General features: G+C 67.6%; 229 protein-coding genes and 1 pseudogene (1 of these 230 cut by a window edge). 133 read left to right on the forward strand and 97 right to left on the reverse strand.

Annotated elements, in window-relative coordinates:
• Positions 1-943: the 3' portion of an META domain-containing protein gene (locus GPX89_RS45795; RefSeq protein ID WP_157386636.1), read on the forward strand. It extends 179 nt beyond the left edge of the window; the window shows 943 of its 1,122 coding nt (coding positions 180-1,122); its start codon lies off the left edge, out of view; its stop codon occupies positions 941-943.
• A 150-nt stretch (positions 944-1,093) separates the two neighbouring features.
• Complete coding sequence (locus GPX89_RS08440; protein WP_157386637.1) at positions 1,094-1,360, forward strand: hypothetical protein; 267 nt, start codon at positions 1,094-1,096, stop codon at positions 1,358-1,360.
• Positions 1,361-1,389: 29 nt separating this feature from the next.
• Here the strand turns inward: GPX89_RS08440 and GPX89_RS08445 are convergent, their stop codons facing one another.
• Both GPX89_RS08445 and GPX89_RS08450 read right to left on the reverse strand, forming a co-directional pair.
• A complete protein-coding gene (locus GPX89_RS08445; protein WP_157386638.1) occupies positions 1,390-1,533 on the reverse strand; it encodes a hypothetical protein in 144 nt (47 codons plus the stop codon).
• A 7-nt stretch (positions 1,534-1,540) separates the two neighbouring features.
• Positions 1,541-1,864 (reverse strand): hypothetical protein, encoded by a 324-nt coding sequence (locus GPX89_RS08450; RefSeq protein ID WP_157386639.1) that lies wholly within the window; start codon positions 1,862-1,864, stop codon positions 1,541-1,543.
• 225 nt (positions 1,865-2,089) lie between these two features.
• On the opposite strand from GPX89_RS08450, the gene GPX89_RS08455 reads away from it, so the two are divergent.
• From GPX89_RS08455 to GPX89_RS08460, 3 genes are all read left to right on the forward strand, one after another.
• Positions 2,090-3,988, forward strand: coding sequence for an aconitate hydratase (locus GPX89_RS08455; RefSeq protein WP_235946969.1), 1,899 nt, complete (start codon positions 2,090-2,092; stop codon positions 3,986-3,988).
• Positions 3,989-4,084: 96 nt separating this feature from the next.
• Positions 4,085-4,240 (forward strand): DUF6131 family protein, encoded by a 156-nt coding sequence (locus GPX89_RS43765; RefSeq protein WP_198347307.1) that lies wholly within the window; start codon positions 4,085-4,087, stop codon positions 4,238-4,240.
• A gap of 53 nt (positions 4,241-4,293) precedes the next feature.
• Positions 4,294-5,148, forward strand: a complete 855-nt coding sequence (locus GPX89_RS08460) for a DoxX family membrane protein (RefSeq protein ID WP_157386640.1) — start codon at positions 4,294-4,296, stop codon at positions 5,146-5,148.
• A 453-nt stretch (positions 5,149-5,601) separates the two neighbouring features.
• On the opposite strand, the gene GPX89_RS08465 is transcribed toward GPX89_RS08460, so the two are convergent.
• Complete coding sequence (locus tag GPX89_RS08465; protein WP_157386641.1) at positions 5,602-6,183, reverse strand: hemerythrin domain-containing protein; 582 nt, start codon at positions 6,181-6,183, stop codon at positions 5,602-5,604.
• Between the two features lie 93 nt (positions 6,184-6,276).
• Positions 6,277-8,055 carry a glycoside hydrolase family 15 protein gene (locus GPX89_RS08470; protein WP_157386642.1) on the reverse strand — a complete coding sequence of 593 codons (1,779 nt, stop codon included), beginning with the start codon at positions 8,053-8,055 and terminating at the stop codon, positions 6,277-6,279.
• A 118-nt stretch (positions 8,056-8,173) separates the two neighbouring features.
• On the opposite strand from GPX89_RS08470, the gene GPX89_RS08475 reads away from it, so the two are divergent.
• From GPX89_RS08475 to GPX89_RS08490, 4 genes are read left to right on the forward strand one after another with little or no spacing between them, the layout of a single operon-like run.
• Complete coding sequence (locus tag GPX89_RS08475) at positions 8,174-8,500, forward strand: plasmid stabilization protein (RefSeq protein ID WP_157386643.1); 327 nt, start codon at positions 8,174-8,176, stop codon at positions 8,498-8,500.
• Positions 8,501-8,514: 14 nt separating this feature from the next.
• On the forward strand, positions 8,515-9,075 hold the full coding sequence (locus GPX89_RS43770) for a nucleotidyltransferase family protein (protein ID WP_407939341.1): 561 nt from the start codon (positions 8,515-8,517) through the stop codon (positions 9,073-9,075).
• Positions 9,072-9,326, forward strand: a complete 255-nt coding sequence (locus GPX89_RS46200; RefSeq protein WP_157386644.1) for a BON domain-containing protein — start codon at positions 9,072-9,074, stop codon at positions 9,324-9,326. The genes GPX89_RS43770 and GPX89_RS46200 overlap by 4 nt, the downstream gene beginning before the upstream one ends.
• Entirely contained in the window at positions 9,323-10,090 is a 768-nt protein-coding gene (locus tag GPX89_RS08490) for a metallophosphoesterase family protein (protein WP_157386645.1), read from the forward strand. Before GPX89_RS46200 ends, GPX89_RS08490 begins: the two co-directional genes overlap by 4 nt.
• On the opposite strand, the gene GPX89_RS08495 is transcribed toward GPX89_RS08490, so the two are convergent.
• Complete coding sequence (locus tag GPX89_RS08495; RefSeq protein WP_157386646.1) at positions 10,068-10,241, reverse strand: CsbD family protein; 174 nt, start codon at positions 10,239-10,241, stop codon at positions 10,068-10,070. The two genes, GPX89_RS08490 and GPX89_RS08495, sit on opposite strands and share 23 nt — an antisense overlap.
• Positions 10,242-10,406: 165 nt before the next feature.
• On the opposite strand from GPX89_RS08495, the gene gvpJ reads away from it, so the two are divergent.
• The 8 genes from gvpJ to GPX89_RS08535 are packed head-to-tail and all read left to right on the forward strand — an operon-like array spanning position 10,407 to position 13,852.
• Positions 10,407-10,898: a gas vesicle protein GvpJ gene (gene gvpJ / locus GPX89_RS08500; protein ID WP_157386647.1), complete on the forward strand. Its 492-nt coding sequence runs from the start codon at positions 10,407-10,409 to the stop codon at positions 10,896-10,898.
• Entirely contained in the window at positions 10,895-11,689 is a 795-nt protein-coding gene (locus GPX89_RS08505; protein ID WP_157386648.1) for a GvpL/GvpF family gas vesicle protein, read from the forward strand. Before gvpJ ends, GPX89_RS08505 begins: the two co-directional genes overlap by 4 nt.
• Positions 11,686-11,910, forward strand: a complete 225-nt coding sequence (locus GPX89_RS08510; protein WP_157386649.1) for a gas vesicle protein GvpG — start codon at positions 11,686-11,688, stop codon at positions 11,908-11,910. Before GPX89_RS08505 ends, GPX89_RS08510 begins: the two co-directional genes overlap by 4 nt.
• A gap of 6 nt (positions 11,911-11,916) precedes the next feature.
• Complete coding sequence (gene gvpO / locus GPX89_RS08515) at positions 11,917-12,252, forward strand: gas vesicle protein GvpO (RefSeq protein WP_157386650.1); 336 nt, start codon at positions 11,917-11,919, stop codon at positions 12,250-12,252.
• Positions 12,249-12,635, forward strand: coding sequence for a gas vesicle protein (locus GPX89_RS08520; RefSeq protein ID WP_157386651.1), 387 nt, complete (start codon positions 12,249-12,251; stop codon positions 12,633-12,635). Before gvpO ends, GPX89_RS08520 begins: the two co-directional genes overlap by 4 nt.
• The gene (locus tag GPX89_RS08525) at positions 12,628-13,380 is read left to right on the forward strand and encodes a GvpL/GvpF family gas vesicle protein (RefSeq protein ID WP_157386652.1); all 753 of its coding nucleotides are present in this window, start codon (positions 12,628-12,630) and stop codon (positions 13,378-13,380) included. Before GPX89_RS08520 ends, GPX89_RS08525 begins: the two co-directional genes overlap by 8 nt.
• Positions 13,380-13,565, forward strand: coding sequence for a gas vesicle protein (locus GPX89_RS08530; RefSeq protein ID WP_157386653.1), 186 nt, complete (start codon positions 13,380-13,382; stop codon positions 13,563-13,565). Before GPX89_RS08525 ends, GPX89_RS08530 begins: the two co-directional genes overlap by 1 nt.
• A complete protein-coding gene (locus GPX89_RS08535; protein ID WP_328601608.1) occupies positions 13,562-13,852 on the forward strand; it encodes a gas vesicle protein K in 291 nt (96 codons plus the stop codon). The genes GPX89_RS08530 and GPX89_RS08535 overlap by 4 nt, the downstream gene beginning before the upstream one ends.
• Positions 13,853-13,863: 11 nt before the next feature.
• Here GPX89_RS08535 and GPX89_RS08540 read toward each other — a convergent pair whose 3' ends face one another.
• Both GPX89_RS08540 and GPX89_RS08545 read right to left on the reverse strand, forming a co-directional pair.
• Entirely contained in the window at positions 13,864-14,214 is a 351-nt protein-coding gene (locus GPX89_RS08540) for a phage holin family protein (RefSeq protein ID WP_198347308.1), read from the reverse strand.
• A gap of 83 nt (positions 14,215-14,297) precedes the next feature.
• Positions 14,298-14,600 (reverse strand): hypothetical protein, encoded by a 303-nt coding sequence (locus tag GPX89_RS08545; protein WP_157386655.1) that lies wholly within the window; start codon positions 14,598-14,600, stop codon positions 14,298-14,300.
• Positions 14,601-14,959: 359 nt separating this feature from the next.
• Between GPX89_RS08545 and GPX89_RS08550 the strand changes: the two genes are divergently transcribed.
• The 5 genes from GPX89_RS08550 to GPX89_RS08570 all read left to right on the forward strand — a co-directional run bounded on the left by GPX89_RS08550 (position 14,960) and on the right by GPX89_RS08570 (position 20,927).
• Entirely contained in the window at positions 14,960-15,322 is a 363-nt protein-coding gene (locus tag GPX89_RS08550) for an STAS domain-containing protein (RefSeq protein ID WP_268893287.1), read from the forward strand.
• Between the two features lie 77 nt (positions 15,323-15,399).
• Complete coding sequence (locus GPX89_RS08555) at positions 15,400-16,080, forward strand: ANTAR domain-containing protein (protein WP_407939342.1); 681 nt, start codon at positions 15,400-15,402, stop codon at positions 16,078-16,080.
• Positions 16,081-16,256: 176 nt separating this feature from the next.
• The gene (locus GPX89_RS08560) at positions 16,257-16,691 is read left to right on the forward strand and encodes an ATP-binding protein (RefSeq protein ID WP_235946704.1); all 435 of its coding nucleotides are present in this window, start codon (positions 16,257-16,259) and stop codon (positions 16,689-16,691) included.
• A gap of 94 nt (positions 16,692-16,785) precedes the next feature.
• A complete protein-coding gene (locus GPX89_RS08565; protein ID WP_407939343.1) occupies positions 16,786-18,756 on the forward strand; it encodes a potassium transporter Kup in 1,971 nt (656 codons plus the stop codon).
• Between the two features lie 68 nt (positions 18,757-18,824).
• Positions 18,825-20,927 (forward strand): catalase, encoded by a 2,103-nt coding sequence (locus GPX89_RS08570; RefSeq protein ID WP_157386657.1) that lies wholly within the window; start codon positions 18,825-18,827, stop codon positions 20,925-20,927.
• Between the two features lie 113 nt (positions 20,928-21,040).
• Here the strand turns inward: GPX89_RS08570 and GPX89_RS08575 are convergent, their stop codons facing one another.
• Genes GPX89_RS08575 through GPX89_RS08585 form a run of 3 tightly spaced genes read right to left on the reverse strand, consistent with a single transcriptional unit; the run spans position 21,041 to position 24,636 of the window.
• Positions 21,041-21,523, reverse strand: coding sequence for a GAF domain-containing protein (locus GPX89_RS08575; protein ID WP_157386658.1), 483 nt, complete (start codon positions 21,521-21,523; stop codon positions 21,041-21,043).
• Positions 21,477-23,114, reverse strand: coding sequence for a bifunctional phosphatase PAP2/diacylglycerol kinase family protein (locus GPX89_RS08580; protein WP_328601609.1), 1,638 nt, complete (start codon positions 23,112-23,114; stop codon positions 21,477-21,479). The genes GPX89_RS08575 and GPX89_RS08580 overlap by 47 nt, the downstream gene beginning before the upstream one ends.
• 1 nt (position 23,115) lies before the next feature.
• Entirely contained in the window at positions 23,116-24,636 is a 1,521-nt protein-coding gene (locus GPX89_RS08585) for an FAD-dependent oxidoreductase (RefSeq protein ID WP_235946705.1), read from the reverse strand.
• Positions 24,637-24,677: 41 nt separating this feature from the next.
• Between GPX89_RS08585 and GPX89_RS08590 the strand changes: the two genes are divergently transcribed.
• Entirely contained in the window at positions 24,678-25,658 is a 981-nt protein-coding gene (locus GPX89_RS08590) for an SDR family oxidoreductase (RefSeq protein ID WP_157386660.1), read from the forward strand.
• Here GPX89_RS08590 and GPX89_RS08595 read toward each other — a convergent pair.
• Positions 25,632-26,741 carry an enolase C-terminal domain-like protein gene (locus GPX89_RS08595; protein ID WP_157386661.1) on the reverse strand — a complete coding sequence of 370 codons (1,110 nt, stop codon included), beginning with the start codon at positions 26,739-26,741 and terminating at the stop codon, positions 25,632-25,634. The genes GPX89_RS08590 and GPX89_RS08595 overlap by 27 nt on opposite strands.
• The gene (locus GPX89_RS08600) at positions 26,738-29,623 is read right to left on the reverse strand and encodes an FAD-binding and (Fe-S)-binding domain-containing protein (RefSeq protein ID WP_157386662.1); all 2,886 of its coding nucleotides are present in this window, start codon (positions 29,621-29,623) and stop codon (positions 26,738-26,740) included. The genes GPX89_RS08595 and GPX89_RS08600 overlap by 4 nt, the downstream gene beginning before the upstream one ends.
• 153 nt (positions 29,624-29,776) lie before the next feature.
• Between GPX89_RS08600 and GPX89_RS08605 the strand changes: the two genes are divergently transcribed.
• The 4 genes from GPX89_RS08605 (at position 29,777) to GPX89_RS08620 (ending at position 32,852) form a co-directional block, all read left to right on the forward strand.
• The gene (locus GPX89_RS08605; protein ID WP_157386663.1) at positions 29,777-31,579 is read left to right on the forward strand and encodes a thiamine pyrophosphate-requiring protein; all 1,803 of its coding nucleotides are present in this window, start codon (positions 29,777-29,779) and stop codon (positions 31,577-31,579) included.
• Between the two features lie 241 nt (positions 31,580-31,820).
• Positions 31,821-32,066, forward strand: coding sequence for a microaggregate-binding protein 1 (mbp1, locus tag GPX89_RS08610; RefSeq protein ID WP_157386664.1), 246 nt, complete (start codon positions 31,821-31,823; stop codon positions 32,064-32,066).
• A gap of 144 nt (positions 32,067-32,210) precedes the next feature.
• Positions 32,211-32,411, forward strand: a complete 201-nt coding sequence (locus GPX89_RS08615; protein WP_157386665.1) for a hypothetical protein — start codon at positions 32,211-32,213, stop codon at positions 32,409-32,411.
• Between the two features lie 24 nt (positions 32,412-32,435).
• Positions 32,436-32,852 carry a CBS domain-containing protein gene (locus GPX89_RS08620; RefSeq protein WP_157386666.1) on the forward strand — a complete coding sequence of 139 codons (417 nt, stop codon included), beginning with the start codon at positions 32,436-32,438 and terminating at the stop codon, positions 32,850-32,852.
• Positions 32,853-32,939: 87 nt separating this feature from the next.
• Here the strand turns inward: GPX89_RS08620 and GPX89_RS43775 are convergent, their stop codons facing one another.
• Entirely contained in the window at positions 32,940-33,095 is a 156-nt protein-coding gene (locus tag GPX89_RS43775; RefSeq protein ID WP_198347309.1) for a hypothetical protein, read from the reverse strand.
• 143 nt (positions 33,096-33,238) lie between these two features.
• Here GPX89_RS43775 and GPX89_RS08625 point away from each other — a divergent pair, with 143 nt between their 5' ends.
• Entirely contained in the window at positions 33,239-33,706 is a 468-nt protein-coding gene (locus GPX89_RS08625; RefSeq protein ID WP_235946707.1) for a DUF6328 family protein, read from the forward strand.
• A 16-nt stretch (positions 33,707-33,722) separates the two neighbouring features.
• Here GPX89_RS08625 and GPX89_RS45800 read toward each other — a convergent pair whose 3' ends face one another.
• From GPX89_RS45800 to GPX89_RS08680, 11 genes are all read right to left on the reverse strand, one after another.
• Positions 33,723-38,198, reverse strand: coding sequence for a cation-translocating P-type ATPase (locus GPX89_RS45800; protein WP_157386668.1), 4,476 nt, complete (start codon positions 38,196-38,198; stop codon positions 33,723-33,725).
• Between the two features lie 45 nt (positions 38,199-38,243).
• The gene (locus GPX89_RS08635) at positions 38,244-38,555 is read right to left on the reverse strand and encodes a hypothetical protein (protein WP_157386669.1); all 312 of its coding nucleotides are present in this window, start codon (positions 38,553-38,555) and stop codon (positions 38,244-38,246) included.
• Positions 38,556-38,676: 121 nt separating this feature from the next.
• Entirely contained in the window at positions 38,677-39,006 is a 330-nt protein-coding gene (locus GPX89_RS08640) for a hypothetical protein (RefSeq protein WP_157386670.1), read from the reverse strand.
• A 168-nt stretch (positions 39,007-39,174) separates the two neighbouring features.
• On the reverse strand, positions 39,175-39,723 hold the full coding sequence (locus tag GPX89_RS08645; RefSeq protein ID WP_157386671.1) for a hypothetical protein: 549 nt from the start codon (positions 39,721-39,723) through the stop codon (positions 39,175-39,177).
• Between the two features lie 255 nt (positions 39,724-39,978).
• Positions 39,979-42,933, reverse strand: a complete 2,955-nt coding sequence (locus GPX89_RS08650) for an oligosaccharide flippase family protein (protein WP_157386672.1) — start codon at positions 42,931-42,933, stop codon at positions 39,979-39,981.
• A complete protein-coding gene (locus GPX89_RS08655) occupies positions 42,930-43,670 on the reverse strand; it encodes a hypothetical protein (protein ID WP_157386673.1) in 741 nt (246 codons plus the stop codon). The genes GPX89_RS08650 and GPX89_RS08655 overlap by 4 nt, the downstream gene beginning before the upstream one ends.
• 69 nt (positions 43,671-43,739) lie before the next feature.
• Positions 43,740-44,873: a Wzz/FepE/Etk N-terminal domain-containing protein gene (locus GPX89_RS08660; protein ID WP_157386674.1), complete on the reverse strand. Its 1,134-nt coding sequence runs from the start codon at positions 44,871-44,873 to the stop codon at positions 43,740-43,742.
• A complete protein-coding gene (locus GPX89_RS08665) occupies positions 44,870-45,547 on the reverse strand; it encodes a YveK family protein (RefSeq protein WP_157386675.1) in 678 nt (225 codons plus the stop codon). The genes GPX89_RS08660 and GPX89_RS08665 overlap by 4 nt, the downstream gene beginning before the upstream one ends.
• Positions 45,544-46,287 (reverse strand): SGNH/GDSL hydrolase family protein, encoded by a 744-nt coding sequence (locus GPX89_RS08670; RefSeq protein ID WP_157386676.1) that lies wholly within the window; start codon positions 46,285-46,287, stop codon positions 45,544-45,546. Before GPX89_RS08670 ends, GPX89_RS08665 begins: the two co-directional genes overlap by 4 nt.
• Positions 46,284-47,387, reverse strand: coding sequence for a glycosyltransferase (locus tag GPX89_RS08675; RefSeq protein ID WP_157386677.1), 1,104 nt, complete (start codon positions 47,385-47,387; stop codon positions 46,284-46,286). Before GPX89_RS08675 ends, GPX89_RS08670 begins: the two co-directional genes overlap by 4 nt.
• Complete coding sequence (locus GPX89_RS08680; RefSeq protein ID WP_157386678.1) at positions 47,387-47,956, reverse strand: LbetaH domain-containing protein; 570 nt, start codon at positions 47,954-47,956, stop codon at positions 47,387-47,389. Before GPX89_RS08680 ends, GPX89_RS08675 begins: the two co-directional genes overlap by 1 nt.
• A gap of 83 nt (positions 47,957-48,039) precedes the next feature.
• Between GPX89_RS08680 and GPX89_RS08685 the strand changes: the two genes are divergently transcribed.
• From GPX89_RS08685 to GPX89_RS08695, 3 genes are read left to right on the forward strand one after another with little or no spacing between them, the layout of a single operon-like run.
• A complete protein-coding gene (locus tag GPX89_RS08685) occupies positions 48,040-49,296 on the forward strand; it encodes a hypothetical protein (protein ID WP_328601610.1) in 1,257 nt (418 codons plus the stop codon).
• Positions 49,297-49,304: 8 nt separating this feature from the next.
• Positions 49,305-50,186: a glycosyltransferase family 2 protein gene (locus GPX89_RS08690; protein WP_328601611.1), complete on the forward strand. Its 882-nt coding sequence runs from the start codon at positions 49,305-49,307 to the stop codon at positions 50,184-50,186.
• A complete protein-coding gene (locus tag GPX89_RS08695; RefSeq protein ID WP_157386680.1) occupies positions 50,183-51,508 on the forward strand; it encodes a lipopolysaccharide biosynthesis protein in 1,326 nt (441 codons plus the stop codon). Before GPX89_RS08690 ends, GPX89_RS08695 begins: the two co-directional genes overlap by 4 nt.
• Here GPX89_RS08695 and GPX89_RS08700 read toward each other — a convergent pair.
• Together GPX89_RS08700 and GPX89_RS08705 are read right to left on the reverse strand one after the other, a co-directional pair.
• Positions 51,453-52,076 (reverse strand): serine acetyltransferase, encoded by a 624-nt coding sequence (locus tag GPX89_RS08700; protein ID WP_157386681.1) that lies wholly within the window; start codon positions 52,074-52,076, stop codon positions 51,453-51,455. The two genes, GPX89_RS08695 and GPX89_RS08700, sit on opposite strands and share 56 nt — an antisense overlap.
• 41 nt (positions 52,077-52,117) lie before the next feature.
• On the reverse strand, positions 52,118-52,735 hold the full coding sequence (locus tag GPX89_RS08705) for a YdcF family protein (RefSeq protein ID WP_157386682.1): 618 nt from the start codon (positions 52,733-52,735) through the stop codon (positions 52,118-52,120).
• Positions 52,736-53,223: 488 nt separating this feature from the next.
• Between GPX89_RS08705 and GPX89_RS08710 the strand changes: the two genes are divergently transcribed.
• The 5 genes from GPX89_RS08710 to gmd all read left to right on the forward strand — a co-directional run bounded on the left by GPX89_RS08710 (position 53,224) and on the right by gmd (position 59,026).
• Entirely contained in the window at positions 53,224-54,720 is a 1,497-nt protein-coding gene (locus tag GPX89_RS08710) for a sugar transferase (RefSeq protein WP_157386683.1), read from the forward strand.
• A 27-nt stretch (positions 54,721-54,747) separates the two neighbouring features.
• Positions 54,748-55,734, forward strand: coding sequence for a hypothetical protein (locus GPX89_RS08715; protein ID WP_157386684.1), 987 nt, complete (start codon positions 54,748-54,750; stop codon positions 55,732-55,734).
• Positions 55,735-55,768: 34 nt separating this feature from the next.
• Entirely contained in the window at positions 55,769-56,662 is an 894-nt protein-coding gene (locus tag GPX89_RS08720) for a glycosyltransferase family 2 protein (RefSeq protein ID WP_157386685.1), read from the forward strand.
• 79 nt (positions 56,663-56,741) lie between these two features.
• Complete coding sequence (locus tag GPX89_RS08725; protein WP_328601612.1) at positions 56,742-58,010, forward strand: glycosyltransferase family 4 protein; 1,269 nt, start codon at positions 56,742-56,744, stop codon at positions 58,008-58,010.
• On the forward strand, positions 57,992-59,026 hold the full coding sequence (gene gmd, locus GPX89_RS08730) for a GDP-mannose 4,6-dehydratase (protein ID WP_157386687.1): 1,035 nt from the start codon (positions 57,992-57,994) through the stop codon (positions 59,024-59,026). The genes GPX89_RS08725 and gmd overlap by 19 nt, the downstream gene beginning before the upstream one ends.
• On the opposite strand, the gene GPX89_RS08735 is transcribed toward gmd, so the two are convergent.
• Positions 59,014-59,979: a GDP-L-fucose synthase family protein gene (locus GPX89_RS08735; protein WP_235946981.1), complete on the reverse strand. Its 966-nt coding sequence runs from the start codon at positions 59,977-59,979 to the stop codon at positions 59,014-59,016. The genes gmd and GPX89_RS08735 overlap by 13 nt on opposite strands.
• A 114-nt stretch (positions 59,980-60,093) precedes the next feature.
• Here GPX89_RS08735 and GPX89_RS45360 point away from each other — a divergent pair, with 114 nt between their 5' ends.
• Genes GPX89_RS45360 through GPX89_RS08755 form a run of 4 tightly spaced genes read left to right on the forward strand, consistent with a single transcriptional unit; the run spans position 60,094 to position 64,924 of the window.
• A complete protein-coding gene (locus tag GPX89_RS45360) occupies positions 60,094-60,903 on the forward strand; it encodes a WecB/TagA/CpsF family glycosyltransferase (RefSeq protein ID WP_157386689.1) in 810 nt (269 codons plus the stop codon).
• Positions 60,900-62,204 (forward strand): hypothetical protein, encoded by a 1,305-nt coding sequence (locus GPX89_RS08745; RefSeq protein WP_157386690.1) that lies wholly within the window; start codon positions 60,900-60,902, stop codon positions 62,202-62,204. The genes GPX89_RS45360 and GPX89_RS08745 overlap by 4 nt, the downstream gene beginning before the upstream one ends.
• The gene (locus tag GPX89_RS45805) at positions 62,205-63,140 is read left to right on the forward strand and encodes a glycoside hydrolase family 16 protein (protein ID WP_157386691.1); all 936 of its coding nucleotides are present in this window, start codon (positions 62,205-62,207) and stop codon (positions 63,138-63,140) included.
• Positions 63,141-63,148: 8 nt separating this feature from the next.
• Complete coding sequence (locus tag GPX89_RS08755) at positions 63,149-64,924, forward strand: glycosyltransferase family 2 protein (protein WP_157386692.1); 1,776 nt, start codon at positions 63,149-63,151, stop codon at positions 64,922-64,924.
• Between the two features lie 278 nt (positions 64,925-65,202).
• Here the strand turns inward: GPX89_RS08755 and GPX89_RS08760 are convergent, their stop codons facing one another.
• Positions 65,203-65,619, reverse strand: a complete 417-nt coding sequence (locus GPX89_RS08760; RefSeq protein WP_157386693.1) for a hypothetical protein — start codon at positions 65,617-65,619, stop codon at positions 65,203-65,205.
• 145 nt (positions 65,620-65,764) lie between these two features.
• On the opposite strand from GPX89_RS08760, the gene GPX89_RS45810 reads away from it, so the two are divergent.
• Positions 65,765-66,343, forward strand: coding sequence for a DapH/DapD/GlmU-related protein (locus GPX89_RS45810; RefSeq protein WP_157386694.1), 579 nt, complete (start codon positions 65,765-65,767; stop codon positions 66,341-66,343).
• Positions 66,344-66,556: 213 nt separating this feature from the next.
• Here GPX89_RS45810 and GPX89_RS08770 read toward each other — a convergent pair whose 3' ends face one another.
• Together GPX89_RS08770 and GPX89_RS08775 are read right to left on the reverse strand one after the other, a co-directional pair.
• Positions 66,557-67,075 (reverse strand): DUF6630 family protein, encoded by a 519-nt coding sequence (locus tag GPX89_RS08770; RefSeq protein WP_157386695.1) that lies wholly within the window; start codon positions 67,073-67,075, stop codon positions 66,557-66,559.
• Between the two features lie 411 nt (positions 67,076-67,486).
• Positions 67,487-68,776: a DUF1254 domain-containing protein gene (locus GPX89_RS08775; RefSeq protein ID WP_198347310.1), complete on the reverse strand. Its 1,290-nt coding sequence runs from the start codon at positions 68,774-68,776 to the stop codon at positions 67,487-67,489.
• A gap of 409 nt (positions 68,777-69,185) precedes the next feature.
• Here GPX89_RS08775 and GPX89_RS08780 point away from each other — a divergent pair, with 409 nt between their 5' ends.
• Both GPX89_RS08780 and GPX89_RS08785 read left to right on the forward strand, forming a co-directional pair.
• Positions 69,186-69,455: a hypothetical protein gene (locus tag GPX89_RS08780; RefSeq protein WP_157386697.1), complete on the forward strand. Its 270-nt coding sequence runs from the start codon at positions 69,186-69,188 to the stop codon at positions 69,453-69,455.
• A 311-nt stretch (positions 69,456-69,766) separates the two neighbouring features.
• Complete coding sequence (locus GPX89_RS08785; protein ID WP_157386698.1) at positions 69,767-70,102, forward strand: hypothetical protein; 336 nt, start codon at positions 69,767-69,769, stop codon at positions 70,100-70,102.
• A gap of 642 nt (positions 70,103-70,744) precedes the next feature.
• On the opposite strand, the gene GPX89_RS08790 is transcribed toward GPX89_RS08785, so the two are convergent.
• Complete coding sequence (locus tag GPX89_RS08790; RefSeq protein WP_198347311.1) at positions 70,745-71,911, reverse strand: decaprenyl-phosphate phosphoribosyltransferase; 1,167 nt, start codon at positions 71,909-71,911, stop codon at positions 70,745-70,747.
• Here GPX89_RS08790 and GPX89_RS08795 point away from each other — a divergent pair.
• The 5 genes from GPX89_RS08795 to GPX89_RS08815 all read left to right on the forward strand — a co-directional run bounded on the left by GPX89_RS08795 (position 71,889) and on the right by GPX89_RS08815 (position 77,818).
• Positions 71,889-72,242, forward strand: coding sequence for a hypothetical protein (locus GPX89_RS08795; protein WP_157386700.1), 354 nt, complete (start codon positions 71,889-71,891; stop codon positions 72,240-72,242). The two genes, GPX89_RS08790 and GPX89_RS08795, sit on opposite strands and share 23 nt — an antisense overlap.
• A 131-nt stretch (positions 72,243-72,373) precedes the next feature.
• Entirely contained in the window at positions 72,374-74,203 is a 1,830-nt protein-coding gene (locus GPX89_RS08800) for a multicopper oxidase family protein (RefSeq protein ID WP_157386701.1), read from the forward strand.
• 310 nt (positions 74,204-74,513) lie between these two features.
• On the forward strand, positions 74,514-75,224 hold the full coding sequence (locus GPX89_RS08805) for a hypothetical protein (RefSeq protein ID WP_157386702.1): 711 nt from the start codon (positions 74,514-74,516) through the stop codon (positions 75,222-75,224).
• A gap of 396 nt (positions 75,225-75,620) precedes the next feature.
• Positions 75,621-77,129, forward strand: a complete 1,509-nt coding sequence (locus GPX89_RS08810; protein ID WP_157386703.1) for an MFS transporter — start codon at positions 75,621-75,623, stop codon at positions 77,127-77,129.
• Positions 77,126-77,818 (forward strand): TetR/AcrR family transcriptional regulator, encoded by a 693-nt coding sequence (locus GPX89_RS08815; RefSeq protein WP_157386704.1) that lies wholly within the window; start codon positions 77,126-77,128, stop codon positions 77,816-77,818. Before GPX89_RS08810 ends, GPX89_RS08815 begins: the two co-directional genes overlap by 4 nt.
• Before the next feature lie 26 nt (positions 77,819-77,844).
• On the opposite strand, the gene GPX89_RS08820 is transcribed toward GPX89_RS08815, so the two are convergent.
• Complete coding sequence (locus GPX89_RS08820) at positions 77,845-78,396, reverse strand: ester cyclase (protein WP_157386705.1); 552 nt, start codon at positions 78,394-78,396, stop codon at positions 77,845-77,847.
• Positions 78,397-78,735: 339 nt separating this feature from the next.
• On the opposite strand from GPX89_RS08820, the gene GPX89_RS08825 reads away from it, so the two are divergent.
• Genes GPX89_RS08825 through GPX89_RS08855 form a run of 7 tightly spaced genes read left to right on the forward strand, consistent with a single transcriptional unit; the run spans position 78,736 to position 92,113 of the window.
• The gene (locus GPX89_RS08825) at positions 78,736-85,230 is read left to right on the forward strand and encodes a type I polyketide synthase (RefSeq protein ID WP_235946710.1); all 6,495 of its coding nucleotides are present in this window, start codon (positions 78,736-78,738) and stop codon (positions 85,228-85,230) included.
• Between the two features lie 13 nt (positions 85,231-85,243).
• The gene (locus GPX89_RS08830; RefSeq protein ID WP_157386706.1) at positions 85,244-86,656 is read left to right on the forward strand and encodes an aminotransferase class I/II-fold pyridoxal phosphate-dependent enzyme; all 1,413 of its coding nucleotides are present in this window, start codon (positions 85,244-85,246) and stop codon (positions 86,654-86,656) included.
• Entirely contained in the window at positions 86,653-88,665 is a 2,013-nt protein-coding gene (locus GPX89_RS45815) for a CRTAC1 family protein (protein ID WP_157386707.1), read from the forward strand. The genes GPX89_RS08830 and GPX89_RS45815 overlap by 4 nt, the downstream gene beginning before the upstream one ends.
• On the forward strand, positions 88,662-89,840 hold the full coding sequence (locus GPX89_RS08840) for an enediyne biosynthesis protein (protein ID WP_157386708.1): 1,179 nt from the start codon (positions 88,662-88,664) through the stop codon (positions 89,838-89,840). The genes GPX89_RS45815 and GPX89_RS08840 overlap by 4 nt, the downstream gene beginning before the upstream one ends.
• A complete protein-coding gene (locus tag GPX89_RS08845) occupies positions 89,837-90,361 on the forward strand; it encodes a flavin reductase family protein (RefSeq protein WP_157386709.1) in 525 nt (174 codons plus the stop codon). Before GPX89_RS08840 ends, GPX89_RS08845 begins: the two co-directional genes overlap by 4 nt.
• The gene (locus tag GPX89_RS08850; RefSeq protein WP_157386710.1) at positions 90,346-91,305 is read left to right on the forward strand and encodes a DUF1702 family protein; all 960 of its coding nucleotides are present in this window, start codon (positions 90,346-90,348) and stop codon (positions 91,303-91,305) included. The genes GPX89_RS08845 and GPX89_RS08850 overlap by 16 nt, the downstream gene beginning before the upstream one ends.
• A 7-nt stretch (positions 91,306-91,312) precedes the next feature.
• Positions 91,313-92,113 carry an SDR family oxidoreductase gene (locus GPX89_RS08855; protein ID WP_157386711.1) on the forward strand — a complete coding sequence of 267 codons (801 nt, stop codon included), beginning with the start codon at positions 91,313-91,315 and terminating at the stop codon, positions 92,111-92,113.
• A 199-nt stretch (positions 92,114-92,312) separates the two neighbouring features.
• On the opposite strand, the gene GPX89_RS08860 is transcribed toward GPX89_RS08855, so the two are convergent.
• Positions 92,313-93,221 (reverse strand): alpha/beta hydrolase family esterase, encoded by a 909-nt coding sequence (locus GPX89_RS08860; protein WP_157386712.1) that lies wholly within the window; start codon positions 93,219-93,221, stop codon positions 92,313-92,315.
• Positions 93,222-93,349: 128 nt separating this feature from the next.
• Between GPX89_RS08860 and GPX89_RS08865 the strand changes: the two genes are divergently transcribed.
• A complete protein-coding gene (locus GPX89_RS08865; RefSeq protein ID WP_157387182.1) occupies positions 93,350-94,012 on the forward strand; it encodes a nitroreductase in 663 nt (220 codons plus the stop codon).
• A 4-nt stretch (positions 94,013-94,016) separates the two neighbouring features.
• Here GPX89_RS08865 and GPX89_RS08870 read toward each other — a convergent pair whose 3' ends face one another.
• Together GPX89_RS08870 and GPX89_RS08875 are read right to left on the reverse strand one after the other, a co-directional pair.
• Positions 94,017-94,778 carry a lysophospholipid acyltransferase family protein gene (locus GPX89_RS08870; RefSeq protein ID WP_157386713.1) on the reverse strand — a complete coding sequence of 254 codons (762 nt, stop codon included), beginning with the start codon at positions 94,776-94,778 and terminating at the stop codon, positions 94,017-94,019.
• Between the two features lie 148 nt (positions 94,779-94,926).
• The gene (locus GPX89_RS08875) at positions 94,927-95,496 is read right to left on the reverse strand and encodes a dihydrofolate reductase family protein (RefSeq protein WP_328601613.1); all 570 of its coding nucleotides are present in this window, start codon (positions 95,494-95,496) and stop codon (positions 94,927-94,929) included.
• 161 nt (positions 95,497-95,657) lie between these two features.
• Between GPX89_RS08875 and GPX89_RS08880 the strand changes: the two genes are divergently transcribed.
• Both GPX89_RS08880 and GPX89_RS08885 read left to right on the forward strand, forming a co-directional pair.
• The gene (locus GPX89_RS08880; RefSeq protein ID WP_198347312.1) at positions 95,658-96,674 is read left to right on the forward strand and encodes a sigma-70 family RNA polymerase sigma factor; all 1,017 of its coding nucleotides are present in this window, start codon (positions 95,658-95,660) and stop codon (positions 96,672-96,674) included.
• 25 nt (positions 96,675-96,699) lie between these two features.
• Positions 96,700-98,082, forward strand: coding sequence for an FAD-dependent oxidoreductase (locus GPX89_RS08885; protein ID WP_157386715.1), 1,383 nt, complete (start codon positions 96,700-96,702; stop codon positions 98,080-98,082).
• 21 nt (positions 98,083-98,103) lie between these two features.
• On the opposite strand, the gene GPX89_RS08890 is transcribed toward GPX89_RS08885, so the two are convergent.
• The 4 genes from GPX89_RS08890 to GPX89_RS08905 all read right to left on the reverse strand — a co-directional run bounded on the left by GPX89_RS08890 (position 98,104) and on the right by GPX89_RS08905 (position 101,908).
• Positions 98,104-98,916, reverse strand: coding sequence for a PIG-L family deacetylase (locus GPX89_RS08890; RefSeq protein ID WP_157386716.1), 813 nt, complete (start codon positions 98,914-98,916; stop codon positions 98,104-98,106).
• Positions 98,917-99,007: 91 nt separating this feature from the next.
• Entirely contained in the window at positions 99,008-99,922 is a 915-nt protein-coding gene (locus tag GPX89_RS08895; RefSeq protein WP_157386717.1) for an SMP-30/gluconolactonase/LRE family protein, read from the reverse strand.
• 57 nt (positions 99,923-99,979) lie between these two features.
• On the reverse strand, positions 99,980-100,777 hold the full coding sequence (locus tag GPX89_RS08900) for a helix-turn-helix transcriptional regulator (protein ID WP_157386718.1): 798 nt from the start codon (positions 100,775-100,777) through the stop codon (positions 99,980-99,982).
• 36 nt (positions 100,778-100,813) lie between these two features.
• Positions 100,814-101,908: a YihY/virulence factor BrkB family protein gene (locus GPX89_RS08905; protein ID WP_157386719.1), complete on the reverse strand. Its 1,095-nt coding sequence runs from the start codon at positions 101,906-101,908 to the stop codon at positions 100,814-100,816.
• Positions 101,909-102,030: 122 nt separating this feature from the next.
• On the opposite strand from GPX89_RS08905, the gene GPX89_RS08910 reads away from it, so the two are divergent.
• On the forward strand, positions 102,031-103,740 hold the full coding sequence (locus GPX89_RS08910; protein WP_328601614.1) for a DEAD/DEAH box helicase: 1,710 nt from the start codon (positions 102,031-102,033) through the stop codon (positions 103,738-103,740).
• Position 103,741: 1 nt separating this feature from the next.
• Here GPX89_RS08910 and GPX89_RS08915 read toward each other — a convergent pair whose 3' ends face one another.
• From GPX89_RS08915 to GPX89_RS08940, 6 genes are all read right to left on the reverse strand, one after another.
• Positions 103,742-104,035 carry a DUF1905 domain-containing protein gene (locus GPX89_RS08915; RefSeq protein ID WP_157386721.1) on the reverse strand — a complete coding sequence of 98 codons (294 nt, stop codon included), beginning with the start codon at positions 104,033-104,035 and terminating at the stop codon, positions 103,742-103,744.
• 78 nt (positions 104,036-104,113) lie between these two features.
• Positions 104,114-104,662, reverse strand: a complete 549-nt coding sequence (locus tag GPX89_RS08920) for a hypothetical protein (RefSeq protein ID WP_157386722.1) — start codon at positions 104,660-104,662, stop codon at positions 104,114-104,116.
• A gap of 1 nt (position 104,663) precedes the next feature.
• Complete coding sequence (locus GPX89_RS08925; protein WP_157387184.1) at positions 104,664-106,397, reverse strand: DEAD/DEAH box helicase; 1,734 nt, start codon at positions 106,395-106,397, stop codon at positions 104,664-104,666.
• A gap of 301 nt (positions 106,398-106,698) precedes the next feature.
• On the reverse strand, positions 106,699-106,893 hold the full coding sequence (locus tag GPX89_RS44425; protein ID WP_040809921.1) for a DUF7455 domain-containing protein: 195 nt from the start codon (positions 106,891-106,893) through the stop codon (positions 106,699-106,701).
• Positions 106,894-107,378: 485 nt separating this feature from the next.
• A complete protein-coding gene (locus GPX89_RS08935; RefSeq protein ID WP_157386723.1) occupies positions 107,379-109,202 on the reverse strand; it encodes an acyl-CoA dehydrogenase in 1,824 nt (607 codons plus the stop codon).
• Positions 109,203-109,283: 81 nt separating this feature from the next.
• Entirely contained in the window at positions 109,284-110,321 is a 1,038-nt protein-coding gene (locus GPX89_RS08940; protein ID WP_157386724.1) for an AraC family transcriptional regulator, read from the reverse strand.
• A 135-nt stretch (positions 110,322-110,456) separates the two neighbouring features.
• Here GPX89_RS08940 and GPX89_RS08945 point away from each other — a divergent pair, with 135 nt between their 5' ends.
• Positions 110,457-111,782, forward strand: coding sequence for an aldehyde dehydrogenase family protein (locus tag GPX89_RS08945; RefSeq protein WP_157386725.1), 1,326 nt, complete (start codon positions 110,457-110,459; stop codon positions 111,780-111,782).
• A 116-nt stretch (positions 111,783-111,898) separates the two neighbouring features.
• Here the strand turns inward: GPX89_RS08945 and GPX89_RS08950 are convergent, their stop codons facing one another.
• Entirely contained in the window at positions 111,899-112,309 is a 411-nt protein-coding gene (locus GPX89_RS08950; RefSeq protein WP_157386726.1) for an Ig-like domain-containing protein, read from the reverse strand.
• 119 nt (positions 112,310-112,428) lie between these two features.
• Between GPX89_RS08950 and GPX89_RS08955 the strand changes: the two genes are divergently transcribed.
• The 3 genes from GPX89_RS08955 to GPX89_RS08965 are packed head-to-tail and all read left to right on the forward strand — an operon-like array spanning position 112,429 to position 114,543.
• Positions 112,429-112,812: a DUF952 domain-containing protein gene (locus GPX89_RS08955; protein ID WP_407939345.1), complete on the forward strand. Its 384-nt coding sequence runs from the start codon at positions 112,429-112,431 to the stop codon at positions 112,810-112,812.
• 56 nt (positions 112,813-112,868) lie between these two features.
• Positions 112,869-113,351 carry a cation:proton antiporter regulatory subunit gene (locus tag GPX89_RS08960; protein ID WP_328601616.1) on the forward strand — a complete coding sequence of 161 codons (483 nt, stop codon included), beginning with the start codon at positions 112,869-112,871 and terminating at the stop codon, positions 113,349-113,351.
• A gap of 4 nt (positions 113,352-113,355) precedes the next feature.
• Positions 113,356-114,543: a cation:proton antiporter gene (locus GPX89_RS08965; protein WP_328601617.1), complete on the forward strand. Its 1,188-nt coding sequence runs from the start codon at positions 113,356-113,358 to the stop codon at positions 114,541-114,543.
• On the opposite strand, the gene GPX89_RS08970 is transcribed toward GPX89_RS08965, so the two are convergent.
• The gene (locus tag GPX89_RS08970; RefSeq protein WP_198347313.1) at positions 114,442-115,371 is read right to left on the reverse strand and encodes a rhomboid-like protein; all 930 of its coding nucleotides are present in this window, start codon (positions 115,369-115,371) and stop codon (positions 114,442-114,444) included. The genes GPX89_RS08965 and GPX89_RS08970 overlap by 102 nt on opposite strands.
• A gap of 136 nt (positions 115,372-115,507) precedes the next feature.
• Between GPX89_RS08970 and GPX89_RS08975 the strand changes: the two genes are divergently transcribed.
• From GPX89_RS08975 to GPX89_RS08990, 4 genes are all read left to right on the forward strand, one after another.
• Entirely contained in the window at positions 115,508-116,926 is a 1,419-nt protein-coding gene (locus GPX89_RS08975) for an ethanolamine ammonia-lyase subunit EutB (RefSeq protein WP_157386727.1), read from the forward strand.
• A 145-nt stretch (positions 116,927-117,071) separates the two neighbouring features.
• Positions 117,072-117,989, forward strand: a complete 918-nt coding sequence (locus tag GPX89_RS08980) for an ethanolamine ammonia-lyase subunit EutC (protein WP_157386728.1) — start codon at positions 117,072-117,074, stop codon at positions 117,987-117,989.
• Positions 117,990-118,070: 81 nt separating this feature from the next.
• The gene (locus GPX89_RS08985) at positions 118,071-118,481 is read left to right on the forward strand and encodes a subtilase-type protease inhibitor (RefSeq protein WP_157386729.1); all 411 of its coding nucleotides are present in this window, start codon (positions 118,071-118,073) and stop codon (positions 118,479-118,481) included.
• A 124-nt stretch (positions 118,482-118,605) separates the two neighbouring features.
• A complete protein-coding gene (locus GPX89_RS08990; protein WP_157386730.1) occupies positions 118,606-119,220 on the forward strand; it encodes a YdcF family protein in 615 nt (204 codons plus the stop codon).
• 3 nt (positions 119,221-119,223) lie between these two features.
• Here GPX89_RS08990 and GPX89_RS08995 read toward each other — a convergent pair whose 3' ends face one another.
• The 5 genes from GPX89_RS08995 to GPX89_RS09015 form a co-directional block, all read right to left on the reverse strand.
• Complete coding sequence (locus tag GPX89_RS08995) at positions 119,224-120,807, reverse strand: Na+/H+ antiporter (RefSeq protein ID WP_157387188.1); 1,584 nt, start codon at positions 120,805-120,807, stop codon at positions 119,224-119,226.
• 132 nt (positions 120,808-120,939) lie between these two features.
• Positions 120,940-121,953, reverse strand: a complete 1,014-nt coding sequence (locus GPX89_RS45820) for an MHYT domain-containing protein (RefSeq protein ID WP_328601618.1) — start codon at positions 121,951-121,953, stop codon at positions 120,940-120,942.
• A gap of 241 nt (positions 121,954-122,194) precedes the next feature.
• Entirely contained in the window at positions 122,195-123,493 is a 1,299-nt protein-coding gene (locus GPX89_RS09005) for an FAD-dependent oxidoreductase (RefSeq protein WP_157386731.1), read from the reverse strand.
• A gap of 40 nt (positions 123,494-123,533) precedes the next feature.
• A complete protein-coding gene (locus GPX89_RS09010; protein WP_157386732.1) occupies positions 123,534-124,019 on the reverse strand; it encodes a MarR family winged helix-turn-helix transcriptional regulator in 486 nt (161 codons plus the stop codon).
• A gap of 56 nt (positions 124,020-124,075) precedes the next feature.
• On the reverse strand, positions 124,076-124,339 hold the full coding sequence (locus GPX89_RS09015) for a hypothetical protein (protein WP_157386733.1): 264 nt from the start codon (positions 124,337-124,339) through the stop codon (positions 124,076-124,078).
• A gap of 88 nt (positions 124,340-124,427) precedes the next feature.
• Between GPX89_RS09015 and GPX89_RS09020 the strand changes: the two genes are divergently transcribed.
• From GPX89_RS09020 to GPX89_RS09030, 3 genes are read left to right on the forward strand one after another with little or no spacing between them, the layout of a single operon-like run.
• Positions 124,428-125,324 carry a LysR family transcriptional regulator gene (locus GPX89_RS09020; protein ID WP_157386734.1) on the forward strand — a complete coding sequence of 299 codons (897 nt, stop codon included), beginning with the start codon at positions 124,428-124,430 and terminating at the stop codon, positions 125,322-125,324.
• Positions 125,325-125,340: 16 nt separating this feature from the next.
• Complete coding sequence (locus tag GPX89_RS09025) at positions 125,341-125,940, forward strand: DUF4126 domain-containing protein (RefSeq protein ID WP_157386735.1); 600 nt, start codon at positions 125,341-125,343, stop codon at positions 125,938-125,940.
• Between the two features lie 41 nt (positions 125,941-125,981).
• Entirely contained in the window at positions 125,982-126,842 is an 861-nt protein-coding gene (locus tag GPX89_RS09030) for an alpha/beta fold hydrolase (RefSeq protein ID WP_157386736.1), read from the forward strand.
• A 2-nt stretch (positions 126,843-126,844) separates the two neighbouring features.
• Here GPX89_RS09030 and GPX89_RS09035 read toward each other — a convergent pair whose 3' ends face one another.
• Entirely contained in the window at positions 126,845-127,222 is a 378-nt protein-coding gene (locus GPX89_RS09035; protein WP_157386737.1) for a DoxX family protein, read from the reverse strand.
• A 64-nt stretch (positions 127,223-127,286) separates the two neighbouring features.
• Between GPX89_RS09035 and GPX89_RS09040 the strand changes: the two genes are divergently transcribed.
• A complete protein-coding gene (locus GPX89_RS09040; RefSeq protein ID WP_157386738.1) occupies positions 127,287-127,769 on the forward strand; it encodes a MarR family winged helix-turn-helix transcriptional regulator in 483 nt (160 codons plus the stop codon).
• An 88-nt stretch (positions 127,770-127,857) separates the two neighbouring features.
• On the opposite strand, the gene GPX89_RS09045 is transcribed toward GPX89_RS09040, so the two are convergent.
• Entirely contained in the window at positions 127,858-129,360 is a 1,503-nt protein-coding gene (locus GPX89_RS09045) for an MFS transporter (RefSeq protein WP_157386739.1), read from the reverse strand.
• Positions 129,361-129,473: 113 nt separating this feature from the next.
• On the opposite strand from GPX89_RS09045, the gene GPX89_RS09050 reads away from it, so the two are divergent.
• Positions 129,474-130,106, forward strand: coding sequence for a TetR/AcrR family transcriptional regulator (locus GPX89_RS09050; protein WP_328601619.1), 633 nt, complete (start codon positions 129,474-129,476; stop codon positions 130,104-130,106).
• A 122-nt stretch (positions 130,107-130,228) separates the two neighbouring features.
• Here GPX89_RS09050 and GPX89_RS09055 read toward each other — a convergent pair whose 3' ends face one another.
• Positions 130,229-131,755: a cytochrome P450 gene (locus GPX89_RS09055; RefSeq protein WP_157386740.1), complete on the reverse strand. Its 1,527-nt coding sequence runs from the start codon at positions 131,753-131,755 to the stop codon at positions 130,229-130,231.
• A 113-nt stretch (positions 131,756-131,868) separates the two neighbouring features.
• Between GPX89_RS09055 and GPX89_RS09060 the strand changes: the two genes are divergently transcribed.
• Together GPX89_RS09060 and GPX89_RS09065 are read left to right on the forward strand one after the other, a co-directional pair.
• Positions 131,869-133,053, forward strand: coding sequence for a sensor histidine kinase (locus GPX89_RS09060; RefSeq protein ID WP_157386741.1), 1,185 nt, complete (start codon positions 131,869-131,871; stop codon positions 133,051-133,053).
• On the forward strand, positions 133,050-133,667 hold the full coding sequence (locus GPX89_RS09065; RefSeq protein ID WP_157386742.1) for a response regulator transcription factor: 618 nt from the start codon (positions 133,050-133,052) through the stop codon (positions 133,665-133,667). The genes GPX89_RS09060 and GPX89_RS09065 overlap by 4 nt, the downstream gene beginning before the upstream one ends.
• A gap of 6 nt (positions 133,668-133,673) precedes the next feature.
• Here the strand turns inward: GPX89_RS09065 and GPX89_RS09070 are convergent, their stop codons facing one another.
• Positions 133,674-134,603, reverse strand: a complete 930-nt coding sequence (locus GPX89_RS09070) for a LysR family transcriptional regulator (RefSeq protein WP_157386743.1) — start codon at positions 134,601-134,603, stop codon at positions 133,674-133,676.
• Positions 134,604-134,715: 112 nt separating this feature from the next.
• Here GPX89_RS09070 and fdxA point away from each other — a divergent pair, with 112 nt between their 5' ends.
• Together fdxA and GPX89_RS09080 are read left to right on the forward strand one after the other, a co-directional pair.
• On the forward strand, positions 134,716-135,051 hold the full coding sequence (gene fdxA, locus GPX89_RS09075; RefSeq protein ID WP_157386744.1) for a ferredoxin: 336 nt from the start codon (positions 134,716-134,718) through the stop codon (positions 135,049-135,051).
• A gap of 30 nt (positions 135,052-135,081) precedes the next feature.
• Positions 135,082-135,576 (forward strand): GNAT family N-acetyltransferase, encoded by a 495-nt coding sequence (locus GPX89_RS09080; RefSeq protein WP_198347314.1) that lies wholly within the window; start codon positions 135,082-135,084, stop codon positions 135,574-135,576.
• Between the two features lie 13 nt (positions 135,577-135,589).
• Here the strand turns inward: GPX89_RS09080 and GPX89_RS09085 are convergent, their stop codons facing one another.
• Positions 135,590-136,846 (reverse strand): alpha/beta hydrolase, encoded by a 1,257-nt coding sequence (locus tag GPX89_RS09085; protein ID WP_157386745.1) that lies wholly within the window; start codon positions 136,844-136,846, stop codon positions 135,590-135,592.
• Positions 136,847-136,944: 98 nt separating this feature from the next.
• Here GPX89_RS09085 and GPX89_RS09090 point away from each other — a divergent pair, with 98 nt between their 5' ends.
• Positions 136,945-137,400 carry a MarR family winged helix-turn-helix transcriptional regulator gene (locus tag GPX89_RS09090; protein ID WP_328601620.1) on the forward strand — a complete coding sequence of 152 codons (456 nt, stop codon included), beginning with the start codon at positions 136,945-136,947 and terminating at the stop codon, positions 137,398-137,400.
• A 79-nt stretch (positions 137,401-137,479) separates the two neighbouring features.
• Positions 137,480-138,622, forward strand: coding sequence for a TfoX/Sxy family DNA transformation protein (locus GPX89_RS09095; protein ID WP_157386746.1), 1,143 nt, complete (start codon positions 137,480-137,482; stop codon positions 138,620-138,622).
• Between the two features lie 171 nt (positions 138,623-138,793).
• Here GPX89_RS09095 and GPX89_RS09100 read toward each other — a convergent pair whose 3' ends face one another.
• Positions 138,794-139,117, reverse strand: coding sequence for a hypothetical protein (locus tag GPX89_RS09100; protein WP_157386747.1), 324 nt, complete (start codon positions 139,115-139,117; stop codon positions 138,794-138,796).
• Positions 139,118-139,207: 90 nt separating this feature from the next.
• Between GPX89_RS09100 and GPX89_RS09105 the strand changes: the two genes are divergently transcribed.
• Together GPX89_RS09105 and GPX89_RS09110 are read left to right on the forward strand one after the other, a co-directional pair.
• Entirely contained in the window at positions 139,208-139,645 is a 438-nt protein-coding gene (locus GPX89_RS09105; protein ID WP_198347315.1) for a hypothetical protein, read from the forward strand.
• Positions 139,627-140,376, forward strand: coding sequence for a hypothetical protein (locus tag GPX89_RS09110; RefSeq protein ID WP_157386749.1), 750 nt, complete (start codon positions 139,627-139,629; stop codon positions 140,374-140,376). The genes GPX89_RS09105 and GPX89_RS09110 overlap by 19 nt, the downstream gene beginning before the upstream one ends.
• 477 nt (positions 140,377-140,853) lie before the next feature.
• On the opposite strand, the gene GPX89_RS09115 is transcribed toward GPX89_RS09110, so the two are convergent.
• Positions 140,854-141,675, reverse strand: a complete 822-nt coding sequence (locus GPX89_RS09115) for an IclR family transcriptional regulator (RefSeq protein ID WP_157386750.1) — start codon at positions 141,673-141,675, stop codon at positions 140,854-140,856.
• Between the two features lie 65 nt (positions 141,676-141,740).
• Between GPX89_RS09115 and GPX89_RS09120 the strand changes: the two genes are divergently transcribed.
• Positions 141,741-143,156, forward strand: coding sequence for a CoA transferase (locus GPX89_RS09120; RefSeq protein WP_157386751.1), 1,416 nt, complete (start codon positions 141,741-141,743; stop codon positions 143,154-143,156).
• Positions 143,157-143,177: 21 nt separating this feature from the next.
• Here GPX89_RS09120 and GPX89_RS09125 read toward each other — a convergent pair whose 3' ends face one another.
• The 3 genes from GPX89_RS09125 to GPX89_RS09135 form a co-directional block, all read right to left on the reverse strand.
• A complete protein-coding gene (locus GPX89_RS09125; RefSeq protein WP_157386752.1) occupies positions 143,178-143,810 on the reverse strand; it encodes a LemA family protein in 633 nt (210 codons plus the stop codon).
• Positions 143,807-144,661 carry a DUF3137 domain-containing protein gene (locus GPX89_RS09130; RefSeq protein ID WP_157386753.1) on the reverse strand — a complete coding sequence of 285 codons (855 nt, stop codon included), beginning with the start codon at positions 144,659-144,661 and terminating at the stop codon, positions 143,807-143,809. The genes GPX89_RS09125 and GPX89_RS09130 overlap by 4 nt, the downstream gene beginning before the upstream one ends.
• Positions 144,662-144,759: 98 nt before the next feature.
• Positions 144,760-145,485: a TetR/AcrR family transcriptional regulator gene (locus GPX89_RS09135; RefSeq protein WP_157386754.1), complete on the reverse strand. Its 726-nt coding sequence runs from the start codon at positions 145,483-145,485 to the stop codon at positions 144,760-144,762.
• A gap of 95 nt (positions 145,486-145,580) precedes the next feature.
• On the opposite strand from GPX89_RS09135, the gene GPX89_RS09140 reads away from it, so the two are divergent.
• The 6 genes from GPX89_RS09140 to GPX89_RS09165 all read left to right on the forward strand — a co-directional run bounded on the left by GPX89_RS09140 (position 145,581) and on the right by GPX89_RS09165 (position 149,780).
• A complete protein-coding gene (locus tag GPX89_RS09140; RefSeq protein WP_157386755.1) occupies positions 145,581-146,705 on the forward strand; it encodes an FAD-dependent oxidoreductase in 1,125 nt (374 codons plus the stop codon).
• A 240-nt stretch (positions 146,706-146,945) separates the two neighbouring features.
• Positions 146,946-147,140: a hypothetical protein gene (locus GPX89_RS09145; RefSeq protein ID WP_157386756.1), complete on the forward strand. Its 195-nt coding sequence runs from the start codon at positions 146,946-146,948 to the stop codon at positions 147,138-147,140.
• Between the two features lie 162 nt (positions 147,141-147,302).
• Complete coding sequence (locus GPX89_RS09150) at positions 147,303-147,755, forward strand: DUF4282 domain-containing protein (protein WP_157386757.1); 453 nt, start codon at positions 147,303-147,305, stop codon at positions 147,753-147,755.
• A 278-nt stretch (positions 147,756-148,033) separates the two neighbouring features.
• On the forward strand, positions 148,034-148,477 hold the full coding sequence (locus GPX89_RS09155; RefSeq protein WP_157386758.1) for a hypothetical protein: 444 nt from the start codon (positions 148,034-148,036) through the stop codon (positions 148,475-148,477).
• Positions 148,464-148,988: a DUF6232 family protein gene (locus tag GPX89_RS09160; protein ID WP_328601621.1), complete on the forward strand. Its 525-nt coding sequence runs from the start codon at positions 148,464-148,466 to the stop codon at positions 148,986-148,988. The genes GPX89_RS09155 and GPX89_RS09160 overlap by 14 nt, the downstream gene beginning before the upstream one ends.
• A gap of 249 nt (positions 148,989-149,237) precedes the next feature.
• Positions 149,238-149,780 carry an HD domain-containing protein gene (locus GPX89_RS09165; protein ID WP_157386760.1) on the forward strand — a complete coding sequence of 181 codons (543 nt, stop codon included), beginning with the start codon at positions 149,238-149,240 and terminating at the stop codon, positions 149,778-149,780.
• Here GPX89_RS09165 and GPX89_RS09170 read toward each other — a convergent pair.
• Positions 149,771-150,241 (reverse strand): NUDIX hydrolase, encoded by a 471-nt coding sequence (locus GPX89_RS09170; protein ID WP_157386761.1) that lies wholly within the window; start codon positions 150,239-150,241, stop codon positions 149,771-149,773. The two genes, GPX89_RS09165 and GPX89_RS09170, sit on opposite strands and share 10 nt — an antisense overlap.
• A complete protein-coding gene (locus GPX89_RS09175) occupies positions 150,238-150,996 on the reverse strand; it encodes a hypothetical protein (protein WP_235946712.1) in 759 nt (252 codons plus the stop codon). Before GPX89_RS09175 ends, GPX89_RS09170 begins: the two co-directional genes overlap by 4 nt.
• Before the next feature lie 170 nt (positions 150,997-151,166).
• Between GPX89_RS09175 and GPX89_RS09180 the strand changes: the two genes are divergently transcribed.
• The 19 genes from GPX89_RS09180 (at position 151,167) to GPX89_RS09270 (ending at position 160,765) form a co-directional block, all read left to right on the forward strand.
• On the forward strand, positions 151,167-151,451 hold the full coding sequence (locus tag GPX89_RS09180) for a hypothetical protein (protein ID WP_328601622.1): 285 nt from the start codon (positions 151,167-151,169) through the stop codon (positions 151,449-151,451).
• Positions 151,452-151,611: 160 nt separating this feature from the next.
• Positions 151,612-151,857, forward strand: coding sequence for a hypothetical protein (locus GPX89_RS09185; RefSeq protein ID WP_157386763.1), 246 nt, complete (start codon positions 151,612-151,614; stop codon positions 151,855-151,857).
• On the forward strand, positions 151,850-152,605 hold the full coding sequence (locus GPX89_RS09190; protein WP_157386764.1) for a hypothetical protein: 756 nt from the start codon (positions 151,850-151,852) through the stop codon (positions 152,603-152,605). Before GPX89_RS09185 ends, GPX89_RS09190 begins: the two co-directional genes overlap by 8 nt.
• 2 nt (positions 152,606-152,607) lie before the next feature.
• Positions 152,608-152,856, forward strand: coding sequence for a hypothetical protein (locus tag GPX89_RS09195; RefSeq protein WP_157386765.1), 249 nt, complete (start codon positions 152,608-152,610; stop codon positions 152,854-152,856).
• The gene (locus GPX89_RS09200; protein WP_157386766.1) at positions 152,853-154,928 is read left to right on the forward strand and encodes a hypothetical protein; all 2,076 of its coding nucleotides are present in this window, start codon (positions 152,853-152,855) and stop codon (positions 154,926-154,928) included. The genes GPX89_RS09195 and GPX89_RS09200 overlap by 4 nt, the downstream gene beginning before the upstream one ends.
• On the forward strand, positions 154,925-155,101 hold the full coding sequence (locus GPX89_RS09205) for a hypothetical protein (protein WP_157386767.1): 177 nt from the start codon (positions 154,925-154,927) through the stop codon (positions 155,099-155,101). The genes GPX89_RS09200 and GPX89_RS09205 overlap by 4 nt, the downstream gene beginning before the upstream one ends.
• Positions 155,098-155,985 carry a DUF2637 domain-containing protein gene (locus GPX89_RS09210; RefSeq protein ID WP_157386768.1) on the forward strand — a complete coding sequence of 296 codons (888 nt, stop codon included), beginning with the start codon at positions 155,098-155,100 and terminating at the stop codon, positions 155,983-155,985. Before GPX89_RS09205 ends, GPX89_RS09210 begins: the two co-directional genes overlap by 4 nt.
• Entirely contained in the window at positions 155,982-156,431 is a 450-nt protein-coding gene (locus tag GPX89_RS09215) for a hypothetical protein (protein ID WP_157386769.1), read from the forward strand. The genes GPX89_RS09210 and GPX89_RS09215 overlap by 4 nt, the downstream gene beginning before the upstream one ends.
• A 25-nt stretch (positions 156,432-156,456) precedes the next feature.
• Positions 156,457-157,452 (forward strand): hypothetical protein, encoded by a 996-nt coding sequence (locus GPX89_RS09220; protein ID WP_157386770.1) that lies wholly within the window; start codon positions 156,457-156,459, stop codon positions 157,450-157,452.
• A gap of 176 nt (positions 157,453-157,628) precedes the next feature.
• The gene (ssb, locus tag GPX89_RS09225) at positions 157,629-158,111 is read left to right on the forward strand and encodes a single-stranded DNA-binding protein (protein WP_157386771.1); all 483 of its coding nucleotides are present in this window, start codon (positions 157,629-157,631) and stop codon (positions 158,109-158,111) included.
• Positions 158,112-158,119: 8 nt separating this feature from the next.
• Positions 158,120-158,395: a hypothetical protein gene (locus GPX89_RS09230; RefSeq protein ID WP_157386772.1), complete on the forward strand. Its 276-nt coding sequence runs from the start codon at positions 158,120-158,122 to the stop codon at positions 158,393-158,395.
• A 58-nt stretch (positions 158,396-158,453) separates the two neighbouring features.
• Positions 158,454-158,876, forward strand: a complete 423-nt coding sequence (locus GPX89_RS09235) for a hypothetical protein (RefSeq protein WP_157386773.1) — start codon at positions 158,454-158,456, stop codon at positions 158,874-158,876.
• Positions 158,873-159,163, forward strand: coding sequence for a hypothetical protein (locus tag GPX89_RS09240; RefSeq protein WP_157386774.1), 291 nt, complete (start codon positions 158,873-158,875; stop codon positions 159,161-159,163). Before GPX89_RS09235 ends, GPX89_RS09240 begins: the two co-directional genes overlap by 4 nt.
• Positions 159,160-159,432, forward strand: a complete 273-nt coding sequence (locus GPX89_RS09245; RefSeq protein ID WP_157386775.1) for a hypothetical protein — start codon at positions 159,160-159,162, stop codon at positions 159,430-159,432. The genes GPX89_RS09240 and GPX89_RS09245 overlap by 4 nt, the downstream gene beginning before the upstream one ends.
• Positions 159,429-159,695 carry a hypothetical protein gene (locus GPX89_RS09250; RefSeq protein WP_157386776.1) on the forward strand — a complete coding sequence of 89 codons (267 nt, stop codon included), beginning with the start codon at positions 159,429-159,431 and terminating at the stop codon, positions 159,693-159,695. Before GPX89_RS09245 ends, GPX89_RS09250 begins: the two co-directional genes overlap by 4 nt.
• Positions 159,692-159,997, forward strand: a complete 306-nt coding sequence (locus GPX89_RS09255; RefSeq protein ID WP_157386777.1) for a hypothetical protein — start codon at positions 159,692-159,694, stop codon at positions 159,995-159,997. The genes GPX89_RS09250 and GPX89_RS09255 overlap by 4 nt, the downstream gene beginning before the upstream one ends.
• Entirely contained in the window at positions 159,994-160,392 is a 399-nt protein-coding gene (locus tag GPX89_RS09260; RefSeq protein ID WP_157386778.1) for a hypothetical protein, read from the forward strand. The genes GPX89_RS09255 and GPX89_RS09260 overlap by 4 nt, the downstream gene beginning before the upstream one ends.
• Positions 160,389-160,547 carry a hypothetical protein gene (locus GPX89_RS09265; protein ID WP_157386779.1) on the forward strand — a complete coding sequence of 53 codons (159 nt, stop codon included), beginning with the start codon at positions 160,389-160,391 and terminating at the stop codon, positions 160,545-160,547. The genes GPX89_RS09260 and GPX89_RS09265 overlap by 4 nt, the downstream gene beginning before the upstream one ends.
• Before the next feature lie 11 nt (positions 160,548-160,558).
• On the forward strand, positions 160,559-160,765 hold the full coding sequence (locus GPX89_RS09270) for a hypothetical protein (protein WP_157386780.1): 207 nt from the start codon (positions 160,559-160,561) through the stop codon (positions 160,763-160,765).
• A 141-nt stretch (positions 160,766-160,906) separates the two neighbouring features.
• Here GPX89_RS09270 and GPX89_RS09275 read toward each other — a convergent pair whose 3' ends face one another.
• Positions 160,907-161,056 (reverse strand): hypothetical protein, encoded by a 150-nt coding sequence (locus GPX89_RS09275; RefSeq protein ID WP_157386781.1) that lies wholly within the window; start codon positions 161,054-161,056, stop codon positions 160,907-160,909.
• A gap of 38 nt (positions 161,057-161,094) precedes the next feature.
• Here GPX89_RS09275 and GPX89_RS09280 point away from each other — a divergent pair, with 38 nt between their 5' ends.
• The 4 genes from GPX89_RS09280 (at position 161,095) to GPX89_RS09295 (ending at position 164,761) form a co-directional block, all read left to right on the forward strand.
• The gene (locus GPX89_RS09280) at positions 161,095-161,379 is read left to right on the forward strand and encodes a hypothetical protein (RefSeq protein ID WP_157386782.1); all 285 of its coding nucleotides are present in this window, start codon (positions 161,095-161,097) and stop codon (positions 161,377-161,379) included.
• Positions 161,380-161,427: 48 nt separating this feature from the next.
• Complete coding sequence (locus GPX89_RS09285; RefSeq protein WP_157386783.1) at positions 161,428-162,303, forward strand: SMI1/KNR4 family protein; 876 nt, start codon at positions 161,428-161,430, stop codon at positions 162,301-162,303.
• A gap of 367 nt (positions 162,304-162,670) precedes the next feature.
• Positions 162,671-163,711, forward strand: a complete 1,041-nt coding sequence (locus tag GPX89_RS09290) for an alcohol dehydrogenase catalytic domain-containing protein (RefSeq protein ID WP_235946714.1) — start codon at positions 162,671-162,673, stop codon at positions 163,709-163,711.
• A 288-nt stretch (positions 163,712-163,999) separates the two neighbouring features.
• A complete protein-coding gene (locus GPX89_RS09295; RefSeq protein ID WP_157386784.1) occupies positions 164,000-164,761 on the forward strand; it encodes a TY-Chap domain-containing protein in 762 nt (253 codons plus the stop codon).
• 243 nt (positions 164,762-165,004) lie between these two features.
• Here GPX89_RS09295 and GPX89_RS09300 read toward each other — a convergent pair whose 3' ends face one another.
• Together GPX89_RS09300 and GPX89_RS09305 are read right to left on the reverse strand one after the other, a co-directional pair.
• Complete coding sequence (locus GPX89_RS09300) at positions 165,005-165,400, reverse strand: hypothetical protein (RefSeq protein WP_157386785.1); 396 nt, start codon at positions 165,398-165,400, stop codon at positions 165,005-165,007.
• A 115-nt stretch (positions 165,401-165,515) separates the two neighbouring features.
• Entirely contained in the window at positions 165,516-165,899 is a 384-nt protein-coding gene (locus tag GPX89_RS09305; protein WP_157386786.1) for a hypothetical protein, read from the reverse strand.
• A 561-nt stretch (positions 165,900-166,460) separates the two neighbouring features.
• On the opposite strand from GPX89_RS09305, the gene GPX89_RS09310 reads away from it, so the two are divergent.
• The 3 genes from GPX89_RS09310 (at position 166,461) to GPX89_RS09320 (ending at position 169,246) form a co-directional block, all read left to right on the forward strand.
• Positions 166,461-167,027, forward strand: a complete 567-nt coding sequence (locus GPX89_RS09310; RefSeq protein ID WP_157386787.1) for an Imm42 family immunity protein — start codon at positions 166,461-166,463, stop codon at positions 167,025-167,027.
• Between the two features lie 163 nt (positions 167,028-167,190).
• Complete coding sequence (locus tag GPX89_RS09315) at positions 167,191-168,477, forward strand: ApeA N-terminal domain 1-containing protein (RefSeq protein WP_157386788.1); 1,287 nt, start codon at positions 167,191-167,193, stop codon at positions 168,475-168,477.
• 235 nt (positions 168,478-168,712) lie between these two features.
• On the forward strand, positions 168,713-169,246 hold the full coding sequence (locus tag GPX89_RS09320) for a hypothetical protein (protein WP_157386789.1): 534 nt from the start codon (positions 168,713-168,715) through the stop codon (positions 169,244-169,246).
• Positions 169,247-169,382: 136 nt separating this feature from the next.
• Here the strand turns inward: GPX89_RS09320 and GPX89_RS09325 are convergent, their stop codons facing one another.
• The 6 genes from GPX89_RS09325 to GPX89_RS09350 all read right to left on the reverse strand — a co-directional run bounded on the left by GPX89_RS09325 (position 169,383) and on the right by GPX89_RS09350 (position 175,007).
• Positions 169,383-169,862, reverse strand: a complete 480-nt coding sequence (locus tag GPX89_RS09325) for a hypothetical protein (RefSeq protein ID WP_157386790.1) — start codon at positions 169,860-169,862, stop codon at positions 169,383-169,385.
• Between the two features lie 163 nt (positions 169,863-170,025).
• Complete coding sequence (locus GPX89_RS09330; protein WP_157386791.1) at positions 170,026-171,489, reverse strand: MFS transporter; 1,464 nt, start codon at positions 171,487-171,489, stop codon at positions 170,026-170,028.
• Positions 171,490-171,539: 50 nt separating this feature from the next.
• The gene (locus tag GPX89_RS09335) at positions 171,540-172,391 is read right to left on the reverse strand and encodes a BKACE family enzyme (RefSeq protein WP_328601664.1); all 852 of its coding nucleotides are present in this window, start codon (positions 172,389-172,391) and stop codon (positions 171,540-171,542) included.
• A 68-nt stretch (positions 172,392-172,459) separates the two neighbouring features.
• Positions 172,460-173,323 carry a class I SAM-dependent methyltransferase gene (locus GPX89_RS09340; RefSeq protein ID WP_157386793.1) on the reverse strand — a complete coding sequence of 288 codons (864 nt, stop codon included), beginning with the start codon at positions 173,321-173,323 and terminating at the stop codon, positions 172,460-172,462.
• 470 nt (positions 173,324-173,793) lie between these two features.
• Positions 173,794-173,958 (reverse strand): hypothetical protein, encoded by a 165-nt coding sequence (locus GPX89_RS09345; protein WP_157386794.1) that lies wholly within the window; start codon positions 173,956-173,958, stop codon positions 173,794-173,796.
• Between the two features lie 71 nt (positions 173,959-174,029).
• Positions 174,030-175,007: a hypothetical protein gene (locus GPX89_RS09350; RefSeq protein WP_157386795.1), complete on the reverse strand. Its 978-nt coding sequence runs from the start codon at positions 175,005-175,007 to the stop codon at positions 174,030-174,032.
• 1,295 nt (positions 175,008-176,302) lie between these two features.
• Between GPX89_RS09350 and GPX89_RS09355 the strand changes: the two genes are divergently transcribed.
• Positions 176,303-176,935, forward strand: a complete 633-nt coding sequence (locus GPX89_RS09355) for a hypothetical protein (protein ID WP_157386796.1) — start codon at positions 176,303-176,305, stop codon at positions 176,933-176,935.
• 611 nt (positions 176,936-177,546) lie between these two features.
• Here GPX89_RS09355 and GPX89_RS09360 read toward each other — a convergent pair.
• From GPX89_RS09360 to ppgK, 4 genes are all read right to left on the reverse strand, one after another.
• A complete protein-coding gene (locus GPX89_RS09360) occupies positions 177,547-180,453 on the reverse strand; it encodes an NACHT domain-containing protein (RefSeq protein WP_157386797.1) in 2,907 nt (968 codons plus the stop codon).
• A 539-nt stretch (positions 180,454-180,992) separates the two neighbouring features.
• Positions 180,993-181,895 (reverse strand): tyrosine-type recombinase/integrase, encoded by a 903-nt coding sequence (locus GPX89_RS09365; RefSeq protein WP_157386798.1) that lies wholly within the window; start codon positions 181,893-181,895, stop codon positions 180,993-180,995.
• A 91-nt stretch (positions 181,896-181,986) separates the two neighbouring features.
• On the reverse strand, positions 181,987-183,441 hold the full coding sequence (locus tag GPX89_RS09370; protein ID WP_328601623.1) for an RNA polymerase sigma factor: 1,455 nt from the start codon (positions 183,439-183,441) through the stop codon (positions 181,987-181,989).
• Positions 183,442-183,594: 153 nt separating this feature from the next.
• Entirely contained in the window at positions 183,595-184,353 is a 759-nt protein-coding gene (ppgK, locus tag GPX89_RS09375; RefSeq protein WP_157386799.1) for a polyphosphate--glucose phosphotransferase, read from the reverse strand.
• A 130-nt stretch (positions 184,354-184,483) separates the two neighbouring features.
• On the opposite strand from ppgK, the gene GPX89_RS09380 reads away from it, so the two are divergent.
• Positions 184,484-185,425 (forward strand): inositol monophosphatase family protein, encoded by a 942-nt coding sequence (locus tag GPX89_RS09380; RefSeq protein ID WP_157386800.1) that lies wholly within the window; start codon positions 184,484-184,486, stop codon positions 185,423-185,425.
• A 175-nt stretch (positions 185,426-185,600) separates the two neighbouring features.
• Here GPX89_RS09380 and cei read toward each other — a convergent pair whose 3' ends face one another.
• Complete coding sequence (gene cei, locus GPX89_RS09385; RefSeq protein WP_328601624.1) at positions 185,601-186,278, reverse strand: envelope integrity protein Cei; 678 nt, start codon at positions 186,276-186,278, stop codon at positions 185,601-185,603.
• A 483-nt stretch (positions 186,279-186,761) separates the two neighbouring features.
• Between cei and GPX89_RS09390 the strand changes: the two genes are divergently transcribed.
• Positions 186,762-187,064 (forward strand): DUF4193 domain-containing protein, encoded by a 303-nt coding sequence (locus GPX89_RS09390; protein WP_033087954.1) that lies wholly within the window; start codon positions 186,762-186,764, stop codon positions 187,062-187,064.
• A 118-nt stretch (positions 187,065-187,182) separates the two neighbouring features.
• Here GPX89_RS09390 and GPX89_RS09395 read toward each other — a convergent pair whose 3' ends face one another.
• On the reverse strand, positions 187,183-187,677 hold the full coding sequence (locus GPX89_RS09395) for a DUF3093 domain-containing protein (protein ID WP_157387196.1): 495 nt from the start codon (positions 187,675-187,677) through the stop codon (positions 187,183-187,185).
• A 79-nt stretch (positions 187,678-187,756) separates the two neighbouring features.
• Here GPX89_RS09395 and dut point away from each other — a divergent pair, with 79 nt between their 5' ends.
• Complete coding sequence (gene dut / locus GPX89_RS09400; RefSeq protein WP_328601625.1) at positions 187,757-188,257, forward strand: dUTP diphosphatase; 501 nt, start codon at positions 187,757-187,759, stop codon at positions 188,255-188,257.
• The gene (locus GPX89_RS09405) at positions 188,254-189,123 is read left to right on the forward strand and encodes a DUF3710 domain-containing protein (RefSeq protein WP_235946717.1); all 870 of its coding nucleotides are present in this window, start codon (positions 188,254-188,256) and stop codon (positions 189,121-189,123) included. Before dut ends, GPX89_RS09405 begins: the two co-directional genes overlap by 4 nt.
• A 107-nt stretch (positions 189,124-189,230) precedes the next feature.
• Here GPX89_RS09405 and GPX89_RS09410 read toward each other — a convergent pair whose 3' ends face one another.
• Entirely contained in the window at positions 189,231-189,911 is a 681-nt protein-coding gene (locus tag GPX89_RS09410) for an alpha/beta fold hydrolase (protein ID WP_157387199.1), read from the reverse strand.
• A 269-nt stretch (positions 189,912-190,180) separates the two neighbouring features.
• Here GPX89_RS09410 and GPX89_RS09415 point away from each other — a divergent pair, with 269 nt between their 5' ends.
• The 3 genes from GPX89_RS09415 to GPX89_RS09425 all read left to right on the forward strand — a co-directional run bounded on the left by GPX89_RS09415 (position 190,181) and on the right by GPX89_RS09425 (position 192,278).
• Positions 190,181-190,573, forward strand: coding sequence for an OB-fold nucleic acid binding domain-containing protein (locus GPX89_RS09415; RefSeq protein WP_157386801.1), 393 nt, complete (start codon positions 190,181-190,183; stop codon positions 190,571-190,573).
• Positions 190,574-190,575: 2 nt separating this feature from the next.
• Positions 190,576-191,376, forward strand: a complete 801-nt coding sequence (locus GPX89_RS09420; protein ID WP_456237921.1) for a DUF3159 domain-containing protein — start codon at positions 190,576-190,578, stop codon at positions 191,374-191,376.
• A gap of 320 nt (positions 191,377-191,696) precedes the next feature.
• Complete coding sequence (locus tag GPX89_RS09425) at positions 191,697-192,278, forward strand: sigma-70 family RNA polymerase sigma factor (RefSeq protein WP_328601665.1); 582 nt, start codon at positions 191,697-191,699, stop codon at positions 192,276-192,278.
• Between the two features lie 101 nt (positions 192,279-192,379).
• Here GPX89_RS09425 and GPX89_RS09430 read toward each other — a convergent pair whose 3' ends face one another.
• Positions 192,380-193,078: a potassium channel family protein gene (locus GPX89_RS09430; protein WP_157386802.1), complete on the reverse strand. Its 699-nt coding sequence runs from the start codon at positions 193,076-193,078 to the stop codon at positions 192,380-192,382.
• A 2-nt stretch (positions 193,079-193,080) separates the two neighbouring features.
• Positions 193,081-193,746 (reverse strand): potassium channel family protein, encoded by a 666-nt coding sequence (locus GPX89_RS09435; RefSeq protein ID WP_328601626.1) that lies wholly within the window; start codon positions 193,744-193,746, stop codon positions 193,081-193,083.
• 564 nt (positions 193,747-194,310) lie between these two features.
• Between GPX89_RS09435 and GPX89_RS09440 the strand changes: the two genes are divergently transcribed.
• The 4 genes and pseudogenes from GPX89_RS09440 to GPX89_RS09455 all read left to right on the forward strand — a co-directional run bounded on the left by GPX89_RS09440 (position 194,311) and on the right by GPX89_RS09455 (position 199,140).
• Positions 194,311-196,296: an APC family permease gene (locus GPX89_RS09440; protein WP_328601627.1), complete on the forward strand. Its 1,986-nt coding sequence runs from the start codon at positions 194,311-194,313 to the stop codon at positions 196,294-196,296.
• Positions 196,293-196,670, forward strand: a pseudogene (locus tag GPX89_RS09445) (TRAM domain-containing protein); the annotation flags it as partial. The gene GPX89_RS09440 and the pseudogene GPX89_RS09445, both read left to right, overlap by 4 nt.
• Before the next feature lie 141 nt (positions 196,671-196,811).
• Entirely contained in the window at positions 196,812-198,158 is a 1,347-nt protein-coding gene (locus tag GPX89_RS46205) for a class I SAM-dependent RNA methyltransferase (protein WP_157387203.1), read from the forward strand.
• 166 nt (positions 198,159-198,324) lie between these two features.
• Entirely contained in the window at positions 198,325-199,140 is an 816-nt protein-coding gene (locus tag GPX89_RS09455; protein WP_157386804.1) for a hypothetical protein, read from the forward strand.
• Between the two features lie 4 nt (positions 199,141-199,144).
• Here the strand turns inward: GPX89_RS09455 and GPX89_RS09460 are convergent, their stop codons facing one another.
• Together GPX89_RS09460 and GPX89_RS09465 are read right to left on the reverse strand one after the other, a co-directional pair.
• Positions 199,145-199,831, reverse strand: coding sequence for an SIMPL domain-containing protein (locus GPX89_RS09460; RefSeq protein ID WP_328601628.1), 687 nt, complete (start codon positions 199,829-199,831; stop codon positions 199,145-199,147).
• Positions 199,832-199,906: 75 nt separating this feature from the next.
• Positions 199,907-200,506, reverse strand: coding sequence for a winged helix-turn-helix transcriptional regulator (locus GPX89_RS09465; protein ID WP_328601629.1), 600 nt, complete (start codon positions 200,504-200,506; stop codon positions 199,907-199,909).
• A 94-nt stretch (positions 200,507-200,600) separates the two neighbouring features.
• Between GPX89_RS09465 and GPX89_RS09470 the strand changes: the two genes are divergently transcribed.
• Complete coding sequence (locus GPX89_RS09470; protein ID WP_157386806.1) at positions 200,601-201,812, forward strand: pyridoxal phosphate-dependent aminotransferase; 1,212 nt, start codon at positions 200,601-200,603, stop codon at positions 201,810-201,812.
• Between the two features lie 19 nt (positions 201,813-201,831).
• Here the strand turns inward: GPX89_RS09470 and GPX89_RS09475 are convergent, their stop codons facing one another.
• From GPX89_RS09475 to GPX89_RS09485, 3 genes are read right to left on the reverse strand one after another with little or no spacing between them, the layout of a single operon-like run.
• Positions 201,832-202,575, reverse strand: coding sequence for a glucose 1-dehydrogenase (locus GPX89_RS09475; RefSeq protein WP_157386807.1), 744 nt, complete (start codon positions 202,573-202,575; stop codon positions 201,832-201,834).
• Entirely contained in the window at positions 202,572-203,771 is a 1,200-nt protein-coding gene (locus GPX89_RS09480; protein WP_157386808.1) for an NADH:flavin oxidoreductase, read from the reverse strand. Before GPX89_RS09480 ends, GPX89_RS09475 begins: the two co-directional genes overlap by 4 nt.
• Positions 203,768-204,340: a TetR/AcrR family transcriptional regulator gene (locus tag GPX89_RS09485; RefSeq protein WP_157386809.1), complete on the reverse strand. Its 573-nt coding sequence runs from the start codon at positions 204,338-204,340 to the stop codon at positions 203,768-203,770. Before GPX89_RS09485 ends, GPX89_RS09480 begins: the two co-directional genes overlap by 4 nt.
• Positions 204,341-204,461: 121 nt before the next feature.
• Between GPX89_RS09485 and GPX89_RS09490 the strand changes: the two genes are divergently transcribed.
• Entirely contained in the window at positions 204,462-205,073 is a 612-nt protein-coding gene (locus tag GPX89_RS09490; RefSeq protein WP_157386810.1) for a DedA family protein, read from the forward strand.
• A gap of 1 nt (position 205,074) precedes the next feature.
• On the opposite strand, the gene GPX89_RS09495 is transcribed toward GPX89_RS09490, so the two are convergent.
• The 5 genes from GPX89_RS09495 to GPX89_RS09515 form a co-directional block, all read right to left on the reverse strand.
• Complete coding sequence (locus GPX89_RS09495) at positions 205,075-205,422, reverse strand: hypothetical protein (protein ID WP_157386811.1); 348 nt, start codon at positions 205,420-205,422, stop codon at positions 205,075-205,077.
• Positions 205,423-205,488: 66 nt separating this feature from the next.
• Entirely contained in the window at positions 205,489-206,436 is a 948-nt protein-coding gene (locus GPX89_RS09500; RefSeq protein ID WP_157386812.1) for a hypothetical protein, read from the reverse strand.
• A gap of 69 nt (positions 206,437-206,505) precedes the next feature.
• On the reverse strand, positions 206,506-206,688 hold the full coding sequence (locus GPX89_RS09505; RefSeq protein WP_157386813.1) for a hypothetical protein: 183 nt from the start codon (positions 206,686-206,688) through the stop codon (positions 206,506-206,508).
• 16 nt (positions 206,689-206,704) lie between these two features.
• Positions 206,705-207,124 (reverse strand): DUF1707 SHOCT-like domain-containing protein, encoded by a 420-nt coding sequence (locus tag GPX89_RS09510; RefSeq protein ID WP_157386814.1) that lies wholly within the window; start codon positions 207,122-207,124, stop codon positions 206,705-206,707.
• Positions 207,125-207,216: 92 nt separating this feature from the next.
• Positions 207,217-208,155, reverse strand: a complete 939-nt coding sequence (locus GPX89_RS09515; RefSeq protein WP_157386815.1) for a LysR family transcriptional regulator — start codon at positions 208,153-208,155, stop codon at positions 207,217-207,219.
• 64 nt (positions 208,156-208,219) lie between these two features.
• Here GPX89_RS09515 and GPX89_RS09520 point away from each other — a divergent pair, with 64 nt between their 5' ends.
• Both GPX89_RS09520 and GPX89_RS09525 read left to right on the forward strand, forming a co-directional pair.
• Entirely contained in the window at positions 208,220-208,804 is a 585-nt protein-coding gene (locus GPX89_RS09520; RefSeq protein ID WP_328601630.1) for a UbiX family flavin prenyltransferase, read from the forward strand.
• Positions 208,801-210,300 carry a UbiD family decarboxylase gene (locus tag GPX89_RS09525; protein ID WP_198347316.1) on the forward strand — a complete coding sequence of 500 codons (1,500 nt, stop codon included), beginning with the start codon at positions 208,801-208,803 and terminating at the stop codon, positions 210,298-210,300. The genes GPX89_RS09520 and GPX89_RS09525 overlap by 4 nt, the downstream gene beginning before the upstream one ends.
• 206 nt (positions 210,301-210,506) lie before the next feature.
• On the opposite strand, the gene glsA is transcribed toward GPX89_RS09525, so the two are convergent.
• Positions 210,507-212,342 (reverse strand): glutaminase A, encoded by a 1,836-nt coding sequence (gene glsA, locus GPX89_RS09530; protein WP_328601631.1) that lies wholly within the window; start codon positions 212,340-212,342, stop codon positions 210,507-210,509.
• 144 nt (positions 212,343-212,486) lie between these two features.
• Here glsA and dxs point away from each other — a divergent pair, with 144 nt between their 5' ends.
• Complete coding sequence (dxs, locus tag GPX89_RS09535; RefSeq protein WP_328601632.1) at positions 212,487-214,427, forward strand: 1-deoxy-D-xylulose-5-phosphate synthase; 1,941 nt, start codon at positions 212,487-212,489, stop codon at positions 214,425-214,427.
• A 118-nt stretch (positions 214,428-214,545) separates the two neighbouring features.
• Entirely contained in the window at positions 214,546-215,349 is an 804-nt protein-coding gene (locus GPX89_RS09540) for an enoyl-CoA hydratase (RefSeq protein ID WP_157386818.1), read from the forward strand.
• A 54-nt stretch (positions 215,350-215,403) separates the two neighbouring features.
• On the opposite strand, the gene GPX89_RS43780 is transcribed toward GPX89_RS09540, so the two are convergent.
• From GPX89_RS43780 to GPX89_RS09565, 4 genes are all read right to left on the reverse strand, one after another.
• Positions 215,404-215,964, reverse strand: coding sequence for a hypothetical protein (locus GPX89_RS43780; protein WP_198347317.1), 561 nt, complete (start codon positions 215,962-215,964; stop codon positions 215,404-215,406).
• 191 nt (positions 215,965-216,155) lie between these two features.
• Positions 216,156-216,680, reverse strand: a complete 525-nt coding sequence (locus GPX89_RS09555) for a hypothetical protein (RefSeq protein ID WP_157386819.1) — start codon at positions 216,678-216,680, stop codon at positions 216,156-216,158.
• 121 nt (positions 216,681-216,801) lie between these two features.
• Complete coding sequence (locus GPX89_RS09560) at positions 216,802-218,046, reverse strand: ribonuclease D (RefSeq protein ID WP_157386820.1); 1,245 nt, start codon at positions 218,044-218,046, stop codon at positions 216,802-216,804.
• Between the two features lie 203 nt (positions 218,047-218,249).
• Positions 218,250-218,876 (reverse strand): DUF3000 domain-containing protein, encoded by a 627-nt coding sequence (locus tag GPX89_RS09565; protein ID WP_328601633.1) that lies wholly within the window; start codon positions 218,874-218,876, stop codon positions 218,250-218,252.
• A 73-nt stretch (positions 218,877-218,949) separates the two neighbouring features.
• Between GPX89_RS09565 and hemE the strand changes: the two genes are divergently transcribed.
• Complete coding sequence (gene hemE, locus GPX89_RS09570) at positions 218,950-220,017, forward strand: uroporphyrinogen decarboxylase (RefSeq protein ID WP_157386821.1); 1,068 nt, start codon at positions 218,950-218,952, stop codon at positions 220,015-220,017.
• Between the two features lie 301 nt (positions 220,018-220,318).
• Positions 220,319-221,665, forward strand: a complete 1,347-nt coding sequence (locus GPX89_RS09575) for a protoporphyrinogen oxidase (protein WP_157386822.1) — start codon at positions 220,319-220,321, stop codon at positions 221,663-221,665.
• Positions 221,666-221,698: the final 33 nt, after the last annotated feature.

The raw sequence follows: 221,698 nt of genomic DNA on the forward strand, positions 1-221,698 counted from the left end.
AGTCGGAACCGTTTCCGTCGATGCCCCCGCCAATGGTCCACTGGTCGAACGTTTCTGCATCACCACCCTGCCCACGCTGTTGATATTCCAGGCCGGAGCCCTGGTACTGACCTGGGCCGCTCCGCGAAACCTCGATGCGCTTCCGGCAGTCATCGACCGGCTCGAAGCCGAACCGGACACGCCGATTCCGCTGCCCGAGCAGCCTGTAGCGGCTGCGCACACCATCGCCGTTCCCGACCCGGTTTCACTGAACATCGACCACGGCAGCGCCGCATCGCTCGCTCATATGGCCCCTGACGCACTCGACCACCTGCTGCTGTTCGACACCCCGGTCACCGCCGCCGACATCGAACACCTCACCGGCCTGACCCTGCTGGTCCTGATGAACACCGGTATCGACGACAACAGCATCCAACGACTGGCCGCTCTCACCCGGCTCCGCCAACTCGAGATCGCCGACCGCACCGGCCCCGAAGACCCGCCCGAACCGGAATCCACCGCGCTCGCCGCCCTGCGCGCCGCCCTGCCGCACACCGTCATCAACGGACTCCGAGGGCGATCCGACCTCATCGCCGTGATCCGCCCGCGCGACACCCGGCCCCCCATGGGCCACAGCTACATCTCGACCGAAGTGACCGGCATCCCCATCCCCGGCGGCGGGCCACTCATCCTCACCTTCCAGGACGGCCGTCTCAGCGCCAACTCGGGCTGCAACACCGCCACCGGACCCGTTGACCTGCAAGGCAACAGGCTGCGCGTCGGCACCATGGTCCACACCGCGAAGGGCTGCCTGGGCGACCGCGGCCGCGCCGACGCCTGGCAGGGCGGCCTGCTGCACTCCCGGCCCACCTGGACCCTGGTCGGCGACACCCTCACCGTGAGAGGCAACGGCTCCACCATCACCCTGCTCGACCGCAAGGCGGCCCGACCCGACGAACCGTGACCGGTGCCCGGCATTCCGGGTTCGGTGGGTGGTGGTGGGGGTTCAGTGGTGATCGTTTGATTCTTCGGGTGGGGGTATCCGGAGAGCGGGCTCGGCCACCGTCGGGCCGGATGCGAGGTAGGGACGATGACAATCGGAGGAGCTTCGGAGGTGCCGCCGCTCGATGACGCCGCGGATATTTCTCGGATGGCGCGGGTGCGGCGGGCGGAGGTGCCCGTCGACAACTGGTATCGGGCAGGGTTCGCGCTCGTGGTCTTCGGTGTTCTGGCGGCCGTTTTCGCGTTCCTGGCGATTTGGGTTGATGAGCAGGGGCTGGGGTTGATTGCGACGATGGCGGCCGGTATCGGTCTCGTCGGCGGCACGGTCGTCGTTGCCGCGGAGCGTCGCAGGCGTGCCGCCGGGGCGGCACGTTACTGAGTGGTCTTGCATGACAGGCGGTTTCGGGGTCAGCGGCGGGCGGCGGTGACCGGGTTGTCTTCGCCGGTATCGAGGATCAGGGGCCAGTCGAGCCGTCGACAGAAGTCGCGCTCGCCGCCGATATCGGTGACACCGAGGGTGACGATATTGGCGAGGGGCAGGTCTCTGTTCATGGGCGCGCTACTTCTTGGGGACCAGGATGCCGGTGAGGTCGGCGTCGCGGATCGGGGTATCGGGGTTGGCCTGGGCCTGGCACATCAGGGTGATGGCGGCGATCGAGGCGTCGACGGTGTTGGCGTCGGGGCTGGGTGTGACCTTGGTGTCGCGTTCCAGGTACTTGCGGACGGTCACTCGTTGTTTGTCCTGATCCTGTTTGGTGAAGTCGCTGCAGGGGGTGTCGCCGCCCTTGTTGAAGACCTCTTGGACCTGCGTCCGGTCACAGGATCCGAGAGCCAGCACGGCCAGCAGGGCCGCCCCGCCGATCAGAGCCTTCGGATGTTTCATGATCGCTCCTTCGGACTGCCCGGAACGTGGTGTGTCGAGCGGTGATCCGGGTCCGTTCGAGCTGGCGGTACCCCGCCCGCGCGCGGCCAAACGGAGCGTCGATCCGACCGTTTACGAGCGGGTTTTCGGGTTACTCGAACGACTGCCCTGGAACGCGTCGGCGAAGGAGACACGGTGGCGAATCTGGCCCGCACCCTGATCGAATCGCATCTGGTGTCCGGCGTGATGACGCCGGGCGCCGAGATAGCGCTCCGGATCGACCAGACGCTGACCCAGGATGCCACGGGCACCCTGGTGATGCAGGAGCTCGAGGCGCTCGGCCTCGATCGCGCGCGGACCGAGGTCAGCGTCCAGTACGTCGACCACAATCTCCTGCAGGCCGATGAGAAGAACGCCGAGGACCACGAGTACCTGCGCACCGCGGCCCAGCGGTTCGGACTGTGGTTCTCCAAGGCGGGCAACGGCGTGTCCCATCCGACGCACATGCAGCGCTTCGGCGTGCCCGGCAAGACCTTGGCGGGCTCGGATTCCCACACCTGCGCGGCGGGCGCGCTGAGCATGCTGGCGATCGGCGTGGGCGGACTCGAAGTGGCCCTGGCCATTTCCAGTCAGCCCCTCTACGTCCGGATGCCCGAGATCTGGGGGATCGAGCTGGAAGGTGAACTGCCGCAGTGGTGTTCGGCCAAGGACGTGATCCTGGAGATGCTGCGCCGGCACGGCGTCAGCGGCGCGGTGGGCCGTATCCTCGAGTACCACGGCCCGGGCCTGGCCACCCTGACGGCGATGGATCGGCACGTGATCGCGAACATGGGCGCCGAACTCGGCGCCACCACAACGGTTTTCCCCAGCGATGAACAGGTGCGCGCCTTCCTGGCCGCGGAGGGACGCGAGCACGACTGGGTCGAACTGACAGCCGGCGCGGACGCCGAATACGACCTCGAGGACGCCATCGATCTGTCCGCGATCGAACCGCTCATCGCCGAACCGTCCTCACCCGGCAAGGTGGTGCCGGTCCGCGAGGTGGCCGGCACCGAGATCGCGCAGGTGGTCATCGGTTCCAGCGCCAACCCCGGCCTGCGCGACTTCGCCGTCGCCGCGGCCATGGTCGCCGGACGCCAGACCGTGCCGCAGGTCAGCTTCGACGTGAACCCGACCTCCCGGGAGATCCTCACCGATCTGATCGAGATGGGGGCCGTCACCGACCTGGTGGCCGCCGGGGCGCGGATCCACCAGACCGGATGCCTGGGCTGCATCGGGATGGGGCAGGCGCCGGCCGTGGGCCGCAATTCGCTGCGCACGATGCCGCGCAACTTCCCGGGACGCTCGGGCACCGAGGAAGACTCGGTATGGCTGTGCTCACCGGAGACCGCGGCCGCGTCGGCCCTCACCGGTGTGATCACCGATCCGCGCGAGTGGGCGCGAACGGTCCGCATGGAGTATCCGAAACTTGCTCTGCCGACCCGTGTTTCGGTCAACACCACGATGCTGGCCGCACCGCTGGAGCCCGAACGGGCCCGCCGGGTGCGGCCGGTGAAGGGCCCCAACATCTCCAGCCTGCCGCCGCTGACGCCGCTCCCGGACCGGATTCAGGCACCCGTGCTGCTGAAGGTGGGCGACGACGTCTCCACCGACGAGATCTCGCCCGCCGGGGCGCGCGCACTGCCGTTCCGATCGAACATCCCGAAGCTCGCGATGTTCACCTTCACCAGGATCGACGATTCGTATCCGGAACGCGCGCAACAGATCGGCGCCGAATCCGGACATATCGTCGTCGGCGGCGAGAACTACGGCCAGGGCTCATCCCGTGAACACGCGGCGATCACCCCGCGCTACCTCGGGCTGCGGGTGGTCATCGCCAAATCCTTCGCGCGCATCCATTGGCAGAACCTGGCCAACTTCGGTGTGCTGGCGCTCGAATTCGCGGAGCCCGCCGACTACGACGGCATCGACCGGGGCGACGTCCTGCGTCTCGAGCACCTTCACGACCTCGCCCGCACCACGTCTTTCCAGGTGCGCAACCTCACCAAGGACGCGGTTTTCACGGCCCGGCACCGTCTTTCGCCGCGTCAGGTCGAGGATGTCCTGGCCGGTGGCCTCATACCCCGGCTGGCGAGAACGCCGTGACCCCGCGGGATGGAATCTCGTGGTGTCGCCGGGTTTCAGTGCGGGGATGCCGGGAACTGCCGGACTGTCAGCACCCGCCCGGACAAGGGGGTCTTCATGATCATCCTCGGCATCATCCTGCTCATCTGCGGAGTCGTCTTCGGCATTCCGCTGCTCACGACCATCGGCATCATCGTGCTGCTGGTCGGCGCGGCGCTCATGTTGCTGGGTGCGGTCGGACGGCCGATCGGCGGCCGTTCCCACTACTACTGATCGCCCATTGAGCGATTCCATTCTGTCGGAAAGGAATTCACATGTTTCGACGTGTGGCGTACCCACTCCTGGCCACCGCCTTCATCGCGGACGGCATCGAAACCCTGAGCAATCCCGAGACTCGTGTGAAGTCCGCGACCACCCTGGTGCAGCGGGGCGAACGGGTGCTGCCGGAGAGCCTGGCCGGCAAGCTGCCCAGGGACCCGGAGCGCGTGGTCCGGATCACCGGCGCGATCCGCGTCGGCGGCGGTGTCCTGCTGATGCTGGGCAAGGCGCCCCGGCTGGCCTCGATCGTGTTGGCGGGCACCACGATTCCGGTCGCCCTGACCGAGCACGACTTCTGGAACGAGCCCGACCGCGAGCGCCGGACGGCGGTGCGGACCGCATTCCTGCGGGACGCGAGCCTGCTGGGCGGTCTGCTCATCGCGGCCTCGGACACCCGGGGAAAACCCTCGCTGGGATGGCGCGCGCGCCGCGCCGCCGATCGGGCGTCACGCAAGGTCCACGACAACGGGAAGGGTTCGGTCGCGCAGCTGACCGACAGCATCGCTGATCGGGCTCCCGAGGTCTGGGAAGCCGTCCGTGACAATGCCGAACAACTCGCCGACACCGCACGCGAACAGGGCCGCCATCTGGCCGATGTCGCGCGGGACAAGGGCGGGCAGGTGGCCGAGGTCGCGCGGGACAAGGGCGGACAGGTCGCCGAGGTCACCCGCGAGACGGGCGGGCATCTGGCCGAGTCGGCTCGGCACCAGGGTGAGCGCGCTGTCGAGGCCGTGCGCGAGCACGGTGCGCAGTGGGCCGACCGCGCCCCGGACGGTGAACAGCTGGCCGCCGCGACGCGCAAGCGTGGCAAGCGGATCGCGGACAAGACCAGGGATCTGGCCGCGCGGGTGCAGCCGGACTGAGCTCCGGTGTCACCGACAGGGCATTCAGTCCTCCGGCGACCGATTCGAATCCGACGGTTTCCAATCCGGTATGGGCCCGGGGCCGAACATGACGGCATCCCACCAGTCCTGCATAGGGCTCGGCTCCGGCCATACCGCCACCACCCGGCCCTCGACCGGCCGGTGCCGACCGTGCCGATGCTGCGTGCGAGGTCTGACGAGTTTTCTCATCTGATGTCGATTTCCTTCCTGCGCAGACCAATTCACCCGCCCGCGAACTATCCGGTGAGGAGGTGAGGATCGTGATGTGCAACCAACTGATGGACATGCTGCGCAGCATGTGGAACATGCTGTACCCGAACATGCCGATGTGACAGTTCAGGAGATCCGCTAGCGGAGGGGCCGGTGACCACGATGTCGACCGGCCCCTTCGGGGGTGTCGACTCGGGGGATGTCGACCGGCCCGTTCCCGCCTCAGGCGTCGCCGCTCTGGCGTCGCCGGTCGCGAATGGCATCGCGAATGCGGTCGAACACCGCCAGCGGCGGCCCGGCCAGCAGATTGGCCGCCGCGGACTCACCGACACCGGGATGCGGTCGGGTCGGTGCGACGGCCTCGGCGAATCGAACCACGTTCGCGAGGCGGACCCGTTCCTCCCGGGAAGCCTGGGTGATCAGTTGGCCGAATTCTTCCTTCTCTTCCTTCTCCGCGTGCGCGACCACCTTGTCGGCGAACGCGCGGAACGCGCCATCGAAGTCGGCATGGTCGACGCCGATTTCGGCGAGGCGCGCCAGTGCGTGTTTGGCTTCGTCCTCCTCGTGCAGGCGGTCGTCGACGATCTCCTTCGCGACCGAGTGCCGCCGGGCCGCGGGATGCACGACCTCTTCCTCGGCGCTCTCGTGAACGGCGAGCAGTCGCACCAGATCGTCGAACCGGCGCTGTCGCTCGGCGCCGGTGGAATCGCGCACCGATTCCAGGGCGTTCTTGATCTGGCCGTGTTGTGCGAGCAGCAGGTCGACCACGTCGGTGTCGTCTCCGCTCTTGCCATGCTCGGGCATGGGATACCTCCCGTATCGGTCCACAGGGACATTCCGGACCTACCCGCCGGCCGTTGTCCGAAACAGTCGCCGCCGCAGCCCGTTTCCGATCCGTCATCCGTGTTCCGGGGCGGCCCATTCTCCCGGCCGTGCCGCCCGGATCGACGACTCGAACAGCAGCGCGTGGACGAACGCCTGCGGCAGGTTGCCGCGCAGTTGGCGTTCGATGACGTCGAATTCCTCGGCGAACAGGCCGGGGGTCCCGCAGGCGGCCCGATTGCGTTCGAAGTAGCGGGCCGCGGTCACCGGCTGCCCGAGGTCGGCGGCGGCCATGGACATGGCGAAGCCGCACAGCAGGAACGCGCCCTCGGATTGTTCGAGCGGTCGCTGGTCGTGGCGGTAGCGGTACACGTAATAGTCGGTGGACAATTCGCGGTGCACCGCCGCGAAGGTGGCGCGGTTGCGCGGATCCCCGATCGGCAGCGCGCCGCGCACGATCGGCAGCAGCAGCGCGGCGTCGACCTCGGGATGCTCGGGCGAACGCTGCCAGCGTCCGGTCGGATGCACGGCCGCCTCGGCCACCAGTGTGTCGGCCAGCGCCGTGCAGCGGGTGCTGTCCGCGCCGCAGGCCCGGACCTGCGCGACCGCACGCAGTCCGGCCGCGCACACCAGCCGCGAATGCGTCCAGCGCTCGTCGTCGAGCTCCCAGATCCCGGCATCCGGCCGATCCCGCAGCGCCGCAATCGATTCCACCGCGATCGTGACCGCCCGGCGGTGCTCGGCGGTGAGGTGGTCGAAGCGGCCCGCCGCGGCGAAGAGCAGCAGCGCCTCGCCGAAGACGTCGAGCTGGAACTGGTCGCGCACCCGGTTGCCCACGAGCGCGCCACCGCCGGGGTAGCCGGGCAGTGCCAGATCGGTCCGCGCCGGCACCTGCGCGCCGGCCGTGGTGTACGCGGGCGCGAGCCGGGGACCGTCGGTGAGCAGTCGTTCGGCGGTGAACCGCACGGCGTCGTCGAGCAGCGGGCACGGTCCGGCCGCCGCGACCGCCTGCCCGGCCAGGCACTGATCCCGGATCCAGACATAGCGGTAGTCGTAATTGCCGCCCTGGTCGGCTCTTTCGGGCAGACCGGTGGTCGCGGCCGCGACCATGCCGCCGCCACCGCTGGTCATGCCGCGCAGCACGGCGTAGGAGTGGGCGGTGTCGCGCTCGGCCGCGCCTCGGGCGGCCGTGGGTTGCTCGTCCCGCCAGCTCGATTCGGTGGCTTTCCACGCGGTCTCGGCGTCCACCGGTGTCTCCGGCAGTACTCGGTCCGACATCTCCAGCACCAGGTCGGTCTGTTCTCCCTCGGGAACCTCGAGTCGCAGATGCCATGTCGGTCCGTGCGTGTCCGCACGCAGCAGGGCGTGTGGAGCGCCGCTCCACCGGATCCGGATCCCACCGGATCGGGCCTCCCAGATCTCGCCGCGCCGCCGTACATCGGTCAGCGGCTCGGCCCCGAATTCCGCGCTCGGCGCGAGTTCCACCTCGACGACGGCCCGGCCGTGCACCGCCCGCAGCCGCCGCAGCAGCACGGCGCAATGCGGATCGCCCGGGAAGGCCAGTGCCTCACGGCATTCGATGGTCGCCGAATCGGTGATCCAGCGGGAGTTCCAGATCAGGCTGCCCCGGTCGTAGTTCCCGCCCCAGACGAAGCGTTCCACGGGCGTCACCGCGTACACGCCCGCGCCGCCCAGCAGCGATTGGAACAGCGCGGCGCTGTCCCACCCGGGGACACACAGCCACGAGATGTCTCCGCGCGGGCCCACGAGGGCCCCGCGTTCGCCGTCGGCCAGGAACGCGTATTCCCGCAATACGTGCGGCTGCCGCAGGACCGAATCCGGAACCACGATCATCGGATACCACCGGAAAGCGCGGGTAACCGCGGGGCTTGTTTGCCCCGTTCGGCACCGGGTATCGCCGTGTCGAAGCGACCCGACATCGTGGAAACAGTTCCGGACCAGGAGGTTCGTCATGCCGAAGGAATGGACCGACAAGCAGGAACGGCAGTACGAGCACATCAAGGAATCCGCGCGCGAGCGCGGTGAGAAGGCTGGGCGCGCCAAGGAGATCGCGGCGCGCACGGTGAACAAGAACCGGGCTCGGGCCGGGCAGACCAAGACCGCGAGCCGGACCTCGATCGAGGACAAGTCCCCGCAGCAGCGCGGCGGTCAGCGCTCCCACAGCGGCAGCCAGGGCCCCACCCGCGACCAGCTCTACAACGAGGCGCGGCAGCGGAACATCAAGGGCCGTTCCGCCATGAGCAAGGCGCAGCTCGCCCACGCTCTCGGCAAGGACTGACCCGGGGGCGTCGGGTGGGTGCCACCCTCGACGATCTGCTGCACGCGCTGACCCGCGCGGTGAACACCCTCGCCGACACCGATATCCGGTTCGCGGTGGCGGGCGGTTGCGCGGTCTACGCGCGGGGCGGGCCCGTCTCCGACCACGACGTGGACCTGTTCATCAAGCCCGAGGATATCGGCCGGGCCCGAACGGCCCTGGTGCGCGGTGGATTACGGCTCTCGGAACCGCCCGAGGACTGGCTCACGAAGGCCTACGCGGGGGAGACGCTCGTCGATCTGATCTTCCGGCCCAACTATCGCGAGGTCACCGACGAACTGCTCGACCGGGCCGAGATCATGCGCATCGGGCCCACGATCGCACCGGTGATCAGCGGCGCGGACCTCATGATCGACAAACTGCTCGTTCTCGACGCCCACCGCCTGGATCTCGGCCCCCTGCTGCGGATCGCCCGCGATCTGCGCGAGCAGGTCGACTGGCCGCTGGTCCGCGAACAGACCGACCAATCACCGTATGCCCGAGCATGTCTCGGCCTGCTGGCCGAACTGCACGTGATCGAGGAGCCGACCCGATGAACAATTCCGCCGAGTACGTCATCGCCCGCCTGCGGCGCATCCTGCACGAGGATGCCCGCACCGCCGAACTGGGGATCGAGGTGCGGGTCGAGGGCCTGGTGGTGTCCCTGTCCGGCCGGGTCAGCAGTGACGAAGCCCGCGATCACATCGAAGAGGTCGTGCGCGAATCGCTTCCGGGGTTCGCGGTCCACAATGAGGTCCAGGTGCTGCCGCCGACGCCGCCCCGGGTCGTGGAGGCACTGGGCGAATGAGGATCGCGGCCGTCGGAGATGTCCACCTCGGGACCGATTCCCGGGGATTGTTCCGTCCCGCGCTCGGGGATCTCGGCCGACGCGCCGATGTCCTGCTGCTCGCGGGAGACCTCACCCGCTGCGGCACCGTCGAGGAAGCGCGCGTGGTCGGCGAGGAGTTCGGCGACCTCGGGGTGCCGGTGGTCGCGGTGCTCGGCAACCACGATCATCACAATGACGAACCCGACCGGGTCGCCGAGGTGTTGCGCGACCACGGCCTCGTCGTCCTCGAGGGCGATGCCGTCGTGATCGAGACCGGTGGAGCATCGCTCGGCGTCGCCGGGACCATCGGATTCGGGGGCGGCTTCGCCGGCCGCTCGGGCAGCGCCTTCGGGGAGCGCGCGATGCGCGAATTCATCGGCCGTACAACAGATCTTGCCGATTCTCTGCGAATCTCCCTGAGCCGCTTGGACACCGACGTCAAGGTCGCGCTGACCCACTACTCGCCGACACCCGACACCCTGCGCGGCGAACCGCGCGAGATCTACCCGTTCCTGGGTTCCTACCTGCTCGCCGAGGCCATCGACGACGCCGGAGCGGATCTGGCCGTGCACGGTCACGCCCACGCCGGCGCCGAACACGGTGCGACCCCGGGCGGTATCCGGGTCCGCAATGTCGCGCAGCCGGTCATCCGCTCCGCCTACGCGCTCTATCGCATCGATGCCCGGGCGCACACGGCGCCCGGGCACTCGATCACGGGGCTCAGTGGCGGAAAGTGTCCTTGACCTTCTCGCCCGCGTCCTTGGCGTCGGCCTTGGCCTGCCGGGCGCGGCCCTCCGCCTCGCGATCCTCGTTGCCGGTCGCCTGACCGAACTTCTCCTGCGCCTTGCCGGCGACCTTGTCGGCCTTGTTCTTGGCCTTGTCGGTTGCGCTCATGTCGCTACCTCCGATCGAGCGTTCTCGAGGGGCCGTAACTCGACCCGGTATTCGCCTACCCGGGCCTCGGGAGCCGAAACAAGCTGACAAATCGCATCTTTCGCGCATGTTCGGGATTCGAGCGGGTAGGCGACCGATAGGAACAACACCGAGGAGAGAGTTCATATGACAACCGCACTACAACCCCGCGGCGGCGGTGGCGGGGTCGGCCGGCCCAATGCCAGCAGCCTCGCCGAGGTGCTCGACACGATTCTCGACAAGGGCCTCGTGATCGACGCGTACGTGCGCGTGTCGCTGGTCGGCATCGAGATCCTGACCATCGACGCACGCGTGGTCGTGGCCAGCGTCGACACCTACCTGCGTTTCGCCGAAGCGGTCAACCGCCTCGACATCTCGGCGCAGGACAAGAAGCCCGGACTGCCCGACGTGGTCAAGGACGTCGCCTCCGGCGGGAAGTCCTCCGCCGCACAGGAAGCCATCGAGTCGGTCACCAAGCAGCTGTCCAAGGGCGGGGGCGATACCCAGAAGATCCTCGAGCAGGCCGGTCAGCAGATCCTCGGCGCGCTCGGGCAGGGCAAGGACGAGGACAAGGAGCCCGCCGACGCGGACGACAAGCCCAAGCGCAGCACCACCTCTCGCCGCAGGAGCCAGTCATGAGCACCGGGTCGCCGTCGGACACCGGACGGACGCAATCGAATTCGAACACCGCACTGCTGATCTACGGGATCGTGCCCGCGGACGCGAAGCCGAAGGGGCAGGGCGTCGGCCGCTCCCCGACGCCGATCCGCACCGTCCCGCACGGTCGCATCGCGGCGCTGGTGAGTGAGGTCTCACTCGACGAGTCACTGGATCGGGCCGAGGATCTGCAAGGCTATTCGCGGGTCGTCGACGAACTGGTCAACGAGATGCCGGTCATTCCCATCCGTTTCGGCGCCGCGCTCGAGGACGAAGCGGCCGTGTCGAGCGGGCTGCTCGAGCCCAACGAGCGGAAGTTCGAATCCGCGCTCGACGAATTGGCCGGACTCGCAGAGTATCTGGTGATCGGCCAGTACATCGAGGAGGCGGTGCTGCGGGAGATCCTGCAGGAGGACCAGCAGGCAGCCGCGCTGAGCGAGGCTCTGCGCACCGCGCCGGCGGACGCGAGCCGCGACCTGAGCCTGGCCCTGGGCGAGACCGTGAACGCCGATCTCGAATACAAGCGCCAGGCCGACGCCACCATCATGGTCAACGCGTTGCAGGAGCTGACCGATGAGCTCGTGCTGCGGCCGCCGACCCATGAGCAGGAGGTCGCCGCCATCGCGGCCCTGATCCCGACCGGCAAACAGGACGATCTGATGCGCATCGGCGACCAGCTGAGCAAGCAGTGGAGCAACCGGGTGGATCTGCGGATCGTCGGGCCGCTCGCCGCCTGGGACTTCATGACGATCGAAGCGACGGACTCGCCGTGATCGGCACCCTGCTGTCGCTGCCGTTGCTGCCGGTGCGCGGGGTGGTCGCACTGGCCCGGGTGATCGCCGAGGAGGCCGACCGGCAGCTCTACAGCATGCCGTCCCTGCGCCGCGAACTCGACGATCTGCACCGGCTGCGCGCCGAGGGCCGGATCGATCCCGACGAGTACGAGCGGGCGCAGCAGCAGGTGCTCGACCGTGCCCTGCACCGTGGAGGGTGACCCCGCATGGCAGATCAACAACGTTCTCGCGCAGGCACTTCCAGATCCTCGCGCGGTGCGGCGGCCTCCGACGGCGAACGCCTGTCGGCCGCCGCGGCCGCCGCGGCGGGCATCGCGCACATCACCCAGCTGACCGGTCAGTCGGTGCTGGGGGCGACCGCGGCCGCGCCCGGCGAGCACGGCTGGACGGTCGAGGTCGAGGTGCTCGAGGAGACCCACATCCCGTCCTCGGCCGATGTGCTCGCGCTGTACTGCGTGGAGCTGGATCCGGCGGGAGAGTTGTTGTCCTACCGCAGGATCCGACGCGGACAGCGGTGCACGATCGGAGATGACCGGCGATGACGCTGCCGTCGGAACGATTCTCCGCCCGCCCCGCGCGCTCCGGATCCGAGCCCGCCAATCTGGGCGACATCCTCGAGCGCGTGCTCGACAAGGGTCTGGTCATCGCGGGCGACATCCGGGTGAACCTGCTCGACATCGAACTGCTCACCATCAAGCTCCGGCTCGTGATCGCTTCGCTCGAGACCGCCCGCGAGGTCGGAATCGATTGGTGGGAGCGGGATCCGTGGCTGCGCGGCGACCACGCGCTGGAAGCGGGGGACGGCCCGCGCGCCGTCGAACCCCGCGCTGATCACGAATTGCGTTCGGAGAACGAGAAATTGCGGCAGCGTGTCGCCGAACTCGAGGCCGCGGGAAACTCGGGAAAGGAGACCGAGAATGGATAGCGACAAAGCCGTCTGGGTGTACGTGGTGCGCGGTGGCTCCGCCCCCGCGCCCGACGCCACCGGAGTGAGCGGCGAACCGGTCCGCTGCGTCTTCGCCGGCGATCTGGCGGCCGTGGTCGGCTCGGTTCCGCTGGCGGAGTTCAGCGCGGATGCCTTGCAGCGCAACCTCAACGACTTCGACTGGCTCGCCGCCGCGTCCCGGGCCCATCACGGGGTCGTCGAGGCCTCGGCCGCGGACGAGCCGGTCATCCCCGTCCGGCTCGCGGTGCTGTGCCGCGACGACGACGGCGTCCGGCGGCTGCTGACCGAGCGCCACGACGACTTCCGCGACGCGCTGGCCCTGGTGAACGGCCGTGCGGAATGGGGAGTGCGCGCCTACGTGCGTCCGCCCGCGGACGACGCCGCCGCCGACCGGCCCATCTCCGGCGCCGATTATCTGCGACAACGGCGAGACAGCCTGCGGCGCGGCCGGAGCAATCTCGCGGCCGCGGAGCTCGCCGCCTCGAACATGTACCGCGCGCTGCTGCGGCACGCCGTCGCGGGGCACAGCCGTCCCTCCAGCGAGTCGTCGCTCACCGGGCGGCGCGCCCACCTGGTCCTGAACGCCACCTACCTGGTCGACGAGGCCGAGACCGCCGGTTTCCTGTCCGCGGCACAGCAATTCGACCAGAGCGAGCTGCTCACGATCGACCGCTCGGGGCCTTGGCCGCCGTACAGCTTCGTGGGCGCGGCGGGGGAACTGTGATGACGACCGCTGAACCCGACCTGTACCGCAATCGCGATGTCGCGCTGATCGATCTGCTCGATCGGGTGCTCGCGGGCGGCGTCGTGATCTCGGGCGACATCACCCTGTCCATCGCCGAGGTCGAGCTGGTCCGCATCTCTTTGCGCGCGCTGATCGCCTCGGCCGCCGCGCTCGTCGAATCGTGACCGCGGATCCGGGTCGTCGCATCGAGCTCGATCCCGAAGGCGTGGAACGCGGATTGGCGACCCTGGTGCTCACCATCGTCGAGCTGTTGCGCCAGCTCATGGAGCGGCAGGCCGTGCGCCGCATGGAAGCCGGTGATCTGACCGACGGGCAGATCGACGAGCTGGGCACCACCCTGCTGCGCCTCTCCGAGGCCATGGACGACCTGCGCGAGCACTTCGACCTGGCGCCGGAGGACCTCAATATCGATCTGGGCCCTCTCGGCACCCTGCTGCCGCGCGACCCGTAGGTCCGCCGTGGTTATTCGCGGCTCGTCGGAACCGACGGCGTCGCCGCGGATTCGGCCGGGGTCGATGCGGTCTTGGCCATCGTCCGCACCACCGCCGCGACAACCAGCAGCGCCACGCCCACGATGAGACCGGCCACCCAGGCGGGCATCGCCAGCGCCAGCAGCAGTATCAGCGTCGCGACCAGCGCGCCACCGCCATAGAGTCCGATGACGGCCGCGGCCGCCTTCAACTTGGCGGACCGGCCGAATTCCGGCAGCCGCCCGATCGCCTCGCGCAGCGCCGCGCCGACCTGCTCACGCAGCAGCCGGGCCAGCTGCTCGGTGCCGAGGCCGGGAATCGGGGACCGGTCCGATCCATGCATACCGGGTACCTCAACCATGCTCACACTTCCCTCTCGATAGCTGATGCCATCGCCATACCCGTTCGTCCCGCGCCGAAGCGCGCCTAATGGCCTTGCCGGGCAGGAGGATCCGAGCGTTCGCGAGTGTGGCGGGCTCGCCGTTCGAGCCCGAGGACCGTGAGGCTCGCCGCGAACAACAGCGCGCACGCGACCCCCGCGACGATGGCCCAGCCCGCGAATCCGTATCCATCGGCGACCAGGGCCAGCGCGAGGGCCACGATCGCGAGCAGGGACAGGATGACGCCGAGGAAGTTGACCAGGTCCTCGATGCCTTCCTCCACGTGCGTGCGCGGCGGCGGGAAGTTCCGTGCCTGCCCGGATCGGGCGGGTAGCTGTCGAAAATGCACGGGTATCCTTCGGATATCGGCCATCGGATGACTCTCCGATCATGGTGCCGGGCAGAAGATTTCGTCCGGATCGAGGGAGTGGTGTCGGCGTCGTCGCCGCATCGCTCCGGTGGTATGGCGATACCCGCCCGGGCCGCGGTGAAACGGCACGGGGTGGCCAGCGGTGCCGTCGAGTGGCAGACTGTGAACAGGTTGAAAATCCAGCCGATCCCGGTCCTGCAAGCGTTATCGCAGTTCGGGGGCGATCGCTGGTGCGGCCGAACCCGGATGACCCGATCTCCCCGCGGAGCCGGACACCCTCCTCAGGAGGCAATGTCATGTCACGGGTATCTCTGATGCACAGTCGCCTCGCGAATGAAATGCCGGCGGGCAGGTCGCGATATACCGACTCGGCTGATCGCCGGCCGGCGTCCGGGGCCTCGTCCTCGGATTGTCTGGTCATCCAAATCACGGGTGAATTGGACGTCTCCGGGCTCACGACCTTCCGGAACGCGCTGTCGGTGGCCGTGGACGCGGCGCCGCGCGCGGTCGTCGTGGACATTCGCGACGCCGGATTCATCAGCTTGCGCAACGCCCTCGTCCTGGCCGAAGCCGTCCGGCGCGCGACCAGCCACGGCATCGGAATTCACGTGCCCACCGGCTGCCGGCAGGTCGAGCGTGCGCTCGACGTGACCGGTGTGCGGATGCTGGTGCCGCGCGATTCGGTGGTCTCGGACAACTGACGGCACGGGCGCGGATCGGGTGCGATCGGAATCGTGGAGATCGTGCCCGGTCGGTGTCGCAGGGCGATAATCGTGATGTGACACAAGGCGGAGAGGTGCCTCCGGGCGATGCGAACCTCCTCGAAAGGGTGATGGGCACGGGCAGTCCCCAGCACGTGGGCAAGTTCCGCTTCTGGTTCGGTGACCAGCGGTGGGAGTGGTCCGACGAATTGGCGGTCATGCACGGATACCGGCCCGGAGCGGTGCTGCCGACCACCGAATTGCTGCTGGCCCACAAGCACCCCGAGGATCGCGCCCACGTCGCCAGCCGGATCGCGGATTCGGTGGAGAGCTCGCTGCCGTTCTCGGGCCGGCACCGCATCGTCGACACCGGCGGAAATGTGCACGAGGTGGTCGTCGTCGGTGATCGGATGGTCGATGCCGAGGATCGGGTGATCGGATCGACCGGCTACTACATCGACGTGACCGAGACGCTGGCCGAGAATCGGCAGGAGGCCCTCGACGACAGCCTGCCCGAGCTGTACGCGGCGCGCGCGGTGATCGAGCAGGCCAAGGGGGTGATCATGCTGGTGTACGGCATCAATGCCGACGCGGCGTTCCGGGTGCTCACCTGGCGGTCGCAGGAGACCAACGTCAAGCTGCGCGCGTTGGCGGCGCAATTGATGGCGGACGTGGGTTCGCTCACGGGCTCGATGACGTCGATCCGTTCGGAGTTCGACCATCTGCTGCTGACCGCTCACGAGCGGGTATCCGGATAATTTGCGTGCGCGGGGTTTTCCGGCCATACGATCGGGTACGCGCACAAAGGAAACCGGCGAATTTGCGCAATCGGGACTTTGGGTGGTGACTAATGAGCGACTCGCCACAGACCGACGGCCCAAGCCGACGGCCGGCCGCGGTGTTTCCCGCTTCGTGGCACAACGGAGAGGCACGAATGCACGCCAATTCCACGGCGGCGGAAGAGCGATCGCTGCGAGGCCGCCTCACATTGCGCTTGCCCGCCGAGAGCGGATACCTGGCGATGCTGCGTGCGCTCACCGAAACCGTCCTGCTGACAGCCGATTTCACAATCGATGTGGTGATCGACACGCGGGTGGCATTGGACGAGGTGGCCACCACGCTGATCACGGCCGCGGTCCCCGCCGCGGAGATCGAGTGCGAATTCCATTTCGACGAGGAGCTGGTCCGGGTCCGGGCGACGGCGGTGACGGCGAGTGACGCGGGTCTGGTCGAACACGGATTCGGCTGGAATCTCGTGCGCACGCTGACCGATTCGCTCAGCGTGACCGGCGAGGATTTCGACGCCGTGCGGTGCGGCTACCCGGTGGTGGTGGAGTTCACGAAACATCGCGGCGGCGACGGGGAGTAGATCCCGGCGCACGAACTTTCCTTCCTCTGATCCGTGTCCGCGTGCGCACCGCGGGTAAGCCGGTGACATCAGTGATCGACGAGGAGGGTTACCGGTGTCCCAGCGACACGAGTCGACCGTCTCGGAGGACACCGGGGCAGCCGACCGGCCGAGTGCGGCGACCGCGAACGACACGGCCGGGCGTGACCGCCTCCGTCCGGGTCTGCTGGTCGGGGCGCTCGGGGTGGTGTTCGGGGATATCGGGACGAGCCCGATCTACACCCTGCGCACGGTGTTCGATCCGGCCGATCCACATCCGGTTCCGGTACGCGCCGAGAACGTCTACGGCGTTGTGTCGCTGGTGTTCTGGTCGATCCTGATCATCGTCACCGTCACCTACGTGCTGCTGGCGATGCGGACCGACAACGACGGCGAGGGCGGGATCATGGCGCTGATCACCCTGGTCCGGCGTTGGTCGGCGGGCGGACGCACCGCGGCGGTGCTGGCCGCGCTCGGAATCTTCGGCGCGGCGCTGTTCTTCGGCGACAGCATGATCACGCCCGCCATCTCGGTGCTGTCCGCGGTGGAGGGTCTCGGGGTGGCGCAACCGGCGCTCGCGAAGGCGGTGGTTCCGGTCACCGCGCTGATCATCGTGCTGCTGTTCGCGTTTCAGCACCGCGGCACGGCATCGGTGGGCCGGTTGTTCGGGCCGGTGATGGTGGTGTGGTTCCTGACCATCGGGGCGTGCGGCATCGGTGGCATCGGACGGCATCCGGCGATTCTGCGGGCGCTGTGGCCCGGTTATGCGCTGGAATTCCTGGCCGGGCATTTCGGGATCGCCTTCTTCGCGCTGGCCGCGATCGTGCTGGCGATCACCGGCGCGGAGGCGCTGTACGCGGATCTGGGGCACTTCGGTCGCCGATCCATCACCGGCGCATGGCTGCTGCTCGTGCTGCCCGCCTGCGTCCTGAGCTATCTCGGTCAGGCGGCGCTCGAACTCGAGGCGGGCGGCCATGTCGCGAGCCCGTTCTTTCTCCTGGTCCCGAGCTGGGGACGGCTGCCGATGGTGGCGCTGGCCACCATGGCGACGGTGATCGCCTCGCAGGCGGTGATCACCGGCGCGTATTCGGTGGCCGCCCAGGCCGCGCGCATCGGCTATCTGCCGCGGCTGCGCATCGCCTACACCTCCGCGTCCACACCCGGGCAGATCTATGTGCCCTGGATCAATTGGCTGCTGCTGGTGTCGGTGCTGACGCTGGTCTTCGCGTTCCGCAGTTCCAGCGCCCTGGCCTTCGCCTTCGGTATGGCGGTGACCTGCACGATCACCATCACGACCCTGCTGCTCGGCTATCTCGCGCACGCGCGCTGGGGACTGCCGCGCTGGCTGGTGGTGCTGGGCTGGACGCCGTTGCTCGCGGTGGATCTGCTGTTCGTGGCGGCCAACCTCACCAAGCTGGTGCGCGGGGCGTGGCTGCCGCTGCTGATCGGCCTGGTCGTGTTCACCGTCATGACCACCTGGCAACGCGGACGCCAGGTGGTCGCGACCGAGCGGAACCGGCTCGAAGGGCCGTTGCGCGAATTCCTCGACGAACTACGGGACGGGTCGAACCTGACGACCGTGGACGGGACGGCCGTATTCCTCGACCGCAGCAAGCAGACCGTGCCACTCGCCCTGCGCGCCAATGTGGAGCGCAACCGGATCCGGCATCGGCAGATCGTGATCGTCTCGGTGGAAACCGAGCCGGTGCCGAGGGTTTCCGCCGGCGATCGGATCGGGATCGACCATCTGGACTTCCGCGACGACGGCGTCGTCCACATCACCGCCCGCGTCGGCTACCTGGAGTCGCCCGATGTGCCCGCGGCGCTGGCCGGGCTCGACCCGCACGACACCGAGGGCGTGCTGGACCTGGATCGGGCGTCGTACTTCCTGTCCCATCTGGAGCTGCGGGCGGCCGAGCGACCCGCCATGTCCCGGTGGCGTACCCGGCTTTTCATCGCCATCAGCTATCTGTCCGCGGACGTGGCCGACGATTTCCGATTGCCGCGCGAGCGCACGGTGATCCTGGGCGAATTGCTCGAGGTGTGAGTCTCCCTTTCGAGGGTAAGCGGGGGATGCGGAGTCATCGGGGGCATCGAGCGGAGGAGGGTCGCCCTATGGAGGGTGCGTCGAACGACAAACAGCGGCAGTTGGATTCGTACCGGATCGCTCGTGATCAGGGCCATCTGACCACGCAGCAAGGCGTGCGAGTGGACGGCACCGACGACGCGGTGAAGGTGGGGGACCGGGGCCCGACGCTGCTCTCGGACTTCCATGCGCGCGAGAAGCTCACGCATTTCGATCACGAACGCATCCCCGAGCGGGTGGTGCACGCGCGCGGCGCGGGAGCCTACGGGCGATTCCGGCCCTATGCCGGCTGGCTGGGCAAGTTCACCACGGCCCGGTTCCTGGCCGATCCGACCGTGGAAACGCCGGTCTTCGTGCGGTTCTCGACGGTGGCGGGTTCGCGCGGCTCCGCCGACACGGTGCGCGACATCCGCGGATTCGCCACCAAGTTCTATACCGCCGAAGGCAATTACGATCTGGTCGGCAACAACGTGCCGGTGTTCTTCATCCAGGACGGCATCAAGTTCCCCGACTTCGTGCACGCGGTGAAACCCGAGCCGCACAACGAGATTCCGCAAGCCGCCTCGGCGCACGACACGCTGTGGGACTTCGTATCGCTGCAGCCGGAGACGCTGCACGCGATCATGTGGCTGATGTCGGACCGGGCGCTGCCGCGCAGCTATCGGATGATGCAGGGTTTCGGCGTGCACACCTTCCGGCTCATCGACGCCGACGGGCAGGCGACCTTCGTCAAGTTCCACTGGCGGCCGAAACTCGGTGCGCACTCGCTGTTGTGGGAGGAATGCCAGCAGATCGCCGGGCACGATCCGGATTTCCACCGCCGCGACCTGTGGGACAGCATCGCCGCCGGGCAGTACCCGGAATGGGAGCTGGGCGTGCAGCTGGTCCCCGAGCACCGCGAGTTCGAATTCGAGTTCGACCTGCTGGACGCGACGAAACTGATTCCCGAGGAACAGATCCCGGTGCGGCCGGTCGGGTCGATGGTGCTCGACCGCAATCCGGACAACTTCTTCGCCGAGACCGAGCAGGTGGCGTTCCATACCGCGAACCTGGTCCCCGGCATCGATTTCACCGACGATCCGCTGCTGCAACTGCGCAACTTCTCCTACCTGGACACACAGCTGATCCGCCTCGGCGGGCCCAATTTCGCCCAATTGCCGATCAACCGGCCGGTGGCCGAGGTCCGGCACCATCAGCGGGACGGCTACGGGCAGCACACGATTCCCCAGGGGCAGGCCGCCTACACCGAGAATTCACTCGGCGGCGGATGCCCCGCGCTCGCCGACGAGGGCACGTTCCGGCACTATCCCGAACCGCTGTACGGCGCGCCCGTCCGCGCTCGCGGCGCGAAATTCCATGAGTACTACCGGCAACCGCGCATGTTCTGGCGCAGTATGTCCGGGCCGGAGGCCGATCACATCGTCGCCGCGTTCGCCTTCGAACTGGGCAAGCTGACCCGCCCGGTCATCCGGGAGCGCGTGGTCGAGCACCTGGCGCGCATCGATGCGGACCTGGCGGTCCGGGTCGCCGCCGAGCTCGGTCTGGCCGTGCCCGACGCGCTCGCGCCGGCGGCCGACGGCATCGTGTCGCCCGCGCTGTCGCAGCTGAGCCTGCACGGCACCGGCATCGCCACGCGCAAGATCGCCGTGCTGGTCGCCGACGGGGTCGACGCGGACGGGCTGCGCCGGGTCCGCACCCAACTGACCGCGCGCGGTGCCGTCGTGGAAACCCTTGCCCCGCACGGGGGCTCGGTGCGAGCCCAGGGAGCGAACGGGCAGACGCTCGCCGTGGACCGGGCGTTGGCGACGGTGTCGTCGGTGCTCTACGACGGTGTGCTGGTCGCGGGCGGTCCCGAGGCCGCGGACGCGCTCGGCGGGGACGGCGCCGCGGTGCATTTCGTGCTCGAGGCCTTCAAACACGCCAAACCGATCGGCGCGTTCGGCGACGGCACGGCCCTGCTGCGGCTCATCGGCCTGCCCGGGCCCGCCCAGACCGAGCTCGGCGCGGTGAACGGGGTCGTCGTCACCTCGTGCGCGGGTCGTGAGGTGCCCGGCCGGTTCGCCGACATGTTCGCGGAACTGCTTGCCGGGCATCGGGTGTGGCAGCGCGTCACACACGCCGTTCCGGCCTGAGCGGATCGACCACCACGGCCCGATCCCCCGATCCTGCCAGCTGATCGGACCGTGGCCCCGAGGGTCGCGCGGGTTGGCCACCCGCGCGACCCTCTCCCATCCGAGGGAACCGATCAGCGGTCGGCGCGGGTCCGGTGCGCGACCAGCAGGTCCGCCGTCTGTGCCACCGCGCTTTCGAAGGCGTCGTGATCGGCCGGTCCGAAGCCGTTGCAGCCTTCGCCGTACACGGTCAGCACACCGATCACGGTGCCGGCGCGCCGGACCGGTTCGCACAGCATCGACCGCACGCCGAGAGGTTTGACCTCGAATGCGTAATCGACCCAACGACTTTCGAGGGTGATGTCGGCGACCAGGATGGTGCGATCGAATCGGATGGCCGCTCGGCACGGGCTGAGCGGGCACAGCATCGGCGCTTCCTCCAGGAGCTTGGCCCGGGGGCTGGACCAGTCCAGGGCGGTGAGCTCACCGTCGGCGTACGCGCTGATCCCGACCATGGGCCGCCCCGACAGTCCTCGAGAGACCAGGGCCGCGACGCTCTCGAGCGTTCGGTCAGCGGTGGCTTTCGGGGTACTCGGGTGCCGTGGTGGGGTTCGCATTCATTTGGGGTTCCCGGGTTCGCGACCGGGGAAACACCGGTGCGCCACCGGCGATTCGGTAGACGGCGAGGCGGCCCGCCACCGTGACGTGCACGCGGGTCGCGGTGCCGATCACCTCGCCGTCGGCGGTCAGCGGCTGCCGCGCGGCCAGCTGGATGATCGACTCCGGCCGACGGGATTCGCCGTAGAGGTTCGAGCGTCCGATCGTGGTGAGCAGCACGGCCAGCGCGGCGCGCAGGCGTGACCAGCGCCGGTCGGCCCGCAGCCAGCGGATGTCGAGCACTCCGGCGTCCAGGCGGTCGCGGAAGGCGGGGACCGCGTGGCGCGGCCGGTAGGGGCCGTTGCCGATGAACAGCACCCACACCCGCAGACGACGACCGTCGAGGCGGATATCGATGGGCCGGGCCCGGCGTGCCACGGCGAGCAGCGCGGCGACGAAGGCGGGCCATCGCCCCCATCGCGCCCGCCACCTGCGGCGCAGCCGCACCATCTGCGGGTAGCTGCCGAGTCCGGCGGTGTTGAGTATGTGCCTGGTCCGCGGACCGGTTTCGTCGTCGTAGTCGATCCGCGCGATGTCGACCTCCACGGCGTGCCCCGCGCGCAGGGCCGCGGCGGTTTCGGAGAGATCGAGGACACCCAGATCGCGGGCGAAGTGATTGAGCGTGCCGGTGGGAAACACCGCCAGCGGCAGGCCGTGGCGCAGCGCGACGACCGCGGCCGCGGCGAGGGTTCCGTCGCCGCCCGCGACCCCCAGGGCTCGCGGTGGTGGCGAGGCTTGCCGGACCGCTTGTTCGAGCCGCTCGATCGGATCGCCTCCCGGCTCGGTCCGGACGAGATCGGCGGCGGGCAGCAGCGCGGTGAGGTCGGGGCCCGGGTCGTAATCGGGGTCGCCCGCGGCGGGATTCACCAGGACGAGCAATCCTTCGCCGTCGAGGAGTTCGGGCGCGTGCGCCACCGGTCGCGCGCGTGCCGTGGCCGGGATGTGGGCGGGCCACCACCGCCGGGTCGCCACCGCGACACCGGCGCCCACCGCCGTACCGACGAGGACGTCGCTGCCCCAGTGCACGCCCGTATGTATCCGCGAGTAGGCGACGGTGGCGGCCAACGGCGCGAGAACCAGTGCGGTGGTCGGGCTTTCGAGCGCGACCGCGGTGGCGAAGGCGGCCGCGGCCGCGCTGTGCCCCGAGGGGAACGAGGACGAGGTGGGCGCGGGGGACAGCCGCCGGCGTCCGGGCAGCAGGTCCGCGGCCGGTCGCCGGCGCCCGATGAGCGGTTTGAGGCCCGCGTCGACGATGAGGGCCGCGCTGCCCAGTGCGGCGACACCGCGCACGGCGGCGCGTCGCCGGGGGCCCTTGCGCAGGGCGAGGCCGCCCGCGATCAGCAGCCACAGCACGCCGAAATCGGCGCTGCGGGTGAGCTTCAGCAGACCGGCGTCGAGCGGCATGGGCGGCAGCTGTGCGACGGCGGCGGTGAGGGCGCGATCGGCGTGCCCGACCCGCCGGAAGTGCCGTCGCGCCCGGTCGCGATACCGGTGCAGGGGGCCGAATCCGTTGGCGCGCCGGGCATGCGGGTATCTCGGCTGATGGGGCACGTCAGCGAGCATACGGTCCGGGAATCGGCGGTGACAGCGGTGCGAGATGACCGGTGGCGGGGCCTTCCAGCCGGGTGCCGTCGGCGGCGAAGCGGGAGCCGTGCAGCGGGCAGTCCCAGGATTTCTCGGCCGGATTCCAGCGCAGCACGCCACCCAGGTGCGGGCAGATCGCGGAGACGGCGGTGGTCGTGCCGTCCACCGTGGCGGTCGCGGACGGGCGGAATCCGCGGCGTTGCACGCGCCCATCGCCCTCCGCGACGGGACGGGCGGCGCCGTCGGTGCGGGCCAGATGCCACCAGCCCGCGCAGAATTCCAGTGCGACAGCGCCATTGGTGCGCACTGCGGCGGGCAGCGAGCGCAGTTCGCCCGGCCGCCAGGTGGCGAACGCCTCCGCCCAGTCCGGTGGCTTGCCGACGATCCGGCCGGCCAGCACCTGGGCGGCGGCCACGGCATTGGTGAAGCCCCACTTGGCGTATCCGGTGGCGAGCAGGATGTCGTCGCGGCCGGGCAGCAGCGGACCGGCATAGGGGAGTTCGCCGATCGGCAGATAGTCCTGGGCGGACCACCCGGTCATCGGCGTCGCCTCCGGGAACCAGCGCGCGGTCCACTCGCGCAGGTCGGCCAGGTGCTCTTCGGTGCGGTCCGAGCGCCCGACGACGTGACCGTTGCCGCCGACCAGCAAGACCTCGCCCGCGGGATCGGGGACGGTTCGCACCGACCGCGTGGGTTCCCCGGCGGTGATGTACATCGCGTGCGAAAGCTCGTGCGGCAGACGGTAAGCGGTGAGATACGACCTGACCGGCACCAGCCGGGTGAAGAATCCGCCCCGATCCAGGATCGGCGTCCCGGTGGCGAGGACGACGGTGCCCGCGCGCACCGGACCGTATTCGGTGGCGAGCACGTGATCACCGCTGGCGGCGGCGCTGACGCCCTGTACCGGACTGGATTCGAAGATGGGCACCGCATGCGATTCCACCTCGGCGGCCAGCATCGCCAGCAGCGACATCGGATTCAGCTGAGTCTGATCCCGGAGCCTGACCGCGCCCAGCGCCGGAAACGGCGCGTCGATCCGCTCGGTGAATTCGACGGGCAGCCCCGCCTCCCGCAGCGCACCGTATTCCCTGCGCGCGAAGGCGACTTCGCGTTCGGACTGCGCATAGGTGTACGCGTCGCCGGGTCTGCAGCCGACATCGTGCCCGGCGCAGTACTCCAGCAGCCATTGCTGCCCGGCCCGATTGCCGTCGAGGTAGGCCCGCAGCAGCGCGGCATCGTGGCGATGCCGGATGCGCTGCGCCCTGATGCCCTGCAGCAGGCTGACTTTGGCGGTGCTCGCCCCGGTCGTGCCGTCACCGATGCGCCGCCCCTCCAGCACCGCGACCTCGAGGCCGTGCCGGGCCAGCAGCAGCGCGGTGACCAGCCCGGTGAGACCGCCACCGACGACCACCACCTCGTAGCGCACCCCCGGGCTGACCCGTAGCCGCGCCGCGGCCGAGGTCCCGATATTCCACATTGGCGTCGTCATGCCGGCCGGTTACCCGCGCGGCGCGGTGGTATTCGGACGACATGACACAGGATTCGCAAGATCGGCGCAAGGTTGTGGTGGTGACCGGGGCGAGCGCCGGGATCGGGCGGGCGGTCGCGCGCCGGTTCGGTGCCCAGGGGGCATCGGTCGGACTGCTGGCGCGTGGGCGCGCGGGTTTGGAGGCGGCGGCCGGGGAGGTCGTCGCGGCGGGCGGGCGCGCGCTGGCGCTGCCGGTCGATGTCGCCGAATACGCGGCCGTGGACGCGGCGGCCGGTCGGGTCGAGGAGGAACTGGGACCGATCGACGTGTGGGTGAATTCGGCTTTCACGTCGGTGTTCGCACCGTTCTGCGAGATCGATCCGCTGGAGTATCGCCGGGTCACCGAGGTCACGTATCTGGGTTCGGTGCACGGCACCCGGGCCGCGCTGGCGCGCATGCGCCCGCGGGATCAGGGCGCGATCGTGCAGGTCGGTTCGGCGTTGGGGGAGCGCTCGATTCCGCTGCAATCGGCGTATTGCGGAGCCAAACACGCGGTCAACGGGTTCGTGGAGGCCGTCCGGGTGGAACTGCTGCACGAGGGCAGCAACGTGCACATCACCATCGTTCAGGCCCCGGCGGTGAACACCCCGCAGTTCTCCTGGGTGCGGTCGCGGCTGCCGCGCAAGCCGCAGCCGGTGCCGCCGATCTACCAGCCCGAAGTGGTCGCCCGCGCCATCGCCTTCGCGGCCGAACATCCACGGCACAAACAGTATTGGGTCGGTGCTAGCACCGTCGGCACCGTGCTCGCCCAGCGGCTGGCTCCGGCGCTACTGGATCGGTATCTGGCCCGGACCGGTTTCGACAGTCAGCAGACCGACGCTCCGACCGGTTCGCGGCCGGACAATCTCTGGACGCCGCTGGACGAGGGGGACGGCCACGATTACGGCGCGCACGGCGACTTCGACGACCGGTCGCACTCGCGTAGTGCGCAGTCGTGGCTCACCCGGCGGATGCTGTCACTGGGTGGGTGGCGCGGGCGCTGAAATCCGGTAGGGGCCCGCGGAAGCCGCCAATCGCATTCCGTGTCCGTACGGTTCGGCGTCCTGCCCGCGCGGCGCGATCCGGCCGTCGGAGACCTCCGGCGCGCCGGTCACCAGCAGTGGCTCCAGTCGCGCGTGATCGACGAACCATTCGATGTGCCGCAATCGGGGTATCGCGGCGGCGATGCCCGCGTGCAGGGCGGGGGCGCAGTGCGCGGAGATGTCGCGGTGGTTGGCCGCGGCCACGGCGGTCGCGCCCAGGAATCCGGTGTAGCCGCCGCAGCGGGTCACATCCAGTTGCAGGCAGTCGACGACATCGATCAGGCGTTCGGCGTCGTATTCGCTGTAGATGTACTCGCCCGCGGCCACGTCGCAGCGCACGCTGTCGCGGACGGTGCGCAGTCCGGCCGGGTCGTCGCTGGTGACGGGTTCCTCGAACCAGACGACGCCGAGCCGGTCGAGTTCTTCGCCGATGCGGCAGGCCTCGCCCGGCGTGTACGCGCCGTTGGCGTCGACCATGATCGCGGTCTGATCACCGATCAGCTTGTCCACCAGAGTAATTCGTTCGAGGTCGCGTTCGTGCTCGACGCCGATCTTGATCTTCACCGCGGTGCACCCGGCTGTCTCCCAGCCGATGACCTGCTCGGTGAGCTGGTCGTCGGTGAGGTTGACGAAGCCGCCCGAACCGTACACGGCGGTCGCGCGGCGCACGGAGCCGAACAGCGCCTCCAGCGGGACCTCCATCAGGCGGGCCTTGAGGTCCCACAGGGCGATGTCGACGGCGCTCAGCGCGTGCGCGACCACCCCGGGCGTGCCGATATTGCGGCACGCGCGCCGCAGCCGGTGCCAGGTGTCGGTGACATCGTCGGGTGAGGTCTTGCGCAGCTCCGGTGCGAGGTGATGCTCGATGACCGCGGCGGCCGCGGGCGAGCTGTAGGTCCAGCCGAGCCCGCGTTCGTGCCCGGCGCGCAGGGAGACGACGACGGCGGTGGTGGAATCCCAGGCGAGGGTGCCGTCGGCCTCGGTCTGCGGGGTGGGGAATCGGTAGCTGTCGACGGTGATGTCGTCGATGAGCGGTGTACTCATGGTTTTTCGCCTCTGATCGCGGCGGCGAGCAGCTCGGCCGCATGCCGCGGGCGAGCCTCGGGCAGTAGATGACGGATCTGGGTGCGGCAGCTGAACCCGTCCGCGAGGATAGTCGTCTCGGGTGAACATGCCCGCAAGGCGGGCAGCAGCGCATCCTCCGCGCAGGCGACCGAGATCTCGTAGTGGCCGCGTTCGAAGCCGAAATTGCCCGCCAGCCCGCAACATCCGGCATCGAGGACGTCGATGTCCGAACCGGTGGCTGCGAGCAGCTCCTCATCGCGGTCGAGGTGCAGAATGGCGTGTTGATGGCAATGTGGTTGCACGACGGCCGATCCGCCGATTACCGGAGGTGACCACCGTGGGGCGCGCTCGGCAAGTATTTCGGCCAGGGTACGGGTCTGTCCGGCGAGTCGGTGGGCATCCTCGTCGCCGTGCAGCAGCTCCGGCAGGTCCGAACGGAACACCGCGGCGCAACTGGGTTCCAGCACGACGACCGGAACACCCTCGCGCAGCGCGGGTTCGAGGATTCGCAGAGTGCGCCGCAGGACGCGGCGGGCGGTGGCGAGCTGACCGGTCGAGATCCAGGTCAGCCCGCAGCACACCGTCCGCTCGGGGATCTCGACCGCGAACCCCGCCGCCGCGAGGACCTCGGCGGCATCGTGCGCGATCCGAGGCTCGAAGTTGTTGGTGAACGTATCGGGCCACAACAGCACGCGCCCCTGCGGCGCGCTCGCGAGATCGACGGCCGGGGTGAAGGTTTGGGTGAATCGGTGGCGCGCGAACCGGGGGAACGGCCGCCGCGGGTCCACCCCGCCCAGGCGCGCGATCGCGCCGCGCAGCCCGCGCGTGTGGGTCAGGGCGTTGACGACCGGCGCGGCGCCGGTGGCGAGCCGGGCCCACAATGGAATCCACCCCATCGAATAATGAGCCATCGGGCGCAGCCGCCGATGGTAGTGATGGGACAGGAATTCCGCCTTGTAGGTCGCCATGTCCACCTCGACGGGGCAGTCGTTGCGGCACCCCTTGCACGCCAGGCACAGGTCGAGGGCGTCGCGGACCTCCGTCGAACGCCATCCCTCGGTGATGACATCGCCCTCGAGCATTTCGAACAGCAGCCGGGCCCGCCCGCGCGTGGAATGCTCCTCCTCCCGGGTGGCCCGGTAGCTGGGACACATGACGCCGCCGTGTTCGCCGCGGCATTTGCCCACGCCGACACAGCGATTGGCGGCCCGGCTGAACCGGAAGCCGTCCTCGGGGAAGGCGAAGTGCGTGGCGGGTTCCCAGGGGCGGTAGGTGGTGCCCTCGCGCAGGTCGGCGTCGAGCGGGCGGGGTGAGACGATCTTGCCCGGGTTCATCCGGTCGCGCGGATCGAACAGGTGCTTGACCTCGCCGAAGGCATTGATCAGCCGGTCTCCGAACATGATTCGCAGCAATTCGGCGCGGGACTGCCCGTCGCCGTGCTCGCCGGACAGCGAACCGCCGTGGTCCACGACGAGATGGGCACTGTCGGTGACGAATTCGCGGTAACGGGCGATGCCCTCGGCGGTGCGCAGGTCGAAGGGAATCCGGGTGTGCACGCAGCCCTGACCGAAATGTCCGTAGAGCGAGCTGGATTCGTAGCCGAAGCGCTTCAGCAGCGCCTCGAACTCGCGCAGGTAGTCGCCGAGCCGCTCGGGCGGCACCGCCGCGTCCTCCCAGCCCTCGTGGGTGGCCGGACCGTCGAGCGGATACGCGGTGGCCCCCAGCCCGGCCTCGCGGGCCGACCACAGCTCGGCCTCGCGGTCGGGATCGTCCACCAGGGTGCCGCTCGCGCCGGTACGGCCCCGGACTTCGCGCATCATCTCCCGGCCGGCGGCGTCGGCCTCGTCCTGGGTATTGCCGTCGAATTGCGCCATCAGCCAGGCATTTCCGTCCGGCAGCTGCTGGATCGCGTGCACGGCCACGTGCCGACCGCGTTCGAGTTGGACCAGCCGGCCGTCGAGCCCCTCGAGCGCGGCCGGATCATGGCGCAGCACCTCGGGCACCGCGTCGGCGGCGGCGAACACATCCGGGAAGCCCAGGACCACCAGCGTTTTCGCGGCGGGGACCTCGACCAGTTCCAGTTCGGCGCGCAGCACGGTGACCAGGGTGCTCTCGCTGCCCACGAGGAACTTGGCCGCGTCGAAGCCGTACTCGGGCAGCAGGGAATCGAGGTTGTAGCCCGAAACCCGCCGCGGAATCCGCGGATAGGAGGCGCGGATGTCCTCGGCGTAGCGATCGGCGATGTCGCGCAGGGCATCCCGCAGTTGGTCGGTGAGCCCGGCGGGTCCCGGACCGACCCACATGCGGGTGCCCTCGTAGGTGAGGACCTCGAGCCTGCGCACCGAGTCGACCGTCTTCCCGTACGCCTGGGCCGTCGAGCCGCAGGAATTGTTGCCGATCATGCCGCCGATGGTGCAGCTGACGTGGGTCGCCGGTTTCGGCCCGACCATCAGGTCATGGGCACTCAGCTCGCGATTGAGCGCGTCCAGGGCGATACCCGGCTCGACCACCACGGTGCGGGCCGACGCGTCGAGCGCGACCATCCGATGGCAGTACTTGGTCCAGTCCAACACGACCGCGGCATTGCAGCATTGGCCCGCCAGACTGGTTCCACCGCCGCGCGACAGCACCGGCATGTCATGCTCCCGGCAGATGGCGATCGCGGCCATGGCGTCCTCGGGTGTGCGGGGGACCACCACGCCCAGCGGCAGGGCGCGGTAGTTGGAGGCGTCGGTCGAATAGGCGGCCCGCGAGCCGGGATCGAAGCGGACCTCACCGGCGACGGCGGCGGTGAGGTCGGCGGCGAGAGCGTCGAGGGGCCAGGCGCGGTTCGGTTGTCGGTGATCGGATCCGGTCGGCATGGGGCGCCTCCATTCCGGTGGTCACGTGCGGCTTTCGCTGGTTCCGTGGTGCGGATACCCGGTGCGGCGGCGGAATCACCTGCGGATTGGGCGCGCGACGCGCGGGTACTCGGGCGCTGTTCACCGCGACACGCCGACAGGACAGGAGACACCATGACCCGGCAGGTGAGTGACCATGTGGTGCAGCGGCTATCGGAATGGGGTGTCGAACAGGTCTTCGGCTATCCCGGCGACGGCATCAACGGGCTCATCGCGGCCTTCGGCCGCGCCGACGGGAAGCCCGCGTTCATCCAGGCCCGGCACGAGGAGATGGCGGCCTTCCAGGCCACCGGATACGCGAAGTTCAGCGGCAGGGTGGGGGTGTGCACCGCGACCTCGGGCCCGGGCGCCATCCACCTGCTGAACGGGCTCTACGACGCCAAACTGGACCACGTGCCGGTGGTGGCGATCGTGGGGCAGACCGCGCGCAGCGCCATGGGCGGCAGCTACCAGCAGGAAGTGGACCTGCAGAGCCTCTACAAGGACGTGGCCTCGGACTATCTGGTCGAGGTGAACGTCTCCAGCCAGCTGCCCAACGCCCTGGACCGCGCGTTCCGCACGGCACAGGCGCGGCGCGCGCCGACGACCGTGATCATTCCCTCCGACCTGCAGGAGGAGAAGTACGAAGCGCCCAAGCACGGGTTCAAGCAGGTGCCGTCCAGCCCGCCCGGGCCGCTCACCGCGCCGATGGTGGTCCCGCCCACCTCCGAGATCGAGCGCGCGGCCGAGATCCTCAATGCCGGGCGCAGAGTCGCGATCCTCGCTGGGCAGGGCGCGCGCGGCTGCGTCGCAGAGCTGACCCGGGTCGCCGAGCTGACCGGGGCCGGGGTGGCAAAGGCGCTGCTGGGCAAGGATGTGCTCTCCGACGAGCTGCCGTTCGTCACGGGATCCATCGGGCTGCTCGGCACCCGGCCCAGCTACGAGCTCATGCGCGACTGCGACACCCTGCTCATCGTGGGCTCGAATTTCCCCTACGCCCAGTTCCTCCCGGACTTCGGGCAGGCGCGCGCCGTGCAGATCGATATCGACGGCACCATGATCGGCATGCGCTATCCGACCGAGGTCAACCTGGTCGGTGACGCCAAAACCACACTGGCCGAGCTGCTTCCGCTGCTCACCCCGAATCCGGACCGGACCTGGACGATCGACATCCAGGACAGCGTCGGCCGCTGGTGGCAGACGATCGAACATCAATCGATGCTCGACGCCAAACCGGTGAACCCCATGCGGGTGGCGTGGGAGCTGTCGAAGCGGTTGCCCGACAACGTCATCGTCACCTCCGACTCGGGCTCTTCGGCGAACTGGTACGCGCGCTGCCTGCGCTTCCACGGCCGCATGCGCGGGTCGCTGTCGGGCACGCTGGCCACCATGGGTCCCGGCGTGCCGTACGCCATCGGCGCGAAGTTCGCCTGCCCCGACCGGCCCGTCATCGCCCTGGTCGGCGACGGGGCGATGCAGATGAACGGGCTCGCCGAACTGCTGACCATCAGCCGCTACCAGGACCGCTGGGAGGATCCGCGATTGATCGTGTGCGTCTTCCACAACAATGACCTCAATCAGGTCACCTGGGAGCTGCGCGCCATGGGCGGCGCACCGAAATTCGAGGAGTCCCAGACCTTGCCGGAGGTCTCCTACGCCGACGTGGCCCGTTGCGCGGGGCTGGCGGCCATCGCGGTCGATCAGCCCGACGAGGTCGGCCCGGCCTGGGACGCCGCGCTGTCGGCCGACCGTCCGGTGCTGCTGGACTTCCGCACCGATCCGGAGGTTCCGCCGATTCCGCCGCACGCGACCTGGGAGCAGATGAAGGATCTCGCCGAGGCGGTCCTGCGCGGTGACCCCGGCGGCTGGCACCTCGTCGTCCAGGGCGCCAAGACCAAGGCCCAGGAGATGCGCCCGGCCCCTGGTAACCGGGGGTGATTGGTGACCGAACCACGGGGTACGTCCTCTGTGAGGTCGAAATGCCCGAAAACTTGGACATCGAGTCAAGGCCCGGTCGGCATCGTCAACGTCGATGAACTTCTCAACGCCGAGAATGCGCCCGCCGGGCCCGCGGGTCCCGGTAGGAGTTTGAAATAGTTTGGCACACAGTGTGTTTCGGGTCCAGGGCGTCGGGTAGTGCCCGAGTGTCCCTGCAATCCGATATTCGGAGGTACATCCCATGTCCGAGCACGACAAGAGTGGAGCCCGCGAAGGCGTCGAAGGCGCGGTCGAGGGCGTGAAAGGCGCGGCCAAGGAAGCCGCGGGCAAGGTTTTCGGCAATGAGGGGCTGCGCGAAGAGGGGAAGGCACAGCAGGACAAGGCCGACGCCCAGCGCGACGCCGCCGAGCGGGAAGCACAAGCCGAGAAGGACCGGGTGCGGGCCCAGGCCGAGGAAATGCGCCAGCGGACGCAACAGCAGAGGTGATGATTCCTAACCGGTCTCCAAGGCATGCATAGCGAAATCCCCCGGCCTGACATCGAATAGGCCGGGGGATTTCGGGTAGTGCCGGGACGTGAGTGAAAACAATGCTCACGGTCCGAATTGCATGAGACTGAAGGAGGTTTCGCCATGCCAGACCCGAAGAATCCTGGTCAATTCGGCAACCGGCCGGACACCAAGGAGCAGGCCAGCAAGGGCGGTAAGGCCAGCAGCGGCAGCTTCGGCGCGTCGAAATCCGCCGATCCGCACGAAGCCGGGCGCAAGGGCGCGAAGGCCCAGCCGACCGCGGCCAAGGCCCGCGGCGGCCAGCACAGCCACGGCGGCCGATGACCGGAATATCCAGGAGCGCAACAGATGACAACAGCACGCGAAATCATGACGCCCGATTGTCAGTGCGTCCGATCCAGTGACTCGGTGGTCGAGGCCGCACGGCGGCTGGCCGACCTGGACGTCGGCGCGCTGCCCATCTGCGGTGAGGACGAGCGCCTGAAGGGCATGCTGACCGACCGCGACATCGTGGTGAAGGTCGTGGCCCAGCGCAAGGATCCACTCGGCATGAAGGCCGGTGATCTGGCCGAGGGGCTGCCCGTGACCGTCGATGCCGACGCCGACGTGTCCACCGTGCTGCGCTTGATGTCCGAGCATCAGGTGCGCCGGGTGCCGGTGCTCGAGAACCGCCGGCTGGTGGGCATCATCGCCCAGGCCGATATCGCGCGGGCGCTGCGGAATCGTGAGTCCGGCGAGGTGGTCGAGGCGATCTCCGAGGAGTGACCGACCGGAGGGAGAACGAGTGCGGCCGGCTAATCGCCGGCCGCACTCGTCGTCCCGGGCGACGGAATTCGGTTCCGGAACAATCGATTACCAGTAATGGGAGCGTCCGCCGATCGGGCGGCCCGCTTGGCCGAGCAGCCATGCGGCCGCACCGATGAGCATCAGAATGATTCCGATGGTGTTCAGGATCGGGATGCCGAACACAATTCCCAGGATCAGCATTATGAGGCCCAGGATGATCATGATTATTCCTTTGTAGGGCGTTTGTGACATTTACGCTGTTCCCGGCGTGCCGGTGCTCAAACGCGGGTCCGAAGCATTTGCCGAGTGACGATATCGGCTGGGGCGCAATGATTGATATCGCTCGTCGCGGGTATGCGGAGCGAATGGAAAGTGGCCGGAACGAAACAGCGGCCGAACGTCTGGACCGGAACTGGAACAGCCTCATGCAGGAGTTGCGGGTGGTGCAGACGGGTGTTCAGCTGCTCACCGGATTCCTGCTCACCCTGCCGTTCCAGGGCCGGTTCACGATCCTGTCCGAGCAGATGCGGATGGTGTACCTCGCGGTCGTCGCCGCGTCGATCGGCGCGACCATCTGCCTGACCGCGCCGGTCGCCGCGCACCGAATACTGTTCCGCCGCCATCGAATCGAGAATGTGGTGACCGCGGCGCACCGCTACGCCATCGTGGGGCTGGGGCTGCTCGGCGTCGCCACGAGCGGGGTGGCGCTGCTCATCTTCGACACCGTCGGCGGAACCGTGGCCGGGATCGTGGCGGGGATCGTGTCCGGCTCACTGTTCGCCGTGGTGTGGTTGCTGCATCCCTGGCGTCAACGGCGCGGGAAGAGCGCCTGAACTGAAGGCCGCGACCTCATTCCGGCTCGACGGTTCGGGCGGGGCCGGAGTGGCCGCTGTCGAGCGCGCTGAGAGCGGTGGCGACGACGGCCGAGCCGCCGGCGATGGTCCAGCCCACGGGGCCGAGGGGGCGGCAGCCGAAATAGGTGCAGACGCCCGGTGTCATGACGACCGTGACCAGGACCGCACCGCTGGCGGCGGTGGTGAGCCACACCAGCGGGCTGTGGCGGGCGGCCAGCAGCGTCTGGCCCAGCTGGGTGCCGATCAGGGCGACGAGGCCGATCGTGCTGGCTCGTCGCTCGGTGCCGGTGTAGCGGCCGATCAACCAGGCCCCGCTGGCCCCGGCGGCCGTGGTGGCGCCGCGGGACAGGATGGAGTGCGTCAGGTCCGCGCCGAGGTCGGCGGGCGGGCGCGCGGCCAGGCGCGCGCCGAGTTCCTCGGCGCGGTCGGAACTTTCGACGCTCTCCGAAGCCGGGTCGGGGGACAGGGCCACGGCCATGGCCGGGAACATGTCGGTGAGCAGATTGACCAGCAGGAACTGTCGCGTGCCCAGCGGGGCGCGCCCGGCCACCGCGGTCCCCAGCACGGTGAAGGCGACCTCCCCGGCGTTGCCGCCGACCAGCACGCCGACCGCGTCGCTGACCCGCCGCCACATGCTGCGTCCCTCGGCCAGCGCCTCGAGCAGGACCAGCGGATCGGGCTCGGTCAGCACCAGGTCCGCGGCATTGCGCGCGGCGGTGGATCCACGTGCGGCCAAACCGATTCCGATATCGGCCGTGCGAATGGCGGCGGCGTCGTTACCGCCGTCACCGGCCATCGCGACCACGTGGCCGGACTTCTGCAGCGCGGAGACGATGCGGACCTTGTGGCGCGGGCTGACGCGCGCGAAAACCGTGCTGTTCTCGATCAGTTCGGCCTGACCGGTTTCGTCGAGCTCGTCGAGGTCCGCGCCGGTGGTCACGGTGGCGGCCTCGATCCCGAGCTCGCGGGCCACCGCCGCGGCGGTCACCGGATGGTCTCCGGTAATGATCCGCGCGCCGATGTCGTTGTGCCGCAGGGCGGTGATCAACGGGCGCGCCTGCGGGCGCGGGGTGTCGGCGAGGCCCAGGAAGCCGACGAGGGTCAGCTTCTCGACCGCGTCCTCGATCTCCTCCGGTGTGGAGCGCAGGTCGCGGCGGGCCACGACCAGCACGCGCAGACCGTGCTCGGCCAGCTCGTGCACGAGCCGGTCGGCGCGATCGCGGATATCGCCGGAGAATTCTGTGCCGGAATCGTGTTCGGCGGTGGGACCGACCCGCGTGCAGCGGTCGAGGACGACCTCCGGCGCGCCCTTGACGATCAGTCGCAGGCGGCGCGGATTCTGGCCCAGGGTGGCGGCGAACCCTCGATTCGATTCGAAGGGCAACTCCTCCACGGTTTCCCAGTCGCCGTCGGCGGGCAGTTCGGCGGCCGCGTCGAGGACCGCGCGATCGGTGGCGTGCACGATCGGTCCCTCCGGATCGGGGCAGGCGTGCGCGGCATCGCGGAGCAGCTGCCGGGCGCGGGCGTCGGAATCGTCGGGCCCCCAGCGGGAATCGAGGTCGGCCAGTGCGGTGAGCCGCAGGCGGCCCTCGGTGAGGGTGCCGGTCTTGTCGAAGCACACGGTGTCGACCCGGCCGAGCGCTTCCACGGTTCGGCTGGCGCGCACCAGGATTCCGCTGCGCGAGAGGCGGCGGGCGGCCGCCGATTGCGCCACCGTGGCGACGAGCGGCAGGCCCTCGGGCACCGCGGCGGTCGCGACGGCCACGCCCTCGGCCAGCGCGGCCCGCAAGGGGCGGCCGCGCAGCCAGCCGAGCGCGGTGACGGCCGAACCCCCGGCCACGGTGGTGGGCAGCGCGCGGTCGGTGAGCTGCCGTAATTGCGCCTGCACGCCGCCGCGCCGGGGCGGCATGGCGGCCGCGGCCGCGCGCTCGGACTCGGTGTCGGCTCCGACGGCGACGACCACCGCCGCGGCCAGCCCGTTGACCACCGTGCTGCCTTGGAACAGCATGCAGTAGCGCTCGCTCAGGGCGGCTCCGGGCGTCGCGGTGGTCCGCTTCTCGACCGTGATCGATTCGCCGGTGAGCGCGGATTCGTCGATCTCGAGGTCGTCACAGCACAGCAGCCGGGCATCGGCGGGAACGACGTCGCCGGTGCGCACGATGATCACGTCTCCGGCGCGCAACCGGTCGGCGGGAATACGGTGCCCGTCAACGCCTTCGAGATCGTCGGGCATGCGCTCCAAGGCGCGCTGACGTTCGATGCGGCACGCGTGCAGTTCCTCACCGTGCAGCAGATCGCGTAAGGCGGATTCGGCGCGCAGCCGCTGCAGGGTCGATACCACCGCGTTGACGGTCAGCACGGAGGTCACCAGCAACGCGTCGGTGGGTGCGCCGAGAATGGCCGATGCCGCGGCGCCGACACCCAGGATCGGCGTCAGCGGGTCGGCCACCTCGGCGCGCAGATGCCCGGCGAAACGGGCGAGCGGTGCGAGTGATGCGGCGGCGCGGTCGTGGAGTGCGGTGGTCGGTTTCGTCTGTGGCTCGGCGATCGGCTCCGGCTCCGGTAGCCGGGTGAGTACTTCCCGCGCCCGCAGCGCATGCCAGGGCAGCAGGGGGGATTCGGTGGCGTCGAGTTCGGAAGTCGTTGCCCGCCAGCCGCTCACGCCGCCGGTGAGCAGTCCGGTCGCCTGCGCCGCCGTGACCGGAAGCTGTTCGTTGTGGCGTTGCGGGGCGGCCGCGACGAGCAGACCGCCCAGCGAGGCGGCCGAGAGAGCCAGGGCGCGGCCGCGGGCGCTGGCCCGGCGTGCGGGCCCGATCGCGGTGAGCACGGTGAGCACCTGGGCCAGGTCGGTGCACAGGGCATCCGCGGACCACGGCGACCGCCGGGCGCCCTCCCGGTCGAAGCGCACCATGCCGATCGCGGCGTCGGCCGCCGCCAGCGCCCGATCGGCGGCCGCGGACACGACCGCGACGCCGTGGCCCTGCTCCTGCAACCGGCGCACCAATTCGTGCGCCGACTCGGTCCGGTCGACGAATTCGTCGGCGGAGGACCGTAATTCGATGGTGTCGCGCGAGCCCGCCAGGATCACGCGCAATCCGGCGTCACGGGCGGCCAGCAGGGTCGACTGGGCGCGCGGGTGCAACTCGTGCCCGACCAGTACCCGGCCGATCGACCGGGAGTCGTCGTGGACGTCGTACCAGACCGGGCCTTCCGGTTCCCCCTGTTCCGTGACGCTGAGACGCAGTGGCCGGTCTTCGGTCGCCGTAGAGGAATCATTCTGTGCGACAGCAGAATCCGAATCATCCTCGGTCCACAACTGGTCTTGTACGGCGCTCCAGAGCCGTCGCCGCTCGCGGTCGTCGGCCGCCTCGGCGTCGAGCACCAGCCGATGCGTGCCGAGCAGGACATCGCCGTCGATGACAATGGCGCTGAGCCGATCCAGTCGCCGCCACAAGCCGGGATCGATGGTCACCACTCCGGCCAGGGTGAGGCGGATGGCGAGGGTCGCCGCGAACGATTCGCGGCTGGTACGAGCGGCTTTCGGCGCGGAGAGGCCGAGTGCGGGCGCGGCATCGGCGGCGCCGCGCCCGAACAGGGCGACGGCGGTGGCCAGCGCCGAACCGGTGGCGATCTCGTCGGCGCAGTGTTCGACCGGTCCGGGTGGCAGTTCGACCGGGCGCGGCCCGATCCGCAGCGGCTCGTGCACGACCGAGTGCTGCCGCGAATGGTCCACCGCCAGTTCCCATTCCCGCCAGCGGGCGTGGCGGGCACTCGCCTCCGCGAGGACCAGCGCGCGCTGGCCCGCGTCCACGAGCAGACTGCCCACCCCCTCGCCCGCCGCCTGGCCTACGGCGTTCGCGCTGGTCACCAGCAGATCGGTGCGTGCCTGCCCGAGGCGCTGCTCGAGCAGGGCGCGCAGCCGCGGCTGGGTGTCGAGCATGGCGGCGGTCGCCTGGAAGAACTGCACCGGCGCCCGTCGCGGGGTCACGGCCCCGACGGCGGCCAGACCGAGCGCCAGCGCATCACCGATCAGCGAAATGGCCGCGGACAGTGCGGGTTCCAGGTCGCCGGGATGCGGTGTGGTCGGATCCCACGGGTGGTCGGCGAGCCCGAAATCGTCCTCGATGTCCGCGACCACGTCCACGAGATCGGGGATTTCGACCTCGGGCTCGGTCGTGACGGTCACGTGGCCGGTGAGCGAGTTGGCGCGCACGTGCACGACCCCGGACACCGCACCGAGCTGATCACGCAGTGCCGCAGCCAGTTTCGGCCCCCGCTCGGAATCGAGGCCGTGCACTTCGACGAACACCTTCTCGCCCACCCGCGTGATTCGCCGGTCGCGGTGCAGCCCCGGATCCAGCAGCGTCCCCAAGTCGTGGCGAAGTTGCGCGCCGACCTCCGTCGCGGTGCCCAGGCGGCGGGTGAGATCCCGCACGGTGCCGGTGGTCAGGCCGATCAGGCGGGATAGCACGACCGCCTCCCTTCTGGTTCGAGTTCGCTGCTGTCCGGGACTTCGCTACGCTCCGTTGGTCTGCGGCGCACCTCCGGTGTCCTGCGGGCCGACCACGAAGGTGGCGTTGCCCGTCGCGTCGAGCCCGGCGTCGAGGATCTTGTCGTCGAAGAAGACGGCGGACTGGTGGTCCAGGAAGATTCGAGCTCCCTGGGTGGTGAGTACCTCCTCACCATCGGCCGGTGCGGCGGCCAGTGAGAGCTGGAAACTCGAGGCGTCATCGGGTGTCGTGATCCGCAGGCCGGCTTCCGGCGGTGCGCCTTCTCCGGTTGTGATCTCGCGAACCGCCTCGACGGCAGTGGGGGTGAGCATCAGCATGGGTCTTCCTTCCGCTGTCGTGAGCGCCGGTCGGACCACCGGCAGTCGGTCGAGTAACACGACGATCCGCCGTGAAACGTCCCGGCTCCGATCGTGTGCCCGAGGAGTCCCGCGGGAGCGGTCAGGTGGTCACCAGTTTGTCGAAGAGCGAACGGTAGCTGCGCAGGGCTTGGCGAAGGTTCTCGGTGTCATCGCTCGACTCCCGAGACCAGCGGTGGCTCAAGGCTTCTCGGTGGCGGATGCAGACGGTGGTCAGCTGTTCGATGGTCTCGGTGAGCAGGGCATCGGCGCCCTTCACCGCGTCGTGGGGGTTGTCCACGAATTCGCCCTGGATCTGCTGCCACTGCGTCCGCAACCGCTCGACCTCGGCGCGGTCGAACAGCGCATCGGTGGCCGGTTCGGCGGCCTGTCGTGGCGAATCGCTCTGCGTCGCGGCATTGTTCGGGTTCACCTCCGGTGTCCGGCCTCGGTCCGGCGTCCGGCTTTCACCCGGCACCTGGCTCTGGTCCGGAGTCGGGCTTTCACCCGGTATCTGGCTTTGGTCCTGGGTCTGGCTTCGCTCGGATATGCGGCTTCGGTCCGGTACCTGGCTTCGGTCGGCGTTCATGGTCTCGGTTCCTCACTTCTTGTCGGTGTGGTCGCTGTCGATCAGGTCCTGGACCAGCACCCGGTAGTGCACCAGCGCGGCCCGCATGTCCTCGGTGGACACCTGGGCGGCGGCGGGTCGGGTCGCGACGCTGTGAGCGGCTCGATAGTGGTCGAGGGTCGCGGTGTGCTCGACGGACAGATCCGCCAGCTGCTGGTCGTAGTTCTCGCTGGGATAACCGCGCTCGCTCATGAGGGTGGTCACGAGGCGGTCGGCGGCGGTCACGGCCCCGGCCGGATCATCGACGAACTGCTGCTGCACCCCGGACCACGCCATGAGGTAGTGCTGCTTCTGTTCCGCGGACAACTCGTGCAGATCCAGATTGGCGTGCCGATGCTCGCGTTCGATCAGTTCGTGCTCCGCGCCACGGCGATCATCCGACTGCTCTACCGCCCGGTCGTATTCGGGCCCGAACCGCCGCCGCAGCCTTTGTCTTCGAAGCGCGGGCCGCGCGATCAGCACAGCGGCGACGATCACCACCACCACTGCCACAACAACAATCGTCCAGTTTGTAGCCGACATCGAATCCTCCTTCGACGAACAGTCCCGTCGAATCGGGGATGCCTCCGCATCGGCTACTCAAACAGCCGACACGCGCCGATGTCAGCCGCAGTGGGTCTGGAAGGCATCGAGGTCGATCCCAGCATTGAGCACCACAAACGATCCACCCGCCGCATCCCCAACCGCCACCCCCGCCCGAACCATCCACGTCTTCATAGCAACTCCCGCCATCCTTTATGGCAGAGTGCCATCACCACCTCGTATTGCTGGTGCGAATCAGTGCGGAGACGCTTGATGAGGTGTTTGCGGAGTTGTGGTTTCGCCGCGTTTGCCCGGTATCCGTTTGCCCAGGACTCGTTGGGTGAGGTCGAGGAGTTCGTCGAGTTGGGGGCGGTAGGCCAGGCGTAGGACCGCGGCACCTACCGCGAGGGCGAATGCTGTTCCGGCGCACAGGATCGTGATGTTGTGGCCGTGGAGGGTCAGGGCGATCGTCGCGTAGGCGGCGGCCATCCAGAAGGCGATGTGGAGGCCGGGGAGGAGTTGGGTGAACTGGGCGCGGAGGGGGACTCCGGCTACTCGTTTTCGGACGAGCCATTCGAGGGGGACCAGGGTTACGGTTGCGGCGGTGTAGCCGATGGCCACGCCCAGGGGGCCGAAGGGGAGGCCCGCGATGATGCCGCCGATGGAGGCCGTGGTGCAGAGGATGGCGTAGCGGAGTTGGAGTTTCGCGTGGCCGAGGCCGAGCATGACCGGGATCGTCGAGGGTTGGTAGACGGCTTGGAGGGCTCCGGCCATGGCCAGGACCTGGACGATGGGAATGGCTGGGGCCCAGGCGGATCCGAAGACCAGGCGGATCAGTTGCGGGGCGGCGGTGGCGACCAGGGCCATGCCGGGGATGGCGGCGAGGGCTACGAATTTGGTGGCGCGGGCCAGTTCGGCGCGCAGGGCGGGGAGGTCGTCGGCGAGGCGGGCGAAGAGAGGGAACAGGACCGAGCCGATGCTCTGGACACACAGTTGTACCGGCAGCAGGAGCAGGCGGTAGGCCAGGGCGTAGAAGGCCAGGGCTTGGGCGCCCTGGAAGCGGCCGATGAGGAGGTTGTCGGCGTTGCGGGAGAGTGAATTGACCAGTACCGCACCGGCGAAGGCGCGCCAGGAGAAGCCGGCGATTTCGCGGAGGCGGCCCAGGCGCAGGTTCGGCCAGGAGCCGGCGGCGGTGATCAGGACGACCGCGATGACGACATCGGTGGTGACGAGTTGGGCGACCAGGGCCCAGTAGGTGCCGCCCGCGATCACGACCGCGAGACCGACCACGCCGCCGAGGAGAGCCGAGGAGATGTCGGCTATGCCGTTCTTGCGGAACTCCATTTCGCGCCAGAGCATCGCACGGGGGGTGATCGACGCGGAGCGAACTATCAGGCTGGGGGCCAGCGCGATCAGGACCCATTTCAGGTCGGGGGTGTGCATGAACGCCGCCCACGCCGGTGCGATCGCGATGGTGATGGCGGCCAGGACCGTGCCGACGCCGATATTGACGGTCATCGTGGCGCCGGGCATATACCGGTCGAGGTTCGGGCGCTGGATCAACGCGCTGGCGAAACCCTGGTCCAGCAGCAGACTCAGGATTCCCAGGTACACGGTGGCCTGCGCGACGACACCGAACGCCTCCGGCCCGATCAGGCGCGCGAGCAGCACGGTGAACCCGGTGCGCGCGATCTCGCGCCCCACCATCGAGACGCTGGTCCAGCGCACGCCCGAGGACAGGCTCTTGTCGCCCGCGGACGGCTTCTCCTCGGCCACAGCCGATTCCCTGACAGGCGGAGGTGATTCCCCTGCGGCCACAGGCGATTCCCCGGCAGCCGCGAGCGAATTGCCGATGGCGGGTGGTCTCCCATGGGGTGTGGGCGGTTTCCCTCGGACGAGCCTGTCCGCGCCACCCCCCTCCGACGGAATCGAGTACGTCGTCCACAGCAGCGCGAACACCGCGAAGAAGATCAGCGTCGCCTGCTGGTAGTAGAACAGGTCGAAGGTGGTGCTGGACACCAGGATCGCGGCGGCGACCGCCCCGATCATGTACCCCTGCTCGCGTTCGCGCGGCGTCCGCGCCGCCCGCAGGCTCGCCGAGATCCCGAATATCGTTCCGCCGCTGAGGGCGATCATCGCGATGATCCCGACGAGCCCGCCCTGCACCACGGTCTGCAGCCACTCGTTGTCGAGCAGGTGGGGTTGCCCGCCGAGCCCGAGGCCGAAGAGCGGATGGTCGTGGAAGATCTGCGAGACGCCCGCGTAGTCCTCGGTGCGGTGCTTGATGCTGGGGTCGTCGGCCGAGCCGGTGATGGTCCGCCACAGTGCGTCGACGACGGTCGGGAAGACCACGATGTACGCACCGATCGCGAGCGCCAGCACCACCAGCGCGGTCACGATGGTCCGCACCCGGAAATAGAACATGTAGATGAGCAGCGCGACCGCCAGCGAGATCACGCCCGACCGTGAGACGGCGGCGGGCATGGCGGCCAGCCCCAGGCACGCGCCGAGCGCCGCCAGCACCCGAACCCCGGTGCGCCGCGCGTTGCGCGCGAAGTAGATGCCCAGCGGTACCGCGGCCACCGCCAGAACCGAGAACTCGATGGCGTGCTGCGCGGTCCCGATGACCCGTTTGGCCCCGATCCGTTCGGTCAGGGTGAGGTCCTCGGCATTGACGATGAAACCCGGTGGCTTGAAAAGGAAGCGCAGGTCGATCGACGTGATGCCCTGCAGCAGCCCCACCGCGCATTCGAAGGACAGTCCGATCAGCAGCGCGCCGAGCACGAAATCACGGTCGCGGGCCGTCTTGATCCGGCTGAAAACATAGAGCGCGACACCGATGTTCGCGACCAGCGCGATGATCGCGCGATTCTTGGCCGCCTCGAGCAGCGGGTCGTCGATGTGCAGCCGCCCGAGCCCCCAGATCCCCAGCCAGGTGAAGAAGTAGGCGAGGATGACCGCCACACCGGGATTGAACCGCCGCTCACCCCGTTCCCGCCGCCCGGCCAGGAAGCCGAGCACGACCAGCCCGAACAGCACCACCGCGAGGATCTTCGCCGGTGCGCCATTGCTTTTCAGCGGTCCGCCGGGCACGACGTAGGCGGGCAGGATCGGGATCAGCACGCACAGCACGGCCAGCGTCCACGGCTTGGCTTCTCGCCGCCGCTCACCGATGTCGGGCCGGGAGGCGACGACTTCGATGGTGCTCACATCGAATTCGCAGCCCGGGCGTTGCCGGTCACCGGCGCGCCCGGGCCGGGCGGCAGCGGCGGTTCACCGGGGGTGTACGGGACGGGCGGTTCGGTGCGGCGGCCGCGCTTGCGACGCTCGAGCACCACATCGACCAGCACCGCCAGCAGGATCGACAGACCGATGCCCGCGCCCAGGACCGAGATCGTCGACCGGGTGCGCGACGGCAGCGCCGCGACCGGGGTGCTCGGCGGCTGCACGGTGAACGAGGACACCATCTGATCCTCGGGGACCTGCGCGCCCTGCTGCAGGGTCCGCAGCGTCGAATCCGCCTGTGCCGTCACGAGTTCGAGGGTCTTGGAGGTGGTCTGCGGGTTGGCGGAGGTTTCCTCGAGCATGACCAGCGGGATCTGCGCGGAGCCGGTCGTGGTGGGGAACATGCGCGCGACGTAGTTGGGCTGGCCGCCGCCCGCGACGACCTTGTCGACCACCGCGGGCTGCCGCAGCCCCAGCGCCGCGAGATTCGCCAGCAGGGTCGCGCCGCCGACGTCGAGCAGTCCGTTGCGCCGCACCGGTTCACCGGCCACCGCCTGGTCGTAGCGGTAACTCGGTGGCGCGAAACCGATTACGGCATTGGCGTAGTAGACCGGCTTGGCCTGCTGATAGGTGTGCTTCCCGTAGAGCAGGCTCAGGACCAGCAGCGGCAGGATCACGTACCAGCGGCGAGCGCACGAGCGCGCGACATCGAATAAATCCATGTCAACTTCCCCCTTCGGGCATCGTGAAGTCGCCTCGAAGGCCGAACCTACACGACACCTCGTCATCCTTCAGTTCGATTGTGTTTCCACGTATTCGCCACTGTGTTTCCACGTCGTCGCGACCGCGACGCCCGCCACGCGCACCGCCGCCGCCCGCAGTTGCGCCAACGCCTCGCGCACGTCGCGCCGCCGCGTCGAGCCGAGCGCCACCAGCAGGATCACACCATCCGCGAACGCTCCATACACCGACGCCGAGACGCTTTTCGTTACCGGCGGCGCGACCAGCAGCACATGGGTGTGGTCGGTCCGCACGGGGTCGATCTCGGCTCTCGCCTGTACCGGATCGACGGTGTCCCCGGCCAGCACGATCGGCTGCCCGCCGTGCCGTTCGACGGTGCGGCTCAGATTGCGCACCGCGGTCGTGACGTCGACTTCGCCTGTGGCACTGGTGATCACCCAGACCGATGGGGCGGGTGAGAGTTGCTCGAGGTGCGCCCGCAGTCCGCGGTAGCCGATGAACTCCCGTTCCGAGGGCGCGGGCACCGCGGCGACCGCGCCGAGGACCGGCACCCCGAATGTCGTCGCGACGGCACTGGTTCGGATAGTCCGGTCGGTGCGGGCGCGGATCCACACCGCCACCAAGCCGAGCAGCAGTCCGGTGAGCACGCCGAGTCCGCTCAGCGCGATGATCGCGGGCAGCCGGCTGCCGGGTGCGCTGGCCGCGGTCACGACCTTCGTGTGCACCTTCTGCTTGTCCTCGCCGGTCGGCGTCTCGACGCTGTCGGCGTAGGCGATGAATTCGGGGCCGATGGTCTGCGCGATGCGCTGGGCGCGTTCGGCGGACGAATCGGTCACCGTGACATCGATGACGGCCGTTTTCGGCGGCACCACCGCCGCGCTCACCTGCCCGGCCAGGTCACGCGTCGATTCGTGCAGTCCGAGCTTGTCGATCACCCGCTGGGCGACGGCATCGGTGGTGAGCAGCGCGACATAGGTGCTGACCCGGCCGGTGACGACATTGTCGTTCTCGTAGGCCGACGCGGTGGTCGAGCCCTCGATCGACACCAGCAGCTGGGTCGTCGACACATAGCGCGGCGGATGCAGTACGGCCAGCGTGATGCCCGCCGCGGCGACGAGCCCGGCGACTATGCCGAAAGTCGCCCAGTACCTGCCCAATTGGGCAAAGAATTGATTCAGCTTCAACTGTTCGCCTCGTGTTCGGTGTCGGGTTCGAAGAGCCGGCGGGCCACGGCCGCGCCCGCGCCGAGTACGAAGCCGGTCAGTACGGCCCCGGCGATGACGACGTACAGCGGTGCGCCCCAGGCGACTTCGCGCTCGGGGCGGCCCGGCCCGGTGACGACCACCAGTTCGGCGCGCGGCACCGCGCTGCCGGGCACCGTCTCGAGCGTGTGGACCAGGGCCGCGTAGTCGGTCAGGAAGACCTGCGCGGTCCGGGTGGTCTCCGCCGCGGTGGGTCCGGTGACCGCGATATCGATCAAGACGGTTCCGGTCCGGTTCGACGCGGAGATGCGGTCGGCGAATCGGACCGGATCGGCCTTCACCTTGAGATCGCCGATCACGACCGCGGCCAGATCCGGGCTGGTGGCCAGCGCCGCATAGGTCCGGCCGCGTGCCTTGGCATAGGAATCCCCGCCGTCGACGACACGGCTCACGTCGCCCGGCGTCCGGATGAACACGGTCGCCTCGGAGCGGTAGACCGGCGGGCGCACCAGCAGGAAAACGGTGGTGGCCGCCAGGGTCGCCAGGACGCCCCACACAATCCAACGCCATCGTCTGCGCAGCAGCCTCAGATACGCGAGCACGGCGGTATCCGAATACGCCGCGCCGACGGCGTCGTGCGAGACAGTGGAATTCATCGCGCCGCCGCCAATCCTTGGGTAGTGAGGCTGTCGACCAGGGCGGCCGCGATTCGCTTGTTGCCGTCCGCGTTCGGATGCATGCCGTCCGGGCCGACCAGCGCACCGGTGTCCATGCTGTCGAAGGACAGCAGTGGATCGACCACGATCAACTCGCCCGTGGCGGGGTCGAGCTTCAACCGTGCCACGAAGTCGTCGTCGAAACCGCAGTCGTCGCTGGGCCGTTGCAGGAACCGCGGCCGCACGAACACGATCTTCGCCGCGGGCCAGGCGGCGCGGATGTCCTCGATGGTGCCGCGTACCGCGTCGTAGACGTCCTCGATCGGTGCGAACTTGTCGTTGCGGCCGCCGTCGAGCACCACGATGTCCGGTGCCGCGCGCTTGGCCAGCCCGTGGACGCGTTCGTCGAAAGTGGTCGAGTCGCCGAGGTACTCGATGTGGAACCGATTGGCCTGCCCGCCGCTGATGTAGCCGGTGCCGGGCATGGCGGCCAGGTCGCAGAGCCAGTGCATCCGCACCGCCGCCTGGCACGCGTACGACATCTCGGCGAGTGTGCTCGCGCCCGTGTAGGAATCGCCGATGAACAGGGCGGCCGGTTCCTCCGGTTCGGGGATGGTGAGCCGCTGCGGCGTGCTGTCGCCGTGTGCGGTCGGACCGGTGTGCAGGGCGAACACGAGCCCGGCGGCGATCGCGATCGCGAGGATCGCCGCCGCGAGATCGACAGCCCTGGCCCGGGTCATCGGGTCGCCGCATCGTAGAGCTCGCGTAGCCGGTCGCCGATGCGTGCCATCCCCAGTTCGGTGGCCACGGCCCGGCGGCCGCGTTCGCCCATGGCGGTGGCCCGTTCCCGGTCGGCGAGCAGTGACCGTACGGCCGCCGCGAGTTCGGTTGGGGCGGAGCCGGTCACGATGCCGCTGCCGGTGCGCTCGACCAGTGGCGCGAGTCCGCAGTCGGGCGGGATCACCACCGGCAGGCCGACCGCCATCGCCTCCAGCACCGCCATCGGGTAGGGCTCGCGCAGCGACGGCAGCACGAAGACGGCGGCGTCGGCCATCCGCTCGGGCACGCGGGCCGGATCGAGCGGGCCCAGCCACCGCAGCCGGGGGTCCGCGCCGAGCGCCGCCCGCACCGCCGGGCCCTCGCCCTCGTCGGGGCCGACCAGGGTGAAGTTCGCGACGGTTCCGTTGGCGAGCAACGCCTTTGCCATCTCGACGAAGGCGAGCGGCTGCTTGCGGGCGTGCAGTCGGGCGGCGAACAGCACCTCGGGTGTGCCCGCCGCGGTCGCGTGCGGATAGGCGGGGACGCCATTGTCCACCCGCGTCAGGCGCAGGCCCGGTCCGGCGACAGCCGTCAGATCGTCGTGTTCGGCCGGGGTGAGGAAGCAGACCGCGCGCGCATCACGCAGTACCTTCCGGGTCCACGCGGCATCCAGCGGTGCGGCGAGGGGATGCGAGGACGGCGTGATCATCCCGTGCGGCTGAACGACATACGGCGTGCCCGCGTGCCGCACCGCGAGCGCCGCGGGCAACGTCACCAGATCGCGGCCGAGATGAATATGAACGATGTCGAAGCCGCGGCCGTGGCGGCGCACCCACCGCCACAGGCCGGGCGCTCCGAGTCCGGCGAAACCCGTTGCGGGAACCAGGGTTCGAGCCGGGAACAATCGGACCGGAACGTTCCCCACCCGCGCGGGCGGGGTGTCGTATCCGCGCGCGGCGCCCGCGACGATCACGTCGTCGCCGCGACCGAGGAACTCCGCCGCCTGGTTGAACGCCACCCGCACCGGCCCGCCGTAGGCGCCCTCCGGTGACACCAGGGTGACCAGGTGCAGGATCCGCATCAGCGCGGCGTGACCACGGGCGGCGGCGGCCGCACGACCGAATACGGCGGCACGTCCGCGCTGACCAGCGCGGTCGCCCCGATCACCGAGTGCGCGCCGACGGTGACGCCGCGCAGGATGGTGGCCCGCGTGCACACCCACACCCCGTCCTCGACGACGATCGGCCCGTTGTCGTAGGCGAAGCTCGGCGAGCGCCGGTCGTGACTGCCGGTGCACAGGTAGGCCTGTTGGGACACACAGACATTGGACCCGAGGGTGATCGGTTCGATGTTGTACAACTCCGCCCCGACCCCGACCCACGAATCGTCGCCCACACTCAGCTTCCACGGCCACTGCACACTCACCCGATGCCTGATCAGTACCCCCGTACCGATTTTCGCGCCGAACATCCGCAAGATCGCCACCCGCAACCGATTCGGGCACCACACCTGGGTGAAGATCAGCGTCGAGACGGCCACCCAGAGCGCCTGAGCCGCCAGACCACGGCCTTTGTCGTAGGAGTGCCCCCGCAACGCTGCCAGGGATCGTTCCGGCGCTGCCGACGTTCCTTCCGGTACAGCATCCCGCATAACGACCTCCCCTGGCGCGATCAATGTACCGTTATCTTCCGAGAGGACGCCAGTCGTTCGTTGTTGCAAGGGGATTGGACCAAGTGACCGATCTACGGTTCACGCCGGCAAATACCTTCACGCCGGAGCGTCTCCGATACATGTCGGCGGCCGTGCTGGTCGTCGTGGGGGCGACGTCGGGGATGCAGGTCGCGAACTTCACCGTGACCGGGCTGTCGGTGATCTGTCTGGTGGCGCTGCCGGGATTCGCGTTGATGTCGCATCGCGGTGTGGATCTGGTGCCGGTCGTGATCGCGGCGCTGGCGTGGATCTCGTTCCTGGTCTCGTGCGTGGTGAACCACGTGAGCGTCCTGTGGCCGAATGCGCTGGCGGCGCCCGCGTTCGCGTTGTATTTCATCGGGTTCGCGGTGCTCACCGGTCGGTCGGTCGACGCGATCGCCGCGCTGCTCGCCGGGGTCGCCGTGGGCAGCATCGGGTTCTTCATGTTCCACGGCATCGAGCTGACCAATACCGGTCGGTTCCTTGATCTGTGGAAGTACGGAATCGCGCACGCGGTGACGGTTGTGCTGGTGTACGCGCTGATTCGGTTCCGCGCCCGGCCGTTGGTGATCTCCGGTGCGCTCGGCGCGCTCGCGCTGGCGAGCCTGGGGCTGAACTTCCGCTCGCACGCGCTGGTGTGCCTGGTCGCGGCGGTGTGGCTGGGGGTCCGGCACGTGCTCGGCACCCGGATCGGGCGCGGCTGGTCGCTGGCCGGTGTGACCGGGTTCGGGCTGTTGTTCGCGTACTACATGCCGATCGCCGCGCGGGCGGGCCTGTTCGGACCGGCGTTGCAGCGCAAGACGGTCGAGCAGGAGGCGACGCACCTGCCCCTGCTGCTGGCCGGGCGGACCGAGCCGCCGATGACCTTCTCCGCGATCGCGGAGCGGCCGCTGCTCGGCTGGGGCAGCGCGCAGCACCTCACGCCCGAGTTGTATACGCGGGCGGAACATCTCGCGATCCGGATCGGATTCGCGCCGACCTTCCCGTACGAGCTGTACTGGCGGCTGCCGGTATTCGACTACTCCGCCTTCCATTCCATTCTGTTCGGCGCCTGGGCCGAGGGCGGGCTGATCGCGGCGCTGCTGCCGCTGCTGATCCTGGTCGCCTGCGCGGGGGTGTTCTGGAACTACCGGCGGCTCGGGCAATGGGCTCCGCTGTTCGTCGTGGTCGCGCTGCAAGGCGTGTGGGACCTGCTCTACGCGCCCTGGACCTACGGCATGCTCCCCGAGCTCGCGTGCCTGGTGCTGGCGTACCTCGCGATCCACTTCCGGCGAACGCCGTCGACGACTCCGGCGTCATGAATCCGGCGGTGAGCGTGATCGTGCCGACCGTCGGCCGAGCGTCGCTGCGCCGCGCGGTGGAATCGGCGCTGCGCCAGACGTACCCGGTCACCGAGGTGCTGGTCGTGGCCGCCGAAGGTCTCGCGGTGGACCTGCCCGCCGACACCCGGATCACGCTCGTGCGCACCGCCGATCGCCTCCGGCCGGGTGCCGCGCGGCAAGCGGGTATCGTCGCCGCACGCGGCACGGTGATCGCGTTGCTCGATGACGACGACGAATGGCGGCCGGAGAAACTGCGGTGCCAGCTCGAAGCCGTCCGGTCGCAGAACCCGGAGTCCGAGGCCGGGCGCGACTGGATCTGCTCCTCACGGGTCGAGGTATCCGGCCCCGGGAGCCTGCGATGGGTCTGGCCGCGCCGCCTGATCGCACCCCGGGAATCGGTGGCGCGGTATCTGTTCCGATTCACCTCGTTGCGCGTCGGCGGTGCCGTCCTGCAGACCTCGACCCTGTGCTTCCCGACCGAACTGGCTCGGCTCGTCGGATGGGACGCCGACACGGTCCACGACGAACCGACCTGGTTGCTGGCCGTGCAGCGGGCGCGCCCGCAGGTGCGGGTGATCCAGGTGCCGCAGGTGCTGGGCACGTATCACGTTGGGGGCGAATCGGTTTCGCGGGCGAGCGTCGACCGCGTGGACGACTACATCGCCTGGGGACTGGAGTATCTGCGCGCCGAGTCACCCCGGATTCGCGGTGACTATCTGTGCACGAGCCCGGTCAGCGCCGCGGTCGCGGCCGGTTCGGCGGCCGGGGCCGGCCGTGCGCTGCGGGCCGCGCTGCGCCACGGGCGTCCCGGCCCGTTCGCGCTGGCCTACGCCGTGCTGAACGGCGTCCGGATCCTGTTGCGGCGATGACCGATCCGATCCGGCTGGCGCCCGGCGAACGCCGGGCCTTGCTGCGCAGCGCCGGCTACCGCATCGCGGGCACTCCGATCGTGGCGCTGCTGGGCCTGGCGAACACCGCGATCATCGTGCGGCAGACCGGCTCGGCGGTGTTCGGTCTGGTCTCGCTCATCGCCACGGTCACGCTGCTGTTCCCGTTCGCGGACCTGGGCATCGGGGCGACGGTCCTGAGCGCGAGTGCCCAGCTGGCCGATGATCCCTCGGCCGCCGATGTCGTCCGCCGCGCCTACCGGGTCTTGTTCGGCGTCGCCGCGGGCCTGACGGTCGCCGCGTTCACGCTGCTGGCGACGGGGAGCTGGACGGTGCTGACGGGCTTGTCGTCCGGCCCGCAGGACGGCTGGGCGATCACCGTGGCCGCGGTCCTGTTCGCGCTGACCATCCCGGCCGGGCTGGGCGTGCGCATTCTCATCGGCATCGATCGCAACGAGCTCGCGACGCTCGTGCTGATGAGCTGTCCGGCGTTCGCCCTGCTGACCACGCTGGCGCTGTCCGCGGCCGGTGTGCGCCCGATCTGGTATTGCGTGTCGGCGCTGGTCGGCGTGCTGGCCGGGCAGAGCGTCGGCACCGTTGCCGCGCTTCGGCTCTCGGGGCTGGGCCGGTCGGCGTTCGCCCCGGTTCCCGAACCGCGCACGCGGCTGCTCGCGGGCAGCGTGTGGTTGTTCGTCGTCGGGGTCGGGCTCCCCGCCGGATTGCAGAGCGGCCGTTTGCTGCTCTCGCATCTGTCCACGCCGGACGAGCTGTCGCGCTACGCCTTGATCGCCCAGATCTACGGGGTGATCTGGCAGGTCATCTCGACGGCGGGCCTGGCGTACTGGCCGGTCTTCGTGAAACGCCGTGGCGCGTCGGCGGAAACGGTCCGGATCTGGTGGCGGATCACCGGGATGTTCGTCGGGGCCGCGGCGCTCGGGGCGGTGGCGCTGGCGGCGCTGGGCCCGTGGGCGGCCGCGATCCTGTCCGGCGGCCGGATCGACGTGTCGTATCAGCTGGCGCTGGCCTTCGGCGCCCTGCTCCTGGTCCAGAGCACGCATCTACCGGCGAACGTCCTGCTGACCAAGCCGAACGAGGCGCGCTGGCAGGCGGGCTGGACGGTGGTGATGGCCGCGCTCAGCATCGGGCTCGGGATCGCGGTCGCCGCGCGATACGGCGCGGTCGGGGTCGTCTGCGCCGCCGCGCTCGGAACCCTGCTCGCACAGGTGGTCCCGGATCTGGTGTGGGTGCCTAGGCTGGTGCGCGGCCGCTCGGCCGGTCGCCATCGACGCCCGGACGGGCGGTGAGCGCCGTCGCCAGCGGCGCGACCATGGTCGCCCCGGCGGGTACGTCGTGGATGACGGTCGCGTTGGCCCCCACGGTGGCCCCGTCGTGCAGGGTGATCGGGCCGAGCACCACCGCCCCCGCGCCGACCCGGACCCGATCGCCCAGTGTCGGGCGGCCTTTCGCGTCGTGGCCGACGGTCACCTGCTGATTGATCCAGCAGTGGCTGCCGATGGACTCGGCGGTCACGATGGTGCCCACGCCGTGCTGGATGAACAGGGCGGGCCCGATGCGATCGGCCTCGAGGGTGAGCGTCGGCAGCGGCCGGTAGCAGGCTCGCAACAGGATTCGCAGCACGGGCGAGCGGCCGCGCAGCCGGTAGTGCACGAGCGTGCGGAACTCGGGCAGGGCGGCCGCCAGATAGGCGAAACGCGAGTATTCCTCCAGCGCGGTCAGTTTCGGCGCGTCGATGCACTCGATCCACCAGGCGATATCGGCGCGCACCTCCTCGGCCGCGGCGGCACAGCGCCACAGGGGGTACGCCAGCACCCGGGCGACCCGCAGTCGCAACGCCCACAGCTCGGCAGCCATGCCGCTCATCCTAAGCGGGCCGTCGGTCCGCGCGGGCTCCCTCAGCAGCCGGATTGCAGAGCCGCGCGCGCGTATCCGACTGTTTGGTACCCGAATTCGTAGACCCACCGGTACCACGGGATCCGTTCCGGGCTCTCGATCATCACCAGATCGCCGTCGTAGCACTGTTCGAGGATGTAGCGCGCCCGCGAGATGTGCGGGCGGAAGGTCACCACGATCACCGTCTTCCAACCGTGCTCGGCGGCGAGGCGGCGCAGCTGGCGCGCTTCACCTTTCGTGGTCGGCGGGTCCGGAACGAAGCAGATCAGCTGAAAACCGGTCTGCGGCGTCTTGCAGACATCGGTGAGCCAGTCGTCGCGCGTGCCGTAGGGATTCGAGATCAGGACGGTCGGCGCCCACCCCTGCCCGCCGAGCGAAAGACCGTACGGATACCGGTGAAATCCCTCCCCGCCGAGCACGAATATCGCATCCGCCCGCCGCAGGTGGTCGATCTGGGGTTGCGCGTACACCGGAAATCCCGCACCGGCGATGGTGGCGATCAGCACCCCGACGCTCGCGAGCGCCCACCGCAGCCCGCGGGCCCGACGGCGCTGCCGGGCGAGGCCGCGCGGTCGGGGGCGCACCGGTTCCGCGGCGGTGTCCTCGTCGTTCGCTGTCATGCGGGCGGGAGTCTTCCGTACTCGTCCGTATTTGTCGGTGACAGTCTACGATTCCGTCTCGACGTACCTGGTCGGCGGCGGCGAGCCGATCAGCGTGAGAATGGAGCCGACCGGTTCGGTCGCGCGTACGCGACGCGAGGCCGGAATTTCCGTAACACCCTGCGCAGGTGTTGCGAACTCAGTGGTGACCCCCTTCGGGGGTCACGGTCTTCGTCCCTTGGGGCCCAGTCGATTTCGTGCTGTTCGTTCTGCCCTGCGATGTCGTCATGGCCCGCACCCTCTCCGACCGCGCGCCGGGGATCTCTCAGCGAATCTTCGATGAGGCACATCAAATATGTTGATACTCAGAAGTATTCAGGATCTTCAAAGAAGCTCCGGCCTGCGGGTGAAACATGGACCTGCGGTGGACGGAACCGATAATATTCTGCCCGGGCGTCCAATGGGGGAGCGTCGGCAGCTTGGCAATTCGGCGTGGGGATGGAGCGCAGATGGCCTTCCAAATTGACCGGACGCGGATCAGGGGGTCCGCGCCGGAGTGGCGTTCCGACCGTGAGCGATGGCAGACCGAATACGGCCGCCGGGTCCGGGTCTGCGAGGCGCTCGTCCTGGTCGCGACCATCGGTGCGGCACAACTGATCCGGTTCGGCGGCATCGACGACAACGATCAAATGGCCGCTTGGTCAGGCGACGCCAGTATCGGGTACTCGATCATCTCGGTGCTGCTGGCGCTGTCCTGGTTCGGGTTCCTGGTGGCCGGCAACGCCGCCTCGCCGGGTGCGCTGGGCACCGGGCTCGAGGAGTATCGCCAGCTGACCTCGGCCACCCTGCGGCTGTTCGGCCTGATCGGGATCGTCTCGCTGCTGTTCCGATTGGATTTCGCGCGTGGGTATCTGGCGATCGCGCTGCCTTTCGGCCTGCTCGGTCTGCTGGTCAACCGGATGCTGTGGCGGCGCTATGCCGCGGCGCAGCGCCGCAGCGGACGCTACCGCACCGCGGTCCTGGTACTCGGCGGTCCCGATGCGGCTCGCGAGATGATGACCTGTTTCGCCCGCGACCCCGCGGTCGGCTATTCGGTGGTCGGCGTCTACAGCCCCTACGACAAGGAATTCGGCGGGGAGAGCGAACTTCCCGACGTGCCCATCCTCGTCGGCGCGGAGACCACCGTGCTGGACGCGGTGCGCCAGACCGGCTCCGACCTCGTGGCGATCTCGGCGACCGAGCATCTCGGCGCGCGCGGCATCAATGATCTGGTGTGGCAGCTGGCCCCGCTGGGCGTGGGCGTGGTGGTGACGCCGGGCGTGGTCGATGTGGCCGATCAGCGCATGGCGATCCGCCCGATCGGCAATCTGCCGCTGCTGCACATCGCCAAGCCGCAGTACGGCCGGTCGCGCTCGTTCGGCCGGGCCGTCTTCGACCTCACCTTCGCGGTGTCGGCGCTGCTGCTCGTCTCCCCGGTGATGCTCATCGCGGCGGTGGCCATCAAGATCGACAGCCGCGGCCCGGTCTTCTACCGCTCCGAGCGGATCGGTCTGGACGGCGTGCCGTTCCGAATGATCAAGTTCCGCAGCATGTTCCCCGACGCCGATCAGCGGCGCGCGGCGCTCGAGTCCGACAACGAGGGCGCCGGTCCGCTGTTCAAGATCCGTGAGGACCCGCGGGTCACCCCGATCGGGCGGATCCTGCGGCGCTACAGCCTGGACGAATTGCCGCAGTTCATCAATGTGATCCGCCGCGAGATGAGCGTGGTCGGGCCGCGCCCGCCACTACCCGGCGAGGTCGAGCGCTACGACGGCAAGGTGCGGCGGCGGTTGCTGGTCAAGCCGGGAGTGACCGGACTGTGGCAGGTGTCGGGCCGTTCGGATCTGTCCTGGGACGAGTCGGTCCGGCTGGACCTGTCCTACGTCGAAAACTGGTCGATGGTTCAGGATTTGCTGATCATCGCGAAGACGATCACGGCGGTGACCCGCAGTGACGGCGCCTACTGATCGCCGAGTGATATGGAGAACCATCGCATGATCCAACCCGTTGCCGAGTCGACACCGGGATTGCGGGTGGGCGATCTGGTCGAGGTCCGCAGCGCGGCCGAGATCCTCGCCACCCTCGACGAGCGCGGCGAGCTGGACAATCTGCCGTTCATGCCCGAGATGCTGGAGTTCTGCGGACAACAGCTGACCGTCCACAAGGTCGCCACCAAGGTGTGTGATCCCTACGGCCGCACCGGAATGCACCGGATGACGAGCACGGTCCACCTCACCGGCGCGCGCTGTGCCGGAACCTCGCACGGCGGCTGCCAGACCGCGTGCAGCCTGTACTGGAAAGAGGCGTGGCTCAGGCGCGTCGCGCCGGGCACGCCGCCGACGGCCAGCAATGGCACCCGCATCGATCTCGAACTGCTCGAGGTCAATACGCGCAAGCCGCCGCTCGACAGCGGCCGCGACAGATACTCCTGCCAGTCGACCGAGATGATGCGCGCGGCGCCGACCTGCCTGCCCTTCCGCGATGTGCGGCAATACGTCGAGGACGTTCAGGTCGGCAATGCCACGGTGCGCGAGTCGTTGCGGGCCTTCTTCTTCGCGTCGTTCAACCGGCTGCAGGCGGTGAGCAAGCGGGTGCTGCCCGCCAGGCTCCAGTTCCGCGGCGGCGCGGAATGGGGTTTCGTGCGCGGCCGCGCCGTCGGCAAAACCCCGGTGGCCCACCTGGATCTGCAGCCCGGCGAGCTGGTGCGCATCAAGTCCAAGGAGCAGATCGAGCTCACCCTCAACGAACACCGGCTCAATCGCGGCATGGGGTTCGAAGAGGAGGCGGCGCGCTTCTGCGGACGCACCGCGCGGGTGCAGGCACGCATCACCCGGTGTCTCGACGAGACGACCGGTGAGCTCGTGATCATGAAGACCCCGGCGATCGTGCTCGAGGATGTGTTCTGCGAGGGCGTCTACCACGCGAACTGCCCGCGCGAGTACGTCTCGTTCTGGCGTGAAATCTGGCTCGAGCGTGTCTGAACGCTCGGGACCACTGAGTCGGGAGGGGACTCGCATGCGAAACTCACACACACTCGTCACCGTCGGACTGCCGGTTCGCAATGGGGCGGAACGGATTCCGGATGTCGTGGCGTCCGTGCTCGCCCAGGATCACGCGGATCTGGAACTGGTGATCTCCGACAACGCGTCGACCGACGCCACCGAGGAGGTCTGCCGGGACCTCGCGGACCAGGACAGCCGGATCGTGTACCACCGCAACCCGGTCAATGTCGGATTGATGAACAACTTCGTCGGCGCGCTCGATCTGGCCAAGGGCGCCTACTTCCGGTGGATCGGCGACGACGACTGGCTGAAACCGAACTATCTGTCCCGGTGTCTCGAGGTCTTCGACGCCGACCCGAGACTGCTGCTGGTGACCACCCAGCTGGACTACACGGGTCCCGACGGCGTCAGCCGGACCGCGCCCTACGACGGGACCGCACTGGGCTCCGATGATCCGGTGGTCCGTTTCACCGAGATGCTGCGGCTGCTCAACGAGAGCTTCCTGCTGATCGATCCGCTCTACGGCGTGTTCCGCTCCGATCCGGTGCGCCGCATAGCGCGCCGGAACATGTTGCGCGAAGACGAGGTCTTCGCCGGGAAGCTGGCGCTGGCCGGTCCCTGGGGACATGTGAACGAGGTGCTGGGCGGGCGGCATTTCCAGCACGACCGCCAGACCGTCATGGCGCGCAAGCTCGGTGTCCCGAAGTGGCAGGCGCACCTGTCCACCACGCTGCAGTGCCGCGAATGGCTGCGCTGGATAGCGGAATCCGATCTCGGCCCGCAGCAGCGTTGGCAGGCCCGCCGCGCGGTGGCGGAGCTCTATGCCGAACGGCAGCGGATCACCGCCGCCCGCGGTGTGCGCAAGCTGTCCGGGTACCTCGGTTCGAACCCGGCGACCAGCGGGTAGCGCGGTGGGCAAGGTTCCGGTGATCTCCGAACACCGGTCGACGCGCCGACGGGTGTCCGTGCCACTAATGTCGGACACCGTGTCGAGTCGTGCGGTCAGGGTGGTGATCCTGGGGATCAACTATGCCCCCGAGCCGACCGGGATCGCGCCGTACACAACGGGTCTCGCGGTGGGTCTGGCCGCCCGCGGCCATGACGTGCGGGTGCTCACCGGCGTCACGCACTACCCGGCGTGGCGGCGGGCCGGTGAGCCCACGACCTTTCGCGCCGAGGTCGACGCCGACGGGGTGCGGTTGCGTCGGCTGGACCATCACGTGCCGCGGACCGGTCGCGGATGGGGCCGTGCCGCAATGGAATTGACCTTCGGACTGCAGGCGGTGACGACCCGCTGGCATCGTCCGGAGGTGATCCTGTGCATCACCCCGCCGCTGCTGGCCACGGCCATGGCGGTCGCCCGGGCCCGGCTGACCCCCGGTGCCCCGGCGGTCGGGGTGCTCGTGCACGACCTGTACAGCCGAGGCGTCGTCGAGACCGGGGCGCTGCCCCGGCCCGCCGCACGCGGGGTGCGCACGCTGGAGTCCGCCGCCTTCCGCCACGCCGACAGCGTCGCGGTGATCCACGACGGCCTGCGCGGTGATCTGGTGCGTGAGCTGGGCGTCGAGCGGGAGCGGATCCGGGTCATCCGCAACTGGAACCACGTGCCCGCGCCCGATCCGGCGGCCAGCGCGGCGTTCCGGGCCGCACGCGGGTGGTCCGAGGACGAGCTCGTCGTGCTGCACGCCGGGAACATCGGAACCAAACAGGGCCTCGAGAACGTCGTCGCCGCCGCCGAATTGGCGGCGCGAGACCGACTCTCGGTTCGATTCGTGCTGCTGGGCGACGGCAATCAGCGCCGCCGGATCGAGGCCGCCGGAGCCGGGCTGCCCACCCTCGAGATCCTGCCGCCGGTCAGCGAGGCGGATTTCCCGTCGGCGCTCGGCGCTGCCGACGTGCTGCTGGTCAATGAGCTGCCGGGCGTGGCGCAGATGGCCGTGCCCAGCAAGCTGACGTCGTATTTCACCTCCGGCAAGCCGATTCTCGCGGCCGCCGAGGCCGCCGGGTACACCGCCCAGGAGATGACCGCCTCGGGCGCGGGCGTGGTCGTGCCCGGCGGCCGTCCGGAGCTGCTGCTCGCCGAGGCGGTCCGGATCGGCGCCGATCCGGTGCTCGGCGCCGAGTTCGGCGCGGCGGGACGGCGATACGCGACAGCGATGCTGAACAGCGAAGCCGCTCTGGACAGCTACGAGGAGTGGATAATCGAGTTGGCTCGCGCACGGGGGAGGGCGGTCGGATGGCCAAGCGCGCATTGATCACCGGGATAACCGGTCAGGACGGTTCGTATCTGGCCGAGCTGCTGCTCGGCAAGGGGTACGAGGTGCACGGGATCATCCGGCGTGCCTCGACCTTCAACACCAGGCGCATCGATCACCTGTATGTCGACCCGCACGATCCGCAGGCGCGGCTGTTCACCCACTACGGTGAACTGAACGACAGCGCCCGGCTCGCGAACCTCATCGAGCGGCTGCAGCCGGACGAGATCTACCACCTGGCCGCGCAGTCGCATGTCCGGGTCAGCTTCGATGAGCCCGAATACACCTCGGAGACAACCGGTTTGGGGACCATCCGGCTGCTGGAGGCGATTCGGCAGATCGGGCTGGACTGCCGGTTCTACCAGGCGTCGAGTTCGGAGATGTTCGGCTCGTCGCCGCCGCCGCAGAACGAGCTGACGCCGCTGCATCCGCGGTCGCCCTACGGCACGGCCAAGATGTTCGCCTACTGGTCGACCCGCAACTACCGCGAGGCGTACGGGATCTACGCCGTGAACGGCATTCTGTTCAACCATGAATCACCGCGCCGCGGTGAGACCTTCGTGACCCGCAAGATCACCCGTGCGGTCGCGCGGATCGCCGCCGGGCTCGATGAGCAGCTGTGGCTGGGCAGCGTCGACTCGATCCGGGACTGGGGGTACGCCCCGGAATACGTCGAGGGCATGTGGCGCATGCTGCAGCAGGACGAGCCCGACGATTACGTGCTCGCCACCGGGTGCGGGTATTCCGTGCGGGACTTCCTGGCCATGGCCTTCGATCGGGTCGGGCTCGACTGGGAGCGCTATGTCCGCTTCGACGACCGGTACCTGCGCCCGACGGAGGTGGATGTGATGATCGGTGACGCGTCGAAGGCCGCTGCGGCGCTCGGCTGGGATCCGAAGGTCCGGGCCCCGGAGTTGGCGCGGCTCATGGTCGATGCCGATATCGAGGTCTTGAAATCCGAGTCGCCGGTGTGGATCGATCGACCCGACCGTGCGGTCTGGAGTCAGCCTCGGTAGTTCGACTGATTGTCGAGGAACCAGTGGTAGGTCGCCTTCAACCCGTCGGGCAGGGCGATCGCGGGCGGGCCCCAGCCCAGGCCGGTGAGCCGGGAGACGTCCAGCAGCTTCCGGTACGTACCGTCCGGTTGCGATGTATCCCAGTGGATTTCGCCCCGGAACCCGGCGATCCCGGCGATCGTCGTCGCCAGCTCGGCCACGGTGACCTCCTGGCCGGTGCCGACATTGACCGGGCCGTCGCCGTCGTAGTTGTCGAGCAGGAACAGGCACGCGTCGGCGAGGTCGTCGGCGTGGATGAACTCCCGCAGCGGCAGTCCCGTGCCCCAGCAGTGGACGACGGGCGTGTGGTCGCGGGCGGCCTCGTGAAAACGGCGGATCAGACCGGGCACGACATGACTGGCCTCGGGGTGGAAGTTGTCACCGGGGCCGTAGACATTGGTGGGCAGCGCGCTGATGTAGGGCAGGCCGTACTGCCGGCGAATCGCGGTGATCTGGGTGATACCAGCAAGTTTCGCAACGGCGTAGCCCTCGTTCGTGACCTCGAGCGGGCCGGTGAACAGGGCGTCCTCCCGGATCGGCACCGGGGCCGCCTTGGGATAGATGCAGCTCGAGCCGAGGAACAGGAACCGTTGCACGCCGGTGGCGACCGCGGCATCGAGCAGGTTGACCTGAATGCGCAGATTATCCGAGAGGAACTCCGCGCCGTGCGCCGCATTGGCCGCGATCCCGCCCACCCGGGCGGCGGCGTCGATCACGGCGTGCGGCCTTGTCCCGGCGAAGAATTCGGCGGTAGCCCGGGCGTCGCGCAGATCCAGCTCGGCCGAGTCACGCCCGACCAGATCGGTGAAACCCGCCGCGCGCAAACGCCGCCACAGCGCCGATCCGACCAGTCCGCGATGTCCTGCGACATACACTCGCGAATCGCGGGGGAGGGGCCCGCCGTGCCATTGCATGAACGCCATTCTGACAGAGTCCGCGGTCGCGAGTACGGGGTGCGAAGCCGGGCCGGATCGATATACTCCCTGTCGTACGGTCAGGCCGAAATCTCTTGGAAGGCAATCGGTCAGATGAACGAATGCTCGCCGCCCTGGCCGCGAATGCTCGTCGGACACGTGCCCGTGGATCTCCTCGATCGTGATGCCGCGCTCGAGCTCGTTTTCACCGCGCTCTCGGATTCCGATCCGATCGCCGTGGTATCGGCCAACCTCGACCACATCCATCATTTCGCCGACGATGCCGCCTGGGACGAGCGGACGGCCGTGGGCGCGCCCGCGGGTGGATTGCGCTGGCTCACCCTGCTCGACGGTATGCCGTTGGTGCGCACCGCCAATGCCCGCAGCGGCCGGGAGTGGCCGAAACTGTCGGGCAGCGATCTCATTACGCCCATTCTCGAGCACGCGGCCGAGGCGCGGGCGCGGGTGGCGTTCCTCGGCGGAACCGCCGAAACCCACGAATTGCTGCTGCCCGCCCTCGCCGAACAGTTCCCGCGGCTCGAGGTCGCGGGGACGTGGGCGCCCGAACGGGCCGAGCTGACCGATCGCGTTGCGTCCGAGGCGATTGCCGCGCAGATCAAGGCCGCCGAGGCCGACATTCTGGTCGTGGGTCTCGGGAAGCCGCGTCAGGAGCGGTGGATCGCCGAGTACGGGACGCAGACCGGCGCCAAGGCGCTGCTCGCGTTCGGGGCGGTCGTCGACTTCCTGGCCTGCCGGATCGCCCGGGTGCCCGAACGGGTCAGCAACGCCGGTGGCGAGTGGGCGTGGCGGCTCATGCTGGAGCCGCGGCGGCTGGCCCGGCGCTACCTGGTGCAGGGGCCGCCGGCGCTGGTGCGCTTGAAGCGCTCGGCGGTCGTACTCGAGGCCGCGCCGGCATCGGCATGATCCGGGACAGGGCGGCGATTTCCCCTCGCGCGACAGGTCGTTCGTACCTGCCGGCGGCGGGCGCGTTCGCCCTGGTCGTCGGGCTCGCCGCGGTGATCGCCGCGACCGGGGTGATCGTCACCGCGGGCGGCAATGACCAGCGGGCCTTCCATTGGCCGTCGGTGCTGCAGATTCGCGGATCGTTCCCGCATCTCGATGTCGTCGGGCTGAACACCGCGACCGGGCCGCTCTATCACCTCGCGGTCGCGGCGATCGCGGGGCCGCTCGGGCTCGGTGAGCACGGCACCCAGGTGGTCGGCGCGCTGTTCGCGGGATGCCTTGCGGGGCTTGCTGTTCAGTACGCGCGCTCCGTGCCGACCTGGTATCTGTGCGCGCTCGCGGTGGCGCCGCTGCTGCTGTCGGCGTACTTCTGGCAGTCGGCGCTGTGGATGCTCACCGACGACGCGGCGCTGCTGTTCGCGATGGCGGCGATGATCCTGATGATCGCGGACCCGACGACCCGGGGGCGGGTCGCGGTCGGTGTGCTCGTCGCCGCGGCGATCGCGACGCGGCAGACCTTCGTCTGGTTGCTGGCGCCCGCGGTGTTGTCGTGTGTGGATCCGGTGCGCCCGCGCCATGCTCGGCGTGCGACGCTGCGCGATGCCGCGCTGGTCGCGGTGCCCGGTGTGGTGGTGCTGGCCGGGCTGATCGTGTTGTGGGGCGGGCTGACTCCGCCGGCCATGCGGCAGTTCAATGCCGCGAATCCGAGTTGGACGGCCATCGCGTTCACCTTCGCGGTCGCGGCGATCTTCGCGGTGCCGGTGCTGGCGGCGGTGGCCGATGCCGCCGCGGTGCGGGCGCATCTGGCCGCCGAGATCGTCACCGGCGTGGTCGTCGCCGTCCCCGCCCTCGTCTTCCGCAGCACGGCAACGAAATTCCCCGATGATTCGCGGCGCGGTGGCGTGCTGTGGACGCTGGTCGGGAAGCTTCCGGCGCTGGACGGGCGTTCGCCGGTGCTCGCCGTGCTCGCCTTCGCCGGCGGGTTCGCCTGTGCCGCGGTGTTCTTCGTGCTGGAGCGGCGGACCGCGGTGGTCATGGCGGCGGCGCTGGTGGCGCTGGCCGTGGTGACCGCGCCGGGATCGCAGCTGTACCAGAAGTACGCCGAGTTGCCGATCGCCATGCTGAGCGTGCTGGTGATCGTCGCCGTGGCGCGGACCGGCAGGCTGTCGCGGACCTGGCCGCTGGCCGGGCTCGCGACGTTCCAGTTCGTCGCGACCGCGGGCATCGTCGGTGTTCCCGTCGTCCGGGCCTTGGGTGGCTGAGTGCGCATCGATCGACTCGCGGCGATGCTGTCGCTCTCCCTGTCCGTCGCGCTGGTGCTGGCCGGATGTGTCGGGCCGCGCGATCAGGGCCCGACCACCTGTACCGCCGAGACCATGACCACCGCCACCTGCACCCCGCCCCCGGCGGACGCCGCGCCGGGCAAGAAGTGGAAGGTGATCTTCGAGGAGCAGTTCGACGGATCCGATTACGACCGTACGAAATTGACGCCGTGCTTCGACTGGAATTTCGGCGGCTGCACGAGCAGCTTCAACTCCGGGCGTGAGACCTATCGGCCCGAGCAGGTCCGGGTCGGTGGCGGGTACGCGCGGCTCGTCGGTGAGCCGCTGGTTCCGCCGTCGCCGGATCCGGCGTGTTTCCAGTCGGTCTGCACCTACAAGAGCGGGATGCTCTCGACCGCGCGGCCCGATGCGCGCAGTGACAAGTATCTGTTCTCCTTCACCTACGGCTATACCGAGGCCCGCGTGAAGTTTCCGGCGGTGGCGGGATTCTTCACGGCGTTCTGGATGCTGCCGACCAATCCGCAGTACGAGTACCGCAGCGAGATCGACATCGTCGAGGCGCTCGGCGGCAATCCGCAGAACATGTTCATGACCTACGCCTATGACGGGCGGTCGAAGTCGTACCGCGTCAACAAGACTCCCTCCGACAACGGCGCCTGTCCGGTGCGCGACTACGCGCAGGATTGGGTGCGGTTCGGTGTCGACTGGGAACCCGATCACATCGCCTGGTACATCAACGGTGTTCGCTGCGGCGAGTTCACCGATGCCGGTGCGATCGAGAACGGGCCGATGCAACTGATTCTCAATATGACGATCGACAACGACTGGGAGCGCAACGAGGGGTCGACGCTCGCCGATCTGAGTCGGACCGCCGAGCTCGATGTGGATTATCTGCGGGTCTTTCAGCAGCAATAGGGGGATAAATGAATTCGCGCGTCACCACGATCTCGATCGTCATCGTGACCTACAACAGCGCCACCGACATCCCGCTGCTGCTCGACGACTTGCGCGCCGAGGCGCGTGACACCGAATTGCGGGTCATCGTGGTCGACAACGAGTCGGCCGACGGGACAGCCGATGTCGTGCGCGGCTATCCCGAGGTCATATTCGTGGCCTCGGGCGGGAATCTCGGTTACGCGGGCGGAATCAATATCGGGCTCAGGCATGTCGGGAGTTGTGACGCGGTCCTGATTCTCAATCCGGATCTGCGGGTGCGGCCCGGCGCCATCGCCGCGATGGCGGACGTGCTCGACGGCGACTCGGGCATCGGGGCCGTGGTGCCCCTGATCCTGGACACCGCGGGGAAGCCGCACATCTCGCTGTGCCGTGAGCCGTCGGTGACGCGGGCCTTCGGCGACGCGCTGTTCGGCAGCCGGATCTGGCGGGAGCGACCGGCGTGGCTGTCGGAATTCGACTATCGCGCGGGCAGTTACGAGCGGGCCCACGAGGTCGACTGGGCCACCGGCGCGTGCCTGCTCGTGCGCGGGTCGCTGGCGGCCGAACTGGGGGAGTGGAACGAGGAGTTCTTCCTGTACTCGGAGGAGACCGAGTATTTCCGGCGGATCCGCACGAGCGGGCACGTGGTGCGATTCGCCCCGTCGGCCGTCGTTCAGCATCGGCTGGGCGGTTCGGGGACGTCCCCGGCGCTCGCGACGCTGTTGGAGGTCAACCGGGTCCGTTATGTCGAAATGCACCACGGCCGTTGGTACGCGGGGTTGTTCCGGGCGGTCGTCGCCCTCGCGGCGGTGTTGCGTGCCTACAATGCCGACCAGCGCCGCACCCTGGAGTTCGTGTTGCGCAGGGACCGGTGGAAGGACCTGCCGAAGGCAACCAAACCGCCTGTGGCGGAAGTGCTTTCCGGTGAACTCGGCCGAGGCGCGGTCATCGTCCCGGCCTACGACGAATCCGCCGTGATCGAACGCACGCTGCGCCCGTTGAGCGCGGCCGTCGTCGCCGGCTACTTCGAACTGATCGTCGTGGCCAACGGCTGCACCGACGACACCGCCGAGCGGGCCCGCGCCATCCCCGGCGTCCAGGTCGTCGAACTGCCGGTCGGCTCGAAACCGCTGGCGCTCAACACCGGTGACAGCGTCGCGACATTGTGGCCGCGCCTGTACCTCGACGCCGACATCAGGATCACCGCGGCCACCGTGCTGGCGGTCCTCGACCGCCTCGCCCGCGGCGATGTGCTCGCCGCGCGCCCGTCGTTCCGCTACGACTCCGGCGGCGCGAGCCCCATCGTGCGCAGCTACTACCGCGCCCGCCGCAAGATGGCAGCCCACCAGAACGCCCTGTGGTGGGCAGGCGTCTTCGGCCTGAACGCCGAGGGCCACAAGCGATTCGGCGAGTTCCCCGACGTCACCGGCGACGACATGTTCGTCGACACCCAATTCGACGACTCGGAGAAAACGGTCGTCGAGACCGACCCGTCGATCTGGACCACCCCCACCGACCTCACCGGCCTGCTGACCGTCCTGACCCGACACCACCGGGGCAACACCGAACTGCTCGAGCACGATCCGGAGCGAACCCCGAACACGGGTCCGGCGACCGCCCGCGCAATCCTCCGCACGATCACCGGACCACGTTCGGCCTTCGACGCCGCGACCTACCTCGTCACCGCCCTCGCGGCCCGCCGCCGAGCATCCCGCAGTGCCGCCCGCTGGGAACGCGACAACACCAGCCGCTCAACCGAATAGCCGCGCCGAAATCGCCGGGGCGCGGGCACGTCGATGGTGACTTCGCCGCAGTCTCCCACGTGCCGCTCGCGTCGAATCGACCCGGCGGACGCTGAAAGCGACCGGACGAGCGGCATGGCAGGTGCTGGCCGGCGCGGCCGAAGAGCAGAAACTCAACGGCCAGTTGATATCCGATTCAGCGGCCACGACGCGGGGTTTCTGGTAGCCAGCTGGACCAGGACTACGGATCCCGAACTCTGACGTGCGCCCCGGACCGTGGCAACCGAGAGCCTCGCCCTTCATGTGGCGCTATGACCGATCCGGCGACGAGCTTCCCGCACCAGCGGACTCACGAGAAACATCTCCTCGGGAGCGGAGGCCCCCAGGCACGCCCAGTACTCGAGTCTCAGCGCGATTCCTGGCGCGTGCGTGGCGTCCCACACCGCAACCAGTGCGCCGACCAACGGCTCCGTCCGTTCCCACTGATCGTGTTGCACCGGCGTGATGGCCAAATCATCTTCAGCGGATTCGAGGACCAGGTCCACCAACCAGAAACTCAGCTCCCATTCGGCTTTGTTCGCGAGCAGCAGACCAATGAATTCATCGAGCCGGGCCTGATCGGATACCTCGATAGGCCAGTCCTGCATCCAGCTCTCGTGCACGATGCCAGCCAACTCTGCCACTCGCGCCGCCGACTCCCGGTCCGGATAGATCATGCCGCCGAACGTAGCCAACACCGCGATCCTCGGCGACGGAGTTATCACTCCGCCAAGCGCAACGGCCCCTGGGCATTTCGGGGCCGCCTCCGTGTCCCCTTCTGCCGAGTGTCCATTCGCCGGTCGGATGCGCGAGTATGGCGGGATGGCGAGCGACAACTTCATGCTGATCCACGATGCCGAGCTCCTTGCCCAGGGCGAACGGGTCCTCGGGGCCGAGTTCAAAGCGATGCACGAGCGGGTTGTGCAGGTCACGGAATTGACCTCCCGCCTCAACGTCCTGCCCTTCGACGACGAGACCGGAAAGGCGGCCCTACTCGAACAGATCCTGGGCCGCCCTCTCCCAACCGGAGTCACGATCTACCCGCCCTTCTACACCGACCACGGACTACACCTCGACTTGGCCGAGCGCGTATTCATCAATCAGGGATGCACTTTCCTGGACTACGCCGGTATCCGATTGGGCAAAGGCGTGATGATCGGCCCGAAGGCCACGTTCATCACCATGGGCCACCCGGTAGACCCGGAGGAACGGCGCCGATTCCTCACCGGCGCACCGATCGACGTGGCGGACAACGTCTGGATCGGTGCCGGAGCAACGATCCTGCCCGGCGTCAGCATCGGGCGCGACGCCGTGGTCGCCGCAGGTGCGGTCGTGGCCGATGACGTACCAGCGAGAAGCTTGGTCGCCGGCCCCAAGGCCACGGTGCGCCGAGACTGGTAGCACGAGGCACCAGCGGTTCCGCCTTCGGTGCAGTGGGCCTATCGTGCACAATTCGCTGCCGGAAGGCAGTTTTCCGCCAATTCCACTGCCTCAGTGCACGTTTAGGCCCACGACCAACTTCGCGGCAACGCGCGCTCACCCCGATTACACGACATCCGACCAGGGACTGATGAGCTGATAGCGGCGATCGATCTCTGTTGATCTTGGGGCAGGTCACGGCATCGGTGAACCCGACCGATAGATGCGCACCTGTGCCTCTGCCAGTGCGGCCAGCTCCAGGAACCGCTCGACCTTGTCGTTTTTCAGGAATCCGAGAGTGTAGCCATCGCCATCGACATAGATCCCGATCAATGAGACCCCAAGTTCGAGGCAGCGATCAGCCAAGGGCCACAGGAAGTCCTGGAGATCGCTCGAATCCCAATCCCGAACAGTGCTCCAGTCCCACCAATCCCAGGCCAATCCTTGTGGATAGGCTGGAAGATCCTGCAGCCAGTCGCGGATCTCATCCGGGTACGATTTCCAGTCACAGTAAGTCAGTCCGCTGCGGAACGGTTCACCGTCCTCGTCGAATCCGTAGAGGGAGTCGATGAGCATCTCTTCCGGGGTGAAGTAGTCTTCTTCCCCGGCATCCTCGAGCAGCTGTTCCAATCGCTCGCGAGCCGAATCCAAATCGGGTGCAAGCAGTTCGACGATTCCGGCCAGTGCCGCACGCTGTTCCTCGCCGATGATCATGGCCCCGAATCTAGCCGGACGCACTGACATGCCGCGAGCAGCGGTTCGAAGCGGCCGAACGGTCGGCCCTGAAGCTCGCTGGGGCCGACCGGTTTTGATCTCGAGCCCACCGTCCCCGCGTCGAAGAACGCACTACGTTGCCGAGTTTCGGAAACCGGCCTAATCTCGCACTTTCCGCCGCCATGCGGCGTCAGAAGGTCAATTCCGCTGCGATAGTGCGGGATTAGGTCGGATGATCTTGCTGCCAAGCTGCTCGCGTGAGCATCCGCTCTTGCCGCATGCCGCGCTGACCGTAGCGGCCAGCGCGGCACGGCGGAAGATCAACTGGCCGTAGCGAACTGACCTGCCCCGGACGTCCCGCACCGATTTCCGTGTGGTGACCAGCGTGATCGTGCTGGTCACCACCGAAGGTCAGGCTGTTTTGACGCCGGGCGGGTTCCAAGTGCCGTCAATGATCTTGGTGTCGGGCCAGTACAACCGCAGCATCAGGTTGAAATCACCCGAGTCCGGGGCGGGCAGCCAGTTGGATTCCTTTTCCGGGCCGGGGTTTTCGCGCTGGATGTAGACATCGAGCGAGCCGTCGGGGTTCTTGCGCATCTGCTCGCCTCGCACCGCGTAGCGGTTGATCGGGTTGGCGACGAAGAAGCCCTTGTCGTTGTACATGGTCAGTGACCAGAACGCCTGCACGGGCGGGATCTCATTGGCGGAGAAGTGCAGCACGTAGTTGCGGTCGGAGGTCAGGTTCGCGCCGGTGGCGTCGATGCGGGTGTTGGGATAGATCGCGTCCTCGGGCAGGTTCGCTCCCAGACCGCCATGCGCGACCAGCGCGCGCCGGTCGAAGTCGATGCCGTAGGTGCCCATGCCGGTGCGGGCGATATTCCAGCCGTTGACCGGCTTACCGCCGAGATCGACCTCGATCTGCTTCAATGCTTTAGGCCAGGCGTCCTCCCAGGTCTTGCGGTCGGAATCCGACAGCGTCGAGAAGTCGAGTTTCTTGTCCGGCGTCCAGCTGGCCTTGGCCAGCTCATCGAGCACGTCCTTGTCCTCGGGGCGGGGCTGGTTGTGCGACAGGCTCGAATAGTAGAGATCCCAGTACTGCTGCGGGCTCAGGTTGTGAATGTATTTCGCGACCTCTTGGCCGACCGGCCAATCTTGGTGCAGGTCAGTGTTTTCCGGCGGCGTGTACGCGGTGCCGTAGGCGCTCAGCGGCGCGGCGGTCAGCTGCTGCTGGATCGCGGTGACCGCGGGAATGTCATCGGGGCCGTTGACCTGGATGCGGCCGATGATCCAGCCGCCGTCGGTGGGCATCTTGTACTCGTGCACCCCGTCGGGGAGGGCACCATGCCAGTTCGGTCCGGTGATGGCGAACTGGTAGGCGTGCCCCGCGCCGAGGGTCCGGGTACCCGGTGACGCCTGCACATTGGTCCACATGTCCATGATCGGGAACAGGTGATACCGCTCGCCCATATCCGGAACACTGATCACCAACGGCTCTTTGGACACGTCGTAGAACATCGACGAATACAGGGTGTCGACATTCGCACGGACCACATTGGTGAAGGACGCGTCGGGCAGGAACGCCAGATTCCCGAACTGATTCATCGGCGCTTCTCCGCTCGCCGCCGGGTGCGCCACGTTCGTCGACTGCCGCCGCGTCACCTCCACCGACACCAGCGGATAGCTGTACACGTACGCCTTCATCGCCGCCTCCTCGCTCACACCCGACCCCGACGACGAACTCTTCGAACACGCGGCCATACCCAGTGCGAGTACCGCTGCACCGACCACGACGGCGAGAATCTTTCCTCGACCAGCTCTCGAACTCACAGGCCCTCCTCATGGGCTCGCCACGATCGAACCAACCAGATTTGCCACCAGATAACTGCGGCATATTCGAGGTTAAACCCCCACGCTCGCCCCACCGGAACACTCCGCGCTCGCGTCTCAGGCTACGAACATCCTCAATTGCCGATTGATCGCTCGGTTCGGGACGGTCGCGGTGCCCGCCGGCGAATGCACTGAACCAGCCGAATACAGGACACTGCCGCGGTCTAGCTGGGCCGTGCGCCGAGCACGTTCTCCGGGGATATTGTCGACCAGTTTTCGTGGGGTGACGTGTTTCCTCGATGGCTACGACTACGCCGCACGTCGATCGGGAGGCCGAGGGCTGGAGGGTTTTCGTGACTGGCTCCTGGCCGATCATCTTCGTCGCCAAAGCAGCTTCGGCTGGTCTGGGTTGATCGCGCAGATCGCGCTGCCCGAGTGGGATTTCGTCACCGATCTCACTCCCGAACAGGAGACCCACCTCCTCGATGTGCTGTTCGATCTGCTCGATCGCTATTTCGCAGAGTGCGAAGCGTCAGCTGAACTTCCGCTCTAGGTAGGCGCACTTTCGGTCAGGTCCTTGTTGGGGTGCGGGAGTTGGTCTGTGTGGGTCACTCTGCGGACCGTGCAACCGGGGTCAACTTACCGACGATGAGGGGGCTGTGCCCTTCGGTCGGTGCTGGGCTCCTGCTCGTGAATCGGGAATTTCCCGGTCGGTGACCGAATTTGCGCTCCCGCACAGTGATTCGAGCCACACTCCCTTATTCGACGTTGATCTAGTGGCACCGCATCCGATACGAAGTATCGACGTAGTTGTGTGGGCATTCGGTTCAGTCCGGATCGATGCCGGGGATGTGGAGGAAATTCATGAAGCGTCGGGTCCTTTCTGCTGGTCTGCTGGCCGTGCTGCCGGTCGCGGCCACCATCGCGTTCGCGGGCAACGCACAGGCCGCTCCGGTCGCGGAAGCTCCGCAGTTGCAGCCGGTGTCGGCGGGCATCGACCTGCAGCCGGTCACCACAAATCCGGACGCGGCGAACTCGGATCCGGTGATGAATGGCGCCGCCGGCGGCGCGCTCGTGGGATTGGCCGTTGGTTCGGCGGTGCCGGCCGTGGGTAGCGCCACCGGCGCGCTCGCCGGCGGACTGATCGGTGCTCTCGTCGGCGCGACGAACCCGTCCGTCGTCCCCCAGGTCCTGCCCTGATCCCGCACCAAGCGGATCGGTGAAACGGCCGCGCACCCCAGAGGTGCGCGGCCGTTCGCATTCCCGGGAAACCCAGGCTGATTTCAGCCGTCTCATCCCAGCCGGAGAGGTGTCCGCCCAATCCTCGTGGAGCTGTCAGCCGCCGCTGTGCATGACCTCGGCCGCGCGGACCGGTGGCTTCGTCCACGGGGAAGAGGATGCTCGGATCGAGTTGTCCCACAAGGTCCTTCGATTTCAGCCAGGCTCGAGACGGCTGCGAACTTGCGCCGTAGCTTCGAGTCGATCGGGAAGCCCATGTAGTACAACGCCGCGCCCTTCCAGGCCGCGGCTCCAACGGCGAATAGTCCAAGCCCGCATGCCCTTACAGAACCTGGTCGTGGTTGGCGCTCAGGGCTGCTCGGTGCCGACGGTTTCGATGGTGGCCGAGCGTTTGTGTGAGTCCACCCGGTGATTGCGCGGTGGTGGGGTTCGCGCTCGGGGTGGGCCCGGCCCGGATTCGACCCCTTCCCACCGGGGTGAGGCTGTACGCCGGTACCGGGTCGGCTAGCAACGCGACCGGGCGTACCCGAGCCAACGCTGCTGCACCACTTCGGGATCCAACTCCGCCGGCAAGTTCGGCATGTGTGCGGGCCGAGATCGTGGTCAGGTGAGGTAGACGGCTATACCGGTTGTGGCGATACACGCCAGGGCCAAGGACTGGAGGGTGCGGTCGGCGAGCACGATCTCTTCGGGTTCGCCGGCTCCGGCGCCGTCGATGTCGACTGCGTAGCGCAGGATGCTGATTGTGAAGGGGATCATGGAGATTGCGAACCACGGGTTGTCCTTGTGGTCGGGCTCGAATGCCCACAGTCCGTAGAAGACCACGACTGCCGTGCCCGATAAGGTCCAGACGAAACGTAGGTAGGTGGGGGTGTAGTACTGCAACGACTTGCGGATTTTGGCGCCGGTGTCCAGTGCGATTTTCAACTCGGCATAGCGTTTGCCCGCGGCCATGAACAGTGAGCCGAAGGCCGCTATCAGCAGGAACCATTGCGACAGACGGATATTCGCGGCCGCGCCGCCGGCGACCGCGCGCAGCAGGAAGCCCGAGGACACGATGCAGATGTCGAGGACGGCCTGATGCTTGAGACCGAAGCAGTAGGCCAGCTGGATGCCGACGTAAGCGGCCATCACCACCGCCAGCTGCCATGTCGCCACGAACGAGATCAGGATCGAGGCGGTCAGCAGCAGTGCTGACAGCGCGTAGGCCAGACGTATCGGAACCACTCCGGCGGCGATCGGCCGGTAGCGTTTGGTCGGATGCGCTCGGTCGGCGTCCACGTCGAGCGAGTCGTTGACCAGGTAGATGCCCGACGCGGCCAGGCAGAACACCACGAACGCGATACCGATGTGCAGATCGCGGGTGAGATCGGAGATGGCGAGGGTGTCGGTGCCCGGAATCGTGCCCGCCGCCAGCGGTGCGGCCAGCACCAGCACGTTCTTCACCCACTGACGTGGCCGCAGGGCTTTGACCAGGCCGCTGGTCAGGGTCTTGGGCGGTCCGGTGAAGGCGGCCTCGTCGAGTTCGATGGTGGTCGGCTCTTCGCTCATATCAACCTGACTGTTCCTGTGGCGGAATCGCTTTCCGCGCGACGAGCAGTGCGCTTCGACGGCTCCGCGATCGCGTCGACCCGCGACACCGCCGACGCCATACTCCCAAACAGTCACCTGTATGTCTCGGCGTCGAACCAGCCGATCCGCTGCCGCGTAGATTCGGATCGTGGCGGCGTAACCGACGGTCGTGGAAATGCGTGATCTAATCGCGAGCATGGAGAAGTTCGATGCCTGGCTCGATCAGATTCATGATCGGGAGGGCCGATTCGACTACCGTGCCATCTATTCCGCGTACCTGGATGCGGCGGGCGGGCACGAGTCGAAGGGTGGCGAGTCGTCGGCTCGTCGGCTCGACGATGGGGGGTTCGAGATTCGGGTGGGGCGGGAGACGATCGTGTTGGCCGATGATGCCGAGCGGGAGGCGTTGGCTGCCCATATGGTGCGTCGGTATTGCGGTGACCGGTATCCGGATATGCGGGCGTGGGAGGACCAGCGGCACTCCTGGTATGTCGAGGATCTTCACGACTGGTCGAACGACATCGGGTGAGAACACAACTGCCACTCCGCTCGAGGTTTGAGGATCGATTCGGTGGTATTGGGTCGGTCGACGGTCCAGTCGGATAACAATGGGGGCGGGCCGGGCTCTAAAGGGTGGTCCGGGGGAAGAGCCGACTGATCATGGATGCGAAGCTGCCGCGACGAGGATTCCTACTGGGTGCGTTGGGGATCGCGGGGATCGGGATGGCGGGGCGGGCGGGGGCCGATCCCGTGGCGGTTCCGCCTCCGTCGCTGCCGATTCCGTCGTTGCCTTCACTGCCGGTCACACCGTTGAACTATCATTCGCCGACGTTGGAGCCCTTCGTCGATCCGTTGCCGATCATCGAAACCGTCTCGGCGGCAGGGGAGTTGGCGGCGATGTCGGGGACGCATCGCTACCATCGGGATCTGCCGGAGACGCGGAGTTGGGGGTTCGAGCGTCCGGTGCTGGGGCCGACTCTGGAAGCCCGGCGGGATCAGGTGGCGCACATCGGGTTTCGGAACGAGTTGGGCACGCACGTGCTCGCCCAGCATGTGGATCTGACCATGCACGGGGTGACCGAGCTGGATCGGACCGATCCGCGGTTCACCGTGCACCTGCACGGGGGGACGAATCGGCCGGATTCGGATGGGCATCCGCTGATCGGCTGGCGCAATGGCGGCGGGCCGCGGTTCGAGTACTCGAATCGGCAAGAGGCGGCGGGGCTCTGGTATCACGACCACACGATGGGAATCAGCAGGCTCAATATTCAAGCCGGGCTGGCCGGGATGTACTACCTGCGGGACGAATTCGATACCGGCGCCGACGACAATCCGATCGGCCTGCCCAGCGGGGAGTTCGAGATCCCGCTCATCGTGCAGGATCGCACGTTCAATGCCGACGGCACCTTGCAGCCGATGGTGGCGTGGTATCTGCCCACGGGTTACAACCAGTCCGGTCAGCTCGGCGACGTGGCGTGCGTCAACGGCGTCGTGTGGCCGCGTCTGGAGGTGCGCCGCACCGTGTACCGATTCCGGGTGCTCAACGGATCCAATTCGCGGCCATACCTTTTCACGCTCTCCAACGGCATGCCGTTCTTCGCGATCGGCGGCGACCTCGGGCTGCTCGACGCACCCGTGATCACGCCGACGATCCGGGTGAGCCCGGGCGAGCGGGTGGACCTGCTGGTGGATTTCGGCCCGCTGCGCGACGGCGAGGTGGTGGACCTGCTCAATGTCGCGCTCAACGATCTCGGCAACAGCATCTTCATGATTCCCGCCGTCCGCGACATCATGCGGTTCACCGTCGCCGGTGACGGCCCGCCCGCCGCGGTTCCGCCGGTGCTGCGCGGGGGCGCGGGCCTGCCGGATACCTTGGAGCCCAGCTATTCACCGGAGACGGTGCGCACCATGACCATGATGGGTTACAACGACCCCGCCCGTGCGGCCGCGGTCTTCCCCGGCATGGGCGTGCTGAACAACCTGCCCTTCCTGGGCACCGACATCGATATGACGCGCGCGGGCACCACCGAACGCTGGGACATCGTCAATACCACCGCCTTCGACCACCCCGTCCACATCCACCTCGCCCGGATGCGCGTGCTCAGCCGCCTGCCCATCAATGCCGCCGCCTATTGGGCCGCGAATCCTCCGCCCGCCTTCGGTACTCGCTGGGCGCCCCCGGCCGACGCCTACGCCGTGGGTTCCGAGCAGCTGCCGCCGGCCTGGGAGCTCGGCTGGAAGGATACGGTCGAATGCCCCACCGAGACGGTCACCCGGATCATGGTGCGCTGGCCGTCGGTGGAGGAAATGGGCTTCGATCCCGACCGGCCGGTTGCCGTGCCGCCCGGTGCGGAGGCGATCTCACCCACCGGAATGCATGACGCCGAACAGCTTTCGGACGACGAGCAGATCCGCGGTTACGTCTGGCACTGCCACAACCTCGACCACGCCGACCACGACATGATGCAGCAGATCCGGGTGCTGCCCTGATTCGAGTACACCGCTACTCGATTAACGACCTCTCGTTCGGCGCACTATGTATCTGTAGGGGCAACGGCGCTCTCGAACTGCGGACGGGCCCGGGTGATTTCGCGCTGCCGCCGCATTCGCTGGTCACTGTGTTCCCGCGCGACACCGATGCTGCGATGCCGGTACATCGAGGTCACCCACGACGAAATGACCACCCCGCACGCCCTCGCCATGCTCGCGACCATCCTCGACGAACACCTGTGAGCGCTTACAATCCCAATGCCCGGCGTTGTTCGAGTTCTCAACCCTCTCGGGAGAGGTGATCGCCGAAATGATCACTGCGCGAATGCTTGCCACCGTCCTCGCCGTGTTCGCCCTCGTCGGCGGCATGCTCACCGTGGGGTCGGGCCCGGCCGCCGCGTTCGGGCCGTGCGTGCCCGGAGATCCGTTGCGGCCCATGGCCGAACTGCTGGCGACCTCGAGCGCGGACGTCATCACCGATCCCGCGGACGCCCGGCTGTCCGACCCGCTGACCGTGTTCGACGCCGAGGTGAACGCGACCGCGGTGCTCGAGCTCGGCGTCGCGGTCCACTCCGAGCTCGTCCAGGGCGTGCACTGGTCCGAGCAGACCCGGCAGCTCACCTACCAGGCCGCCCGCCGATTCGAATTGGCCTGCACCAGTAACGAAAACCTGTGCTGGATGGCCGACGACCTGCGTGGCCGCCACAACCTGGACTCCGAGCTGGGTCTGGCCTATCTGCCCTCGACCGACGCGCAGACCGACGGATTCCGCATCCGGGTTCCGGGCATCGACCGCGCCCGGCTGCAGGACGCCCTGCTCGCCGATCCGGTGGCCCGCGACCGTCTGGGCGGCGGCTGGATCACCGCGGACGACTCGCTCGTCCTGGTCGCCGACCTGGCCGATCTGGATGTCGCGCGATCCTTCGTCGAAGGGATGGGCGCGCAATGGGATCCGGCGGCGGTCCAATACGGAGATCGCGAACTGGTCACCGGTGAGTGCATACGCGGAGTGCTCTTTTGACTGTGACTTCTGACAGTTCGCGCAGCTCCGCGCTGTGAGATGTCGGGAAACGGGAAACAAGGTCAACAGCTCTCCGAATTACCCGATAAGGCAACGTACTTCGGGGTAACATACCGAGTGTTACACGAACCTGGCTTCGGGTTGGCGGTGATCCCGGGAAGCTGAGGCCGGGCCCCGGGGCGGGACTCTTTATTGCAAATGCCCGTCGCTCCCGACGGGTGGTGACGGAGATACCCTGTGCACGATGAAATGTATCTCGATGGTTCGATCGACGGTAACCACGAAGCCTCCGGTAATTCGACCGATTCGATTCCGCCGCCGCTGATCCGGCGACGCAACATTGCATTCTGGGCCGGTCTGACATCGACGACGGTCGGTACCGTTCTCCATTTCCCGATGTTCCTGCAGGCCCGGGATATGGGCTATCACATGGCCGGAATGTCCATGGACGCCGGAATGATCATCGGCATGGTGCTGATCGTGATCGGCCTGCTGCTCACGACCTACGGACTGGTGCCGTTGGGCGCGCACCGGGAACGGGTGGCGCGCTTGCGTGTTCGCGCCCTCGACGACGCTCCGATCGGCCGCGTGCACATCGTGCTGCTGCTGGTGATGGCCACCGCCATCACCATCGACGTGATGAAGCCGACCACGCTGGCGTTCGTGGTGCCCGGCGTCGGCAAGGAGTACGGGCTGAAGACGCCCACCCATCCCGCGGGTGATCTCCCGGTGGCGCTACTGCCGCTGGCGGGCATCGCCGGCACCGTACTCGGTTCGTTCCTGTGGGGCTGGCTCGGCGACCGGATCGGGCGCAAGGCGGCCATTCTGCTCGCCGGAGTCGTGTTCGTGGCCACCGCCATCTGCGGCACCATGCCCAGCTTCGAGCTGAACCTGGTGATGTGCTTCATCATGGGCCTGGGCGCGGGCGGCATGCTGCCCATCGCGTTCACGCTGCTGGCGGAGACGATTCCGGCGCGGCACCGCGGCTGGCTGCTGGTGCTCATCGGCGGCGACATCGCCGGCGCGTACATCATCACCAGCTGGCTGTCCTCGACTATCGGCGCGACCTACAGCTGGCGGGTCATGTGGCTGATCGGCTTCCCGACGGGACTGCTGCTGATCCTGCTGACCCGGTGGATACCCGAATCTCCGCGCTTCCTCCTGGCTTTGGGGCGTGATCAGGAGGCGCAGGAGGTGCTGCGCCGCTATCACGCCGAGGCGATACCGGTGGAGGAGTCCGAACTCGAGGTCGAGGCGGGCCTGCGGGGCGGGTACCCGCGGCTGTTCCAGCCCCCGTTCGTCGGCATCAGCCTGGTGCTGATCCTGACCGGACTGGGCGTGGGCCTGGTGACCTACGGCTTCCAGCTGTGGATGCCGAGCAACCTGCGCGCCCTCGGCTACAGCGGGGTCACCGCCGACAAGATCCTGCGCGACTCCGCCATCATCGGCCTGCCGCTGAATTTCGTGGTGGCCTACTGCTATCACCGCTCGGCGAAGTGGACCATGGTGGCGATGAGCACGATCCTGGCGTTGTCGCTGTTCGGGTTCGTGCTGCTGGGCAAGCACGTCACCGATCACCGCGTCGTGCTCAATGCGCTTCTGGTAGCGCCCATCTGGGGCGCGAACTCGGTGGTCGCGGTGCTGGTCTCGTACAGCGCGGAGGTCTATCCGACCAGGATCCGTTCCCGCGGCAGCGGTCTGGCCGCGGGCATGAGCAAGCTGGGCGGCGTGGTCATCATCGCGCTGGTGGTGGCGGCCGTCGCCACCCCGTCGATCTCGACCAGCGCCCTGATCAGTGCGATTCCGATGTCGCTCGCGGCGATCGCGGCCGTGGTCTACCTGGTGGAGACCCGGCGGCGCACCCTCGAGGACATCACGGCAGCGGAGCTACGTGTCACGGCATGACGAATGGACGGGTGGGGGCATCCGGGGGAGTCAACGAGGCTCTGCGCGAGTCTCTGGTCCAGGCCACCATAGAACTCGTCTCGACCGAGGGCCTGCACGCGCTCACCGCGCGCCGGGTCTCGCGCATGTGCGGGGTCTCGACCATGGCGGTCTACACCAACTTCGGCGGTATGGCCGGGCTGATCCGGGCGGCCGGGTCGGCCGGGTACGCGCAGCTGGCCGCGCGCATGCACGAATGCGGGGTCAGTGACGATCCGATCGCGGATCTGCTGTTGCTGGGCATGGTGTTCCGTGACGAGGCGCAGCGGCGGCCCGAGCTGTTCCAGCTGATGTTCGGCACCGGATCGCCGCGCACCGACATCCCGCTGCGGCGGGGCAATGTGCTCACCGGCGCCTCGGATTTCGAGCACTACGGGGAGAGCTTCGACCACGTGGTCGACGCCGCGCGGCGGGCGGTGGAGAGCGGGCTGCTCAAGCCGACCAGCCCGCGATCGGCGGCGGCGCAGCTGTGGACCGGCCTCTACGGCTATGTCCAGCTGGAGAATTCGGGGCATCTGGGCGAGGACGGGCTCAGCGAGGTGCTGGTGCCCGCCATCATGAACCTGCTCGTCGGAATGGGCTCCGACCGGGAGATGGTCGGAGCCTCCGTGGTCCGCGCCCTGACCCAGTTCGTGGCGCTGAGCGGGTGATTCGGCTGCGCGGGTGGTGATTCGGCTCAGAACCCGAGCTTGGACTTCAGCCGCTGGGCGCCCGCCATCGCGCGTTCGGCCGCACTGCCGCGCGGGGGCATCAGGCCCAGCTGCAGCAGCATCTCCTGCAGATCCCACACCGCCCGGCTGCGCCAGATCAGCCCGGATCGGAACTGCCACAGGTCGATGACCATGACGTCGAAGCGCTTGCCGGTGGCGGCGAAGCCGGGCGGCTCGATGAGGCCCAGGTGGGTGCCGGCCATGCGCCACGGCACGATGGCGGCCCGCGAACCCGGGGTCAGCATGGGCGGCAACGCATTCGTGTACCGGACGTCCGGGAACGACTGCACGGTGTCGACCACGAACTTGGCCACCCCCGCCCGGCCCAGGGCCGGCTCGCCCAGGGAAGGGTCGTGCCAGACGGTGTCCTCGGTGACGCAGGCGGCGACCGCGTCCGCGTCGCCGGTATTCCAGCCCGCGATGTAGCGCTCGGTGAATTCGCCCAGCCAGGCCAGGCTTTCGATCGGCTCGGCCTCCTCTTCGATCACGAAACCTCCGGAACTGACTGTATCGAGCACGGCCACACCATCTTTCGGTATTCGTCGATGCCGCCGAACGGCGGCCACGCACGGAGGATAACCGCGGTGCGGGCCGGATCGGCGAATTATTCCGGATAACACCGTAATTTCGGGATAACGGCGTAATTCGATGGCGCGGGTTTGGTGGACAACCTCGTGATAACACTCGAATAATGGTGTTACATGCGGTCGCGGGCCCGCTCGGCCAATCGAAATGCGGGCTCGGGCAATAACCCTGATCTCGGCGACGAGTGATCGTTGACCGAATTTCATTGTGCTGCCTACCATGACCAATATTCTTCGGCCGATCAGGCAGCGATCAATCCCAGGGGACGACACATGTCCGATGCAGCCATTGTCGGAATCGGGTGCCGGTTCCCCGGCGGAATCACCGATCCGGATTCGTTCTGGGACTTCGTTATCCGCAAGGGCGACGGTGTCGTGGAGGTGCCCGCCGATCGCTGGAACCTCGAGAAGTTCTACGACCCGGACCCCGACGCCCCCGGGCGCATGTACACCCGCCACGGCGGGTTCCTCACCCAGCCGCTGTGGGAGTTCGACGCCGACTTCTTCGGCATCTCCCAGCGCGAGGCCGCGATCATGGACCCGCAGCAGCGGCTGCTGCTCGAGGTGGCGTGGGAGGCGCTCGACGACGCGGGCCTGGCCGGGCGGGTGTCCGGGCGGCCGGTCGGAGTGTTCATGGGCGGCTTCATGAACGACAACGCGCTGGTCCGCAGCGGCCCGCTCGCCCGGCCGGTGATCAACAGCCACAGCCCCACCAGCGCGTCGCACACCCTGTTGTCCGCGCGCATCGCCTTCCTGCTGGACCTGCTCGGGCCGACCATGACCATCGACACCGCGTGCTCGTCCTCGCTGGTGGCGCTGCACCAGGCGGTGCTGGCGCTGAACGCCGGGGAATGCGAGACCGCCATCGTCGGCGGCGCGAACGTCATGCTGCGACCCGAAGCCTTCATCTCCATGTGCAAGGGCCGATTCCTGTCGGTGGACGGGCGCTGCAAGAGCTTCGAAGCCGGCGCCGACGGATACGGTCGCGGCGAGGGCGCGGGCGCGGTGATCCTCAAACCCCTCGACGCCGCGGTTCGCGACGGTGACCGCGTCTACGCCGTCATCCGCGGCAGCGGCGTCAACCAGGACGGCCGCACCCTGGCCATCCCGGTCCCGAACCCCGCCGCACAGCAGTCACTGGCCCGCCGCGTCCGCGAGCAAGCGGGCTTCGAGGCCCGCGAGATCCGCTTCGTCGAAGCCCACGGCACCGGCACCGCCGTCGGCGACCCGATCGAAATATCCGCCCTGGGCGCGGTATACGGCACCGCCGCGGGCCGCACCGACGCCCTGCCCGTCGGCTCCCTCAAAGCCAACATCGGCCACACCGAAGCCGCGGCAGGCGTCGCCGGCCTCATCAAAGCCACACTCACACTCCACCATCGAACGATCGCCCCCCAGCGCCGCCTCGAAAACCCCAACCCCGAAATCCACTTCGACGAACTCGGCGTACGGATCCCCCTGGAAGCCGAACCCCTGTCCGACGGCCACGGCCGAGTGGCAGTGGCGGTCAACAGCTTCGGCTACGGCGGCACCAACGCCCACGCCATCCTCGAAGCAGCCCCGGTCCTCTCGGTGGTCGAAGACCGCGCGAACCCGCTCCCGGTGCTACCGCTTTCGGCACGCAACGAGACAGCGCTGCGCATACTCGCGTCACGACTGATCGAGCGTGAGACGGGCGCGGCTGAGAATGGCGACCGCCGGGTCGACGAGCGCAGCGGCGACGAGGATGCGGCCAGCGAGCGAGACGGCGGCGACGGTGAGGGTGAGACCGGAAACGACCCTGCTGCTGTAGATCCCGGCCACGACCACGCCGGGACGACGGAAGACCCGTCTCTCGGTGACGTGACCGCGGCATTGTGGGCACGGCGGGCGCATCATCCGCTGCGCACGGCCTTCGCGTATCGCGGCGAGGACGACTTGCGGGCGCAACTGGCCGAATTCGCGCAGGGGGGCGGGCCCGGGCCCGCGCGGACCGTCGTCGCTGTGCCGACCGCGCCGGTGTTCGTGTTCAGCGGGATGGGGCCGCAGTGGTGGGGGATGGGGCGGGGCCTGCTCGAGGCCGACGGGGTTTTCGCGAAGGCTGCGCGGGAGATCGATGGGGCGTTCGAGGCGTTGTCCGGGTGGTCGATCATCGGGGAATTGATGCGGGCGGAAGGGGATTCGCGGGTCACTCGGACCGCGATCGCGCAACCGGCGAACTTTCTGGTGCAGGCGGCGCTGACCGCGGAGCTCGCGGCGTTGGGGATCCGCCCGGCGGCGGTTGTCGGGCACAGCGTCGGGGAGGTGGTGGCGGCTTATGTCTCCGGAGCGCTGTCGTTGCGGGATGCGCTGCTGGTGAGTTATCACCGGTCGCGGTTGCAGGCGACGACCGCGGGGGCGGGCGGGATGCTCGCGGTGGGGCTGTCGGAGGAACAGGCGGTCGAGCGCGTCGCCGGGATGGGTGGGGTGAGCATTGCCGCGGTGAACAGTCCGTCCGCGGTCACGCTGTCCGGTGAGGTGGAAGAGCTGGAACTGCTGCGCGAATCGCTCAGCGGGGAAGGGATTTTCGCTCGGGCGCTGCGGGTGGAGGTGCCCTATCACAGCCATCTGATGGATCCGATTCTCGATGAGTTGCGCTCGGAGCTGGGCGGTTTGGATCCGGGCGGGACGCGGATTCCGTTGTGGTCCACCGTGACCGGCACCGAGCTCGACGGCGCGGAATGGGATGCCGGGTACTGGTGCCGGAACGTGCGGGAACCGGTGCACTTCGCCGCGACCGTCGAGGGACTGCTCGCGGCCGGGCATCAGCTCTTCCTCGAGGTCGGCCCGCACCCGGTGCTCAGCGGGAACATTCGGGAAGTGCTGGTGCAGCGTGGAACCCCGGGCGCGGTGATCGGCACCCTCGCCCGTGAGGCCGACGATCAGGATCGGCTGCTGCGGACGGTGGCCGAGCTGTATCGGGCCGGAGCGCTGGATACCGCGCGGCCGCCGGGGGCGTCCACGGGCGCGGTCGTGCATCGGGAGTTGCCGCGCTATCCCTGGCAGCGGCGAGTGTTGTGGACCGAGGATCCGGCCACCGAGAGTGACCGGCGCGGGGCGACCACCGGCTACGCCATGCTCGGCGAGCGGACCGGGGCCTCGACACCGGAATGGGAAGTGCAGCTGTCTGTTTCGAATCTGCCCTGGCTTTCCGATCACGTGGTGGACGGGTCGGTGGTGCTGCCGGGTGCGGCGTATCTGGACGCGGCGCTGTCGGCGGTGGCCTTGCGCACCGGGCGGCAGTCGTTCGGGCTGGAGAGTGTCCGGTTCATCGCGCCGTTGGTGGTGGATCAGCACGAGATCCCGGTGGTGCGCATCGATGTCGAGGAGACCACCCGACGGTTCACCGTGCGCTCGCGGACCGCCACCGGCACGGCGTGGAAGGTCAACGCGTCGGGGCGACTGATCGAAGCCGACGTGGACCCGCGGACCGCCGATGTCGCACCACCCGCCGACGGGATCGAGATCGGGGCCGACGTCCTCTACGACGGACTGGCCGCGCACGGACTGTCCTACGGCCCCGCCTTCCGGCTGATCGAGCGCGCGCACGTCGGCCGTGACACCGTCGTGGCCGAGCTGGACCTGTCCGCGCTGGCCGAAAACGGTTCGGCGCTAACGCATCTCGCGCACCCGGCCGTCATCGACGCCGCGCTGCAATGCTTCGCCGCCCTGTACGCGCGCTCGGCGGACGCCGAGTCCGCGGTGGTGATTCCCGCGTCGGTCGCCGGTGTCCGGTGGAGCGGGCCGTTCCCCGAGCGTCCCGTCGTGCTGGTGACCCGGTCCGGCGCGGACGCACTGAGCGCCGATATCCGCATCGCCTCGCCCGAGGGGCGGGTCGCGCTGACGCTGTCCGGTGTGCGGTTCAGCCGCATCGGCGGGACACCGGACATCCACGACCGGCTCGACGGACTGTTCTACGAACCGGTGTGGTCGATGACCGAGGACACCGGTACGGGATCAGCTGCCGCACAGCCGGTTCCGGACGAATTCCTGCTGGTCGTGAGCCTCGGTCCGAACGTCTCACAGCGCGCCAAGGAGATCGCCGCGGCGCGGCGATCCTCTGAAATCCTGACCATCGAAGCCGAGACCGACGAGCACCCGCTGGTGGCGCAACTGCGGGCGGCGCACTCCGGCGAGAACGGCGGCCACACCCGCGTCGTAGTGGTCGCCGACTCGGAACTCGAAGCGGTGCAGAACGTCTACGGCCTCGCGGTCGTCGCCCGCGCCGTCGGCAGGCTGCTCGACGGAGACGACGAGACCGCCGCCGTCGAGCACGCCGAGGTACGGGCCGTCGTGGTCACCGAGAACGCCTTCTGCCTGCCCCTGGATCGCTTCGCGCACACCGCGCAGTCGGCGCTGATCGGGGCCCGGCGCACGCTGCTCAACGAGCAGTCCGCCGCACAGTGGCGGCTCATCGACGCGGAAGCCACCACACCGGCGGCGGCGGTCATCGAACAGGTCTTCACCGACCCGTCCGGGCCTGTCCGCGCCGACGAGATCGCCCTGCGCGCCGGGGCCTGCTGGACCCTGAACATGCGCCGCACCCTGCGCGAGCGGCTCGCGGGCAGGGACGCCGAGATCGCCCTGACCGACCCGGATTCCGCGTTCCGGCTGGAGATCCCGCGCACGCGGCTGCTGTCGGAGCTGGCCTGGCGCGCCGTCGACCGGGTCGCACCGGGACCCGACGAGATCGAAATCCGTTTGGACGCCGTCGGATTGAACTACAAGGACGCGCTCAAGGTGCTGGGCGTCCTGACCGAACACGAGCTGGCGGGCACCTACTTCGGCACCGACCTGGGCATGGACGCCTTCGGTGTCGTCGAACGCGTCGGGGCGGAAGTCACCGGCATCGTTCCCGGCGACCGGATGTCGGTCTGCGCACGAGACCTGGTGCGCCGCTACGTCACGCTGCGCCCCGACGAGGGCGCGACCATGCGGATCGAGTCCGACCCGGACCGCGAGATCGACCCCTGCCGATGCAGTTCGATCCTGCCGTTCCTCACTGCGGAATTCGCCCTCACCGAACTGGCCCGGCTGCAACCGGGGGAGACGGTGCTCATCCACGGGGCGGCGGGCGGCATGGGCATGGCGGCGGTCCAAGTGGCCACCCGCGTGGGCGCGCAGGTGATCGCGACCGCGGGCACCGACGAACGCCGTGCCGTCGCCCGCGCCCTCGGGGCGCACGAGGTGCTGAACTCGCGCTCGATCAGCTTCGTCGACGAGGTGCTGCGCCTGACCGACGGGCGCGGCGTGGACGTCGTCTACAACTCCTCGCCCGGCGAGATCCTGCAGCAGAACCTGCGCGCCGCAGCGGAATTCGGTCGTATCATCGAGATCGGCAAGGCCGACATCTACACCGGCGGCACGATCGATCTGCGGCCCTTCGACCGCAACCTGTCCTTCTTCGCCGTCGACATGGACCGGGCGCTGGCCGTGCGACCCGACTTCGTGCGGCGGGCCTCGCGGCGGGCCATGGACGCGCTCGACGACGGCACCTACTCCTACCTGCCCTATACGGCCTTCGATCTCGAACATGTCGCCGACGCGTTCGAGACGGTCGCACGGTCCAAGCAGATCGGGCGGGTGGTGGTGGACCTGCGTGCCGAGACCCCGATCGTCCGCGCGAAACAGCCGGTGCTGCAACTGGATTCGGAGGGCAGCTACCTGGTCACCGGTGGCTTCGGGGCCTTCGGTCTCGCGACCGCCCGCTGGCTGGCCCGAACCGGTGCGCGGCGGCTGGTGCTGGTCGGGCGGCAGGGCGCGACGAGCGATATCGCTCGCGCCACCTTGGCCGAATTCGCCTCCACCGGTGTCGAAGTCGTCGAAGAGCGGGTCGACGTGTCCGACTACGACGCCGTCGCCGGACTGATCGGGCGGATCCAGCGCAGCGGACACCCGTTGCGCGGGGTGTTCCACGCCGCGGGCGTGGTCAACAACCTCGAGATCTCCCAGATCACCGTCGAATCGCTGGAAGAGATCTTCGGCCCCAAGGCCGCGGGCGCGGTGCACCTGGACAACGCCCTCACCGCCGCGGGCATCGAACCCGAACTGTTCGTGCTGTACTCCTCGGCCAGCAGCGTCGTCGGGATCTCGCCCCAAATGGGTTATGCCGCAGCCAATGCCGTGCTGGACGGCCTTGCCGCGGCGCGGCGGGCGCGGGGTGCGGCGGCGCTGTCGGTCAACTGGGGCTTCCTGAGCGGCGGCGGTGGTATGGCCGACTACGACGCCATCACGCGCTACGCCGAGATGACCGGGTACCGGGCCGTCGACATGGACGCCGCCACCGATCTGCTCGCCGAATGCCTGCTGCTTGACCTGCCCCAAGCGCTGGTCATGGAGGTGGACTGGGCCCGGTGGGCCACCGCGCACCGGGCCTCCACCCGGACCGCCCGCTTCGCCGAACAGGTCGCGAGCGCGGGCGGCGGGGCTTCCGGAGCCGCGGGATTGCGCGCGGAAGTCCTCGCCCTGGGCGCGGATCAACGCGCCGAGGTGGTGGCCTACCTGCTCGCCGAACAGCTGGCCACGGTGCTGGGCGTGGACGCCGAGACCGTGGACCTCGATACGCCGCTGCCCGATCTGGGCCTGGACTCGCTCATGGGCATGGAGTTCGGCGCGCGGGTGGTGCAGGTGCTGGGCACGCAGATGTCGGTGCTCGCCGTCATCGGCCTCACGCTGCGCGGTCTGGGCGGGCGCATCGCCGAACAGATCGCCCAGGAAGAAGAACGCGCCGCCCGCGCCGACGGCGAATGAAGAGTGAGGGTGAATGAACGACACCAATACCGACTCCCGGGGCCTGGCCCGCGCCCTGCTGGCCAGGCACGCCGGAACCAACGGCGGCGCAACCGAATCGGAGCGGCCCCGGGTCGCCGAATCGGCGAGCGCTCCGCAGACCGGGAACGGCAACGCCACCGCCGCGACCGGCTTCGGTGACCACCCCGGCGTGCTCGACGCCGCCCAGCGGTTCGGCCGCTTCGACACCTGGGTGCGCCAGGTCGGGCTGGTCAATCCCTACTACCTGCCGCACGAGGGCGTCAGCGGCGCGGTCACCCGCATGGCCGACCGGGATGTGGTGAACTTCAGCAGTTTCGGTTACCTCGACCTGGCCGCCGACCCGCGCGTGCGCCAGGCCGCCAAGGACGCCATCGACGAATACGGCACCTCGGCCGCCGCGGTCCGCATCGTCGCGGGGGAGCTGCCGCTCTACCGCGATCTCGAGGACGAGCTCTCCGATATCTACGACACCGACGCGGCCCTCGTCACCGCCAGCGGATACCTCACCAACGCCGCGGCCGTCGGATTCCTGCTCGGCAAGCGCGACCTCGCCATCTGCGACTCGCTCATCCACAACAGCATCGTCGCGGGAACGGAATGGGCCGGCTGCAAGCGAGTCTTCTTCCGCCACAACGATCCCGACTCCCTCGAAGCCATCCTGCGCATGTCGCGGCGCAGCTTCGACCGGGCACTGGTACTGCTCGAAGGCGTCTACAGCATGGACGGCGACGTGGTGCGGCTGCCCGAGATCATCGAGGTGGCAAGAAAATACGGCTGCTCGATCATGATCGACGAGGCGCACTCCTTCGGCACCGTCGGCGCGACCGGGCACGGCATCCGCGAGCACTTCGACCTGCCCGGCGACGCGGTCGACGTGTGGATGGGCACGCTGTCCAAGGCCATCGGCAGCGTCGGCGGATACCTCGCGGGCAATCGCGAGCTGATGGACGGGTTCAAATACGTCGCGGGCGGGCTCAGCATGTACACCGCCGCACCCGCGCCCTCGGCCATCGCCGCCGCGCGGACCGCGCTGACGGTGCTGCGCGAGGAGCCCCAGCGGGTGCTGGCGCTGCGCCACAACTCGCAGTACTTCCACACTCGCGCAAGGGAACTCGGCTTCGATGTCGGGACCTCCCTGGACACCCCGATCATTCCGATCATGACCGGCGCGGACGAGCCCGCGGTGCTCGCGGCGCTGGCCATGCTGCAGCGCGACGTCAGCGTCAACGCCATCACCCACCCCGTGGTCCCGGCCGGGGAGGCGCGGCTGCGGTTCTTCGTCAACTGCCGCCACACCGAGCCGCAGCTCGACGCGGCGCTGCACGCCCTGCGTCAGGTCCTCGACGGCCTGGACGGGACAGCCGGACAGCAATTCACTCTCGCCCAGGAGGAACACCGCTCGTGAAACTACGGATCAACCGAAGCCTGCTGCGAAAAGCCGTGGTGCCGGCGGTCGCCCTCTTGATCATGGGCATCCTGTTCGGCCCGGCGCGCGGCTCGATCATGCCGCACTACGAGGATGCCGGCGGGCCGCTGGCAAGCAAGTTCAGCTTCACCGAGATGCCGATCAAACTGCCGCCCGGGCTGAACCGCGACCGCAAGATCCGCACGGTCCGCAAGGAATACGCGAATCTGCAGGCGTGGATCTCGGCCATCGGCTCGAGCGTCGCCATGACCGACCTCACCGGCAGCGGGCTCGCGCAGGACCTGTGCCTGGTGGACCCGCGCTCAGACTCGGTGATCATCACCCCGACACCGGACAGCGACACCAGCCGGTACGAGCCGTTCGTGCTCGATCCCAAACCGTTGCTGACCGACGAGTCCACCGTGCCGTCCGGCTGCATCCCGGGCGATTTCAACGGCGACGGGCGGATGGGGCTGCTGGTCACCTACTACGGCCGCACCCCGATCCTCTATTTGCAGCGCTCGGACGCGAAGAAGCTGGACGCCGGCGCGTTCCGGCCGGTCGACATGGTGCCGAACCCGAATACCGGGGACGGGCTCTACCACGGCCGCCGCTGGATCACCGCCACCGCCGTGGTCTCCGATTTCGACGGCAAGGGCAAGCCGGACATCTTCATCGGCAACTACTTCCCCGAAATGGATGTGCTCGCACCCGAGGGCCGCCGGTCGCTGTCGATGCCCGACGGGTTCGCGACCGCCAAGAACGGCGGCGAATCCAAGATCTTCACGCTGGACACCTACGCGTCCGGCCATGATCCGGATGTCCGGTACTCGGAGGTTTCCGACGCGTTCCCGATCGGCATGAACACCGGGTGGACGCTGGCGGCCGCGGCCATCGACCTGAAGGGCGATCAGCTGCCGGATCTCTACGTGGCCAACGACTTCGGCCCCGACCACCTGTTCGTGAACAAGTCGACACCGGGGCACATCAAGTTCGACTACGCCGTCGGTCACCGCGACCCGCAGACGCCGAAATCGTCTGTCATGGGCCAGGATTCGTTCAAGGGCATGGCCGCCGAATGGGGTGACCTGTGCGGCAACGGCAAGCCCGACCTGTTCGTCAGCAATATCGCGGTCACCTGGGGTCTGATGGAAGGCCACTTCGCCTTCTGCAATACCGCCAAGGACGGCGCCGACGCCGCCCGTCGGCTCGACGCCGGTGACGCGCCGTTCGTCAACCGGGCCGCCGATATGGGGGTCGCGTTCGACACCTGGGGCTGGGACGCCAAACTCGGCGATTTCAACAACAGCGGCCACAACGAACTCGTCCAGGCCAACGGCATGATCAAGGGCAAGGTCAACCGCTGGCCCCAGATCCAGGAAATCGGCACCATGAACGACGACCTGGTGAAGTATCCCTACGCCTGGCCCATCATCGGGCCCGACGCCGATCTCGCCGGCAGCGACCCGGTCGCCTTCTACGCGCCCGACGGGAACGGGAAGTTCGTCAACCTCACCCACGCGCTCGGCATGGACACGCCGGTTCCCTCCCGCGGCATCGCCGTCGGGGACACCTCCGGGAACGGTGCGCTGAGTATCGCCGTGGCCCGGCAGTGGGGGGACCCGTCCTACTACCACAACAACCGGGCCGCGGATGCTGGACAGTTCCTGGGGCTCAAGCTGTTCAAGCCGACGTATCCGGGCACCGATGTCACCACGTCCATCTCGGGCAAGCCGATTCTCGGCGTCCCGGCGGTGGACACGCAGGTCGAGGTCCGCACCCCGGACGGCCGCCTGCACATCGGTCACCTCGACGGCGGCAGCGGGCACACCGGCAAACGCGCGCTCGAGGTCCACATCGGACTCGGTCAGATCGATCCGAACACCCCGCTGGACGTGCTGCTGCGGTGGCGTGACGCGAACGGGGGCTCGCACGAGCAGACCATCAAGCTCGCGCCGGGCTGGCACAACGTGAAACTCACCGCGGACGCGCAGGAGGTCAAGGGATGAGCGACGAAAGACATCCGGAAAGCAACGGCCACGCGGAAACCAACGGCCACGCCGAAAACAACGGGCACGCCGAAAGCAACGGGCACGTGGAGGGCAACGGCCACGCGGAGGGGAACGGGCACGCGGACGGTCAGGGCGTCGCCACCGCCGCCCGTATCGCGGCCCTGCAGAAGTCGGGCTCCGAATTCGCCAAGGAGTGGGTCGAAAAGCCCGCGCCGACCAAGGATCCGCGGTATCTGGCATTGCGGAACTTCGCCATGTCGATCACGTTCTTCAACGTCGTCGGCTATCCGCTGCTCGGGTTCGAACAGCCGTGGCTGTGGCCGTTCCTGGCCGTGGGCACCGCCTACACCGTGGAACTGCTGCTGGAAACCCTGGCGGCGTGGGCGTATCAGCGTCCGGCGGCCTACCGGGGCAACGGGTTGCGCGGGCTGGTCGTGTTCCTGCTGCCCGCCCACATCACCGGGCTGGCGTTCAACTTCCTGATGTACGCGCACAACCAACTGCTGCCGGTGCTGTTCGGCGTGACCGTCGCCGTCGGCGCGAAATGGGTGCTGCGCGCGAAGATCAACGGGAAGATGAAGCACTTCATGAACCCGTCGAATTTCGGGATCGTGGTGTGCGCCCTGCTGTTTCCCATGATGGCGGTCGCACCGCCCTACCACTTCACCGAGCATCTGCACGGTGCGCTGCGATGGTTCGTGGTAGTCGGGCTGCTCATGACCGGCACCCTGCTCAATGCCAAACTGACACTGAAGATGCCGCTGATCCTCACCTGGCTGGCGGCCTTCGCGCTGCAGGCCGTCCTGCGCGGCTGGTTCGAACCCAACATCTCGATGCTGGCCGCGCTCGCGCCGATGACCGGGCTGGCGTTCATCCTGTTCACCAACTACATGGTCACCGATCCGGCGACCACGCCGACCGGGAAACGGCAGCAGATCATGTTCGGCGCTTCCGTCGGCGCGCTGTACGGGCTCTGCATGGTGTTCCACATCGCGTACGGGCTGTTCCTCGCCGTGTCCATCACCTGCGCCTGCCGCGGGGTGTTCTGGTGGGCACGGGGAATCGCCGAATGGTGGCGTGGGCGGCAGACCGACGGCGAACCCGCACCCGCCATTGCCCCGGAATCTGTTGTACTCAGGGATCATTCGCTGAACACGACGGCGCGATCATGATCGCGGGCGCCGAGCTGCGCCGGGTGCTCGGCGCCTTCGCCACCGGTATCACGGTGGTCACCACCGGCGGCCCGCGGCCGCACGGCATGACCGCCAACGCGTTCACCTCGGTTTCGCTCGAGCCTCCGCTGATCCTCGTGTGCGTCGCGCGAAAAGCGCGTCTGCACCGCACGATTCGCGAGGCCGGGGCGTTCGCGGTGTCGGTGCTGTCGGCCGACCAGGAGCCCATCGCCCGCTGGTTCGCCGCGACCGAGCGGCCCGACGGCGCGGCGCAATTCGGGGCGGGGGAATGGATTCCCGGCCCGCACACCGCGGCACCGATGCTGGCCGGGGCGATGGCGGGGCTGGAGTGCAAGCTCGCCGACGTCCACGACAGCGGAGACCACAGCATCATCCTCGGTGAGGTACTCGCCGCCCAGCGCCACCTCGACTCCGGTCCCGGGGCGCTGGCCTTTCTCGACGGCAACTACTGCCGATTGATTCCATCGCAGAACGGAGATCGCTCATGCCATCGCCCATAGGTCCACTGCGCGCCTTCATATTCGCACCCAAGGATGCCGAGATCCGCAGAGTCATGGCCGGATTCGAGCGGCCCAGCGAGACGACCGCGCTCGAGCTCGAGCGGGTGACCCTGCACCTCGTCGGCGGAATCAACACCGCCGTGCGGAGTTCCAGCAATGCCGAGATCATCGCCGCCCTGCAGCCGGTGCCCGCGCGCTATCGCGGGTTCGCCTTCGAAGGGGCCGCGGTCGGGCTCACCGCCCTCGACGCGCTCTCGCCCGGACACCGCGCCGCCGACCTGTTCGAGAACGCGGAGAACTTCCACTTCCCGATGTATCCGGGTGTCGGCATGGCCTTGGCGCGCATTCCGAAGTTCCGGTGGCAGAAGCTGTTTCCCAAACATCCGCTGTACCGGTGGCTGGCCGTGGACGGGTACGGGTTCTACAAGGCGTTCTTCCACACCCAGAAGTACGTGCGGCAGCAGCGGTTCGATACCCGGTACCCGCGCTGGATGGGTGATCGCGCGCAGGTGCTGCGCATCGCCGACCAGGGGATCGGGCGGGCGCTGTGGTTCGTGGGCGGCGGCTCGCCCGCCGGACTGCTGCGGCTGATCGGTCAGTTCGATCCGAGCCGTCACCGCGATCTGTGGAGCGGGGTGGGCATCGCGGTCACCTTCGCGGGCGGCGTGGACCAGCACGACCTGGACGAACTCCGCACCGCCGCGGGCGAACACGCGAAGTTGCTCGGGCTCGGCGCGGCCATGGTCACCAAGATCCGGTTGGAGACCGAGAGCGTCGATACCTACACCGAGGCCGTGGTGCGCACCTTCTGCGGCGGCCGCACGCTCGACGAAGTCGAGACCGTCCTGGAGAAGTCGCAGGTCGATCTGGCCGTCGACGGCACCGCCGCCACCTATCAGCTCTGGCGCGACCGCATCACCGAGCTCATCGCGAACGGAAGTTGAGCGCCCCATGGTCTTCGACTGGACCTCCGAACACGTGATCGTCACCGGCGGCTCCGAAGGCATCGGCGCGGCCGTCGCCGAGGCCTTCGCCCGCCGTGGCGCGGCCGTCTCCATCCTCGCGCGCCGCCGCAACCCCCTGCGTGAGCGGGCCGAGACCATCGGCGCGCAGTGGGCCACCGCCGACGTCACCCAGCGCGACGAACTCACCACCGCCATCAAGGAACTCGAACACCGCCAGGGCCCGTGCACCGTCCTGGCCTGCTGCGCCGGCCTCACCCTCCCGGGCCGCTTCCTCGACATCGACCCCGACGAATTCGACACCCAGATCACCGCCAACTACCTCGGCTCCGTCCACGCCATCCGCGCCGTCCTCCCCGGCATGACCGAACGCCGCAGCGGCCGAATCCTCCTGATCAGCTCCACCTCCGCCTTCCTCGGCATAGCCGGCTACACCAGCTACGGCCCCACCAAGGCCAGCATCCGCCAACTGGCCCTCTGCCTCCGCTACGAAACCGACCCCACCGGCGTCCACGTCGCCGTCCTCTACCCCGCCGACACCGACACCCCCGGCCTGACCCGCGAAAACCTCCGCAAACCCCCCGAAACCAAGGCCATCACCGGCTCCATCAAACCCCTCCCCGCCGAAACCGTCGCCCGAGCCGCCCTCCGAGGCTTGGAACGCAACCACCACCACATCACCACCGACCCCCTGACCCGCTTCTTCCTCCTCTGGGCCAACCTCCCCGAAGACCTGGCCCGCCCCTTCTTCCGCCGCTCGATAGCCAAGGCCCGCACCGCCGACCGCTAGACGGCCGCAACCACCGCCTGCACCCACCTGCTGATCGACGGGGAATCGGTGCGGTGGGTGGGCCTATTCGTGCACAATTCGCTGCCGGAAGGCGGCTTTCCGTCAGTTTCGGTGTCTGAGTGCACGTTCAGGCCCATGACCAACTGGTGCGGCCTTCGGTGGTGCGGCTCGCTGAGATCAACCGGCTGGCGGCAGGGAGTCAGTCCGGAATGCGGCGGTGCTCGGCTGGTTCGAGGAGGGGAATGGCGAAGCGGCACAGGGCTTCTGCTGCGTCGACGTTGCTCGGGCTCTTGCCAAGTGCCCGTTCGAGGGCGGCGGGGACGGGGGCGCCGGGCCAGGTGTGGCCCATGCCGTGAATGGTCCATGCCTCTACTCGGGTCCGGCCGACTCCGCCGGTGGTGATGCGGCGGGTGACGGCGAGATCGTCGGGGCCGGGGCCTGACGGTTGTTCTTCGATGGTCTCCGCGGTCGTGCATCGATCGAATTCGGACCAGCGGCGGGCTGTTTCGGCCAAGGAGAGGGTTCGGCCTCGCGGCCGGCCGTCCGGGGCGCGGCGTCGCGAATGCCCGCCCTCGATCGGGACTATCCGGTCGGCGGTGCCGTTGATCAACAGCGCGGAGACCGCGTGGGTCGGGCGTGAGTCGGCGATCGCGGCCGGGAGCCCGCCCGCGATCGCGCCGATGGCCGCCACCAGGTCCGAGGCTTCCAGTGCCATTCGGTGTGCCATGAACGCGCCGTTCGATATGCCCGCCACCATGACTCCGGCGTGTCCGGCCCCGTACCGATCGGCACACCACTCGGCGACTGCCCGCAGGAACGCGACATCGTCCACACCCTGTGTGTCGCTGCGGGTTACGCCGCGCCCGTCCGCCCACGCGCCGCCGCGGGCATTCGGGTAGGCCACCGCGATCCCATGCCGATCCGCGCACGCCCCGAACCCGTACACCCGCTGCGCTCTCGAATCCGCCAGCCGCTGAATCGGTCCGAACACCGACGACCGGTTCCCGTGCAACACCAACACCAGCGGCACCTGCGAGCTTGCGGTGGCCGGGAGTCGCAGCGCGAACGACCGCCGCCGCCCACCGACCCGCGAATGCACGGTTTCCATCGATACCTCACAGCAAGATAGACAGTAAGACTGTGCAGTTTACCTTGCTGATTTGCTTGCCATTCAGATGGACTCAGTCGAACAGTCGAGTGGCAGAACATGACTCCTGGCCGAATACGATCGGCGAAATGGATGTCTATGAGGCTGTGCGGAGCCGGCGGTCGATTCGTGCGTTCTCCGAGGATCCCGTGCCCCGGAGTGTCCTCGACAGGGTGCTGAATGCTGCTGCGCGAGCACCGTCGGGCGGGAATCTGCAGCCGTGGCATATCTATGTTCTGCGCGGTGATCGGCTGGCGGAGTTGAAGAAGCGGATCGCCGAGCGCGTGGCCGGGGGCGATTCCGGCGATGAGCGCGAGTTCGCGTTCTATCCGCCGCAGCTCGGGTCGCCGTATCGGGAGCGTCTGGCGGATATGGGCGCTCGCCGTTACGGGGCACTCGGCATCGCCGCCGCCGACACATCGGCCCGGGCGCGGGTTCGGGCCGAGAACTGGAACTGCTTCGGGGCGTCGACAGCGCTGTTCTGCTACCTGGACCGTGATATGCCGGCTCCGCAATGGGCCGATGCGGGGATGTATCTCCAGACGGTGATGCTGCTGCTGCGCGCCGAAGGGTTGCACAGCTGCACTCAAATCGCCTGGGCAGAATACCACCGCACCGTGAGCGCGGTGATCTCGCCGCCGACCGAACGAATCCTGTTCTGCGGCATGTCCATCGGCTATGCGGACAAGGAATCGACCCACCCCGCCATGCCTCGGGCTCCGCACGCCGAAACTGTGACCTTCCTGGAGTAGCCGATCAGCGGCGACGTTGGGCTGCGGCGCGGCGGCGTGCCAGTTCTTCGCGGTCGAGGAGGGTGGCCTGTTCGGGGGTGGGGGCGGTGCCGCCGAGGCGGGCGGGGACCCAGGGGGCGGCGGGTGGCATGTCGTAGTGCTGTTGGGCTCGGGTCAGGAGATCTGCCATGCGTGAACGCAATTCGGCGGTGAGGGCCTCGGGCGTGGTGGGGGTGTCGGCGGGGGCGTACAGGGGCTCGCCGATGCGGATGTGGATGGGAAAGTGGTGGCGGCCGAGGTGTTTGGGGATGTCTTTGGTCCAGATGCGGTGTGCGCCCCAGATCGTCATCGGGATGATCGGGGCGCCGGACTCGATCGCCATGCGAGCCGCGCCGGATTTGAATTCCTTCAGCTCGAAACTGCGGCTGATGGTGGCCTCGGGGTAGACCACCACGATCTCGCCGTCCCGCAGCGCGGTCACCGCGCGCTCGTAGGATTCCGCACCGTGGCCACGGTCCACACCGATCGCCTTGCACTGCTTCATCAGCCAGCCGACGATGCCGTGCTCGAGCTCGGCCTTCATCATGTAGCGCACGTTCCGGCCGGAATTGCGGCCCACCAGCCCGACCTCCATGAAGTCCAGGTAGGCGGTGTGATTGACCGCCAGGACCGCCCCGCCGCTGCGCGGAACATGCTCCTGCCCATCGATGTCCACCCGCAGACCCTGCGCCCGGAACACCCCGCGGACCAGCGCGGTCAGCACATCGAACACCGGTTCGCGCACCATGACACTCCTCGTACCTCGGCTCTCAGCCGCCATAGCCCAGCGCATGCCCGGGCGGGTCGGCGCGGAAGAGATCCCGCGCCGACCATCACCCTTCATGATCCGCCGGCCGCGAGTTCGGTCAAAGGTGGCCGGGTCGCACAGCCTCAGCTCAGCTCTTCTCGAATTCGTAGGTGTAGAACATGATTCCGTCGCCTATGCGGCGGAGGTCGGTGAGGTGCATCGGGTGGGGTTCGGTGAGGTCGTCGAAAAGGCGTCGGCCCGAGCCCAGGACGACGGGGAAGACGCAGAGACGGAGTTCGTCGACCAGATGGTGTTCGATCAGGGTGTGGATGAGGGTGTAGCTGCCGTAGACGAGGATCTCGCCGTCGACCTCGGCTCTGAGGGCTGAGATCTGCTCCACCGCATTACCGTTGAGGACGGTGGAGTTGGGCCGGGCGGGGCTGTCGCCGGTCGTGGAGACGACGTACTTCGGCATGGCCAGGACGCGGTCCTGCCATTCGCCGGGGCGTTCCCGGACGCCGAACCAGGTGTCGGTTCGCCTGCCCAGCAGGAGCGCGTCGGCGTCGATGGCCTGCCTGGTCGAAAGGGCGTCCCAGGCGGCGACGTCGGCCTCGCCGAAGCGGTAGAACCAGCCGCCGCGGTCGAACCCTTCCTTGCCGTCGGGGTCTTCGACCACGCCGTCGAGGGTGGCATTGGTGGTGATGACGATCTTGCCCACGGGGTCCTCCAGTGTTCGTTGTTGCTTGCATTCGGGTAGACGCCGGGGCGGCAAGGAAATTGGGCGTGCGGGCACCGCCCAATTCGCCGCATCGGCGGCGTCTGCATGTACGGGTGCGCCGAATGCTGCCCGCGAGAAGAGGAAGGCGAGGACGCATGTCGATGGAGGACACGACGGATCTGATCGCCCGGGCTCGGGCCGGTGACCACGACGCGTTCCGCGATCTGGTCCAGGCGCACGCCCACGAGTTGCAGGTGCACTGCTACCGCATGCTCGGATCCCTGCAGGACGCCGAGGACGCACTCCAGGAGACCCTCGTGTCCGCCTGGCGCAATCTCGGCGAATTCGGCCAGCGGTCCTCACTGCGGACCTGGCTCTACAAGATCGCGACCAATCGGTGCCTGAGCATGCTGCGCGCCGACAGCCGCCGCCCCCGCACCGCGCACGCGCTGCCGGAGGTCCCTCTGCCCGAACCCACCGGCACCGGTGACGCCCCGCCCTGGTTGGAGCCCTACCCCGACGTCCTGCTCGCCGACCAGCGTCCCGGACCGGAAGCCCGCTACGAGACCACCGAGGCCATCTCGCTGGCCTTCATCACCGCCTTGCAACTGCTGCCCCCGCGCCAGCGCGCCGTGCTCGTGCTGCGCGACGTGCTCGGCTACCACGCGTCCGAAGCCGCCCAGATGCTCGATGCCACAGCGGAATCGGTGCAGAGCGCCCTCAAACGCGCCCGCGCCACCGTCGACGACCACCTGGCGGGCACCGGTCGCCCGCTCGCCCGCCGACCCGACACCGCCGCCGAGCACCGGCTCGTCGCCCGGCTCACCGAGGCACTGGAACGCGCCGACCTGGACGCGTTGATCGCACTGCTCGTCACCGACGTCAGGCTCGCCATGCCCCCGGTCATGCTGGAGTACCACGGCATCGAATCGGCCCGGCGGCTCTTCGCCGCCGTCGTCTTCCGGCCTGGCCGCACCTACCGCGTGGTGCCCACCCGAGCCAACGGTCAGCACGCCTTCGGCCTGTATGTCGCGGACCCCCACACCGGTGTCCACCACGCCTACACCCTGCTGGTCATCGACACCGACGGCGATCACGTCACCGCCATGACGGGCTTCAGCAACACCACCCTCATGACGCGTTTCGGACTACCCCGAACCCTCCCCGAACCGGATTGACAGCCCGGGCAACTACCCTCGAGCCATGAGCGAGCGGGTGGTGGTCGTTGGCGCGGATGCCGCGGGGATGGCGGCGGCGTCGCAGGCGCGGAGATTGAAGGGGCCGGGGGAGCTCGAGATCGTCGCGTTCGAGCGCGGGCATTTCACGTCGTATTCGGCGTGCGGGATTCCGTACTGGGTGGGCGGGGACGTCGCCGGGCCGGACGCGCTCATCGCGCGGACGGCCGCCGAACATCGGGCGCGCGATATCGATCTGCGCATGCGCAACGAGGTCGTGGAGATCGATGTCGCCGGGCAGCGAGTGCGCTCCCGCGACCTCGAGTCCGGGAACGAAAGCTGGACCGGCTACGACAAACTCGTGCTCGCCACGGGTGCCACGCCGATCCGGCCCGACCTGCCGGGCATCGACGCGGACGGCGTACACGGAGTGCAGACGCTCGATGACGGGCAGGCGCTCATCGACACGCTCGAATCGAATCCGGGCCGCCGCGCGGTGGTGGTGGGCGCGGGCTACATCGGCGTGGAGATGGCAGAAGCGTTGATCAACAGGGGATTCCAGGTCACCATGATCAATCGCGGTGCCGAACCCATGTCCACGCTCGATCCCGATATGGGTGTGTTGATCCGTAAAGCCATGCAGGGCATGGGAATTCAGATCGTCGGCAACGCCGAGCTGACAGCCGTACGCACCGACGAGCGGGGCCGGGTCACCGCCGTCGCCACCACCGACGCCGAATATCCCGCCGACGTGGTGGTTCTCGGCATCGGTGTGCGGCCCGCCACCGACCTCGCCCGCGCGGCCGGACTCCCGCTGGGCGCGTCCGGCGGACTGCTCACCGATCTCGCCATGCGGGTGCGCGGGCACGAGAACATTTGGGCGGGAGGCGATTGCGTGGAAGTGCTCGACCTGGTCTCCGGCACCGAACGCCATATTCCGCTCGGCACGCACGCCAACAAGCATGGGCAGATCATCGGTTCCGGCGTCGGCGGCGACTACGCCACCTTCCCCGGGGTGGTGGGCACCGCGGTCAGCAAGGTCTGCGATCTGGAGGTCGCCCGCACCGGTCTGCGGGAACGCGACGCGCGGGCGGTCGGACTGCAGTTCGTCACCGTCACCATCGAATCCACCAGTCGCTCCGGCTATTTCCCCGGAACCACCCCCATGACGGTGAAGATGCTGGCCGAACGCCGCACCGGCCGCCTGCTCGGCGTCCAGATCGTCGGCCGCGAAGGAGCGGGCAAGCGCATCGACATCGCCGCCGTGGCGCTCACCGCCCGCCTGACCGTCGACCAGATCGTCGCCCTCGACCTCGGCTACGCCCCGCCCTTCTCCCCGGTCTGGGATCCCGTCCAGGTCGCCGCCCGCAAGGCCGTCACCGCCGTCCGCCGCGACGCCACGGGCGGCTGACGCGCTGTGCCGTAAGCGAACTCAGCGGAGACCGGCGAAGAGGTCGGTCTCCCGGTCCGGGGCGGCCGTGACGCGATTGGCGTGCCGCAGAAAACTCTCGCTGGAGAACATCAGCTGCTGCAGTTCGGCGGGCATGTTCAGGAACGGCACGCTGTCGCTCTGGCTGGCGTGCGCCTCGAGGGCCTTGATCTTCTGCTGCGCGTAAGGGGCGACATCCACCACCGTGGTGATCCGATCCATCGGAATGCCGAAGTCCGCCGGCGGGTCGAAGTCGAGCATGCCCTGCGCCCGCAGCGTCTTGAACATCTCCTGCGAGCTCTCGCGTGGAATCGCGGTGTAGTAGAGCTTGTCCGGAATCCCGGTGGCCGCGGCCGCCGCCAGCGTGATGCGGTTGGCCTGAATATGGTCGGGATGGCCGTACTGACCGTTCTCGTCATAGGTGACGACGACCTGCGGGCGGTAGTGCCTCATCAGATCCTCCAGCCGCGCGGCCGACCGCTCGACGGGAATGTTCCAGAACGCCTCCGGGTCCCGATTGCCATCCCAGCCGTCCATCCCCGAATCGCGATACCCCAGCAGCTCCACCTGCTCGATCCCCAACAGCCGCGCCGACTCCCGCAACTCCGAAAGCCGCTGCGCCCGCACCGCGCTCGGATCATGCCCCGGCTCCCCGGGCTTCACCCCACCCGGCGCATCGCCCTGTTCCCCATTCGTACAGGTCACCAACACGGTCCGAATCCCCTCGGCCGCGTACCGCGCGAAAACCCCACCGGTGCTGAGCACCTCGTCATCCGGATGCGCGTGCACAGCCATGATCGTCAGCTGGTCTGTCATGAGTCCCCATCCTGATGCACTCGGCGATTTCGTGATCTCACTCTACGAGTGAACGCCGGGACCCGGATCGATGATTCCGGTAGGGGCGGGATCAGGCAGGTTGCGGGTCGAGGTGGACGCGTAGGACGTCGCCGCGGCCGGTTGCGAGCACGAGGTCGCGGTCGGAGTCGGGGACGGGCGCTACGGCGGAGAGCGGGTCAGCGGTGAGCAGGGGGCAGCTGGCGTGGGTGCCGGGGTTTGTGCGGAGGAGGGTGCCGGAGCTGGTGGCGGTGTAGAGGTAGCCGTCGGGGCCGGGCGTCAGATCGTCGGCGAGCAGTGTGTCCATGACGGTGGTTCGGCGGGCCGGGGCGGCGATCGGGATGCGGAGCAGTTTGCCCTGCGGGGTGAGGTAGACCGTGGTGTAGACGGAATCACCCTGGACGGCAAGGCCGTTGACGCCGAACAGTTCCGCCTGCGCGGACCACTGGGTGTCCACCGTGCCGTCGGGGCGGACCCGGACCACGCCCTTCCCGGTGTCGGCGATGTAGAGGTTGCCCTCGGGGTCGAACGCGGCGCCATTGGCCATGGTCAAGCCATTGACGAAGGTCTCGGGGACCGGCGCGTCGGCGGTCGGATCGAAACGGACGACACCGCTGTCGTGGGCGCCCGGCAGGAAGTTCAGCGAGTTGTCGCCGTAGACGACGTACAGGAGATGATCGGGGCCGAGGCGGATCGCGCCGGGGGAGGCGACCGGCACGGTCGCGGTGACCCGGCCCGCGCTGTCCAGGCGCTGCACCACGTTCCGGTACAGCCGGGCGACCCACAGGTTGCCCTGGGCGTCGAAACCGAGATTCTCGGCCCAGTCGGCGAACGGGATCGTGGCGGTGGCGACGGTGGTCACCGTGACAGCCGGGCACGAGATCGGTTGGGATCGTGCGGTTCCCGGGAGCGCGACACCGGTCGCCGCCAGGGCGAGCAGCGCCGCGGCGGTCGAGGCGATCCGGTGCGTACGGGCGAGTGGATTCACGATCGGAGACGATAGGCAGCCCGAACACCCGGTTGCCTGGGTGCGCTGCACCCTGTCTCAGCCCAGCCGGGCCAGGGCGGCGGCGGTGGGGCTGCCGGGCTCGGCGTGATAGACCATCAGTCGACGGCCCGCGCTGCCGCGCACATCGAAGGATTCGTAGGTCAGCAGGAGCTGACCGACCTCGGGGTGCAGGAACTCCCGGGGCTCGGTCGTCGCGTTGCACAGCGTGTAGGAATGCCACAGCTCGGCGAATTCGGTACTGGCTCCGACGAGTTCGGCGATCACTTCCGCCAGGCGTGCGTCCTCCGGATAGAGCGCGCCCGCCTGCCGGAAGCCCGCCACGATGGCTCGGCACGTCCAGTCCCAGTCGACGCAGAATCGGGGCGCGTCCGGTTCGAGGAAGATCATCCGCGCCATGTTGTCCCGGCACGCGAAGCTCGAGAAGAACGCGTCCGCCACGGCATTGGTGGCGAGAATGTCCATGGCCGGGTTCAACACCAGCGCCGGCGCGGCCGGATAGCTGTCGAGCAGGTGACGCAGCGCCGGGCCGACCGGTTCGTCCGGACGCGGCCGCCGCCCGGGCGGCGCGACACCCGCGAGGCGATACAGGTGGTCGCGCACCTCCTCGTTCAACCGCAGCGCACCGCTGAGCGCCTCCAGCATCTGCGCCGACGGTCGGCGCTCCCGTCCCTGCTCGAGCCGGGTGTAGTAGTCGATGTTCATCGCGGCGAGCTCGGCGACCTCCTCGCGCCGCAGCCCCGCGACCCGGCGTCGGCCGTGCGAGACCAGCCCGACCTCGTCGGGACGTCGGGCCGCCCGGCAGGCCCGCAGAAACTCCCCGAGTTCGTTCGACATACAGCGATCCTCACCCGCCGCGCGGCGCGAGACCAATCAGGTGGTCGGGGAGTTGGTTCGCACTGACGGCGACCGGGGCGGAGTCGCGGGTGCGGGCGGATCCTTCGGCGCAGGCGCGGGCGCGATCGAGGGCATCGGTGTGGTCGTCGCGGTGTCGCGGTGGCGGCGGTCTCGCCACCAGGCGCGGATCTGGGCGAGGCGGGTGGCCCGGGCGGGCCAGAACTCCTGCACGCTGGCATTGAATTCGGCCCCGAGGATGATCGCGAACGCCAGGAAGAAGGTGAACAGCAGGAAGGCGATCGGAGCGGCGAGCGCTCCGTAGGAGATGCCGGTCCGCGTGACCCAGGTCAGGTAGCGGCGCAGGCCCTCGCTGGCGGCCATGAAGAAGACGCCCGCGACGAGAGCGCCGCCGAACAGGCGGTGCCAGGGGAGGGTGCGGTGCAGGGCCGTCTTGTAGAGGAAGGTCAGACCGACGATCAGCAACAGACCGGTGCCCGGGTAGTAGAAGGTGTCGATCAGGCGCAGGCCTGGCTCCCGCCAGGTGTGGGGCAGGACCCGGCCGATGATGGTGGGGCCCAGGGCGATCAGGGGCAGCACCAGCACGGCGATGATCAGAAAGGCCACATACAGCAGCAGGGCGAAGATGCGCTGCCAGACCGGATGGCGGGCCGTGGCCTGCCCGTGCGCGGCGGTGATCGCGTCGACGAAGGTCGCCATCGCCGACGAACCGGCCCACAGCGACAGCACGAAACCCACCGACACCACCCCGCCGTGCCCGCGCTGCAGCACATCGTTCACCGTCGGCTGCACCAGGCTGTCGACCACGCTGGGGCTGAACGCCTTCCGCGCGAACGCCACGATCTTGGACTGCACGATGCCCACGGTGTTCGGCCCGAACCAGTGCCCGACGTAACCGAGGCTGCCCAGCAGACCCAGCAGCAGCGGCGCGAGCGAGAGCGTCTGCCAGAACGCGGCCGCCGCCGACTTGTTGAAGATGGAATCGTCCCACGCCTTCACCGCGGTGTGCACCACGAGCTGGCGGATGCGGCCCCAGCGGGTGGCGGCGAGCACGACGGGCGCTGCGGGCGCGGGCGCGTCGGCGTGTTGCGGAGATTCGTCGTGCGCGTTCATCGTGGCCTAAGCATCGCCTACCAGCGGTTCGAATGGGAGCGGACCCGCAATGTGTCGTGGCGCACTCGAACCCACTGTGTCGGATTGGAAAGCTGTCGGGATGGATCGCTACTCTCTACCGAGTGACTTCGGGTGGTGGCGGTTCATTACGTGCATGGCAGCGCAGGGCACTAACCAAGTATCTGACAGCCAAGCCACGCGATTTCCTTGCCGTCGCCACGCCCGGCGCGGGTAAGACGACCTTCGCGTTGCGGGTGGCTGCCGAGCTGTTGAACGACCGCACGGTCGACCAGGTGACAGTGGTCGCGCCCACCGAGCACCTCAAGCACCAGTGGGCGGCCTCGGCCGCGCGCAACGGGATTCAGCTGGACTCGAACTTCTCCAACTCGACCGGGTCCACCTCCTCGGACTATCACGGCGTGGTGGTCACCTACGCGCAGATCGCCTCGCACCCGTTCAAGCACCGGGTGCGCACCGAGAACCGCAAGACGCTGGTGATCATGGACGAGATCCACCACGCCGGTGACGCCAAGAGCTGGGGCGAGGCCGTCGAGGAGGCGTTCAGCGACGCCACCCGCCGCCTGCATCTGACCGGTACCCCGTTCCGGTCCGACGACTCGAAGATCCCGTTCATCACCTACGAGCGCGACGAGTCCGGTTTCGAGAAGTCGCGCGCCGACCACACCTACGGTTACTCCGAGGCGCTGGCCGACGGCGTCGTCAGACCCGTGGTCTTCCTCGCCTACTCCGGCGAGGCGCACTGGCGCGACAGCGCGGGCGAGGAGTACTCGGCCCGTCTCGGTGAACCGCTGAACGCCGAGCAGACCGCCCGCGCCTGGCGCACCGCCCTCGACCCCGCCGGCGACTGGATGTCGAAGGTGCTCACCGCCGCCGACACCCGCCTGCGCCAGCTGCGCGCCACCGGCATGCCCGACGCGGGCGGCCTGGTCATCGCCACCGACCAGGACAAGGCGCGCGACTACGCCGAACTGCTGGAACACATTTCGGGCACCAAGCCGACCATCGTGCTCTCCGACGACCCGGACTCCTCCGACCGCATCGGCGCCTTCAGCAACAACACCGACCCGTGGATGGTCGCGGTGCGCATGGTGTCCGAGGGTGTCGACGTGCCGCGCCTGGCCGTCGGCGTCTACGCCACCTCGGCGTCGACTCCGCTGTACTTCGCGCAGGCCATCGGCCGTTTCGTGCGTGCCCGCAAGGCCGGTGAGACCGCCAGCGTCTTCCTGCCCTCGGTGCCGGTCCTGCTGGATCTTGCCGCCCAGCTGGAACTGCAGCGCGACCACGTCATCGGCAAACCGCACCGCGAGGCCAACGCCCTCGAGGACGAACTGCTCATCGACGCCAACAAGCAGAAGGACGAGCCCGGCGAGGAGGAGAAGAAGTTCGTCGCCCTGGCCGCCGACGCCGAACTCGACCAGGTCATCTACGACGGCGACTCCTTCGGCACCGCCACCTTCGCCGGCAGCGACGAGGAAGCCGACTACCTCGGCATCCCCGGCCTCCTCGACGCCGACCAGATGCGCGCCCTGCTCCGCGAACGCCAGTCCCGCCAACTCCAGGAACGCAGCGCCGCCGCCGCGGCCCCCACCGGCCCGTCGGTCGAGGCCGCCGCCGAACGCGCCGCCACCTCCGACCGCCTCTCCGAACTCCGCCGCGAACTCAACAGCCTCGTCGCCATGCACCACCACCGCACCGGCAAGGCCCACGGCGTCATCCACGGCGACCTACGCCGCGAATGCGGCGGCCCCCCAACCGCGTTGGCCACCGCCGACCAACTCTCCCAACGCATCGCGGCCCTCCGCCGCCTCTGACCTACACGATGCGTAGCTCGACCTGCACCGGGTCGCCGACCTCCAACTCCTCGGCGACCCGGACCGCTTTCTTCACCGGCATCACATAGGTGGTGCGATCGGGAAAGATCGAGGTGGACCACCGGCTGCCGCCCACGGTGACCTTCACCTTGATCGACCCGAATCCCTTGGCGGTATGGCCGTACCGCGCCTCGATCTCATCGGCGACGGCCTCGGGCAGGCTCACGAAGAACCACGAGGCGCGAGCCTCCCACTCCCAGAGCTCGGCCGTGAACGAGTACGTGGAGATCGCCATGTGCCGACCGTAACGGCCAGGTACGACAGCCCCGCCGTGCGCACGTCAGCGATCCTGATCGTGGCGGATCGGGTCCGGTCAGCCGAAATAGGTTGCCGGGTCGAGGGCGTCGATGGGGGTCCAGCGGGGGATCGAGACGGGCATGTCGGTGTCGGGGGGTGGCGGGGTGCTGCGGTAGCCCTGGAGATCGAGGGCCAGCCAGGGGGTCTCGTCGATGAGGCGAACTACTGCGTAGCAGGTGGCGAGCATGTGGAGACAGCGGGGGTTGCGGGCTCGGCAGGAGCAGTCCGAGCCGGCGAGGATCGGGGTCAGCGAGATTCCGGCGGCTACGGCGGCGGCGTGGAGGTCGTCGCTGAGAGTGAGGGTGTCGGCGGGGAGCAGCGCGGCGAGGGCTTCGATGGTGGTGCGGGGGAAGGTTGTCAGTTCCAGGTGGGTTACCGAGGCTTCGGTGCCGCGATGGATGTGGGATCGGACTACCGTGCCCTCGATTTCGGTGCGGACGCCGTTGTTGCGGGCGATGCTGCGGGCGCGGGGGAGGAGGGGTTCGGGTTTGGTGAGGCGGAGGGGTTCGGCGAGGCGGAGCCAGTCGCGGCCCCAGGCGGTGTAGCCGAATTCGTTGTCGGGCATGTCAGTTCCCCCGCTTTCGGCGTAGCAGTTCCATCAGGCGTTCGTCGTCGAGTCGCGAGAGTTCGGCGACGCCCGCGGCGTCGGTGAGGTCGGTGAGGGCGGATTTGCGGTCGTGCATGCCCGCGATGTGTTCCTCGATGGTGGTGCCCGAGGTCAGGGTGGTGACGGTGACGGTGCGGGTCTGGCCGATGCGGTGGGCGCGGTCGGAAGCCTGGGCCTCGACGGCGGGATTCCACCAGCGGTCGAAGTGGATGACGTCGGCGGCGCGGGTCAGGGTCAGGCCGGTGCCCGCCGCCCGCAGGCTGAGCACCAATATCGGTGGGCCGTCCGGGGATTGGAAGTCGGCGACGATCTCGCCGCGCTGCCGCTGGTCGAGCCCGCCGTGGAAGAACGGCACGGTGACCCCGAACTCCTCAGCGCAGTGCCGCACCAGCAGCTCACCGGTCTGCCGGTACTGGGTGAACACCAGTGTCGGCGCGTCCGATTCGAGATTGCTGGCCAGAATGTCGGAGCAGGCGTCGAATTTGCCGGACCGCCCGGCCAATTCGCCCAGCTCCCCGGTGATCAGCCCCGGATGGTTGCACACCTGCTTGAGCTCGGTCAGCACGGCCAGCACCCGGGTGTGCCGCTGGGTGCCGGTGCCGAAACCGGCCGCCTCGGCCCGATCCAGCAGCTGGTCGTAGAGCCGCTCCTGCTCGGCGGTCAGATCGCATACCAGATCGGTCTGGATCTTGGGCGGCAGGCTGGCGGCCACCTGGGACTTGCGCCGCCCCAGCACGATCGGTTCGAGGGCGTCGCGCAGCCGCAGCACCGCGTTCGCCGACCCCTCGCTGATCGGCCGCACGAACCGCCGCCGGAACTGCGCCTTGTGCGTGAACTCCTGCGGCACGACCAGATTCAGCAGCGCCCACAACTCGTCGAGGTGGTTCTCCACCGGTGTACCGGTCAACGCGACCCGAGCGTCGGCGTCGATGGCCCGCGCCGCCTTCGCCACCTGGGTGAGCGGATTCTTCAGGAACTGCGCCTCGTCGAAAACCACGCTCGCCCACCGCTGCCCGGCCAGCGCCTCCCCGTGCCCGCGCAGCGTCGGGTACCCGGTCACCACGATGGTCCCCGCCTCGGCCGCCGGCCGCTCCCCGCCCTTCCAGGCCATCGCCCGCAGTCCGGGCGCGAAGCGTTCGATCTCGTGGGCCCAGTTGCCCACCAGCGAGGTCGGGCACACCACGAGTTGTGGTCCGTCCCCGGCCCTCCCGAGCAGATACCCGATGGCCTGCACGGTCTTGCCCAGCCCCATCTCGTCGGCGAGGACCGCCCCGCCGTGCGCCGCGGTGGTCTCGTGCAGCCAGGTGATGCCCCGCGCCTGATACGGCCGCAGCTCCGCCTTCAACTGCGAGCGCAGCTCCGCCCCGAGCGTGACGGTCGCCCGCAACGCCCGCAATGTCCGTCCCGCCGACACGACGGCGGTCCCGGTCGCGTTCGGCACGGCGTGCGCGGCCGTGGGCAGTCGCCGCGCCTCGACGTCCGTCTCGAGTGCTTCCCGTAACAGCTGTATCGATTCCCCCGGGTTTTCGATAGCAAGAGTGAATAACCGTTCCGGTTCTACGAGAGCGCATTCCACGTCCGTGACGCCGATGCCGTCACGGTCCGGAACGGCCAGAGCGAGGGTCTCCACCTCGCCCAGGTCCTTCGGTGCGCGTCCGGGGGCGTGGCCGTTCCACGTCCAGAGCGCGAACATATGTCGATCCTGCAGGTAGGTGGCTTGCGAGGTCTGCGGCACCCATCCGTTGTACCGGGTCGATCATGCTGTGTGCACATGACGATTCTCGCGTTGCGCGCAGCGGGTTTCGCGTGTCCCAGGCCACGGATGTGGCCCACAGCACATACAATTCGCTTCCGCTATGACCGCTTCGCATGCCCTGACACAGCAACAGCGGGCGACCTGCTGGTCGCCCGCTGCCGGGTTTTCTGTTGGGAAGATTCAATTGTCGAGCGGGCTCCCCGGAGGATGTACCACTGCCTCCGGGTTGGAGGAGCTGTTAAAGCGCCGGTGCCGACTCCGTGTCGATCACGGCCTCGAGCGCACGAAGACGGTCCATGTGCTCGTTGGCGTGATGCTGGCAGAAGAGCAACTCTCCACCTGCGGGAAGGGTTGCGCGCACGCGCGCAGCTGCCCCGCAGCGGTCGCAACGGTCGACCGCGGTCAGTGGGGTGCTAGTCAGGGTTCCTGGCATGACTCCTCCGTCCTGGCTCCGGGTGTTCGCACACCGTTCGCCTGGTGTGGGGGTCCGCGGGCCTTCCCGCGAACCTCGCTACCGCTACTTCCCAGCAGTGGCTGATGACTACTCTGTCAGACGTTCGGCAGGAGGTCTTTGTTCCCGTTGAGTTTCCCGTGTGTTTTCAGTAACACGACCTGGGATTTCGCTGAAAGCGAACAGGTCTTGGGAATAGGGCCCTGCATTTTCTCCGGAAGAGAGGAGAGCGCGACACCTCCTGTTCGAACACGCTGATCGAGTTGTCTACCGGGAGACTACCCGCGGCCACCGACACTCACACCACGATTGATCCTCGAGGCCGGGACGCCAGCAAACCGTAATCAAGGCGGGTGGATCGGAGACCTGATCGCGACCGGCGTGACCTCGGGACACGTGCCGGCGGCGGTACGGTACCGGGGTACCCGGTGCGGGAGCTGTTCGCGGAGCGCGAACAGCTACCCGGCTCAGAACCAGGACTCGTCGAGCTCCAGCGTGGTGCGGTCGCCGGAGTCGAGCAGGTCGAATTGCGGTGTGGTGCGGGGCAGTTCCCAGCGGAAGAAGTACCGGGCGGCCAGCCGCTTGCCGCGCAGGAACGCCTCGCGATCCCGGTGCTGCGCGTCGCGCGCGGGCAGCCCGTGCGCGGTCACCGCCTGCTCCAGCCAGATCCAGGCGAGCACCACGTGCCCGAACGCCTCGAGGTAGACCGCCGAATTGGCCAGCGCCGCCTCGGGATTGCCGTCGCGCCACAGACCCGCCGTGGTGCCTGCCAGCCGCGCGGTGGCCGCCTCCAGGGCGTCGGCGAACCCGGCCAGCTCCGGGTCGCCGGTGCCGCGGGCCCGGCCGATGCTCGCCGCCATGGTGTCGAGCAGGGCGGCCAGGGCCGCGCCGCTGTCCAGGGTGACCTGGCGGCCCAGTAGATCCATGCTCTGAATGCCGTGGGTGCCTTCGTGAATCGGATTGAGCCGGTTGTCGCGATAGTGCTGTTCCACGTCGTAGTCGCGGGTGTACCCGGCCCCGCCGTGGATCTGGATGGCCAGATCGTTGGCGGCCAGGCACCACTGGCTGGGCCAGGACTTGGCGATCGGGGTCAGGATGCGCAGCAGGGTGCCCGCGCGGGCCCGTTCGGATTCGGTTGCCGCGGTGCGCTGTTCGTCGACCAGCGTGCCGCAGTACAGCTGCAGCGCCAACGCCCCTTCGGCATAGGACTTCTGGGCCAGCAGCATGCGCCGCACGTCCGGGTGCTCGATGATCGGCACCTGGGCTCCGCCGCGCGCGGCCACCGGACGCCCCTGCGGGCGGCTGCGGGCATATTCGAGCGACTTCAGGTATCCGGTGTAGCCCAGCGCCGTGGAGGCCAGGCCGACGCCGATGCGCGCCTCGTTCATCATCGTGAACATCTGTGCCAGACCCTGATTCGGCTCGCCCACCAGATACCCGACCGCCCCGGGCTCCCCGCCGGGGGTGAAGTTGCCGTCACCGAAGACCGGCGCGGTATTGACGGTGCCGCGCCACCCCATCTTGTGGTTGATGCCCGAGAGCGCGACATCGTTGCGCACGGTCGGATTGCCGTCCGCGTCGGGCAGGAACTTGGGCACGATGAACAGCGAGATGCCGCGGGTCCCCTCGGGCGCTCCGGGAATGCGGGCCAGCACCAGATGGACGATGTTCTCCGAGAGCTCGTGGTCGCCGCCGGAGATCCACATCTTGTGCCCGAACACCCGGTACGAGCCGTCCCCGGCCGGGACCGCGCGGGTGGTGATATCGGCCAGGCTGGACCCGGCCTGCGGCTCCGACAGCGCCATGGTCCCGAAGTTGCGCCCCTCCAGCATGGGCCGCACATAGGTGTCGATCTGCTCCGGACTGCCGTGCGCGGCAAGTAGATTCGCATTGCCGGTGGTGAGCAGCACGTAGGAGGCGGTGCCGACATTGGCGGCATGGAACCACGACATGCATGCGGTGTAGACCGAGTGCGGTAGTTGCATGCCGCCGATCTCGTAATCCATTGCCGCGCCGACCATCCCGGAATCGGCGAACGCCTTCAACGCCTTGCCGACCGCCGGGATGATGCTCACCCGCTCGCCGTCGAAGGTGGGCTCGTGCAGATCGTTGTCGCGATTGTGCGGCGCGAAGTAGGTGGTCGCCAGATCCTGGCACAGTCGCAACACCTGGTCGAACGTCTCGCGGGAGTGGTCGGCGAACCGCTCCCGGTCCGTCAGCCGCTCCACGTTCAGCCAGTCGTAGAGCAGGAACTCGATATCACCGGCGGACATGATGCAGGACGGATTCATACCTCTCTCCTACCAGACCGCCGATTGATACACCAGCGAGGGTATGTCTCAATCTCTGTTCGCTGGTGTCACCGCGGACCGCTAACGAGTCCTGACCGGGGCGCGGCCGCGGTGGGCCCGGCCGAAGTGGCCGGGCGATTGGCCCTTCCAGGTGCGGAAGGCGGAGGCGAAGGCGGAGACGCTGGCGTAGCCGAGGCGGTCGGCGGCCTGTTCGACGGTCAGGCCCGCGATGAGCAGTTCCTCGGCGAGCATGCCGACGGTCTCCAGACTCAGTTCGCGGAAGGTGGTGCCTTCCTCCGACAGGCGCCGGCGCAGGGTGCGGACGCTCACGTCGAGGTCGGCGGCGATGCGGGCCTGGTCGGCGGAACCGCCGTGGCGGATGAGCAGTTGGCGTACCCGGCCGGACAGGCCGGAGCGGCTGCGGCGGGATTCCATGAGGTCGGTGCACTGCTGCTCATAGAACCGGGCGGTCGACAGATTCGCCTGGGGTAGCGGGGTTTCCAGTGTGCTGGTCTGAAAGGCCATGCGGGACTGGGGAGCCGAGAAGGTGACCTCCTCGACGCCGAACACCGCGCCGAACATCTCGTAGATGGGGTGCGCGTCCACGTAGAGCTCCACCCGCACGGCGGGAACCCGGATCGGGATGAGGTCCTGCTGGATGGTGGCGATGGCGGCCAGATCGCGTTCGAGGGTGAAGCGGCGGATCTCCTCGGGCAGCATGCTGTCGTCGCGGACGACCCACACCTCCGCGCCCCGGTTCTCGCTGTAGTGCCGGGCGGCGGTGAACGACAGATCGGCGTAGCGCAGCGCAATGTCCATGGCGTGCCGCAGATTCGAGCTGCTCATGAGCGCGAAGCCGAGGACGCCCATGGACGGCGGATGGCAGAGCAGCCCGGCCAGCAATCCCATGCCGGGTTCGTCGTCGGTGGCCGCGACGACATTGCGCAGCACGCAGAACTCCTGGGCCATGGTGATTTCGGCCGAGGGGTCGCGCAGGTTGGCCTCCCGGATCCCGGTGTCGCGCAGCACCACCTCCGCCGGGATACCGCGGCCCAGCGCGAAATCGGCCAGCAGCGCGGTGCTGAAGATGGAACGCAGCGGCACCAACTCTTCGCTCACTCAGGAAGTCTCGCAAACTCTGGGCTTCCGCATGCCCGTTACCGGCCGGTAAGTTGCCTGGTGCGGCCCATATTCGCCGATTCCTGGCCGATTGGAAGCTGGTCGGCCGAAACCCTCACCCATACGGTGAGATTCATGCGCACCGCGCAAAACTCATATAACCAGGTGCCGGATGCCGGAAAGGTCCGCCCGCCCATGCTCACCGTGATCGCACCCGCCGACGGCCGGGTGGTCGACACCATCGCCACCGACACGCCCGAACGCGTGCGTGCCACCGTGACGCGGCTGCGGGAGAACGCCGCGCTCTGGCACTCGCTCGGGGTGGTCGGTCGGATCCACTGGTTGACCTTGTTCCGAAACTGGTTGCTGGACAACCGGGATGCCATGGTCGAGCTGCTGGGCGCGGAGACCGGCAAGACCGAGTCGGAGGCCGATGCCGAGTTCGGCCTGGCCCTCGATGCCCTCGACCACTATCGCGCGCACGGCGCGGAATTCCTGGGCGGGCGACACCCGCAGGTCGCCCTGCGTCCGGGGGCGGCCATGCAGCTGGCCGTCGCGCATCCGGCGGGCGCGGTGGTCGGGGTGATCGGGCCCTGGACCTACCCGCTGGCCTTAGCCGTGTATGACGCCGTACCCGCGCTGGTCGCGGGCGCCGCGGTCGTGGTGAAACCGTCCTCGGAGACGCCGCTGACCCTGCGGGCGCTGGCCGCGGCGTGGGGGAGTCTCGGGGCCCCAGCGGTTTTCGAGTCGGTGTCCGGGCCCGAAGCCGGACCCGCCGTCCTCGATTCCGTGGATTATGTTCGGTTCACCGGCAGCGTGGAGACCGGGAAAGTGGTGGCCCTGCGCGCCGCCGCCCGTCTGATTCCGTGCTGCCTGGACCTGGGCGGCAAGTCCGCGGCGGTCGTTTTGTCCGATGCTGATCTGGACAGGGCGGCGGCCAGCATCGCGCTGGGCGGACTGGCGAACAACGGGCAAAGCTGCAACTGCGTCGAGCGCATCTACGTCGAGGCACCCGCCTACGACGCCTTCCTCGACAAGCTGGTGACCGAGGCGGCCGCCTTCGGTCCGATCCTCGGAGACGAGATCGGCACCGGCGTCATGACTTCGGCCGCACAGGTCGATCTGGTGCGCGACCAGGTCCGAGACGCCCTGCTCAAGGGTGCGACCCTGCGCTGCGGAGGAACCGGGGCGGATCACGTCTTCGAACCGACCGTGCTCGCCGACGTCGATCCGACCATGTCCGTGCTCACCCAGCAGACCCTGGGCCCGGTGCTGCCCGTGGTCCGGGTGGCCGACGCGGGGGAGGCGTTCGAACTGGCCCGGCGGTCCCCGGCCGGACCGTGTGTGAGTGTCTGGACCGCCGACACCGTGGCCGCGGCTCGCGCCGTGGCCCGCTTCGCCCCGGCCCGGGTCGGCGTCAACGACGTCTCTCTGCACGTGGCCCGGCCGCAGCCGTTCTGAGCGTGACTGCCGCGGAATCGGCTGTCCCGCAGAGTGATCCGATGAAACGACGATACCCCCGGCGCCCTCCGGGGGTATCGACGAAGACATCACGGCCGGGCGGCCGCTGAGCGGGTTTAACCGAACGAGCCGCCGGTCGCGGCGCAGCCCGCGCCGCCGGATCCCGAGGACAGCGGGTTGGCGGCGGAGACGGTGACGGTGACGGACTTGCTGCTGAGCGGCTGGCTCGCCACGATCGTGTGCGAACCCGCGGTCTTCGGGTACCACTTGATGGTCGCCTGGTTGACGCCGACCGACGGCGCTGCCGAGCCGATGCTGTCGCCGTTGTCGGTGAAGTTCACCGGGATCAGGTCGCCGGTGACGTCCACGTTCGCCGTGATGACGTCGGCGCAGCCGACGATCGGGCTGTTCGACGCCAGCTGAACGTTGATGACGAAGGCGCTCGCCGACGGCGCCGCCAGTGCCGCGGCCGTGGCCAGTGCGCCGATCGCGCCGACTCCGAAGCCGAACCGCTGTATGTTGCCCATTTGGTGTACCTCTCGCATGTATCTCGCGTCGGCGTGACACCGACGCGAGCGAAATATAAGCGTTTCACTTACTGTGTGGGAGAGTTTCGGGAACTTTCTCTCGTCGACCTGCGCATAAGGTGGATCGAGTGGGAACCGAACAGGACACGACGCCGACGACACTGCTGCATATCTGCTCCCGGGCGGAGTGGGAAAACGCCCGCGCCGCAGGCGAATACCGCACCCCCGACCTGCCCGAGACCGGATTCATCCATCTCTCCGCGCCCTACCAGGCCCATCTCCCGGCCAACCGGATCTTCGCCGGGCGCACCGATCTGGTGCTGCTGCACCTGGACCCGGCCCGGCTCGACGCACCGGTGAAGTGGGAGCCGGGCGTGCCGACCGACCCGGACTCCATGCGCTTCCCGCACCTCTACGGTCCGCTGCCGCTGGCCGCGGTGCTCGAGGTGACCGACTTCCGGCCCGGCCCCGACGGCACCTTCGCCCCGCTCGCGGCGAACTGATCACCGCCCGGACACAGCTCCCGGGGTTTGCGCCGGGTTGTCCTAATCTGGACGGCGTGAACGTCGATGTGACAGCGCTGCCCGGTATCGGTGTACGGAAGGACTTCGAAGTCCGGTCGGGACGGCGGATCGGGGTGGTCGCGCACCGGGACGGCGGCATCGATCTGATCGTCTCCCAGCGGGACGATCCCGACGCCTGCCTGGCGCAGGTGCCGCTGACCCCGGACGAGGCCGCGGTGATGGCGAATCTGCTGGGCGCGCCGCAGCTGGTGCAGCAGCTGCGTGACGAACACTCCGACCTACCCGGGATCACCACCAGACAGTTGAGCATCAGCGGTAGCTCGCCCTATCGCGGGCGCAGACTCGGCGACACCGGCATGCGGACCCGCACCAAGTCGTCCATCGTCGCGATCATGCGGGCGGGTCAGGTGCAACCGTCACCGGGACCGGATCAGGTGCTCGACTCCGGGGACATCCTCGTCGTGGTCGGCACCGAGCACGGGCTGGACGCGGCCGCTCGCATCCTGGCCGACGGCTGACGCTGTGGATTCGACCGGTCTAGCCCTGTTCGAACTCGGCGCGATCTTGTTCGCGCTCGGCATGCTGGGGCGACTGGCCGCCCGCTTCGGCATGTCGCCGATTCCTCTCTACCTGCTCGGCGGCCTCGCGTTCGGCGAGGGCGGCATCGTGAAGATGCGGGCCGCCACCGAATTCGGCCACATGGCCGGCGAGATCGGCGTGGTGCTGCTGCTCCTGCTGCTCGGATTGGAGTACACCGCAGCCGAATTGGTGACCGGTCTGCGCCGGTCCTGGGTGGCGGGTCTGCTCGATATCGTCGCCAATGCCACACCCGGCGTGGTGGTCGCGCTGATCCTGGGCTGGGGCCCGGTCGGCGCGATCACCATGGGCGGCGTCACCTATATCTCCTCCTCCGGCATCGTCGCCAAGGTGCTCAACGACCTGGGCCGTCTCGGTAACCGCGAGACGCCGGTCATCCTGTCGATCCTGGTGTTCGAGGATCTGGCCATGGCGGTGTATCTGCCGATCCTGACCATGATGCTGGCCGGACTGAGCTTCGCCGAAGGCATGCGGTCGCTGGCCATCGCGCTGGTGGCGATCACCGTGGTGCTCATCGTGGCGCTGCGCTACGGACGCTACGTCTCGGCCGTCGTGGACAGCAACGACCGGGAAGTGTTCCTGCTCAAGCTGCTCGGCGCGGCGCTGCTGGTGGCGGGCGCGGCCTCGGCGCTGAACGTGTCGGCGGCCGTCGGCGCGTTCCTGCTGGGCATCGCCATCTCCGGCTCGACCGCGCACGAGGCGGCGAAACTGCTCGAACCGCTGCGGGATCTGTTCGCGGCCATCTTCTTCGTGGCCTTCGGGCTGAGCACCGACCCCCGGGCGATCCCGCCCGTCCTGGGCTGGGCGGTGCTGCTGGCGGTGGTGACCGCGCTGACCAAGATCGGCACCGGCTGGTGGGCGGCCTCGCGGCAGGGGATCCGCCGCATGGGCCGGGCGCGTGCGGGCGCGGCGCTGGTGGCGCGCGGTGAGTTCTCCATCGTCATTGCCGGACTGGCGGTTTCGCTGGGCGGCGTGGATCCGCGACTGGCGGCGCTGGCCTCGGCCTACGTGCTAATGATGGCCGTGCTCGGCCCGGTCGCGGCGCGCGTCGTCGAGCCCGCCGTCCGGTTCGTCCAGCGCGACCGTAGGCGTCCCGACCCCGTGCCGGGCTGAATCCGGCACAGCCCCTGCTGAATCCGGCACAGCCCCGGCTGAATCCGGTACAGCCTCGGCCGAATGCGCTACCGCCGCGGCCGAATGCGCCGCGGCCTTGCGCTCTCGCACCGCGACCAGGCGGTGTGCGAGCGCCAGCGCGATCGCGCCCACCGTGAAACCGATGAGCAGCGCGAAGAAATGGCCGTAGTCGGTGAAGGTGCGCCCGTGATAGACGCCGTAGGCGTACCAGGACAGCACGCCCAGCGCCCACAGCCAGCGGGCCGGGCCGCGCAGCCGGAAGGTGAGCGCGGCCAGCATGGCCGAGATCCCGTAGCTGGGGCCGACATCCGAGGCGAAGGCCACCCGGGTCGGGATCAGATGCTTGTCGATCTTGTGCGAGATGCCCAGCACCGTGATCAGGGTGGCTCCGACATGCCCGATCGCCACCACCAGGATCCAGCGCAGCGAACCCAGCCAGCGTTCGGCCAGGGCCATCAGGGTGACCAGGATGAGGATGTCGCCCCACGGGAATCCGCCGTCGGTCCAGAAGGCCGAGGCCACCAGCACCTGGATCGGATCCTTTTGCATGTTCCGCAGATTCGTCGACGCGGAGAAGATCAGCCGGCGGCCGACGATATCGCTGGCCCCGCGCAGCGTCCACCAGGTGATGAACAGGGTGAAGGCGTAGGCGATGCACGCCGGGGTGACCGCCAGCAGATCGCGGTAGGCCTGGACGGCGCGCCGCAGCGGATGCGGTTCGTCCTCCCACCAGACGCGAAAGGCGCGCATCTCCGCGAGTGGATCGACGGTGCGCAGCCAGGGCGGCTGATACGTGCCCAATCCCATTCGGCCATGGTATCCCGAGGTCACGGGCCGCCCCGGCAGAGCGCCCGACCGACTGGCGGTTCGGCACGCGTAACGCGCATTAATGCCCAGGGAAAACGGCGGTTACGCCGCAGCAACATGGTTCCGGACCATCGGAATGGTGATGTATCACCAGCGCCTGGGCGGCACCACCCACACCTTCGACGGTCTGGTCGACCTGCTGGCCAAGGCCACGCCGCGGCGCAGCGGCGACGAACTCGCCGGGTGTGCGGCGCATTCCGACGCCGAACGGGCGGCGGCGCAGTGGGCGCTGGCGGAGCTGCCGCTGACCGTGTTCCTGAACGAGACCGTGGTGCCGTACGAGACCGACGAGGTCACCCGGCTGATCATCGACGGTCATGATCGCGCCGCGTTCCAGGCGGTCTCGCATCTGACCGTGGGCGGGCTGCGCGACTGGCTGCTGGCCGTGGCCGCCACGCCCGAGGCCGGGGTCACGCTCGCGGCGGTCGCGCCCGGGCTCACGCCCGAAATGGTCGCGGCCGTCAGCAAACTCATGCGGAATCAGGATCTGATCGCGGTGGCGCACGCGGCGCGGGTGCGGACCGGGTTCCGGACCAGCATCGGTGTGCCGGGCACGCTGGCCACCCGGCTGCAACCCAACCACCCGACCGACGATCCGCGCGGGATCGCGGCGGCGGTGCTGGACGGGCTGCTGCTGGGGTGCGGGGACGCGGTCATCGGCATCAACCCCGCCACCGACTCGCCGCGGGCCACCGCCGATCTGCTCTATCTGCTCGATGAGGTGCGGGTGCGATTCGAGATACCGACGCAGTCGTGCGTGCTCTCGCATGTCACCACCACGCTCGGGCTGATCGAGGCGGGCGCGCCGGTGGATCTGGTGTTCCAGTCGATCGCCGGGACCGAGGGGGCGAATTCCGGTTTCGGCGTGAATATTTCGCTGTTGCGCGAGGCGAACGAGGCGGGGCGGTCGTTGCGGCGCGGGACGGTCGGGGACAACGTGATGTACCTGGAGACCGGTCAGGGCTCGGCGCTCTCGGCGGGCGCGCACCTGGGCACCGGTGGCAAGCCAGTCGACCAGCAGACCCTCGAGACGCGCGCCTACGCGGTCGCTCGGGACCTGGACCCGCTGCTGGTCAACACCGTGGTCGGGTTCATCGGCCCCGAATACCTCTACGACGGTAAGCAGATCATCCGCGCCGGGCTCGAAGATCACTTCTGCGGCAAGCTGCTCGGGCTGCCCATGGGCGTCGACGTCTGCTACACCAACCACGCCGAGGCCGACCAGGATGACATGGACACCCTGCTGACCCTGCTCGCCGCCGCCGGGTGCCCGTTCGTCATCGCCGTTCCCGGCGCCGACGACATCATGCTCGGGTACCAGTCGCTGGCGTATCACGACGCCCTCTACGCCCGAAAAGTCCTGGGGCTCACTCCCGCTCCCGAATTCGCCGCGTGGCTGGACGGGCTCGGCATGCTCGATCCGCACGGACGACTTCGCCAGGTCGAGCCGCTGTCCTCCCCGCTGCGCGCTCTCGCTGCCAGAGGCGCGGCATGACATTCCTCGCGGCCAGTTCGTCGAGTGGCACGTTACCGAGGGGGATTTGTCTGAATTGGCCTCGGAGATGTGCCACTCGAGGGAAACGGGAGCGGGACGTGGCGGTGGGGCCGGGGGTTCTGCGAGCGAGTTGTGAGGAGGAGTTATGAGTTTCGGTGGGGCGTCGGGTCCGGTTGTCGGGGCTGAAGATGGTGCGGTGCAGGCGTTCTGGGAAGGGTTGCGGCGGAGTACGCAGGCGCGGATCGGGCTCGGGCGGGCGGGGGACGGGTTGCCGACCGCGGAAGTTCTGGCGTTTCGGGCGGCGCATGCGGCGGCGCGGGACGCGGTGCACAGTCCGTTGGATGTCGCGGGGCTGGCGGACACGGTGACCGGGCTCGGGCTGGGATCGCCGGTGCACGTGCGCAGCTTGGCCGCCGATCGGTCGGAGTATCTGCGACGGCCCGATCTCGGGCGGCTGCCGGGGAGTGTCGAGGCGGCCGGTCCGGTGCGTGATGACGTGGTGAATTCCGTTGGGGGGCGGACCATCTGGTCAGGGGACGGTAGCGGTGGGAATGCCAGGGTCGAGTCCGTGCTCGCGGCGGTGCCGCACAGCGGGGCGGATGTGGGATTCGTGCTGGCCGACGGGCTTTCGCCGCGTGCGCTCGCCGATCACGGTGTGCCGATGTTGTCCGCGTTGATCGAGGCGTTCGGGGAGCGGTACACGCTCGCGCCGCCGGTGATCGCGACGCAGGCGCGGGTGGCGCTCGGCGACCATATCGGCGCGGCGCTCGGGGTCACCACGGTGCTGGTGCTCATCGGGGAGCGTCCGGGGCTGTCGGTGGCCGACAGTCTCGGTATCTATCTGACCCATCGGCCGCGGCCGGGACGGTCGGATTCCGAGCGCAACTGCGTCTCCAATATTCATCCGCCCGAAGGGCTTTCGTACGCCCGCGCCGCCCAGGTCGCGGTCGGTCTGGTCGACGGGGCGCGCCGCCTCGGCCGGTCGGGGGTGGAACTCAAGGACACCTCCTCGGACTGGGCGCTCGCCACGCCGTTGGTGCTGGACCGGGCCGATTTCTCCTGACCCGCTTGCTTCGCGGTGAAACATGCGGAGCGGTCGGGCCGATCGTTCGGGCAGAGCCGGACATCGAGGAGGAGACCGATCATGTCTTTCGGTATGCGCGTACTCGGCGCGGGCGTCGGCGCGACGGCCCTGGTCGTGGTGCCGTCGGCACAGGCACAGCCCGCCGACCCGGCCCCGTCGGCGCTGACCTTGACCATCGCACAGGGCGAGTCGCTCGACACCGCCGCGAGTCAGCGGACGGTCCTGCTGGTCTGCGCCCCGACCGTGCTGGGCACGCATCCGGACGCCGCGTCGGCGTGCGACGAATTATCCGCGGCCGGTGGTGATTTCGAGCAGTTGCACGGTCATCCGATGCGCTTCTGCCCGATGATCTACGACCCGGTCACAGTGGCGGCCGACGGCGTCTGGAACGGAAACCCCGTCAGCTACCGGCACACCTACCCCAACAAGTGCGGTGCCGAGAACCGCAGCGTCCACGTCTTCGACTTCTGAGGCGGGCGGCCTCGAGGGATCGACGGGCTGCGCGCGCCTCGCCGACACGGCTTCCGCCTGTGACGCCGGTGACCGGTCGCCGGATGACTATGGTCGAGGCCATGGTGTGCGAGGTGCGACCATTATGAGGATGTGGGGTGCGGTGGCGGTGCTGGCGGGTGCGGCGGTGCTGGTGCCGTTGACCGGGTTCGCCGGGTATACGGTGGGCCGCGCGCGCTCGGCGCCGCGGCCGGGGGCGGAGGTGGTGGTCGTGCTCGGCTGCAAGCTTCGGCACAATCGGGTCGCACCGATGCTGAACCGTCGGCTGGACCGGGCCCTCGAGGTGGTGCGAGTGGAGCTCGGGCGCGGTGGGGCGCCGCTGATCGTCGTCTCCGGCGGGCAGGGGAGCGGGGAGTCCGTCACCGAGGCCGAGGCGATGGCCGATTACCTGGTGGCGCAGGGCATTTCGCCCGAACTCGTCGTGCGCGAGGATCGCTCCCGCAATACCGAGGAGAATCTGCGCTTCACCGTGCGGGAGCTGCGGCGGCGCGGCATCGATCCGGAGGCGGCGCGAATAACGGTGGTGACCAGCGACTTCCATGTCCTGCGTACGGCCCTGCTGGCTCGGCGGCTGGGGTTGCGCGCGCAGGTCGCCGGGGCCCGGACCGCCCGGCTGCTGTTGCGCAAGTCCTTCCTGCGGGAATTCGCCGCGATCCTGGTGAGTCCGGTGAGCCGCGCGCGCGTCCCGGCGGCGGGATAGGCGCTACCCGGTCCCGCGCAGGTCCAGCCGTCGCATGACCCGGTCCACCACATCGGGCGGGATACCGGGTTCGCGGCGGGCGGCGAGGGCCTCGGTGCGCCCGGCCTCCAGCACCTCGTTGGTGATGCCGCGCATCTTCTTGGTGAAGGCGATGGCACGGTCGGTGTTCATGCGGGCCTGGCTGTCGGCGGCCTCCGGATCGGCTTGGGCCAGACGGCGTTCGAAGCCCGAGCGCAGCCGTTCGTACACTTCGTCGGGCAGTTGCTCGGCAGCCGAGATCTCCTTCAGGCGTGCCAGTTCGGCCTGCAGCACCCGCGTCCAGAGCTGACGTTCCAGGGCGCGTTCGGTGCCGGTGTCGGCGTGCACGCCCGTCGCGCGCACCACCGCGGGCAGCGTCGGGCCTTGCAGCAGCAGCGTGAACAGCACGACCGCGAAAGCGGTGAACAGGATTTCGGTGCGGCCCGGGAACGGCTTGCCGCTGTCGGTGGTGAACGGCACGGCCAGCGCCAGCGCCACCGTCGCCACCCCGCGCATCCCGGCCCACCAGGTGACCACGGTTTCGCGCCAGGTGTAGGGCTCGTCCTTGTCGCGGGTGCGCCACCAGTTCTGGAACAGCGCGGTCGTGCCCAGCAGCCAGATCAGGCGCAGCCCCACCACCACCGCGATCACCACCGCGGCCCCGCCGAGGAAGCGCGGCCAGTCCGGTCCGGCGTCGCGCATCACCGTGCTCAATTCCAGCCCGATCAGGCCGAAAGCGAAACCGGTGACCAGCATTTCGGTGATCTCCCAGAAGGAGTCGCCGACCAGCCGATAGTCGCTGTCCCCGAAATCGGTGGCGGCATCGGTGAGATACAGCGAGCACACCAGCACCGCCAGCACCGCCGACCCGCCCCGCGACTCCGACACCCCGTAGGCCGCGAACGGCAGCAGCAGACCCAGCGCCACCTTCCACGGGGCCTCGTCGAGCCGCCCCATGAGTTTGCTTCCGGCCCAACCGAACAGCAGCCCCACCACCACCCCGACCAGCGCCGACACCACGAAATCGCCGAATGCGCCCCAGGCCGAGAACTTTCCGGTGACCACCGCCTCGATCGCGGCCGAGTACAGCACGATCGCGGTCACGTCGTTGAACAGGCCCTCGCCCTCGAGCACCGACACCAGTCGCCGGGGCAGGCCGAGTTTGCCCGCCAGCGCCGACACCGCCACCGGGTCCGGCGGCGCGACCAGCGCGCCGAGCGCGACCGCCGCGCCGATCGGGATCTTCGGATTCCACAGGTGGACGACCCAGGCCACGGCCGCGGTGGTGGCGATGACCAGCACCACCGCCCGCATCGTGATCGCGCCCCAGTTCTCGGCGAAGGTCCGCCACGTGGTGCGCCGCGCGGCCGCGTACAGCAGCGGCGGCAGGACCAGCGGCAGGATCAGTTCGGGGTCGATGTGGATCTCGGGCACCTGCGGGATGAGCGCCAGCACCACGCCGAAACCCGTCATGAGGACGGCGGGGGCCTGGCCCAGCCGCCGTCCGAGCGGCTGGGCCAGGATGGTCGCGAACAGGACCGCGAAGATCAGCTCCAGCTGGTGGTGCATCACGGCAGCCAGTTTGCTGCCGGAATGCCGGAAAGTCGAACACCTGGTCCGTTTTCTCAGCGAACCCGGACGGCAATTCTCAGTTCACCCGGTCACGGACCGAGATTGCTCACACCGGAGCCGCCGCCGCTATCAGGAACGGCGAGTGCGCTGGCGCGGAACCGGATTGCGGCGCGAGTGCGCGGCGGGACCCACCCCGGCGGGCTGATACTGGCCCGGCCGCTGGTACTCGGGCGCGGCCACCGCGTGTCGTCCGGGTACCGGAAAGTCGGAGGCGGGCGGGTAGAGACCGGCGGTGCGGTAGTCCGTCGGGACGGATTCGTCCTGACCCGAGCCGTGCACGTCCTGCGCCACCGCCGACGTCGACCGCAGCGACCAGTTCGCCCGCGATTCCGGTTGCGGCCGTGCCGGTTCGGGCATCATGCTGCGCTCGTCGACCTCGGTGAGGCCCACGTGGATGAGCAGCACCAGCGTCACCATGCTGACGGTGATCATCAGCGGGGCCAGCAACTCCATCGCGCCCGCGCCGTGCGGGCTCGCCGCGTTCTCCACCCGGTGCGCGCTCATCGACGCCATGCCGGTGTAGTGCATGCCGCACACCGCCACACCCATGATCAGCGCCGCGCCGATGGTCGCCCAGATTCCGGTGATGACCAGCGTGAACCACAGCGCGACGGTGGCCGCGACCACCGCGATCACCATCGACAGCGTGACAATGCCCGGGTCGTACTCGATCGAGGCGTCCGACTTCATGGCGTACATGCCCGAGTAGTGCATGGCCCCGACACCCAGACCGGTGACCGCGCCACCGGCGAACAGCGACAGCTTCCCGAACGGCTCCCGCGCCACGACCCAGAGCCCGAGCCACACCACCGTCACCGAGATCACGGCGCTGAGCAGGGTGAGCGGCACGTTGTAGCGGATCACCGCCCCGTGGATGCTGAAGCCCAGCATGGCGACGAAGTGCATGACCCAGATACCGGTGCCGCCGATGGCCACCGAGGCCGAGATCAGCCAGCTGCTGCGTCCGACCCCGGTGCGGGCGCGTGCCGTACAGCGCAGGCCGAGCAGCGATCCGATGACCGACATGATGTAGGCCAGCACGGGCGTGAGCCACCCGTAGCTGAAGTGGTGAATTTCCAGCACTCGAACTCCATTGCCAGAACAGGGGTTTCGCCATTACTGGCGTGACGTGGGCACACTACCGGGCAAGGTTCGGATTGGGAAATTGAAAGGGAATGTTTCAGTTAAATAACTTCCGGTTGGCAGATTTCTGCTGGCCGGGGGCACCGCGGACCGTCGGAAAGACCCTGCCCACGTGAACGTTTCGGGGATTTTCGGGCGACGCCGCCCTGTCAGAGCAGGGGCGGCGCGGCTATGTCGGCAATCACTCGGCGCCCAAGTCGGCGAACATCTTTCGTTTCATAGCCGGAATGGCATTGGCGGTGCGGAAGACCATCTTGCCCGCGCCGCGCGCGAACCGGCTGTCGGACACCGACTGGTTGGCCGCGGTCAGCGAGGTGCGCACCGCCGCGAAGCCGTAGTCGATCATGTCGGCCTCGTAGGCGTGCAACGCCTCGATCAGCCCGAGCTCGCGGTGCTCGGCGGCGACCAGCGCCCGGCACAGGCCACGCGCGTCGCGCAGCGCGGTGTTCGCGCCGATGCCCGCGAACGGGGTCATGCTGTGCACGGCATCGCCGAGCAGCGTGACGTTCGTGGTCTCCCAGGCCGGGATCGGCACCGAGGTCTTGATCGGCAGCAGCGTGGCGGTCTCGGGATCGGAATCGGCCACCAGCGTGCGCAGTTCGGGCGCCCAGCCCGCGGTCATGCGCACCGCCAGATCGTGCAGCGCGACCGGGGAGAGCGATTCCAGATCGGCCTCGTAGCGCTCCCGCTTGGCGGCGAAGGCCCAGAACACGTAGGGCTGGGTGTTGTCGAGCAGCAGGCCCGCCGGCAGTCCGGCCTGGTTCCCGGCGATCTCCTCGGCGCCCTCGGGAATGTCGAATTCGTGGGGCGCCAGGAACATTCCACAGCCGCTGGGCGGGATCACGCTGAGCGGATTGCGCAGCAGCCGCGCGTCCAGCCGCGCCCGGGACTCCGGGGTCAGCCCGTATTTCCCGGCGATGGTGACGATTCCGGTGTCCACCCGCTCGGCGTGCGGCAGATACTGCGCCCGCACCCGCGAGGTGCCGCCGTCCGCGCCGACCAGCACATCGCCGATCTCGGAGCTGCCGTCGGCGAAGTGGGCCCGCACCCGGCCGTCGGGCAGGCGCTCATAGCGCTCGAACATGCTGCCGTAGCGCACGACTCCGTCGAGGTCGGCCAGCAGCAGCTGCCGCAGCGTGATGCGGCTGATGCCGTAGTGGCCGTTGGCGGTCCGCTCGCCCTCGTCGGGGTCGATCTGCAGCAGTTCGCGCAGCTGATCGGTGACGAAGCCGAACCCGTTGCCGCCCTTGCCCGCACAGGCGGTGAAGGTCGCGTAGAGCTCCGGCGAGAGCAGTTCGGCCAGGGCGCCGCTGCCGTGCGGGTTGATGTGGATGCGGAAGCCCTGCAGCCGGTCGGTGCGCTGGGTCTCGCGTTCGTGGACGCTGACGCTCACGCCCGCGCGGCGCAGTCCGTTGGCGAGCGCGAGCCCGCCGATGCCGCCGCCGGCGACGATGACGTGCAGGGGTGCGTTGGTGGCCATGACAATTCGGTCCTCTCGAGTTGTTGAATCGGGCCCAGCCTCAGATCCGGCTCCAGCCGAACCTGCCCGGACGCTTGCGATTCGCCCGTTGCTGCTGGTGTGCTCCCGCCGCGGCCCAGGCCTCGATCATGCGATCCAGCAGCCGGGTCAGGGTCTCGACGTCCTCGGCCGTCCAGTCGGCGATCACCTCGCCGAAGACCTGATCGCCGATCTCCAGGAACTGGTTCAGCTCCGCCCGCCCGGCCTCGGTGGCCTCGACGAGCACCGCTCGCCGGTCCGCCGGGTCGGGGGAGGTGGCGACCAGACCGGAGTCGGTCAGGGCCTGCACGTGCCGGGTGATGGAAGACGGCAGTGCGTCCAGGCATTCGGCGATCTCACCGGCCCGCAGCGGGCCCGACTCGACCGCGCACTGCAGCACCCCGACCCGGACCGGGTCGTAGGCGCGAGATGTGCCCTGCCGCATGGCTTCCGCGAAGCGGGAGGTGCTGCGCGCCAGTCGCGATACCTGGTCTTTGTTTGCTTCCATGAATCAACTATAAAAGTTGATTCCGTGAAACAAAAGAGTCTGGCGGGAAAAAGACCTCAGCGATGCAGCCAGTGCCGGGTGCGGCGGTGCACGGTGGGCGTGACCAGCCAGGTCATGGTCGGAACCACGAGGGCGATCACCAGGGCCGTCCGAACGGGCAGCGGCCAGCTGGGCAGCAGGTGGGCCACGCTCCACGAGGCGAGCAGGACCAGGGGATAGAGGCCGACGAAGGCAAGCACCGCCAGTTTCCATTTCGCCGGGGCTGCCGGTGGCGGGGAAATCGGCTGTACGGCAGGGGTTTCGGGTTCTACTCGGCGCATGGTTCCTCCTCTGAGCTGTGTCCGACGCTAAGCGGGTGAGGGGGTGTCGGGGAAAGACCGAATAGCTCGTATTCAGTACGCTGACGTTATGAATCTGGAGCTGCGTCACCTCCGCTACGTGGTCGCGGTGGCGGACGCGCTCAACTTCACGCGGGCCGCGCGGCAGCTGCATATGTCCCAACCGGCGTTGTCGGCGCGCATCCGCTCGGTCGAGCGGCATCTGGGTGTGGCGTTGTTCCAGCGCACCACCCGCACGGTCGCGCTGACCCCCGCAGGCGCCGACTTCGCCGAGCGGGCTCGCGAAATCCTGCGCCTGCTGGGCGAAGCCGAGCGCGAATGCCGGAACTCCGCGCACGGCACCGTGCTTCGCGTCGGCTTCTACGGCGCGGCCGCCCGCGAGGCCACCACCGCCATCATCGACTCCTTCCGGGACGGGCATCCCGGGGTGGAGGTCGAACTGGTGCGCTACGGGTGGGAGGACCCCAGCGCGGGACTGCGCGCTCACGAGGTCCAACTCTCCTTCGTGCGACCGCCTTTCGACGCCGACGGGCTGCGGCTGCTCATCCTGAGCAGCGAGCCACGGGTGGCCGGACTGCCCAGCGGTCACCCACTCGCCGACCGTGCGACGGTGGATGTCAGCGAACTGCTGGACGAGCCGGTCGTCTACCGGGTCACCGGCGACCGCATCTGGGCCGACTACTGGTACGGCGCGGATGCCCGCGCGGGCACCCCGCCGCCGCGCCGCATCGAGGTGCGCAACCTCGACGACGAACTGCAAGCCGTCGCCGCCGGTCGCGCGATCACGCTCACCACGTCCACGGCCGTCACCTACTTCCCGCGCCCCGGGGTCACTTACGTGCCCCTCACCGGCTTGCCGCCCAGCCGCATGGCGCTGGCCTGGCACCCTGACGACCCGAACCCCTTGACCCACGCCTTCATCGACGCCGCGAAGGCGGTGTGCCACGCCGCCGTTTCCACGCCATAACCTGCACACTGAAGGAATGGAGATCACCTCGGCCGTCGGGGCCGTGCTGGGCGCTTTCGGGCTGTCGGGCGCCGCGGGGCTCAATGCCTGGTTGCCTCTGCTGGCGGTCGGTATCGCCGACCGCGCCGGCTGGATCGACCTCGGTGACTCCTACGGCTGGCTGTCCTCGATACCGGCCTTGATCGCCATCGGCGTGCTGTTCGTGCTCGACCTCGTCGGAGACAAGGTCCCCGGCCTGGATTCGGTGCTCCACGCGGTGGGCGCCGTCGTCGCTCCCGCCTCCGGCGCCATCCTCTTCACCGCCGAGACCAGCCTGTCCTCGCATCTCCCGCCCGCGGTCACCGCGATCCTCGGGGCCGTCACCGCGGGCAGTATCCACGCCGGCCGATCCGTGGCCCGGCCTTTCGTCACGGGAACGACTGCGGGAGTGGGCAACCCGCTGGTCTCCACCGCCGAGGACGGCACCTCGCTCGCCCTGACCGTCCTGGCCCTGGCGATTCCGGTGGTCGCCTTCATCGCCATCGTCGTCATCCTGATCGCCCTGAGCTGGTTGGCCTTCCGTGCCACCCGGTGGCTCCGGGCCAGGCGCAGCCGCCGGGAACCGCAGCCGCGCTAGCGGCTCACCGACCTACATTGCTCAGAAAGCCCGGGGGACAGATGAATACGAGAGTCACGACCTTCACCAACGACGGCCTCACCTTCGACGTGCTCGACGAAGGGCCTCTCGACGGCACCCCGGTCGTCCTGCTGCACGGCTGGCCGCAGACCGCCACCGAATGGTCGCGCCTCACCCCTTACCTGCACGAACGTGGTTACCGCACAATCGCTCCCACCCAGCGCGGCTACTCGCCGGGAGCCCGCCCGCGCGGTCGCTATGCCTATCGCATGAGCGTTCTGGTCGGGGACACGGTGGCGCTGATCGACGCGCTCGGCGGCGAGCCGGTCCACCTCGTCGGCCACGACTGGGGTTCGGCCGTGGCCTGGTCCACCGCCGCCACCCACCCCGAGCTGGTGCGCACCCTGACCTCGATCTCGGTCCCGCACCCCATGGCCTTCATGCGCACCATGCTGACCACCACCCAGTTCTTCCGCACCTTCTACATGGTGCTGTTCCAGGTCCCGTGGCTACCGGAACTGGTGATCTCCAACGTCTTCCGCGCCGTCGGCTCACATCCCGACCGCCTCCGCCGGGCGCAGGCCATGTCGGGTATGGATGCCACCCAGTTCGAGCGCGTCCAGCGTGACGTCATCGATGGCGGCGCTCTGAAGTTCTCCGTCAACTGGTATCGCGCGATGCTGATCACCGACCCGCGCTCGGCACTCCGCAAGGTCAACGTCCCCACGACCCATATCTCCAGCGCCCGAGACGTTTTCATGCACCCGAAGAACGTCACCCTCACCGCCCGCTACGTCGAGGGTCCGTATGTTCACGAATCCCTCGACGCCACCCACTGGGTCCCGGAGGAGCGGCCGGCGGAACTGGCGGCCCTCATCGTGTCCCGGACCGCGGCGGTATGACGCTAACGCAGTGTGACACTTCGGATCTGCAGTGACAGCGTCGCCACGGCCAAGGCGCAGAAGACGATCCCGAGATAGAACTGCGGGCTGAAGTCCTTGCTCCGGATATGGGTGTACATCGCGCAGACCCAGTAGAGGATCAGTCCGACGGCGGCCGCGGCGCCGATGACCGGCAGGCCGAGCAATCCCAGGGCCAGGCCGAGCGCACCGGCCAGCTTCAGGGTGCCGATCGGAAAGACCAGCCACGATTCGGGGACGCCGACCTTGGCCATCGGTTCCAGGATCGGCTCGATCTTCAATACGGCCCCGAGGCCGGAACCCGCGACGAGGACTGCGTTGACGGCGGTGACCGCGACCGCGGCGGTGGAGATGACGGACATGATTTTTCCTACCGGAGAAGTATTATATGAATCTCATAGTACTTTGATTCGGGTTGGAGATTATATGAGTTCCGTAACAAATGGCGATCCGCGTGGTCGTCGCCGCCTGGTGACAGCGGTCAAGGGCTCACTGCGCGACCTGCGCGGCCAGCTCGCACTGCTCAACCGTCAGGTCGGTGGCCGGCTGGAACTCAAGGAGGCCGACATGGACTGCCTCGATCTGATCACCGCCCGCGGCCCGATCAGCCCGACCGCCCTGGCTCGCGCGGCCGGCCTGCATCCCGCCACCATGACCGGCATCCTCGACCGCCTCGAACGCGCCGGATTCATCGCCCGCGAACGCGCCGAGACCGATCGCCGCGCGATCCTCCTCCGCGCCATCCCCGAGCGGACCGCGGACGTCTACGCCCTGTTCTCCGACATGAACGCCGAAATGGACACGCTCTGCGAGGGATACAGCACCGAAGAGCTGGCACTGCTCGCCGACTTCCTGCAGCGCTGCGCCGAGGCGGGCCGCCGCTCGACCGGCCGACTCGCCGAGAACTGAAGCCCGCCCGACCCGAAGCGACGCGCTGACAACGCGAATCGGGCCGCCGAGCGCGATGCTCGGCGGCCCGATTCGGGACTCGAACCAGTCAGAGGCTGGTGGACACGGTGGCGAACTCACCGGCGCTCGCCAGCGCGATGTCCTCCTCGACCTCGTGCTGGGTCAGGCGACGGCCGGTGTGGCGCAGGCCGAACAGGGCCAGCAGTGCCGCTACCGCGAAGAAGGCCGCACCCGTGAGGAAGGCGATCTGGTACGCGCCCTCGGCGGGCAGGGCGATGACCGCGCCGTTGCGCAGCTTGTGGTCCAGGGTGTCGCTGGTGAGGATCGTGACGACCAGCGCGCTGCCGATCGCACCGCCGACGGTCCGCATGATCGAGTTGATCGAGTTGGCGATGCCGGTCTCGTGCGGCGCCACGTTCGCGACGAGCAGCGCGGGCATGGCGGCGTAGGCGATCGCGATCGCGGCGTTCGCGACGACCAGCGCGACAATGACTTCCACGGTCGACGAGTGCAGCAGCGCCAGCGAGACCAGCGCGCACAGGCCGATGGCGCTGGCCAGCAGCAGCACATAGCGCGCGCCGATCCGCCCGACCAGCCGGCCCGCGATCGGGCCCATCAGCACCGAGGCCACCGCGCCCGGCAGCATGAACGCCACGCTGGTGCGCAGCACCGAGGCGTCGAATCCGAAGCCCGCCAGCGCGCTCGGCGTGGCGACGAAGTAGGTGGCCCCGAGGAACACGCTGAACATCGCGAAACCGACGCAGAAGCTGGCCATATTGGTCACCGCGACGGGACGGTGCGCCAGCAGCGAGGTCGCCACCAGCGGCGAACGCAGCTTGGACTGCAGCACCAGGAATCCGGCCAGCACGACGGCGGAGGCGATGAACAGCCCGATCACCTTCGCGCTGCCCCAGCCCCATTCGTGGCCCTGGGAGATCGGCAGCAGCAGGCAGACCAGGCCCAGGCCCAGCACCGCGGCGCCGATGTAGTCGACGCGGCCGCCCTGGCCCGCGCGGCGCGGCAGGGTGAAGAACGCCAGCGCCAGCACCACCACGGTCAGCACGACACACAGCCAGAAGATGCGGCGGTAGTCCGCGCCGCCCTGGGTCAGCAGACCGGTGGCCACCAGCGCGACACCGCTGCCCACGCCGAGGGTCGAGGCGGTGACGGCCAGCGCGCCGGTCAGGCGCTCGGCGGGCAGCTCGTGGCGCAGCACGCTGATCGCCAGCGGGAACAGGCCGAAGCTGGCGCCCTGCAGGGCGCGTCCGGCGATCAGCAGGTCGATGCTGTGGGCCGAGGCGGCGAGCAGGCTGCCGGCCAGCGTCACGACCAGGGTCGCGAGGATGACGGGCTTGTGGCCGTACACGTCGCCCAGGCGTCCGAGCAGCGGGGTCAGGGCCGAGGCGGCCAGCATGGTCGCGGTCGTCACCCAGCCGACGGTGGTCGCCGAGACGCCGAGCTGCAGGCCGATCTGGGGGAGCGCGGGCACGGGCAGCGTCTGCGCCATCGCCAGGAGGAACACGGTGCTGGCCATGGTCAGCACGATCGCGGTCGGCGACGCGGTACGCCGACTGTCGAGCGTTGAGGTCATTCGCAGGACTCTACGACGGAATCGACATACTGTCGATTATGATTGACGCCACGTCAATCGAGGGAATGGAACTGGCTCTAGGGTGAATCCATGCGCAGAAGGGCGGACACGACGTGAACCAGGCTCGTGACACGACCGAAGGTCTCCGGCGGCGCGGCAGCATGTCCAAGGGCGATCAACGTGAAGCGCAGATCCTCGACGAGACCCGCCGGCTGCTGATGAAGAAGCCGATGGCCAAGCTGACCGTCGACGACATCACCACCGCGACCGGCATCTCGCGGACCAGCTTCTACTTCTATTTCCCGTCCAAACAGGCGGTCCTCGCACGCCTGATGGAAGACGTCAGCGACCGCTACGCGCAGACCCACGTCTGGCTGCCCTCCACCGGTCCGCAGCGCGAACTGCTGCGCACCCAGCTCGCCGGTGCGGCCGAGATCTGGCACGACAACAGCGCGATCCTGGTCTGCTCGCTCGAGGGATACGACAACAACTACCCGCCGCTGACCGAATTCCTCGACGGCATCCAAACCCGCTTCACCAGCGCCCTGGCCGCCAAGATCGACCGCGATCGCGCCGCCGGTCTGGCCCCCGAGACCATCGACTCCGCGACCCTCGCGACCCTCGTCTCCCTCATGCGCGACGGCCGCCTCTCCCAGCTCTCCACCGCATCCCCCGACGCCCTGACCCACGGCCTCGACGACCTCACCGAGGCCATCCTGCGCCTGATCTACGGCCGCCTGGACTGAGATCGGGGCAGTCGGCCACCGAACGACTCTGCCGCTCAGGGTGTCTCGTGCTCCAGCACGGGATCGACGCGTCTCCAGCGGGCCGGAGCCGCGACCCCTGCCCGCTGAAGCTGCTGTCGAGCTCAGCTCCGAGTGCGAGTGCTACCGCGATCGTCGACCGCTGCCGCCTCGGCTGTCCGGGCGGCGGCGAACATCGGGATCGGGCCATCCGGGCCGCCGGTGAAGGAGAATTGCGGGCGGATCGGATCGGTTGTCGCGGAGTTCAATTCGAGCTGCTGGGCGATGGTGGCGAGGGCGAGGACGGCTTCGGTGTTGGCGAAGACGTGCGCCACGCACATGCGTTTGCCGGCGCCGAAGGGCAGGGTGGCGTGGCGTTGCGCGGCGGTCAGGTGCTCGGCCAGATAGCGGGCGGGATCGTAGATTTCGGGATTCGCCCAGACTCTGCTGTGATGGTGCATCTCGTGCAGGCCGACGATGACCGTGGCGCCGGCGCGGATCGGGAAGTCGCCCAGCAGGTCGTCGCCCTTCGCGACCCGGGCCAGGCCCACGACCGGCGGATACAGCCGCATGGTCTCGGCGACAACGGCTCTGGTCCACGGCAGCAGGTCCACATCCTCCGCGGTGGGAGTGCGGCCGCCGAGAACATCGTCGAGTTCGGCGTGCAGGCGGGCCCGGACCTCGGGATGCTCGGCGAGCATCTTCCAGGTCCAGGCCAGCGCGGTGGCGGTGGTCTCCATCCCGGCTCCGATGAATGTCATGAGCTCGTCGTGGATTTCGGCGTCGGTGTAGCGGTGCCCGGTTTCCGGGTCGACCGCCTCCATGAGCAGCGCGAGCAGATTGTCGCGCCGGGTGATCACGCCGCTGCGATGATCGGCGATGAGCCGGTCGATCACCCGCTCGACATGGCGGAGATCGCTCATCATGCGCGGCGCGAGGATCCAGGCTGAGGTCCGCATGACCCGCATGGGCAGGTGGTGGCGGTGCGTGAGCTCGGCCAGCCGGTGCAGCGGGCGAGCCGTGCCGGCGACGAATCCGAATCCGAAGAAGCCCAGCATGCGCGTGAAGGTGATCTCCTCCATCGGCCCCGCGAGTTCGACCCCGAACATGGTCCGGACGACGATATCCAGTGTGAGACGGTTCATTTCGGCGTTCGCGTCCACGACGGCCCCGTCCGCGCCGAGTCGCAGCAGGCGCTGCGCGCACTCTCGCGCCGCGTCGGTGATCGGGCCCGCGAGGGCGGCGATATTGCGCTTGCCGAACACCGGCTGCACCAAGCGTCGATTCCGTTGCCAGCGAGCCACATTCGTCTCGGTGACCAGGCCGCGCCCGAAGGCCACGGCCAGCATGTCGTATTCCGCGCTCTTGCTGTAGTTGTCCTGATTGGTCACCAGGACATGCCGCGCCAGCTCCGGATTGCGCACCATCACGTAGCGCTGAAACGGCATGCGGGCCAGCATGATGTCGTCCTCGCCCGGCAGCTGGCTGCCGTAGAAGTCGGCGAGGGTGCCTTCGCGCCGGCGCGGAATCACCTGGGCGGCGAGTTTCCACGACTCCCACCACGACACCCGGGTGCGATGCCAGCGCAGCGGCGCGGGCTGCCAGCGTGGCGGGTAGAGCGTCCGATCGGGCTCGACCGAAGTTGTCGTCATCGCGAATCCCCTTGTTCACGTAGCCTGTTGTCGCAGCGTAGGCCGGGATTCCGGGGGCGGGCGTCCACCGTTCGGAGGACACCGGCCGGTGCGGGCCGGGCTATCGTCGAGGCATGACAGCGCGCGGCACGACGCCCGTGGGGTGGGAGTTCTGGTACCGGATCTGGTGCGGCTACGTGGTGGGTGGCCTTGTCGTCAGCGGCATTCTCGTCGTCGTTCTACAGCGTGAGTTCGCCGGGAATGTCTGGGGCGCATTGGCCGCTCTCACGGGTCTGCTGCTGTGGTGCGCGCAGTTGGCGCCGCGCCGCGACAATCCGGAGGCGTTCTATCACCGCACGGTGAGCCGGAAATCGGTGACGTTCGTGGCCGGAACCCTGGTGTTCTTCGTCGCGGCGGGGTGGTGGTCGGCGGGGGCCGTCGCGGCGCTGATGGTGGTGTACGCGCTGATCTACATGTCGTTGCCGGTGCGCCCGGCGATGCTGGTCGCCGGGGCGGCCAGTCTCACGCCGCTGATCTTCACGCTCCTGTCGCACACGTATGTGCCGTTGGGACTGACGGTCTCGCTGATCGCGGTGGTGTGCAACCCGGCCATCGGCGCGACGATCGCCTTGGCCATCGATCGTGGTGAACAGCTGGCGGTATTGCTGCGCCAATTGGAGGCCAGCCGCGCCGATGTCGCCCGGCTGTCGCGGAAGGCGGGCTCGGCGGCCGAACGCGCCCGGCTGGCCCGGGAAATCCACGACACCCTGACCCAGGGTTTCACCGGCATCGTGACCTTGGCCCAAGCCGTGGAATCGGAACTCGATTCCGACCCGGCCCTCGCCCGTCGGCACATCGCGCTCATCGAGGCCACCGCGCGGGAGAACCTGGTCGAGGCCCGCGCGATGGTCGAGTCGTTGGCGCCACCGGAATTGAGCGCCGGGCCACTGGCCGAATCGGTGCGGCGGCGCTGCCGCAGGCTCGCCGACGAGACGGGTATCGAAGTGAGTGTGGAGGTGGATTCGACTGTGCCTCAGCTGAATACGGTGACCGAGGTGGTACTGCTGCGTGCCGTCCAGGAAGCGCTGGCCAATGTGCGCAAACACTCCCACGCCGACAGCGTCACCGTCGCTCTCGCCCGTGTCGGCAAGGGTGTCCGTTTGTCGGTGTCGGACAATGGGATCGGCTTCGACGCCGACGACGCCGACGGCTTCGGCCTGCCCGGCCTGCGCAGCCGGGCCCGCGAGATCGGTGCGACCCTGACGGTCACGACCGCCCCGAGCTCGGGCACCCGGGTGGAGATCGAGGTGCCGTCATGATCACCGTGCTGCTCGTCGACGATCACCCGGTGGTCCGAGAAGGCATGCTCGGAATGCTTTCCCGCGAACCCGATCTCACGGTGATCGGCGAGGCGGCCGGGGGAGCCGAAGCGGTGACGGTGGCGTCCGCCCTGCGGCCCGACGTCGTCCTGATGGACCTGCGCATGCCCGATATCGACGGTGCCACGGCGACCGAACAGATCCTGTCCGCCTGCCCCGGCACCCGCGTCGTCATCCTCACCACCTACGAGACCCACGCCGACATCGTGCGTGCGGTCGAGGCCGGTGCGTCGGGCTATCTGCTGAAGGGCAGCTCCCGCGCCGAGCTCACCGCGGCGGTGCGCGCCGCCGCCCGCGGCGAGACCGTCCTGGCTCCCTCGATCGTCGCCAGGCTGCACCCGCACGAGCCTCGCGTGGCACTGTCGGCGCGCGAGCTCGAAGTTCTCGCCCACGTCGCCACCGGTTCGACCAACGCCGAGATCGGGCGACTCCTCCACATCACCGAGACGACCGTGAAAACCCACCTGCAGCGCGCGTTCGCCAAACTCGACGTCTCCGACCGCACCGCAGCGGTCACCGCGGCGCTGGCCCGGGGCTTGCTCCCCGCACCCTGACCCGCCCTATCTCGGTCGCACGCGCGCCGATTCGATGCGTGCGGCGAGTTCCACCAAGTCGGCGGCGGGGCCCTCGGGAGGCGTCCGGCGATGCCAGATGGCGCGGAACTTCCGGGCCAGAGCGATCGAGTCGGCGAGGCGCACCTCGTGCAGGGTGCCCGCCCGCAATTCGTGAGCGACGATGAGACGGCTGACCACGGCGGGTGCGGCGCCGCTCCGGGCCGTGGCGAGAATCGCCGCGGCAGAACCCAATTCGGCCGCGGGCGGAGCGGGCGTGCCGTGTATCTCCAGCGTCTGCCACACCGTATCGCGCGTCCCCGACCCCTTCTCCCGCCAGAGCAGCGGGGTGTCGGCGAGTTCGCGCGCTGTCAAGGCCCGGCGGCGGGTCGCCCACGGATGCGTGGGGGAGACCACCACGACCAGTTCGTCCGCGGCGAGCACCCGGCTGCCCAATCCCGTTGGCGGGTGCGGTCCTTCGACGAATCCGAGGGCCGCCTCCCGATCGGTGACCGCCGCCGCCACCTGCCGTGAGTTCGCCACCGCCAGCGTCACCGCCAGGTCGGGATGGATCTTGCGCAGCGCGTTGAGCCAATGCGGAATGCGATGGTCGGCAATGGTCGTCGAGGCCACGACCCGCAGGCTGGGCCGCGCCGCGTGACGCAGGGCCGCGATCCCCTCGCCGAGCGCCACCGCCGCCGCCAGCACCGGGCGCCCGAGCTCGACCACCGTCTGCCCCGCATCGGTCAGCACCGACCCGGTCCGCCCCCGATCCACCAACCGCAGATTCAGCCGCCGCTCCAACGCGCTGATCCGCATGCTCGCCGCGGGCTGACTCATCCCGTGCCGTCGCGCGGCCGCCCCGAGACTGCCCAACTCCGCCACCGACATCAGCAGGTCGAGCACCTCCAAATCCGGCGTCCCCGGCGGCAAGCTCATAAGCCCACCTTATGACGTGATCGTCATTCGCCCGCTACCCGCCACCCGCCCCTCCCGCGAGGATCGAACACATCCGCAGGTAGCGGACCGTATCCCGTAGAGGAGCGCCCCCATGACGTTCGTAATCGGCGCCGCCTGCGTCGACGTCCTCGACAAGGCCTGCATCGAAGAATGCCCCCTCGACTGCATTTTCATCGGCAACCGCATGGCCTACATCCACCCCGACGAATGCATCGACTGCGCCGCCTGCGAACCCGTCTGCCCCGTCGACGCCATCCACTACGAAGACGACATCCCCTCCGGCCAAGAACAATTCATCACCGAGAACGCCCGCTTCTTCTCGGAACCTCTCCCCGGCCACACCACCCCCCTCGGCCACCCCACCGGCGCAACGAGCACCGGCCCACTCGGAGTCGACACGCCCTATGTCCGCGACTATGAGCGATAACAACACTTGAACCACGGTACAAACGCCCCCATGGAAATTCGAGGCTCGAACACGGACATCGAACTCCGCCGCGCGAATCACGCCGACGCCATCCCGATGGCGGAGGTGTGGTTGCGCTCGTTCGCGGATGCCCTGCCGAACGTACGCCGGGCACACACCGAGGCCGAGGTTCGAACCTGGTTCTCCGACGTGGTCCTACCCCGATACGAATCCTGGGTGGCGGTGGCCGATTCGGCGGTGCTGGGTCTGCTGGTCCTCGGCGAAGCCGAACTGGAACAGCTGTACCTGGATCCGGCCGGACGCGGCCAGGGCATCGGGGACCGGTTCGTCGAACTCGCCAAGCAGCGTCGCCCGAACGGCCTGGGCCTGTGGACATTCCAGGTCAACACCCCGGCCCGCCGCTTCTACGAGCGCCACGGTTTCGTACCGGTAGAACACACCGATGGAGCGGAGAACGAGGAACGCGAGCCCGCGGTCCGGTATCGGTGGCGCCCCACCGGCAGCCCGGGGTCGACGGTGAGGTAGCGGCGGGCGGTTCCTAGGCTGAGCGCAGTCGCTGGATCGCCAATGGCACTGCGCCCGACCACCATTGCGGGTCGGCGGTACCGTCGGTGGTGCGCCCGTCGCGGTGCACGTAGTGGCGGACGTCGCGTCCGGGTGTGGTGAACTCGCCGGCCAGGGCTCGTTCCAGCCATTCGGCGCCGAATCGGAAGATCTCGGCCGCCACACCACCGAGGGGATGGAATTCCCCCTCGTAGACGCGAACCTCCTTGGGAGCGCGCACCAGTTCGTAATTGGCGAGTGCCTGCTCGAGCGGGGTCAGTTCGTCGAACTCGCCGATGCCGTAGAGCACCGGGCATCTGATGTCGCCGGCCAGATCGCCCAGCGGCATCCGATCCCGCAGTTCGCGGTCGAAGGAGGGCTCGTCGTCGTAGCCCGCCATGTACATGTAGTTGTTCTTGAAGCTGGGCTGGGCGCGCTCGAATATGGTCCGGAAGTCTCCGGTCGGCGCCTCGAAGGCCGCCAGCGCGGCCAGCCGCGGATCCGTTGCGGCCGCCCGTGATCCCCAGTATCCGCTCATGCTGATGCCGAACATGCCGATCCGGTCCGGGTCCACCTCCGGCTGTTCGATCAGGAAGTCGACGTAACGGCTCACGGCGCGTTCGTAATTCGTCAGGTCGACGGTGAGCCCGTGCGCCCGGCTCTCACCCTGTCCGGGGCCCTCGATCGACAGCGCGACCACACCTCGCGAGGTGTAGTACCGTTCGGCGGCGGCGATGTAGTCCTCTTTGATCATGTCCATGCCGGGGCCGAGGATCACCGCGGGAGCCTGTCGGACCGGGCCCGCGGGCAGGTGCAGCAGCGCGAAGATCCGCTCACCCTCGAAGTCGAGCGCGATCCGCCGGACCAGCCCGCCACGCAATCGCCCCAGCCGTTCGACACAGAAGTTGGTGCGTTCCCGGAATGCGAGCTTGCGCGGATCGGCGGCGTCGAAGATCGAGTACTGCGCCCGGCCCCACATCACCGCGGCCCGAGTGTAGAGATCGGCGGCGGTGCGCGCGAACCCGTTTCGCTCGTGGTGGGCGGCCCGCTCCTCGGCCTGGGCGGCGATGGCGGCCCACGCCTTGGGCAGCATCGCCCCGCTCTGCACGAGTGCGAAGACCTTGTCGAAATCGGTGTGGTCGTGGCCGAGCTCCTCCATGGTGCCCTTGGCCTGTGGATGCAGTGCGTCGAATCCGCCTTGGGCGAGGGCGATATCGAGGGCCCAGCTCTGGCCGGTGGATCGAGTGGTCATCGTGCGTGCTCCCTTCTGGAAAGACTAAGTACTTATCTATTAAGTACTTAGGTTAAGCTGATTGTCAACCCGCCCGACCCGCCGACAGGAGACGCACCGTGACAGACGACCTCGATCAGGACCGTGCGGCAGCCCTCGATCTGCTGGCTCGCGCCGCCTATCGGCTCAGCGCGGCGGACTCCCGGCTGCGCGGCCGCGCCACCCGCTCTCCCGAGGCGCTGTCGCTCACCCACGCGCGCGCCCTGCGGGCCCTGGCCGACCAGGGTCCGCTCACCATCGGTCAGCTCGCCGCCATGACCGAAACAACCGGCGCCGCAACCACTCAACTCGTCAACGGTCTGGTGGCCGCGGGCTATGTCACCAGGGAACGTCCGGCCGGAGACAAGCGTTCGGTCCTCGTCGCACTGACCGACGCCGGCCGCCTCCGGTGCCGCGAGCGCATGGCGGCCATGACCGACGCGCTTCGAGAGGAACTGGGGGACAAGGACTTCGCGGCGCTGACATCCGCCGCCGACACTCTCGACCGCCTGGTCGCCGTCTACGACCGGTTGTGATGCGCGGGCGGCGACGGGTCCATCGCCGGAGGGAAAATCGGTTGTCCGCCGGGGTGTCGGTGTGGCGTCATGGATCGCGATGAAGCAACAGCGACCGGCCAATGCCAGAGCCGTCACCGACGGCATCAAACTGCACCGGCACCCGGTGCGGTCGCTCGGTGGTGTCCGCACGGTGATCACGCTGCGAGCCGGCACTCGGGTTCGGTTCAGCACGAACCGATTTCACGGCACCTGGCATGTGTTGTCGGACGATCGGGGTGCGCGGCTGTTGGCGCGGTTGCTGTGGGGGCTGTCCTATCAGGCTCGGCCGGGTACGGTCGTGCTCATCGATCAGCGGTTCGTGGCGCCGAATCCGTTCGACGCCGACCCGGCCGATCCGATTGTCCTGGTCCCCGGCTGGTGCACTCGCGTGGATGATCAGGTGGCCGGAGGGCTGAAAAGCCGTTTGTCACTGTCGAATCCGGACGGCACCGTGCGGTGGCGCACGTTCGGGCTGGATCGGGCGTTGGAACCCGAGGCTTTCGAGGGCTGGTGGGACCGTTATCGCGGTGGGGAAGGGAACGGGCGGGTCAGCCGTCGACGAGGTCTGCTCGTTCTCACCCCCGGATCGCCCGATGAGGCTCGCGCCTGGGCGCTGCACGCGGCTCGCCTGGACACGGCGAACCGGTACGGCACCGACTATGTCTATCTGGGTCCTTGGGATCACGGCTACGACGGCGAGATTCAGGTGTTCCGGCGCTTCCGTCCGATGCTCAGCGTGGCCGCCCGGGCTCGCGCACAAGTCCTGTCCCGCCCCGACGCACCCACCGACCCCCACAGCCTGCGGTCGGCCATATGGCAAGAGGCCGAACACGTCAGAGGCGATGCCCACCTGAGGATCCGGGAATGGCGGGGTAGCGCCTACGCCCTCGGCGCCGAGGCTGCCGCCATGCTGTCGCAGGCGGGCGTTTCCAGCCTCGACGACCTCGCGGACGTCGGCGCGAGCGAGGCATACCGCCGCATGCGCGCCGCCGGGGTGCCGGGCCTCGATCGGGAAATGCTCTGGGCGATGGAGGGAGCGCTGACCTACCGCGACCGCCGCAGCATCAGCGCGGAGCGCCGCCGCGAACTCCTCGACGAACTCGGTGAAGACCCCACGCCCGGACCGGTCCGCCGACGCCGTTACCGAGCCCCTGTCCGGCCGGTCCGGTCCGCACCGGCGTCTCGCTGGGGTTCCTCGTGATGCAACCAAATCTTTGCGTGTGATACCGTCCGATATGCATCGGGTGGACGGGCCTTCGGTTTCCGATCACGCCGGTGCCATCAGGTATGGCAGGACCGCCGTCGGGGAATCGCTTCCCACGATCGGCTCCGGCGGTGGTCTTGTCGTCCGCCGCTGCCCGGCACGGCCGGGCTACCGATAGTTGGCCGCGGTGCTCGGGCGGGTTGGTCCGGGACCGGATGCCGGATCGAGCCGCATCGTCATCTCTCGCCGAAATTTCGCGAGGCTCAGGATGATTCGCTCGTATTCCGGCTCTTCGACAAGGCTGTGGTGGGTGCTGACGATCGAGATGACCTCTTCGATGGCGGTGATGTCGTCGTGGATCGTGTTCAATCGAGCTTCCTTGTCCGTTGGGTATGGATACTGTCGGATGCTGATCGGCGGGTCGGTAGCTGCCAGTGGATCACGTACCCGGCTCAGCGCAAATATATCATTGCATAACGCATAGAAATGCATGAAAAGTATGTTGGCGTGATGTGAGTAATCGCATGTACTCGAATGCGCTACTGTTTGCTATTGCAAATCATTTTTGGCAGGATGCTCACGGTGTCTTGGGACAACGACGCCTTGGAGCGCTGGCGAGGATGGGTTGCCGCGATCGGCGGCGGCGCCAGTATTCGTGAGATCGGCCGCCGCATCGGCCGATCCGATATGACGGCCGCCTCCCAGCTCGCCCTGCGTGATCGCGAGGACGGGCGTACCCCGATTCCGCATCCGGAAGCGGTGGTGGCCTTCGCGCGAGCCCACGGCGCCGATCCCAAACGCGCCCTGGTCGTCGCCGGTCTGCTGACCGAAGATGAGGCCACGCGCGGCGTCGCCACCGCCCAGCTCACCGAGATGAGCCTGGACCAGTTGGGGCAGTTGCTGATCGCGGTCGGCGAGGAGATCGGGCAGCGGGCCGGGGCCCGGGATGCGAAGAAGGGCAAGAAATCCCGCCGTGACGGGCTCGGAGAAAGGCTGCTCGGGTGGACTACCGATTCCTGATCCTGCTGGTCGTGGTCATGGCGGTGCTGCTGTTGCGCTGCACGCGATGGAAGACCGAGCCCACGACCCGCCCGATCACCGTCACCCTCGCGGTCCTGGCCCTCGTCATCGTCCTGCACCTGCCGGGCGTGATCGGCGACCGCTGGCTGCACGACCACACCCCCGAATTCCTGGACTTCGCCAACTGGACCAACCTGCTCGCGGACCTGCTGATGACGGCCCTGGCCGGATTCAGCGGCGCCCTGGTCGCCCGCGCCTGGCGGCTCGAACGGCTGGTCCCGCTCATCGCCGCCGTCACCCTCGTCGCAGCGGTCTCGCTGATCTTCGTCTGGCAAGCCTCCGACGCCAGCCAGGTCGCCACCCCGCACATCGGTGATCTCGGCGGTGCGGCGACCTGGTACACGGTGCTGTCCGCCTCGGCGATCACCCTTGCGGGACTGATGATCTGCGCTTCCGTAGTGCTGGCCACCAACATGCCGTGGCGTCTGCGCCTGGCCCTGATCCCCATGGCGGCCGCCTCGGCCGCCGGCGCGGCCATCGGCCTCATGCACCTGGCCGGCGCCCTGACCCACCCCGGTCAACCCTTCACCGATCCCAGCCCGGCAACTTTCACCGGAACCATGGGCGTCGCCTGCTACGCCGTCTCCGGCCTCCTCGACCACGTGGTCCGCCGGAATGTTCCGAGTACTCGCGAGGAACAACGGGAACCCGCTGCCACAGTGCACTGCTGACGAAATACCCTGCACGGCAGACAAAATCGCTGCCGCCACCTTATTGAACATAGAAACAGCCCCGGGATGACTCCCGGGGCTGTTCGCCGAACCCTCTGCCTCTCAACCCCTCCCGGTCAGGAAGGTCGTCGGCGGAGGCTCCGAAGCCTGTGCCGATCTACAGCACGGCCGAACCCAGCGCGGCCGAGCCGGTCACGCCCAGTGCGAGAGCGTCGATAACCATGCCGACGCCGACCAGAGCGGAACCCGCGGCAAGCTCAACAGAACCCATTTCAACTTCCCTTCGAACTGCGGTGCAACTAACTATCTGACGCCTGGCACGCTACCAAGAAGAATTTGCATCATGCAAAGCGCTGTGCTGTGATTTGTGCGAATAAAGCAGATTTAGCCACATAACTCCAGTTGGAATGGGGTGATGTTTCGTATCTATGCTTGCGTTTTGCATGAAAGTCGATGCACCGCTGATTCCGGTTGCGGTCATGCTTGCTGCCATCGCGGGCGTTTGTCCGTCGCGGTGGTTCCGCGCACCGTCGGCTTGCCGGTCGGGGCATCCGGGTGCGAGCGGCCGTAGCACTCATCGCCGGGGAGTTCCATAAGGCGTTGTGCGACACGGCGTGCGGCTCGTTCGAGGGCTGGGCTGCGACCGGACGGGCCGTAGCGGCGCGCGGTGAGTACCGCTGCCGCGACCACCGTTCCGTGTTCGGTGACGGGTAGGGCGATGGCGCGGATGTCGGGGTCGGCGAGACCGTCGCTGCGGGCGAGGCGTTCGCGGCGGATCGTGGAGAGCTCCGTGGTGAAGGCCGCGGCGGCGACGGCGTCCGCCGCGAGATGCAGCAGTCGTTCCCGATCGGCGTCGGCGGCGTAGGCGAGCAGCAGTCGGCCCGCCGCAGTGCGGAGTACCGGGCGCGGGGTGTGGTCGTCGGCGACCCGTTGGAGTTGCCGGGGTGCGCGCGGCCCGGCGTGGTCCAGATAGAGCAGTTCGGTTCCGACCAAGGCGGCCAGCCCGATCGGAACGCGAGCGTCACTGCTGAGCGCTTGCAGCGCAGCGTGATCGAGTCCGCCCGGCGGTCCGGGGTGCGCGGCGAGCACGCCGAGGACATGCGGGCGCGCGCCCAGCCGGTAGTGCCGGTCGGTCCTGCGCAGGTAGCCGCATCGGCACAGGTCGTCGATCAGGTCCTGGGTGGTGCTGACCGGTGCGGTGATCGCGGCCGCGATCTCGCTCAGCGTCAGGGGCGATCGGGCGCGGGCGACCGCGTCGAGAATCCGGTCGGCCCGCATTATCGCTCGTTGCTCGCGCATGTCGACATCTTACGAATATTCGGAGTAGCTGACGGTCGGGTGCGCGCTGGGACCAGTCTGGACTCATGGACGTGATCGATTCGCAGACAACACGAGACGCCGACGCACCGCATGCCGACGCCGAGACCGTCGCGGCTTCGCTGGCCGGGCTATTCGGATGTGATGTCGGCCCGGTTCACATCGTGGGCGGCGACCCTCTGACACCTTCGGTGCACCGGCTCGGCGACGCCTCGGCCGCCGCGATCGCCGCCTTCGGCCAGCAGATCGCCGCACTCGGGAACCAGGCGCCAGTGACCGTGCGCACCGACGCCGCCATCGACCAACTGCGCGCCAGCTTCCTGACCACGCTCAACGGCCAGGCCGCGCACCGGCTCGCCGAGGATCCGGCGTCGCTGGGCAACAACGACTTCTACGCCACCCGCGACAACCGCTGGATCTTCCTGATCACAACCTACCCGCACCAGCGCGACGCGGTCTGCCGGGTGCTGAACTGTCCGCCGTTCGCCGATCGCATCGCCGAGGCCGCCGCGCACTGGGACGCGTTCGCGCTCGAGGACGCGGTCTGCGCGGCCGGGGGAGTCGCGGCCGTCGTGCGTGACGCCGACGAATGGCGCGATCTGCCGGTTGGTCGGCACAGCATGGCGCACCCGGTCGTGCGCATCGACCGGATCGGGGAGGCTGACCCGCGCCCCGTGCCGCGGGGCGGGCAGTGGCCGCCGCTGCACGGGTTGCGCGTGGTCGACCTCACCCACGTGATCGCGGGGCCGGTGGCGGCAAAGCTGTTGGCCGCCTTCGGCGCCGACGTACTACATGTCAGCAGGCCCGACCTGCCCGACCCGGTCGCTATGATCGCTTTGACCGGCGGCGGCAAGCGCAACGCCTATTGCGATGCCCGCGACCTGCGCCAGGCCGAGCGCCTGCGCGAAGTCGCCGCCACGGCCGACGTCTTCGTCAACGCCTACCGGGGTATGGGTGCGCGCGGCTTCTCCGCACACGACCTCGCGACGATCAATCCCGGAATCGTCACGCTCGAATACCACTGCTGGGGCGCGGACGGCCCCTGGGCGGCACGCGGCGGATTCGATCAACTCGCCTGCTCCGCAACAGGTTTCGCCCTGGACGAGGCCGTCGACGGCAAACCCTCGTTGCCGCCGACCTACCTGCTCAACGACTATCTCGCCGCCTACCTCGGGGCCGCCGGAACCGTCGCCGCCCTGCGCCGACGCGCCACCGAAGGCGGCAGCTGGCGCGTACGAGTGGAACTGGCCCGGGTCTGCACCTGGGTCCAGGATCTCGGCCGATTCAGCCCCGACCGGGTCCGCGGCCTGCCCCGGCCGGATGCCGCATCGATCCCCGTGCACACCGCGCACGGCCCGCTCGGCACCCTCGTCGAACCGGTGATTCCCATCGATTTCACCGGCCTGCCGACCCCCACGCCCGGTGCGCCCACCCTGCTGGGTACCTCGGAGCTGCGGTGGTAGCCGACCGATTCGAGGGCGGTTCTAGTCCGTCGGCGTGCTGGAGTTTCCGGTCGTCTGTGCTCTGAACAGTTGGTCCACATCGACCGCCGCTCGGGCTTCCAGGGTGCTGATCTCGAAGTACTGCGCGGGCGAGATGTGGTGCCGCGCAGCCACCAGGGCAGCGGGGATGGACTCTCTTTTCGTGTTCAGGGCACGGACATTCGCGTTGTAGAGCCGCCTGGCCGCGGCGATCCGGTCCTCGACGTCGCTCAGTTCGCGCTGCAATGCTGCGTAGTTACGGATCGCTCCCAGCTCGGGATACTGTTCGGCGAGCGCCGACAACTGCGAAAGTGCTGCGGTCAGGGTGTTTTCGGCTGTCGCGACCCCGGACAGCTCGCCACCGGTCCGGTTCGGGTCGGCGGCGAGTGAACGCGCATTGTTCCGGGCGATCGTCACGGCTTCCAAGGTTCCGCGCTCGAAGGCCGCGGCGCGCTCCACCGTGGCGACCAGATTCGGCACCAGTTCGTGGCGGCGCTGAAGCTCGACATCGACCTGCTTCCAGGATTCGGCGATCAGATTCCTGAGCCGGACGAAATCGTTGTACGCGGCGCGATACCACAGGGCCGTCACCAGCACGGCGGCTGCAATCGCTATGGCAATGACGGTGGGGCTCATGCGATCTTCCTTTCCGGGCCGAACGGCTCCAGCCGATCCGTCGCGGGCGTTCCATAGTCGGTCCAGGCGAATCGTGGGATGCCGTCGGCGATTACGCGCATCGCTGCGAAAACTCCACCGATATCGCGGGGCCGATTGCCGAGGGTCGTGACGCCGACCAACAGATTCCCGACGATCTCGAACTTGGTCAGCATCACCGCACCGCCGTGCTGCCGGGCGAGACCGACCAGGGTGTCGATCGTGCGCGGCGTCAGGACCGCGTGCGCGAAAGCCGGTTTCGAGCAATACACCGAGAATCGATCGTTGAACTCCGCCGATTCGAACTCCACCCGGGTGCCGGTGGTGCCGTCGAGTGTCACCCCCATCGTCATCCTGGGCAAAGCCGCGGGAAGTGTGAGAGCGAAGACATTCCGGTAGTGCGTGCTGACATTGATCCGGTTGTTGTGGAGCCAGGTCAGATGGAAGAAGCTCGCCGGATAGTCACCGATCGTGCCCTCCATCGTGTCGCGGATCCGGAAGCGCCGTGCCCGGCCGATGGTGAACGGCGGGAAATCCCACGCGGGCACCGCCCAATCGCCCGACCGGCGATAGCGAAACCCGTTCTCCTCGGCCCATGCGGCGGTCCACCGCTTGCGAAATGCCTTCACGATGATCCCCGCCGGTACGAATGCGAATAGCGGTGTGGCGGGCAGCAATACCCACGAGAACGGCTCCCCGTGATCGTGCCACCACCGATACTGCGCAAAAGCCAGGACGGCGAAAGTCGTCAATGACAACCCGTTGAGCACCCATGGCCGAGAAAGGATCGAACCGCTGTCACCGCTCGATTCCCCACCGGTCGTATCGTTCATGATTCCCCCTGCTCGCACACCGCCCGACGTGGACAGCCTCGACGATTGTGTCAGGCACGCGCAAATTGTTTACCCGTGCCCGACGAATGCCCCGGGGGTCAAATGGACGCGGGCTGCAGATTGTTCACGAGCAGGCCCAGGGTGAATTCGAAGCGGTCGGCGCCGGTGCCGGAGATCAGCTCGGCGGCGTGGCGTCGAGTCTGGGGGAACTTCTCGACGGGCAGTGCGGTGAAGCGGTCCAGCAATTCCTCGGGGCTGAGCACCCATTCTTGATCCTGGTGCCGGCGTCGTTGCTGGACCAGCGACTGCTCCAGCGCATACGCGCTGACGTAGAGAGACAGTGCGTCGCGGGCCCATCCGGCGGTCCTCGGTTCGATGCCGCCCGCGAGCAGGATTGCCAGGATTCCTTCGCCGACCCGCAGCGTCTCCATATTGGTCGGCACCACGGCCAGGGCGGCGCGTGAGACTCCCGGGTATTTCAGGTACAGGTCGCGGATCTGCGTGTACACCCTGACCAGCTGCTCGCGCCAGGCCGCCGGGTCCGGCTCGGGCAGCACGATCTCGCGGTAGAGCCTGCCGATCAGCAGATCGTCGATGTCGTCCTTGTTGACGATGTGCGCGTACAGCGACGAGGGTCCGGTGCCGAGCGCGGCGGCGACCCGGCGGATGGTCAGCGCGTCGTACCCCTCGGTGGCGACGACTTCCAGGACGGCGTCGGTGATCCGTTCGACGGTGATCGGCTTCTTGCGTGGTGCCGGCGCGACGGCCTCGGCTGCGGGTTGGGCGTGGCGGGCGGCGCGGCGTTGACGGGGATCGGCGGGCATATCGGCCACCCTACCTTGACACGATCTAAGTTCGTTAAGTAGAACTTAGATCGTAAGTACGAACTTAGTTCGTATCCATGTCCAGGAGGTGTGTGATGCGAGTTGCGGTTGTCGGAGCAGGCCTGGGAGGTCTGGCTCTCGCGCAGGGTCTGCGTGGTGCGGGGATCGAGGCCGACGTGTACGAACGAGACCCGGGGATCGTCGCGCGATTCCAGGGCTACCGGCTCGTCCTGAACCCGGTCGGTTTCCAGGCGGTCCGCGACTGCCTGCCGACGCGCTGGCACCCGCTGCTGGACGAGATCGTCATGGAAGCCACCGCCGAGCAGCTGATCCTCGACACGCAACTGAACGAGATCGGCAAGCTCGGTGCGGGCCGGACCGGCCTGGTGGTCGACCGGCAGGTGCTGCGGCACTTGCTGCTGACCGGTCTGTCCGTGCACACCGACTCCGCACTCACCGGCTACGACGTCCTGGCCGATGGCAGGGTCCGAGCCCGCTTCGCCCACCGCGACCCGGCCACTGCCGATCTGCTCGTCGGCGCGGACGGAATCAGCTCCGCGGTCCGCGCGGAATTGTCTCCGCGGACCGTCCCGACCGACACCGGCGTCCGCTTCGTCATCGGCCGCACCCCGCTGACCGACGAATTCGCGGAACTGTCAAAGGCTTACGGCTCGAAGATCGCCGGCGACGGTATCAGCCTGCTGCTCGGCGCAATGCGTTTCCGCACCCCGCCCAAGCAGGCCGCCGAGCAACTGGCTCCCGAGGTCACCCTGCCCGATATCGGCGACTACGTGCGCTGGGCCATGATCCTGCCGCCGAACGGCTCGCTCGCGGACCTGACCGCGCAGGACGCCGTGCTGTCCAGGATGCAGGGCTGGCACCCGCGGCTGCGTGCGCTGATCGAACAGGCAGATCCGGACAACAGCACGCTGCTGTCCATCCGGGTGGTCCAGCCCGGTGAGCGCTGGCCCTCCGGCCCGGTCACCCTCCTCGGCGACGCGATCCACGCCACCTCCCCAACCGGCGGCAACGGTGCCAACACCGCCCTCCGCGACGCAGACCTGTTGCGCCGCAACCTGATCGAGGCCCACGAAGGCCACCGAACCCTGCTCGCCGCCGTCGACGCCTACGAACGCCAGATGTTCGACTACGCTGCCGAAGCCGTCCACGACAGCCTCGAAAAACTCCCAGCCTTCGCCCCTGAAGCAAAACTGCTCTGAGCGATCGACATCCAGATGGTCGCGCACCACACCGGACCGCAAACCATACCTGCTCAGGCCCGATCCTCTTCCCGGGCGAGAACCCGGCACCGTCGAGTTGACGGTGCTCTCGTCCAGCCGGGTGGCGCACGGGAAGCTGAAGATTGCCTGACGAAACGTGCCGAACCTGGTCGCGAACCAGGGGAGTGGTTTGAATACCGGTATCGGACAGCTGCCGCGCGCGCCGCCAACCCGAAGGCGGTGGTGCTTGCCGGGCTCAGCACCAACCCGAGCGGACAGACCGTCACCGCCGACCAGGTTCACGCCGCCCTCGACGCAACCCGATCCTTCGTCGATGGCTACTGGCTCAATATTCCGCAAGCCGGAACAGCCTGTCCGCGTTGCGGTACCGCGCAACCGCAGGTAGCGGTCACCCTGCTGCGCCAATTGCCGTGACCCGTCGTTTCGAACGGATGGATCGAATCGCCCCAATTCCATTGCGTGCTGGTCGGTTTGCCGCAAATGTGCCGGAATTCGCGCAACGCGGTCAAGTGATCTCTCACCTGTGAAACCATTGTCGTGGGCGCCCCTATCTCGGCTGTGAAGGGAGATGAGCTCATGACAAATCAGCCTCCGCAGGGCTCAGGTGGTCCCGGTAATCCGCAATACCAGTCTCCCGGTTTTCCGTCCTATCAATCCGCCAGCGGGCCGCACTACCAAGCGTCCGGACCAACCCCGTACCAGCCCATGGCCGCCGCCTCCGACGAAGACGGGAGAGGCTTCTTCGCCTCGCTGTTCGACTTCGGATTCACCTCCTTCATCACGCCACGGGTCATCAAGGTCCTGTATGTGCTCGCGATGATCCTGGCGGGCTTGGCCACGCTGTCCCTGGCACTCTTCGGCTTCATGACCGGCAGTGCCGCGATCGGCATCTTCATCCTGATCATCGTGTGCCCGATCTATCTGTTCGCGGTGGTGCTGTTCTATCGGGTCGCACTCGAGTTCGTCATGGTCGTTTTCCGAATGGGTGAGGACATGCACGCCATTCGCAATCGAGGCGGTATGCGATAGACCGCGCGAGGTGTCGAGTTCTCTATACGTCCGGAGACACCTGACGATGCGTGTCGGCGTCGCGATCGAATCGGGCGAATGCGACCGGATCGACGCGATTCCGCAAGTCGTGGAATGCCTTCGGGTGGAAGCGCTTTAGCGGAAATGCCGACCGGTTGCAGGAGACCGATGGTTATTGTTGTCCACCTCTCTTGTCTGAATGATCGCGTCTTGGTTCAGTGATCGCGGCCCCGGAGATGACGGGGGTGCTCCAGGTGGGAGAGGTTCGGATGGATCCAGTGACGACGATCGTGACGGCGTTGGCGGCGGGCGTGGCGAAAGGGATGGGCGACGGCGCTTCGGCCGCGGTCGCGGACGCATACCGCGCGCTGAAGGGCGGGCTCGCGCGCCTATTCGGCGGGAGTCCGCCGGCGCAGTTGGTCTTGGCCCAGCACGAGTCGGATCCGGACACGTGGCGGGCGCCGCTGGCCAAACTGCTGACCGAAGCGGGCGCCGATCGCGAGGAGGAAATTCTCACCGCGGCAAGGCAATTGCTCGAGCTGGCCGATTCCATGGGAGGTCGCACCGACATGACCGTGGTGAACGCGCAGGGCGCGAATATCGGCACTATCGGCGACCATGCTCGGCAAACCAATGTCTTCGGTGCTCCGCCCGCCGCGCTGAGCACGCGTCCCGGGTTCGCATTCGGCCCGGAAGGGGGGAACGCAAGTGGCATCCGGTAACGGTGAGAACAGAACCATCGGAGTACGGATCAGCCGCAGAGTGCTCTGGATCGGCGACGACGCCTATCCGCTGCAGAATATCGCCCGAGTAGGTCCGCGAGAGCTCGTGCCGCCCCCACCAACGCCGGTGAAGGACTACCTGAAGCTCATTGCGGCCGCGGTGATCCCGGCTCTCATCGTGGGCCTCCTCTTCAGCTCGGGGCTCGGCTGGTTCGTGTTCCTCGTCGTCTTCGGCGTAGCCACCTACCGACTGATCCGCGTGCTGACCGAGGAGAAGACAAGGCTGTACGCACTGACCATCGAAACCGCCGGAGCCTCGAACACGGTCCTGGTCAGCAGCGATATCGAGACAATGGTCGACATCGCCCAAAACATCATGAAGGCGATCGACGATCCACAGTTCGAGTTCGCCCGAAACATCACCGTCGACGCCCGCGGCGCAAACATCGGACAAATCGGCGACCACGGCCAACACATGAATTCATTCGGAGTGCCTCCCACCCACTCATGATGTTCGGGTGACCTCGTATCGCTCTGCCACAAATAAGGATTGGGCCCCCGAGCCGTAGCTCGGGGGCCCAATCCTTGGGGATCGCTAATCCAGATAGTCGCGCACTAGGGATGGTTGTGCTCTGTGCCGGTGCCTGGACAATGAGGTGGAGAGGGAGCGCAACACCGACCGATATCTTGGACTGAGCGATCCGAACCGCCGGCGAGGCGGACGAATCGGATGCTGGATACTACCGTTTGGGGTGTGAGGATGACCGCCGACCTGCGCAGCTGGGCTGCCGAGATCGCACGTGTTGAACTCGAAGGACTTCCCCGTCGTTGGCAGCACACTCAGGGAGTTGCCCGGCAGGCCGAACGCGCCAGCCGAGTGGTCGACGATCCGGACCTCCTTGTAGCGGCAGCGTGGCTGCATGATGTCGGATACGCCCCGCGCCTCATCCGAACCGGCGTTCATGCCATTGATGGTGCGAGGTTCCTGTCAGAGCTCGATGCCAGTGACCGGTTGTGTGGGCTGGTGGCACATCACTCGTGTGCCTGCGTCGAAGCCCGAAACCAAGGAGTCGCGATTGAGTGGCCAGATGAGCACACCGTCGTGCGGGACGCCTTGTGGTGGGCTGACATGACCACGACACCGACCGGGGGAGTGACGGGCGTGCAGGACCGTATCGATGAAGTCCTGAACCGATACGGACCTGATCATGTGGTGGCGCGGTCGGTGGATGAGGCGTCCGAGGAGCTGATCGCCGCAGCGCGGAGAACCGAACGGCTTCTGGCCGAGCTGATTCAGGTGTAGTAGGGCTCGGCTCGACCGGCCAGCGCGGTATCAATTCGAAGTTTGATCGAGGGATGGATATCGTGCGCGGCCAGATCATCTGGCGCGATCCATTCGACAACCTTCGACTCCGAGCTCGTTCGAGGTTCACCGCCGGTAGGGTCAGCGGTGAAGCAGATCGAGAACTCTTGCCGGACTTCCCCGTCGTCATACGCAATGACGTGATCAGGATTAGAGAAGACACCGACCAGGCCCGTCACCGTGACCCGGATTCCAGTCTCTTCTTCGACTTCACGGATGACAGCTTGGGTCGGAGTCTCGCCAATCTCCATGCCACCGCCGGGAATCGAGTACTTGTCGTTGTCGGTCCGCCGGATCATCAGGATCTGACCCTGACCATCACGAACAAGCGCGCTGACCGCGACCACGATGCTGTTGGCCTTCGGTGCAGTCGGATCCTCGAAGAAGTCGGTGCGGCTCATGCCCGGATCCTGGAGAAATCCGCAGCGTCCGAGATCGACCAGACATGTTCGAAACTGCTCATGTAGGTCTCGAAGAGGTCGCCCGTCGGAAGGCGGCGAAGATGCATCGCGGGTGCGTACGCCCCGGGCTGACCGAAGACATGCATGTTCACAATCATTTCATCGTCGAAGCGAAAGATCGAGTTGTAGAGGGTCGTGCCGTGGAATCGCATCTCGACGCTCTCGACTCCGGTCAGCGGTTCGACAAGTGCCAACGCATTCTTGATTCGGGCCGGAACGGTTCCAGTCGCCAGCCTCTCTTCACCGCTTCGCTTCACTGCCTCATCAGCGAGCGGGTCACCGAACAGCATGCGCACCGAGAGTCCCTGCTTGACTTTGGATTTGACCGTCTTCGCGAACGTGGGTTCCTCCGCGAGGAAGAGGCCGGCCAAGACAAGGATGTCAATGCGCTCGGTGCAGTCCCGCAGGAGGCGAGACCATAGCTCCGCCGGGATCAGGCTTCGATGCGGGAAGATCTTGACGACCTCGGCCTCAGCCAACTCGGTCTTGCGCTCAGGATCAATCGCGTCGGGGAACAGATAGTTCTCGGATTCGTGGACCAGCGCGGCTAGAGCACGGCGATGCTTCGGATACGGCGTTCGGCCTTTGCTGATCCACCGCTCAACGGTTTTCGCATCGACACCAAGCGACTCCGCGGCACTGGTCGGGCTAAAGCCGTTGCGTAGCAAGGATTCAAGTAGGCGGTCATTCGACACTGCCTCACCACCCATCGAGGATTTCCAGGGACGAGTTTACGCCGCCGGGACGTCCCCGTAAGTCCTTTTCACCCATGATGCCGTCCATTGCCGATCGAGTTCCCTTGAGACACAGGCGAGTACAGAGCTCGCCGAAGGATCGCATAAGGAACTGATCGGAGGCATATCTCGTGGCACAGGACAAGGGTGATCGCGCGCTGCAGGCAAGGATTGCAGCACACGCATCATGGGCACGGACGGAGGATCGCGCCGCCCGGACGGCAAACGCGCGGCGTGCCTTGATGGACAAGTTCGAGCGTGCAGTTGATCCGGATGGGCTGCTCACTCCGGATGAACGGGCATTTCGTGCCGAGCACGCGCGGAAAGAGCACTACCTGCGGTTGAGCAGGAAGTCAGCGCTGGCGCGGCGACGCCGCAACTGCCGAAACAAGCACAACGGTGGCGGTGCAGCATGATGCGCACCTCGTTCCTGTTGATCGGGATTGTGCTGGCTGTCGGGATTTTCGTGCCCCAGGTGGCCATCCTCCTCTTGATCGCGATCTTTCTGCTTGGAATTGCTGGTGTCATCTGGACCTATCGGGGTCCGTTAGACCGTCGTCGGCGGGGTGGTCGGCAATGAACGACTACTTGATGTTCGGCTATGGCGACCGTGACCGGGCAGCTGTGCCGATTTCCCCGATGGCGCTGGCAGTGTTGCTCGTGCTGAGTCTGGTATTCGCATCGGGCCTGTTCATGGGTGTCCTGCTGTTCGGCACCAGAGAGGCGTTGCCGTCCACCGTGGTGACCTGCCCCGCGCCAGGGACGCAGCAGGTGGCGGTATGGCCGAAGGACTGCCCGCGTGAGGCGGTGACCCATGAGTGAGCCGGAGATTCGGTTACAGGGGTGGGAGACTCGGCTCTCGGAGTTCACGGCCCAGCAGTACGCGCTGTCGTTCGACTCGCTGATCAAAGCCATCGGCAAGAGGCCGCGGGACGCCTACCGGTTCTCGTCGCGATTGAAGAAACTTGGGCACGCGGAAGTGGCCCGGGTCGACTACGGGTCCCCGGGGCCGTGGCGGAATTCCTCGCTGTTCGATGAACCGGAGACTGTGCCGCATGGTCCGCTGTGGCTGGCGCTGACTCGTGAAACCAATTGGGGTTACCTGGGATTCGATCCCGGGGACTGGCGGCCAAAGCCATCGACGGCGGCGCATCTGACCGCGGTCACGGAATTGCGGCTGGCGCTGACCGGGTTGGAGACCGATCCGCAGGTGTGGACGAGTGAGCGGCTGTTGCGGCGCTGGCTCAAGACCGACACCGGCCGCCCCGAGGGCCACATTCACGATGCCTGGTTCCGGGACTTCACCGACCCGGACAAGGTGTGGGCGATCGAGGTGGAGCTCTCGCGCAAGTTCGGCGACGGCCGTCTCCAGCGCACCATGACCGCCGCCCTGGAGATCGCCGAACGCAACGACTTGGCCGGCGTCTTGTACTTCGTCCGCGGAGAGGGCGTTCGCAAGGCCGTGAAGGGCGTCGCGACCCGGATCGCGCACCAGCGCAATCTCGATCACCTTCCGAACTTCGAAATCCATGACCTCGACGCCACTTTGGCGCGCAAAGGAGTGCAGTAGCCATGTCCCAATCCAGGAAAGACCGTCCGTTGCTGATCGTTATCAACGAAATGGGCGGCGCATCGAATACCGATGTCACACGTCAGATGCGAAGGGCTCTCGCCCGGCTGGGGATCGCCCCCGAACGCGTGGGTGTGTGGCCCAACATTCCATGCCCGGATCTGTGGTCGATGCCCGCGAAGGACATCCACAACGAGCTGGAACGGCTGCTCGATCTGTCGCATCTGCCCGGCGGGGAGGTGCAGTCATGACCGGATGTGTCCCGCTGATCACCCCGCAGGACTGCGGCACCACACCCACCGTACCGCCCGCGCCGACCTCGGTCACCCCGCAACCCGAGCCACTGCCGACATCGGATGTCGTGGTGAATTCGGTTGCCCCGCAGACACCTTCGCCGGACAAGTTCGAGAACTCCACCCTGCCCAACGGCTGGCATGCCCCGAACTGGCAGCTGCACATCTCCAGCGTGACCGATGTGCTGGCCTGGCTGGGCACGCTGCTGCTCGGGCTCGGGTTCCTGGTCGGGCTGGCGGTGGCGATGGTGTGGGTGGCGCACTGGCGGCGCTGGGATGCCCGCCAGGTCCGCAACTACGCCCTCGGTGCGCTGGTCCTGCCGATCGGGGCCATGGCCGTCACGAACTCCTGGTTCGCGGCTCCCACGCTGTGGTGGCAGGGCACCCGGGTATTCGTGCACTCGGGTCCCCGGTCCGGGGCCTTGGTGGCGATGACCGCGGGCTGCTTGCCGCTGGCGTGGGGTGCCGCCGCGGTGTATCGGTCGCGGTTCCTTTCCCGGCTGGGTACCGAGGGCGTGGACTCGCCGTGGAAGACCCGGCGGCTGCTGCGCCGCCAGCAGCACGGGCAGGCCGCTGCCGCGCGCCGTGCCGCGAAGTACGGTGCACCGCTGACCACGGGCTGGTTGAAGAACCGTGTCGTGCTCGGGCCGTTGTCGGAGAAGACGGACGCGACGCAGCCGACCACGACCACGCAGCTGGTGTCGAAGCGGTCGGCGAAGTTGGAGATCCCAATCGAGAACCTCGGGCACATGATCGTGCTGGGCAAGTCGCAGATGGCGGGCAAGACCACCATGCAAATCCGGCTCGGCACCGCCCTGTACGAGGCGTACTGGCACCGGTACGTGCGGACCGGCGAAAAGCGGCCGCTGCTGATCAATCTGGATTGCAAGGGCGGCAAGGCCGGTTTGGCGACCGGCCGCCAGGTGGTCAAGATCGCGCACCGCCTTGGGGTCCAACCTTCCCGGATTGCGTTGTGGCCCATCACGAGCCGGTTCGACATCTGGGACATGGACGAGGACGACCAGACCGCGACCCTCGAATCGATGATCAACCCGGTGCAGGCCACCGACGCGGGCGCGGAGCACTTCAAACAGAACCGCATCCGAGTCGTGCAGCTGGCGGCGAAAGCGCCGGGCGGGAAAGCCAAGAGCCGAGACGATTTCCTGCAACGGCTCACCTTGGATTGGCTCACCGGTGCCTATGCGGGCAACAAGGCGATTCTGGCGGAGATCGCGGATCTTCAGCAGAACAAGCCGCCCGCGATCGGGGATGTGGCGGGCAAGTTCCGCAACATCTTCAACGCGATCGGCGAGGGATTCGACGGCGGCCGCCCCCTGGACTCCTTCGACGTCATCTACGCCACCGTGCCCGGCACCGTCCGTGGGGAGTATGCCCGCGCTCAGGTCGCGGCGATCACGACGCTGATCTCGCAGTTCGCATGCAGTGAGCATGACCGGCAGATCATTTTGATCATCGACGAGATGTCGGCGGTGTCGGACAAGACCGGCGGCATCAACCAATTCACCATCGCCGAACGCCTTTTGGGCATGGGCGTGATCGGGATCTTCTCCGCCCAGAACCAATACGGGCTCGGGCAAAACGCCGATGAGCGTCGCCGCCTGATGGAGGCATGCCCGTCCGGTGCGCTGCTGATGAATCTCGAAGGTGCGGGCAAGGTTTCGGAGGTCTTCGGCACGCGCCCGGTCACCGAGAACTCGCGGCATTCCAAGGGCGGCAAGGTCGGCGACGAAGGCACCCTGGGCAACCGGGAAACCTTCTTCATCGACCCGAACCGGCTCGCCGAATTCAAACGCGGAGACGTGGTGTGGGTGCACGCCCTCAAAGCCCAATGGGGACATGTGGTCCCGGTCGAACTGGACGAGGTCACCGAACTGCCCGCCGACCCGTTCCCGGAGCGCTGGGCCACCACGGCCCCGCGGGTCCCGTTGCGGGCGGTGCGGGATCTGGATTCCGGGCGTGCCCGCCGCGCCGATTTCGGTGGCGACAACGAGGGCGGTGAGGTTGCATGACCGACTACCTGCGCCCGATGGCCGCCTACGTGGCCACCCAGACCGGCCACCGCCACTCCAGTGACGGCCACCCCGGACAGGCCAGTCCGGAGCGCGTGACCGCCCCGGACAGGCGAGCGGACACCGTCGAGGACACCCCGGACAGCGGGGCGGACAGGGGGTGGACACGATGACCACACGCGCCGACAAGCCGCGCGGGCACCGGGTTGCCCAGGCCGGGTTCGTGTTCGGGTCGCTGACCTCGGTGGCCACCAATGTCCTGCACACCTATCTCCCCACTGTCCACATGCCGTCGGGGCTGGCGCTGGTGATCGCGGCCCGCATCGGGTCCGCCGTCTGGCCGCTCGGGCTGCTGCTCAGCATCGAGGTTCTGGCGCGGGTCGCGTGGCGCCGCGGTCAAGGCTGGGCGCTGGCGCGGTTCGGCGGGGCGGGCACGGTGGCGCTCGGGTCGGCGGTGATCTCCTACAGCCACGTCCGAGATGTGCTGTTGGCCTGGGGATATGGGCATCCGGCCGCCGAGTTTGGGCCGCTGACCTTGGACGGGTTGATGGTGGTGTGCGGGTTCGCGCTGCTGTCACTCACCCCCTCCAACGAGGACACACCAACAAACCGATTCCGCCCGAGCATGAACCAGATACGCCCGGAATCCCTTGCCACACGAGAGATTCCCTTGGCCGCCCAGATCGAAGCGATCGGCGAGCCTGTCCGCCCGGTTCGCGAGGACGTAGCCACGGTGTCCGGACAGGCGGACACAACGGCCAGCGGCGCGGACAGCACCGAGGACAGCGAGGCGGACACCCGTCGCCACCGGGCGCGGGAGTTGCACGCCCAGAACTGGAGTCACGGCCGCATCGCCGCCGAACTCGGAGTCAGCAAACGCACCGTCCGCCGCTACGTGTCCCCCGGGGCGGACACCAATCCGGCCACCAGTGGCCACACGGACTCCAGCGCGGACAGCCCGGTCACAGCGGACACCACCGCGGACACGCTGCCCGCGGAATGGCTGCACGGCATCGACACCAACCACCACGACAACCACGAAGGAGTGCTGGCATGAGCAGCAACAGCAACGGCGGCAGGGGCATCGATTGGGACGGCGAGCTGCAAATGCTCATGGAGTCCTCCGGCATCAAACTCGCCGAACTGGTCCGCCCGAAATGGACTGCGCGAGCGCGCCGCCGGATTCTCGGAGCTCGCGCGTTCATGATCGCGGTCGTCATCACGGGGGTGCTGATGTGGATCATCGCGTCCTCCGGTGCACCCGACGCCGCGGTCGTTCCGGTGCTGGTGTGGCTGGCGGGCTGGATCGGGTACGGCGCGTGGATCAGTTTGGGCCGCCCGGACTGGAGCATTACCGCCCACACCGTCCGCGATCTCGGCACCGCCGGATTCCACGCCGTGTCCCGCTTCTACTTCGCCCGCTCCCGCCCGGCCCGCGCGCACTGGCGCGCCCGGAGAGCAGCCCACCGCCGCAATCGTGCCGCCGCCGAGGCCACGGCCTGAATATCTCTGGAAGGAATGAAATCCCATGCCCGGCAATGAAGTTGATGAGGTCGCCCGCAACAACTGGCCGCAGTTGATGGCGCTGCTGATGCAGCTGTTCCAGAAGATCCAGCAGGCCAGCGCGGACGGTTCGATCCGATTGAACCGCACCCAGTACAAACAGTTCGTCACCGAACTGCGCGATGCCCAGCAGGAATACGCCCGGCAGGTCCGAAACACTCAGCAGTGGTATCAGGCCCGGACTGGCGACTACCAGCGTGAAGCCGCCGCCGCCAAGGCCCGCGCCGAAGCCGGCGCCAGTCCGCAGGACCAGGCCAAGGCCGCGGCCTATCTGGCGGGCCTGCGCGCCACCATCGAGCACACCATCCACGACACCGCGCTGACACCCGAGCAGCGGGGCCAGGTGGTCCAGGCCCTCGACGGCATCGATGCCGATCCGTCGAAACCGGTGGCCGCCAACCTGTTCCCGTCGATCCAGGGCACCGCGGCGGTCCGGGCTCGCTATGCGGCGGCGGCCAGTGAGCATGTGGCGACCGAGCGCCGCGCCCAGCTCACCGCGAACGGATCAGTCACATCGCAGTCGAAAAACGCGGAGGTCGCGCAGCAGCAGCGCGAGAACGCACGTCGCTTCGATGAGTTGTCGCGCCGGTTACAGGAGCTCGAGCACAAGCTCAACAAGATCACGGCCCAGCAGAATTCCACTGCCAAGATCGGCCCGGCGATCCGGCCGCCTTCGGCGAAGGTCAACCGCGCCCGCCAGGAAGCCTCCCGGCAGGCCGCCGCGCAATCCAACTCCCAGATCGCCCGCCCCCAAGCCGAAGCCGAGGCCCGCAACGGAGCCGAGGTGATGGCTGAGGCCGAGGCCGCCGTCGAACAGGCGGAAATCTCGGCCGAGCAGGCCGAAGGACCGACACCGCGCACCGAGCACACCGCCGAGGCCCAACAGGTCCAGACCAATCAGGAGGCCGCTGCCGCATCCGAGGCGGTGCAGTCGGCGGCGCAGATGCAGGCCGAGGCGTGACCGAAACCTGCTGTGCCCCATGGGTTTTTCAACAACAACGCAGAAAGGAGTAACCGATACGACAGCTGAACTACTGGTGATGCCTCTGGCATCGCATCTGACGAGGCTTGGACAACCTCACCGAGGCCAGTTCTCGGAAATCCGAATTATTTCAACAACTTTCAGGAGTATCTGAAATGTCTGGAGAGACGACTCTCACCATCATCGGCAACCTGACCGCTGATCCGACCATCCGTTTCATGAACGACACGGGTGACGCGGTGGTCAACTTCACGGTCGCTTCCACACCGCGGGTCTTCGATTCGAAGTCCAAGCAGTGGAAGGACGGAGCCCCGGTGTTCATGCGCTGCACCCAGTGGCGTGAGCCCGGTCAGAATGTCGCCGATTCCCTGATCAAGGGATCGCGCGTCGTGGTGGTCGGCAAGTTGCAGCAGCGGGAGTACACCGACCGTGAAGGCATCAAGCGCCAGGTTATGGAAGTGGTGGCCGACGAGGTGGGGGTGTCGCTGAAATACGCGGTGGCCAAACCCGTCCGATCCAAGAGTCGCAGCAGTAACGGCCGACCCTCCACCGGTTCCGGCGGACGCGGCAACGGGGCCAGCGATGACCCGTATGCCGCGGCCGCGCCGGAAGACGATTCCGAGGGGGTGCCGTTCTGATGGCGTGCATGGAAAGCCGAACCGGAACCAATGAGGGCCACACGGCGATCACTGTCCGCTGGCATGGTGCCGAAACCAAGGTGATCCTCGAGTCCACCGAGGTCGGGCCGCGCATCGAACTCGCTTGGATGGCCGCGGCTGAATCGGGGGTCCGGGTGTTTCTCGACCTCGCGGAAGCCGAACTGCTCGCCGACACCGTGAAATTCCTCGTGGCCCGCGTGGCGCGTCGCGGTGATTTCGACGGCGACTTGGCCCAGCCGGACTGGGAACCGGAGCCGTACTGATGAACAACCCCTTGCGCCACAACACCATTCACCACATCACCCAGAAGGGAATCTGATCATGTCCTACATCATCACCGAAGGCGCGACCTCCGACGATTACCGCGGCGGCCGTGGCCACATGCAACTGCACTGGCATCAGATGCCGTTGCCGACGGTGCGGCCCCTGGCGGAGGACTCGAGTCTCGGGGATATCGAGATCCGCTGGCAGGTAAAGATTTCCGACGGGGTGAAGGCGCATCTGAATCTCGAGGAAGCGCAGGCGCTGCGGCAAATGCTGGACGAAGCCATCGTCCATGTCATGGCCCGCGGTGGTGCGGTGACCTACCGGACCGGCGACGACAACGGCGTCGTTGGCCTCAGGACCGTCAAAGGCGACGGAACCGGGACCGTGCCGGAATGGGTGCGCGAAGCCCGCGAGAATGGTTATCCATCCCCGCGGGAAGCCCTCGGCATCTCCGAGTCGAGGGAGGCGTCGCGATGAGCACCAAGGTGTGGATGCAGGTTTCGTCCATGAGCGCCTACAGCGACGAAGGGATTGAAGCCAGGTACTACGGCGACGATATCGATCTGGTCGTCGTGAAAACCGGCTCGGGCAGTCTGTTCATGTCCCTGTCGATCGCGGAGGAGCTTTTCGAGAAGCTGCGCGAGGCGCTGCAGAACGGTGCGCTCGCCCAGGCCATCACCTCCGGTTCCGGATTGTGGCTCTCGGCAACGGAATTCGTTCCCGCCGAGGATGTTTCGGACCTTCAGCAGAAGGTGGTGGCGTGATGGACGCGGCATACAAGGCCCGCTGCACCAAGGAGATCGCGGCCATGGCGGCCACGATGAAGGATGACGGCAGCATGCACCTGGCCTACATCCACGGCCAGGCGTACGGCTACATGGTCGCCGACCTTCCCGGTGATCTCGCCAGCCGTGTGCTCACCGCGATCTCGGAGGCGCTGCTCGAAGCCGAGCGGCGCGGGGCCGTCCAGACCGGTCAGCCCACCTGGGATGCCCTCTCCGCCACAGCCAATGGCGAGGAGGCGTCGCGATGATCCGCAATCTGTTGCACCGATTGCACGGTCACGGCGACCGCGGCGCGTTGCTTCGGGTTCCGGTGTGCCTGATGTTCTCGGCACATTACGAACGCGACAACGATCTCGTGATCTTCGGATTTCGAGACGCGCACACCGGTGACGGTCCGGCGTTGGAGTTGGCGTTGTGGCAGGCGGTCAGTCTGCGTGACATTCTCGACGCCGCGATCAGCGACGCCGTGATGATCGGCAACGCCGTCGACGGGCAGGAGGGGCCGCGATGAGCGGATACCTCTACCTGCGCACCGAACCGCAGCTGTGGACGGTCGGGCACTACGCGCCGGACGGCGAGTGGATTCCCGAATCCGACCACGGCAGCAGTACCGCTGCGGCCGAACGGGTTTCGGTGCTCAACGGCGGTGTCAGCACCGTGGATGTGGCCGAGCTGATCAAGGAACGCGACGATCTCAAGGACCAGTGCAAGGAACTGCTCGATCAGGTGCAGTGTCTGCAGTGGGACCTCGGTGCGCTCCAGCAGCAGCACGACCTGTGCCCGCAACAGCCGGCGGTCGGGAGCAAGCGATGAACCCGAACATCACGTTGAACGAAGTGCGACAGCTGATCCAGCTCAAAGACGAACTGGGTCTGTGGAAACGGGACTACGACTGCAACGAGGCAGTCCGGATTCTCATCGCACTCGCCAACAACGTGGCCGCGCTGGACCAGTTGCTATCCCAGGGTGGCTTTCTGCCCCGGGACTGGGAATGGGCACGGACCGCGAGCAAGGGTACGGCAGTCAAGTTGGCCGAGACCCACATCTTGGACCGATCACAGCTGTCCGCGGTGATCGGGGACGCGCTGGAGTACCTGACCCAGGTCGGGGAAATCGTCGGCGACATCGAGGTCGCGGGCGAACAGATCGTGTCGGCGATCGGGGTTCGGTGGACGGTGTTCACCAACAGCCCAGAGGTTCCGGCATGACCAGCGGTTCGGGATACCAGTGGTGTGGCTGCCGGGACTGCTTCGACACCGTGGTCGGAACAGTCGGCATGCTGACGCTGTGCGATGACTGCGCAGAGGCGGGGTGCGAGATCCAGGACGGCGAGTGCCAGCGAGAAGACGCCTACGGAAACTGAGGTGTCCGATCATGGCCAAAGCCAAGAAACCGATGAGTCAGCGGACACAGCTGCGACTCGGGCGGGAGATCCAGGAACAGTACGACCATGGGGCCAGCTGGGCCGTGATCGCCGTGGACTTCGATCTATCGGAGTACAAGGTGAAGCAGATCGCCAGGACCTACCGGCAAGACTGTGATCGGAGAGCCCACCAGAACCAGCTGACCTTGTTCAACTGACCACTCCGGACACAACTGAATAGCAAGAAGCGGAGTCCGTGCCTGTTTGAGCCAGGCACGGGCTCCGCCCTTTTTCTACCAGGTGACTCGTCCACTGCGTCGGTGTCTGCCGCAGGTATGACGATTCGGCTGCTGGTGCGGCTACCCTTCGCGCAGTGGCACGAGCGGGTATGGATCGGTGGCGTTCTGGGTCTCGATCCGCGTCCGGCACTCCGGGCACAGCATCGACAGGTAGCCATCCCCGGCAGGACGTTCGCCGCAGATCTGACACATTCTCTGTTCGTCCGACACGCGCCGATTCTAAGCGGTCGGTTAGCTAGAATTCGCACATGGGTTCGACGGGACGGCGTGTCTGGTACCGCCACCCAGACGGCTACGCGATCGACTCCGACGAACTGGTCGAGACGGCCACCGGGTGGGTCAAGCCCGCGCCGATCTTCTGCCCACAGGGCCACCAATTCGGACCGGACCGAACGCTGGTCGGCTGGCAGGCGTGCCGCGGCCCCGGGTGCGACGGGCATACCGCGCACACCTGCCAGACCTGTGGCGAGGCGGTATACAGCCCAGCGCTTCGAGAAGGTTGCGACAGCTTCTCGTTCGACGGCCGAGCATGAGTAGGGCCATGCCGCGGCTCTCGGTGTCCTCGCCAAGGTTGATTCCATGTGAACCTCGTGCAGCCGAAATGCCGCGAGCTGAGCAGCCTGCGGGCGTGCGGCGCTCTGCCCGTTGATCTTCTGTCTCTCCACGCTGGCTGCTTCGGTCAGCGCGGCATGCGGCAAGATAGTGCGTTCGGGTCGGGTCGAAATGCCGCAACGGCAGTCGTCGGATGGTGCTGCTACGTTGCGATCATGCTCGCGCTCGAGGTCTTCGACCGGTACGTCTACTGGCTACGTGACAACGTCCCCCACGCCTACGAAAACCTCGCTCCGCCAGCAACTCCCGCCGAGCTCGACGCCTTGGAGCGCCATCTCGGCTACCAGCTTCCCGCCGAGGTGCGGGCCGTCCTGGCAGTACACAACGGCCAGAAGCTGACCGACACCGCAGAACACACCGAATACGCCACCCCGTGCCTGCCTACCCTGTCGTTTCTGTCCACCAGATTGATTCGAGAGTGCTGGGACCGATGGAACGCGCTTCGCAGCACCCCAAATATCGATCAACTCCAGGACATGGGCGACGTGTTTCCCGGCGCCGCCGGCCTGGTCAAACCGCTATATACCTCGCCTGGGTGGATCCCGCTGTGGTCCGACCCGATTAACGCCGACTACATCGGCCTCGACCTCGACCCCGATGTCGAGGGAACCTCGGGCCAGATCATCAACTTCGGCCGAGACGAAGAACGCCACTTCGTCTGCGCGCCCGATTACACGAGCCTGCTGGCAATCCTGCTCGATGAGGTCCTCACCGGCGCCTGGCGCGCCACCGAAATGGAAACCGAGTTCCCTGACGGAAGCTGGGCCAACCTGCCCTGGTTCGGTGACCCCGACGATCACTTCTTCAACGCGCTCTACAGTCGCTTCGCAACGCCAACAACCTAGTCATGTATGCGCTGCATTCGGCATGACCGGATACGGCGACGCCCCCGAGATGCCCCGGGCCGTTGATCTTCAGCTAGGTGCCGCACCGGCAGCCGCTGGCCGCGCGGAATGCGGTGTGGCCTCGAAATCTCCACGCTCACCGAGGATCTACCGCTTGGAGTAGCTACCCTGTGCGGTCAACAGGTTGGCTGACTTATCAGTGATCTTCATCTTGAACAACCACCTCGTCCACTCACTGCCCGATTCGGCCAAGATGCTGACGAAAGCCGCCTCCGGTCTGGTGCTGATATGGCAGCGGGGGAATCCTCAACTGCCACTGGCGGAGACTTGCCAGTGAGTTGCCAGGATGATCGGAAGCATCACGAGGATGACGGAAATGACAGGGATGATGCGGGCTGCCTACGTACCGGCGATCGATGCGATGTGGGAGGTGCGCGAACTGCCCACGCCGGAACCGGGGCCCGGTGAGGTGCTGATCCGGGTGCGGGCCAGCGGTATCTGCTACACCGACATATGGTCCACCACCGGAGTCATTCCGGTAGGCGTCCCCGGGGTGGTCGGGCACGAGACGGTCGGCGAGATCGTCGCAGTGGGTGCGGGAGTGCACTCTCGGGTGGTCGGTGACCGGGTCGCGACGACCTGGATTCTGCAGACCTGTGGCCGGTGCGAGTACTGCCGGCGCAACAAGCCGGTGAGCGGAGTGGCCGGGTTGAGTTGTGCCGCACCCAAAACCAGCGGGTTCAGTGTGCAGGGTGGGCATGCCGAGTATCTCGCCGCGCCGGAGGCTGCGACGGTGTTGTTGCCGGAGGGCTTGTCCTTCGAATTGGCGGCCCCGGTCGCGTGTGCCGGTTACACCACGTGGAGTGCCTTGTGCGCGGGCAATCCGCGGCCGCATGAGCGGGTCGCCGTGGTGGGAATCGGCGGCCTGGGACATATGGCGGTGCAATACGCGAAGGCGGCCGGGTTCGAGACGATCGCGATCACGCATTCACCGGATAAGCGCGCGCTCGCGCTGAAACTGGGTGCGGACGAAGTGGTTTCCGACGGCCGCGAACTCGCCGCGACAGGTGGCGCCGACATCATCCTCATGACGGGCAATTCCAACCGTGCGGCGATGGACAGCCTGCACGGGTTGCGTCCGGAGGGCCGGATGGTGCTGATCGGTCTGCCCCACGACACCGACTTCGTCATCCCCGGGCCGGAGACCGGCATCAATTTCGTGGTCAATCGCAACCAGATCATCGGCGCGACGCACAGCGGCTTCGAGTACCTGACCCAAGCCCTCGACTTCGTCGCCACCGGCAAGGTGACGCCGATGATCGAAACCTACCCACTGGCAAAAGCCGCCGACGCCTACGAACGCGTAGCCACCGGAGCAGTACGCTTCCGCGCTGTTATCACCTACTGAGACAGGCGGACCGGTCGCGTACACCGGAAGCGCCTCGCCCTGACCTGCGCGCCGCTCACGACGGAATGCACGCGGCGCACATCACCGATTTACCTAATTCGGCAGGACAGTGCGCTCGGTCGACGCCGGGCACGGTGGGCTCGAGATCAAAACCGGTCGGCCCCAGCGATCTTCAGGGCCGACCGTTTGGCCGCTTCGAACCGCGCGGGATGCGGCATTACAGGATGCATTTCACACGATTTCGACCGCTGAGGTGGGATGTCGTTGGGGCGCAGTAGGGTCCGAGTCGTGTCAACGAGTATTGAAGTCGGATTCTCCGCCTACGGCTTGTCCTCCGATCAGGCGCAGGCGATGTTCGACCTGTTCGAGCGAACCGTCCGAGAAGAGGGTTTCGGGCAGAACGTCGATGTAGTCCGGCAGGAAAGCCGTCGCGGGGGCTTCGATGTACGCGTGGTTTCGGTGCGGTCGATAACCTTCAGCGGCTTCCGCACCTGGCGGCCGGAATTCGAAGAACAACTACAGCAGCAGGTCAACACGTCAGTGCCGGGTGTCGACGTGTCGTTCGAATGGGGGTATCCAGAATTGGAGCCAGCCACAACAACCCTCCTGGCGACCCTAGCGCCTGCTGCCGCTGCAACCGCGGCGGCGGCTACATGTGCTCCGCCACCGACAAATTGGGCAGAGTTCGTCCCACGATTGGAGACGATGCTGTCAGCGTTGCCCGATGGCGCGGTGGTGTCCCTGTCGGCTGGCGAGGGCTGGTGTGTGCAGTTCCTTGCCGAATGGGTCTGCACGATCACTGGTTCCCGCACACCGGATCAGGAGCGACTACTGACAGCGGCTGGCTGGCAGGCGCCGATGAGCATTTCGCAGATACCGGCCTGGCAACTTGAGTTGTCCCGTGACAGCCGGGTATGTGAGCAGGTCGCCGCACGAGCTTGCGAGGCGATCTCGCAGGTACTCGGAATCGCTGTGCCCACCGAGATGACCGTCGAGGCATGGAACGACTACGAGGGCCCTGATCCCGAAATTGCGATCCTGGGCCTGTAATACCCGTTAAGGACGTACTCGCGCCGCACCGACCTTCGGCCGCCCCGACACCGCTGACCTTCGACGGCCAGCCCATCGGATCAGACACCACTAGCCACGCTCAATTCGGCGTGATGGTGCGCTCGGTCGACCTCGAACCGGCTCGGCCAGTTGACCTTCCGCCGCGCCACGCTGGCCGGTTCGGTCAGCGCTGTCCGCGGCATGACAGCGCGTTACCTCCTGCTGCGTCGCAGAAGTTCGTGATCAGGTCTCTGCTCTGGCATTCACCACGTTGAGTGCAACCATGACCTGGTCGCGGTCGCGAATTGCTGGGTGATCGTCGGGCCTACTCGGCTCCATGGAGTAGAGAACGCTGGCGAGCAGGTCCCGCTCCTCGGGGGTGATCGGAATCCTGTGGTTCACCAGTTCTGCGGCCAGACCACTGAAAACCCACAAATACTCGCCGCCATGCTGGAATCTACGCGCGGACTCGAGGCTGTCCGGAGAAAGCCGATCAGCGAGCGCGTCGAGCAGGGTATCGCTCGCAAGCTTCCACTCACGACCCTGCTCACGCATTCTCGTGCGGTCTTCGGACGTCCAGTGCCACCTACCCTCGTCGTCGCGCCACGACTTGTCGAGCTTGTCCTCCTCAGCAGTCATCAACACATCATCCAGGATGACCAACGCACCCCGAACTCGGCGGATCAGCGCGTTCGCGGGGCCGGTTCGTGGGCGTCCTGAATCGAGCGGTCAGCGGCATAGCGTGCGATTGAAGTTAATTGGCCCGCAACAGATCGCGGTACTCGCGCATCCAGCCACGGCGTTGTTCGACATGCATTCGGTGCTCTGGATTCCACGTCAATGCCCCGCCCTCATGCGCGGCCTCGAACATGTCGACAACTCCCTCGGGGGCTGTGGCGGCCAGCTCTGCCAGTTCGGTCACCGACGCCGCCGTAGTGACTCCTGGCTCGCCGAGCAACTCCAGCCCGAACCGCGCGGCATACAGCTCCACCAAGGCGGTGTCGCTGGCGACCGAACGGTACCGCCAAACCGGAACGTCGGGCCGGTCCTCCGGGACCGTCGCATCCCAGATCGGGATTTGCGCCGCCTCCGGCGGAAGTTTCGCGCGTATCCGTCGCGTGTACTCGGATTCGTCCACCTCACAACCCCTTTATGTACGGCCCATTCACTACTAGAACGGCGTGTGGATGATGATCGGCTGTCGTTACGCTTCGACTCTGACGTCTGCGCGCCGCACAGCTTTGACGCTCCAGCAGAGCGGCCACCGAAACACCGCACTGCGCCGGAACCTCCACTCATCAACGAGAGCCTGGTCCACCGATCGAATTCCGGCTCTGACTTCCTCGAGCACGGTCGTGAGCCAACTCTGATACAGAGCCTTCGGGGCGAAATGCTCAGGATCCGCGGTCCCGAGGTCAGCCGTCATCCGACGCAGGATCTCCGCACGGCTCACCACCTGCACCGGTTACCTCCTCGGGGCTGTTCGAAGATCACTCCGCACCCCCCCGAGAGTAGCCCCGCAGTTGTCGCTGGCCGGTTTGGTCAGCACGGCCAGCGGCAGTTCAGCGCGTTAGCGAGGAGTGACGTGGCTGGGCCTGGTCCGTGTATGCCCTCGCATTGGATGTATCTGCCTACCTGGGATTATTGGGCTCGTGAGAAGAAGGGCGGTATCCCGGCGACTGGAAGGTGGTAGTTAACGGTGATCGTGGGCGATCCGGATCGGTTTGCTGTCGAGTTCGAGCTCGATAGCAGCAGGATGTCGGAGCCGGACTTCTTCCGTTGGCTGTGGGGGCGTATCCGCTGGTGGTGTGGTGGCCAGTCGGTCGGCATCTTCGAGCCGCAAGCCCAGCTGATCGACGCCGTAGTTCCCATGGAGTTTCGGCTACGCCATACGGGAAGGGGCCAAGGCGAGGAGCTGATCGACGAGCCGGCCGAGGTCGCCTTTCACACGGTGATGGCGGCGTTGTATGAGGACCGCGGACAGTCCTTCGAGCAAATGCGTGAGGAAGGCGCCCCCGTTGGGTCGGTTCCGGTCGGGCCGCAGGTGTACGAGTTCGATCCGTGGTGGTTGTTCCTGTTCGAGGACGAGACCCGTGGCCGGTTGTTGTGGACATCGCGAGATCACTACGAGTTCGATGCCCTGGTTCCCGGGGTTCCTCTCCACGAGGTCTGGCTGAAGGCCGGGGAGTTCGACGAAGTTCAGAAGATGTTCCTGAACGAGATCGCGGCTACGGAACGCGAGTTCTCCGCTCGAACCGGTCAGTGACCCCGAATCAGTTAGGCGCAGCCAGTTCAGAGCGCCCGGCTCGCGGCAGTTCAGGATGTGTGCAGAAACCGTTCCGCTGTCGCCGCAGAAGGCTGTACCAATCAACGCGATATTGCGATGTACATTGCACGCACTTCGTCCCGAGACCGGAGTATCAGTAGCAATGAGAATTCGTGAAAGTCTGTACGGCAATTGGTGGCTGCCGTCCGCCCCGGACCGCACCGTTCCAGGAACGCTGACCCTGGGTGAGACCTCTGAGCCCTATCTTGAGCTCTACGGCACGCTAGTAGTGTTCCGCGCAGAGGAAGGGCCGTTGACCATCCATGGCGATTCAAGCGGCCGGAAGGTGTCGCTTTTCGGCATTTACCCGACGCAAGAGACCTCTACCCTTCGCGACGGTATGCGCTATCCTGTCCAACTTTTCGACATCAATTTTGGTGCCCTCGTTGGCGATTCGCATGTCGCTGACGAGGACGAACCGAAGTTCTCGGAGTCGACCGTCGATATCGACTACTTGACCTTCATTTCTCAGGACATCGACCACTCCGAAACGGCGATAAAGAACAAGCCGGATGGGTCCAGCGACTTTAATTTCTTGGTCACAACTGAGGGTCGACGGTCAGGAAGGTACGGCAACGTCGACGCTACAACAGTCCCTGAGGCGTCCTATAGTCCGGACGCGGAGTTTTACACCGCGGAGATGCGCATACGCGCGTCGTTTAGAACGTATGTACGTCTCACGAGCGCTCAACCAATCTCCACCCGCGAACATGTGGAGACCGCGAGGCGACTCTCAGACCTGGTCACTCTCGCTATGCACCGACCAGCGGGGGTTCGTCAGATTGCCTTTAACGACACGACAACTGACAAACGTCGTCGCTACGAATGGTGGGGTGCAGAACCAACTTCTGCGAACGAACTTGTGGACAGGCCAACCCGACGCGCAATCGCGTTCGACCTAGGAGGCGTCGATTTGGGAACCGTGCTGCCCGCCTGGCACACCCTCAATACGAGCGCCGTTTACGGCGTGCAATCGATTATCGGTTTACTGCGCGAGACCAGCACCTACCACGAAACTAAACTGCTTGGCGTATGCGGAGCCATCGAGGCTCTTCACCGAGGTCTGGACCCCGGGAACCGGACCTACCGCCAGCGATGCGAGGCACTCGCAGCGATCCCCTCAAGCGCCGCGGTTGCGCGGATAATCCCTGACATCGCCAAATGGGCCGACTACGTGGTGAAGGCCCGCAACTCTCTTGCTCATGGTGACGAACCGAAGGACCGCAGCGTACCTGAGGACGTGTGGTTCGCGCTCCATGGGCCGACCCTCGCGCTGCTGGTCCTGGTACTGATGGCCGAACTGGGAATATCTGAGTCGGCACAGATCCGCGCCGTGACCCATGGAGCTTTCCGCGCAGCCGCGAACATCGGAACGGCCCTACTGAACTGACTGACCTACCCCTCTATCCGGACATCCGCGGATCCTGCATTCGGCAGTTGAGGACGTTCCGGACGCGCGAACGCCCCGAGATCATCTCGGGGCGTTGATCTTCCAGCTGGACCGCGCAGCCGTGCCGCGGGCCGACCTGTAAGAGGCATAAGCGGATGCTGCCGCAATCTCATGTAGATGACCATGAATCGCCCGGATTCAGGTCGGAACTCGTTACGCTGCTACGCTCCGGCGTGTGGTGCGGGCTGGATTGGCGCAAGTGGTTCACTCCCTGACTGATTCACAGTTCGGCGTCTGTTTCGACAACGTGGACTGGATGGACCTCGCCAAGCCCGTCGTAGCGCTTGGAGGCGATTGGCCTGCCGCACTCGCGCTGGCCGCAATGCCCTCTATCTGGCGCCCCAGCATCGATGATGCTGTCCGGCATCTGCGGGCGCAGTCGAAGCCTGACCTGGGAGACCTGCCGTTGCTGGGGTTCTGGAGCGCAGTCTGCGGGTTGATCGGACGTTCGTGGCGGCTCGGGATTCTCGATCAGGACGCGGCGGCAGCCCGCCTGGACATCGTGTGGCGGCATATCCGCGATCACGAACCTCGGGATCGGGCCGAGGAGCTCATCTGGGAAGGCATGGCATGTCACGAGCTCGTCTGTTACTTGGACGAGGACGTGACAGACCGGGCATCGGCTCTCCTGTCCGAGGCGGATCGGTTCATCGCTGACGATGCAGTCGACATCGCCTTCTGCGAGACCGTTCTGGAAGCTTTCCTCTGAGTGCACTCATCCTGTCGTCGGCAATATGGTGCGTTCGGTCGGCCCCCAGATCGACTCGGCCCGTTGACCTTCGCCCCGCCCGCGCTGGCCGGTCGGGTCAGCGCGGGCAGCGGCATGTGCGGATATTCGGGACGGTTCAACTCCGCTCACGATCAAGGCCGACCCACAGCCGGGTGGGCCGGACCCAGGCCAGGCTGAAAGTAAGCGCCATAACAGCCATTCCCACGAGGTTCCCGAGAAGGAGAACTCCGCGGGTCCCGGCGATGCCGGGACCCGCGACAATCGCCAGGAACGCCGTTACCACCAGAACGATTCGACGACCTATGGGATCGCGACGTACGAGCAAGACAGCGCCGGAACCATAGAGAAGCATGATTACTATCACGATGAATGCTGCCGGGGCGTAGTAGACATCGCGAGACGCGACTTTCCACTCGAGAAGCTCCTCAAGCTCGGACGGCGATACCCGAGTGATGGCGATGTAGATGGCACCGACGACGCCGTAGATCGACATCGCGAGGGCTAGGCTCGCGGCCGTGACCGCAGTGCCTCGCCCGCGCAGTGAGGTCGACTCTCGCGGTCGAGGTTTGCCGCTGCCGTCATCGGTACTGGTCATGCGGCCATGGTCACGAAGATCAGCGGTGCCGTACAGCGGCCACGCCGGGGTCGAGTCAGAAGGTGGCCAGCTCGGTAGGTGGACCTTCCGTCTCATCGCGCTGGCCGGTTCGGTCAGCGCAGGAAGCGGCAGAATAGTGCGTTCGGCATGGTTCCTGCGCGTGTCAGTCAATGCTTCTCGATGTGAGATCCGGCCTGCGTTTCCCTTCGAACTCCGTCGCGATGCGCTGGGCACTCTGCTCTGCGACGGCGGTGGAACTCCTGATGCCGAGGGCGATGATCACCAGCCCTACGCCAACAGCGGTCCACCACATAATGTGAGTTCCGTCGACGAAGCGGTGCACGGCGCCCGGGTCATACTCGAGACTGGCTGCGGCAGCCCCTATGAAGTTGCCGCACAATGCCACTCCGATGCTCACGCCGACCTGGCGGCTGGCCGAGGCGACTCCCGAAGCGACGCCGGCCTGAGCAGGCGGCATGCCGTTGACCGCGGCTGTGGTGATCGGCGATCCGACCGCGCTGAAGCCGATTCCGAAGCACAGGAATGCGAAACCGAGGACCGGCAACGGTGTCGACACGCCAACGAAGGCCAGCACAAGCGTGCCCAAGGCCATGAATCCCCCCGCTATCGACAACGATGGCCGCACACCGTATTTGGCAGTCGATCGCCCTGACAACGGCGCGAACACCAACGTCGCCGCCGCAACCGGCAGATACATCAGACCGGTTTGCACCGCTGAAAGTCCACGCACCTGCTGCAGATATAACGAGGTCGCGAACAAGAACCCGCCGTAGCTTGCGAATGCGATCACCGCGATGAGCGCGGCATTGCGGAACGGGATGCTGGTGAAGAACCCCAGATTCAGAAACGGTGACCGCACAGTGCGTTCCACGATCACGAACAACACCAGCGCACCCACCGCAACAACCAACGCCACGAGCACCCGCACCGCACCCCATCCCGCGTACGGTCCCTCGATCAACGCATAAATCAACCCCGCCATCGTCAGAGTGGCCAGCAATTGCCCCGCGGGGTCGAACGTCCGCTCCGCACGCGGCCGATCGCCGGGCACGATAATCGCCGTCGCCGTCACCGCAATGATGCACAGTGGCACATTGATCCAGAAGATCGACCGCCAACCGGTCGAATCCACCAGCGCGCCGCCGACGATAGGCCCAGCCGCCATCGACACCCCGAAAGCTGCACCCCACACTCCGACAGCCCGCGCCCGCTCACCACGATCGGTGAAGGTCGCCGCAATGATCGACATCGCAACAGGATTCAGCATCGATCCACCGAGCGCCTGCCCGACCCGTGCACCCACCAGCATCAGCCCCGTCGGCGCCAGCGCGCAGGCAATCGATCCCGCCGCAAAGAGCACCAGACCCGTCTGGAACACCCGCCGCCGCCCGAACCGATCTGCCAACGCCCCCGACAGCATCAGAAAGCTCGCCAGCACCAATGTGTAGGCGTCGATAACCCACTGCAATTGAGCGGGATCCGACCCCAGATCCTGCCTGATCGATGGCAACGCCACATTCACCGCCGTCGAATCCATCGACACGACAAACAGCGCCGAACAACACGTGATGAGCACCGCCCACTTCCGCTTGGCGGTGAGTTCCATTGCGACTCCCCTTGAAATGTCCCGATCACACAGACTGCCCCGCCGCGGCACTAGCCCCAAAGTGCTGCGATGACATCGTTCACACCGGCCGCAGGGCGACCAAGTCGTGCGCCGAGGTCGGCCGCGCGCGCGACCAATTCTTCGTTGGCCGACCGTTCTGGTCCGGCGTAATCCTCGAGACCGACTCGGATGTGCCCGCCGGCTCGCAGGGCTGCCTCGGCCAACCCCGACCCGAGTACGTCTCCCCGTGGTACCCCGACCATCCAGGGAAGTCCTGTGCCGCTGATCATCTCGACGTAGGAGTTCAGGCTGGCCTGTGTCGGCGGCAAGCCGAAAAGTGCCGACGGCCCGCCGAAATACAATTGGATCTTCGTCCGCTTCGGCAACCGACCCGCGTTGTGGTGCGCGAGGGTGAGCCTGAGGAAACCGGGCTCGAAGATCGATACATGCAGTGGTAGGTCGACCTCGCGGCACCACTGGAACACGTGATCGACGTCGGCGGCGGAGTTGCCGAAGACAGGTAGGGCCGTCGGTCCGTCGGGAGCATCGAACGCCAGCGACAGACAGCCCGCGTCGGCAGTGGCCATGGTCAGCGCGCCGCGCTGATGGAGTTTCACGATGTGCGAGAAGCGATCGGCAATCGCGCGCGTGCGCTCGCCCGAGGTTGTGGGGTGCATCAGCACGCCGGGCCTGGTCTGCCAGACGCGTCGCCACGCTGTTTCATAGGGATCGGGTGAATGCGCGCTCGGCTCACCGACATTCGGTTCGTCGTTGTGGTTGTGCACGATCGCCGCACCGGCGTCGATACAGGCGAGAGCCGTCGTGACGATCTCGTCGACCGTGCGTGGCACGTTCGGATTGGTGTCCTTGGGTGTCGATCCATTGATGGCCGCTTCGATCACCAACGGTTTACCTGAACTCATTCGCCCCCGATATCCTGCATGTCCGCCCAAGCATCACTCGGGAGTCCTCAGCGGCTCGCCCGTAGTATGCGGCTGGCGCGCAGTGCCCGGGGCGGCTCGCCCTCGAATTCCGCCGGGTTGTCGAGATACCCAGAGATGAGATCGGTAGCGTGGTGGTCTTCGATGGTGGTGAATCCGAGCGCGCGCAACTGCGCGGCAATGTCATCGGGTGTGTAGTAGCTGAACCAGGGTTCGCCGGCAGTTGCCACTCGTTGTGCGCGTTCCTTCAGTTGCGCACGATCCTCGTCGGTATCGCCCGGCTGCAGGTAGTCGAAGACTACCTCGACCGGCTCGGATTGCTCGGTGATGTACTCGAGCGTGGCACGAGCGGCGTCCGGGGTCAGGTAATAGACAACGCCGAGCCACACGAACACGGCCGGATCGGTCCTCAGGAATCCGGCGGACCCCAATCCTGCTGCCAGCGTGTCGGTTTCGAAGTCGACCGGTACGAAGGTCAAACCCTCAGGCTGGTCGATGCCGGAGGCGGCGAGGCGTTGGCGTTTCCATGCTTGGGTCGCGGGATGGTCGACTTCGAATACTCGCAGGCCAGGGTGCGGGTTGCGGTAGGCAAAAGTATCCAAGCCCGCGCCGAGGATCACGACCTGTCGCACGCCGGAAGCGGCAGCCTCGGCCACCCGATCTTCAGCGAAGCGGGCACGGGCAGCGAAGAACAAACGGCGCGGTCGATAGTGGGCGCCGCTACCGGGTCGATCCTCGGTGGGCTCGCCCAACGCGGACAGCTCGTCGGCGGTGATACCGAGCAGACGTGACGCCAGCGGGTCGGTGAGAATCCTTGGCCGGTCGGCGATTTGGTGATAGGCACGTGCCTGGGCGGTCAAGAGTGCTGTCTGGCTGGGCCCCTCGTTATCCATGATCAAGAACCTACTCATGAGCGCCGCACGCGCACCGTGAACTCAGCCACACATGGTCCTGGACCATGCCCTGGCATCCGAGGAATCATCATATTGCCTGTGGCAATACCGATTAGGGCATGCATGCATCAACGGGGCGTTCTGTGGCAACGATGTTCAGCGGGCGGTTCGACGGTGCGCAAGTGTGGTGTAGTTAGCCCAGGAAGCGCCTGAACGGTCGACCAAGCCGTCGGCGGATGTGCTGATGCCGAGGAGGCCGGAGACGACGACGGCGGCGGGCAGTCGAGTAGCGATGTCGAGAAAGGCAGCCTGGCGACCTGGTCGGGAGTAAATGCCGATTTGTTATTGGCGGGCGCGACCCAGGTGACCCGCTCAGTCGCGGTGGCCAAGACGCCCGAGACTCGCCGCCTGCTGCAAGTCCGTCCGCTCATCGGCATTACAGTGTGTTCGGTAGATGGGTTTGCGCAGCATCAGATGTCGTCGCCCCATCTGCCTTGATCGCAGGCGCGGCGCAACCGCGAGGGGCGGGCCGAGTCCCATTCCCAGCGCATCAGCAGGTCGGCGATCACCTCCTTGTCGGGGTGCTCGTCGAAGATGACGAGGTCCGCGCCGAGCTGGTCGAGGTACTTATCCATATCCCAATTCAGGATCATGACGGCATAGACGCGCCACGCCGTGAAGGGGTTCCCGACATGCCTGGACGAACTCAGTTGATCCCGAACGAGATTGGGGGCAACGGCGGAAGCGCCGCGATGGCATCCCGTAGTGAGGTGATGACCGCGTCCGCCTGATCACTGATCGCGACGACCGCATCGGTGACGGTCTGGTCGACCGAGGTCTCCGCGGGCGGTATCGATGGTTCGGGCGTCGGTGCGGCTGTTTCGATCAGGGGCGGGAGATCGGGCTTGGGCACGTCCACGCCGTCGCCCAGTGTTCCGGCGGTGCCACCGCCGAGGACGGCCCCCGTGGTGGCGCCGATAGCGATGCCGGGTACGGCACCGACCGCGGTCCCGGCCAGGCAGCCCAGTGCGGCACCGAGTCCCGCGCCGAAGGGCATGCCGGCCCCGGCTGCTGTGGTGCCGATCGCTGCGCCGGCCACTCCGCCCACAACGGCCCCCACGGCACAGCCGACGCCCGCAGCGGGAACCGAAGCGAGCTCTGCGCCTGCGATGGCACCGACTACCCCGCCTGTGATGGTCGATGCCGCACGCCGATCCGATTCCTGGCGTGGGAATCCCAGGGCGTCATATCCGGCGGCGATCTGCCATTCGGTGTAATCCAGATACGCTTGCGCCTTGTCTCGGGTTCTGGTGTCGACCCAGTCCGGGAGGCCGATCTCGGTGTTACCGGCGCGCAGCGTATGCGGGTCGGTCGACGTGGGTTCCGGTGCGGGAGCGGGTTCTTCGGTGTCGGGCTCGGTGACTTGGGGCTGCTGGACGAGGGTGTCGGCGTGGGGGGGGGTCTGTTGCTGGGGTCGTGGCCGCGCAGGTGGTGCGGGAGGGTCTGGGATGTAGTCGGCCAAGCTGGGCGCGGGAGGTGGGGAGGGGGCGGTGCTCAGACCGGGTTGTCCGTCTCCGGGGACCGCCAGGCCCGGTTGCCCTGGTGCCGCGGTGGCGATGCCGTGCCCGGCGGCGGCCAGTAGGGGTAGGAGGGTCAATGTCGTGAGTGTGCGTGTCGTGGTCATGTGTTCGCCCTTCGATCCGACCGGGTACCGCCGGATCGGTCCAGCAGGAGCGGAACCGAACCTAGGCGGTGATCACGCTGCCCCGGAGCCTACTCGAAACCGATTGCGCGACATCGATGCTCGCGAACCTGGCACGCAAGGTCTCACGACTGGCATTCGTGGCAACACCGAATGTTTGCGGAGGGGTGGGATGGGGGCGCGTGAACAGGACGGGCAGGCCCCGCCTGCCCGTCAACTCTGCCCGGCTTGGTGCCGCGGTTCCGCCGTGTCAAGCACGACTTCCCGGTCTCCGAGCCGTCCCTGTGATCGCCGGACCGTCACGCGGGAAGCCGTGCTTGACACGGCGGCGGCACCGTTAAAATCGCGCGCCCCCAGCCCACCCCGACGAAAGAGTCCTCGGAACCGGACTCTGCACCGGGCTGGCTCTCAACATGAGGCAAGCGAAAACCGGTGTTGATCAAGCCGATTCGGAGCGAACAAGCCGGACATAAGGTGTGTAAAAGTCGTCTCATGCGGGATAAAACAGTTGTGCAGCTTGTCATGTCGAGGAAAAACGTGCACAAAACGTAGGCAGATCACATACATAGTTTTGTCGGCGATTTACCCCCGCCCCGCCTCCTGACCCGCGGTGATGCGCTCCCCTCGAAAGGATCACCATATACACACATCAATGTGTATATGGTGATCCTTTCGAGGGGAGCAGTTGAGTAAATGAGGAGGCGGGGCGGGGGTGATGAGTAAGTAGGTAAAGGGTTTGGTTGGGTAAGAAGTAAGTGGTTACGTTGGGTAATGAGCGTTGCTGTTGGGTAGGTGGTTGCGTCGGGTGACGATGGGTGCGTACGTGACGGTGGCGTAAGTGCTTAGGTCTGGAGCGCTGGCGCGGTGGTGTCGTCCGGTGCGAGGAGTTGCGTCGAGGTGGTTAAGTCCGGCGTGAATGGTGGCGGTTGCTAGCCCGGTGCTGGGTATGGCCAGAAGCGCTGTGCGGGTAGTGGATTCCCTGGGCGCGCGCCGCATGGTAAGGGCGTCCAACCTCCCGTCAAGGAGCGAATTTCCCATCAGTTGGGTAGTTCGGGGTTCTTCCCGGTGATGGAAATTCGCCCCTTGAGCGTGAGCCTCCTGGACGCCCTGGGCAGGCGGTGAGGGCAGGCCGCGGGCCTGCCCCGGACAGAGCGCGGCGCGCGCCCAGGGAATCCACGCTCTGCCGGGCCTCCCATTCCTGTTGACACGTACGTGTCAAAGCCGTTGGGCCACCGGTTGACACGTACGTGTCAAGCACTCGGAAGGACCCGGAGATCATGACCGACTCCGACACCGTCACTGGACTACTTGTCACCGCTCTGGAAAGTACCTGGGCCGCAATCCGATCCCAGCATCCCGATGTTCCGAACGTCGTGCTGACCGTAGGGTCCGGATCTACCGGCGGGAGCGAGCTGACGCTTGGGCACTTCGCGCCGAACCGGTGGGTACGTGGCGAGTACGAGCTACACGAGCTGTTTGTCGGCGGCGAAGGTCTCCAGCGCGGTGCGGTCGATGTGCTCGGCACCATGCTGCACGAGGCTGCTCACGGCGTTGCGGTCACGCGCGGGATCAAGGACACCAGCCGACAGGGCCGTTGGCACAACGAGCGATACCGCACCCTCGGTGAAGAACTTGGCCTCACCCTCGCGCATAATGACAAGATCGGATGGTCAGTCACCACCGTGCCGGAGCAGACCCGCGAACTCTATCGAGACGAGCTGGACGAACTCGCGTTCGCGCTGGTGGCCTATCGCCGCCGCGAGCCGGAGCGGCGGGGCGGTCGAAAGTCGAGCAACAACGGGTTGACGGCGGAATGTGAGTGTGGTCGAAAGATCCGAGTTGCGGTTGGGACCTATGGGATCGGCCCAATTATCTGCGGGGTGTGCAAGACCGGGTTCGAGGCGCTGTAGATATCTGAAATGTTAGGAGGCGTCGGGATATTGACCGTGATGCGTGATGCTCCGGAACCTCCGAGGCCGTGTCGATTGATTTCACGATCGTGCGGGCCTGATCAGCACGCCGCCAGCGCGTCTGTCGACCTGGTGAATGGACTATGAATTAGTCGGTCAAGCCGATCGGGCGTTTCCGCCGCGGGTTGACCGCCAAAATCCATCCATCATGCCCTGACGGTGCCGGTGACGGCCTTGTGCTGCACACGCCGGGTCAGCCTGACGATTCAGCGTTATGCCTATCCAGAAGCGTTGAACCGAACCTTTTGCACCGCAAACGGATTCGGACCGTGATTCCGAAAAGGTCTGACTCAGTCACCAAACGCAAACGAAGAGGCGGCGTCGTCGGTCAGGTGCTGAGCTTCACCCCACAGTTCTATGGGCGTGGAAATGTCGTTGAGCGGCTTTCAACATGACCGCGCACTAGCGGGCAATGGCCACGAGCTATGAGAATCTCGCGGCCATCTACCGTGCCAGATTCATCCTGGCTCTCATTGTCGAATGGCGAGAATCAGTGGCTACAAAACCCTAGTCGTTGCGAACCCGAACGTCGAGTTTTGCCGATTTCATCCTCATGACATGAAATCAACTCTGAAATCTGTCCACTCTGTTACGAGCTGCTCATACCTCGTTCCCTTAAAAATTTCCAACTGCTCCCTATAATGTGCGATCCAGTCTCGACGATATTCGGCAGCCGTACCTTTACGCTTATGGTTAGAACGTCGATAATCAAACTTTGTCTCGTAATCAATGATGGCAAGGTAGAGCAGCCATTGCTCAGGCGACCAGTCCTTAGAGGAGCTAATGACGCTGGTGTAGACGTACCGGAGACCCTTGGGTAGATCGTCGAGGTAAATCCAAGGAGGACGGAGGGACATCAAGTGTGTTCCTATAATTTCGAGATCACTCTTCGAAATTTCAGAATTGGGGTAATAGCTTGGGTAATTTACTGCAATTCTGTCCCATTTTAACGCCCAAAAGGCAATCGGGGCTATAACAGGTACATTAGCGGCGGTTCCATCAAAGAGGGCGGTAAGTCCGAACCTAGTAAGCAATTCCTCCATGGATATCCGTCCGAGAAGGTATAGCCTTTGCGCCGCCCAGCTGTGGGTCAGTGCTTGGCGCTCAAGGAATTCCTGGGCCGCACTCGTAAAGCTCAGGCACAACGACCGCCAGGCCTGATCTGCAGACGGATCAATTACTTCTGACGTAAACGACTCAAATTCCGGCAGATATAGACCCAATGATAACGCTACTTGGTCATCTGGATTCTCCTGCAAGAGAACCATCAAACGTTCAAAAATGCATCTGGACACCAAAGTTCTATTTTCCGCCGCAACTGAGGGGATCAGAACTACTGGTGTCGTCTCTGATACATTCAGATAGCCAATTTTGGAATCTTTCTCTGCCAGCTCTATGCAAAGGTAGTGGTACGCGATAACTGCGTGAACAATTTCACGAACAATTTGCGGACGCGGTACAATGAAGGACAGCGCTCGGAGGCAGAATGAAAGCGCATTGCGGCGTTCGTCGAAATCGCTCAGCGTCGGATATCGGGATGAAATTAGCTGTTCAAGAAAGTCGTCAGCGCCATCGTCAACCGTTTTGCCCAATATCTGCAACGAAAGCTGACAGACGACATCCCACTCGGCTCGGCAAATTCTATCCCAAAGCCGATCCAGGAGACGCTCCGGAGCGGCATTCGTTCGCACAAAATGGCTCGCTGAGAAGTACTCGAGAAAAGTTCGGTGAGTGAACCCGTAGACTTCCGAACCTAGGTCAGTCAATACCCAAGCGCGTCCCTTGCAGAAGTCAATAAAGTCGATCGCTGCCTGTTCAGCCTCAAGCTCGTCTTCAAATCTTTTTTGCAGCAAGTACGCCTTTACATATGTAATCAGACGATCGCGTCTGATTACTGCGGATGACTCACTTTGGGTGAATATTTCGAATGCGATTGACCTAATGGCAGACTGGACATGTGCGTCGAAAGGAATCGCTGCTGCTATGCCGCGTTGCTTATCCCATCGTTCGAACAGCAGCAATGCACATTTTTCATAAACATCGGGGCGATTTCTAGGTATGTAGCCTTCGAATGCGTAGATCCCGCACATTAGAGATAGCATCAGAGGGTTGGAAGTGAGATCAGAAACAAAACTGCTATCCACAAGGAAAGCGTTGGAAATCGAGTCAATTCTCGCGGGCTCGATCGATTCATCAAGCGCGAACCATTTCTCTACGTACTGTCGCGTTCGCTCAAGATTGAATGAGCCAAGCTTGGATACAGAGAACATTTCAGAGTTCAGCGCAGCCTCGTCATATCCGACATTTCGCGATGTTACCACCATGCGAACAGTTGGATATCGAACGGCAAATCCCTCGACCGCAGTAACAATCTTTCTTCTGTCTGATGTGTCCAGAAGTTCGTCTAGGCCATCGAAAAAGACAATAGATCGTCCATTCAGCAGAATGTATTCGATTGCATTATCTGGGACGTCTATCGAATATATCGCCGCGCACTGCATCTCGATGTAGTCTTTAATTGAGACACCGGCGGCGAAGTGTGGCGCATAATCTCGTAGGACCACCAAGAATGGAATCCGAGACATTAATTCGGATGAGTTATTCGACGCAATGTCGAATATTTGCTTCAGAGTGCAAGTCGACTTGCCTCCGCCGGGATTTCCTAGAAGCACGAGCCTCGAATTCTGCTCGATAAGGTCAGCGAGGCTGGCTTCTCGTTTCCTGTCGTCCTCTTCGAACCCTAGCCCGCGGGAAGGACTTCCCTCATCTGCTGATGCTTCAATCAGCGGCTCAACAAAGAGCTCCTTGAAAGGGACTTGACGTGACGTTCCAGCATGAGGCAGTTTCATCATGCTATGCAGAGTCCGGACGGAGTGTCTGTACTCATTCTCAAACTTGTCAATCTCGGCGAGATCAGAGAAGTTTTTCAGGAGTGCAGTATTTCGCGCACTTGCCGCCGCTATAACCCCTGCGTTACGAACCAGGGCAGCCCGCTCGGCAGACGAGACAGCAAGATTATCCGGCGGAGATATCTGCTTTAAGCAAGATTGAACCGAAGCTACGAGAGTGTCATAGATGCGATCGCCGAGACCTTCGATGTGTTCACTACGCCCGATGCTAATTGTAAGCACCTCGTTTAGTTCTTCTTTTATCCGATGCTCGAGCTCGTTAATGCTGTCGCCATGAGTCCTCAAGATCTGTTTTGTCGCGATTTCGAACGAAATCTTCTCGAATTCGGGGCTCTTCAAGAAATTCTCTACTTTTCGAGCCACGCTCGGCTCAAGGCCCTTGATGATCCCAGTTAGAGCGCCTACGCACTTTGCTCCGTCGTGGCCAATTAATTGCTTTGCGGCTTTCCTGTCCGATATCCGCTTGCGTATCGGACTGTAGACCAAGCCTGCTGCGCGCCCAGCCGAGGACGCTACTACTCGGCCAAACAGAAGCTCCAGACCTGTCACTGCCATATCCCACCCTTTGCATACTCGCCGATGTCGACGGTTAATTGACGACGCAACTAGCGCGTTGATGACACGCTACCCAAGCCGGAGCTACGTTGGAACAGTGTGCTGCTAACTTGGCACTATATGACTCGACGCCCCGTGGCAGTGAGAAACTGAGGGTCGGACACAAGACCCGATATTCGGTTCATGTGGGCCCATGCAGGCCACGCCCCCGTGGTGGTTCTGGGTCGGTGAAGAAGATGACGGCTCACCCGAGATGCCGCGAGAGCCAGGCTCGACTGGCCTCTTCACTCGATATGGGCAGGCTTGTAAACGCCAGCGGGCAGGATCGTGGGGCAGCAGCAGGCAGCTCGTCGTGGGGCAAACGTGAGGCAGACAGCGGTCCAGGCAAGATCTCGCGTGTCCACTCGTGACCTCCGGTCAGAACGGCGAAAGTCCCTGACCTGTAGGAATTCCTGGCCAGGTATCGGCCGCTTGTGGGCAAAGTGTCGGCCAGGTTGTCACACTGGTTTTACACACCAGCGGTCTGAAGTTGGTTAGAGGTCGCCAAGATTCAGCCCGCGGGCTTCCTCTGCGGCGCGGGCGGCTGCTGTTGATTTCGTGTAGCGGTCGATCATGTCTCGGGTCTTCCATCCAGCGACTGCCATGAGTCCGCCTTCGGTCCCGCCGGCGCCGAGCCACCGGGACGCGCCTGTGTGCCTGAGAATATGGGGGTGGAAGCCTTCGATGCCCGCCTGGTCGGCTCGGTAGCTCAGGGTGTCGTAGAGGGCCCAGTAAGTGAAACCTCTACTGCGTTCGCCTAGCCAGAGTTTGGGTGAGTCTGCAAGACGGTGGGTGCGGCGGGCTCGCAGGTAGCGGTCGAGCGAGCGGCCGGTTTGGAGACCGAAGGGGACGATGCGACCTTTGCCGCTCTTACCGCGCTGGACTATGACAAGGCCGCGGCGAATGTCCAGGTCTGCCAGGTTGATGTCGGCGCATTCGCCAGCGCGCATCGCGGTTTCGAGCATCAGGCGAATGATGGCTTCGTCTCGGCGGTCGCGAAAGTCCTTGCCGTGGCAAGCTTTGATCAGTCCGTGGATCTGCTCATCGGTGAGGGCGGGGACGACTTTCTCGTCGAGTTTGGGAGGCTTCAGGCCCAAAAGGGGGTCGGAATCCAGTTCGTCTTCCTCAACGAGCCAGACCGAATAGCGCCGGAGTGCAAGCTGTCTCGCCCTCGCGGTCGTCGGTTCGAGGCCGGACGCGAGCAGTTCCGCGACGAAGGCGTTGACCTGGTTCCGGTCAAGTATCAGCGGATGGTCGTTCGCGGAACACCAGTCGAGGTAGAGGCGGACGCCGTACAGGTACGAGTTCACCGTGTGGTCGGATTTGCGTTCGGCTCGCAGTGCTAGCTCCCAGGACGGCAACAGCATGGCGAGATCGATCGTATGTTCGATCGCCATGTCACTATTTTGACTGAGAGCTCTATGCTCGTCCAGAAAACAGAAATTGGGCCCCAAAGCCGCAGCTCAGGGGCCCAATCTTTGGGGATCGCTAGTCCAGATAGTCGCGCAAGACCTGGGAGCGGCTCGGGTGGCGGAGCTTGCTCATGGTCTTGGATTCGATTTGGCGGATGCGTTCGCGGGTTACGCCGTAGACCTGGCCGATTTCGTCCAGGGTTCGGGGCTGGCCGTCGGTGAGGCCGAAGCGGAGGCGGACGACGCCCGCTTCGCGCTCGGACAAGGTCTCGAGCACCGACTGCAATTGGTCCTGCAGCAGGGTGAAGGAGACTGCGTCGACGGCGACGACTGCTTCGGAGTCTTCGATGAAGTCGCCGAGCTGGGAGTCGCCCTCGTCGCCGATGGTCTGGTCCAGGGAGATGGGCTCACGCGCGTACTGCTGGATCTCGAGGACCTTCTCGGGCGTGATGTCCATTTCCTTGGCGAGCTCTTCCGGGGTGGGCTCGCGGCCCAGGTCCTGGAGGAGTTCGCGCTGGATGCGGCCGAGCTTGTTGATGACCTCGACCATGTGCACGGGGATGCGGATGGTGCGGGCCTGGTCGGCCATGGCGCGGGTGATGGCCTGGCGGATCCACCACGTCGCGTAGGTCGAGAACTTGTAGCCCTTGGTGTAGTCGAACTTCTCGACGGCGCGGATCAGACCGAGGTTGCCTTCCTGGATGAGGTCCAGGAACGCCATGCCGCGGCCGGTGTAGCGCTTGGCGAGGGAGACGACCAGTCGCAGGTTGGCTTCCAGCAGGTGGTTCTTGGCGCGGTTGCCGTCGCGCATGATCCACTGCAGGTCGCGGCGCGACTGCACGGGCAGCTTCTCGCCCTTCTCGGCGAACTCGCGCAGCTTCTCCGTGGCGTAGAGGCCGGCCTCGATGCGCTTGGCGAGCTCGACCTCCTCCTCGGCGTTGAGCAGCGCGACCTTACCGATCTGCTTGAGGTACGCGCGGACCGAGTCGGCGGAGGCGGTGAGCTCGGCGTCCTTGCGGGCCTGGCGCAGCGCCTCGGATTCCTCTTCGTCCCAGACGAAGTCGCCGGAGGCCTTGTCCTTCTCCGAGGGCTCGTCGGCCTCCTCGTCGGCCTCGACCCCGGCGGCGGGCTTGGCTGCGGTGGCCGGGACGGCCTCGCCTTCCTCGCCCTCCTCGTCGTCGTCCTCGTCGACGAGTTCCTCTTCGTCGCCGAGGTCGTCCTCGTCGATTTCGAGATCATCCAGATCGTCGAGTTCGAGCGACTCGTCCTCGATGCCCTCGTCGCCCTCGGCACCTTCGGCACCGGGCTCGGCGGCCTTCTTCGGCGAAGCCTTCTTGGCGCCCGCCTTCTTGGCGACGGCCTTGGTGGCCTTCTTCGCGGCAGTCTTCTTGGCCGCGGTCTTCTTCGCTGCGGCCTTCTTGGCCGGAGCCTTCTTGGCGGCAGCCTTCTTGACCGGCCGTGCTGCGGTGGTGTCTGCTGAGTCGGCGGCTTCGGCCGATTCGGCGGTCTCCTGGGTATTCGTGGCTACCACGTACGCCCTTTCGTGACGGTCTCGTGCGGCGTCACGCCAGAGTGGAATTCCGGCGGAGCGGTTCTGTCGGGGGGTAAACCGGCTCTCGTGCCGGTGTCGGTTTCCGGCCTACCGCCGGGCATGTGTTCCATTGTAACGATCGAACCAGCTTACTTATGGCGCGATACCGGCCGACACCGCCATGGCGGCTCCCACGATGCCCGCGGTATTGCGCAGCACGGCGGGCACCACGGGGGTTCTGTTGGTGAGCAAGGGAATCCATTCCTGGTAGTCGCGGCTGATGCCGCCACCGGCCACGAACACGTTCGGCCAGAACAGGTTTTCCAAGGTGATGAGCACCTTGGAGACCTCCCGCGCCCACTCCGGGTAGGTCATGCCGACCCGATCCTTGACCGAGGCGGCGGCGCGATGCTCGGCCTCGCGGCCGTCGACCTCCATGTGCCCGAGCTCGCTGTTGGGCATGAGCACACCGTTGTACATGATCGCTGATCCGATCCCGGTGCCGAATGTGAGCAGCATGACCAATCCGTCGAGATCCTTTGCCGCGCCGTACCGGTCCTCGGCCATGCCCGCCGCGTCGGCGTCGTTGAGGACGGTCACCTCACGCCCGCCCAGCGCCACCGAGAACAGATGCCGGGCGTCGATGCCGACCCAGGTGGGGTCGATATTGGCGGCCGTGCGGATCTGCCCGTGCAGCACCACGCTGGGCATGGTGATGCCGACCGGGCCGTCCCAACCGGACTGCGCGACCAGCTTGGACACCGACTCCGCGACCGCGTTCGGGGTGGCCGGGTGCGGGGTCGCGATCTTGATGCGCTCGTAGCAGAGCTCACCGGTCGCGAGATCGACCTCGCCCCCCTTCACGCCGCTGCCACCGATATCGATGCCGAACGCGTGCCCGGGATCGGACATGGACCACTCCTCGTTCTCCAGATGATTTGCCGGAAAGTCGCAGCTCTCCGGCCGATGACGGCTTGAATAGACCTCCGCCTGGTGTCGTGCACGACAAGCCTAATGCGCGGGATGCCGGATCTGTGCTGCGATGGAGCTCGTGCCGGAATCGAATTTCACCTCCACCGCCCCTGCCTCCTCCGCGAACACCGACACTTCAGACATAGCCGAACTACGCCGTGTCGCGGTGTATCTCGCCGAGACCGCCGCCGCGCACGTCCGCGCCCGCCGTCCGGAGGTGTTCGGGCCCGGCGCCCGCGCCGAGGACGCCGTGCAGTCCAAGAGCACCCCGACCGACCCGGTCACCATCGTCGACACCGAGACCGAACAGCTGGTCCGCAAGCTGGTGGCCGAGATCCGCCCCGGCGACCGCGTGGTGGGCGAGGAGGACGGCGGCACCCTGGCCGACGACCCCGACCACGTGCACTGGATCGTCGATCCCATCGACGGCACGGTCAACTTCCTCTACGACATCCCGTCCTATTCGGTGTCGGTGGCCGCGGTGCGCGGCGGCCGCCCGGTCGCGGGCGCGGTCGCCGACGTGGCGCACGCGGTCACCTTCAGCGCCGGGCTCGGCCTGGGGGCGCACCGCGCCGCCTCCAGCCTGGACGGCACCGCTCCCGGCGGCACGCCGATCGCCTTGCGCGCCAACCCCGTCGACAACCTGTCCATGGCGCTGGTGGCGACCGGCTTCGCCTACGCGACCGAGCGCCGCACCCGTCAGGGCGAGCTGGTGGCGCAGGTGCTGCCGCACATCCGCGACATCCGCCGCTTCGGTTCGGCCGCACTGGATCTGTGCGCGGTGGCCGAGGGCCGCACCGACGCCTACTACGAGCACGGCCTGAACCTGTGGGACTGGGCCGCGGGCGCGCTGATCGCCACCGAGGCGGGTGCGCGCCTGATCCTGCCGCCCGCACCCGACTCGCCGGGCGCCGCAGGGGATCTGGTGTCGGCGGCCGCTCCCGGCATCGCTGACGAACTGTTCGGTCTGTTCAAGCGTCTGGATGTCACCACCCCTATCCCGGTTCCCTGACAGGGGGCTCGACAGCTTCGGTCGAAGCAGACAAACCAACCGAATCAAACAAAACGAATCGCCGCGGCTGACCAGCCGCGGCGATTCCGTTATCCCGATTCGTATATTTCGTTGTGCCGGTACGGGTTTCGCACCGGCTCGAAGAATCAGAGCCGCGCCCGCGCGAAAGAGATTCTCAGCACTTCGCGTGCCGTGCTGCTTCCAGCAGTTTCGGGTCGATGGCCGGCGCGGTGCCGGGCGCCGGGTTCTTCAGCGACTTCAGTACCTCCTCGGCATCCGTACCGGGACGGATATCGCGGAACAGCGAGCCCAGCACCAGATCCACCGTGTCGTCCTGGCGCTGATCCTCGATCAGCTCCGCGCACGGCATGACCAGCTGCACCGAGGCCGCCGCGGGCCGCCCCTTGACGCCGAAGCGAATCTGCCCGGTGCAGTCCAGATCCCCGTTCACATAGACCGGGTCGTTGCCGATCTGCACGTCCGGCGCGCTGGCGAAACCGAGGTCGCCCAGTTCGGAGGCCACGTGCGCGGCCTGGCCGCGCTGGTTGTTGGCATTGAAGACCCGCACCTTCGAGGAGGCGAGGGCGGCCGGCTCCACATCGCGTAACCGCGAGTTGGACACCCGCTCCCCGAGCGGCGCGGGCTTGGCCGCGGACGTGCTCGAGGCGGGGCTGGGGGAGTTGCAGGCCATGGCGCCCTGGTCACTCTCGGTCGTCGTCAGCGCTTTGAACCACACGCCGACGCAGATCAGAGCGATGACTCCCACCATTGCCGCCCACGGCTCCCAGCGACGCCGAATGAACGGCCGCCCCTTCGGATCGGACGAGTTACCTTGGGTGATCAGTGAAACCACGCTCACACTCTACGAAAGCGTGAGGGTGGGTGCGTGCATGGCCACGGCAAGTCGGGCGGCGCATGTGCCGGGGAAGGCCGCGATATGCGTGCTGGGAGGCCGCCGCGCGGATGAAGGGGAGGTCTCGGGGCCTGCGAGGAAGATCTCGGCGAGTTCCCTCATCGGTGACGATTGCCCCTCAGTTTCAACTCGCGAGGGTTTTGATTGCGACTTTTGTCCCGGGGTCCGCTATTGTCTGGCGGCCCAGATCGTACAACCCAGGTGAAACTGGGGATCGATTTCGGGAACAACAAGGGCATGTCCTGCGTTGACCGAGCGCGATCCGCTGCGGATGAAGGACTATCCGGCTCGGATCTGTGACCGGTGTACGCGTGACGTACACCACGGGCGGGGCGGCATTCCCTCCCGGTCCGGCACCCGAAAGGTGCCGGTCAGGTGGGTGCCGGTCCGGGATATACGGAGTAAGGACGAGGGGAAGACGACATGGCAACCGACTATGACGCACCGCGGCGCAGTGAATCCGACGAGGTATCGGAGGACTCGCTGGAGGAGCTGAAGGCTCGCCGCAACGAAGCCGCGTCCGCCGTCGTGGATATCGACGAATCCGATACCGCGGAGTCGTTCGAGCTTCCCGGCGCGGACCTTTCCGAGGAGGTTCTCTCGGTTCGGGTCATCCCGAAGCAGGCCGACGAGTTCACTTGCTCGAGCTGCTTCCTGGTGCACCACCGCAGCCGACTGGCCAGCGAAGCCGGCGGTCAGCTGATCTGCATGGATTGCGCCGCCTAGAGGCACTGTCCAGGTAGAGAATCCGCAGGATCGAAGAGGATTCCGTCAGCCCGCGCTCGGTTCGCCGAGCGCGGTCAGGAACCGGTCATGCTGCACGACCGGTGCCTTTCACAACAGCTCAAGCCTTTTCGGCCGCGTTCTCCAGGCCGAGGGCGGCGATGATCTTTTCCGGATGACGTGTGCTGACCAGCCAGTACGGTGTCGGATCATCCGGATCGTCGAGCACGAGCAACACCATCGGCCCCACCCAGGCCCGATGCTGCACGAAGGCGGCCGGGTCGAGCTGGCGACCCAGCGCCGCGCTCTTCGCGCTGGTCGGCACCGGCGCCGCGCGCTTGACGAAGGTCGCGGGCAGGTGGGCGCGATCGGTGCGCAGCTCCGGTACGCCGTCGGCGTCGACGGCCACTTCCACGCGATGACGCGAGAACCACACCAGCACCCACGCCGCGATCGGGAACAGCAGCACGTAGGGCAGCCACGCGCGCACTCCCGGTGCGCCCATGTGGATTTCGGCTGCCAGCAGCCCGGTCACCACGAGGGCGACGGGCACCCACCACAGCGGCACCCAGAGGCGCTCGGTGTAGAGGGGCTGGGTCTTCTGCTGAGGTTCCATGGTCACCTGGGGCTGCTGGTCGGACACGACATCAGACTAGGTCAATGACTGCGGGGGCGAACGCGTAGGCTCGGCCTACGTGACCGGTATTCCACCTATTCCCCTGCTGCGGCTCGATCCCGGCATCCCCGTACCCGCACGTGCCCATGAAGGCGACGCGGGCGTGGACCTGTGCACGACAGAGGACGTCATCATCGAACCGGGGGAGCGGGTGCTCGTCGGCACCGGCATCGCGGTGGCGCTCCCGCTCGGCACGGTCGGTTTGATCCATCCCCGTTCGGGTCTGGCGGCCAAGGCGGGCCTGTCGGTCGTCAATACCCCCGGCACGGTCGACGCGGGCTATCGCGGCGAGATCAAGGTGTGCCTGATCAATCACGATCCGCGCGCGGCCATCGAGCTCCGCCGGGGTGACCGGATTGCCCAGTTGCTGGTGCAGAAGGTGGAATTGGTGGACTTCGTGGAGGTCGAGTCCCTCGACGACACCACACGCGGCGCAGGAGGATACGGATCCAGCGGTGGGCACGCCAGCCTCGCCGCGGGGTCCGGTGGGGCGGGTCAGGCGACCGGCAAGGAGGCATGACGATGGCATTCGGACGCAAGAAGAACAAGGGCGGCGACAGAGACGACGCCCCTCAGTACGACGAGTTCGCCGACTACGACGAGAACGAGTACGACTACGACGACGAACTCGACTACGAGTCGGACGAGTTCGACGACGAGGAGTTCGACGAGCCGGCCGCCGCGGCCGGCCCGACCACGGGCCCCTACGACTACGAAGACGTCGCCGACCGCCTCGAGACCGTCGCCGACCAGCGCCTGGACCTGGGCTCGGTCATCGTGCCGGTCCCGCCGGGCGGCCAGCTGCAGGTCGAGATGACCCCCGACGGCGCCCCGCAGGCGGTGCACCTGGCCACCCAGCACGGCCGAATCACGGTGGCGGCCTACGCCGCCCCCAAGACCTCGGGCCAATGGCGTTCGGTGGCAGCCGATCTGGCCGAGACCCTGCGCAAGGACGGAGCGACCGTCTCGGTCGTGCAGGGTCCGTGGGGCCGTGAGCTGCACGCTGTCACCCAGGGCGCGGACCTGCGCTTCATCGGTGTGGACGGCTACCGCTGGATGGTCCGCCTGGTCGCCGCCGGCCCGTCGGGCGCGGCCGACGACAACTCCCCGCTGGTCGCCGCCGCCCGCACGGTCCTCGGCGAAACGGTGGTCCGTCGCGGCGACGAGCCCCTCCCGGTCCGCGAGCCCCTCCCGGTCGTCCTACCCCAGGAGCTGGCAGACCAACTAGCGGCGGCCCACCAGCAACAACTGGCCGCCCAACAACAGGCGATGCAGGCCCAAATGGCCGCCATGCAAGGCGGTCCGGCCTACCAGCCCGAACAGCCCCCCGCCGAACCCCGCCGCGGTGCGGAAGGTTCGGCCATGCAGCAGCTCGGCCTGAACTGACCGCCCAGCCCGACAAGACAAAACGGGGCACCGCCACGCCGGCGGTGCCCCGTTTTCGCTCTCAGCGCAACACTCGGCCCCGCCCTCTTCACTGATCTAGGCGGCTTTTATCTTTTGGCTCTTGGCCTTTCGAGACCGCGGGCACCCAACACGGACGGATCCGCCCCCAACTCCGCCAGCGTGATGCTGTGCAGCGTCCCCCGGGGAATCAACTCCGCCCACTGCTCCGCCACCGCGAACGGGTGCACGGGATCGTCCACCGCGCCGATGATTTCGACCGGCACGCTGACACTCGCCAACACCTCGGGCTCAGGCCACGAGTACCCGGCGGCCTCCTCCAGCGCCGACGGAAGATCGGGCCACTGCGAGGTCCAGGACCGCGTCAACGCCTCCGCCAGCCACGCCGGGCTGGACGCCTGCATACGCTCCAGCACCGCGTCGAGCCCATCCGCCCGCAACTGCGCAGCCGTGGCCCCCGCGCTGAGCGCCGCCGGACACCCGGTCGTATCGCTCCCCGTCCAGGCAGGCAGCGCGGCGATCACCCCGTACACGACATCGGGATGCCGCGCCGCCCACTCCACCGCGACAGCCGCCCCCAGCGAAATTCCAGCGATCAACACCGGCCCCGACCGCGCGGCCGCATCCAACGCCGCCCGATAGCTCTCGATCACCCGCCGCGGATCCGGCTCCACCGCCAGAAACGGCAGATCCGACGCCGCACACGCGGATCCGAATGCGCGGCGGGCGAAATGGGCGTCGGAGCCGGTCCCGGGCAGGGCAACCGCCATAGCCGGAGTCGGCGCGGTCGGAGCGACCGCCGAATGTGGTAGATCGGGCACCGGCCGAGAGTAACCGGGCTCCTGAGCGGGCCCGGGTTTGAGCACCCCGTACTAGCGGGTATCGCTCCTGACGGGCACGCGTGGCAAGCACAGGACAGTGCATCTACAGTGGCCCATGTACGGCCATGGGCGGTCGGGTGGCAAACCACCGGCCCGTCGTGGGAAAGAACGAACGACGTGAGACCCACGCCGTCGAGCTCTACAGGAGAGCGTGCGAGATGCCATCCGCGGGTGGGAAGGACACCCGGTCAGGTTATTTCCGTCGGCTCAGCCGTCGCCTGACCGAGGACCTGGATCGTTTGGATGCCGAGGAACTCGCCGAGACCTCGGAAGCGTCGGGCGCGTGCCGGGCCTCGGAGTGCCGACGCGGTGAAGAGGTCACGATGCTGGGCAGACTCCGCAGCGTCGAGGCCTGTCCCAAGTCCGCGGGCGCGGAGGTCGAGGCGGAGTTCTTCGACGGCACCGACAGTGTGGCGCTGGTGTTCATCGGTCGGCGTCGCATTCCGGGAATCGAGCCGGGACGTCGTATCCTGGTCCGCGGCCGCGTCGGTGAACGCGACGGCGGCAAGGTGATCTACAACCCCTACTACGAACTCCGCGGGAATTCCTGACTGTGCCGATACCCAGCAATGACGAGGGTCGCGTACCCACCGAGCTCGACTATGACCCGCCGACCGAGGTGATCCCCGCCGCCGAGTTGAATGCCCGGCTGGCCGCGGAGTACGCCGCCCTCGAGCGCGAGGCCACCACCCCCGAGGCCGAGGACGACCCCGACGAGGAACTCGAGCAGACCTTGCTGGAGCAGATGGGCGGGATCAGCGGGCTGATCTACTCGTCACTGCCGGTGCTGGTGTTCGTGCCGGTGAATTCGCTGGCCAACCTGACCGCCGCCATCTGGGCGTCGCTGGGTGTGGCCGCCGCGATTCTGGTGTGGCGCTTGGTGCGTCGCGGTGCGATCCAGCCGGCCATTTCGGGTTTCCTCGGTGTCGGCGTGTGTGCGTTCATCGCCTACCGGATGGGGGAGGCCAAGGGCTTCTTCCTGTTCGGCATCTACGCGAGCTTGATCTACGGCGGCGCGTTCCTGATGTCCCTCGTGGTGCGCTGGCCGCTGGCGGGCGTGATCTGGGGTGCGCTCAACGGGCACGGCACCGGCTGGCGTTCGGACCGCCGCGCCATGCGGCTCTACGACATCGCGACCGCGGTGTGGGCGCTGGTGTTCGTGGCGCGCTACGTGGTACAGAACCACCTCTACGCCTCCAACAGCACCGGTCTGCTGGCCGTGGCGCGTATCGGTATGGGCTGGCCGCTGACTGCGGTGGCCGCGCTGGTGACGTTCTGGGCGGTCCGCAAGGCGGGTCATCTGCCGGTGAAGTCGGCCAAGGCCGACGAGTCCGAGCCCGAGTCGGCGGCCTAGCCCCCCGACTTCTGAGGGCTGGACATCTTTCGATTCGGCCCCTTATCGCGGTAAACACGCCCGGCGCAACACCTTCGGGGCGATTCGGGGGTGAAAGGGGGTGACCAACCCACCCCTGGGGTACCTATTTCGGCGGCCCCCCGGCGAGCACGATCTTTCTCAGAAGCTCTAGCAGGCAACGAGAAGGGATCGTGGAGTTGGTTACCGACGGCAAGGCAGTGGCAGCGCAGGACCGGGGCGAGGGGCTCGGGACCACAGCGGTGCAGACAGTCGCCTCGCGCCGGCACCCGGCGGGGCGGGGGAGCAAGAGCACGAGCAGCGTGGCGACGTCGGAGTCCCGGCGCGCCGCCGCGGAATTGGAGAAGTTGATCGGCCCGGCGGCGGGCGGTGACAAGCAGGCGGTCTCCGAGATTCTCAAGATCGTCTATCCGCTGGTGCGGCGCTACTGCGCGGCACGCATGAGCGGCGCGGGTCATCTGCACGTGACCGCGGACGATGTGGCACAGGAGATCTGCCTGGCGACCGTCCAGGCGATTCCGCGCTACCGGGATCAGGGCAAGTCGTTCCTGGCCTTCGTCTACGGCATCTCGGCCAACAAGGTCGCCGATGCCTTCCGGCGGGCGCAGCTGCACCCGGCCTACCCGGTGGCGGAGTTCCCGGACGCGCCGATGAACGAGGCGGGACCCGAGGAGCGGGCGCTGGCGATGGAAACCCGCATGGCGGCACGCGAACTCATGCAGGTGCTGTCCTCGACGCACCGCGAGGTGCTGGTCATGCGGATCGTGCTGGGGTGGACGGCGGCGCAGACCGCCGAGGCCATCGGCACCAGCCCGGGCGTGGTGCGGGTCATGCAGCACCGCGCGTTGAACCGGCTGCGGGCCGAATTGCGGGCGGCGTCCTGACTATTGGGGGAACAGCTCGGGAATGAATCAGGACGAAAATGTGGGCCGGGCACTGGGGAGTGCGTCCGGCCCACAGTCGTCTCCGGATCTCTTCGCGAGGCTCAGACGGTTTCTGCCCGGGTATCGGCCGGGGTGCCGAATCCGTTGACGCCCAGCGCCTTGCGCAGGTCGTCCTCGGCCTCGACGGAGGCGACGAACAGCAGCTCGTCCTCGCCTTCGAGCGGGTCGTCGGCCTGCGGGACGATGACGCGGCCGCCGCGCAGGATGGTCACCAGGGCGGCGTCGCGCGGCAGGGTGAGGGTGCGAACGGCCTTGCCCGCCAACGGGGTATCGGTGGGCAGGGTGATCTCGACGAGGTTGGCCTGACCCTGGCGCAGGGTCATCAGGCGCACCAGGTCGCCGACCGAGACGGCCTCCTCGACCAGCGAGGCCAACAGTCGGGGCGTCGAGACGGCGACGTCAACGCCCCAGGACGAGTCGAAGAGCCATTCGTTGCGGGGATCGTTGACGCGGGCCACGACCCGTCCGACCCCGAATTCGGTCTTGGCGAGCAGGCTGAAGACCAGGTTCACCTTGTCGTCGCCGGTGGCGGCGATGACCACGTCGTAGGTTTCCAGCCCGGCCTCTTCGAGCGTCTCCAGCTCGCAGGCGTCGGCGTGGGTCCAGACCGCAGTGGGCGCGATGGTGGGGTCGATGTGGTCGAGCCGGCGTTCCAGCAGCATGACCTGATGGCCGCCGCGCAATAGTTCCTGGGCGATGGAGCGGCCGACGGCTCCCGCACCCGCGATGGCTACCTTCATGACTAGACCTCGCTCGCAGGGGGATTGGCGGCCAGTGCCACGGCTTCGCCGACCGTGCCCGAGGTGGCGGCGACATAGACCTGGTCGTCGGCTTGGAGCATGGATTTGCCGTTGGGCAGCACGCCCTGTCCGAACCGGATGATGAAGGCGACGCGCGCGCCGATGGCGTCCTCGAGCGCGTGCACCGAGTGCCCGTACCACTCCTCGTGCAGTACGAGTTCGGTGACCGCGACGGTGCCGGTGGGGTCGCGCCAGGTGGTGGTGGTCTGGTCCGACACCAGGGTGCGCAGGAACCGGTCGGTGGTCCACGGCACGGTGGCGATGGTGGGGATGCCCAGGCGCTCGTAGACGGCGGCGCGTTTGGCGTCGTAGATGCGGGCGACCACGCGCTCCACGCCGAAGGTCTCGCGGGCCACGCGCGCGGAGATGATGTTGGAGTTGTCGCCCGAGGACACCGCGGCGAAGGCCCCGGCGCGTTCGATTCCGGCGCGGGTCAACACATCTCGGTCGAAGCCGACGCCGGTGATGCACAGGCCCGGGAAGTCGCGGCCCAGCCGCAGGAAGGCGCTCGAGTTCTGATCGATCACCGCGACCTCGTGGCCGACGCGGACGAGGGCCCGGGCGAGCGAGGAGCCGACCCGCCCACAGCCCATGATCACCACATACACCCTACGAACCCCATTCCCGAAAACCGTGGTGTGCGGTCTGTTTGCCTTGCGTTCGGTGGGCAACCGTACCGCTCGAGTTTCACTGCGGGCACTTTCCCCCTCCGGAAGGTGTTCAAACCGGAACCGGAAAAACCTCACAGCCCTCGACCGCCACCCTACGACCGCACGGGGTCGAGAGCCGCGGTGCGGCTGCGCCAACCTCTCGCCGCAACTTCCCCCCTGCCGCGGGGCGACGACTCCGCTCCCTGGCGCGGCGACGATTCCGCTCCCTGGCGCGGCGACGATTCCGCTCCCTGGCGCGGCGACGATTCCGCTCCCTGGCGCGGCGACGATTCCGCTCCCTGGCGCGGGGCGACGATTCCGCTCCCTGGCGCGGGGCGACGACTCAGCCCCCTGGCGCGGTGACGACTCCGCTCACCTGACGCACGGTGACTCTGCCCGCTCTCTCGTGGTCGTGACTGGCTCTCTCTGTAGCGCAGTGGCAGGGGGGCTCTGCACGGTAATGGGCGGCGGCCTCGTAGTGCGTGGCGTCGGGTGGGCTCGCGCTGCCTTATGCTGCCTGGAGTGTCGAAGTTGACGACGGCCGCCAAGCGCATGCTGGTCGGCCGCCCATTCCGCAGCGATTCTCTCGGGCATACGCTGCTGCCCAAGCGGATCGCGCTCCCGGTTTTCGCCTCGGATGCCCTGTCCTCGGTGGCTTACGCGCCGGAGGAGATCTTCCTGGTGCTGTCGGTGGCGGGCCTGTCGGCGTACGCCTACGCGCCCTGGATCGGGCTCGCGGTCGCGCTGGTGATGGCGGTGGTGGTGGCCAGCTACCGGCAGAACGTGCACGCCTACCCCTCGGGTGGCGGCGACTACGAGGTCGCGACCAAGAATCTGGGGCCCACCGCGGGATTGACCGTCGGCAGTGCGCTGTTGGTGGACTACGTGCTCACCGTGGCGGTGTCGATTTCGTCGGCGGCGTCGAATATCGGATCGGCAGTGCCGTTCGTCGCAACGCACAAGGTTCTGTTCGCGGTCACCGCGATTGTGATCCTCACCGCGATCAACCTGCGCGGCATCCGCGAATCCGGTACCGCCTTCGCGATTCCCACCTACGCCTTCATGATCGGCATGGCGCTCATGCTGCTGTGGGGCTTCATTCGCATCGGGCTGGGGCAGACCGTGCACGCCGAGTCCTACGGGTTCGGGCTGAAGGCCGAGGATTCGCATCTGGCGGGGCTGGCGTTCGTGTTCCTGATCGCGCGCGCGTTCTCCTCCGGCTGTGCCGCGCTGACCGGGGTGGAGGCCATCAGCAACGGTGTGCCCGCGTTCCGCAAACCCAAGTCCCGCAATGCCGCGACCACCTTGCTGCTGCTGGGCGGCATCGCGATCACCTTGTTCATGGGCATGATCGTGCTCACCCAGAAGGTCGGCATCGTGTACGCGCACGACGTCTCCGATCTGATCGGGGCGCCGGCCGGGTACGAGCAGAAGACGCTCGTCGCGCAGCTGGCGGGCGCGGTGTTCTCCGGGTTCCCGGCGGGCTTCTACTTCATCACCATCGTCACCGCGCTGATCCTGGTGCTGGCGGCCAATACCGCGTTCAACGGTTTCCCGGTGCTGGGTTCGATTCTGGCGCAGGACCGTTTCCTGCCGCGGCAGTTGCACACTCGCGGGGATCGGCTGGCGTTCAGCAACGGCATCCTGTTCCTGGCGAGTGCCGCGATCGCGTTCGTGGTGCTGTTCGGCGGTGAGGTGACGCGGCTGATCCAGCTCTACATCGTGGGCGTGTTCGTGTCGTTCGTGCTGAGTCAGACCGGCATGCTGCGGCATTGGACGCGGCTGTTGCGCACCGAGAACGATCCGGCGCAGCGGGCGCGCATGAAGCGGTCGCGGGTGATCAACGCGATCGGCCTGACCATGACCGCGACCGTGCTGTGCATCGTGCTGGTCACCAAGTTCGTGGCGGGCGCGTGGATCGCCATCGTCACCATGGCGGCCATCTTCGGGTTGATGAAACTCATTCGGCGCCACTACGACACGGTGTCGCGCGAACTGGACGAGACCGATTGGGACGGTGTGCTGCCCAGCCGGACGCACTCGATCGTGCTGGTGTCCAAGCTGCACATGCCGACCAAGCGGGCGCTGGCCTACGCGCGCGCCACCCGGCCCGACACCTTGGAGGCGATCACCGTGAACGTCGACGAGCCCGATACTCGCGCGCTGGTGCGGCAGTGGGAGGCCAGCGATATCGCGGTGCCGCTCAAGGTGATCGAATCGCCGTATCGCGAGATCACCAAGCCGGTGGTGGATTACGTGAAGCGGGTGCGCAAGGACTCCCCGCGTGACGTGGTCACCGTTTTCATCCCCGAGTACGTCGTCGGCCATTGGTGGGAGCAGTTGCTGCACAACCAGAGCGCCCTGCGCCTGAAGGGCCGCCTGCTGTTCGAGCCCGGCGTCATGGTGACCAGCGTGCCGTGGCAGCTGTCCTCCTCGACCGGCCGCGCTCCCAGCCGCGTCGTCAACGCCCCCGGCAATGTCCGCCGCGGCTTCGGAGACGAATCGTGAGCGCCGAAACCGATTGGTACGGCAAGATCTTCGAGGTCCGCCTCGGCCCGCCCGGCCACGGCGGCTTCTGCGTCGCCCGCCACGAGGGCCGCGTCCTGTTCGTCCGCCACGGCCTTTCCGGCGAACTCGTCCGCGCCCTCGTCACCGAGGACCGCGGCGGCTCCTTCTGCCGCGCCGACGCCATCGACATCCTCGACCCGTCCCCCGACCGCATCCCCGCCACCTGCCCCGTCTCCGGCCCCGGCGGCGCCGGCTGCTGCGACTTCACCTTCGCCACCCCTGAAGCCCAACGCGACCTCAAACACCAGGTCGTCGCCGACCAGCTGCGCCGCTTGGCCAACTGGGAACCCGACTTCACCGTCGAACCCATCCCGCTGCCCCTCACTCTCCCGAGCAGCGTGGTGGCCCAACAGGACTCCCAGCCCGGTCCCACCCGCCCGGACCGCCCGGCGCGGCTCGGCGGCGTGGCGACCGGCCTCACCTCAACCTTGCTCGGCTCTTCCACCGGTCCTGTCATGCCGCAGCATGCGAAGCCGGCCCCTGAGGCCCACGTCCGGGACGAGACGCGCGACGCGTCCCCGGATGCGGCGCCCCCGGGCGTCGCGCCGGGCCGAATCGGCGGCGTAGCCACACATCTGGCGAGCTCTTTGATCGCTCGCCCCGACACGGGCAAGTCCGACGCGCCCCGAACCGGCGTGTCTGCGGGCGTCTTCGACAGCAAAGGCGAGGCTGCTGCATCGCGCCCGGCCTCGGCGATTGTCGGTGAGCTGGGTGAAGTGGGTGCGGCACTTGTGGACTCGACGGCCGACGTAGCTGAGCGCGGCGGCGCACAGGCCGCGATTCCAGTTGGTGGGGCGGTCGTGTCGACGCCGACCGCGCGGGCTGGTGGAGCGGAACTCATTGTCGCGTCGGGCGGGTTGTTGTCGGCGGCGGGTTACACCGCTGGGTGGCGGAGTCGGGTGCGGTTGGCGGTGGACTCGGATGGGCGGGCCGGGGTGCACGGGTATCGGAGTAGCGAGGTGATCGCGGATCTGCGGTGTCCGCAGCCGATGGCCGGCGCGATGGATGGGATCGCGGATCGGAAGTGGACTCCGGGCGCGGATCTTGTTGTGGCCGTGGATGGGGACGGCATGCGGCATATCGTCGAGGTGGCTCCGGCCGAGGTCGAGCAGGGGGATCGGCGTGGGCGGCAGGAGCGCGGTGCGGGCGGGGCTCGGCGGGGTGGGGATCGGCGGAGCACGGCGACTCGGCGGGCGGCGGCTCACGGGGCGCGGGATGAGCGGGTTGTCGATGGGACCGGGCGGGCTGTGCAATACGTGGCCGAGCGGCGGTGGGAGTTGTCGGCTACCGGGTTCTGGCAGCCGCATTACGGTGCGGCGCAGTGCTATTCGGATGTGGTCGCGGAGTGGGCGGAGGCCGCGCCCGGGTCGCTGGTGTGGGATCTGTACTGCGGGGTGGGCGTGTTCGCGGCCCGGCTCGCTGAGCAGGTCGGGGACCGGGGGCTGGTGCACGGGGTCGAGTTCGCGCGCAGTGCGGTGACCGAAGGGCGTGCGGCGCTGCGGGATATGCCGTGGGTCGATCTGACCGCAGAGCGGGTCGAGCGCTGGATTCACGAACAGCCTGGTACCGCACCGGATGTCGTCGTATTGGATCCGCCGCGCGCGGGTGCGGGCAAGGATGTGATCAACGCGTTGAGCGAGCGCTCCCCGCGCCGCATCATCCACATTGGTTGCGACCCTGCCGCTTTCGCGAGGGATGTCGGCCTCTACCGCACCACTGGATACCAACCCATCGGTCTACGAGTCTTCGACGCCTTCCCGGGAACCCACCACGTGGAATGCATCGCCGTATTCGAGCGCTGACCGAGGCCCGCGAGATCAGGGAGCTCTCACCGTGGGATTTCGTCCGAATTCCCGCGCTGAGAGCTCCCTGATCTTGTCACGGTCCGGGGCGGGTGGGCGGTGGCGTATTGGGGACAGGGGAAGGGTTGGGGGATGGGGGGATTGGGGGTGGGTCAAGATGTAGCTCGTGACTACGTTGTCGGATCCGACTGTGGCGTCGGTGGTCGAGCTGATCTATGGGGATCAGTCGAGGTTCCACTCGCTGGAATCATTGCTGTTGCAGGTGGATCTCAAGCGGGCGGAGTACCTCGAGGGCGCATTGTGGGTGAATGCGGACAGTTATTGGGGGCGGTTGGTGACGCCGGTGTACGGGGCCCGGGTGGCGGCCGTCGGCGGGAGCGCGCAGGCGGATCGGGCGCTGCTGGATCTGGTCGAGGTGACGGTGGCGCGGTTCCTGCAGGGGGAGTCGCTGGCGCGCAAGCATCTTCCGGCGTGGATGCCGGGGCTGCGCAAGGCGCTGCTGGCGGACGGATACCGGATGAAGGTGGACCGGGTGGTGGGCGGCGGGGGAACCGAGGGCGGGGTGCGCTGCCGGTTGAAACCGACCCCGTGGCTGCCGATCCGGCTCGTCGAGCGAGTGGAACTGTTGTCGACCGAGCTGGAGGTGCGCGGTCAGCAGACGGCGCTGGATCACCTGCGGCAGGCGATCGAACATCATGAGCGCGGCCGGTTTCCGGCGTGTGAGAAGCGGCTGCGTTCGGCACTGCAGCAGATCACCGCGTACGCGGCGGGCACCGGTGACCTCGACGGCGCCCGCAATGTCCGCCACCTGGTGGACATCGGCCGCCTCACCATCGCCGAGGGCACCCGGCTGCTGCACGACCTGCGGGGCATGGTCGTCGAGGACCCGTTCCCGCATCGAACCCGCGCCGACGCCACCCGGTTTCGCATTCAGCTGACCGAGGTGCGCGCCGCCTGGCTGCTGTCGAAGGTCGAGCTGTAGGGATTCAGTTCAGCTGCCAGGTGACCCGGATGCTGGTCGACACTTCGCTCTCCCCGAGCTGCACCGGCACCGCCCGGCCCGGCGCGGAGGACATCTTCTCGGCGGCGAACGCCAGTCGCGGCTGCGGCACCGGCCCGGAGATGTTCTCGGTGATCTCGACCACCGGCCCCAGCGTGCGGCCCGCCCGGAACACGTACTGTTCGGCCTTGCCCAGCGCGTGATCCCAGGCCGCGTCGCGGGCGCGAACCATCAGCGCCTCCTCGTCGGCCACGGTCAGCGTGAGCCCGCCCAGCCGCACATCGTCACCACCGGCGACCACCGCGTGCGCGATGATGACGGCGGGCCCGCCGTCCTCGGACTTGGCCTCCCCGTCGGGCCCGGCGATATCGCGCAACGCGACCGTCAGCGAGGTCCCCGCGACATACCCGACCAGCTGTTCCCGATTCCCGTCGGTCCACACGGTTTCCGCCCGCACCGTCAGCCCACTGGTATTGATGTCGCGCGCCCCCACCCCGTCCACCCGCAACGCCCCGATCACGGCATCCGCCTGTTCCCCGGCCCGCGCGTACGCGGCGGCCACGGTCTCGGCACGGGTCTCCACCGAGATCGACACCCGCATGATGTCCGGAATAGCGCTCGCACTGCCGGATCCGATCATCGTGATGGTGTCGATGGCGTTGTCACTGCTCACGAGTTCCTCCTGGATCGGATGGCCACAACCCGCTCGATGCTACCGACGCCCACCGCCCGCCCGCCGGTGCCGCGCTCAGGCGACCGATTGCCCGGTCCCGTTCGCCGACGAGACCACCGTGGCGAGCGAGGTTGCGCCCGTGGCGATCTCGCTCGCCGTGGCCAGGTCGAGACGGATGTCGAGGTCCGGTTCGGGGGCGGGGCCGTCGTGGTGGGTGAGACCGGATTCGGTGAGGACGTAGTGGAAGGTGGTGTCGCCGATGCGGACCGTGGCGGTGCCGGTGGGGACGAGGTCGGCTATGGCGTGGCCGAGGGGGAGGGCGAACCAGTGGGCGCGGACGGCGTCGGTGGCGCGTTGGTCGCCCAGTTGGCTTGCGCCCCAGGTCGAGAGGGAGTCCAGGATGGGGCGTAGGGCGGCGCCGGAGGGGGTGAGTTCGTAGAGGGCGGTGCCGGCTCGGGGGCCCGTGCGGCGTTTGGTGAGGATTCCGTCACGCTCGAGGTCTTTGAGGCGGGCGGCGAGGACGTCGGTGCTGATGCCGGGGAGGTCGGCGAACAGGTCGCTGTAGCGGCGGGGGCCCGAACACAGTTCGCGGACCACCAGCAGGTTCCACCGGTCGCCGACGATGTCGAGGGCGCGGCTCACGGTGCAGTAGTGGTCGTAGCTTCGGCGTGGCACGATCCCCACTGTAACCAAGAACTTGGAAAAACAAAGTGCAAACTTGGAATTTCCAAGTAGAGTGTGCGGCAACCACACCGAGAAGGGGTCGTTCATGCAGGTGAAGCAGTCGAGCAAGCTGGCGGGCGTGTCCTACGAGATTCGCGGGCCGGTCGCCGAGCACGCCGCCCGGCTGGAGGCCGAAGGGCATCACGTCGTGAAGCTCAACACCGGCAACCCGTTGCCCTTCGGCTTCGAGGCGCCCGCCGAGCTGCTGCAGGACATGGTCCGCAATCTGCCCGCGTCGAGCGGCTACTCCACCTCCAAGGGCTTGCTGTCCGCGCGGCGCGCGGTCGTGCAGTACTACCAGACCTTGGGCCTCAACGAGATCGACGTCGAGCAGGTCTTCCTCGGCAACGGCGTCTCCGAGCTCATCATGATGGCCATGACCGCGCTGCTGGAGAACGGCGACGAAGTCCTCGTTCCCGCACCGGATTTCCCGCTCTGGACCGCAGCCACCGCGCTCAACGGCGGCCGTCCCGTGCACTACATCTGCGATGAGGGCTCGGACTGGATGCCGGACCTGGCCGACATCGAATCCAAGATCACCGATCGCACCCGCGCCCTGGTCATCATCAACCCCAACAACCCCACGGGCGCGGTGTATTCGCCCGAGGTGGTCCGCCAGATGCTGGAGATCGCCCGCCGCCACAACCTGGTGGTGTTCTCCGACGAGATCTACGACAAGATCCTCTACGACGGCCTCACCCACACCGCCACCGCGTCCCTGGCCCCGGACCTGTTGTGCCTCACCTTCTCCGGCCTGTCCAAGTCCTACCGCGCCGCCGGCTTCCGCGGCGGCTGGCTGGTCGTCTCCGGCCCGATCGAGCACGCCGAGAACTACCTCGAGGGCCTGACCATGCTCGCGGGCCTGCGCCTGTGCGCGAATGTCCCCGCGCAGCAAGCGATCCAGGCCGCGCTCGGCGGCTACCAGAGCATCTACGACCTCACCCTCCCCGGCGGCCGCCTCCGAGAACAGCGCGACCGCGCCTGGGAAACCCTGAACGCCATCCCCGGCGTCTCCTGCGTGAAGCCCAAGGGCTCCCTCTACGTCTTCCCGCGCATCGACCTGAACATGTACAAGATCCACGACGACGAACAGTTCGTCCTGGACCTGCTCCTCCGCGAAAAGATCCACATCGTCCAGGGCACCGGCTTCAACTGGCCCCGCCCCGACCACTTCCGCATCGTCACCCTGCCCCACGCCGACGAGCTGGAAGCCATCATCGAACGCATCGGCCGCTTCCTGGCCACCTACAAGCAGTAATTCCAGGCGTCTTCGCCTTTCAGACCGGACGGCCCGCGGTCATGCCGCCGTCGACCACGAACTCCGCGGCGTTGCAGTAGCTGGATTCGTGGCTGGCCAGGAACACGACCACGTCGGTGACCTCCTCCGGCGCGCCCAGGCGGGCCAGCGGGTTCGCTGAACGGTCGGTGGTCGTACCCTCCGGCACACCGAGCATCGGAGTCGAAATCCCGCCCGGGTGAACGGAATTCACGCGCACCCCGTGCGGCGCAAGCTCGATCGCCGCCGACTTGGTCAGCCCGCGCACCCCGAACTTCGAGGCGGTGTAGGCGTGCGCCCCGGGCACGCCCTGAATCCCGGCGGCCGAGGAGATGTTCACCACCGACGACGGCCGCGCCGCCACCAGAGCGTCCCGCGCGGCGGTCAGCCCCAGGAACGGCCCGGTGAGATTGATGGAAAGCGCGCGCTGCCACTGCTCCTCGGTGTACGTGCCGATCGCCCCGAAGTCGAGAATGCCCGCATTGTTGACCAGCACGTCCAGCTTGCCGAACCGCTCGACCGCAGCGTCCACGGCGGCTTCCCAGTCCGCGAGGCTGGTGACGTCCAGATGGATGAATGCCGCAGCCTCACCGAGCTCGGCGGCCAGCTTCGCACCGGCCTCGTCGGCGATATCCCCGATGAGCACCGAAGCCCCTTCGGCGACAAAGGCTCTGGCATGCGAAGCCCCCATCCCCGACGCCCCGCCAGTGATCAGCGCTACGCGCCCGTCGAGTCTCCCGCTCATCCTCGTTGCTTCCCGTCCAGATCGATAATGGCCCGCTCCGGCCGATACACGCAGCGGGTGGTGGTGTAGATGGTGGGCATGCACTTGTTGCAGTGCACACACGCCGAGCGAGTGCTCGCATCGGATTGAATGCGCCGCAACAGATTCGGTTCGCGCAACAGCGCCCGCCCCATGGCGACGAAGTCGAACCCCTCACCCATCGCCAGATTCATGGTGTCGAGATTGGTGATCCCGCCGAGCAGGATCAGCGGCATCGACAGCTCCCGCCGGAACTGCCGAGCCTGTTCGAGCAGATACGCCTCCTGATACGGGTACTCCTTCAGGAACGCCCGCCCGACCAGCCGGAAGCCCCAGCGTGCCGGGCCGGGAAGGACTTTCGCGAACTCGCTGCGCGGTGCGTCACCGTGGAACAGCAGCATCGGATTGAGCAGTGAACTGCCCGCGGTCAATTCGAGGGCGTCCAGCGCGCCGTCGGCCTCGAGCCAGGCGGCCACCTGCACGCTCTCGGGCACGGTGAGTCCGCCGCGCCGCCCGTCCTCCATGTTCAGCTTGGCGGTCACCGCCAGTCGATCGCCGACGGCTTCCCGTACCGCGCAGGCGATTTCACGCGCCAGCCGCGCCCGATTGGACAGCGACCCACCCCATCGGTCGCGGCGGCGGTTGAGCAGCGGGCTCAGGAACGAGCTGACCAGATAGTTGTGGCCGAAATGCAGTTCGACCGCGTCGAATCCCGCCTGCTCGGCGATCCGGACCGCGTTCACATGGGCCGCGATGAGCTCGCGGATCTGGGCGTCGCCGGGGACCTGCATGGCCTGCATGCTCAACGGGCTGAACAGCTTGCTCGGCGCGAGCGCGGGCGCGCGGTTGGAGGCGGCATTGGCCACCGGTCCGGCGTGCCCGATCTGCGCGCTCGCCGCCGCGCCTTCGGCGTGTACGGCGTCGGTCAATTCCTTCAGTCCCGCAACGGCTTCGGGCCGCATCCAGATCTGGTGCCGATCGGTGCGCCCGCCCGGCGCGATCGCGCAGTAGGCGACCGTGGTCATGCCCACCCCGCCCGCGGCGACCTCACGATGGAAGTCGATCAGTGCGGGCGTGACCAGTGCGTCGGGGGTGCGCCCCTCGAAGGTGGCGGCCTTGATCACCCTGTTGCGCAAGGTGATCGGGCCGAGCTTGGCGGGCGCGAAGATCTCGTTCATTGTTCTCCCGGTGCGGTGAGTCCGGCCACCACGAAATCGCGCAGGGCCGTCAGCGCCGGTTCGGACATGCCGTGCTCGTCGAGCTCGGGACTGCCGAACCGCATGATGATCAGGTCGAAGGCCAGCATCCAGCGCCGCTTGGCCGTGGCGGGGGTGAGTTCGGGCAGCAGTGGCGCCCAGTTGTCCATCCGGAACCAGGGGCCCTGCCACGAGGTGAGGTGGCGGCCCAGTACGAAGCGTGCCAGCAGGCGAAGGTGCAAGCGGCCCAACGGATCCGCGGCCAGCTCCACGAAGGGCGCGAGGATGGTGTCGACGACGGCGGGCACCGAATCCCGTCCGCCTCGGGCACGGGACATCCCGTCGGCCCACAGCGGCCCGAGCCGGGCCTCGATGAGCGCGCCGACGAGGGCCTCCTTGGAGCCGAAGTGATAGTGCACCGCGGCGGCGTTCGCCCCCGCCGCCGAGCACACCGCGCGCACGGACACCTCGTCGTAGGGCTCGGTCAGCAGCAGCTGCTCGGCGGCCATGAGCAGTCGGTCCCGGGTTCGGGTGGACACCTTTTCGACCATGGCAAGCAGTGAAACACGCTTCAAACAGTATTTCAATCATTGATTGAAAACAGTCGTCGGGCTATGGTTCGCCGGGTGTGTCGGCCCCGGCGAGAGCCGCGGGCCGGATAGCGTCAGCGGTATGGACTCGCTGCTGCAGCGAATACTGGGCTTCCCCGCGATCTGGACCTATGTCGTGGTCGCGCTGCTCGTGAGCGCCGAGGAGGCCATGGTCTTCGGGCTGCTGGTCCCCGGCGACACCGCGGCCATTCTCGCGGGCGTGGCCGCCAGCCGCGGCCATTTGGGCATCGCCACCACGCTGATCCTGGTCATCGTGTCCGCGCTCATCGGCGCCAGCATCGGCTACTGGCTCGGCCGCGTGTACGGCACCCGCATGATGGAGTGGGCGATCTTCGACCGCTACCGCGACAATCTCGGCCGCGCCGGGGATTTCCTGCAGCGCCACGGCGGCTGGGCCATCCTGGTGGGCCGCTTCAGCACCTTCTTCCGCACCATGCTCCCGGAACTGGTGGGCATGTCGCCCATGCCTTTCCGGCGTTTCGTACTGGCGAGCGCGGCGGGCGCGATCATCTGGGGCTCGGTGCTGGTGATGGCCGGATACCTGGTCGGCCAATCGTTCACGGTGATCCTGAAACACATCGACACGGACCTGATGATCATCGTCCCGATCCTGGCGGTGATCGGACTCGTCTACTGGAAATGGCACCGCCACCGCAATGCGGGCCGGCCCTGAGCTATTCGCTCTGCGCCCACCCCGCGACCGGAAGCGTCAGATACACACCGATATTCGCGTCCACGAACTTCTCCACGTCGGCCAGCAACCGCTCGCACCGCTCCTGCCGATTCTCGGCCCGGCTCGCGAAGTACTTCGACCGCACCTCGATCACCACATCCATCCCGCAGCGATCGAACTTCCCCAACTCCCGAAACCGAATCTCCACATCCCCCGGCCGCAGATCCCCGTCATACGGCTCCTCCGGACACTCCACCGCCATCGACACCAGATGCGGCAGCCATTCCCCCAACTCCCGCAACACGGTCTCCGGTAGCTCCGGCTTGTAGGTCACCTCGACGAGCGGCATTCGATCATTCTATTGCCCTGCCGTGCGGCCGGATCCGGGCCGCCGACGCTGTGGGCGAGCGATGCCTCAGGAGATCCGGATGCTCGCGATCATTTGTTCGGCCTGTTCGGCGGGGAGTTCGCCGACGGTGCCGCGGTCGGCGAGGACGGCCATGACGAGGGTGGAGTTGCGGGGGCCGGGGAAGGCGAAGGTGTAGACGGAGTAGCCGGTGGTGGTGCAGCCGGGGAGAGTGGGTTTCCACGGGCCCGAGGCCTCGGCGCGTTTGCCGGAGATGCCGCTGGCGGTGGTGACCGGCGTGGGGGTACCGGGTCGGCCGCCGGTCGGGTCGTCGTAGCCGCCCTCGATGGCGATCCAGGCGACTTTGGTTGCGGCGGTGGCGAGGTCGGTGGTCGGGAGTTGGGCGACGAAGGCCAGGGAGCGGTAGGCCGAGCCGGGGCAGTAGTTGGAGCCTTCGCTGGATTTGCCGTAGCCGGTGAGTTCGCCGTCGGGGCCGGACTGGCCCGAGGTCTCGGCGGGGGAGGCGATGGTCCAGCCGCTGGGGACGTCGTAACTGACACCCAGGGTCGGCACGACCACGGTGCGGGAGCCGGGTTTCGGCGCCCCGGAGGCGGACGGGACCGCGGAGGTGGTGCCCGCCTTGCTCGTCGGGGCCGCGCCCACGCTCGCGGCACTGGTGGAGGTGCCGGAATGCCGGGTCAGCGCGTACACCGCGGTGCCGCCGCCGACCAGCACGATCGCCGCCGTCACCGCCGCGACGGCCAGCCAGATTCGTTTGGTCGGGCTCGGCGCGACCGATGGACCGTTCGCCGGAACCGGTTGCTGTCCAGTGAAAGCCGGTTCGGAATAGTACTGCTGCACCGGCTGCTGCGGTTGCCAGGCCGGGTACTCGATCGGCGGCGGCACGGTCTCCGGGAACACCGGCGCCTGATACGGACCCTGTGGCGGAAGCCCGCCCGGCGTAAGGGGAGTCGCGGGCCCGAACGGATTCGACCGGTGATCGTCGTTGTCGGTCACGCGATTTCACCCCTGATCCCGCCGCGCCGAAAACTTCGGCCTGCCGCGGCCAACCCTAGCGGGTGCGCGCTAACTCTCGGCGCGTGATTCCGGATCCGGTTCGGTGGCGGGCGAGCCGCCGGCGGGGGAGAGCTTGATCACGCCGGCGTCCAGATCGATGGCCAGCCGGGGCCGATGCTGCTGGCCGTCGCCGGTCTCGCTGCCGTCGTCTTCGAGCTTCTTGCCGGGGAACAGTTCGCCGATTACACCCACGAATCCAGCCTAGCCCTCACATCCGGTAGTACCTGGGCCCGCGGGGCCCGAAACCGCGGCGGCCCCGGACGAAGATGAAGAACAGCACGGGGAACAGGAAGAACGGGAAGAAGTGCGTCTCCACCGCGAACGCGACGAGGAAGAACAGGAATACCGCCGCTCCGATCGGGGCGAGGGGCAAGGCGCGACGCGGGACCGGAGGCGGGGTGGAGACCGGCGGGACCGGGGGCTGCGGCCGGGGCAGATCGCTGAACAGCACGGTCAGCTCGCCCGCGGTCTTCGCGGCATAGGCCCGGCCCACCCGGTCGTCGTATTCGGCGACGTCGAGGCGGCCGGCCGCGAAGTGCTCGCCGAGCGCCGCGGCGGCCTGCTCGCGTTCCGCGGTGCCGACGCGGACATCGGGCGGCCCGTAGACCGCGGGATCGAAATCGGTCATGACATCCGCCTCATGGGAGGGAAGGAATCTCGTTGTCCGCCAGCGTAGGCCGGTTCGCGCCGGCGCGCCTGCACGCCCGCGCGTAATCCTCGCTACGCGCGTTGACGTATGTCGGCGACCGGAGCGGGGGCGGCGTGGTCGAGGGCCAGCGCGGCGAATTCGGCGACCTTGGGATGGTCGGTGTCGGTGCGCCACACCAGCCGGACCCGCGCCTCGGGCAATCCGGTGAGCGGCACGAACGCCACTTCCGGATGGGTGAAGTAGGTGGGCATGGCGGAGGTGGTCGCGAAGACCGCGTTGTTGTGGGCGACGGCGGTCAGCATCTCGGGTTCGGTGCGCGCGGGCGCGACCCGCGGAATCGGCCGTCCGCCCGGGGTGGTAGCCGGTGGCCAGAACCGGCGCGCGAATTCGGGCGGGACGTCGGGATGCGGCCCGATCACCCGCAACTCGGCCAGATCCTCGATGTCGATGCTCGCGCGGGTGGACCAGGGATGGCTGCGCGCGATGGCCAGCAGTCGCGGGAACACGCCCACCTCGGGTCCGATGGTGACACCGAGCTGTTCGACCGGGGCCAGGCAGATCTGGATGTCGATCTCGCCGCGCCGCAGCGGGCCGTAGATGTCGGTCCATTGCAGTTGCGTCAGGGTGACCGGGCATTCCGGATGCCGTGCCCGGAACCCGGCCAGCGCCCCGTCCAGGGTCGCGCCGTAGGGTCCGAGAAATCCGACGCGCAAACCCCGTGCGGCGGTGCGGGTTTCGGCGAAGGCACGCTGCAGTTCCTCGAAGGCGGGCCGCGCGCGGGCCAGTAGATGCTCACCCAGCGGATTGAGCGTGACCCGCCGGCTGGTGCGCTCCACCAGTCGCCTTCCGATGCGGCGTTCCAGGCTGCGGATGAGCTGGCTCACCCGAGGCTGGGACATGCCCAGCCGTGCCGCGGTCCGGCCGAAGTGCAGTTCCTCGGCCAGCACCACGAAGGCTTCCAGTTCGGCCGGGTCCACGCGGTTCTCGCGAAAAGAGTCGTCGATAAGCATCTCTTATGGATTTTCGCGCATTTGCCCGTTGATGGCCATCCGGGGGGTCCTCGATGCTGAATCGGTGAGTGAAGCGCGGCGTTTGGTGGTGGGAATCAGCGGGGCGACCGGTATCGCCTACGGCGTGCGGGTGCTGGAATTGGCCCGCAAGGCCGGAGTCGAGACGCATCTGGTGGTGACCCCGGCCGGGCAGCAGACCCGCGCCTACGAAACCGGCATGAGCGCGGCCGATCTCGCGGCCATGGCGGATGTGACCTACCGCCCGGCCGATATCGGCGCGGCCATCGCCTCGGGTTCGTTCCGGACCGCGGGAATGATCGTGGCCCCCTGCTCGATTCGCACCCTGTCCGCGGTCGCCTACGCCAACAACGACAATCTGCTGACCCGGGCCGCCGACGTGACCCTCAAGGAACGCCGCCGCCTGGTGCTCATGGTCCGCGAAACCCCGCTCACCATGGCGCATTTGCGCGCCATGACCGCGGTCACCGAGACGGGCGGCATCGTCATGCCCCCGGTGCCCGCCTTCTACCTGAACCCGGAAACGGTGTCCGACATCGTCGACCACACCGCCGGCCGAGCCCTTGACCTGCTCGGCATCGACGTGCCGGATCTGCCCCGCTGGGGCGAGACCCCGACTGAAAGAAAGTGAAAGAGGCTGTGGCCCACCTGAAGAGTCTGCGTGAATTCATCGACGCCCTCGAAGCCCTCGGCGAGATCCAGCGCATCGACGCCGAGGTGAATTGGGAGCTGGAGATCGGTGCGATCATTCGCCGTTCCTACGACCTGAGGGCGCCCGCGCCGCTGTTCACCAACATCACCGGGTACCAGGACAGCGGATTCGGTGTGCTGGGCGCGCCCGGCGGTCTGTCCGGCCCGACCCATTCGCTGGCCCGAATCGCCCTGGCGCTCGGCCTGTCCGCGGACGCACGCGGACAGGACATCGTCGAAGCCATTGTCGAGGCGCGCCGCAAGCCCGGCATCGCGCCCGTCCAGGTTCCGGCCGAAACCGCGCCCTGCAAACAGAACATCGTGCGCGGCGACGATGTCGACCTGCTGGCCTTCCCGACCCCGCTCATCCACGGCAACGACGGCGGCCGCTATATCCAGACCTACGGCATGAACATCGCCAAGACGCCGGATGGTTCCTGGACCAACTGGTCGATCAACCGCATGATGATCGCGAGCCGCAACACCTTGGCCTGCCTCATTCCCGGACCGCAGCACCTGGGCATCATTCGGGCGAAGTGGGCCGAGCAGCGGAAGCCCATGCCCATCGCGCTCGCGCTGGGTGTCGAGCCCGGCCTGCCGTTCGTCGGGGCCATGCCGCTGCCGGAAGGCGCGGACGAATCCCATTTCCTGGGTGCGCTGTTCGGCGAGGGCATCGAGGTGGTGCCCGCCGAGACCGTGGACCTGCTGGTGCCTGCCACCGCCGAGATCGTCATCGAGGGCCATATCTCCTTCGACGAGACGGTGATGGAGGGGCCGATGAACGAATACCCGGGATACAACGCTCTGGAAGCCTCGGAGAAGCCGGTCTTCCACGTGTCCGCCATCACCTATCGTGACGGCGCGATCCTGCCCGTGGTCGCCGCCGGGCCGCCGGTGGAGGAGGACCACACCGCCACCGGCACCATGCACGCCGCCGAGATCCTCTACCAGTTGCGTGAGGCAGGTCTGCCGGTCGCTTCGACCTGGTTCTCCTACGAGTCCGCACTGCACTGGCTGATCGTCGCCGCCGATTCCGATTGGCACGCCAAGCTTCCCGTGTCCTCCGGCGACTTCGCACAGCGGGTCGGTGACGTCGTGTTCGCCGGCAAGGCCGGATTCGGGGTTCCCAAGGTGCTGCTGGTCGAGGACGACGTCGACATCACCGATGTGAACCAGATCGTGTGGGCCTTCGCGACTCGTGCCCACCCCGAGCACGGTGAGGTCCACTTTCCCGCCGAGCTCACCGCCGCTCTCTCGGTCTACCTGTCCGAGGTCGAGCAGCACTCCTACCGGGCGGGCAAGGTCGTCTACAACTGCCTGCTGGCCGACCTGTTCGACGAATCCCAGCGCCCGATCAAGGGCAGCTTCGAAAACGGCTGGCCGCAAGAGATCCAGCAGCGCGTCCTCGACCGCTGGCAGGAGTACGGCTACCGCTGATCCGGCCGCGTCGTCCGTCACCGACCCCGTCGCTCCGTGTCTCACGGGATGAAGAGTCGTCGATAAGCATTCCTTATCGATTGACGCGGATTTGCCCGTTGATGGACATCCGGTCCGTACCTGATGCTTTATCGGTTGCCGGCACGACTGCGGGCGGAAACCGGACGACCGTCGAGGGGTGTCGAACGAGGGCCGCCCGATCGGGGTCAGATGCCGCCGTGCGCCGCGACCGCGCGCACGGCGGCATCGGCCTGGGTGTAGGCGGCGGCCGCGAGGCGTTCCAGCAGAGCCAGTTTGATGTCGGGGGCCTGATCGGTGAGCTGGTCGAAGCGGGCGGTGGGCATGACCGCCACGCGGACCGTGGTTTCGGCGTAGACGTCATTGGCGTAGGGGACACCCGCGAGCATGGAGGTCTCGCCGAAGGACATGCCCGGGGTGAGGGTGATCAGGCGGTGGCGGCGGTTGTCGCGGTCGGTGAAGGTGAAGCGGACCCGGCCGTCCAGGATGAGGAACAGGCCGCAGCGGGAACTGCCGCTGGCCACGATGATCTCGCCGCGCGCGATGGTGCGGGTCTCGAATTCCTTTGCCAGGCGGGCGCGTTCGTCGTCGGGCATCTCGGCCAGGGCGGGGTGCTGCTCGATGGTCAGGGCGGCGGGGCATTCCTGGCCGGGCGGGCGGTGCGCGTCGAGGATGAGCTGTTCACACCATTCGGTGGCGGCGTCGCGGTCGATGAAGACCCGCCCGCGCGGATCGTTCGGCACCAGGCTCGATACCAGATGCCCGAGCTTGCCGTCCGGATCCACCAGCGCCACACGGCATCCCGCGGCGGCCAGTTCGGCCTCCAGATCGTTGAACATGCGGATCGCGATCGGGCTCACGTCGCCGACTTCGCGCAGATCCAGCACCAGCGCTTCCAGCTCGGCCGCGGTCTCCTCGACGCTGCGCACGGTGGATTCGGCACCGGCGAAGAGCAAGTCGCCGTGCAGTTCGAAGATGCGGGCGCGGTCGCCGAATTCGTGCAGCACGTCCAGTTCATCGGTGTCGCGGCGCAGTCGCGACGGCGCCTCGGCCACCGAGTAGGCGGCGCGAATCGCGGTGTGCGCGGCCCGGGTCACGTGCAGGAAGTGCAGTCCCAGCCGATTCGACAACTCGCGGCACGCCTTGACCCCGCGCACGCTGCTGCCGTGCGCGTCCAGGCGCGGGGAGTACACCGCGATCCCGATCTGCCCGGGCAGCACCGCCAGGATTCCGCCGCCCACACCGCTTTTCGCGGGCAGCCCGACGGTGGTCACCCAGTCGCCCGCGGAGTCGTACATGCCGCAGGTGGTCATGACCGAGAGCACCTGCTCGACCAGCGGCCGGGTCAGTGCGCGCTCGTGGGTCAGCGGATTGACGCCGTTGTTGGCCAGGGTCGCGGCCATCATCGCCAGATCCCGGCAGGTGACGTCGATCGAGCACTGCCGGAAGTAGCGGTCCACCGCCTCGTCCGGGTCGATGTCGATGATCTCCGCGCCGCGCAGCAGCAGTCCGATCGCGCGGTTGCGGTATCCGGTGCGCGCCTCGGAGGCGTACACCGCCTCGTTCATGCTCAGCTCGCGTCCGGCGAATCGGCTGTAGCTCCGCCGGATTCGGGCAAAACGGTCGGCCGCGTCGGTGCCCTTGATCAGCGAGGCCGCCGCGATCGCCCCGGCATTGATCATCGGATTGCGCGGGCGCTGTGTCTGGGGGTCCAGACTGATTTCGTTGAACGGCTCCCCGGACGGCTCCACGTCGATGTGCCGCGCCACCTCCGCGGGCCCTCGATCGGCCAGGGCCAGCGCATACGTGAACGGTTTGGAGATCGACTGAATCGTGAACGCGGTGTCCAGATCTCCGCTCCCGTACACCCGCCCGTCCGCGGTTGCCAGGCAGATGCCGAACGAATCGGGTTGCACCGCCGCCAGTTCCGGAATGTAGTCGGCCAGCGTTCCCGACGTGTCGGCGCGGCACAGCTCGTAGACTTCGTCGATGATGCGGGCCACGACGCCGCCGGAGGGGACCACCGGGCCACTGTAACCGGCGTAACGTGTGTGGAGCCTCACATCTGCCAGGGATGTCGCAGGTGACAAATGTTCCTGGCGTCAGGGGCCGAAAAGGGCTCCGTAGACTGTTGCAATCACAGGATTCATCCGGAGGGAGCAATAGCCGTGGGAGTGCTTTCCCGGGTCGACACGCCCGAGGACCTGCGCAGGCTGTCGGTACCGGAGCTGCACGAGTTGGCCGAGGAGATTCGCGAGTTCCTGGTGCGGAAGGTCGCCGTCACCGGCGGGCACCTCGGACCGAACCTCGGCGTCGTGGAGCTGACCATCGCGTTGCACCGGGTCTTCGACTCGCCTGCCGACCCGATCATCTTCGACACCGGGCATCAGGCATACGTGCACAAGATCCTCACCGGCCGCAAGGACGGGTTCGACACCCTGCGCAAAGAGGGCGGGCTGTCGGGTTATCCGTGTCGCGCCGAGAGCGCGCACGACTGGGTGGAGTCCTCGCACGCCTCGGCCTCGCTGTCCTACGCGGACGGCATCGCCAAGGCGTTCGCGCTGACCCGGCAGAAGCGGCACGTGGTCGCGGTCGTCGGGGACGGCGCGCTGACCGGCGGCATGTGCTGGGAGGCGTTGAACAATATCGCCGCGGGCCAGGATCGTTCGGTCATCGTGGTGGTCAACGACAACGGCCGCTCCTACGCGCCGACCATCGGCGGGCTCGCCGAGCGGCTGGCCGGGTTGCGCACCCAGCCCGCCTACGAGCACGCGCTCGACGCCACCAAGCGGATCGTGCAGAGCATTCCGCGCGTGGGGGATTCGGCGTACTCGATGCTGCACGCCATCAAGACCGGGATCAAGGACGCGGTCGCGCCGCAGGAGCTGTTCAGCGATCTCGGGCTGAAGTACGTGGGCCCGGTCGACGGGCACGATCCGGTGATGCTGGAGGCGGCGCTGCGGCGGGCCAAGGACTTCGGCGGTCCGGTCATCGTGCACGCGGTGACGCAGAAGGGCCGCGGGTACACCCCGGCGGTCAATCACGAAGCCGATCAGATGCATTCGATCGGCGTCATCGATCCCGAGACCGGTGAACCGCTGGCCGGGTCCGCGGGCACCAGCTGGACCTCGGTGTTCTCCAAGGAGCTCATCGCCCTGGGCGAGCAGCGCGACGACATCGTCGCCATTACCGCCGCCATGCCCGGGCCGACCGGTTTGACGCCGTTCGGGGAACGCTTCCCGGACCGCATGTTCGACGTCGGCATCGCCGAACAGCACGCCATGACCTCCGCGGCCGGCATGGCGCTGGGCGGTCTGCACCCGGTCGTCGCCATCTACTCGACCTTCCTGAACCGGGCCTTCGACCAGCTGCTCATGGATGTGGCGCTGCTCAAGCTCCCGGTGACCCTGGTGCTGGACCGCGCGGGCATCACCGGTGACGACGGCGCCTCGCACAACGGCATGTGGGACCTGTCGGTGCTCGGCATCGTCCCGGGCATCCGGGTGGCCGCGCCCCGCGACGCCGCCACGCTGCGTGAGGAATTGGGGGAGGCCGTGCACATCAGCGACGGCCCCACCGCGATCCGCTTCCCCAAGGGCGCCGCCATCGAGGAGATTCCGGCGGTCGAGCGCTTCGAGGGGGTGGACGTGCTGCGTCTGCCCCAGGACTCCGCGTCCTATTCGGTGCGTGCCGACGTGCTGCTCATCGCGGTCGGCCCCTTCGCCGAGCTCGCCCTGAAGGTGGCGGATCTGCTGCAGGCCGAAGGTGTTTCGGTCACCGTCGTCGACCCGCGCTGGGTGCTGCCGGTCTCCGATGCCGTGGTCAAGATGGCCGAGAACCACCGCCTGGTCGTCACCCTCGAGGACAGCGGCCTGCACGGCGGCATCGGCTCCACCGTCTCCGCCCGCCTCCGCAGCGCCGGTGTCGACGTGCCCACCCGCGATCTCGGTGTGCCCCAGCACTTCCTGGACCACGCCTCGCGTTCGAAGATCCACCAGGAACTCGGTCTCACCCCCGGCGAGGTCGCCCAGCGCGTCCACGTCTGGCTCGGTGCGACCGACACCTCCGGATCGGATATCGAGGAAGCGCTCCTCCCCGCCGCCGAGTAACTTCCCGGCCGCAGCCCCCGGACCCGCGATCCTTCGATCGCGGGTCCGTTTTTCTGTGCGGAGCTGGACTTCTCGCGTAGATTCTGTAACAGGTTACAGTTTCTGGTCAGGAGTTCGGATGTCGTTTGTGATTGTCGAGAAGCCGCGTCCCCAGATCGCGTTGGTCACCTTGAACCGGCCGGAGCGGATGAATGCCATGGCGTTCGACGTCATGGTGCCGCTGCGGGAGACCCTCGAGGACGTGGCGGCCGACAATGAGGTGCGGGTGGTGGTGCTGACCGGGGCCGGGCACGGATTCTGCTCGGGCGCGGATCTGCAGCACGCGGGGAAGGTGCCGGGTGTGGAGGGGTTGACGCGCACCAGCATCGCGCGCCGCTCGATGGAGTTGCTCAACAACGTGATGCTCACGATCAAGCGGATGCATCAGCCGGTGATCAGCGCCATCAACGGCGCGGCCATCGGCGGCGGCTTCTGCCTGGCCATGGGCACCGATATCCGAATCGCCTCGGAGGACGCCTATTTCCGCGCCGCGGGCATCAACAACGGCCTCACCTCCGCCGAACTCGGCATCAGCTACACCCTGCCGCGCGCCATCGGCTCCACCCGCGCCTTCGAGATCATGCTCACCGGCCGCGACGTCGACGCCGCCGAAGCCGAACGCATCGGCATAGTCTCGCGCGTCGTCCCCGCCGACAAACTCCTCGAGGCCGCCTACGACACCGCCGACCAGATCATCCGCTGGAGCCGGGTAGGCGGCGAACTCACCAAACGCCTGCTCTGGAGTGGCCTGGAGGCAGGCTCTTTCGAATCCCACATGCAGAACGAGGGCATGGCCCAGCTCTACGTCCGCCTCACCACCGAGAACTTCGACGAGGCCATCCGGGCCCGCCGCGACCGCCGCTCACCCGACTTCCAGGACTGAGCGATGCCCCGCCGCGTCGGCATCGCGGCCGAGGCGGCGGGCGAGGCGATCCGGTCAGGCCGGGCGCGCGAGCGAGGCGATCACTCGCTGTACGTCGGCCAGTCGGACGACGGCGCTGGTGTCGGCATCGGTGACCCAGGCTTGCAAGATCTCTCGCATCAGCGTGGTCGCACCGATGCCACGTTCCTCGGCCATGTCACGCAGGTGCGTGTCGAGGGCGAGGGGGATGCGCAGCGAGCGGGTGATCATCGGCTCGTTGGTGTCGGGAACCGGCAATTGCGCGTCTGTGCCGGTGGCGATGAGGTCGGAGAGGTTCTTGTCGATGTTCATGCCCATCGCTTCCGTCCCGTGTAGCGGTCGAACACGGCTCTCGTCCGGGAGCATCTCGCGGGCGGCGATGACGTCCCAGTCGTTGTCCTCGTCGGCCGATTCGAGGACGAACACTACTAGGTAGCGGCCAGTGTGGGAGAGACCGAACAGTGCTGTGGCCTTCGCGTCGAGATGGCGCACTAGGCGGCGCTTGGAATGCAATGCCTCCCAGACCTCGCCGGGTTTAACGCCGTAGACCCGAATGTTGTGCAAACCGTCGCTGGTGAAGCTGTATCGGTCACCCACCCGTTCAGCGTATCACGCACGTGATACGGCGATATGTGGAGCGGAAAGCCATTGCGCCCCAACTACCTCGAGCGACACCGGCGACTTCGACGAGGGCATCGGGGCCCGCCGCGACCGCCGCTCGCCCGTATCCGGGACCGGGCGGCGGCCGCGTCCTCGACGCCACTACGCGCCGAGGGGCCCCGCCCGGGTCAGATGCTGGCGCTGCCGGACCCGATGCTGCCGCCCCCACCGCAGCCGGGTTGCTTCGGCGGTTGCGCCGGGGTGGATCCCGCCGGTGCGGCGGTGACGTTCACGGTGGCGGAGGTGGATTCGGTGCCCTGGGTGACCTTGATCGTGTGGGTTCCGGCGGTCGGGACCCAGTAGACGGTGACGTCCATCCAGTAGAAACCGGCGACACCCATGCCCGTCGGCGCCGGTCCGCTCGCGATGCACTGGCCGTTGTCGTAGAAGTTTACCGTGGTTCCGGCTGTCGCCAGGAAGGGCAGCAGCTGCATGGACTGGTTGGCAGGTGATGTGACCTTGTACTGGTGGCCTGCGACGAGCGGTGACACCGACGGGCACGGGTCGTTGTCCGACGGGGCGCAATCGGCGATGGTGATCGGGCCGACGTTGGCCAGGGCGGCCGGGGCCGTCAGGGTGGTGAGGGCGGCGGCCGATGCCAAAGTGGTTGCGGCCCAGCCGATGCGGCGGATGGCTCGGGATTCGATGCGCATGTGTGGAGACTCCTCTGTCGCCCCGGGTGGGGGTCGACAGAATCTAACTTTCACTTACTGTGAAATGCATCCACTTCAGAAAGCTGATGTGCCCCAACTTCCTTGGGCGATATTTCCGGGGTCAGCCCTTCGGATAAAGGGCTTCGCTCAGGCGGGGGACCGCGAGTTCGCGCTGCCACGGCCGGGCGCCGCCCGCGGCGAGGTAGTCCTCGATGAGGGTCGGGGCCTCGCCGTTGGTGGCGGACTTGGGCAGGCCGTCCCAGCACATGCGGCGCAGCAGGTCCGGGGTGAGCAGGTTCTCGACCGGGACCGACACCTCGTTGGAGAGGTCGGTCATCGCGGCGCGGGCGCGCTGCAGGCGGGCGGCGGCGGCCGGGTCGCGGCGCTCCCAGCGGTTGACCGGGGGCGGACCGTCGAAGGGCTGGGTCAGCGGCGGCAGTTCACTGTCGGGCAGGGTGCGGGCGCGTTCCACCGCGCCGAGCCATTCACGCGAGTAGCGGCGCTGGCGGGGGCCGCCGAAGATCGGCAGCGCACGCAGCGCGGCGATGGACTTGGGCTCGCTGGTGGCGGCGGCCACGATCGCCGAATCGGGGAGGATGCGGGCGGGGGCCACGTCGCGCAGGCGGGCCAGGCGGTCGCGGGTGGTCCATAGTTCGCGGACGATGGCGAGCTGGCGGGTGCGGCGCAGGGTGTGGATGCCGGAGGTGCGACGCCAGCGGTCGGCCTTGGGGCCCGACGGCTCGGCGGTGCGGACGTGCTCGAATTCCTGTGCGGCCCAATCGGATTTGCCCTGGTCTTCCAGGTCGGCCGCGACCGCGTCGCGCAGTTCGATGAGTAACTCCACATCGAGGGCGGCGTAGTTGAGCCAGTCGTCGGGCAGCGGGCGGGTGGACCAGTCGGCCGCGCCGTGGCCCTTCTTGAGCTCGCGGCCCAGCAGCTTCTCGACCATGGCGGCCAGGCCGACCCGCTCGTATCCGGCCAGGCGCCCGCCCAGCTCGGTGTCGAACAGCCGGGCGGGGTACAGGCCGAGCTCGGCCAGTCCGGGCAGATCCTGATCGGCGGAGTGCAGCACCCACTCCAGGCCGTTGATGGCCTGCGCGAGCGGCTCGAGGTCGCCGTCCACCGGAATCGGGTCGATGAGGAAGCTGCCCGCGCCCTCGCGGCGCAACTGGATCAGGTAGGCGCGGTTGGAGTAGCGGAAGCCGGAGGCGCGCTCGGCGTCGACCGCGAGCGGTCCGGTGCCGGCGGCCAGCGCGCGGGCGGCGGTCGCTATTTCGGCAGCGGTGTCCAGTACCGGCGGTACACCGTCCACTGGCGCGAGCAACGGTACCGCGGCAGTGGCTTCGGATTCATCTGGTACGGACATGGTCTTGAACTCTACGGGTAGGGCAGGGGCGAGCCGCGTCACGTCGGTGAAACGACCGGCCGTGACACTGCGTCGGGCCATTGGGAATCGTACGTCCGAGCCGTCGATTTCGTTGCAGTACAGAATTTCTCGCAGGCGAGAGGCGATTTTCCGGCAGCGGGCGCGGGAATTCGGCGGTCGGCGGCCGTGATCGGGGGCTCAAGTTATTCAGGGCTCTCGCCCCGGCGCACGTCCAGCCGGGTTACACCGGCGGGCGGTAGACCGGCCGCGTAGGCGAGCACCTCGCAGAAGGCCTCCACGTGCGGGCGCAGCGCGGTGTCGCCGACGGTCCAGGAGGCCCGCAGCTCGAGCTGATGCGCGCGCGGCGGTCCGGCGATATCGCCGTAGCGCACCGAACTGGTCGAGGTGACCGTGCCGCCCAACGCGGTGAAGGGGGTGCGCGAGTCGAGGGCGTCGACCAGCCAGCTCCACGCCACCTCCGGCAGCAGCGGGTCGGCGGCCAGCGCGGAGTCGATGTCGGCCTGGATGTAGGCGACCAAGCGGAACACCCCGTGCCAGGCTTCCTGCCCGGCCGGGTCGTGGAGCAGGATCAGCCGGCCGAAGGCGTCGCCGTCGGAGTCGACGGGCACCACGTTCGTGTCGGGTCGCGTGACTTCCGCGCCTAGTGCGTACGAGTAGGGGGCGAGGCGCTGTGGCGGACGGATCGGTGCCAGTTCGATTCGGGGATGCACTGAGGCGGTTCCCATGGCCTCGACCGCGGCGCGGAACCGGGCTGGTTCTTCGGGCTCCGGGGTCGGGGCAGCGCCGTCGCGGAAGTCGAGCGGTGTCACGAAAGGCACCGTAGACCTTGCGGGAGCCGAGTAGTGCGAGGCGCGCCGCCGGGGGCCTTTACGATGGGCGGTGATGAGTACTCACGCCCGACGCCAGCTGACCGATGCCCCCTTCCTCGCCGCCGCGACCGGTGGCGTGCCGCATCGGCGTCCGGTGTGGTTCATGAGACAGGCCGGTCGGTCCCTTCCGGAGTACCGGGAGGTGCGCGCCGGAATCGGCATGCTGGAATCGTGTTTCGATCCGGAGCTGGTGTGCGAGATCACCATGCAGCCGGTGCGCCGCCATCAGGTCGACGCCGCAATCCTGTTCTCCGACATCGTGGTTCCGCTCAAGGCCGCGGGCATCGACCTCGACATCGTGGCCGGTGTCGGGCCGGTGATCGCCAACCCGGTGCGCACCGTCGCCGACGTGCGCGCCCTGCCGCGGCTGCGCCCCGAAGAGGTCGGCGCGGTCACCGCCGGAGTGAAACTGCTGCTCGACGCGCTCGACGACGTCCCGCTGATCGGATTCGCCGGTGCCCCGTTCACTTTGGCGTCCTACCTGGTCGAGGGCGGTCCGAGCAAGAACCACGAGCGCACCAAGGCGATGATGCTCGCCGACCCCGAGACCTGGCACCAGCTGCTGGGCGTGCTCACCGACATCACCATCGAGTTCCTGCGCGCGCAGATCGAGGCGGGCGTGGACGCGGTGCAGCTGTTCGACTCCTGGGCGGGCGCGCTCACCCAGGCCCAGTACCGCGAATACGTTATGCCGCACTCGGAACGGGTCTTCACCGAGATCGCCGACGCCGGCATTCCGCGCATCCACTTCGGTGTCGGCACCGGAGAACTGCTGGGCGCCATGGGCGAAGCGGGCGCGGACGTCGTCGGCGTCGACTGGCGCATCCCCCTGCCCGAGGCCGCCCGCCGCGTCGGCCCCGGAAAAGCCTTGCAGGGCAACCTCGATCCCGCCGTCCTCTTCGCCGGCCCCGCCGCCATCGAATCCGAGGTCCGCCGCATCGCCCACGAGGCCGACGAGGCGATCACCTTGGGCGCCAAGGGTCACATCTTCAACCTCGGCCACGGCGTCCTCCCCAACACCGACCCCACCGTCATCACCGACACCGTCGCCCTCATCCACAGCCTGCCCACCCCCCTCTGACACGGGCTCGAACCGATCGCCCTCGGCGCCGATCGGGGCAGCCTTACCACTCACCGATCTGCGACCGAGAGCGGATGAGGTCGTCCAGCGGGGGGATTTCCATGGGCACCGCTCGACGATGACGGCGTGTTGGGGCCTGTTCCGGGGTGCGAGGTGAATCACGCCGTGGTGAGCGTGTTTCGCCCGGTCATGACCGCGGCGGGCGGCCCGAGTAGGTTGGCGGAAGGCGGCCCGGCGGATCGGTGCGGGTCGCGCGTCGCGGAGTGATCCGCGGCGTTCCCTGGGCGAGGAGGAGTTGGCGATGCGGGTTGCGGTGGTCGGTGGTGGCATCAGTGGGCTGGTGGCTGCGTATCGGCTGCGGCAGGCGTTGGGGGATGCCGCGGAGTTGGTGTTGGTGGAGCGGCGGGAGCGGGTCGGGGGGATTCTGCGGACGGTGGAGATCGAGGGGGATCCGGTCGATCTGGGCGCCGAGGCGTTCGTGGGGCGACGGCCGGAGATTCCGGAGTTGATGGGGGAGTTGGGGATTGCGGAGCAGTTGGTGCATCCGGCGGGGAAGCGGCCGCTGGTGTGGTCGGAGGGGGCTGGGCACCCGTTGCCCGAGCGGACGTTGATGGGGATTCCGGCGGGGGCGGAATCGGTTGCGGGGCTGGTGGATGCGCGGACGCTGGCGGCGATCGAGGAGGAGCCGAACCGGCCGTTGACGTGGGTGCGGGGCGGGGACATGTCGGTGGGGGAGCTGGTGCGGGATCGGTTCGGGGAGAAGGTGGTTCGCCGTAGCGTGGATCCGCTGCTCGGGGGAGTGTATGCGGGGCTGGCGGATTCGATCGGCGTGCGCGCGGCGCTGCCGACACTGGCCGCGGCGCTGGACCGGGGCGCGCCGAGTTTGACCCGGGCCGTGTCGGAGGCGCTGCCGCCGCCGAGCACCACGCCGGTCTTCGGCGGTATCCGCGACGGCTACGGCGTCCTGCTCGACGCGCTGCGCGCGGCCGCCGACGTGAAGATCGAAATCGGTACGGCGGCAACCCGTCTCACCCGCACCGCCAAGGGCTGGCACGTGGACCCGGTCGGCGACGTGGACGCGGTGATCCTCGCGACCCCGGCGCCGGTGACCGCTGAACTCCTGCGCGAGATCGCCCCGGAGGCGTCCGCGCTCGCCGCCGGCATCGACCTGGCCTCCTCGGCCGTGGTGGCCCTGGCCCTGCCCGCCGACACCGCCCTGCCCGACAACTCCGGCATCCTGGTCGCCACCGGTGAACCCTTGCGCGCCAAGGCCTTCACCCTCTCCAGCCGCAAATGGCCCCACCTCGCCGCCCGCGACGTGGCCCTGGTCCGCGCCTCCTTCGGCCGCTTCGGCGACCCCGCCCCCCTGTCCTGGTCCGACGAGGACCTGATCTCAGCCGCCGTCGAGGACCTGACCACGGTCACCGGCGCGGACATCCGCCCCCTGCGCGCGGTCGTCCAACGCTGGCCCGGCGGCCTCCCGCAGTACGCCCCCGGCCACACCACCCGCATCGCCGACCTGCGTTCGGCCACAGCCGATCTCCCCGGCCTGGCTCTCGCGGGCGCGTACCTCGACGGCGTCGGCGTCCCCGCCTGCGCCGCGACCGGCACCAAGGCCGCGGCCCGCATCACCGACCATCTGGGCTGACAGCTCACCCGGCCGCACACCCGCCCCTGCGTC

The organism is Nocardia terrae, assembly GCF_009760405.1.
Lineage (GTDB): Bacteria > Actinomycetota > Actinomycetes > Mycobacteriales > Mycobacteriaceae > Nocardia > Nocardia terrae.

What these genes read in the sequence shown, in the direction of transcription:
- GPX89_RS08445 (WP_157386638.1), bottom strand. Translation starts at nt 1,533, where the DNA reads ATGAACAGAGACCTGCCCCTCGCCAATATCGTCACCCTCGGTGTCACC.
- GPX89_RS08450 (WP_157386639.1), bottom strand. Translation starts at nt 1,864, where the DNA reads ATGAAACATCCGAAGGCTCTGATCGGCGGGGCGGCCCTGCTGGCCGTG.
- GPX89_RS08455 (WP_235946969.1), top strand. Translation starts at nt 2,090, where the DNA reads ATGACGCCGGGCGCCGAGATAGCGCTCCGGATCGACCAGACGCTGACC.
- GPX89_RS43765 (WP_198347307.1), top strand. Translation starts at nt 4,085, where the DNA reads ATGATCATCCTCGGCATCATCCTGCTCATCTGCGGAGTCGTCTTCGGC.
- GPX89_RS08465 (WP_157386641.1), bottom strand. Translation starts at nt 6,183, where the DNA reads ATGCCCGAGCATGGCAAGAGCGGAGACGACACCGACGTGGTCGACCTG.
- GPX89_RS08470 (WP_157386642.1), bottom strand. Translation starts at nt 8,055, where the DNA reads ATGATCGTGGTTCCGGATTCGGTCCTGCGGCAGCCGCACGTATTGCGG.
- GPX89_RS08475 (WP_157386643.1), top strand. Translation starts at nt 8,174, where the DNA reads ATGCCGAAGGAATGGACCGACAAGCAGGAACGGCAGTACGAGCACATC.
- GPX89_RS46200 (WP_157386644.1), top strand. Translation starts at nt 9,072, where the DNA reads ATGAACAATTCCGCCGAGTACGTCATCGCCCGCCTGCGGCGCATCCTG.
- GPX89_RS08490 (WP_157386645.1), top strand. Translation starts at nt 9,323, where the DNA reads ATGAGGATCGCGGCCGTCGGAGATGTCCACCTCGGGACCGATTCCCGG.
- GPX89_RS08495 (WP_157386646.1), bottom strand. Translation starts at nt 10,241, where the DNA reads ATGAGCGCAACCGACAAGGCCAAGAACAAGGCCGACAAGGTCGCCGGC.
- gvpJ (WP_157386647.1), top strand. Translation starts at nt 10,407, where the DNA reads ATGACAACCGCACTACAACCCCGCGGCGGCGGTGGCGGGGTCGGCCGG.
- GPX89_RS08505 (WP_157386648.1), top strand. Translation starts at nt 10,895, where the DNA reads ATGAGCACCGGGTCGCCGTCGGACACCGGACGGACGCAATCGAATTCG.
- gvpO (WP_157386650.1), top strand. Translation starts at nt 11,917, where the DNA reads ATGGCAGATCAACAACGTTCTCGCGCAGGCACTTCCAGATCCTCGCGC.
- GPX89_RS08520 (WP_157386651.1), top strand. Translation starts at nt 12,249, where the DNA reads ATGACGCTGCCGTCGGAACGATTCTCCGCCCGCCCCGCGCGCTCCGGA.
- GPX89_RS08525 (WP_157386652.1), top strand. Translation starts at nt 12,628, where the DNA reads ATGGATAGCGACAAAGCCGTCTGGGTGTACGTGGTGCGCGGTGGCTCC.
- GPX89_RS08530 (WP_157386653.1), top strand. Translation starts at nt 13,380, where the DNA reads ATGACGACCGCTGAACCCGACCTGTACCGCAATCGCGATGTCGCGCTG.
- GPX89_RS08540 (WP_198347308.1), bottom strand. Translation starts at nt 14,214, where the DNA reads ATGCATGGATCGGACCGGTCCCCGATTCCCGGCCTCGGCACCGAGCAG.
- GPX89_RS08550 (WP_268893287.1), top strand. Translation starts at nt 14,960, where the DNA reads ATGCCGGCGGGCAGGTCGCGATATACCGACTCGGCTGATCGCCGGCCG.
- GPX89_RS08560 (WP_235946704.1), top strand. Translation starts at nt 16,257, where the DNA reads ATGCACGCCAATTCCACGGCGGCGGAAGAGCGATCGCTGCGAGGCCGC.
- GPX89_RS08570 (WP_157386657.1), top strand. Translation starts at nt 18,825, where the DNA reads ATGGAGGGTGCGTCGAACGACAAACAGCGGCAGTTGGATTCGTACCGG.
- GPX89_RS08575 (WP_157386658.1), bottom strand. Translation starts at nt 21,523, where the DNA reads ATGCGAACCCCACCACGGCACCCGAGTACCCCGAAAGCCACCGCTGAC.
- GPX89_RS08585 (WP_235946705.1), bottom strand. Translation starts at nt 24,636, where the DNA reads ATGACGACGCCAATGTGGAATATCGGGACCTCGGCCGCGGCGCGGCTA.
- GPX89_RS08590 (WP_157386660.1), top strand. Translation starts at nt 24,678, where the DNA reads ATGACACAGGATTCGCAAGATCGGCGCAAGGTTGTGGTGGTGACCGGG.
- GPX89_RS08595 (WP_157386661.1), bottom strand. Translation starts at nt 26,741, where the DNA reads ATGAGTACACCGCTCATCGACGACATCACCGTCGACAGCTACCGATTC.
- GPX89_RS08600 (WP_157386662.1), bottom strand. Translation starts at nt 29,623, where the DNA reads ATGCCGACCGGATCCGATCACCGACAACCGAACCGCGCCTGGCCCCTC.
- GPX89_RS08605 (WP_157386663.1), top strand. Translation starts at nt 29,777, where the DNA reads ATGACCCGGCAGGTGAGTGACCATGTGGTGCAGCGGCTATCGGAATGG.
- mbp1 (WP_157386664.1), top strand. Translation starts at nt 31,821, where the DNA reads ATGTCCGAGCACGACAAGAGTGGAGCCCGCGAAGGCGTCGAAGGCGCG.
- GPX89_RS08615 (WP_157386665.1), top strand. Translation starts at nt 32,211, where the DNA reads ATGCCAGACCCGAAGAATCCTGGTCAATTCGGCAACCGGCCGGACACC.
- GPX89_RS08620 (WP_157386666.1), top strand. Translation starts at nt 32,436, where the DNA reads ATGACAACAGCACGCGAAATCATGACGCCCGATTGTCAGTGCGTCCGA.
- GPX89_RS43775 (WP_198347309.1), bottom strand. Translation starts at nt 33,095, where the DNA reads ATGATCATCCTGGGCCTCATAATGCTGATCCTGGGAATTGTGTTCGGC.
- GPX89_RS08625 (WP_235946707.1), top strand. Translation starts at nt 33,239, where the DNA reads ATGGAAAGTGGCCGGAACGAAACAGCGGCCGAACGTCTGGACCGGAAC.
- GPX89_RS08635 (WP_157386669.1), bottom strand. Translation starts at nt 38,555, where the DNA reads ATGCTGATGCTCACCCCCACTGCCGTCGAGGCGGTTCGCGAGATCACA.
- GPX89_RS08645 (WP_157386671.1), bottom strand. Translation starts at nt 39,723, where the DNA reads ATGTCGGCTACAAACTGGACGATTGTTGTTGTGGCAGTGGTGGTGGTG.
- GPX89_RS08655 (WP_157386673.1), bottom strand. Translation starts at nt 43,670, where the DNA reads ATGGATTTATTCGATGTCGCGCGCTCGTGCGCTCGCCGCTGGTACGTG.
- GPX89_RS08665 (WP_157386675.1), bottom strand. Translation starts at nt 45,547, where the DNA reads ATGAATTCCACTGTCTCGCACGACGCCGTCGGCGCGGCGTATTCGGAT.
- GPX89_RS08670 (WP_157386676.1), bottom strand. Translation starts at nt 46,287, where the DNA reads ATGACCCGGGCCAGGGCTGTCGATCTCGCGGCGGCGATCCTCGCGATC.
- GPX89_RS08675 (WP_157386677.1), bottom strand. Translation starts at nt 47,387, where the DNA reads ATGCGGATCCTGCACCTGGTCACCCTGGTGTCACCGGAGGGCGCCTAC.
- GPX89_RS08680 (WP_157386678.1), bottom strand. Translation starts at nt 47,956, where the DNA reads ATGCGGGATGCTGTACCGGAAGGAACGTCGGCAGCGCCGGAACGATCC.
- GPX89_RS08695 (WP_157386680.1), top strand. Translation starts at nt 50,183, where the DNA reads ATGACCGATCCGATCCGGCTGGCGCCCGGCGAACGCCGGGCCTTGCTG.
- GPX89_RS08700 (WP_157386681.1), bottom strand. Translation starts at nt 52,076, where the DNA reads ATGGCTGCCGAGCTGTGGGCGTTGCGACTGCGGGTCGCCCGGGTGCTG.
- GPX89_RS08705 (WP_157386682.1), bottom strand. Translation starts at nt 52,735, where the DNA reads ATGACAGCGAACGACGAGGACACCGCCGCGGAACCGGTGCGCCCCCGA.
- GPX89_RS08710 (WP_157386683.1), top strand. Translation starts at nt 53,224, where the DNA reads ATGGCCTTCCAAATTGACCGGACGCGGATCAGGGGGTCCGCGCCGGAG.
- GPX89_RS08715 (WP_157386684.1), top strand. Translation starts at nt 54,748, where the DNA reads ATGATCCAACCCGTTGCCGAGTCGACACCGGGATTGCGGGTGGGCGAT.
- GPX89_RS08720 (WP_157386685.1), top strand. Translation starts at nt 55,769, where the DNA reads ATGCGAAACTCACACACACTCGTCACCGTCGGACTGCCGGTTCGCAAT.
- gmd (WP_157386687.1), top strand. Translation starts at nt 57,992, where the DNA reads ATGGCCAAGCGCGCATTGATCACCGGGATAACCGGTCAGGACGGTTCG.
- GPX89_RS08735 (WP_235946981.1), bottom strand. Translation starts at nt 59,979, where the DNA reads ATGCAATGGCACGGCGGGCCCCTCCCCCGCGATTCGCGAGTGTATGTC.
- GPX89_RS45360 (WP_157386689.1), top strand. Translation starts at nt 60,094, where the DNA reads ATGAACGAATGCTCGCCGCCCTGGCCGCGAATGCTCGTCGGACACGTG.
- GPX89_RS08745 (WP_157386690.1), top strand. Translation starts at nt 60,900, where the DNA reads ATGATCCGGGACAGGGCGGCGATTTCCCCTCGCGCGACAGGTCGTTCG.
- GPX89_RS08755 (WP_157386692.1), top strand. Translation starts at nt 63,149, where the DNA reads ATGAATTCGCGCGTCACCACGATCTCGATCGTCATCGTGACCTACAAC.
- GPX89_RS08760 (WP_157386693.1), bottom strand. Translation starts at nt 65,619, where the DNA reads ATGATCTATCCGGACCGGGAGTCGGCGGCGCGAGTGGCAGAGTTGGCT.
- GPX89_RS45810 (WP_157386694.1), top strand. Translation starts at nt 65,765, where the DNA reads ATGGCGAGCGACAACTTCATGCTGATCCACGATGCCGAGCTCCTTGCC.
- GPX89_RS08770 (WP_157386695.1), bottom strand. Translation starts at nt 67,075, where the DNA reads ATGATCATCGGCGAGGAACAGCGTGCGGCACTGGCCGGAATCGTCGAA.
- GPX89_RS08775 (WP_198347310.1), bottom strand. Translation starts at nt 68,776, where the DNA reads ATGAAGGCGTACGTGTACAGCTATCCGCTGGTGTCGGTGGAGGTGACG.
- GPX89_RS08785 (WP_157386698.1), top strand. Translation starts at nt 69,767, where the DNA reads ATGAAGCGTCGGGTCCTTTCTGCTGGTCTGCTGGCCGTGCTGCCGGTC.
- GPX89_RS08795 (WP_157386700.1), top strand. Translation starts at nt 71,889, where the DNA reads ATGCGTGATCTAATCGCGAGCATGGAGAAGTTCGATGCCTGGCTCGAT.
- GPX89_RS08790 (WP_198347311.1), bottom strand. Translation starts at nt 71,911, where the DNA reads ATGCTCGCGATTAGATCACGCATTTCCACGACCGTCGGTTACGCCGCC.
- GPX89_RS08800 (WP_157386701.1), top strand. Translation starts at nt 72,374, where the DNA reads ATGGATGCGAAGCTGCCGCGACGAGGATTCCTACTGGGTGCGTTGGGG.
- GPX89_RS08805 (WP_157386702.1), top strand. Translation starts at nt 74,514, where the DNA reads ATGATCACTGCGCGAATGCTTGCCACCGTCCTCGCCGTGTTCGCCCTC.
- GPX89_RS08810 (WP_157386703.1), top strand. Translation starts at nt 75,621, where the DNA reads ATGTTCCTGCAGGCCCGGGATATGGGCTATCACATGGCCGGAATGTCC.
- GPX89_RS08815 (WP_157386704.1), top strand. Translation starts at nt 77,126, where the DNA reads ATGACGAATGGACGGGTGGGGGCATCCGGGGGAGTCAACGAGGCTCTG.
- GPX89_RS08825 (WP_235946710.1), top strand. Translation starts at nt 78,736, where the DNA reads ATGTCCGATGCAGCCATTGTCGGAATCGGGTGCCGGTTCCCCGGCGGA.
- GPX89_RS08830 (WP_157386706.1), top strand. Translation starts at nt 85,244, where the DNA reads ATGAACGACACCAATACCGACTCCCGGGGCCTGGCCCGCGCCCTGCTG.
- GPX89_RS08840 (WP_157386708.1), top strand. Translation starts at nt 88,662, where the DNA reads ATGAGCGACGAAAGACATCCGGAAAGCAACGGCCACGCGGAAACCAAC.
- GPX89_RS08845 (WP_157386709.1), top strand. Translation starts at nt 89,837, where the DNA reads ATGATCGCGGGCGCCGAGCTGCGCCGGGTGCTCGGCGCCTTCGCCACC.
- GPX89_RS08850 (WP_157386710.1), top strand. Translation starts at nt 90,346, where the DNA reads ATGCCATCGCCCATAGGTCCACTGCGCGCCTTCATATTCGCACCCAAG.
- GPX89_RS08855 (WP_157386711.1), top strand. Translation starts at nt 91,313, where the DNA reads ATGGTCTTCGACTGGACCTCCGAACACGTGATCGTCACCGGCGGCTCC.
- GPX89_RS08860 (WP_157386712.1), bottom strand. Translation starts at nt 93,221, where the DNA reads ATGGAAACCGTGCATTCGCGGGTCGGTGGGCGGCGGCGGTCGTTCGCG.
- GPX89_RS08865 (WP_157387182.1), top strand. Translation starts at nt 93,350, where the DNA reads ATGGATGTCTATGAGGCTGTGCGGAGCCGGCGGTCGATTCGTGCGTTC.
- GPX89_RS08870 (WP_157386713.1), bottom strand. Translation starts at nt 94,778, where the DNA reads ATGGTGCGCGAACCGGTGTTCGATGTGCTGACCGCGCTGGTCCGCGGG.
- GPX89_RS08880 (WP_198347312.1), top strand. Translation starts at nt 95,658, where the DNA reads ATGGAGGACACGACGGATCTGATCGCCCGGGCTCGGGCCGGTGACCAC.
- GPX89_RS08885 (WP_157386715.1), top strand. Translation starts at nt 96,700, where the DNA reads ATGAGCGAGCGGGTGGTGGTCGTTGGCGCGGATGCCGCGGGGATGGCG.
- GPX89_RS08890 (WP_157386716.1), bottom strand. Translation starts at nt 98,916, where the DNA reads ATGACAGACCAGCTGACGATCATGGCTGTGCACGCGCATCCGGATGAC.
- GPX89_RS08900 (WP_157386718.1), bottom strand. Translation starts at nt 100,777, where the DNA reads ATGTCGAACGAACTCGGGGAGTTTCTGCGGGCCTGCCGGGCGGCCCGA.
- GPX89_RS08905 (WP_157386719.1), bottom strand. Translation starts at nt 101,908, where the DNA reads ATGAACGCGCACGACGAATCTCCGCAACACGCCGACGCGCCCGCGCCC.
- GPX89_RS08915 (WP_157386721.1), bottom strand. Translation starts at nt 104,035, where the DNA reads ATGGCGATCTCCACGTACTCGTTCACGGCCGAGCTCTGGGAGTGGGAG.
- GPX89_RS08920 (WP_157386722.1), bottom strand. Translation starts at nt 104,662, where the DNA reads ATGCCCGACAACGAATTCGGCTACACCGCCTGGGGCCGCGACTGGCTC.
- GPX89_RS08925 (WP_157387184.1), bottom strand. Translation starts at nt 106,397, where the DNA reads ATGTTCGCGCTCTGGACGTGGAACGGCCACGCCCCCGGACGCGCACCG.
- GPX89_RS44425 (WP_040809921.1), bottom strand. Translation starts at nt 106,893, where the DNA reads ATGCCAGGAACCCTGACTAGCACCCCACTGACCGCGGTCGACCGTTGC.
- GPX89_RS08935 (WP_157386723.1), bottom strand. Translation starts at nt 109,202, where the DNA reads ATGAATCCGTCCTGCATCATGTCCGCCGGTGATATCGAGTTCCTGCTC.
- GPX89_RS08945 (WP_157386725.1), top strand. Translation starts at nt 110,457, where the DNA reads ATGCGCACCGCGCAAAACTCATATAACCAGGTGCCGGATGCCGGAAAG.
- GPX89_RS08950 (WP_157386726.1), bottom strand. Translation starts at nt 112,309, where the DNA reads ATGGGCAACATACAGCGGTTCGGCTTCGGAGTCGGCGCGATCGGCGCA.
- GPX89_RS08970 (WP_198347313.1), bottom strand. Translation starts at nt 115,371, where the DNA reads ATGGGATTGGGCACGTATCAGCCGCCCTGGCTGCGCACCGTCGATCCA.
- GPX89_RS08975 (WP_157386727.1), top strand. Translation starts at nt 115,508, where the DNA reads ATGGTGATGTATCACCAGCGCCTGGGCGGCACCACCCACACCTTCGAC.
- GPX89_RS08980 (WP_157386728.1), top strand. Translation starts at nt 117,072, where the DNA reads ATGAGTTTCGGTGGGGCGTCGGGTCCGGTTGTCGGGGCTGAAGATGGT.
- GPX89_RS08985 (WP_157386729.1), top strand. Translation starts at nt 118,071, where the DNA reads ATGTCTTTCGGTATGCGCGTACTCGGCGCGGGCGTCGGCGCGACGGCC.
- GPX89_RS08990 (WP_157386730.1), top strand. Translation starts at nt 118,606, where the DNA reads ATGAGGATGTGGGGTGCGGTGGCGGTGCTGGCGGGTGCGGCGGTGCTG.
- GPX89_RS08995 (WP_157387188.1), bottom strand. Translation starts at nt 120,807, where the DNA reads ATGCACCACCAGCTGGAGCTGATCTTCGCGGTCCTGTTCGCGACCATC.
- GPX89_RS09005 (WP_157386731.1), bottom strand. Translation starts at nt 123,493, where the DNA reads ATGGCCACCAACGCACCCCTGCACGTCATCGTCGCCGGCGGCGGCATC.
- GPX89_RS09010 (WP_157386732.1), bottom strand. Translation starts at nt 124,019, where the DNA reads ATGGAAGCAAACAAAGACCAGGTATCGCGACTGGCGCGCAGCACCTCC.
- GPX89_RS09015 (WP_157386733.1), bottom strand. Translation starts at nt 124,339, where the DNA reads ATGCGCCGAGTAGAACCCGAAACCCCTGCCGTACAGCCGATTTCCCCG.
- GPX89_RS09020 (WP_157386734.1), top strand. Translation starts at nt 124,428, where the DNA reads ATGAATCTGGAGCTGCGTCACCTCCGCTACGTGGTCGCGGTGGCGGAC.
- GPX89_RS09025 (WP_157386735.1), top strand. Translation starts at nt 125,341, where the DNA reads ATGGAGATCACCTCGGCCGTCGGGGCCGTGCTGGGCGCTTTCGGGCTG.
- GPX89_RS09030 (WP_157386736.1), top strand. Translation starts at nt 125,982, where the DNA reads ATGAATACGAGAGTCACGACCTTCACCAACGACGGCCTCACCTTCGAC.
- GPX89_RS09035 (WP_157386737.1), bottom strand. Translation starts at nt 127,222, where the DNA reads ATGTCCGTCATCTCCACCGCCGCGGTCGCGGTCACCGCCGTCAACGCA.
- GPX89_RS09040 (WP_157386738.1), top strand. Translation starts at nt 127,287, where the DNA reads ATGAGTTCCGTAACAAATGGCGATCCGCGTGGTCGTCGCCGCCTGGTG.
- GPX89_RS09045 (WP_157386739.1), bottom strand. Translation starts at nt 129,360, where the DNA reads ATGACCTCAACGCTCGACAGTCGGCGTACCGCGTCGCCGACCGCGATC.
- GPX89_RS09055 (WP_157386740.1), bottom strand. Translation starts at nt 131,755, where the DNA reads ATGACGACAACTTCGGTCGAGCCCGATCGGACGCTCTACCCGCCACGC.
- GPX89_RS09060 (WP_157386741.1), top strand. Translation starts at nt 131,869, where the DNA reads ATGACAGCGCGCGGCACGACGCCCGTGGGGTGGGAGTTCTGGTACCGG.
- GPX89_RS09065 (WP_157386742.1), top strand. Translation starts at nt 133,050, where the DNA reads ATGATCACCGTGCTGCTCGTCGACGATCACCCGGTGGTCCGAGAAGGC.
- GPX89_RS09070 (WP_157386743.1), bottom strand. Translation starts at nt 134,603, where the DNA reads ATGAGCTTGCCGCCGGGGACGCCGGATTTGGAGGTGCTCGACCTGCTG.
- fdxA (WP_157386744.1), top strand. Translation starts at nt 134,716, where the DNA reads ATGACGTTCGTAATCGGCGCCGCCTGCGTCGACGTCCTCGACAAGGCC.
- GPX89_RS09080 (WP_198347314.1), top strand. Translation starts at nt 135,082, where the DNA reads ATGGAAATTCGAGGCTCGAACACGGACATCGAACTCCGCCGCGCGAAT.
- GPX89_RS09085 (WP_157386745.1), bottom strand. Translation starts at nt 136,846, where the DNA reads ATGACCACTCGATCCACCGGCCAGAGCTGGGCCCTCGATATCGCCCTC.
- GPX89_RS09095 (WP_157386746.1), top strand. Translation starts at nt 137,480, where the DNA reads ATGAAGCAACAGCGACCGGCCAATGCCAGAGCCGTCACCGACGGCATC.
- GPX89_RS09100 (WP_157386747.1), bottom strand. Translation starts at nt 139,117, where the DNA reads ATGCATTTCTATGCGTTATGCAATGATATATTTGCGCTGAGCCGGGTA.
- GPX89_RS09115 (WP_157386750.1), bottom strand. Translation starts at nt 141,675, where the DNA reads ATGCGCGAGCAACGAGCGATAATGCGGGCCGACCGGATTCTCGACGCG.
- GPX89_RS09120 (WP_157386751.1), top strand. Translation starts at nt 141,741, where the DNA reads ATGGACGTGATCGATTCGCAGACAACACGAGACGCCGACGCACCGCAT.
- GPX89_RS09125 (WP_157386752.1), bottom strand. Translation starts at nt 143,810, where the DNA reads ATGAGCCCCACCGTCATTGCCATAGCGATTGCAGCCGCCGTGCTGGTG.
- GPX89_RS09130 (WP_157386753.1), bottom strand. Translation starts at nt 144,661, where the DNA reads ATGAACGATACGACCGGTGGGGAATCGAGCGGTGACAGCGGTTCGATC.
- GPX89_RS09135 (WP_157386754.1), bottom strand. Translation starts at nt 145,485, where the DNA reads ATGCCCGCCGATCCCCGTCAACGCCGCGCCGCCCGCCACGCCCAACCC.
- GPX89_RS09140 (WP_157386755.1), top strand. Translation starts at nt 145,581, where the DNA reads ATGCGAGTTGCGGTTGTCGGAGCAGGCCTGGGAGGTCTGGCTCTCGCG.
- GPX89_RS09150 (WP_157386757.1), top strand. Translation starts at nt 147,303, where the DNA reads ATGACAAATCAGCCTCCGCAGGGCTCAGGTGGTCCCGGTAATCCGCAA.
- GPX89_RS09165 (WP_157386760.1), top strand. Translation starts at nt 149,238, where the DNA reads ATGACCGCCGACCTGCGCAGCTGGGCTGCCGAGATCGCACGTGTTGAA.
- GPX89_RS09170 (WP_157386761.1), bottom strand. Translation starts at nt 150,241, where the DNA reads ATGAGCCGCACCGACTTCTTCGAGGATCCGACTGCACCGAAGGCCAAC.
- GPX89_RS09185 (WP_157386763.1), top strand. Translation starts at nt 151,612, where the DNA reads ATGAACGACTACTTGATGTTCGGCTATGGCGACCGTGACCGGGCAGCT.
- GPX89_RS09190 (WP_157386764.1), top strand. Translation starts at nt 151,850, where the DNA reads ATGAGTGAGCCGGAGATTCGGTTACAGGGGTGGGAGACTCGGCTCTCG.
- GPX89_RS09195 (WP_157386765.1), top strand. Translation starts at nt 152,608, where the DNA reads ATGTCCCAATCCAGGAAAGACCGTCCGTTGCTGATCGTTATCAACGAA.
- GPX89_RS09200 (WP_157386766.1), top strand. Translation starts at nt 152,853, where the DNA reads ATGACCGGATGTGTCCCGCTGATCACCCCGCAGGACTGCGGCACCACA.
- GPX89_RS09205 (WP_157386767.1), top strand. Translation starts at nt 154,925, where the DNA reads ATGACCGACTACCTGCGCCCGATGGCCGCCTACGTGGCCACCCAGACC.
- GPX89_RS09210 (WP_157386768.1), top strand. Translation starts at nt 155,098, where the DNA reads ATGACCACACGCGCCGACAAGCCGCGCGGGCACCGGGTTGCCCAGGCC.
- GPX89_RS09215 (WP_157386769.1), top strand. Translation starts at nt 155,982, where the DNA reads ATGAGCAGCAACAGCAACGGCGGCAGGGGCATCGATTGGGACGGCGAG.
- GPX89_RS09220 (WP_157386770.1), top strand. Translation starts at nt 156,457, where the DNA reads ATGCCCGGCAATGAAGTTGATGAGGTCGCCCGCAACAACTGGCCGCAG.
- ssb (WP_157386771.1), top strand. Translation starts at nt 157,629, where the DNA reads ATGTCTGGAGAGACGACTCTCACCATCATCGGCAACCTGACCGCTGAT.
- GPX89_RS09230 (WP_157386772.1), top strand. Translation starts at nt 158,120, where the DNA reads ATGGAAAGCCGAACCGGAACCAATGAGGGCCACACGGCGATCACTGTC.
- GPX89_RS09235 (WP_157386773.1), top strand. Translation starts at nt 158,454, where the DNA reads ATGTCCTACATCATCACCGAAGGCGCGACCTCCGACGATTACCGCGGC.
- GPX89_RS09240 (WP_157386774.1), top strand. Translation starts at nt 158,873, where the DNA reads ATGAGCACCAAGGTGTGGATGCAGGTTTCGTCCATGAGCGCCTACAGC.
- GPX89_RS09250 (WP_157386776.1), top strand. Translation starts at nt 159,429, where the DNA reads ATGATCCGCAATCTGTTGCACCGATTGCACGGTCACGGCGACCGCGGC.
- GPX89_RS09255 (WP_157386777.1), top strand. Translation starts at nt 159,692, where the DNA reads ATGAGCGGATACCTCTACCTGCGCACCGAACCGCAGCTGTGGACGGTC.
- GPX89_RS09260 (WP_157386778.1), top strand. Translation starts at nt 159,994, where the DNA reads ATGAACCCGAACATCACGTTGAACGAAGTGCGACAGCTGATCCAGCTC.
- GPX89_RS09265 (WP_157386779.1), top strand. Translation starts at nt 160,389, where the DNA reads ATGACCAGCGGTTCGGGATACCAGTGGTGTGGCTGCCGGGACTGCTTC.
- GPX89_RS09270 (WP_157386780.1), top strand. Translation starts at nt 160,559, where the DNA reads ATGGCCAAAGCCAAGAAACCGATGAGTCAGCGGACACAGCTGCGACTC.
- GPX89_RS09280 (WP_157386782.1), top strand. Translation starts at nt 161,095, where the DNA reads ATGGGTTCGACGGGACGGCGTGTCTGGTACCGCCACCCAGACGGCTAC.
- GPX89_RS09290 (WP_235946714.1), top strand. Translation starts at nt 162,671, where the DNA reads ATGACGGAAATGACAGGGATGATGCGGGCTGCCTACGTACCGGCGATC.
- GPX89_RS09300 (WP_157386785.1), bottom strand. Translation starts at nt 165,400, where the DNA reads ATGACTGCTGAGGAGGACAAGCTCGACAAGTCGTGGCGCGACGACGAG.
- GPX89_RS09315 (WP_157386788.1), top strand. Translation starts at nt 167,191, where the DNA reads ATGAGAATTCGTGAAAGTCTGTACGGCAATTGGTGGCTGCCGTCCGCC.
- GPX89_RS09325 (WP_157386790.1), bottom strand. Translation starts at nt 169,862, where the DNA reads ATGACCAGTACCGATGACGGCAGCGGCAAACCTCGACCGCGAGAGTCG.
- GPX89_RS09330 (WP_157386791.1), bottom strand. Translation starts at nt 171,489, where the DNA reads ATGGAACTCACCGCCAAGCGGAAGTGGGCGGTGCTCATCACGTGTTGT.
- GPX89_RS09340 (WP_157386793.1), bottom strand. Translation starts at nt 173,323, where the DNA reads ATGGATAACGAGGGGCCCAGCCAGACAGCACTCTTGACCGCCCAGGCA.
- GPX89_RS09345 (WP_157386794.1), bottom strand. Translation starts at nt 173,958, where the DNA reads ATGGATAAGTACCTCGACCAGCTCGGCGCGGACCTCGTCATCTTCGAC.
- GPX89_RS09350 (WP_157386795.1), bottom strand. Translation starts at nt 175,007, where the DNA reads ATGACCACGACACGCACACTCACGACATTGACCCTCCTACCCCTACTG.
- GPX89_RS09355 (WP_157386796.1), top strand. Translation starts at nt 176,303, where the DNA reads ATGACCGACTCCGACACCGTCACTGGACTACTTGTCACCGCTCTGGAA.
- GPX89_RS09365 (WP_157386798.1), bottom strand. Translation starts at nt 181,895, where the DNA reads ATGGCGATCGAACATACGATCGATCTCGCCATGCTGTTGCCGTCCTGG.
- ppgK (WP_157386799.1), bottom strand. Translation starts at nt 184,353, where the DNA reads ATGTCCGATCCCGGGCACGCGTTCGGCATCGATATCGGTGGCAGCGGC.
- GPX89_RS09380 (WP_157386800.1), top strand. Translation starts at nt 184,484, where the DNA reads ATGGAGCTCGTGCCGGAATCGAATTTCACCTCCACCGCCCCTGCCTCC.
- GPX89_RS09390 (WP_033087954.1), top strand. Translation starts at nt 186,762, where the DNA reads ATGGCAACCGACTATGACGCACCGCGGCGCAGTGAATCCGACGAGGTA.
- GPX89_RS09395 (WP_157387196.1), bottom strand. Translation starts at nt 187,677, where the DNA reads ATGGAACCTCAGCAGAAGACCCAGCCCCTCTACACCGAGCGCCTCTGG.
- GPX89_RS09405 (WP_235946717.1), top strand. Translation starts at nt 188,254, where the DNA reads ATGACGATGGCATTCGGACGCAAGAAGAACAAGGGCGGCGACAGAGAC.
- GPX89_RS09410 (WP_157387199.1), bottom strand. Translation starts at nt 189,911, where the DNA reads ATGGCGGTTGCCCTGCCCGGGACCGGCTCCGACGCCCATTTCGCCCGC.
- GPX89_RS09415 (WP_157386801.1), top strand. Translation starts at nt 190,181, where the DNA reads ATGCCATCCGCGGGTGGGAAGGACACCCGGTCAGGTTATTTCCGTCGG.
- GPX89_RS09430 (WP_157386802.1), bottom strand. Translation starts at nt 193,078, where the DNA reads ATGAAGGTAGCCATCGCGGGTGCGGGAGCCGTCGGCCGCTCCATCGCC.
- GPX89_RS46205 (WP_157387203.1), top strand. Translation starts at nt 196,812, where the DNA reads ATGCCGCAGCATGCGAAGCCGGCCCCTGAGGCCCACGTCCGGGACGAG.
- GPX89_RS09470 (WP_157386806.1), top strand. Translation starts at nt 200,601, where the DNA reads ATGCAGGTGAAGCAGTCGAGCAAGCTGGCGGGCGTGTCCTACGAGATT.
- GPX89_RS09475 (WP_157386807.1), bottom strand. Translation starts at nt 202,575, where the DNA reads ATGAGCGGGAGACTCGACGGGCGCGTAGCGCTGATCACTGGCGGGGCG.
- GPX89_RS09480 (WP_157386808.1), bottom strand. Translation starts at nt 203,771, where the DNA reads ATGAACGAGATCTTCGCGCCCGCCAAGCTCGGCCCGATCACCTTGCGC.
- GPX89_RS09485 (WP_157386809.1), bottom strand. Translation starts at nt 204,340, where the DNA reads ATGGTCGAAAAGGTGTCCACCCGAACCCGGGACCGACTGCTCATGGCC.
- GPX89_RS09490 (WP_157386810.1), top strand. Translation starts at nt 204,462, where the DNA reads ATGGACTCGCTGCTGCAGCGAATACTGGGCTTCCCCGCGATCTGGACC.
- GPX89_RS09495 (WP_157386811.1), bottom strand. Translation starts at nt 205,422, where the DNA reads ATGCCGCTCGTCGAGGTGACCTACAAGCCGGAGCTACCGGAGACCGTG.
- GPX89_RS09510 (WP_157386814.1), bottom strand. Translation starts at nt 207,124, where the DNA reads ATGACCGATTTCGATCCCGCGGTCTACGGGCCGCCCGATGTCCGCGTC.
- GPX89_RS09515 (WP_157386815.1), bottom strand. Translation starts at nt 208,155, where the DNA reads ATGCTTATCGACGACTCTTTTCGCGAGAACCGCGTGGACCCGGCCGAA.
- GPX89_RS09540 (WP_157386818.1), top strand. Translation starts at nt 214,546, where the DNA reads ATGTCGTTTGTGATTGTCGAGAAGCCGCGTCCCCAGATCGCGTTGGTC.
- GPX89_RS09555 (WP_157386819.1), bottom strand. Translation starts at nt 216,680, where the DNA reads ATGCGCATCGAATCCCGAGCCATCCGCCGCATCGGCTGGGCCGCAACC.
- GPX89_RS09560 (WP_157386820.1), bottom strand. Translation starts at nt 218,046, where the DNA reads ATGTCCGTACCAGATGAATCCGAAGCCACTGCCGCGGTACCGTTGCTC.
- hemE (WP_157386821.1), top strand. Translation starts at nt 218,950, where the DNA reads ATGAGTACTCACGCCCGACGCCAGCTGACCGATGCCCCCTTCCTCGCC.
- GPX89_RS09575 (WP_157386822.1), top strand. Translation starts at nt 220,319, where the DNA reads ATGCGGGTTGCGGTGGTCGGTGGTGGCATCAGTGGGCTGGTGGCTGCG.